Origin of the sequence: Shewanella sp. SW24 (assembly GCF_025653395.1) — a bacterium.
In the GTDB taxonomy this organism is placed as follows: Bacteria; Pseudomonadota; Gammaproteobacteria; order Enterobacterales; family Shewanellaceae; genus Shewanella; species Shewanella oncorhynchi.
Genome location: NZ_JAKKSH010000001.1, coordinates 115,344 through 346,029, shown reverse-complemented (window position 1 = coordinate 346,029; position 230,686 = coordinate 115,344). Strand labels below are relative to the sequence as shown.

General features: G+C 44.6%; 207 protein-coding genes, 9 tRNA genes, 2 pseudogenes and 2 riboswitches (2 of these 220 only partly in view). Of the genes and pseudogenes, 84 read left to right on the top strand and 134 right to left on the bottom strand.

Features of this window, described 5'->3' with window-relative positions; translation table 11 throughout:
• The 3 genes in view from ihfA to pheS are tightly spaced (at most 15 nt apart) and all read right to left on the bottom strand, a layout consistent with a single transcriptional unit that may run on beyond the window.
• A protein-coding gene (gene ihfA / locus L5M17_RS01590) for an integration host factor subunit alpha (protein WP_006081370.1) crosses the window boundary here: on the bottom strand, positions 1–188 show its 5' portion. The gene continues 109 nt to the left of window position 1, outside the view; 188 of the gene's 297 nt are visible here — the first part of the coding sequence; its start codon is at positions 186–188; the stop codon falls past the left edge of the window.
• Positions 189–191: 3 nt separating this feature from the next.
• Positions 192–2,579, bottom strand: a complete 2,388-nt coding sequence (gene pheT, locus L5M17_RS01585; RefSeq protein ID WP_263144733.1) for a phenylalanine--tRNA ligase subunit beta — start codon at positions 2,577–2,579, stop codon at positions 192–194.
• Between the two features lie 15 nt (positions 2,580–2,594).
• The gene (gene pheS, locus L5M17_RS01580; protein WP_006081368.1) at positions 2,595–3,578 is read right to left on the bottom strand and encodes a phenylalanine--tRNA ligase subunit alpha; all 984 of its coding nucleotides are present in this window, start codon (positions 3,576–3,578) and stop codon (positions 2,595–2,597) included.
• A gap of 469 nt (positions 3,579–4,047) precedes the next feature.
• Between pheS and L5M17_RS01575 the strand changes: the two genes are divergently transcribed.
• Positions 4,048–5,568 carry a methyl-accepting chemotaxis protein gene (locus L5M17_RS01575; RefSeq protein WP_263144728.1) on the top strand — a complete coding sequence of 507 codons (1,521 nt, stop codon included), beginning with the start codon at positions 4,048–4,050 and terminating at the stop codon, positions 5,566–5,568.
• Between the two features lie 174 nt (positions 5,569–5,742).
• On the opposite strand, the gene L5M17_RS01570 is transcribed toward L5M17_RS01575, so the two are convergent.
• Positions 5,743–6,183 carry a YcgN family cysteine cluster protein gene (locus L5M17_RS01570; RefSeq protein ID WP_106650329.1) on the bottom strand — a complete coding sequence of 147 codons (441 nt, stop codon included), beginning with the start codon at positions 6,181–6,183 and terminating at the stop codon, positions 5,743–5,745.
• A gap of 143 nt (positions 6,184–6,326) precedes the next feature.
• The gene (locus L5M17_RS01565; protein WP_028760191.1) at positions 6,327–6,605 is read right to left on the bottom strand and encodes a YcgL domain-containing protein; all 279 of its coding nucleotides are present in this window, start codon (positions 6,603–6,605) and stop codon (positions 6,327–6,329) included.
• A gap of 122 nt (positions 6,606–6,727) precedes the next feature.
• On the opposite strand from L5M17_RS01565, the gene minC reads away from it, so the two are divergent.
• Genes minC through minE form a run of 3 tightly spaced genes read left to right on the top strand, consistent with a single transcriptional unit; the run spans position 6,728 to position 8,490 of the window.
• Entirely contained in the window at positions 6,728–7,393 is a 666-nt protein-coding gene (minC, locus tag L5M17_RS01560; protein ID WP_106650327.1) for a septum site-determining protein MinC, read from the top strand.
• 27 nt (positions 7,394–7,420) lie between these two features.
• Positions 7,421–8,230 (top strand): septum site-determining protein MinD, encoded by an 810-nt coding sequence (minD, locus tag L5M17_RS01555; RefSeq protein WP_006086391.1) that lies wholly within the window; start codon positions 7,421–7,423, stop codon positions 8,228–8,230.
• A 2-nt stretch (positions 8,231–8,232) separates the two neighbouring features.
• Positions 8,233–8,490 (top strand): cell division topological specificity factor MinE, encoded by a 258-nt coding sequence (gene minE, locus L5M17_RS01550; protein WP_028760193.1) that lies wholly within the window; start codon positions 8,233–8,235, stop codon positions 8,488–8,490.
• 92 nt (positions 8,491–8,582) lie between these two features.
• Here minE and rnd read toward each other — a convergent pair whose 3' ends face one another.
• The 7 genes from rnd to tsaB form a co-directional block, all read right to left on the bottom strand.
• Positions 8,583–9,692 (bottom strand): ribonuclease D, encoded by a 1,110-nt coding sequence (gene rnd, locus L5M17_RS01545; RefSeq protein WP_263144724.1) that lies wholly within the window; start codon positions 9,690–9,692, stop codon positions 8,583–8,585.
• A gap of 70 nt (positions 9,693–9,762) precedes the next feature.
• On the bottom strand, positions 9,763–11,436 hold the full coding sequence (fadD, locus tag L5M17_RS01540) for a long-chain-fatty-acid--CoA ligase FadD (RefSeq protein ID WP_028760195.1): 1,674 nt from the start codon (positions 11,434–11,436) through the stop codon (positions 9,763–9,765).
• Between the two features lie 204 nt (positions 11,437–11,640).
• Positions 11,641–12,504 (bottom strand): alpha/beta fold hydrolase, encoded by an 864-nt coding sequence (locus tag L5M17_RS01535; protein WP_263138284.1) that lies wholly within the window; start codon positions 12,502–12,504, stop codon positions 11,641–11,643.
• Positions 12,505–12,525: 21 nt separating this feature from the next.
• Complete coding sequence (locus L5M17_RS01530) at positions 12,526–13,338, bottom strand: class I SAM-dependent methyltransferase (protein WP_028760197.1); 813 nt, start codon at positions 13,336–13,338, stop codon at positions 12,526–12,528.
• 210 nt (positions 13,339–13,548) lie between these two features.
• A complete protein-coding gene (locus L5M17_RS01525) occupies positions 13,549–14,277 on the bottom strand; it encodes a M50 family metallopeptidase (protein WP_263144722.1) in 729 nt (242 codons plus the stop codon).
• Positions 14,270–14,584, bottom strand: a complete 315-nt coding sequence (locus tag L5M17_RS01520; protein WP_263144719.1) for a hypothetical protein — start codon at positions 14,582–14,584, stop codon at positions 14,270–14,272. The genes L5M17_RS01525 and L5M17_RS01520 overlap by 8 nt, the downstream gene beginning before the upstream one ends.
• A gap of 106 nt (positions 14,585–14,690) precedes the next feature.
• Positions 14,691–15,404 (bottom strand): tRNA (adenosine(37)-N6)-threonylcarbamoyltransferase complex dimerization subunit type 1 TsaB, encoded by a 714-nt coding sequence (gene tsaB, locus L5M17_RS01515; RefSeq protein ID WP_263144716.1) that lies wholly within the window; start codon positions 15,402–15,404, stop codon positions 14,691–14,693.
• A 351-nt stretch (positions 15,405–15,755) separates the two neighbouring features.
• Here tsaB and hemB point away from each other — a divergent pair, with 351 nt between their 5' ends.
• Positions 15,756–16,739, top strand: coding sequence for a porphobilinogen synthase (gene hemB / locus L5M17_RS01510; RefSeq protein ID WP_263144714.1), 984 nt, complete (start codon positions 15,756–15,758; stop codon positions 16,737–16,739).
• Positions 16,740–16,890: 151 nt separating this feature from the next.
• Here the strand turns inward: hemB and L5M17_RS01505 are convergent, their stop codons facing one another.
• A complete protein-coding gene (locus L5M17_RS01505) occupies positions 16,891–17,796 on the bottom strand; it encodes a bifunctional methionine sulfoxide reductase B/A protein (RefSeq protein WP_263144711.1) in 906 nt (301 codons plus the stop codon).
• Positions 17,797–18,168: 372 nt separating this feature from the next.
• Here L5M17_RS01505 and L5M17_RS01500 point away from each other — a divergent pair, with 372 nt between their 5' ends.
• Together L5M17_RS01500 and ylqF are read left to right on the top strand one after the other, a co-directional pair.
• Positions 18,169–19,008, top strand: a complete 840-nt coding sequence (locus L5M17_RS01500; RefSeq protein ID WP_113939512.1) for an isopenicillin N synthase family dioxygenase — start codon at positions 18,169–18,171, stop codon at positions 19,006–19,008.
• A gap of 150 nt (positions 19,009–19,158) precedes the next feature.
• A complete protein-coding gene (gene ylqF, locus L5M17_RS01495) occupies positions 19,159–20,100 on the top strand; it encodes a ribosome biogenesis GTPase YlqF (protein ID WP_011919190.1) in 942 nt (313 codons plus the stop codon).
• A 292-nt stretch (positions 20,101–20,392) separates the two neighbouring features.
• Here the strand turns inward: ylqF and L5M17_RS01490 are convergent, their stop codons facing one another.
• From L5M17_RS01490 to L5M17_RS01455, 8 genes are all read right to left on the bottom strand, one after another.
• Positions 20,393–20,770, bottom strand: coding sequence for an SH3 domain-containing protein (locus L5M17_RS01490; protein ID WP_263144707.1), 378 nt, complete (start codon positions 20,768–20,770; stop codon positions 20,393–20,395).
• A gap of 334 nt (positions 20,771–21,104) precedes the next feature.
• Positions 21,105–23,093 (bottom strand): GMC family oxidoreductase, encoded by a 1,989-nt coding sequence (locus L5M17_RS01485; protein ID WP_173245285.1) that lies wholly within the window; start codon positions 23,091–23,093, stop codon positions 21,105–21,107.
• Positions 23,090–23,620: a hypothetical protein gene (locus tag L5M17_RS01480; protein ID WP_263144703.1), complete on the bottom strand. Its 531-nt coding sequence runs from the start codon at positions 23,618–23,620 to the stop codon at positions 23,090–23,092. The genes L5M17_RS01485 and L5M17_RS01480 overlap by 4 nt, the downstream gene beginning before the upstream one ends.
• A gap of 19 nt (positions 23,621–23,639) precedes the next feature.
• On the bottom strand, positions 23,640–24,956 hold the full coding sequence (locus L5M17_RS01475) for a hypothetical protein (RefSeq protein ID WP_263144701.1): 1,317 nt from the start codon (positions 24,954–24,956) through the stop codon (positions 23,640–23,642).
• Between the two features lie 147 nt (positions 24,957–25,103).
• Positions 25,104–25,229 (bottom strand): hypothetical protein, encoded by a 126-nt coding sequence (locus L5M17_RS01470; RefSeq protein ID WP_263144698.1) that lies wholly within the window; start codon positions 25,227–25,229, stop codon positions 25,104–25,106.
• 719 nt (positions 25,230–25,948) lie between these two features.
• Positions 25,949–26,416: a GNAT family N-acetyltransferase gene (locus L5M17_RS01465; protein WP_028760209.1), complete on the bottom strand. Its 468-nt coding sequence runs from the start codon at positions 26,414–26,416 to the stop codon at positions 25,949–25,951.
• A gap of 205 nt (positions 26,417–26,621) precedes the next feature.
• Positions 26,622–26,930 (bottom strand): hypothetical protein, encoded by a 309-nt coding sequence (locus L5M17_RS01460; protein ID WP_263144696.1) that lies wholly within the window; start codon positions 26,928–26,930, stop codon positions 26,622–26,624.
• A 69-nt stretch (positions 26,931–26,999) separates the two neighbouring features.
• Complete coding sequence (locus tag L5M17_RS01455; protein ID WP_263144693.1) at positions 27,000–27,482, bottom strand: low molecular weight protein-tyrosine-phosphatase; 483 nt, start codon at positions 27,480–27,482, stop codon at positions 27,000–27,002.
• 431 nt (positions 27,483–27,913) lie between these two features.
• On the opposite strand from L5M17_RS01455, the gene L5M17_RS01450 reads away from it, so the two are divergent.
• Positions 27,914–28,984, top strand: a complete 1,071-nt coding sequence (locus L5M17_RS01450) for a type I restriction endonuclease (protein WP_263144690.1) — start codon at positions 27,914–27,916, stop codon at positions 28,982–28,984.
• Positions 28,985–29,054: 70 nt separating this feature from the next.
• Here L5M17_RS01450 and L5M17_RS01445 read toward each other — a convergent pair whose 3' ends face one another.
• Entirely contained in the window at positions 29,055–29,966 is a 912-nt protein-coding gene (locus L5M17_RS01445; RefSeq protein WP_263144687.1) for a DNA ligase, read from the bottom strand.
• 271 nt (positions 29,967–30,237) lie between these two features.
• On the opposite strand from L5M17_RS01445, the gene L5M17_RS01440 reads away from it, so the two are divergent.
• Positions 30,238–30,609: a diacylglycerol kinase gene (locus tag L5M17_RS01440; RefSeq protein ID WP_028760259.1), complete on the top strand. Its 372-nt coding sequence runs from the start codon at positions 30,238–30,240 to the stop codon at positions 30,607–30,609.
• A gap of 10 nt (positions 30,610–30,619) precedes the next feature.
• Here L5M17_RS01440 and hdfR read toward each other — a convergent pair whose 3' ends face one another.
• Positions 30,620–31,489: an HTH-type transcriptional regulator HdfR gene (gene hdfR, locus L5M17_RS01435; RefSeq protein WP_212599819.1), complete on the bottom strand. Its 870-nt coding sequence runs from the start codon at positions 31,487–31,489 to the stop codon at positions 30,620–30,622.
• A 108-nt stretch (positions 31,490–31,597) separates the two neighbouring features.
• Here hdfR and L5M17_RS01430 point away from each other — a divergent pair, with 108 nt between their 5' ends.
• From L5M17_RS01430 to L5M17_RS01420, 3 genes are all read left to right on the top strand, one after another.
• A complete protein-coding gene (locus tag L5M17_RS01430) occupies positions 31,598–32,047 on the top strand; it encodes a DUF413 domain-containing protein (protein ID WP_028760261.1) in 450 nt (149 codons plus the stop codon).
• 20 nt (positions 32,048–32,067) lie between these two features.
• Complete coding sequence (locus L5M17_RS01425) at positions 32,068–33,069, top strand: RimK family alpha-L-glutamate ligase (protein WP_113941500.1); 1,002 nt, start codon at positions 32,068–32,070, stop codon at positions 33,067–33,069.
• Positions 33,070–33,442: 373 nt separating this feature from the next.
• The gene (locus L5M17_RS01420) at positions 33,443–34,306 is read left to right on the top strand and encodes a hypothetical protein (RefSeq protein WP_028760263.1); all 864 of its coding nucleotides are present in this window, start codon (positions 33,443–33,445) and stop codon (positions 34,304–34,306) included.
• 133 nt (positions 34,307–34,439) lie between these two features.
• Here L5M17_RS01420 and L5M17_RS01415 read toward each other — a convergent pair whose 3' ends face one another.
• The gene (locus tag L5M17_RS01415; RefSeq protein WP_263144682.1) at positions 34,440–36,062 is read right to left on the bottom strand and encodes a M28 family metallopeptidase; all 1,623 of its coding nucleotides are present in this window, start codon (positions 36,060–36,062) and stop codon (positions 34,440–34,442) included.
• Positions 36,063–36,272: 210 nt separating this feature from the next.
• Here L5M17_RS01415 and L5M17_RS01410 point away from each other — a divergent pair, with 210 nt between their 5' ends.
• On the top strand, positions 36,273–37,298 hold the full coding sequence (locus L5M17_RS01410) for a GGDEF domain-containing protein (RefSeq protein ID WP_028760265.1): 1,026 nt from the start codon (positions 36,273–36,275) through the stop codon (positions 37,296–37,298).
• A gap of 105 nt (positions 37,299–37,403) precedes the next feature.
• Here L5M17_RS01410 and L5M17_RS01405 read toward each other — a convergent pair whose 3' ends face one another.
• The 3 genes from L5M17_RS01405 to pdsO all read right to left on the bottom strand — a co-directional run bounded on the left by L5M17_RS01405 (position 37,404) and on the right by pdsO (position 41,346).
• Positions 37,404–38,111 carry a class GN sortase gene (locus tag L5M17_RS01405; protein ID WP_263144680.1) on the bottom strand — a complete coding sequence of 236 codons (708 nt, stop codon included), beginning with the start codon at positions 38,109–38,111 and terminating at the stop codon, positions 37,404–37,406.
• Between the two features lie 10 nt (positions 38,112–38,121).
• Positions 38,122–40,428: a marine proteobacterial sortase target protein gene (locus tag L5M17_RS01400; protein ID WP_263144678.1), complete on the bottom strand. Its 2,307-nt coding sequence runs from the start codon at positions 40,426–40,428 to the stop codon at positions 38,122–38,124.
• An 87-nt stretch (positions 40,429–40,515) separates the two neighbouring features.
• Positions 40,516–41,346 carry a sortase-associated OmpA-like protein PdsO gene (pdsO, locus tag L5M17_RS01395; protein WP_263144675.1) on the bottom strand — a complete coding sequence of 277 codons (831 nt, stop codon included), beginning with the start codon at positions 41,344–41,346 and terminating at the stop codon, positions 40,516–40,518.
• Positions 41,347–41,604: 258 nt separating this feature from the next.
• On the opposite strand from pdsO, the gene pdsR reads away from it, so the two are divergent.
• From pdsR to L5M17_RS01380, 3 genes are all read left to right on the top strand, one after another.
• Positions 41,605–42,297: a proteobacterial dedicated sortase system response regulator gene (pdsR, locus tag L5M17_RS01390; RefSeq protein ID WP_006081337.1), complete on the top strand. Its 693-nt coding sequence runs from the start codon at positions 41,605–41,607 to the stop codon at positions 42,295–42,297.
• A gap of 93 nt (positions 42,298–42,390) precedes the next feature.
• Positions 42,391–44,550, top strand: a complete 2,160-nt coding sequence (gene pdsS, locus L5M17_RS01385; protein WP_028760269.1) for a proteobacterial dedicated sortase system histidine kinase — start codon at positions 42,391–42,393, stop codon at positions 44,548–44,550.
• Between the two features lie 229 nt (positions 44,551–44,779).
• A complete protein-coding gene (locus tag L5M17_RS01380) occupies positions 44,780–45,979 on the top strand; it encodes a cystathionine beta-lyase (RefSeq protein WP_263144672.1) in 1,200 nt (399 codons plus the stop codon).
• 156 nt (positions 45,980–46,135) lie between these two features.
• Here L5M17_RS01380 and L5M17_RS01375 read toward each other — a convergent pair whose 3' ends face one another.
• On the bottom strand, positions 46,136–46,624 hold the full coding sequence (locus L5M17_RS01375; protein WP_131525552.1) for a CreA family protein: 489 nt from the start codon (positions 46,622–46,624) through the stop codon (positions 46,136–46,138).
• Positions 46,625–46,669: 45 nt separating this feature from the next.
• Positions 46,670–48,136: a molecular chaperone gene (yegD, locus tag L5M17_RS01370; protein WP_263144667.1), complete on the bottom strand. Its 1,467-nt coding sequence runs from the start codon at positions 48,134–48,136 to the stop codon at positions 46,670–46,672.
• Between the two features lie 376 nt (positions 48,137–48,512).
• Here yegD and ppk1 point away from each other — a divergent pair, with 376 nt between their 5' ends.
• From ppk1 to atcC, 6 genes are all read left to right on the top strand, one after another.
• Entirely contained in the window at positions 48,513–50,684 is a 2,172-nt protein-coding gene (ppk1, locus tag L5M17_RS01365) for a polyphosphate kinase 1 (protein ID WP_028760273.1), read from the top strand.
• 42 nt (positions 50,685–50,726) lie between these two features.
• Positions 50,727–52,271, top strand: a complete 1,545-nt coding sequence (gene ppx / locus L5M17_RS01360; RefSeq protein WP_173496575.1) for an exopolyphosphatase — start codon at positions 50,727–50,729, stop codon at positions 52,269–52,271.
• Positions 52,272–52,663: 392 nt separating this feature from the next.
• Positions 52,664–52,948, top strand: a complete 285-nt coding sequence (locus tag L5M17_RS01355; protein WP_006081330.1) for a J domain-containing protein — start codon at positions 52,664–52,666, stop codon at positions 52,946–52,948.
• Between the two features lie 22 nt (positions 52,949–52,970).
• Positions 52,971–53,504 (top strand): cold adaptation protein AtcA, encoded by a 534-nt coding sequence (gene atcA / locus L5M17_RS01350; RefSeq protein WP_131525555.1) that lies wholly within the window; start codon positions 52,971–52,973, stop codon positions 53,502–53,504.
• Positions 53,504–54,262 (top strand): cold adaptation protein AtcB, encoded by a 759-nt coding sequence (gene atcB, locus L5M17_RS01345; RefSeq protein WP_006086363.1) that lies wholly within the window; start codon positions 53,504–53,506, stop codon positions 54,260–54,262. The genes atcA and atcB overlap by 1 nt, the downstream gene beginning before the upstream one ends.
• A gap of 11 nt (positions 54,263–54,273) precedes the next feature.
• The gene (gene atcC, locus L5M17_RS01340) at positions 54,274–55,170 is read left to right on the top strand and encodes a cold adaptation protein AtcC (protein ID WP_131525556.1); all 897 of its coding nucleotides are present in this window, start codon (positions 54,274–54,276) and stop codon (positions 55,168–55,170) included.
• A 196-nt stretch (positions 55,171–55,366) separates the two neighbouring features.
• Here atcC and L5M17_RS01335 read toward each other — a convergent pair whose 3' ends face one another.
• Complete coding sequence (locus tag L5M17_RS01335; protein ID WP_131525557.1) at positions 55,367–55,759, bottom strand: DUF6678 family protein; 393 nt, start codon at positions 55,757–55,759, stop codon at positions 55,367–55,369.
• Positions 55,760–56,527: 768 nt separating this feature from the next.
• Positions 56,528–57,844 carry a hemolysin family protein gene (locus L5M17_RS01330; RefSeq protein ID WP_131525558.1) on the bottom strand — a complete coding sequence of 439 codons (1,317 nt, stop codon included), beginning with the start codon at positions 57,842–57,844 and terminating at the stop codon, positions 56,528–56,530.
• Positions 57,845–58,587: 743 nt separating this feature from the next.
• Here L5M17_RS01330 and L5M17_RS01325 point away from each other — a divergent pair.
• Positions 58,588–58,830 (top strand): thioredoxin family protein, encoded by a 243-nt coding sequence (locus tag L5M17_RS01325; RefSeq protein WP_131525559.1) that lies wholly within the window; start codon positions 58,588–58,590, stop codon positions 58,828–58,830.
• Between the two features lie 740 nt (positions 58,831–59,570).
• Here L5M17_RS01325 and L5M17_RS01320 read toward each other — a convergent pair.
• The 4 genes from L5M17_RS01320 to L5M17_RS01305 form a co-directional block, all read right to left on the bottom strand.
• Positions 59,571–62,405: an ExeM/NucH family extracellular endonuclease gene (locus L5M17_RS01320; RefSeq protein ID WP_263144660.1), complete on the bottom strand. Its 2,835-nt coding sequence runs from the start codon at positions 62,403–62,405 to the stop codon at positions 59,571–59,573.
• A gap of 337 nt (positions 62,406–62,742) precedes the next feature.
• Complete coding sequence (locus L5M17_RS01315; protein ID WP_105252757.1) at positions 62,743–63,258, bottom strand: GDYXXLXY domain-containing protein; 516 nt, start codon at positions 63,256–63,258, stop codon at positions 62,743–62,745.
• The gene (locus L5M17_RS01310; RefSeq protein ID WP_263144658.1) at positions 63,258–64,421 is read right to left on the bottom strand and encodes a DUF4401 domain-containing protein; all 1,164 of its coding nucleotides are present in this window, start codon (positions 64,419–64,421) and stop codon (positions 63,258–63,260) included. Before L5M17_RS01310 ends, L5M17_RS01315 begins: the two co-directional genes overlap by 1 nt.
• Positions 64,408–65,505, bottom strand: a complete 1,098-nt coding sequence (locus L5M17_RS01305; protein WP_263144654.1) for a DUF2157 domain-containing protein — start codon at positions 65,503–65,505, stop codon at positions 64,408–64,410. Before L5M17_RS01305 ends, L5M17_RS01310 begins: the two co-directional genes overlap by 14 nt.
• A gap of 137 nt (positions 65,506–65,642) precedes the next feature.
• Between L5M17_RS01305 and L5M17_RS01300 the strand changes: the two genes are divergently transcribed.
• Positions 65,643–66,458 (top strand): substrate-binding periplasmic protein, encoded by an 816-nt coding sequence (locus L5M17_RS01300; RefSeq protein WP_028760285.1) that lies wholly within the window; start codon positions 65,643–65,645, stop codon positions 66,456–66,458.
• A 66-nt stretch (positions 66,459–66,524) separates the two neighbouring features.
• On the opposite strand, the gene L5M17_RS01295 is transcribed toward L5M17_RS01300, so the two are convergent.
• The 13 genes from L5M17_RS01295 to L5M17_RS01235 all read right to left on the bottom strand — a co-directional run bounded on the left by L5M17_RS01295 (position 66,525) and on the right by L5M17_RS01235 (position 77,434).
• Positions 66,525–66,920 (bottom strand): hypothetical protein, encoded by a 396-nt coding sequence (locus tag L5M17_RS01295; protein ID WP_113938740.1) that lies wholly within the window; start codon positions 66,918–66,920, stop codon positions 66,525–66,527.
• Positions 66,921–67,287: 367 nt separating this feature from the next.
• The gene (locus L5M17_RS01290; protein ID WP_105252762.1) at positions 67,288–67,692 is read right to left on the bottom strand and encodes a hypothetical protein; all 405 of its coding nucleotides are present in this window, start codon (positions 67,690–67,692) and stop codon (positions 67,288–67,290) included.
• Positions 67,693–67,724: 32 nt separating this feature from the next.
• Positions 67,725–68,189 (bottom strand): GNAT family N-acetyltransferase, encoded by a 465-nt coding sequence (locus tag L5M17_RS01285; RefSeq protein WP_263144650.1) that lies wholly within the window; start codon positions 68,187–68,189, stop codon positions 67,725–67,727.
• 19 nt (positions 68,190–68,208) lie between these two features.
• Positions 68,209–68,814 carry a GNAT family N-acetyltransferase gene (locus L5M17_RS01280; protein ID WP_131525840.1) on the bottom strand — a complete coding sequence of 202 codons (606 nt, stop codon included), beginning with the start codon at positions 68,812–68,814 and terminating at the stop codon, positions 68,209–68,211.
• A gap of 425 nt (positions 68,815–69,239) precedes the next feature.
• The gene (locus L5M17_RS01275; protein ID WP_212599805.1) at positions 69,240–69,863 is read right to left on the bottom strand and encodes a 2OG-Fe(II) oxygenase; all 624 of its coding nucleotides are present in this window, start codon (positions 69,861–69,863) and stop codon (positions 69,240–69,242) included.
• A 193-nt stretch (positions 69,864–70,056) separates the two neighbouring features.
• Positions 70,057–70,554: a GNAT family N-acetyltransferase gene (locus tag L5M17_RS01270; RefSeq protein WP_212599804.1), complete on the bottom strand. Its 498-nt coding sequence runs from the start codon at positions 70,552–70,554 to the stop codon at positions 70,057–70,059.
• Positions 70,555–70,584: 30 nt separating this feature from the next.
• Positions 70,585–71,133 carry an NAD(P)H nitroreductase gene (locus L5M17_RS01265; RefSeq protein ID WP_263144645.1) on the bottom strand — a complete coding sequence of 183 codons (549 nt, stop codon included), beginning with the start codon at positions 71,131–71,133 and terminating at the stop codon, positions 70,585–70,587.
• A 186-nt stretch (positions 71,134–71,319) separates the two neighbouring features.
• Positions 71,320–71,913 carry a DoxX family protein gene (locus tag L5M17_RS01260; protein WP_263144641.1) on the bottom strand — a complete coding sequence of 198 codons (594 nt, stop codon included), beginning with the start codon at positions 71,911–71,913 and terminating at the stop codon, positions 71,320–71,322.
• An 80-nt stretch (positions 71,914–71,993) separates the two neighbouring features.
• Entirely contained in the window at positions 71,994–72,851 is an 858-nt protein-coding gene (locus L5M17_RS01255; RefSeq protein ID WP_113938746.1) for a DUF6279 family lipoprotein, read from the bottom strand.
• Positions 72,852–73,044: 193 nt separating this feature from the next.
• Positions 73,045–74,157: a phosphotransferase gene (locus tag L5M17_RS01250; RefSeq protein WP_263144638.1), complete on the bottom strand. Its 1,113-nt coding sequence runs from the start codon at positions 74,155–74,157 to the stop codon at positions 73,045–73,047.
• Positions 74,157–74,810, bottom strand: coding sequence for a nicotinamide riboside transporter PnuC (gene pnuC, locus L5M17_RS01245; protein ID WP_263144633.1), 654 nt, complete (start codon positions 74,808–74,810; stop codon positions 74,157–74,159). The genes L5M17_RS01250 and pnuC overlap by 1 nt, the downstream gene beginning before the upstream one ends.
• 46 nt (positions 74,811–74,856) lie before the next feature.
• Positions 74,857–75,117 carry a hypothetical protein gene (locus L5M17_RS01240; RefSeq protein WP_028760297.1) on the bottom strand — a complete coding sequence of 87 codons (261 nt, stop codon included), beginning with the start codon at positions 75,115–75,117 and terminating at the stop codon, positions 74,857–74,859.
• A 97-nt stretch (positions 75,118–75,214) separates the two neighbouring features.
• On the bottom strand, positions 75,215–77,434 hold the full coding sequence (locus L5M17_RS01235; RefSeq protein ID WP_263144632.1) for a TonB-dependent receptor: 2,220 nt from the start codon (positions 77,432–77,434) through the stop codon (positions 75,215–75,217).
• A 54-nt stretch (positions 77,435–77,488) separates the two neighbouring features.
• Positions 77,489–77,627: riboswitch (TPP riboswitch) on the bottom strand.
• 197 nt (positions 77,628–77,824) lie between these two features.
• Between L5M17_RS01235 and L5M17_RS01230 the strand changes: the two genes are divergently transcribed.
• Positions 77,825–78,505, top strand: coding sequence for a Crp/Fnr family transcriptional regulator (locus L5M17_RS01230; RefSeq protein ID WP_012196926.1), 681 nt, complete (start codon positions 77,825–77,827; stop codon positions 78,503–78,505).
• Between the two features lie 67 nt (positions 78,506–78,572).
• Here L5M17_RS01230 and tsgA read toward each other — a convergent pair whose 3' ends face one another.
• From tsgA to hinT, 6 genes are all read right to left on the bottom strand, one after another.
• Positions 78,573–79,748 (bottom strand): MFS transporter TsgA, encoded by a 1,176-nt coding sequence (gene tsgA / locus L5M17_RS01225; protein ID WP_263144630.1) that lies wholly within the window; start codon positions 79,746–79,748, stop codon positions 78,573–78,575.
• A 50-nt stretch (positions 79,749–79,798) separates the two neighbouring features.
• Positions 79,799–80,503 carry a purine-nucleoside phosphorylase gene (deoD, locus tag L5M17_RS01220; RefSeq protein WP_012196924.1) on the bottom strand — a complete coding sequence of 235 codons (705 nt, stop codon included), beginning with the start codon at positions 80,501–80,503 and terminating at the stop codon, positions 79,799–79,801.
• A 300-nt stretch (positions 80,504–80,803) separates the two neighbouring features.
• Entirely contained in the window at positions 80,804–81,199 is a 396-nt protein-coding gene (locus L5M17_RS01215) for a YcfL family protein (RefSeq protein ID WP_028760301.1), read from the bottom strand.
• A gap of 169 nt (positions 81,200–81,368) precedes the next feature.
• Complete coding sequence (locus L5M17_RS01210; RefSeq protein ID WP_168823948.1) at positions 81,369–81,866, bottom strand: PaaI family thioesterase; 498 nt, start codon at positions 81,864–81,866, stop codon at positions 81,369–81,371.
• Positions 81,853–82,380 (bottom strand): PaaI family thioesterase, encoded by a 528-nt coding sequence (locus L5M17_RS01205; RefSeq protein WP_028760303.1) that lies wholly within the window; start codon positions 82,378–82,380, stop codon positions 81,853–81,855. The genes L5M17_RS01210 and L5M17_RS01205 overlap by 14 nt, the downstream gene beginning before the upstream one ends.
• Positions 82,377–82,733, bottom strand: a complete 357-nt coding sequence (hinT, locus tag L5M17_RS01200; protein WP_113938752.1) for a purine nucleoside phosphoramidase — start codon at positions 82,731–82,733, stop codon at positions 82,377–82,379. The genes L5M17_RS01205 and hinT overlap by 4 nt, the downstream gene beginning before the upstream one ends.
• Positions 82,734–82,877: 144 nt before the next feature.
• Here hinT and L5M17_RS01195 point away from each other — a divergent pair, with 144 nt between their 5' ends.
• Positions 82,878–84,644 (top strand): M61 family metallopeptidase, encoded by a 1,767-nt coding sequence (locus L5M17_RS01195; protein ID WP_263144627.1) that lies wholly within the window; start codon positions 82,878–82,880, stop codon positions 84,642–84,644.
• Positions 84,645–84,761: 117 nt separating this feature from the next.
• Here the strand turns inward: L5M17_RS01195 and L5M17_RS01190 are convergent, their stop codons facing one another.
• Entirely contained in the window at positions 84,762–85,397 is a 636-nt protein-coding gene (locus tag L5M17_RS01190) for a LuxR C-terminal-related transcriptional regulator (RefSeq protein WP_028760305.1), read from the bottom strand.
• A 297-nt stretch (positions 85,398–85,694) separates the two neighbouring features.
• Here L5M17_RS01190 and L5M17_RS01185 point away from each other — a divergent pair, with 297 nt between their 5' ends.
• Positions 85,695–86,441: a cytochrome b/b6 domain-containing protein gene (locus L5M17_RS01185; protein WP_263144624.1), complete on the top strand. Its 747-nt coding sequence runs from the start codon at positions 85,695–85,697 to the stop codon at positions 86,439–86,441.
• 92 nt (positions 86,442–86,533) lie between these two features.
• On the opposite strand, the gene cctA is transcribed toward L5M17_RS01185, so the two are convergent.
• The 3 genes from cctA to L5M17_RS01170 form a co-directional block, all read right to left on the bottom strand.
• Entirely contained in the window at positions 86,534–86,884 is a 351-nt protein-coding gene (gene cctA, locus L5M17_RS01180; RefSeq protein ID WP_105252823.1) for a tetraheme c-type cytochrome CctA, read from the bottom strand.
• A 510-nt stretch (positions 86,885–87,394) separates the two neighbouring features.
• Positions 87,395–88,477: an AI-2E family transporter gene (locus L5M17_RS01175; protein WP_263144622.1), complete on the bottom strand. Its 1,083-nt coding sequence runs from the start codon at positions 88,475–88,477 to the stop codon at positions 87,395–87,397.
• Positions 88,478–88,701: 224 nt separating this feature from the next.
• Positions 88,702–88,935 carry a sulfurtransferase TusA family protein gene (locus L5M17_RS01170; protein ID WP_028760309.1) on the bottom strand — a complete coding sequence of 78 codons (234 nt, stop codon included), beginning with the start codon at positions 88,933–88,935 and terminating at the stop codon, positions 88,702–88,704.
• A 111-nt stretch (positions 88,936–89,046) separates the two neighbouring features.
• Here L5M17_RS01170 and L5M17_RS01165 point away from each other — a divergent pair, with 111 nt between their 5' ends.
• The 4 genes from L5M17_RS01165 to L5M17_RS01150 all read left to right on the top strand — a co-directional run bounded on the left by L5M17_RS01165 (position 89,047) and on the right by L5M17_RS01150 (position 93,680).
• Complete coding sequence (locus L5M17_RS01165; protein WP_263144618.1) at positions 89,047–90,516, top strand: M48 family metalloprotease; 1,470 nt, start codon at positions 89,047–89,049, stop codon at positions 90,514–90,516.
• 128 nt (positions 90,517–90,644) lie between these two features.
• Positions 90,645–90,995 (top strand): arsenate reductase (glutaredoxin), encoded by a 351-nt coding sequence (gene arsC / locus L5M17_RS01160; protein WP_168823940.1) that lies wholly within the window; start codon positions 90,645–90,647, stop codon positions 90,993–90,995.
• A 52-nt stretch (positions 90,996–91,047) separates the two neighbouring features.
• Complete coding sequence (locus L5M17_RS01155) at positions 91,048–91,422, top strand: DUF2069 domain-containing protein (protein WP_028760312.1); 375 nt, start codon at positions 91,048–91,050, stop codon at positions 91,420–91,422.
• Between the two features lie 302 nt (positions 91,423–91,724).
• A complete protein-coding gene (locus tag L5M17_RS01150) occupies positions 91,725–93,680 on the top strand; it encodes a hypothetical protein (RefSeq protein ID WP_263144616.1) in 1,956 nt (651 codons plus the stop codon).
• 118 nt (positions 93,681–93,798) lie between these two features.
• Here the strand turns inward: L5M17_RS01150 and hda are convergent, their stop codons facing one another.
• Positions 93,799–94,509 carry a DnaA inactivator Hda gene (gene hda, locus L5M17_RS01145; RefSeq protein ID WP_168823935.1) on the bottom strand — a complete coding sequence of 237 codons (711 nt, stop codon included), beginning with the start codon at positions 94,507–94,509 and terminating at the stop codon, positions 93,799–93,801.
• A 62-nt stretch (positions 94,510–94,571) separates the two neighbouring features.
• Positions 94,572–95,663 carry a DUF2066 domain-containing protein gene (locus tag L5M17_RS01140; protein ID WP_028760315.1) on the bottom strand — a complete coding sequence of 364 codons (1,092 nt, stop codon included), beginning with the start codon at positions 95,661–95,663 and terminating at the stop codon, positions 94,572–94,574.
• 215 nt (positions 95,664–95,878) lie between these two features.
• Between L5M17_RS01140 and L5M17_RS01135 the strand changes: the two genes are divergently transcribed.
• Positions 95,879–97,129 (top strand): uracil-xanthine permease family protein, encoded by a 1,251-nt coding sequence (locus tag L5M17_RS01135; RefSeq protein ID WP_263144613.1) that lies wholly within the window; start codon positions 95,879–95,881, stop codon positions 97,127–97,129.
• A gap of 161 nt (positions 97,130–97,290) precedes the next feature.
• Here L5M17_RS01135 and grxD read toward each other — a convergent pair whose 3' ends face one another.
• Positions 97,291–97,623, bottom strand: coding sequence for a Grx4 family monothiol glutaredoxin (gene grxD, locus L5M17_RS01130; protein ID WP_011846572.1), 333 nt, complete (start codon positions 97,621–97,623; stop codon positions 97,291–97,293).
• Positions 97,624–97,848: 225 nt separating this feature from the next.
• Between grxD and sodB the strand changes: the two genes are divergently transcribed.
• The 4 genes from sodB (at position 97,849) to L5M17_RS01110 (ending at position 103,525) form a co-directional block, all read left to right on the top strand.
• Positions 97,849–98,433: a superoxide dismutase [Fe] gene (gene sodB / locus L5M17_RS01125; RefSeq protein ID WP_028760317.1), complete on the top strand. Its 585-nt coding sequence runs from the start codon at positions 97,849–97,851 to the stop codon at positions 98,431–98,433.
• 286 nt (positions 98,434–98,719) lie between these two features.
• Complete coding sequence (locus tag L5M17_RS01120) at positions 98,720–100,654, top strand: PrkA family serine protein kinase (protein ID WP_105253139.1); 1,935 nt, start codon at positions 98,720–98,722, stop codon at positions 100,652–100,654.
• A gap of 66 nt (positions 100,655–100,720) precedes the next feature.
• A complete protein-coding gene (locus L5M17_RS01115; RefSeq protein WP_006081286.1) occupies positions 100,721–101,989 on the top strand; it encodes a YeaH/YhbH family protein in 1,269 nt (422 codons plus the stop codon).
• Between the two features lie 9 nt (positions 101,990–101,998).
• Positions 101,999–103,525, top strand: a complete 1,527-nt coding sequence (locus L5M17_RS01110) for a SpoVR family protein (protein WP_263144610.1) — start codon at positions 101,999–102,001, stop codon at positions 103,523–103,525.
• Between the two features lie 84 nt (positions 103,526–103,609).
• Here the strand turns inward: L5M17_RS01110 and fadR are convergent, their stop codons facing one another.
• On the bottom strand, positions 103,610–104,326 hold the full coding sequence (fadR, locus tag L5M17_RS01105) for a fatty acid metabolism transcriptional regulator FadR (RefSeq protein ID WP_028760321.1): 717 nt from the start codon (positions 104,324–104,326) through the stop codon (positions 103,610–103,612).
• Between the two features lie 301 nt (positions 104,327–104,627).
• On the opposite strand from fadR, the gene nhaB reads away from it, so the two are divergent.
• The 3 genes from nhaB to L5M17_RS01090 all read left to right on the top strand — a co-directional run bounded on the left by nhaB (position 104,628) and on the right by L5M17_RS01090 (position 109,625).
• Complete coding sequence (gene nhaB / locus L5M17_RS01100; protein WP_028760322.1) at positions 104,628–106,229, top strand: sodium/proton antiporter NhaB; 1,602 nt, start codon at positions 104,628–104,630, stop codon at positions 106,227–106,229.
• 89 nt (positions 106,230–106,318) lie between these two features.
• On the top strand, positions 106,319–106,846 hold the full coding sequence (gene dsbB, locus L5M17_RS01095) for a disulfide bond formation protein DsbB (RefSeq protein ID WP_028760323.1): 528 nt from the start codon (positions 106,319–106,321) through the stop codon (positions 106,844–106,846).
• A 160-nt stretch (positions 106,847–107,006) separates the two neighbouring features.
• Positions 107,007–109,625 (top strand): PAS domain-containing protein, encoded by a 2,619-nt coding sequence (locus tag L5M17_RS01090; RefSeq protein ID WP_263144608.1) that lies wholly within the window; start codon positions 107,007–107,009, stop codon positions 109,623–109,625.
• Positions 109,626–109,648: 23 nt separating this feature from the next.
• On the opposite strand, the gene L5M17_RS01085 is transcribed toward L5M17_RS01090, so the two are convergent.
• From L5M17_RS01085 to L5M17_RS01050, 8 genes are all read right to left on the bottom strand, one after another.
• Positions 109,649–110,011, bottom strand: a complete 363-nt coding sequence (locus L5M17_RS01085; RefSeq protein ID WP_028760325.1) for an STAS/SEC14 domain-containing protein — start codon at positions 110,009–110,011, stop codon at positions 109,649–109,651.
• A 423-nt stretch (positions 110,012–110,434) separates the two neighbouring features.
• Positions 110,435–110,791: a DUF3802 family protein gene (locus L5M17_RS01080; protein WP_028760326.1), complete on the bottom strand. Its 357-nt coding sequence runs from the start codon at positions 110,789–110,791 to the stop codon at positions 110,435–110,437.
• Between the two features lie 176 nt (positions 110,792–110,967).
• Positions 110,968–111,543, bottom strand: coding sequence for a YceI family protein (locus L5M17_RS01075; protein WP_263144606.1), 576 nt, complete (start codon positions 111,541–111,543; stop codon positions 110,968–110,970).
• Positions 111,544–111,698: 155 nt separating this feature from the next.
• Positions 111,699–112,151: a YaiI/YqxD family protein gene (locus tag L5M17_RS01070; protein WP_263144604.1), complete on the bottom strand. Its 453-nt coding sequence runs from the start codon at positions 112,149–112,151 to the stop codon at positions 111,699–111,701.
• A 60-nt stretch (positions 112,152–112,211) separates the two neighbouring features.
• Positions 112,212–112,850: a pyridoxamine 5'-phosphate oxidase gene (gene pdxH, locus L5M17_RS01065; RefSeq protein ID WP_263144601.1), complete on the bottom strand. Its 639-nt coding sequence runs from the start codon at positions 112,848–112,850 to the stop codon at positions 112,212–112,214.
• Positions 112,851–112,878: 28 nt separating this feature from the next.
• Positions 112,879–113,820 (bottom strand): S-adenosylmethionine decarboxylase proenzyme, encoded by a 942-nt coding sequence (locus L5M17_RS01060; RefSeq protein ID WP_263144836.1) that lies wholly within the window; start codon positions 113,818–113,820, stop codon positions 112,879–112,881.
• Between the two features lie 159 nt (positions 113,821–113,979).
• Positions 113,980–115,893 (bottom strand): biosynthetic arginine decarboxylase, encoded by a 1,914-nt coding sequence (speA, locus tag L5M17_RS01055; RefSeq protein WP_028760330.1) that lies wholly within the window; start codon positions 115,891–115,893, stop codon positions 113,980–113,982.
• 487 nt (positions 115,894–116,380) lie between these two features.
• Complete coding sequence (locus L5M17_RS01050; RefSeq protein ID WP_011846564.1) at positions 116,381–116,533, bottom strand: hypothetical protein; 153 nt, start codon at positions 116,531–116,533, stop codon at positions 116,381–116,383.
• Between the two features lie 599 nt (positions 116,534–117,132).
• Between L5M17_RS01050 and L5M17_RS01045 the strand changes: the two genes are divergently transcribed.
• From L5M17_RS01045 to L5M17_RS01000, 10 genes are all read left to right on the top strand, one after another.
• On the top strand, positions 117,133–117,975 hold the full coding sequence (locus L5M17_RS01045; RefSeq protein WP_006086322.1) for a S1 RNA-binding domain-containing protein: 843 nt from the start codon (positions 117,133–117,135) through the stop codon (positions 117,973–117,975).
• Positions 117,976–118,108: 133 nt separating this feature from the next.
• Positions 118,109–118,780: a YceH family protein gene (locus L5M17_RS01040; protein WP_263138240.1), complete on the top strand. Its 672-nt coding sequence runs from the start codon at positions 118,109–118,111 to the stop codon at positions 118,778–118,780.
• A 161-nt stretch (positions 118,781–118,941) separates the two neighbouring features.
• Positions 118,942–119,772, top strand: coding sequence for an ABC transporter permease subunit (locus L5M17_RS01035; RefSeq protein WP_263138239.1), 831 nt, complete (start codon positions 118,942–118,944; stop codon positions 119,770–119,772).
• On the top strand, positions 119,769–120,680 hold the full coding sequence (locus L5M17_RS01030; RefSeq protein ID WP_105252836.1) for an ABC transporter ATP-binding protein: 912 nt from the start codon (positions 119,769–119,771) through the stop codon (positions 120,678–120,680). Before L5M17_RS01035 ends, L5M17_RS01030 begins: the two co-directional genes overlap by 4 nt.
• A 340-nt stretch (positions 120,681–121,020) precedes the next feature.
• Positions 121,021–121,296, top strand: a complete 276-nt coding sequence (locus tag L5M17_RS01025; RefSeq protein ID WP_006086318.1) for an HU family DNA-binding protein — start codon at positions 121,021–121,023, stop codon at positions 121,294–121,296.
• 688 nt (positions 121,297–121,984) lie between these two features.
• The gene (locus tag L5M17_RS01020; RefSeq protein WP_263138238.1) at positions 121,985–122,599 is read left to right on the top strand and encodes a MotA/TolQ/ExbB proton channel family protein; all 615 of its coding nucleotides are present in this window, start codon (positions 121,985–121,987) and stop codon (positions 122,597–122,599) included.
• Positions 122,596–122,934: a DUF2149 domain-containing protein gene (locus L5M17_RS01015; protein WP_263138237.1), complete on the top strand. Its 339-nt coding sequence runs from the start codon at positions 122,596–122,598 to the stop codon at positions 122,932–122,934. Before L5M17_RS01020 ends, L5M17_RS01015 begins: the two co-directional genes overlap by 4 nt.
• Positions 122,921–126,877, top strand: a complete 3,957-nt coding sequence (locus tag L5M17_RS01010; RefSeq protein WP_263144597.1) for a cobaltochelatase subunit CobN — start codon at positions 122,921–122,923, stop codon at positions 126,875–126,877. The genes L5M17_RS01015 and L5M17_RS01010 overlap by 14 nt, the downstream gene beginning before the upstream one ends.
• 27 nt (positions 126,878–126,904) lie before the next feature.
• Positions 126,905–127,945 (top strand): TonB-dependent receptor, encoded by a 1,041-nt coding sequence (locus L5M17_RS01005; protein WP_263144596.1) that lies wholly within the window; start codon positions 126,905–126,907, stop codon positions 127,943–127,945.
• 2 nt (positions 127,946–127,947) lie between these two features.
• Positions 127,948–129,189: a TonB-dependent receptor gene (locus L5M17_RS01000; RefSeq protein ID WP_263144593.1), complete on the top strand. Its 1,242-nt coding sequence runs from the start codon at positions 127,948–127,950 to the stop codon at positions 129,187–129,189.
• Between the two features lie 99 nt (positions 129,190–129,288).
• Here L5M17_RS01000 and bioD read toward each other — a convergent pair whose 3' ends face one another.
• The 4 genes from bioD to bioB form a co-directional block, all read right to left on the bottom strand.
• Entirely contained in the window at positions 129,289–130,032 is a 744-nt protein-coding gene (gene bioD / locus L5M17_RS00995; protein ID WP_263144590.1) for a dethiobiotin synthase, read from the bottom strand.
• 166 nt (positions 130,033–130,198) lie between these two features.
• Positions 130,199–131,158: a methyltransferase domain-containing protein gene (locus L5M17_RS00990; protein WP_263144588.1), complete on the bottom strand. Its 960-nt coding sequence runs from the start codon at positions 131,156–131,158 to the stop codon at positions 130,199–130,201.
• A gap of 64 nt (positions 131,159–131,222) precedes the next feature.
• Positions 131,223–132,455 carry an aminotransferase class I/II-fold pyridoxal phosphate-dependent enzyme gene (locus tag L5M17_RS00985; protein ID WP_263144584.1) on the bottom strand — a complete coding sequence of 411 codons (1,233 nt, stop codon included), beginning with the start codon at positions 132,453–132,455 and terminating at the stop codon, positions 131,223–131,225.
• Between the two features lie 152 nt (positions 132,456–132,607).
• Positions 132,608–133,660, bottom strand: coding sequence for a biotin synthase BioB (bioB, locus tag L5M17_RS00980; protein WP_263144582.1), 1,053 nt, complete (start codon positions 133,658–133,660; stop codon positions 132,608–132,610).
• A gap of 122 nt (positions 133,661–133,782) precedes the next feature.
• Here bioB and bioA point away from each other — a divergent pair, with 122 nt between their 5' ends.
• Both bioA and L5M17_RS00965 read left to right on the top strand, forming a co-directional pair.
• Entirely contained in the window at positions 133,783–135,138 is a 1,356-nt protein-coding gene (gene bioA, locus L5M17_RS00975; protein WP_263144580.1) for an adenosylmethionine--8-amino-7-oxononanoate transaminase, read from the top strand.
• A 392-nt stretch (positions 135,139–135,530) separates the two neighbouring features.
• Positions 135,531–137,132, top strand: a pseudogene (locus L5M17_RS00965) (methyl-accepting chemotaxis protein).
• A gap of 141 nt (positions 137,133–137,273) precedes the next feature.
• On the opposite strand, the gene L5M17_RS00960 reads toward L5M17_RS00965, so the two are convergent.
• Complete coding sequence (locus L5M17_RS00960) at positions 137,274–140,714, bottom strand: PAS domain-containing hybrid sensor histidine kinase/response regulator (RefSeq protein WP_263144577.1); 3,441 nt, start codon at positions 140,712–140,714, stop codon at positions 137,274–137,276.
• A gap of 174 nt (positions 140,715–140,888) precedes the next feature.
• Between L5M17_RS00960 and acs the strand changes: the two genes are divergently transcribed.
• The 3 genes from acs (at position 140,889) to L5M17_RS00945 (ending at position 145,139) form a co-directional block, all read left to right on the top strand.
• Positions 140,889–142,841 carry an acetate--CoA ligase gene (gene acs / locus L5M17_RS00955; protein ID WP_263144575.1) on the top strand — a complete coding sequence of 651 codons (1,953 nt, stop codon included), beginning with the start codon at positions 140,889–140,891 and terminating at the stop codon, positions 142,839–142,841.
• A 222-nt stretch (positions 142,842–143,063) separates the two neighbouring features.
• The gene (locus tag L5M17_RS00950) at positions 143,064–144,818 is read left to right on the top strand and encodes a DEAD/DEAH box helicase (RefSeq protein ID WP_263144573.1); all 1,755 of its coding nucleotides are present in this window, start codon (positions 143,064–143,066) and stop codon (positions 144,816–144,818) included.
• A 60-nt stretch (positions 144,819–144,878) separates the two neighbouring features.
• A complete protein-coding gene (locus L5M17_RS00945) occupies positions 144,879–145,139 on the top strand; it encodes a GrxA family glutaredoxin (RefSeq protein WP_028760344.1) in 261 nt (86 codons plus the stop codon).
• A 380-nt stretch (positions 145,140–145,519) separates the two neighbouring features.
• Here L5M17_RS00945 and L5M17_RS00935 read toward each other — a convergent pair.
• From L5M17_RS00935 to motY, 18 genes are all read right to left on the bottom strand, one after another.
• Positions 145,520–145,595: transfer RNA gene (locus L5M17_RS00935), tRNA-Lys, on the bottom strand.
• Between the two features lie 199 nt (positions 145,596–145,794).
• Positions 145,795–145,870 (bottom strand) — tRNA-Lys (locus L5M17_RS00930).
• A gap of 37 nt (positions 145,871–145,907) precedes the next feature.
• A tRNA-Lys gene (locus L5M17_RS00925) sits at positions 145,908–145,998 on the bottom strand.
• 37 nt (positions 145,999–146,035) lie between these two features.
• A tRNA-Lys gene (locus L5M17_RS00920) sits at positions 146,036–146,111 on the bottom strand.
• Positions 146,112–146,148: 37 nt separating this feature from the next.
• Positions 146,149–146,224, bottom strand: a tRNA-Lys gene (locus L5M17_RS00915).
• 37 nt (positions 146,225–146,261) lie between these two features.
• A tRNA-Lys gene (locus L5M17_RS00910) sits at positions 146,262–146,337 on the bottom strand.
• 59 nt (positions 146,338–146,396) lie between these two features.
• A tRNA-Lys gene (locus L5M17_RS00905) sits at positions 146,397–146,472 on the bottom strand.
• A 37-nt stretch (positions 146,473–146,509) separates the two neighbouring features.
• A tRNA-Lys gene (locus tag L5M17_RS00900) sits at positions 146,510–146,599 on the bottom strand.
• Between the two features lie 58 nt (positions 146,600–146,657).
• Positions 146,658–146,733 (bottom strand) — tRNA-Lys (locus L5M17_RS00895).
• 142 nt (positions 146,734–146,875) lie between these two features.
• A complete protein-coding gene (gene ybgF / locus L5M17_RS00890; protein WP_028760345.1) occupies positions 146,876–147,622 on the bottom strand; it encodes a tol-pal system protein YbgF in 747 nt (248 codons plus the stop codon).
• 24 nt (positions 147,623–147,646) lie between these two features.
• Positions 147,647–148,180, bottom strand: coding sequence for a peptidoglycan-associated lipoprotein Pal (gene pal / locus L5M17_RS00885; RefSeq protein WP_028760346.1), 534 nt, complete (start codon positions 148,178–148,180; stop codon positions 147,647–147,649).
• A gap of 46 nt (positions 148,181–148,226) precedes the next feature.
• Positions 148,227–149,555, bottom strand: a complete 1,329-nt coding sequence (gene tolB, locus L5M17_RS00880) for a Tol-Pal system beta propeller repeat protein TolB (RefSeq protein WP_219234548.1) — start codon at positions 149,553–149,555, stop codon at positions 148,227–148,229.
• Between the two features lie 9 nt (positions 149,556–149,564).
• Entirely contained in the window at positions 149,565–150,590 is a 1,026-nt protein-coding gene (gene tolA / locus L5M17_RS00875) for a cell envelope integrity protein TolA (protein ID WP_028760348.1), read from the bottom strand.
• On the bottom strand, positions 150,591–151,025 hold the full coding sequence (gene tolR / locus L5M17_RS00870; RefSeq protein ID WP_028760349.1) for a protein TolR: 435 nt from the start codon (positions 151,023–151,025) through the stop codon (positions 150,591–150,593). It abuts the gene before it with no gap.
• The gene (gene tolQ / locus L5M17_RS00865; RefSeq protein ID WP_028760350.1) at positions 151,025–151,711 is read right to left on the bottom strand and encodes a protein TolQ; all 687 of its coding nucleotides are present in this window, start codon (positions 151,709–151,711) and stop codon (positions 151,025–151,027) included. The genes tolR and tolQ overlap by 1 nt, the downstream gene beginning before the upstream one ends.
• Positions 151,701–152,102 (bottom strand): tol-pal system-associated acyl-CoA thioesterase, encoded by a 402-nt coding sequence (ybgC, locus tag L5M17_RS00860; RefSeq protein ID WP_006081251.1) that lies wholly within the window; start codon positions 152,100–152,102, stop codon positions 151,701–151,703. The genes tolQ and ybgC overlap by 11 nt, the downstream gene beginning before the upstream one ends.
• Positions 152,103–152,273: 171 nt before the next feature.
• Positions 152,274–154,457, bottom strand: a complete 2,184-nt coding sequence (locus L5M17_RS00855; protein WP_263144570.1) for a prolyl oligopeptidase family serine peptidase — start codon at positions 154,455–154,457, stop codon at positions 152,274–152,276.
• Between the two features lie 760 nt (positions 154,458–155,217).
• On the bottom strand, positions 155,218–156,087 hold the full coding sequence (gene motY / locus L5M17_RS00850; protein ID WP_113938782.1) for a flagellar protein MotY: 870 nt from the start codon (positions 156,085–156,087) through the stop codon (positions 155,218–155,220).
• 141 nt (positions 156,088–156,228) lie between these two features.
• On the opposite strand from motY, the gene rnt reads away from it, so the two are divergent.
• On the top strand, positions 156,229–156,900 hold the full coding sequence (gene rnt / locus L5M17_RS00845; RefSeq protein WP_006081248.1) for a ribonuclease T: 672 nt from the start codon (positions 156,229–156,231) through the stop codon (positions 156,898–156,900).
• Positions 156,901–157,000: 100 nt separating this feature from the next.
• Here rnt and L5M17_RS00840 read toward each other — a convergent pair whose 3' ends face one another.
• Complete coding sequence (locus tag L5M17_RS00840; RefSeq protein WP_006081247.1) at positions 157,001–157,606, bottom strand: peroxiredoxin C; 606 nt, start codon at positions 157,604–157,606, stop codon at positions 157,001–157,003.
• Positions 157,607–157,994: 388 nt separating this feature from the next.
• Here L5M17_RS00840 and L5M17_RS00835 point away from each other — a divergent pair, with 388 nt between their 5' ends.
• Positions 157,995–159,314: a Na+/H+ antiporter family protein gene (locus tag L5M17_RS00835; RefSeq protein WP_113938784.1), complete on the top strand. Its 1,320-nt coding sequence runs from the start codon at positions 157,995–157,997 to the stop codon at positions 159,312–159,314.
• Between the two features lie 164 nt (positions 159,315–159,478).
• On the opposite strand, the gene L5M17_RS00830 is transcribed toward L5M17_RS00835, so the two are convergent.
• A complete protein-coding gene (locus L5M17_RS00830; RefSeq protein WP_263144567.1) occupies positions 159,479–160,885 on the bottom strand; it encodes a GGDEF domain-containing protein in 1,407 nt (468 codons plus the stop codon).
• A gap of 253 nt (positions 160,886–161,138) precedes the next feature.
• Complete coding sequence (gene upp, locus L5M17_RS00825; RefSeq protein ID WP_011789711.1) at positions 161,139–161,765, bottom strand: uracil phosphoribosyltransferase; 627 nt, start codon at positions 161,763–161,765, stop codon at positions 161,139–161,141.
• 330 nt (positions 161,766–162,095) lie between these two features.
• Between upp and purM the strand changes: the two genes are divergently transcribed.
• The 5 genes from purM (at position 162,096) to asnB (ending at position 168,841) form a co-directional block, all read left to right on the top strand.
• The gene (gene purM / locus L5M17_RS00820) at positions 162,096–163,133 is read left to right on the top strand and encodes a phosphoribosylformylglycinamidine cyclo-ligase (RefSeq protein ID WP_113938786.1); all 1,038 of its coding nucleotides are present in this window, start codon (positions 162,096–162,098) and stop codon (positions 163,131–163,133) included.
• Positions 163,133–163,777, top strand: a complete 645-nt coding sequence (gene purN / locus L5M17_RS00815; RefSeq protein ID WP_028760357.1) for a phosphoribosylglycinamide formyltransferase — start codon at positions 163,133–163,135, stop codon at positions 163,775–163,777. Before purM ends, purN begins: the two co-directional genes overlap by 1 nt.
• Positions 163,778–163,936: 159 nt before the next feature.
• Entirely contained in the window at positions 163,937–164,683 is a 747-nt protein-coding gene (locus L5M17_RS00810) for an HAD-IIA family hydrolase (RefSeq protein ID WP_028760358.1), read from the top strand.
• Positions 164,684–164,915: 232 nt separating this feature from the next.
• Positions 164,916–166,592 (top strand): M28 family metallopeptidase, encoded by a 1,677-nt coding sequence (locus tag L5M17_RS00805; RefSeq protein ID WP_263144565.1) that lies wholly within the window; start codon positions 164,916–164,918, stop codon positions 166,590–166,592.
• Between the two features lie 584 nt (positions 166,593–167,176).
• Positions 167,177–168,841 carry an asparagine synthase B gene (gene asnB / locus L5M17_RS00800; RefSeq protein WP_263144563.1) on the top strand — a complete coding sequence of 555 codons (1,665 nt, stop codon included), beginning with the start codon at positions 167,177–167,179 and terminating at the stop codon, positions 168,839–168,841.
• A gap of 170 nt (positions 168,842–169,011) precedes the next feature.
• Here asnB and L5M17_RS00795 read toward each other — a convergent pair whose 3' ends face one another.
• The 3 genes from L5M17_RS00795 to L5M17_RS00785 all read right to left on the bottom strand — a co-directional run bounded on the left by L5M17_RS00795 (position 169,012) and on the right by L5M17_RS00785 (position 174,829).
• Entirely contained in the window at positions 169,012–170,151 is a 1,140-nt protein-coding gene (locus tag L5M17_RS00795) for a patatin family protein (RefSeq protein WP_198572251.1), read from the bottom strand.
• A gap of 243 nt (positions 170,152–170,394) precedes the next feature.
• On the bottom strand, positions 170,395–172,641 hold the full coding sequence (locus L5M17_RS00790) for a TonB-dependent siderophore receptor (protein ID WP_263144831.1): 2,247 nt from the start codon (positions 172,639–172,641) through the stop codon (positions 170,395–170,397).
• Between the two features lie 397 nt (positions 172,642–173,038).
• A complete protein-coding gene (locus L5M17_RS00785) occupies positions 173,039–174,829 on the bottom strand; it encodes an acyl-CoA dehydrogenase C-terminal domain-containing protein (protein ID WP_263144829.1) in 1,791 nt (596 codons plus the stop codon).
• Positions 174,830–175,075: 246 nt separating this feature from the next.
• Between L5M17_RS00785 and L5M17_RS00780 the strand changes: the two genes are divergently transcribed.
• Entirely contained in the window at positions 175,076–175,924 is an 849-nt protein-coding gene (locus tag L5M17_RS00780) for a D-hexose-6-phosphate mutarotase (protein WP_173245456.1), read from the top strand.
• A gap of 204 nt (positions 175,925–176,128) precedes the next feature.
• Here the strand turns inward: L5M17_RS00780 and L5M17_RS00775 are convergent, their stop codons facing one another.
• From L5M17_RS00775 to yceD, 11 genes are all read right to left on the bottom strand, one after another.
• Complete coding sequence (locus tag L5M17_RS00775) at positions 176,129–177,004, bottom strand: NAD(P)-dependent oxidoreductase (protein ID WP_263144560.1); 876 nt, start codon at positions 177,002–177,004, stop codon at positions 176,129–176,131.
• Positions 177,005–177,172: 168 nt separating this feature from the next.
• Complete coding sequence (locus L5M17_RS00770) at positions 177,173–177,652, bottom strand: acyl-CoA thioesterase (RefSeq protein WP_105252855.1); 480 nt, start codon at positions 177,650–177,652, stop codon at positions 177,173–177,175.
• A gap of 117 nt (positions 177,653–177,769) precedes the next feature.
• Positions 177,770–178,138 carry a hypothetical protein gene (locus tag L5M17_RS00765; protein ID WP_263144557.1) on the bottom strand — a complete coding sequence of 123 codons (369 nt, stop codon included), beginning with the start codon at positions 178,136–178,138 and terminating at the stop codon, positions 177,770–177,772.
• Positions 178,139–178,370: 232 nt separating this feature from the next.
• A complete protein-coding gene (gene fabF, locus L5M17_RS00760) occupies positions 178,371–179,609 on the bottom strand; it encodes a beta-ketoacyl-ACP synthase II (RefSeq protein WP_006087466.1) in 1,239 nt (412 codons plus the stop codon).
• Between the two features lie 244 nt (positions 179,610–179,853).
• A complete protein-coding gene (gene acpP, locus L5M17_RS00755) occupies positions 179,854–180,087 on the bottom strand; it encodes an acyl carrier protein (protein WP_006081231.1) in 234 nt (77 codons plus the stop codon).
• Between the two features lie 164 nt (positions 180,088–180,251).
• A complete protein-coding gene (gene fabG, locus L5M17_RS00750) occupies positions 180,252–180,998 on the bottom strand; it encodes a 3-oxoacyl-ACP reductase FabG (protein ID WP_006081230.1) in 747 nt (248 codons plus the stop codon).
• A 9-nt stretch (positions 180,999–181,007) separates the two neighbouring features.
• Positions 181,008–181,934 (bottom strand): ACP S-malonyltransferase, encoded by a 927-nt coding sequence (fabD, locus tag L5M17_RS00745; RefSeq protein WP_173245461.1) that lies wholly within the window; start codon positions 181,932–181,934, stop codon positions 181,008–181,010.
• A gap of 62 nt (positions 181,935–181,996) precedes the next feature.
• Positions 181,997–182,956: a beta-ketoacyl-ACP synthase III gene (locus L5M17_RS00740; RefSeq protein ID WP_263144550.1), complete on the bottom strand. Its 960-nt coding sequence runs from the start codon at positions 182,954–182,956 to the stop codon at positions 181,997–181,999.
• Positions 182,957–182,965: 9 nt separating this feature from the next.
• The gene (plsX, locus tag L5M17_RS00735) at positions 182,966–183,994 is read right to left on the bottom strand and encodes a phosphate acyltransferase PlsX (protein ID WP_028760370.1); all 1,029 of its coding nucleotides are present in this window, start codon (positions 183,992–183,994) and stop codon (positions 182,966–182,968) included.
• A 15-nt stretch (positions 183,995–184,009) separates the two neighbouring features.
• Complete coding sequence (gene rpmF, locus L5M17_RS00730) at positions 184,010–184,180, bottom strand: 50S ribosomal protein L32 (protein ID WP_006081226.1); 171 nt, start codon at positions 184,178–184,180, stop codon at positions 184,010–184,012.
• 16 nt (positions 184,181–184,196) lie between these two features.
• Positions 184,197–184,721, bottom strand: coding sequence for a 23S rRNA accumulation protein YceD (yceD, locus tag L5M17_RS00725; RefSeq protein ID WP_028760371.1), 525 nt, complete (start codon positions 184,719–184,721; stop codon positions 184,197–184,199).
• Between the two features lie 262 nt (positions 184,722–184,983).
• On the opposite strand from yceD, the gene L5M17_RS00720 reads away from it, so the two are divergent.
• Entirely contained in the window at positions 184,984–185,568 is a 585-nt protein-coding gene (locus tag L5M17_RS00720) for a Maf family protein (RefSeq protein WP_263144546.1), read from the top strand.
• A 163-nt stretch (positions 185,569–185,731) separates the two neighbouring features.
• Here the strand turns inward: L5M17_RS00720 and L5M17_RS00715 are convergent, their stop codons facing one another.
• Together L5M17_RS00715 and rluC are read right to left on the bottom strand one after the other, a co-directional pair.
• Complete coding sequence (locus L5M17_RS00715) at positions 185,732–186,448, bottom strand: HAD family hydrolase (RefSeq protein ID WP_263144544.1); 717 nt, start codon at positions 186,446–186,448, stop codon at positions 185,732–185,734.
• Positions 186,449–186,470: 22 nt separating this feature from the next.
• Entirely contained in the window at positions 186,471–187,430 is a 960-nt protein-coding gene (rluC, locus tag L5M17_RS00710) for a 23S rRNA pseudouridine(955/2504/2580) synthase RluC (RefSeq protein WP_049821723.1), read from the bottom strand.
• A gap of 542 nt (positions 187,431–187,972) precedes the next feature.
• On the opposite strand from rluC, the gene rne reads away from it, so the two are divergent.
• Positions 187,973–191,413 carry a ribonuclease E gene (rne, locus tag L5M17_RS00705; protein WP_263144541.1) on the top strand — a complete coding sequence of 1,147 codons (3,441 nt, stop codon included), beginning with the start codon at positions 187,973–187,975 and terminating at the stop codon, positions 191,411–191,413.
• Between the two features lie 1,019 nt (positions 191,414–192,432).
• On the opposite strand, the gene L5M17_RS00700 is transcribed toward rne, so the two are convergent.
• From L5M17_RS00700 to L5M17_RS00685, 4 genes are all read right to left on the bottom strand, one after another.
• On the bottom strand, positions 192,433–192,642 hold the full coding sequence (locus L5M17_RS00700; protein ID WP_011789734.1) for a cold-shock protein: 210 nt from the start codon (positions 192,640–192,642) through the stop codon (positions 192,433–192,435).
• A 307-nt stretch (positions 192,643–192,949) separates the two neighbouring features.
• Positions 192,950–193,765 (bottom strand): 23S rRNA (guanine(745)-N(1))-methyltransferase, encoded by an 816-nt coding sequence (gene rlmA / locus L5M17_RS00695; RefSeq protein ID WP_198572243.1) that lies wholly within the window; start codon positions 193,763–193,765, stop codon positions 192,950–192,952.
• 39 nt (positions 193,766–193,804) lie between these two features.
• Entirely contained in the window at positions 193,805–194,677 is an 873-nt protein-coding gene (locus tag L5M17_RS00690) for a hypothetical protein (RefSeq protein ID WP_198572242.1), read from the bottom strand.
• Positions 194,678–194,965: 288 nt separating this feature from the next.
• Complete coding sequence (locus tag L5M17_RS00685) at positions 194,966–195,373, bottom strand: DUF1398 family protein (RefSeq protein WP_168823739.1); 408 nt, start codon at positions 195,371–195,373, stop codon at positions 194,966–194,968.
• 440 nt (positions 195,374–195,813) lie between these two features.
• Between L5M17_RS00685 and L5M17_RS00680 the strand changes: the two genes are divergently transcribed.
• Entirely contained in the window at positions 195,814–196,737 is a 924-nt protein-coding gene (locus L5M17_RS00680; protein ID WP_028760379.1) for a hypothetical protein, read from the top strand.
• A 173-nt stretch (positions 196,738–196,910) separates the two neighbouring features.
• Here the strand turns inward: L5M17_RS00680 and L5M17_RS00675 are convergent, their stop codons facing one another.
• Positions 196,911–199,157 (bottom strand): TonB-dependent receptor, encoded by a 2,247-nt coding sequence (locus L5M17_RS00675; protein WP_263144535.1) that lies wholly within the window; start codon positions 199,155–199,157, stop codon positions 196,911–196,913.
• Between the two features lie 232 nt (positions 199,158–199,389).
• Between L5M17_RS00675 and L5M17_RS00670 the strand changes: the two genes are divergently transcribed.
• Positions 199,390–199,851 carry a Fur family transcriptional regulator gene (locus L5M17_RS00670; protein WP_049821724.1) on the top strand — a complete coding sequence of 154 codons (462 nt, stop codon included), beginning with the start codon at positions 199,390–199,392 and terminating at the stop codon, positions 199,849–199,851.
• Positions 199,852–200,186: 335 nt separating this feature from the next.
• Here L5M17_RS00670 and L5M17_RS23110 read toward each other — a convergent pair whose 3' ends face one another.
• Together L5M17_RS23110 and L5M17_RS00665 are read right to left on the bottom strand one after the other, a co-directional pair.
• Entirely contained in the window at positions 200,187–200,405 is a 219-nt protein-coding gene (locus L5M17_RS23110; protein WP_411568925.1) for an Arm DNA-binding domain-containing protein, read from the bottom strand.
• Between the two features lie 955 nt (positions 200,406–201,360).
• On the bottom strand, positions 201,361–202,101 hold the full coding sequence (locus tag L5M17_RS00665) for a carbonic anhydrase (protein ID WP_263144532.1): 741 nt from the start codon (positions 202,099–202,101) through the stop codon (positions 201,361–201,363).
• A gap of 548 nt (positions 202,102–202,649) precedes the next feature.
• A riboswitch (yybP-ykoY riboswitch) is annotated at positions 202,650–202,761 on the top strand.
• 92 nt (positions 202,762–202,853) lie between these two features.
• Here L5M17_RS00665 and L5M17_RS00660 point away from each other — a divergent pair.
• From L5M17_RS00660 to L5M17_RS00650, 3 genes are all read left to right on the top strand, one after another.
• Complete coding sequence (locus L5M17_RS00660; protein ID WP_263144529.1) at positions 202,854–203,855, top strand: sodium:calcium antiporter; 1,002 nt, start codon at positions 202,854–202,856, stop codon at positions 203,853–203,855.
• A 92-nt stretch (positions 203,856–203,947) separates the two neighbouring features.
• A complete protein-coding gene (locus tag L5M17_RS00655) occupies positions 203,948–204,340 on the top strand; it encodes a GGDEF domain-containing protein (RefSeq protein WP_263144527.1) in 393 nt (130 codons plus the stop codon).
• Positions 204,341–204,583: 243 nt separating this feature from the next.
• Positions 204,584–206,305: a potassium/proton antiporter gene (locus tag L5M17_RS00650; RefSeq protein WP_263144524.1), complete on the top strand. Its 1,722-nt coding sequence runs from the start codon at positions 204,584–204,586 to the stop codon at positions 206,303–206,305.
• A 230-nt stretch (positions 206,306–206,535) separates the two neighbouring features.
• On the opposite strand, the gene L5M17_RS00645 is transcribed toward L5M17_RS00650, so the two are convergent.
• The 3 genes and pseudogenes from L5M17_RS00645 to L5M17_RS00635 all read right to left on the bottom strand — a co-directional run.
• Positions 206,536–206,832, bottom strand: coding sequence for a hypothetical protein (locus L5M17_RS00645; RefSeq protein ID WP_263144522.1), 297 nt, complete (start codon positions 206,830–206,832; stop codon positions 206,536–206,538).
• A gap of 19 nt (positions 206,833–206,851) precedes the next feature.
• Positions 206,852–207,067, bottom strand: a complete 216-nt coding sequence (locus tag L5M17_RS00640; protein WP_168823718.1) for a helix-turn-helix transcriptional regulator — start codon at positions 207,065–207,067, stop codon at positions 206,852–206,854.
• A 66-nt stretch (positions 207,068–207,133) separates the two neighbouring features.
• Positions 207,134–207,487: pseudogene (locus L5M17_RS00635) on the bottom strand (integrase); the annotation flags it as partial.
• A 191-nt stretch (positions 207,488–207,678) separates the two neighbouring features.
• Here L5M17_RS00635 and L5M17_RS00630 point away from each other — a divergent pair.
• Both L5M17_RS00630 and L5M17_RS00625 read left to right on the top strand, forming a co-directional pair.
• Entirely contained in the window at positions 207,679–207,804 is a 126-nt protein-coding gene (locus L5M17_RS00630) for a hypothetical protein (protein WP_263144520.1), read from the top strand.
• Positions 207,801–208,016, top strand: a complete 216-nt coding sequence (locus L5M17_RS00625) for a helix-turn-helix transcriptional regulator (RefSeq protein ID WP_105252880.1) — start codon at positions 207,801–207,803, stop codon at positions 208,014–208,016. Before L5M17_RS00630 ends, L5M17_RS00625 begins: the two co-directional genes overlap by 4 nt.
• Before the next feature lie 79 nt (positions 208,017–208,095).
• Here the strand turns inward: L5M17_RS00625 and L5M17_RS00620 are convergent, their stop codons facing one another.
• From L5M17_RS00620 to L5M17_RS00610, 3 genes are all read right to left on the bottom strand, one after another.
• Complete coding sequence (locus L5M17_RS00620) at positions 208,096–208,335, bottom strand: hypothetical protein (RefSeq protein ID WP_263144518.1); 240 nt, start codon at positions 208,333–208,335, stop codon at positions 208,096–208,098.
• A gap of 188 nt (positions 208,336–208,523) precedes the next feature.
• Positions 208,524–209,138: a hypothetical protein gene (locus L5M17_RS00615; protein WP_263144515.1), complete on the bottom strand. Its 615-nt coding sequence runs from the start codon at positions 209,136–209,138 to the stop codon at positions 208,524–208,526.
• 240 nt (positions 209,139–209,378) lie between these two features.
• Positions 209,379–210,593, bottom strand: a complete 1,215-nt coding sequence (locus L5M17_RS00610; protein WP_263144514.1) for a tyrosine-type recombinase/integrase — start codon at positions 210,591–210,593, stop codon at positions 209,379–209,381.
• Between the two features lie 176 nt (positions 210,594–210,769).
• Here L5M17_RS00610 and sbcB point away from each other — a divergent pair, with 176 nt between their 5' ends.
• Both sbcB and cdd read left to right on the top strand, forming a co-directional pair.
• Positions 210,770–212,188 (top strand): exodeoxyribonuclease I, encoded by a 1,419-nt coding sequence (sbcB, locus tag L5M17_RS00605; RefSeq protein WP_263144512.1) that lies wholly within the window; start codon positions 210,770–210,772, stop codon positions 212,186–212,188.
• A gap of 211 nt (positions 212,189–212,399) precedes the next feature.
• Entirely contained in the window at positions 212,400–213,290 is an 891-nt protein-coding gene (gene cdd / locus L5M17_RS00600) for a cytidine deaminase (protein WP_263144510.1), read from the top strand.
• Positions 213,291–213,415: 125 nt separating this feature from the next.
• Here cdd and L5M17_RS00595 read toward each other — a convergent pair whose 3' ends face one another.
• The 3 genes from L5M17_RS00595 to L5M17_RS00585 all read right to left on the bottom strand — a co-directional run bounded on the left by L5M17_RS00595 (position 213,416) and on the right by L5M17_RS00585 (position 214,781).
• A complete protein-coding gene (locus L5M17_RS00595; protein WP_263144827.1) occupies positions 213,416–213,649 on the bottom strand; it encodes a DUF1289 domain-containing protein in 234 nt (77 codons plus the stop codon).
• A complete protein-coding gene (locus L5M17_RS00590; protein WP_263144507.1) occupies positions 213,624–213,974 on the bottom strand; it encodes a VOC family protein in 351 nt (116 codons plus the stop codon). Before L5M17_RS00590 ends, L5M17_RS00595 begins: the two co-directional genes overlap by 26 nt.
• Before the next feature lie 102 nt (positions 213,975–214,076).
• Positions 214,077–214,781, bottom strand: a complete 705-nt coding sequence (locus L5M17_RS00585; protein WP_105253144.1) for a DUF445 domain-containing protein — start codon at positions 214,779–214,781, stop codon at positions 214,077–214,079.
• Between the two features lie 434 nt (positions 214,782–215,215).
• Between L5M17_RS00585 and L5M17_RS00580 the strand changes: the two genes are divergently transcribed.
• The 3 genes from L5M17_RS00580 (at position 215,216) to L5M17_RS00570 (ending at position 219,979) form a co-directional block, all read left to right on the top strand.
• A complete protein-coding gene (locus L5M17_RS00580) occupies positions 215,216–215,596 on the top strand; it encodes a VOC family protein (RefSeq protein ID WP_131524339.1) in 381 nt (126 codons plus the stop codon).
• A 255-nt stretch (positions 215,597–215,851) separates the two neighbouring features.
• On the top strand, positions 215,852–219,262 hold the full coding sequence (locus L5M17_RS00575) for a DUF748 domain-containing protein (RefSeq protein ID WP_263144504.1): 3,411 nt from the start codon (positions 215,852–215,854) through the stop codon (positions 219,260–219,262).
• Positions 219,263–219,622: 360 nt separating this feature from the next.
• Entirely contained in the window at positions 219,623–219,979 is a 357-nt protein-coding gene (locus L5M17_RS00570) for a glutathione S-transferase N-terminal domain-containing protein (RefSeq protein WP_006081203.1), read from the top strand.
• Positions 219,980–220,161: 182 nt separating this feature from the next.
• On the opposite strand, the gene L5M17_RS00565 is transcribed toward L5M17_RS00570, so the two are convergent.
• Positions 220,162–220,851, bottom strand: coding sequence for an energy-coupling factor ABC transporter permease (locus L5M17_RS00565; RefSeq protein WP_263144825.1), 690 nt, complete (start codon positions 220,849–220,851; stop codon positions 220,162–220,164).
• Positions 220,852–220,983: 132 nt separating this feature from the next.
• Between L5M17_RS00565 and L5M17_RS00560 the strand changes: the two genes are divergently transcribed.
• A complete protein-coding gene (locus tag L5M17_RS00560) occupies positions 220,984–221,445 on the top strand; it encodes a hypothetical protein (protein WP_011846514.1) in 462 nt (153 codons plus the stop codon).
• A 164-nt stretch (positions 221,446–221,609) separates the two neighbouring features.
• Here L5M17_RS00560 and L5M17_RS00555 read toward each other — a convergent pair whose 3' ends face one another.
• Genes L5M17_RS00555 through L5M17_RS00540 form a run of 4 tightly spaced genes read right to left on the bottom strand, consistent with a single transcriptional unit; the run spans position 221,610 to position 226,955 of the window.
• A complete protein-coding gene (locus tag L5M17_RS00555) occupies positions 221,610–221,789 on the bottom strand; it encodes a Trm112 family protein (RefSeq protein WP_006081200.1) in 180 nt (59 codons plus the stop codon).
• Positions 221,776–222,795 carry a tetraacyldisaccharide 4'-kinase gene (lpxK, locus tag L5M17_RS00550; RefSeq protein WP_263144501.1) on the bottom strand — a complete coding sequence of 340 codons (1,020 nt, stop codon included), beginning with the start codon at positions 222,793–222,795 and terminating at the stop codon, positions 221,776–221,778. Before lpxK ends, L5M17_RS00555 begins: the two co-directional genes overlap by 14 nt.
• Positions 222,796–224,604, bottom strand: a complete 1,809-nt coding sequence (msbA, locus tag L5M17_RS00545; RefSeq protein ID WP_105252892.1) for a lipid A export permease/ATP-binding protein MsbA — start codon at positions 224,602–224,604, stop codon at positions 222,796–222,798. It abuts the gene before it with no gap.
• Between the two features lie 32 nt (positions 224,605–224,636).
• On the bottom strand, positions 224,637–226,955 hold the full coding sequence (locus tag L5M17_RS00540) for a DNA internalization-related competence protein ComEC/Rec2 (protein ID WP_263144497.1): 2,319 nt from the start codon (positions 226,953–226,955) through the stop codon (positions 224,637–224,639).
• Between the two features lie 32 nt (positions 226,956–226,987).
• On the opposite strand from L5M17_RS00540, the gene L5M17_RS00535 reads away from it, so the two are divergent.
• From L5M17_RS00535 to L5M17_RS00510, 6 genes are all read left to right on the top strand, one after another.
• The gene (locus L5M17_RS00535; protein ID WP_028760402.1) at positions 226,988–227,497 is read left to right on the top strand and encodes a DUF2062 domain-containing protein; all 510 of its coding nucleotides are present in this window, start codon (positions 226,988–226,990) and stop codon (positions 227,495–227,497) included.
• Positions 227,498–227,755: 258 nt separating this feature from the next.
• Positions 227,756–228,160, top strand: coding sequence for a phosphate-starvation-inducible protein PsiE (locus tag L5M17_RS00530; protein WP_028760403.1), 405 nt, complete (start codon positions 227,756–227,758; stop codon positions 228,158–228,160).
• A gap of 158 nt (positions 228,161–228,318) precedes the next feature.
• Positions 228,319–228,621: a PilZ domain-containing protein gene (locus L5M17_RS00525; RefSeq protein WP_105252894.1), complete on the top strand. Its 303-nt coding sequence runs from the start codon at positions 228,319–228,321 to the stop codon at positions 228,619–228,621.
• Positions 228,622–228,697: 76 nt separating this feature from the next.
• Positions 228,698–229,366 (top strand): AAA family ATPase, encoded by a 669-nt coding sequence (locus L5M17_RS00520; RefSeq protein WP_028760405.1) that lies wholly within the window; start codon positions 228,698–228,700, stop codon positions 229,364–229,366.
• A complete protein-coding gene (locus tag L5M17_RS00515) occupies positions 229,353–229,697 on the top strand; it encodes a replication protein RepA (RefSeq protein ID WP_105252895.1) in 345 nt (114 codons plus the stop codon). The genes L5M17_RS00520 and L5M17_RS00515 overlap by 14 nt, the downstream gene beginning before the upstream one ends.
• A gap of 237 nt (positions 229,698–229,934) precedes the next feature.
• Entirely contained in the window at positions 229,935–230,132 is a 198-nt protein-coding gene (locus tag L5M17_RS00510) for a hypothetical protein (RefSeq protein ID WP_113938982.1), read from the top strand.
• On the opposite strand, the gene L5M17_RS00505 is transcribed toward L5M17_RS00510, so the two are convergent.
• Entirely contained in the window at positions 230,059–230,301 is a 243-nt protein-coding gene (locus L5M17_RS00505) for a YecH family metal-binding protein (protein WP_028760407.1), read from the bottom strand. The genes L5M17_RS00510 and L5M17_RS00505 overlap by 74 nt on opposite strands.
• 128 nt (positions 230,302–230,429) lie before the next feature.
• On the opposite strand from L5M17_RS00505, the gene L5M17_RS00500 reads away from it, so the two are divergent.
• Positions 230,430–230,686, top strand: partial view of a sensor histidine kinase gene (locus L5M17_RS00500; RefSeq protein WP_028760408.1) — the 5' end (the start) only. It continues 1,441 nt past the right edge of the window; only the first 257 of its 1,698 coding nucleotides appear in the window; the start codon lies at positions 230,430–230,432; the stop codon falls past the right edge of the window.

The window sequence follows — 230,686 nt, the reverse complement described above, 5'->3', positions numbered from 1 at the left end:
CTTCCCGGTCTTTGATTCTTGTCCCTAAGGTCAAAGTTGCCAAAGCCAGATAACTTGACCTGCTCACCACTTTCAAGTGCGCCCCGAATCTCTTCAAAGAACGACTCAACCATCTCTTTGGCGACACGTTTGTTCATTCCGAGTGTTTCAAAAAGATGTTCTGCCATTTCGGCTTTGGTAAGTGCCATACTTTAATCCCTCAACGATGCGTTGAACTCGGACTTAAGGGCAGAAACGACTGAACCAACGGTCTCAGCAATCTCTTTTTCCTCAAGCGTACGAGTAGTGTCTTGTAATGTAAGTGCTATCGCCAGGCTCTTCTTGCCAGGTTCAACACCTTTACCTAAGTATACATCGAACAAGTTTATGCCAACCAGCTGATTTTCGCCAACTTTTCTTATCAATTTCATTACATCACCTGCAGATACACTCTCATCTACTACGACTGCGATGTCACGACGATTAGCTGGAAACTTAGATACAGCTTGGGCTAGCGGCAAACTGGTATGCAATAAAGCATCCAATTCCAACTCAAAAACGATGGTTTTACCATTGAGTCCAAAAGGCTTCTCCAAACTAGGATGGATTGCACCTATATGACCGATCACTCGATCATTTCTCAATATTTCAGCACATTGCCCCGGATGGAGAGCAGAATGCGTCGCTCCTCTAAAGCTAAATTCTGATGCGGAAACTGTCAAGCCGATAATTGCTTCTAAATCACCTTTAAGGTCGAAAAAATCAACAGTTTTCGATTCCATAGCCCAATGTTCATCATTTTGGGGCCCAGTAATGACACAAGCGAGCATTGCTTGCTGTCTTACACCGGATTCTGCATTGATATCAGGAACAAAGCGCAGGCCAGTTTCAAAAAGTCTCACGCGACTCTGTTGACGACTTTGGTTGTAGCCAACGGCGGCCAATAAACCGGTGAACATTGACAGGCGCATGGCCGACATTTCACTGGAAATTGGGTTTGGTAACACCATAGCGTCTAAACCAGGGTGAACCAGATTTTGCAGTTTTGGATCGACAAAGCTGTAGGTTACCGCTTCTTGGAAACCACGAGCGACCAATAAGGCACGCACGCGTTTTAGGCTTAAGTCAGATTCTTTATGATCTGACATACGCAGCGCGGCAACAGGCGCCGTATTCGGGATATTGTTATAACCGTAAATACGGGCCACTTCTTCGATCAAATCTTCTTCAATCGCCATATCAAAACGATAAGTCGCGGTAGTGACCTGCCAACTATCTTGGCCAACAACCACACTAAAACCTAAACGTTGTAGGATTTCAACGACATCGCTATCAGGTACATGGTGACCTAAAATTCGATCTAACTTGCCGCGACGTAAAACGATTTGTGCAGGTTTGGGTAAATCAGCCTCTGATTTAGCCTCAACTACAGGGCCAGCTTCACCGCCACAGATATCCAGAACTAAACGCGTAGCACGGTCGATAACCTTGTGTTGCATCTCAGGGTCAACACCACGCTCAAAGCGGTGTGATGAATCTGTATGCAAACCTAAACGACGTGACTTACCCATAATGGCAAGTGGCGCGAAGAACGCACATTCAAGCAGTATGTCTTGGGTCGTGTCGCTCACGCCTGAATATTCGCCGCCAAACACACCAGCAAGGGCTAATGGACGCGCATCATCGGCGATCACTAAGGTATCGCATGGAATCGTGACTTCGCTGCCATCAAGCAGGGTGATTTTCTCTTCGCCAGTGCCTAAACGCACTTGGATATCGCCTGTTAATTTGGCCAGATCGAAAGCGTGCATAGGTTGACCGAATTCAATCAACACAAAGTTAGTGATGTCTACGATAGGATCGATAGAGCGAATACCGCTACGGCGCAGTTTTTCCTGCATCCATAATGGCGTAGGCGCTTTCACATTGACGTTTTTAACCACACGGCCTAAGTAACGTGGACACGCTGCAGGCGCGTTAACGTTAATCGTGACCTGTGCATCTGTCGTTGGCGTGACGGCTTGCCACTGTGGCTCAACCACTGTTTGGCGATTTAACACGCCCACTTCACGGGCAAGACCTGCCATACCTAAGCAATCGGCACGGTTAGCCGTTAAATCCACATCGATAACGGCATCATTAAGTTGCAGATAATCACGGATGTCAGTGCCTAATGGCGCGTCCAATGGTAATTCGATGATGCCATCGCTTTCGACGTTGATGCCAAGCTCGCTGTACGAACACAACATGCCTTCTGATGGCATGCCACGCAGCTTGGCTTTCTTGATTTTGAAATCGCCAGGTAATACGGCGCCAACCATAGCCACGGCCACTTTAAGACCCTGACGGCAGTTTGGTGCACCGCAGACGATATCGATAAGTTCGCTACCACCAACGTTGATTTTGGTCACGCGCAGTTTATCGGCATCGGGATGCTGACCACACTCCACCACTTCACCAATCACGACACCGCTAAAATCGGCAGCCACGGCTTCAACGTCATCGACTTCGAGACCGGCCATAGTGATCTGGTGGGATAATGCTTCACGGCTGACTGAAGGGTTTACCCATTCACGAAGCCAAGATTCGCTAAATTTCATGCTATTACAGCTCCGTTATTTAAATTGCTTCAGGAAACGTAGGTCGTTTTCGAAAAACGCACGTAAATCGTTTACGCCGTAACGCAACATAGTTAAGCGCTCGACACCCATACCAAAAGCAAAACCAGAGTATTTTTCTGGATCTATGCCAACGCTGCGCAGCACATTCGGATGTACCATACCGCAGCCAAGCACTTCTAGCCATTTACCATTTTTGCCCATCACGTCCACTTCCGCTGAAGGTTCAGTGAATGGGAAGTAAGATGGACGGAAACGCACTTGCAGATCTTCTTCGAAGAAATTACGCAGGAAGTCATGCAAAATGCCTTTCAATTCGGCAAAGTTCACATGCTCATCAACCAAAAGCCCTTCCACTTGGTGGAACATAGGTGTGTGAGTTTGGTCGTAATCGTTACGATAAACACGACCCGGAGAAATAATGCGTAATGGTGGCTTTTCAGTTTCCATAGTACGGATTTGCACGCCCGAAGTTTGGGTACGCAACATCAGTTTAGGATTGAAATAAAAGGTATCATGATCAGCACGCGCTGGATGGTGCTCAGAGATATTCAGTGCGTCGAAATTGTGGAAATCATCTTCAATTTCAGGCCCCTGCTTTACCGAGAACCCTAATTCCCCGAAAAAGGTTTCGATGCGCTCAATGGTTCGAGTCACAGGATGTAAGCCACCGATCTCTTGGGTGCGGCCTGGCAAAGTCACATCAATCTTTTCAGCGATTAATTTGGCTTCCAATTCCGAACTCTTCAGACCATCGATGCGCTCAGTTAATTTTTGTTGAATCGCCTGTTTAGCATCATTGACCGCTTGGCCAAAGGCTGGCTTTTCTTCAGGGCTTAAGCTACCCATCATTTTCATCATGTCGGTGATCTTACCTTTCTTACCAAGGTAATCGACACGGATATCATCCAGTGCTTTTAGATCACTGGCCTGGTCAATAATGACTAAGGCTTGTTCTACGATCTCAGTTAACTGCTGCATTTTCTCTTCCACTGCATAGTCGCGCTTGATAAACAAGTGCTATGGGCGCCAAACTTTCAGGCTATTTGGGTGCTCAGGTTATCGGGCGTTAATGCCAGACGCTTTGCTAGCTATAACGAAATAAAAGGATAGAAATTTTACGCGAGCGAGCGGCATATTACTAGGGCTTATTGGGGGTTTTTATCATGCAAATTCATGTGTTACCCCAGTTCAGAGCCTGAGTTTTGCTCAAGGGGAAACCCAAACCTCGATTCTGACGTAAACAACTTCCGCTTTCAGCCACTAGCAGAACTTGTAACTAAACTGTAAACTCATACCTGTACCTTGCCAAAATTGCAGCAAACAACACAATAATGACTGCAATTAGACTACATTAACCATATAAATCATTACAAAACAGAAAACTATAAAGTCTATGGCAAACTGACCGATATAAATTCGGTTCATGGCCCATTTTATCGAGGCACTCATGAAAGAAGTAAAATTTCGCTGGATAGATCAATATCTTATCCATATGACCTTAAAAACTAAATTCGCTATTCTCTCTATCGTTCCCATGTTGATGATTGTTGGACTGGCGCTTTTCCTAGATAACCAATCCCAGCAAACCTTAATTCAAGGACAGCTCAACAGTCTGCAAAATGCTTCACAACAAATCAACCAAGTCACTGGCAGCTTATATAACAAACTACCAGAGCAAGAACGCCAAACTATCCTTAATCAACTTAGTCGCGAAATTGAAGGTAATGTCAGCATTGTTTCGGTAAATGAAGCCGATAGCAAAGCCCAATCCATCGCTCGCAGTGGTGGTGGTATTGATGATAGCGGTAAGCAACCTAGAGTTGTGAGTCGGGTTAACGATCAAAATCTGATCACGATTATTCCCCTAGACAGCAAAGAAATTGATGCCTTGCTCGCCAACGATAACCTGCTGGTTTATGGCCTAATGGCGGCACTCTTATTTGTGCTATTTTTGTTCAGCTATTACATTTCAACCTTCGTAGGCGGCGCACTTTATACGACAGTGATGGCATTAAAACGGGCCGCATCGGGTGATTTAACGGGGCGTTTAAACTTCTTCGAAGTAAAAGACGAGTTCAGTATCTTAGCTATCAGCATAGATACCTTAGTAGAACGTCAACATACCTTAGTCAAGCAAATCGCAGAATCGACCGCTAAAATACGCGAAGTTGTATCATCGTTTCGTAGCACTGCGCAGCAAGGTCAATCCTTGGCGGTAAACCAGAGACAACATCTGGACTCCTTAGCGACGGCAATGGAAGAAATGACTGCCGCAGTGAAAGAAGTTGCCCGCAATGCCGAACAATCCTCAGCCGAAACCCAAGAAGCCAATCAACAGGTTAGTGCGGGCGGGAAAGATATTGAAACCACAGTTAAGGCTATCGACGTGTTATCAGATGAAATCTCTGCGGCCTCAAATGCGGTAGGTGTACTCAATGACAACGCCAGTAAAATTGATGAAGTGGTGTCAACCATTAATGCGATTTCCCAGCAAACCAACCTACTGGCCCTCAACGCGGCGATTGAAGCGGCACGCGCAGGTGAACAAGGACGTGGCTTTGCCGTGGTGGCCGATGAGGTACGTACTTTAGCGGGGAGAACTCAGGCCGCAACGGTTGAAATCAAAACCATGATCGAATCACTTCAATCGGGTACTCGCAATCTGACACAAGTGATGTCGCGTACTGTGAATCAAGCCAATGAAGGTAAACAACACGTACTGCAAACGGGTAAAGACTTAGAGTTTATCGCCCACCACAGCAACAAAGTGTTTGAAATGAGTGTACTAATCGCCACCTCGGCCGAAGAGCAATCGGCAGTGGCCAACGAGATTGCGACTAACCTGATGGAAATCCGCAACCAGTCCCACAATGTGGAGCAATCGGCCAACCAGTCAGTTTCAGGTTGCGATGAGCTGCAAGCGACTGCGGGGCAACTGGATCAGTTGATGGTGGGATTAAAAATCTAGTCGAGCATTATTTGATGGAGTTTAAATTCACTTAACACCCAAAATGCACAAGGGAGCGATAATCGCTCCCTTGTTGTTTTCATTCTGACGGTCACTTTCCAATCAACAAGTGTCGTTTCAATTAATAAGTTAATTTTCAATCGATAACGCTACGGCAAAATGAATTCACGTCTGTTAATCCACGTCTTTAAGTGGCCATAGCACGATATGATCTTCAATATCCTTCACGCGTCTTTCATCCACCACCTTGCCTTGGATCGACATACCCGCTAAATGCATCGCTTCTTTGGAGCCTGTGAGCAGCGGATGCCAGCTCGGTAGCTCACGCCCTGCCGCTAGGCGGCGATAGGCACAACTGTCGGGCAACCAAGTTAGCTCATGGATATTATCAATCGTGATCACTGTACATTGGGGGACATAGGTGAAACGGTCACTGTAATGCAGACAGCCTGCCGTTTGATGATCGAGCAAAAGGCAAGCTGCATTGGTGTAATACAAGTCTTCGGTTTCATCATCTATCAACTTGTTTAAACAACATTTACCACAACCGTCACACAGGGATTCCCACTCGGTTGTGCTCATCTGCGCTAATGTTTTACTCTGCCAAAATGCCATGATTAACTGTATCTTCTTAATAAAAAACCCGCTCAATGCGGGCTATTTTACACTAATTTGTCGTCAGATACGCAATGCCACTGAGATTAACGAGTGTGGTTTGACGCGCCTGAGCTCATTAGCAGCGTCTTGATGCTGCCAAGTTAATCTTTGATCCCAAGGCTCAGCTTATGCTCAGCCAATAAATTCACCTGAGGTGGTGGAATTTGTAAATAAAAGCCATTTTCTGCCATTGCTGCTCTGACTTTATGTATATCTGCCATTCCTAACGCGTCGCGCTTAGCGATTGGAAACACCATCACCAACTTTGGCACGCCAAACATTTCCATCAAAGGCACTGGAACATCGTCAAAACAATCTCTTTTCTTCACAAATAAATAAGTATCAGCCTTTCGGCTACTTTTATAAACGGCACATAGCATAAGAATCAAATATCCAATAGTTCAAACTTGCCAGTCAATGGGGCACACTATAACATGGTCGCCTAGTAATTTAATTGTAAAATCAGCGAACCGACTGATGATTTCTGGAGAATAGTGCCGGGATGTCAAAACCTAGCTTAGAGTTAAAAGGCGCTTCTTTTACTCTTTCAGTGCTTCATATTAATAGCAGCGATTTACAAGCTGTCATGACTGAATTAGACAGTAAGTTGGCACAAGCTCCTCAGTTTTTTCTGGGTGCTCCTTTAGTCGTCAATCTGAGTGCCATTCAGCACGACAGCTTGAATTTAAGTGCGTTAAAGGATCTGCTGATCTCACGTCAATTAGTGATTGTTGGTATAACGGGCGCGACAACCGTACTCAGTAAACAAGCAAAAGACTTAGGCCTTGCCATAGTCAAAGCGGGAAAACAGAGCAGTACCCCGCCGCCGGCCCCGCGCCAAACTAAAATAGTGAAGCAAAATATTCGTTCAGGCCAACAAGTCTACGCAAAAAATGGTGATTTAATCATATTTGGTGCGGTAGGCAATGGCGCAGAAGTCATCGCAGATGGTAGCATTCATATCTATGGCGCATTACGAGGGAAAGCCATGGCAGGCGCCGCGGGCGATACCAGCGCCGTTATCATTGCCCACTCTCTGGAGGCCGAACTCGTTTCAATAGCAGGGCAATATTGGCTCGCTGAAAATCTACAACAACATAGCTCAGATAAAAGCGGCTGCATTCGCCTAAACGGTGAGTCGCTTATGGTTGAATCATTGCCCCTCTAAATGGCAGAACAAAGGATAGAGAGAAACATGGCACAAATTATTGTTGTCACTTCAGGTAAAGGCGGCGTAGGTAAAACCACATCGAGTGCTGCAATTGCGACCGGTCTTGCCATGCAAGGACACAAGACAGTCGTTATTGATTTCGATATAGGTTTACGAAACTTAGACTTGATCATGGGTTGCGAGCGTCGTGTTGTTTATGACTTCGTTAATGTGATCAATGGTGAAGCCAATTTAAATCAAGCGCTGATCAAAGATAAACGCTGCGATAAGTTATTCGTTTTACCCGCTTCACAGACCCGTGATAAAGATGCACTGACCAAAGAAGGCGTCGGCCGTGTTCTAGACGATTTGGCCAAAGACTTTGAGTTTATTCTGTGTGACTCTCCCGCTGGGATTGAGCAAGGCGCTATGATGGCATTGTATTTTGCCGATATCGCCATTGTGACCACGAACCCAGAAGTCAGTTCAGTGCGCGACTCAGACCGTATTTTAGGTATGCTGCAAAGCAAATCACGCCGCGCAGAACTGAATCTAGAGCCGATAAAAGAATATTTACTCTTGACTCGTTATTCACCGAGCCGTGTAAAATCGGGCGAAATGTTGAGTGTTGACGATGTTCAAGAAATTCTGGCCATTGAGTTACTCGGCGTTATTCCTGAGTCACAATCTGTACTGAAAGCCTCTAACTCAGGCGTACCTGTGATTATCGACCAAGAAAGTGATGCGGGTTTAGCCTACAGTGATACAGTCGCACGCTTACTGGGTGAAGATGTACCAGTACGCTTTATTACGGAAGAAAAGAAAGGTTTCTTACAACGGATATTTGGTAGCTAATTATGTCTTTACTCGACTATTTCAAAAGCAAGAAAAAGCCTAGCACTGCGGTAATGGCAAAAGAGCGCCTACAGATCATCGTGGCTCATCAACGTGGACAAAGGGACACTCCCGATTATTTCCCACAGATGAAACAAGAGATCATTGCCGTTATTCGCAAATATGTGCCGATTTCTGATGATCAAGTTTCTGTGCAGTTAGATCAAAACGACGCCAACCTGTCGGTACTCGAGCTTAACGTCACTTTGCCTGACAGATAAGTCGATGATACAAAAAATGTCATCTTCAATTGAAGATGACATTTTGGTGTGGATGTTTTTCAGCAATGGATTCAAGTACGAAATATTAAGCACTAGACCTGAAGCTTTGCTAAAGCCTCAGTTGCTAATTCCCCTCGCCAACCGCATAACACTGCCGGTAAATCCCCTTGTTGCTTATCCCAACGCCATTGCAAAAACTCATGGATATGACGTTTAGAACCGAGCATTTCCTGCGGCACATCATGCTTTTCGCATAATTCGACCAAACAGCTTTTAATCGCTTTAAAGGCCGATTTGTAGCCTGATTTTAACGCCAATACATCCACTAACTCGGGTAAATTAACCAAATCCGCAGTTTGTAGCACACGTAATAAATCTTTGCCGTGAATGCGTTTTTCCTGTTCGGTCAAGTCATTGAGCTTAAACAAATCAGCCGAAGTTTTAGGTTGCTTCTTCGCTAATGCAATAAGACCATGATCTTTGATCACAAAACCTAAGGCTAAATCACGGACTAAGGCTTTTTCAAGGCGCCATTTGGCGAGCACTTTAAGGTAAGCCAATTGAATTTCAGTGAGTTGAAAAGCATTTTTCACTTTCAAATAGGCTGTATCAAGATCAGGATCGGCAAGCCTGCCCTGAGTCATCCTTTCCCCTTCCTCGTATAACCAAGCTAAACGCCCTTGGGCGCAGAGTTTCGCTTCCAGTTGAGGATAGAGCTGATACAAATACAGGACGTCATTGGCGGCGTAGCTTAACTGGGCTTCCGTTAAAGGACGACGGATCCAATCTGTACGCGACTCACCTTTATCGATCACTTCACCAAGGCAAGTTTCAACTAACTTGGCATAACCCACACCGTGGCCCATACCACACAAAGAGGCGGCAATTTGGCTATCAAACAAAGGCGTAGGCTGACATTTGCCGTAGTGGGCAAAAACTTCTAAGTCTTCACTGCAGGAATGCACTAGCTTAACGATATTCGGGTCCGATAACAGCGCCCAAAATTGGGCTAAATCAGGTAAAGCGACCGGATCAATCAAAGCTAAGGTTTTACCATCATAGGCTTGGATCAAACCTAACTTGGCATAATAAGTACGAGTACGAACAAACTCGGTATCTAACACGAGTATCTTACTCTGTTTATATTGGGCAACGAGGGCATTAAGGCTTGCTTCATCACTCACATATTGAAACGCTGACAAATTCTTCTCCAGATCCTGTGGGTCAATCACAGTCCATAAAAACAAAAGCCGGCAAATGCCGGCTTCAATCTTACGCGCGCTTAGCTTCGTCTCTAAGCTCTCGTCGCAAGATTTTACCCACGTTGGTTTTAGGTAACTCGTCCCTAAATTCTACCAGCTTCGGCACTTTATATCCCGTTAAATGAATACGGCAGTGCTTAATGATGTCTTCAGCGGTTAAAGATTTATCTTTTGCCACCACAAATACCTTCACTAACTCACCACTGGCGTCGTTTGGCACACCAACGGCAGCCACTTCAATCACTTTTGGATGAAGTGCAACCACTTCTTCGACTTCGTTAGGGAATACGTTAAAGCCTGATACTAAGATCATGTCTTTCTTACGGTCGACAATATAGAAGAAACCTTTCTCATCCATGTAACCAATATCGCCCGTGGCTAACCAGCCGTCAGTGTCGATCACTTTGGCGGTTTCTTCAGGACGTTGCCAATAGCCTTTCATCACCTGAGGACCTTTACCAAAAAGCTCGCCGGTTTCGCCTTGGGCTAATACCTTGCCGTCATCATTACGGATTTGGATCAGTGTCGAAGGGGCAGGAAAACCAATTGAACCGTTATAACCGTCTAAGTTATATGGACAACAGGTTAATAAGGGTGAGGCTTCCGTCAGACCATAACCTTCAAGTAAACGGGTTTTAGTAATGGTTTGCCATTTATCCGCCACGGCTTTTTGTACCGCCATGCCGCCACCGATAGAGAGTTTTAAGCGTGAGAAATCCAACTGGGAAAAATCATCACTGTTCACTAAAGCGTTAAATAAGGTATTTACCCCAGTTAATGCGGTGAAAGGATACTTTTTCAACTCAGCCACAAATCCTGGGATATCACGAGGATTGGTGATGAGTAAATTCTGACTACCTTTGTGCAAAAACAGCAGGCAATTCACGGTCAAGGCGAAGATGTGATACAGCGGCAAGGCCGTTACGACAAACTCACTGCCATCGTTTAAAGCGGGAGAATATGCACCATCGGCCTGCAATACGTTTGCGACAATATTGCCATGGGTCAACATAGCGCCTTTAGAAACCCCAGTGGTGCCACCTGTGTATTGTAAAAACGCTAAATCATCGTTAGTGACTTCAGGTTTGATGTATTGCATGCGACGACCCGTTGATAAGGTATCGCGCATTGATAAGGCATGGGGTAAATCGTATTTTGGCACTAACTTCTTGATGTACTTCACCACAAAGTTCACTAAGGTACGTTTTGGTGCACTTAATTGATCACCTAAACTGGTGATAATCACGCTTTCAACGGGAGTTTGATCGACCACTTCTTCTAAAGTGCGGGCGAAGTTTGACACCACCACAATGGCTTTAGCGCCAGAGTCAATCAACTGATGTTTAAGTTCGCGCGGTGTATAAAGTGGGTTAACGTTAACAACCACCATACCTGCACGCAAAACACCAAACAGTGCAATGGGATACTGCAACAGGTTTGGCATCATCAAGGCGACACGGTCGCCCTTTTCAAGCTTTAATTCATTTTGTAAATACGCAGCGAATGCTCGGCTGCGTTCTTCCAATTTACGATAGGTTAGCGTGGCACCCATGTTGATAAATGCAGGTTGATCTTCATACTTAGCCACCGCTGTCTCGAACATATCGACAAGCGATGAGTATTGTTCCACATTAATTTCAGCAGGCACATCTTCTGGCAAATGATTAATCCAAGGCTGATCCACTACTCTCTCCTAAATCCCCACAACTGCGGAAACAATATCCATACAAGCGTCAAGACTCGATAAATACCGAGTTAAAATACCGGCTTACATTTTATAGTTATTAATTTACTCGTCATAAATCATACGAGCGTTTTAATTTTGATCATCATCACATAAAAAAAACAAAAAACCTAGCGTCTTTTTTATACCCATATAAGCAACCTATTAAACGAATTTGCGGATCAAACGTGCAACGCCTTCGGCATTGTCCATATGCACATGATGATCGCCCTCAATTATGTGCTCAGACAAATGCTTGAACCACGTTCTGGCCTTAGGTATCGCGCTCTGCAACTGGCTAAATCCCTGTTTGCCACAAATTAATAAGGTTTCGACATTGATATCCTGCATCAAGGCATCAACTTGGGCGAAGGTTAATCGTTGGGGTGAATCTAATCTTAATCGAGGATCACTACGCCAACCTATGCCATCACCTTCGGGCTGCATATTACGATCGAGCAACAAACGACACCAAGGTTCGGCAAGTCCTGTTAAATGTGCCCTCGCCCGCACCGCAGTATCTATACTGTCGTAAATCTTTGCCTGCCCATGCTTCTGAGTTAAATACTTCTCATGCTGATAGAAGCTTTTTTTCAATCGCGCCTTAGCTTGCGTTGGCAACTCAGACAAGGGGCTTAACGCTTCAATCAATACCAGCTTGTTAACCTTTTCGGGAAATGTCGCCGTGTAAGCTGAGGCGATTATACCGCCAAGCGAATGCCCAATCATTGCCGCTGGCTTTTGCGGTAATGCCGTTAACAACGCGTCTAAATCATACAAATAATCAATCCAATGCAGCGGATAGTGTCCCGGCCTATGTGCAGAAAAGCCGTGTCCTGGCCAATCAATGGCGAGCACTTGATAATCGAGTAAATGCGCTGCTAAGGGTTCAAAACTGTTGGCGTTATCTAACCAACCATGTAAGGCAAGCAATAAAGGTTTATCCTTCGCCCCCCATAATCGGCCCGCGACCGTAATATGAGGTAATACAAATTCGATTTGATTTTTGGGGGCGAAAGATTGCCACATAATGCCTCTGATGTCAGGTAATTAAGATGATTTTTTGACAAATTTAAGTGTCATACGGTCACTTTCACCGATCGCTTGGTATTTTTCTTTATCGGTATCACCCAAGGCAAAAGAGGGCGGTAGCGTCCAAACACCTTTGGCGTAATCTTTCGTATCTTTGGGGTTCGCATTGATTTCTGCACTTTCAACTAAGGTAAAACCTGCTTTTTTGGCTAAAGCAACCATAGCGGCTTGATCCATATAGCCAGTGCTGAAGTTCATTCCTTCGTTGGCTCTATGCTCTACCACGCCAAAGATACCGCCGTCCTTCAACACTTTATAAGACGCGGCAAACACGTTTTCCAATTGATCTGTTGATGCCCAGTTATGTAGATTTCGGAAGGTTAATACCAGATCAGCACTACCATCAGCGCCTAAATCCATCTTATGTGGAGGATCGAAGGTAACAATCTTAGCATTGCCCATGACGTCTTTATTGGCCGTCATCCACGCAGCATACTTAGTACCCGCGTTCGCGCGATAACGATTTCCGGGAGTATCTGTCGCAGGAGCCGTTTCGAAACTGGCTGCGATATATTGGCCCTCTTTAGCAAGATAAGGCCCTAATATTTCACTGTACCAGCCATTACCCGGCCAGAGTTCAATCACAGTCTGTTTTGGGGTAATGCCAAAAAAAGTTAAGGTTTCAGCGGGATGACGATAAACGTCACGGCTGGCATTTTTGGCCTGACGAAAATCGCTTTTTAAGACTTTATCTAAGCTTTCATCGGCATAGGTAACACTCGAACATAAACCAGCAAGCAGCAGACTGGCAACTAAGGTGACTTTTTTCATTGTAATTCTCCATGGATACCGAAGGCTTAACCTAGCAGCCAATGGCCAAAAATCCAAGGAATAGAAGTCGGAAAACTAAGCTTTAAGCGACATAAGTGGTTATAGCTCAAAGTGATGAGCAAAATCACCTTTACCTAAATCAACAAAGTTCAAAGCAGAAAAACGATGGGGAAAACACTAGACGACTGAGGCATTAAACAAGCTTGAGAACTAACGACTTGCGGCATGATCTACGCGGCGCCACGCAAAATACAAAGCGCAGGCACTGGTTAATAACCATAATCCCACCCAAATCCACGCGGGGATCCAAGAACGCTCGGCCAACATCACTGCATCACCTTGACCATCAAGCCCGAGCAACACAGTCGGACTCGCAAGTGCATTAAGCATGATCATCAAGCCAATAATACGCAAAAACTGAGTCAACATTTTGTTTTGACTGAGTTTAAGCGGTAACAATAAAATAATAGTCAGCACAGCTAAAATCGCTAACGTGAGAATATCCCTGCCCCAAAGCAAGCCGCTTAGCACAACTAAGGCACCTAGCAAGGCAAAACTCACGCGGATCCCCTTTGGCCAAGTCGCTAATAAATAGATTAAATATCCCCAACAGGCTGCACCAAAATACCCAGCAAAGCCAATAAACATCGGCGAGCCACCTTGGCTAAAACAAAATCCGGCGCCGTTCGGAAACAACTGAATATGGCTGACCACGCCTGAGCTTAAAATCGTTGCAATGCCGTGGGACAATTCATGGAAATAGCTTTCAAGCCATTTAAACGGCACGCTCAAATAGGGAATGCGAGTTATCAATAAAGCTAAAACTAACTCGATAATAAACAAACCACGGCTTGGCACACCGCTTGTGGCTAAGCCTGTCAGTTTAGAAGAGGAAAATCGCGAGGTTGAACGGGAAGACGTTTTTTGATGCTCAAGCATACAAGTCCACACCCACCATTTGCTGAATTTCATCGCGTTTGGCGGCATGTTGGGTTTGTAAATATTGGGCAATCGCTTCCTGATGGCCGCGAGTATCTTGCTCATACTCGAGGTGCGCACCAAGCCTTGACTGTAAATTTCCCGCTACGTTTTTACTTTTAGGCTGAGTTTCTAAACTAAGGGTTTCGACGGCATCTTGCTCAATCACTGGGCGTGACGATTCAGGCGCAGTCAGCCCCTGAGCGATAGCGGGTCTATTACTCGCTACAGCATTCGTCAAACTCATTTGATTCACATTAACTTGCATCAAGAAGCCTTAAGTTTGCACTATTCATCGTTAAGCCATTCATCGTAAAGAATGCTTAGTATCAGTTGCCTGAGATTCTATCGCAGATACTCAAGCAAAGAACAGCTTATTCACGGCCGGGTAACTTTTTCCATGTGACTGTATCACGTAAGTACACAGGTTCAAGCTCATCAACCGAGGTTGTCAGTCCTGCTTTGATGCCTGCTTCAGCCAATATCAGCATAGCCTTTGCATCGGGATATTTCACGGCCTCGAGAGCTAAAATCCCCTTGCCGAGTGCCAGCAAATCGGGATAAGCATCAAAACCTGTGCCGCAGCCCACAATTGGCGCTTGAGTATCGAGCTGAAGTTGTACGTCCGCAGGCGCACTGACCACTTCTTTACCGACAAGCGTTGCAATACCGTCAACGGCCACAAACTGGCCCCAATACACTTCCCCCATGCGCGCATCAATGGCGCACAAAACTTGCTCGGCTTGATGCTGGCTAATCGCCATTTGTGCCATTGCCGCTAAGGTTGAAATACCAATCACAGGCAAATCTAACCCCAGTGCCAGACCTTGCGTCATGCTAGTGCAGATACGGATCCCCGTAAAACTGCCAGGGCCTCGTCCGTAAGCAATCGCAGTCACTTTATCTAAGCGAATGCCCGCTTGCTTGAGCACTGAATCGACCATAGGCAGCAGACGTTGACTGTGTTCACGCGGTGCATCGGCAAGTTCAGCATAAATCTGACCTTGGTATTGCAGCGCAGCTGAGCAGGATTCGGTACAAGTGTCTAAGGCAAGAATACAAGCAGAGTGTTCATGTGTTATTGTCATTTCAAAACCGGATTAGCGGGCAAGATTTCGCATCAAATTTACATAATCTGTATTGCGCGAATATGCCATGAGAAAACTGGCGCAAATAATAACATCAAATGCCCGAAAACAAAGGGCTAAGCAAGCAACTCCGCTAAAATAGCGCTCGCATGATATTCAGTCGCAAATCTGGACGAGATGAATTTATGTGATCTAAGTCAATGATCAATAAACTCATTAATGAATATAGCTCGCTTGGGGAAACTTTTTCAACTTTGATTGTCAGAGCAAAAAAGCAAGGGGCGAATTTATCCCTTGCCATTCCCTTAGTATTGTACGATTGCTTTAACCCGCCTTCGATAAGGACATTTCATGTTAAACACGCCTCCATTGCGTCGCTTAAGACGCTTACGTAATTCAGAAGCAATGCGCGATCTGCTGCGCGAAACCCATATTTCGCTGAGCGATCTTATCCATCCCCTGTTCATTGAAGAGCACATCACCCATGCAGTGCCTATCTCCACGCTACCTGGCATCAGCCGTTTACCTGAGAGCGCACTGGCGGATGAAGTTCGCGAGCTTTACGCCCTTGGGATCCGCTATGTAATGCCCTTTGGGATTTCCCACACTAAAGATGATAAGGGCAGCGATACGTGGGACGACAATGGTTTACTCGCCCGTATGGTGCGCACCATTAAAGCTACCGTGCCTGAGATGATGGTAATCCCCGACATTTGTTTTTGTGAATACACAGATCACGGCCATTGCGGCGTCGTACACAATAATGAAGTCTGCAACGACCTCACAGTCGAAAATTTAGTTAAACAATCAGTCACTGCTGCTAGAGCGGGCGCCGATATGTTAGCACCATCGGCCATGATGGACGGTCAAGTGAAAGCCATTCGCCAAGGGCTCGATGCCGCAGGTTTTGAACATGTGGCGATTCTGGCCCACTCAGCAAAATTCGCCTCTTCCTTCTACGGTCCTTTTAGAGCGGCGGTAGATTGTGAACTCAGCGGAAATCGCAAGGGATATCAACTGGATTATGCTAATGGTCGTCAAGCCCTGTTAGAAGCCTCATTAGATGAAGCCGAAGGCGCCGATATCCTGATGGTTAAACCCGGCACACCCTACTTAGATGTGCTCAACCGTTTAAGACAAGAAACCCACTTACCACTCGCCGCCTATCAAGTCGGCGGTGAATATGCGGGCATTAAATTTGCCGCCCTTGCGGGCGCGTTGGATGAGCGTGCGGTGGTGACTGAAACGTTTATCGGCTTAAAGCGGGCGGGTGCAGATTTGATTGTCAGCTATTACACCAAACAATACGCCCAATGGTTAACTGAAAGCCGATAGTTGCGTCGGTAGCTAATCAAAAGTTACGCTAATCGTTAAACCGATAGCTAAGCGGCTTGTTAAGAGAACAACTAGGTTTTGCACTTTAGAAACCCCATAAAAAAACGCCACCTTATATCGGTGGCGTTTTTGTATTTAACATCCTATTCAATTAAGCCTTCTGCAATCTTGCAAACAAGGCTTTCACTTTTTCCACTTTAGGACGCACCACCATCTGACAATAGGGCTGCTCACCGTGTAAAGCGAAGTAGTCGTTGTGATAATTTTCAGCGGGATAAAAAGTATCAAACGCTGAAACTTGGGTCACTATCGGCGCATCAAAAACCTTGGCTGCTGCTAACTGAGTCAGCATAGCGGTAGTTTGCTCTATCTGCTCAGCATTATGGGTAAACACCACGGAACGATATTGTGGCCCCTTATCATTACCTTGACGATTAAGCGTGGTCGGATCATGGCTCTCAAAAAAGACCTGTAATAGCGTCGTAAAATCAATTTCCTCAGGGTTGAACTCGATATGCACAACCTCAGCATGGCCGGTTTGGCCCGAGCAAACAGATTTATAATCGGCATCATGGGCTTCGCCGCCGACATAACCAGAAGTAACATTCACCACGCCCTTTAGGCTTTTAAAAATCGCTTCGACGCACCAAAAACACCCTGCACCAAAAGTCGCAAAGTGATTCGGTGCTGGTTCAACAGCATCATCCATCCCTTTGAAAACCATAGAAACTGAGTTAACACAGTGACGGATATTGTTAGGTGTTAACATTTCACCTTCAAAGACATGCCCCAAGTGACCGCCGCACTGGCTACAAACAATTTCAGTTCTGCGGCCGTCGGCGTCTATGTGGCGGGTTACAGCGCCGGCAATTTCATCATCGAAGGCTGGCCAGCCACAATGGGCATTAAATTTATGCTCAGAACGATACAAGGGGGCATGGCATTTTTTGCATAAATACAAACCCTTAGCATCGTGTTCATAATACTCACCACTAAAGGGGCGTTCAGTGCCTTTCTCTTCGATAACATAGCGTTCAAAATCGGTCAGTTTATTCATATTAATGCCCTTTCGACTCACGTCGTTGTGTATTTCGATATTCTTTGATTAAGAAGCTGATTTATAAGGAAGCCAACATAAGACCCACTCCAAGTAAGATTTCTTGCACTCGGCTTCAAAATGCGGCTGACATCAATCCAATCACAACAAATCTAATGCCCATACTAACGGATTTAGTGACTAAAATCTTACCACTCAAGTAACTACTAATATAAGTGCTCATATTAAGTACTCATATAAGCGACTGCATAAATGACGGAAAATACGGCAGTTGATCCAGATCACAGTCGCTGAGTATTTGCACCCACATCAGCGCACGGCTACACTTGCAGCGGGTCAAATTACAACTAAATATAACAAGTAGAAACCAAAATGAAATTAGAAACCATTGATTACCGCGCTGAAAACAGTGCCCAGCAATTCGTTGAATCACTTCGGGAAACTGGCTTTGGTGTTTTATCTAATCATCCGATTGATAAGCGCTTAGTTGAAGACATCTACACCGAGTGGCAAGCCTTTTTTAATTCAGAAGCCAAAAACGACTATATGTTTAAAAAAGAAACCCACGACGGTTTCTTCCCTGCGTCGATTTCTGAAACCGCCAAAGGCAACACAGTCAAAGACATTAAAGAGTACTACCACGTGTACCCTTGGGGCCGTATCCCCGATTCACTGCGTGCCAATATTCTCGCCTATTACGATAAAGCCAACGCACTGGCTGCAGAACTATTAGAGTGGATCGAAACATACTCACCAGAAGACGTAAAAGCCAAGTTTTCGATGCCATTGCCAGAAATGATCGCCAACAGCCAAAAAACCTTGCTGCGCATTCTGCATTACCCGCCGATGACGGGCAGTGAAGAAATGGGCGCCATTCGCGCCGCGGCACATGAAGATATCAACCTTATCACAGTATTACCTGCTGCCAATGAGCCTGGATTGCAAGTGAAAGCCAAAGATGGCACTTGGTTAGATGTTCCAAGCGATTTTGGCAACATTATTATCAATATCGGTGACATGTTACAGGAAGCCTCTGGCGGCTATTTCCCATCAACGTCACACCGCGTCATCAATCCTGAAGGTACGGATAAAACCAAGTCACGGATCTCTTTGCCGTTATTTTTACATCCAAACCCTGCTGTAGTGCTATCGGATCGTTATACCGCCGACAGTTATCTGATGGAAAGATTGCGCGAACTCGGGGTAATCTAAGCCTTAATTCAGCCTATTAATCCAAGTAACAATCGCAAGAGACAGTTAAGGATTAAGCGATTAAAGCGCCTTAGGGCGCTTTTTTTATGACATTCGCCACCTTCAAGGTAGAATAGCCGTTCTTTAAGTTATTTAGGACAAGGCGTTATCATGGCAATTCAGTGGTATCCGGGGCATATGCACAAGGCACGCAAGGAGATTGAAGAGGCAATGCCTCAGGTCGATCTTGTTATCGAAGTGCTGGACGCGCGTATTCCCTACAGTAGCGAAAACCCCATGGTGGCTCAGCTTCGAGGCGACAAACCTTGTATCAAACTGCTCAATAAATCTGATCTGGCCGATCCAGAGATCACCGCACAATGGATTGAATACTTAGAGCGTGAGCAAGGCGTCAAAGCCACGGCGATCACAACGCTGCAAGCGGCAATGGTGAAAAAAATCCCTGATCTCTGCCGTAAGCTAGTGCCAAGTCGCGATAAAACCGAAAAAGACATTCGCACTATGATCATGGGAATACCCAACGTTGGGAAATCTACCATCATCAATACCTTAGCTGGCCGTGTTATCGCCAAAACCGGTAACGAACCTGCGGTAACCAAAACCCAGCAACGGATCAATTTACGTAACGGTATCGTGCTGTCGGATACCCCAGGTATTTTATGGCCCAAAGTGGATAACGAAGCGAGCAGCTATCGCCTTGCCGTCACTGGTGCCATTAAAGATACGGCGATGGAATATGAAGATGTGGCCCTGTTCGCCGCCAAGTATTTCTTAACCGCTTATCCAAAAGAGATTTGTGAGCGCTATAACTTAAGTGAATTACCAAAGGATGATGTCGCACTTCTCGAGGAAATCGGTCGTAAACGTGGTGCGCTGCGTCCCGGTGGTCGCATCGATATGCACAAGGCATCAGAGTTATTACTGCATGAATATCGCTCGGGGAAAATAGGCTTACTCTCGCTAGAAACACCTGCGATGGCAGAGCTTGAAAAGATTGAAGTCGCCCGTATCATGGCCGAAAAAGAAGCCGAGAAAGAAGCCAAACTGGCAGCAGAGAGACTTAAACGTTCAGGCAAACGTCATAACGACTAGTCAGCCCGCCACTCTGCATTTGGAATATAAGGCGCAGAGTTTGTTAAAGACAAGACGCTGATGACTTTTATATTCCAGCTTATGGCGCTCATTCATCAAGTTTAAAGTTAAAGCCAGTATATTGAATATACTGGCTTTTTTATTATCAGAAACGGAACTTTCGCGTTAAAAAACACTTTACGCCAATGACTTCTGCGTGCCTGATATAAGCTCTCAATATCCGCCAGTCATCATCCTCTTGGCACAATACACCAAGGAGCCATCTTGGATTTGACTGCACAGCAAAGGTGCTTTAGTCGCGGGATAGATCTACCACTTCTTTCAAGTTTTCTAATGGTACCCACCCTGATTCTTCACTGACAGCTTTTATACACCATACCCAGCCATTCAACATTCGTGTGCCAATGAGTTGTCCCCCTTCATGCACATTAAGTTCTCTTGCCGTATAGTCCTCAAGCGCCAGCCCGTTGGAATTTTTTAGGCGCTGAATCACTTGACCAGGAACCCAACCAGCATCTTGCCCTGGCGTAGTGCAAAGGAACCAGAGATCCCAGCCTTCAGGACCTGCATATTTTTCTCCAACGGTAAGAGGATCACCTTTTTTGAACGTAATGGGGTTAGGAAACTCACTTTCATGTGGATTGACAACGATATATTTCTTAGTAGTCATGTATTCAGTTAACCTTTTGATAAATATTAGTAAAAAATTAACTTTATTGGCTTATTAAAGCACGCCTAATTAACGCTCGGTTTGAGTGAAACTTATCAGTTTTCTATCAGACATACTATCCGACAACACACGCATGCACAGTTTTCAAACTAATTATCAGCATAAAAAAACTGTAATATTTTGATTTTAAATACGATGACAATAAACTGCATTATGAGTAGGAAAATGCCCGTTAGCGTAATATGAAGGTATATTCAGTTAGCCAAAAACCGCGCCAATTTGCACGCGGTTTTCAATGGGAATTAACAGCAAGCTAATGAATAATTACAACTTTTTAACTTATTTTAAGGTCTTCCAAAACATGATCTGCTGCCTGGAATGCCAACGCTGCCAAAGTGAGGGTTGGATTACCCGTTGCAACCGTTGGAAACACTCCGCTACCGACTAAAAACAGATTGCTATGATCCCAAGATTGCTGACGAGGATTCACCACCGACGTATCTCTGCAGTCCCCCATTCGATACGTCCCCACAATGTGTCCAGCACCGTAAAACGTAAAATTATGGCCCTGATATTCAAAATTATTCGACGTTACTTGACTCTTATCACCATAAAATACCGGCGCAGGCGGAGCCTTGGTATATTCCCGCGCATCAAGGGCGTCAAAGAGTTTTGTCGAAATATCTTTAGCCGACACGAACGCATTGCGCACATAATCCTCGCGTACACGATAGGTTAATTTGGGGCGAGGCAAACCTAAGTTATCTTTCAGCGTCTCCGACAACTCGACACGGTTTTCCGGATCAGGTAATTGTTCAATTAAATAGCCCATACGAATTTGCCGTGTGTAAATACCATTCAAGGTATTCACCAGTGAGGCACCAAATAAAGCGCTATTCGCAGACATGGCGGGATCAAACCGTAATGGAATCCCCTGCTGATTGACAGAATCCCCATTTAATTGCGAATTATTTTGCCCAAATACAAAATCAGCTAAGGTCGTGAATGGATCGTTCGCAGCCCACTGCCAACCTTCATTACCGATTTCAATACGATAGGCGGCACGGTCTTTACGAAAGGCGCCATCGCGTAAACTTTCGATACCCGCAGTAGATAAAGGCCCTCGAAAACCATAGACAGGATCTTTCGCCAGACCCCAGGCCAAATACATAATGTGATCCATCAAATTACGCCCCACTTGATCGCTATGGTTGGCGACGCCGTTCGGACAGGCTTTATTACGTTTAGACATGAGCAATAATTTTGGCGTCTCAATCGCGTGAGCTGCAATCACATATTTTTTACCCGTAACGGTACCGCCGCCCGTCGCTATCCCCCCGTGAGTTTGATAGGTCACATAATCAATACCAACAACATCCTTTGTGTTTTCATCCACTTGAACATTTGTCGCGACGTGCCGATAAAACACATCAACATTACCGGTTTGCAATGCTCGCCCGAGCGTCACAGTAGCATCGTATTTGGCTTGGATTGGGCAAATAGGAATACAATTTGTATTCCCCGCACATTGACGGCGTTCACCCGGTAATGAATTGCGCCCCTGAGGAGTTGGCGTAACCGACAATTGAATATTGTCATACACCATATCGCTCACCGCTTGTTCATATTGTAGATCGACTAAAGATGAAACAATGCCAGGCATGGGATAATCGTAATTCGCGCCATAAACGCCATCCGGTGAAACATTAAATCCGCGATAGAGCTGATCCATCGCCTCTTTGTCACCGGCGACGCCAATCTCATTGGTCGCCTGTTCATAGTAAGGAACCAGCGCTTGGTAAAATTGTTTTCCACCGGGCCAATCCACGCCCTGCTTATACTGGGTTTGCAACTCAAAATCATTGGGCAATAAATGCAAACTGGTTCCTAGCCAATGCCAAGTTGTGCCGCCGCCAATACGCTCATAGGAACTAGCAAAAGCAAACTTTGCTTCAGGGCTGTCAGGTTTCAAATGTTCAGGCTGCGGCGTGTAGTCGAAATAACATTGCTTTGGATTACGCCATGCGCCAATTTGCAACACGGTATAACGCGGCACATTTTCCTTCGCAGGATCAGGCAGCCCGAGTGGATTATCCGCCGTCGATGCCGCTGGATTTTGCGTGGTTGGAGGATAAGGTGACTCAGGTGTTTTAGCATTGGCTTTAAAAAAGGTTTCCATGTAACCACTGCGGTCAACAGGCACTTCCTGCCCTGCTTCGAGGATTAATACTTTTTTCCCCGCCATCCCCAGTTGATAAGCCATGATAGAACCGGCAATACCTGATCCCACAATAATGACATCGTAATTGGTTTGAGTGCTCATACAGCACCTCCTTGATGACCCGTATATGCCGACAGTGCAGCGGGTGTTTTTGCCCAATAGCCATAGCGATAATTTGAATCCCCCATCGGATGAGCCTGCATAACTTGCCAAACTAGACCTGTGGTATAACTTTTTGCCGAAATCATATCGCTAACCGTGGTTTCCGGCTCTGTATCCGTCGCGGGAATAATGGTTGGCCATGCACCTGAGTACCACATAAAAATCAATTTACGACAGGCCAACACAAAATTAGCCCCGTTGTCTGGCGCCAGCATTTGCGTGCCAATTTGTTGATCTGATAATTGCTGCGCTTTTAACGCCGCAAATTTTTGCAGAATAGTTGTAACTAAAGTTAGGTCCTTCGATTCTTCGGTTATTTTTTGCGTAAACACGGCTAAGTATTCGGATTTAATATCCACGGGATCCAATGTCGGGGCAATAATACTGGTAGCAAAGCCGGTTAATACCGCGCTCAAACCAATAAAATTATTCATAGTATCGGCAGTCGCGCCTGTAATATCAGTCATGATGAGTTCCTTTCGTAAATTATTGCGCGCGTTGCAGCAAGTAAGTGAAATCAGCAAAATTACCGTTAGTGGTTGCCGCATTATTGTGACAAGCCATACAGCTACTTGATGTTTGCTTTACCGAACCTTGGATATAAGTTTCGAGCGTGGTGTTCGCTAAAAATGAGGGAGCAGGCACGCCCGTTGGATCGGTGGGATTTTTAGCATCGGTAGGCCATTGCGTACTGACCAATTCGTAATTCATCCATACCGATCCCGGCACTACAGCGTCGAGTGCAGCGTGATAACTGGCATTTAAGGCTTTAGCGTCGGCAGTGATAGGAATGACGCGTTCCACTTGAGTTGGTTTAGTGTGCGGGTTTGCCGGATCCCACGGGCGTGCTGGTGGTTCATTCACTTTGCAGTCAGTACATTTAGCATCGTAAAAATTATATGCCGACAATGATGCTGACTCACCTTGGGTTGGCGCGTTAGCGACATGCTCAAAGGTAGACCAAATCCATTGTGGTTCACCCATGGTTTTGTGAGCAATGTGAAACCCCACTAGACCGACTTGTTCAAGCGCACACGCGGGCTTGACCCCGTGTTGCTCTTCGGGATTGTTATAAACAAGCGCGTAAGTTGTATAGTAATTCGTCGAATCAAACTTGCCGCCCATTTTTATCCATGAGGCTTTAAGCATGATAGAACCTACCTGCCCGGTTTTACTGTCGCTCGCGGTAAAGTCGACATCGGCAGTAAACTGTTTCTGACCTTTTTTACTGTAGAGGTTATTGTCCAAAATAAAATTGAACATGGTTTCATTGGTTAATATTTCATAACGGGTATAAAGCCCGTTTTGATCAATCAATGGACCCGTTGTAAAAGGCTCACCACTTTCATCCAACACATTCGGGGTCTTCCCTACTTGCGTTAAATAAATAGTCCCTTCAGGAATGGACTTTGGATCAATACTTTTGCAAACATCCGGCACATTATTGGACTGATCCCACCCAGGTGGTTTTACGCCATCGGGTAAAAAAATCTCCCGGCTTTCCTTCCAATGCAGCCACACGACTGGCTGGTTAGTTTTTTGCCCAATGGTAGACATAGTATTGGGTGTGCCATCGGCATTTGCTGGCCAGTTAAGTGCAATAAACGATTGCCAAGAAAAATCATCAAAATCATGTTGCAGGCTTTCGAGTGAGACCGGGGATTTTGCTGTGATTTCCAGCGGCATAACAGGGCTTAACGTGGGTAGCGTTATAGCTGCTTTTGTCTCTACTGGTGCTTCTGCATGTACAGCAGCACTCATACACAAAAAAAGCGTACTATAGCTAAAAGATTTGATAGACATGAAATTAACTCTCCTTGTTATTGGGATTTATTCAATGCTTAAAACGTTTACAACTCCACTTTCTTTAACGACTTAAAATCAGGGCTTTCACAACACCCGCCACTGCAGGCGTGATGGCACGATACAAATAGCGTACAAGACTTGACCTCAACCAAATCCCAATAAATGGGTTTCGATATTTAAATTGAAGTTTGCTGTTTTGATCGCAGTCTCTGGCTTACTGAGCCAGTCTGAACAGATTGATTGATACGGATAAATATTAACGTCTTTCATTGAAATTCCTTTTCATGATTGCGTTTTATCACGATACCTTGAGCCTAGATAATCCATTGAGGATCACCTCACATGAAACCTAGTTATCTCAGTGGAAGGGTTAAGCACTCCTGTGTTCCCGTAGTGAAAATAATTCTATGCTGCAGAAAGAAAAGTAACCTTCTGAAAATATTCCATGTTAAAAGATTGTTTACGTTTCACTTATTGTCAAGCGTGAGGCAGGAGGTTTATTTTATTTGCAAAAAAGCCCGCCGCACGACGATAACAGCAGTAAAAGCATAATGTGATATCAAGAGTTCAACATTGATCTGAAGTCTGCGAGGACCAAGCGTGGACAGTGCTCCAATACTGACTAAGCGATCGTAGAATCGGTCGCAGCTACGCGCGACCTATTCTTATTTGGTTGCCATTGATTCAACAATATCTGTTAACGTTTGGAAGATTTCGACTCATTTTCATCATTAGATTCTGTAAAGAGTCACTCAGCATCTGATTATATGGCCCTGCTAATGACTTTATAAACACTTTGACTGAAACAGAACACAACCGGTTCTTACTGTTGAAACAGGAAATCTATTTTCTTGTACTGACGAAAACTCTAAGATTAAAAATGATGCCATTTGGGGATGCTTTGACCTACTTAGGTAGCCCTGTGAAATATGATCATATCGTTCCACTTGCTTCCCACAATTGAGCCGCAGTGTACCTTCACAAACTTGTTATTCACCGATGTTTGTGCCCATAACCAATACATTTATACCTTTATAATTCACTTGTTCTATAGGCTTAAACCCATGATGTAAGTACAAACCTCCAGTTAAATCTTCTGTTTGAAGATATAATTTTTTCACGCCTATTTTATGTGCTAGCGATATTATCTCTTTCACAAGTTTTGAGGCGACACCCTGTCCCCTAGCCTGCTGAGTGACGTAAACACCACCAAGCCAAAATTCAAATTCTGGGTAAATGTCCATTTCTCGAATTTTTAGCTCTGCTGAGCCTGCAAGAACACCATTTACTTTTCCAATGATCAGAATAGGCGCAGTATCTCGATTTATTGATGCAGAGACTTTTTCAACGACTTCCTCCTTGGTATAACTACCATTGTCTTGGCACCATTCGTTGAAATACCAACTCGCTACCGTGTCTATCGCAGAGGGATTATCGGCAAGTAATGAAATTTCCATATATGTCCTTAGATGTACAACGATTTGATTTTCTTTATGAACAACATCTTACCAACTTAACCTTGCAAGGCAAGCAGCCCACAACCATTGATGTTTGTAGTCAAACTATACTGATATCTATTAATGACTTTATGATGATGTTTACTTTGCTGTGGCTTTATTGAAAGTTCGGACTGGCATGACTTCTAGGTTGAAAGTAACCTCATCACATTAGCTTTTTTATAGCCACAACTTTAATCGCTTCTGTTGCTAAACCAGCTAGCTGTTTTGAAACTTCACGACCTTTGTAAATTGACGTTGTGTCTTTTGCGATTGGAACAGAATAATGAATATCGTGAGCAAGATTATTTAGATACTCGCGGCCACCACCTTCATAATTTTGCAGTTCCTGACCATTGAGCTGGATCATATAGCTATAGCCAAATGCACTCATGTTGCAATTTGCATTCAAGTACAAGCGACCTTCATGCTCCAAAAAGAACCATACTCGGTTTTCAGAATCCATTACTTTCATCGTCATCTCGCATAAGGGGATTTACCCGAACTTATCATAAAACCCAAACCGTAAATGGAAATACGCATCTCAACGGAACTTTTCGGTTAATTGATCTAATAAAGCTTCCATACTCTGCTCGAGGAGATCGAGCACTAGTTCAAAACCCTGTGCGCCGCCATAGTAAGGATCTGGTACTTCCGTTATTTGCGTATCAACATAGGACAACATTAACTGTAACTTGTGTTGATACTCAACCGGACAACGGCTAAGCAGATCCGCCAAATTGGCATTATCCGCAGCTAGAATTAAATCAAAATGCTCAAAATCAGCATTCACCACCTGCCGTGCCCGCATGCCCTCGAAACTAAAACCCCGCTTTTTACCAGCCTCAATAGCGCGGCTATCGGGCTTATCCCCTTGGTGATAACCAATAGTACCCGCCGAATCCACCTCAATATTAAGCCTGCGCTCAGCAATCTTAAAACGACAAACCGCCTCTGCCGTCGGTGAGCGACAAATATTACCCATACAAACCATCAATATTCGCCGTACACTTTGATTTTTTAACATGAATACCTCATAGCTTAGTATTATCAATAATTTATCTAATGTGCTTAAACCTAGATGTAAACTTAATATGATAAGCAGCTTAATACATTAATTATTTACCTATAAATACAAAATGTTAAACCTAGAAATACAAAATATTCTTACGCCAAACCATTATCAGAAATAAAATGCGCGCTACGATCCGAAAGTTAAGGGTGTCACCTCAGCTAAAATATTCCCCTTGAGCCATATACATACCAAGCACGCACAAAATTTAACCTAACCCGTAAAATATACGATAAACAGCACAGAAACAAATTAGCCTCCTTGCTAAGGATTTTTTATCGACTAGGTTTATATGTCAGAGTACGGTTTAAAATAAAACTGAATGTTCACCGCATACTCGCTCAAATAAAAAATACACCACAAAGTACAAGAAGAGGAAAAGTAAAATGGATTTTATTGAACGAATCGATGTTCTATCAAAACGCATCCCTCAAATTGCTAATAGCCTTCAAACTGAGGAAGCGACTAAGAATGCCTTAGTCATGCCATTTTTGCATACAGTTCTAGGATATGATGTTTTTAATCCTAGCGAAGTTGTCCCAGAATTTACGGCAGATACTATAGGTAAAAAAGGTGAGAAAGTTGACTACGCATTAATTAAGGAAGGTGAAGTGCAAATCCTTATTGAATGCAAAAAGTACAATGAAAAGCTGTCCATAAAGCATGCGTCACAACTATTTCGTTATTTTTCTGTCACCAACGCACGCTTAGCTATTCTTACAAACGGTACTGAATATCAATTTTATACCGATCTAGATGCTCCTAACAAAATGGATGAAAAACCATTTCTGATCTTAGATCTTGAAAATATTGATGAACACTTAATTCCTGAAGTTAAAAAGCTGACTAAAAACTCGTTCGACGTTAACTCAATAGTCAGCGCGGCAGGAGAACTAAAATACTTGAGTCAGATAAAACGTATTATTAGTGAGCAATTTAAAGAACCTGAAGAAGAGTTTATTCGCTTTTGTGCCTCAAGGGCTTATGATGGGGTTCTTACACCTAAAGTAAAACATCAATTTGCTGAAATTACTCATAAAGCACTAAGACAATTTCTCAACGACAGCATTAATGAACGTTTAAAATCCGCTATTGGCAATGATAAACCAACTGATGAAAACAAAAATTTAATCGATACCCCAATCCCATCCAATGATGAAAAAATTAAAGTAGTTACTACTGAAGAAGAAATTGACGGTTTCAATGTGATAAAAGCTATATTGAGGCAAAAAATAGAAGTTAATCGAATCATCGCAAGGGATACCCAAAGTTACTTTGGCATACTATTGGATGATAATAACCGAAAACCCTTATGCCGCTTACACTTCAATGCTAAACAAAAGTATCTAGGATTAGTGGATGAAAATAAAAATGAAACTCGTCATCCTATTAACTCTGTAGATGATATTTTTAATTTCAGTGAACAACTATTATCGACAGTCGCCTATTACGAATAACACTATCAAAATATCAATTGCGCATTACTCAGCGTAAAGACTAATGCGCAATTTGATTTACTAGGTACGGCTACTCAGTTTCAACATCGGTTCTTACCCGTAAAAAACTGGCAAACCGCGGTAAACCGTTAACGGTAAGACCAAGATATTTATAGGTAATGATAGTGCCCACTGCGGGGGGATGTTGGCGCTCTGCGAGACTAAAACCTGTGCCAATACTAAAAATTCGGCCGTCTGGCGTTTGCACTTTTAATGCGCCCATCTGCCCTGCAAATTGACCTTTACCAGGGATATAAGCGATAACAGTAGCTTCAGCATCATAATAAGGTTTTAGCTTCATCAAATGAGGATTGCGGCCACTGATATAAGTCGCGGAACTGCGATGCAGCATCAAGCCTTCGGCGCCTTTTGCAACTAAGGCATCGAGTTTTTGATACAGGGCTTCAAGGCTTTCTACTTGGAACTGCACTATGACTTCAAGATAATTCGATTTGCCACTCAGTTCAGTCAGCGCAAATTGATAGCGATGCTGAAAGTCGCCACCCGCCTTGGGGACATCGAACACCATAAATCGCACTTTGCGCCAATCATCATCCTTAGCTGAGGTTTGTCGAACAAGACTGGACATTGCTTCAAACTGACCTCGCCCAAGCCATAATTCACCATCGAGGGGATAATTCGGAAAATTCGCAGTAAACCAAATGGGTGTGGCAATGGTATTCCCCTGCCGAGTAAATAATTCCTTGCCATTCCAGTAACCTCGAACCCCGTCGAGTTTCTCACTAATCAAAAAATTTTGAACATTAATATCTTGCGAAGTTCGAGTCGCATCAAACTCGGTAGCAAGTTGTATGGCAGGTGGTGAGGTTTGTGCGTTAACCGAAAGAGTTAAACCGCAAAGTAAAAGCAAGCTGAGCTTAAAAATACTAAAACGGATGAACTGATTAAATGTTAAATTTCGTAACGGGTTAGTATGAGTCATTCCCTTGCCCACGCTGCAATATATCCTTCATCAAGCTTAGGCCGCACGGCTAAAGTTGCACTAAAATAACCGCAAAAGTCACTAAGTTAACAACGAATGTTGATGATCAAATTTGCTCAGTTAATTGTTTATGCACTTTTCATCTCAGGCTATACTGCGGCCAAATTTATGACTCAGTCAAATGTTAACAAAGACAACAGTAGGATTTATCCACCCTGTTTTGAATGAGCAGAACCTCAGCGCTTTGTCGCTAACGTCAATTGGAAACACTATGAAACCAGCCAATAATCACGGTATTAAGCGCATATTCAGAGCGACGGGATTTTCGATGAAGGGCCTAAAGGCCGCTTGGATCCACGAAGCCGCCTTCAGACAGGAATTAATCTTGACGATAGTCATGTTACCCGTAGCCTTATGGGTTGATATCAGCACTATTGAACGCCTTATGCTGATTTTCACGTTGTTTATCGTGTTGATTGTTGAGCTATTAAACTCGGCGATTGAAGCTGTGGTTGACCGTGTCGGCAGTGAAATACACCCGTTAAGTGGCCAAGCCAAGGACATTGCCTCGGCTGCCGTCTTTATGAGTCTTGCACTTTGTGGATTAACTTGGCTGGTTGTATTAACGCCGCTAGTGCTTTAATTCTTAGTTTCTAAACCGTCGCATGAACAACCATTGAGCCATCGTCCCTTAAAAAGTCGATGGCTTGTTTGATCTGGGCTAAGCGGTCATTCTCAGCCCAATACGCAAGATACACATTTCGTGAAATGGCATTCGCGCCGCTGACGAGATGCAATTCGCCGCCGCGCAATGCATGTTGCACTAGATGCTCAGGTAAAAATGCGCAGCCGCCATTATTCAAGATGAAATCTAACGCAATACGTGCTGAACTCGTGTGCAGCGTTGGCACAGGCAGCGAGGCATATTCCTGCGCGTGAACAATATTGAACGCCGTACCCCAATCGACTTTTACATATTGCCCCGGCACAACCGCTTTTACCGTTTGACCTTTTAAGCTCGACACCAACAACAAATTAATTTGCCCCAGTTGCACTATCTCAAATTGATCAAGCTTTGGCGGATCGAATGAAATCGCAATATCGAGGGTACGGTCCATTAGCTGACGCGTCATTGCATTCGCGGGTAGCACTTCGGTGCGCAACGCCACGCCAGGTAAACCGACATGCAATCCCTGTAAATAACCTTGCAAATAAGCGTCCCAAATATTCGGCCCTGCACCAATGGCAAGCTGTGTTGTCTGTAACTGGCTGAGGGAAACATCTTGCTTAGCCCGCTCCCATGCTGTTAACACCGCTTCGGCATGACCAAGCATACGTTCGCCTGCTGGCGTGGGCTGAATATTATTACGTTGCCGTTCAAATAAGGCGACACCCAAAATGCTCTCAAGCTGTTTCACCCTAAAGCTCACAGCGCTTCGGGTGAGGTAAAGATTCTCAGCCGCTTTACCAAAATGGCGAGTACGGGAGACTTCGAGAAAGGTTTTTAGTAAATCGGTATCCATAAAAATTCTTGACCAACATAGGCAAATTTTTTTGATTTATAAATCAATAATACTAGCCAATACTCCAGTTGCAAATCTTTGTATATCAAAAACTAGAGGGTATCTGCCATGTCTGAACAGTCTTTTTTTAACGCTAACAAGGGTTCTGAGACGTTTAACGGCTCAGTTGCTGCCAGTTTTGTCTCTCAAAAACGTTTCTACGACGATGCTAATTTCCCCAAAGGCTTTAAACGAAGCGGCGATTTTACCAATAAAGAAGCTGAACTCCTTGAATTGCATGGTCATGCGATGAAGAATTTAGCGGAAGGAAAAACGCTGCCTTGCACCTCTGATGAAGCCCAATTTGTGGAAGTCGCCAAAGGAAATATCGCCCCCAGTAGCTTGTTAGAGCAGATCTGGGTAAAGTATCGCAGGCTCGCCATGGGGAAACCCTTTTATGCCGTGGTTGGTACAGTGCATTTGCCTGCAACCAAGCCCGAGATAGAAATAGAGGCTGAGGCTGTATTTGATATTGAAGATGATGTTCAGGATGAACCTGAACCCGAGGATAAAGAATGAAGATTAAGGTTTGCTACTAAATGCGTGGTTGGATTTTATATAAAGAAACCGCGACTCAGCTAAAACCTGAATGGTATGAAATTGAGCGTCTACTGGCGGCAGCAAAAGCCGATAACATAGAGTTGGAAGTTTACGCACCTGATGAATTTGATCTGACTGTCACCAGAGAAGATAACAAGAGTATTTTATTGAATGGGCAAGCCGTCGAGCTGCCCGATTTTATCATTCCGCGAATGGGCTCAGGCACGACCTACTTTGCTTTAGCCATTATTCGTCACTTAGAAAGATTAGGGGTATATTGCCTCAATCCATCTAAAGCCATTGAAATCGTTAAAGACAAGTTATTCTCCCAACAATTGTTGGCCGAGAAAAATCTGCCTACGCCTAAAACCATGTTGGTTAAGTTCCCCGTCGATATCGCCCTCGTAGAACGTCATCTCGGTTTTCCTGTGGTGATAAAAACACTTTCTGGCTCACAGGGCAGTGGTGTGTTTTTATCCCATAAGGCGCGTGAATTTGACGATTTAATGCAGTTGATTGAGGCGACCAATAAAAACGCTAACATCATTCTGCAAGAGTTTATCGCTAACAGTCATGGGCGCGATCTACGCGTATTCACTATTGGTGGTCGTGTGGCGGGTTGCTATGAAAGACGTGGTCAAGAAGACAGCTTCAAAGCCAATGTCAGTGCCGGTGGTTCAGCGCGTCCATTTCAGATCACTCCTGAAATTGAATGGCTTGCCACCCAAACAGCCAATATCCTCGATCTTGATGTTGCAGGTATCGATTTATTGTTTGATAACGGCCATTACAAAATTTGTGAGGCTAACTCATCTCCAGGGTTTGAGGGCTTAGAGTCCTGTTTGAATGTGGATATTGCCGCGCAAATTTTGCATTTTATTCGCATCCGTTTAGGCATGTTTAATAAAGATGAACCAAGTAGCCCAAAAATCGTGGCTGATAGCGTAGAGGCTGAGACTTCTACCCCGTCACCTCTATCGTCCTCTATCGAGACGAAATAGAAGTACTAGGACATATCAATATCTAGCGGGATCGTACCGCTAGATATTCTCAATATCGATGATTCTCCACCATGTTTGTGTCTATATCCATTTGTATCTCGCCCCATCCAACACAACAATCCTAAAGCCGTTCAGGAAGCACTTGCCCTTAGTCTTTCAATCCACAATTGATGTGATCGCTCACTCAAATTTCATTCAACCTCACGAGAACCAGCTCTACTTTTGTTTTGAATCACAATTTTTTGCATTTTTTAAAACATTTTGTTCACATTAAAAAATTTGCTGTTAAACTCCAAATGTTGTTTTTTTATGGCACTAAATTCTGACCTTATCGCTAAACATAATAAGAATAATGCAGGAGTCACTCCTTAACATGTCGATCCGCCTATTACCCCTAATCATAGCGTCACTGCTCAGCACTCAAGTGCAAGCCGATGATTTTACTATTCAGTTAGGCGGCTTTTATTCGCAATCAGACACCAATATGGAAGTCACTAACCCTATTTCGGGTAATAATTTCACTTTAGATTATGAGTCCGATCTACAACTTGCAGAAAACGAATTTTTACCCTTTATCGAGTTAAATTATCACTTTAACGAACGGCACAATATCTACCTAGACTGGAAACAGCTTCATCGTAACGCCGAAACCCAAGCCTTAACCAAACCCTTCCAGCTCGAGATTAACGACACCATTTACGATATCAAAGCAGGCGGTAATCTAAATTCAACTTTAAACATTGATGTACTGCGCTTCGGCTATGGCTATGATGTATTTCAAGGCAGTAACTATGATGTCGGTCTATCACTTGGTTTACATACTATGTTTATCAAGACAGGTTTTGAAGGGGTGATTGGTGTTTGCGCTTCATCGGAATTACTCAATAATGTCTGCGGTAGCCAAGCAATTCCGCGCATTGTTGACGAAAATGTCACTGCACCACTGCCCGATATTGGCATATATGGTCAGTATGAATTTGTTCCCGGTTGGCAAATCACCAGCCATGCACAGTATTTTTACATCAAACTCAATGATGTCAAAGGCGAACTGGTTGATATTAAAGTGGGGGTTAATGCACAAATCACCCCAAACTGGCGTATGAGCGTGGCCTATAACTACTATAAAGTTGACGTTGATATCGCCCAAAATTCGCCGAATAAAGATACTCAAATCGCCGATTACAACATCTATTACAATTTTATTGGCCCTATGCTTTCTATCAGCTATTCCTTTTAATTCAATAAAAATCTCTTCCCATATTGTATTAAACACCCCTTCTAGCTCAAACAGTTGCCCGACCTCTGGCCCAAAATTAGTGCTAAAAAATAAGGGCGCCTACTGGACGCCCTCATGATCCAACCCATTAAACCTATTTACGGCCATCCTGCTCACGTTTGGCTTTAAAGTCTGATGATTCAAGCCAATGGGGCCAATCTGAACCATTCGCTAAGGTGGTTATCATACTGGCGATCAAGTCTAGGTCTTGACTCACGCCCTCCAACGTCCAATTTGGATCATAATCATCGGCTCCTTGGTGATATTTATGCGCAATATAGTCAGGATCTGTATCCCCAAGACTCATAAATAACAATCCTGGTACACCTTGTTGGGCCAGCGCAAAATGGTCTGATCTAAACATCAATCCATTCTGTGGTCTTGGATCCGCTTTTACCGAACGGTCTTGGGCTTTGGCGGCTTTATCTAAGTATTGCTCCAACTCAGATACCCCTTCCCCATAGCGCAAAATGTAATCAACGCCTTTATTTACATTCATGCCATCGATATTTAAAAAGGCGACGATATTTTTGGTTGGCACACTGGGATGCTGAGCAAAATGCTGTGCACCAATCAGGCCCGTTTCTTCTGCAGTAAAGGCACTGAAGAGCACCGAGCGATCCAGTGGCGCCGTGCTAGCTTGCTGTTTGAAGTAACGCGCTAACGCTAAAACCCCCGCCACACCGCTGGCATTATCGACCGCTCCGTTTAAAATCTCTGACTTACCGTCTTCAATCACAGTGCCAAGGTGATCCCAATGGGCATGCATCATCACCACTTCCTCGGGGCGCGTTTTACCGGGCAGTAAAGCCGCAACGTTATGGGACTCGGCGCGTTCAATTTTATTGTTTAACGTGAGCTGCGCGCTCAGCTTAAGTGGGATAGCCTTAAAGTTTGGCTTGGCTGCTTGCCGTTTTAAGTTATCGAAATCCAATCCCGCTTTGGCAAAGATTTTTTGTGCGGTTTCGTGCTGAACCCAGCCCATCACGCCCACTTGACCTTGGTTATTATTGGCATCGACCAGAGTAAACTTAGTGCCCGTGTTGGAGTTTTGCACCACTCCCCAGCCATAGGCGGCAGGCGCTGTTTCGTGAACAATAAACACGGCCTCAGCGCCTTGACGCGCCGCTTCCTCATATTTATAAGTCCAGCGACCATAATAGGTCATAGCATTGCCTTTAAATATTGTTGGATCTTGGGTCGCAAAGCCGGGGTCATTCACGAGTACGATGACCGTTTTGCCTTTTACATCTAACCCTTGATAATCATTCCAGCCATGTTCGGGTGCATTGATACCATAGCCAACAAATACCACATCGCTTTTATTCAAGCTGATTTTTTCGGCGATTCTTTGGGTTCTCGCGGTAAATTCACTGCCATTGGCAAATTTAAGTCCGCCGATATCAAGCTGCATGTTTTGATCGGCACTAATTTGCGCCAAAGGAACCGCCTGTAAATAGCTATCGCCAAATCCGGGTTTGAGACCCATATCTTTAAATGCTGTCACTAAATAGTCTAAAGTTAAGGTCTCACCTTCAGATAAGGGCGCGCGTCCCCCAAAAGCATCGCTCGCTAAGGTTTTCACATCGGTTCGGTATTGCACGAGATCGAGACTTTTCACAAATGCCGTTTCAGCAAAGACAGGTAATGAGATAGTGGCCAACAGACTTGTGGTTATGATTAAATTTTTCACAACTTTCTCCCAAGTTATTATCATTATTTGGTTTTAAGGATAGACTTTACCATATCATCTTTAATTTATGATGGAAGTCTTAGCGCAAACGGAGTCGCTGCATCCAAGAGTAAACGGTAATCATGTCTCCATCTGACCGATATTCTTGTCGTTGACCTCAATCTGACTGCAACAGAATAAAAAATAGCGAAAATTTTAAAATATCCGTGCATTTTCATTAAGTAAGGTAACAATATGTCGCTAGAGTTATTACAAGCCGCTGCACTGAACCTCAAAAAAGCAGTGCCTCTGATGCTCAAACATAAAATTCCGACTACACCCGTTAACTATGCGCTTTGGTACACTTATGTTGGTGAACAAAATCCCGAATTAAATCAACAACTCGATACTGTAATTGCCCAATACAACACTTGCCCTCCTGTCAGTAGCGAAATCTTGTATCGCCAATATGTTGCCGACCCAGTTGAACTCGATGTCAGAGAAATGCGCCAAAATCTGGATGCTATGGTGACTGAGCTTTCCCAATCACTCAAAGATACCAATCTAGATGCCAATGACTTCCAGTCGCGTATCGAAAGTAATTTTGAAAAGCTCAACCGCATCGAAGACGAAGGCTTTAGCGTCGAACAAGTACTCGATCTGGTCCGCAGCTTAGTGAAAGAGTCGGACAATATTCGCTCGAGCACAGAGTTCTTTACCGGTCAGCTGCAGAAGGCTCAAACCGAAATAGACGCACTAAAGAAAAAACTTGAACAAACAGAAAAAGACGTTCTCTACGATGCACTGACGGGCTGCTTTAATCGCCGCGCCTTTGACACTGATTTTGCAGGAATGATAGCCCAAGCCCCCTTAGGCACTTGTGTGATCTTGGCCGATATCGACCATTTTAAAGTGTTTAACGACACCTATGGCCACCAGCTCGGCGACCAAGTGTTACGCGCCGTGGCGAAACGACTACAGGAATCCTGCCGCGATGGCACGAAACTGTATCGTTTTGGCGGTGAAGAATTTGCGATTATTGTCCCTAAAAGTCAGCTACGTATCGCAAGGCAACTGGCCGAAGCTATGCGCCGTGGACTCGAAAAACTCAGTTTAAAAGACAGACGCAAAGACGAACGCATCAATAATATCAGTGCTTCCTTTGGCGTCGCCCAATGGCAAGAAAAACAAACGGGTATGCAATTGATTGAAGCGGCAGACAAATTACTTTATGAAGCCAAACGCTTAGGACGAAATCGTGTGCTGCCTATCAGTAACTGATGGTTATAACTTAGCCTGAAGCCGATAATTCAGCTTCAGGCTAAGATGATTAACAAAGGAGCATTTTTTTGAAAGCTACATGAAGGATTTAAATGAGATTTCAGATTAATGTTTGAAACTGCGAGAAACAATTCCAATATTCCCTTGCACGCCACTCCCTATTGAAACGGATACATTCGTACCGTGTGTTTCCATCGACTCATTTTCGACGGGAATCGCCTGCACCACAAACCGCAGTTCAGCACCACCTTGAAGTGAATCGAAGGGATAACACGTAATTAACGTTAAGCGATTATCATCGGATGGCACCATAAATTGAGTTTCTGTTTCATGTACTACCTGAGTCGCCACCACTTCATAAATAATGTGATTGCCTTTAAGCGTTTGTAACGATAATCGACGCCCCACCGCCATGCCATTGAGTATCGCAAAATGCGTGTCCCTGTGGCCAGCAATCACAGTATTGCCTTTTTGCCCCGCTGGCGCACTGGACAACACCAGACTCGGACCAAAGGCCAAATTTCGCCCAGAAGCCCCCGCAAGAACATATAAACTGTCATTAAGCTCTGCTTCAATATTGTTGTTAGCCGCCACTTGCTCACGATGAATAGACAGCTTTGCCACGGGATAGGTATCCGCCCATGACCAAGGTTTATGGGATTGGCCATCAGCCAAGGTTTTAGTCCACGCCTGTTCAATCAAATACTGGGCAAAGTGTGCTTTAGCTTGCATATAGAGTCCCTTTCCTAACAATGTTGCGCCAATTAAAAATAATCCCACCACTAAAAATCGCTGTGTTCTGCTTTTGCTCATCGCGCTTAACTCATCGTTCACTGGTAAGTGCCACCAAGGCAGCCTTCTCTTCCCGTCTTTGTCGAAGAATCGATCCCGTAAGAATCAAAGCGAGTAGCAAGGTCAGCGCACCTAATAACATATCCAAACGGCTTGACGTCGCGGTTTGCGGCAAGGCTCCAAAAGGTTGCCAACCTAAGGGCAAGTGCTGACGAACCACGGCATCACGGCTCATTGCAGTTGAATCAATTGGGGTTAAGTCCACCGCCACTAAGCTGGTATAGGCGCTGACTAAGTGATAATTCATTGATAAGGCCGTCACTTGCTGTTTGACCTTGTCATCATTCGCGCCATTTTTACTCAACTCCAATGCACCAATCTGTTTACGCGCCCACAGTAAGTCTAAACCTGCACCTTGATGGGTCATCAATCCTGCGGAGTTATCCTGCAGCGAGAGCGACTGTTGCCAGTTTTGATGCCCTTGCCGTCCTGAAATCACTAACTCCTGTGGCTCACGGGCGCTGCGCTTTAGACTCACGAGCACTGGCTCACCGCGGTACAGATCGGCAATCGGTGATGGCCAGTAATCGGGCACACTGCCATCATCAAAACGCACTTGAATATCGGTTAACACGGGATATTGAATTTTGCTGAGTAAGGCGCTGATCTTCTCATCGACTTCATCCACTTTGCCAATATAGGTAAAAGTGCCACGACCGAGTTCAGCCGCCCTTTGCATAAAGTGAGAATTAGGCGCCGAACCTATGCCGACAGTAAATAGGCGACTCTCACCTATTTGATAACGGATCAAATCAAATAACGCTTGTTCATTGCCCACAGAGCCGTCGGTCATAAAGATCACTTGGCGCAAAGGCTGCGTTGCATCAAGCGATACACTGCCCAAAGATTTTGGCAAGGCAGCGTCCAGTGCTAACGCCATTTCAGTGCCACCATCGGCCTGTAAACGGCTCACAAACTGACGTGCCCGTGACAAATTCGACGAGGTCGCCGGTAATGGCACTGCTGAGAACTGAGACAAACTGGAGTTAAATTCGATAATGTTAAAACTGTCCTCCGGCTTCAGTCCTTTTAACGCGTATAACAGTGCATTTTTAGCTTGAACGATAGAATCCCCCGCCATAGAGCCCGAAGTATCAATCACTAAAATTAATTCACGGGGCAAACTCGGCTGAGTACTCTTTTCAACCTTAGGAGGCAACACCATGACGAGACTGTAATTATCATCATTTACGCCGCTGGTTTTACTTGTCTCAAGTGTATCCTGAGACAAATTTTCGCCATCGAGCTTATGGGTTTTACCTTGCTGATTAAACACCCAAGCCATTGGGCTCGTGCCCTGCTTTACTCGCCATTGCAGCACAAAATCACGATTAGCGGGCACACGTTGCGCCAGCGATACATCGACCGCGCCGCTGTTGTCTTGCTTGAGTTTGATGTCATGGTAAGGACTCTCAATGGACGCTTTATCAACCCCCTTTGCGAGTAAGACTTGAATGTCTGCCTTCAGCACAGGATCACGTCCACTGGCGCCGTCCCGCACTGGTGCCACAATCCGGTCAGCATCAAACACCTGCGAACTTGTCACTCGGCTTGATTGGCGCACCTGTGCCATAGGATCATGTGAATCGCTAGCACTTGAATCCGATGTTAATCCCGGAATATAACGGGGCGCGACCACCAGCGGAAAACGTAAACTAAACAAACCATCTTCATATTTAATGGTCTCCTGATAGCTGATTTCTACAATCAGCTCCTCTTGAGGAGCTAGGTTTGCGACTTCGGTCGTGAACATATTAGGCCGCTCTTGGCTCACTAAGCTGGCACGTTTGCCTTCAGCTTTCGCTTGCTCAAAAATCTGCTTGGCATCGGCCTTAGGATGAATTTGCCCTTCGATCACTCTCTGGCCTATATGTAATCGCAACGAATCCACCGCAGCCTCATTGGGCAGCGGGAACAAATATTGCCCATTCAACACAAATTCAGTATTGTTGCGAAAAACCTGTTTCACGCTCACGCGATTACTTAAGCCAGAGACTTGCATCGACACTTGTGTATCAAGCGGCAAAGATGGCACCCATGCACCGCTCGGCTGACGATAAAGTAATAATCCCTGAGTAATATCATCGTAATTAATGATGTGTGACTCTGTGTTATGTTGCCCGACCAATGCCGAAGCCATATTCTGTGGCACAGATAATGTGCCGGTACTATTCGGCGAAGCCAATGCCACAAAGGGAAAACCCCAACACACGGCGGCGCTGATCAGCAATACCGCTACCGCTTCACTCACTTCTTTTACCCTTTTCCCTGTGATCATCACAAAGGCTTCCTCTATTAACAAATATGAACTGATGTTGGTCGTCATTAATATGAACGACGTAAAATGGACTACTTAAATTGACCGCTAGTCAGCAGCATGCCTGGCCGTCAAGGCCAAATGAGGCTGTAGTGTTAATGTCACGCGGCGGTCGAACACATCCGATTCTCTGTCTTGGTCGGCTTTCAAAGGCGATAAAGCACCAAAGGCTTGAGTGGTCATACGCTCGGCAGTGACGCCTTGCTTAATCAGGTAGCCACGCACCTCCAGTAGACGCTGCTCAGAAAGGGCTTGGTTGTAACTCTCATCACCACGGCGGTCGGCATAACCCTTCAGCTCAAGATTGAGTTCTGGTGACAAATTCATCACCTCAGCCACATCATCTAATTGGGGCAAAAAATGCGATTCAACCTCAGAGGAACCGGTACGAAACTGTACGCTAAGCCCCAAAGCAAGTTCACTGAGCAATTGACGTTGCGCTGACAGCAACTCATCAAGCTCTTGCTGCGCCTTGGTATATTCGCTCGCCCGTTTTTCGGCGGCTTGCTGTTTTACACTCCACTCGGATAACTGGGACTCTTGCAAATGGATCTGTCTTTGCTGAACATGCAATGTGTCTGTATCGCTGACCGATTTGCCAATTAAGGTGCCTGTGAACGCACCAATAATGGCCCCCACTGGACCACCGACTAACGCCCCTACTAAGGCTCCACCACCGAGGCCAATTAGGGCTTCCGGTTGTTCGTCCTCGCTTGCGTATTCGTCATCCATCGCTATACCGCTTGCATAGGCATCATTTTCTAGGGTGAGGTCTTGTCCTATCACTTGGTTTTGAAGTGAAACCCGCGCCGACACACTGGCTACAGGTGTGCTTAATAAACTCAAAACCAATAGATTAATTAGTGTCTTTTTCATCATCTCATTCCTTTTTGATTATTAGCTGAGCTTGGACTCGTACCTGAAGCAATCCACTCAACACCACATCAGGTCAAACGGGTACAAAACTGAATGGGGCTATTAAACACAAGTGGAATGGCATGAGCAGGGATGGAAAATGGCAATACAACTATCAATTGTGGCAACAAAATGGCAATTGCATTTGTGGCCTTTTTTCTCGGGTAAAATCCTGTATAGTCACGAAAACTTACTCCCCCAAGTCAATAGGAATACGGCTCTATGAAGCGTATAGCCATAGTGGAAGATGAAGCGGCCATTCGCGAAAATTACAAGGACGTGCTGCAACAACACGGTTACAGCGTGCAAACCTACGCCGACAGACCATCGGCCATGCTAGCCTTTAATACCCGTTTACCGGATTTAGCCATTATCGACATCGGCTTAGGTAATGAAATTGACGGCGGCTTTATGCTATGTCAGTCATTGCGCGCCATGTCGAGCACGCTGCCGATCATCTTTTTAACCGCCCGTGACAGTGACTTTGATACTGTGTGTGGCCTGCGTTTAGGCGCCGATGATTACTTGAGTAAAGAAGTGAGTTTTCCCCATTTAACCGCACGGCTAGCCGCATTGTTTCGACGTTCTGAACTTGCGGCCAGCCAAACGGCGCAGGAAAATCTGCTCGAACGTGGCCCACTGACCATTGATGCCAACCGCATGCAAGTCTATTGGAACCAGTTACCAATCGAGCTTACCGTGACCGAATTTTGGATGGTGCATGCGTTAGCCAAACATCCAGGCCATGTACGCAGTCGCCATGAATTAATGCAAGAGGCTAAAATCTTTGTCGATGACAGCACTATCACCTCCCATGTGAAACGCATTCGCAAAAAGTTTATCGCTACCGCGCCAGAGTTTGATTGTATTGATACTGTCTATGGTATGGGTTATCGCTGGGACAGCTTAGCCTGATCTATGGCTTAACCAACCTTTAAGCGCGCGGCGTTGAACCAGATAACCTTGGATGAATGAACTTTTAAACCCATTAATGCTGATCCCTAACTTATGACACGTTTCCCCTTTGGTCTACGCACTAAAGTCATCGGCCTTAGCCTGTTCTTGCTCTGCCTTCCTTGGCTGGGGTACCAATATGTGTGGGAAATGGAAAAGTATCTCCGCCACGGCCAAGAACGCACCTTAGAAGGCACCACTCAAGCACTAGCCACCGCGCTGCACGAGCGGCCGAAATTGTTCGATGGGCAAGCGAGTTTTTTAAAGCAAGTAGAAAAAAGCCGCGATCTATACGCCTATCCACTGGCAGGGGCGATTCTACTCGACGGCAAACTCAACGAATGGCAGGAATATCAGCACAGATTTATCCAATACGGTGAGGCGCACCAAATTATGCGTGCCGATCCGAACGCCCCCCTGACCTTAAGCTTTACCCACATGGTCGGCCAATACGATGGTTATCTGTATGCTTTTTTTCAAGTCATTGATCCAACAGTGGTACTGCGGGGTAAAAATGCCCTTAGTGTCGATAGAAACGATCATCTCTCGATTGCGACACTCGCGCCCGACAATAAATTCAAACGCTATATCGTTGCCACGACTCAACCCGGCTGGATCAGCGCCTTCGAATTACCCGCTAATCCTAAGCAAACTGTACCCGTCACACCTGAGGTGCGCATCCAAGGACAATGGGCGACGACAGATGTGGGCTACAATGTCGAACTGCGTATTCCCTTAGACATGGTCGGCAGCAAACTCGGATTTGCCATTGCCGATGTCAACGACAGCAAATACCGTGATGTCGCTGCAGTTGTCGGCACCTCGGCCTTAGATACGGTCGACAATCTCGGCACTGTGCTGGTACCATCACCGGAAATTGAAAGTATTATCAAAGGCATGAGCCACTATAGCTCACGTATTTGGGTGGTCGATAAACACGGTCGCGTACTGGCAAAATCCGGCGACATTCGCGCTAATGACAGTGTATGGACCCGCACCTTAGAAGATGAAAAGAGCACCGCGCTGTGGGATACCTTCAAGCGTGATTATCTGCATCCGCTGTACTATAAAATTCTCACTAAACCGCCCAAAGACTTTATTGATTCCTTACAAGATTCCACCGAGCTTGACGGCAGTCATATCCAAAAAGCCCTCGCGGGTCAGCAAAGTTCGACTTGGCGGTTAACCCCAGACAACAAAGCTGTGGTACTCGCCGCCGCGAGCCCCATTTGGATTGATAACAATGTGATGGGGGCCGTCGTCGCCGAAGAAACCACCCACGGAATTCGAACTCTACGTAACCGAGCGCTAGAAAAGCTCTTTAACGTGATTTTGACCATTATGAGCATGGGCACTTTGGCGCTGTTCTTCTTCGCCTCGAGTATTTCTAACCGCATCCGTAAATTGCGCGATGAAGCCGAAAACGCCATCGATAGCCAAGGCCGTGTGCGTAATCACCTCAAACCGTCGAAGGCTCGGGATGAAATTGGCGATCTGTCCCGTAGCTTCTCTAGCATTGTGGGACGACTGGGTCAGTACACTCACTATCTAGAAAACATGTCGTCGCGCCTGTCCCATGAGTTGCGCACGCCCGTGGCTGTAGTGCGTTCATCCCTTGAGCATTTAAACCTGCAGACTTTAGATAAAGACACGCAAAAATATGTCGACCGCGCCCAAGAAGGTGTCAGCCGCTTAAGCATGATTTTAAACAACATGAGCGAGGCAACACGCTTAGAGCAGAGTTTAACGCAAGCCGATATCACTAAGTTCCCACTCTCCCAAGTGGTCAGCGGTTGTATGCAAGGTTATCAAATGACCTATCCAGAACAAGGCTTTAGTGTGAAAGTGCCCGAGCAACCACTGATGATGCAAGGTGTGCCAGAATATATCGCCCAGTTAATGGACAAACTTATCGCTAACGCCATTGAGTTTTGCCATAAAGACAGTGCTATCGAAGTCACGCTCACCCAAGTGGGTAAGCAAGCAACTCTGCTTATCAGTAACTTAGGGCCTGAACTGCCCATTGATATGTCGGAGCAGATTTTCGATTCCATGGTGTCGGTGCGGATAAATCAAGCCCAAGATAAACCCCATCTTGGATTAGGTTTGTATATCGCACGATTGGTCGCCGAGTTCCACCAAGGACAAATCCTTGCCCGTAATCGCAGCGAACATAATGGTGTGGATATCCTTGTTACCTTACCTTTAAATTAAGAACATGCGGGCTTTAAGTTAAGCGTGTTACAGCTTTTAAGCCCTGCGTCATAATCTCAACAGCTAAAATACAGGAGGCCAATAACATGAGCCAAACTCATCACGCGCCTCCTGTCATTTATGCGGGCAGATGCTAAGATGACCGCCATAACAATCGATTAGAAACGCCAATTATTCTCCCAAATTGTTCAACCTCTTCGTTCAACCTAAATGCCAAGGTAATGATCCAATGACAGATAAACATCATCAAGCCACTCAAATCGTCAGCTTAGGTCGAGACAAAAAATGGACCAAAGGCGTGATCAATCCGCCCGTCTTTCGCGCTTCGACTATCGTCTTCGAAACCATGGATGAAATGCGCCACGCCGCGAAAAATAAAACCAATGGCGAGATGTTTTATGGCCGCCGTGGCACCCCAACCCATTTTGCCTTTCAGGCCGCGATTGCCGAACTAGAAGGCGGCGTCGGTACGGCGCTGTATCCTTCTGGCGCTGCGGCGATCAGTGCGGCGCTACTGTCATTTTTAAAAACGGGCGATCATCTGTTAATGGTTGATAGCGTGTATGAGCCAACGCGGGATCTGTGCACCCATATTCTCGGCGGTTTTGGTATCGAAACCACTTACTACGATCCGCTGATTGGCGCAGGCATTCGCGACCTCATTCGCCCCAATACTAAGGTACTGTTTTTAGAGTCTCCGGGCTCCATCACCATGGAAGTACAAGATGTACCGACCTTGTGCCGCATCGCCCACGAACATGGGCTGATCACTATGCTGGACAACACTTGGGCCTCGCCCATCAATAGCAAACCCTTTGAAATGGGTGTAGATATCTCAATTCAAGCGGCGACCAAATACATCGTCGGTCACTCGGATGTGATGATAGGCACGGCCACGGCCAACGAAAAATACTGGCCACAATTACGTGAACACAGTTATTTAATGGGACAAACCACATCGCCAGACGATGTGTACCTTGCTGCCCGCGGCCTACGTACCTTAGGCGTGCGTATGGCGCAGCATGAAAAAAATGCACTGCAAGTAGCCAACTGGTTGAAAACCCGGCCAGAAGTCGATCATCTGCGTCACCCCGCGTTCGAGACATGCCCTGGGCACGAATTCTTTAAACGCGACTTTAGTGCCTCCAACGGCTTGTTCTCCTTTATCTTAAAACAGTGCGATGGCGATGCGGTCACCGCACTGGTTGAAAATATGAGTCACTTTAAGATGGGCTTTTCTTGGGGCGGCTACGAGAGTTTAATCCTCGGCATTTTCGGCATTGAAAAAATCCGCTCGGCGACTCAATGGGATGTGAGCAAACCTTTGATCCGTTTACATATTGGTTTAGAAGATCCCGCTGATTTAATCGCCGATCTCAGTGCTGGGTTTGAACGCTTTAACGCAGTATTGGCGGCCAAAGCTAAGTAACGATATTTAATGTACTAAGTGCTAGCAGAATATAAAAAAGGGGCGGAATAAATATTCCGCCCCTTCTCTTATCGATACTGACACAAATACGAATTTTTATTGCAATATCATTATGCTTATCGCAAATAAACCGCTAAATCATAAACTCTACGGTGATTAATTCGCTTTCGTTCCAATACTTAATGCAGGATCGACCCAAGCCGCAGAGCCATAAAGCGGCACTGTTGAGAGCGCATGTTTATGGCTGCCATTGGTCTCTTTCGTCGAATAGGACAAATACAACAGAGTCTGATTTTGCGCATCGTAAATTCTACGCACTTTTAATGACTTAAATAAAATACTCAGGGATTCAGTGAAAATCACTTCGCCGTGTTTCCCCATGTCTATCTTCGCCAGATCGGCCGCAGTAATTGGCCCAGTTTGACGGCAACTGATCCCCATATCGGACGGATCAGCAAAATCTAAATTGGCTTCGATACGACTGATATGGCAAGTCACCCCAGGTATTTTAGGATCGTTTTTAGCATCAATAATCACATCTTTAGTGGTAAAAAGCCCTAAGCTCACCTTACCCACATCGTCACCACAACCCGCAAGCAATAAACCTACAGAGGCCGCAAACGCACACTTCAACAGAGTTTTCATTCATACATCCTTTTACATTAGTGCTTATATGCTAGCGCTTATATATTAATACGTAGCGAATAATTTTTGTGCCCAGCGGGTTAACCCGGCTGTCACAGAGCCAAAGTGATCGCCGACCACGACCGGAATATCGGGATAAATACCAGCGATTTTCGCATAAATCGCAGGGCTTCGTGCCGTACCACCCGTCACGTAAATCACATCGGGTCTGCACTCTGCTTCAGCGGATAAATCCTCTGTTGCTGAGCGGTTTACCGCGACATTTGTTGCAGCCAAAGTTTTTGCAGCTTGCGTGAGCGCTTGGTGCATCAGGGCTTCCACTTTCGTCAGCGACGGCTCAATGGCATTTTCAAACAATTCACAACTCACACCTGCGTGCAGCGCCGCTTCGATAAAATCCAGATTAACATCAGTATTATCGGTATCTGACAGTGCAATTTTCGCACGCTCGGCTTGGCGAACCAGTTGATAGCTTAACTGCTGCTGTTGCACCTTTAACAATCGCTTCAGTAACTGTGGCTGCTCGGCTTCTTTAACCAATTCATCAATCAATTTACGGCTACTTAAGGTACTGAATTCTCGCTGGGCGCTAATATCATTCACTGCAACCGCATTCCAAAAGGTTTTACTGGGCATAGGTTTGCCATTGATCATCAAGGAACCTAAACCAAAGTGCGGCATAAAGGCATTCATTGCAAGGGCGATATCGAGATCGTTACCGCCGATCCGCTGGCCGCTGTGACCGAGGAAATCTTCACTGCGATCCGCTTTTTGTTTATGGGCGGGTCCCATTTTTACCACAGAGCAGTCCGTTGTACCGCCGCCTACGTCGACGACCAATACCGTTTTGTTGTCGGTCAAGGTCGCTTCATAATCCATCCCCGCCGCTAACGGCTCGAACAGAAAATCAACGTCGATGAAACCCGCGCGTTTTGCCGCTAAGGTCAAAATAGCTTCGGCCTGACGGTTACTCTCTTCACCGCCTATGCCTTGAAAGTTCACCGGACGACCAATAATCGCATGGGTGATCATCGCAGTGCTACCCTGTTTCACAAGGTCTTTTTCAACTAACACAGATTCAGCGCGCACTTTAATATGCTGCATCATCAAGGTAACAATATCTTCAAACAGGGCCACTTGTTCGGGTCTAAGCCCTGTCGCGCCTAAAAAGGATTTTGGCGAACGGACATAGAATCCCTCCTCCGGCATCTCTAAATACGCGCTCACCGCCTGCTCGCCAACAAATACAGCCTGAACATCGGCATCGAGATCTAACTCATGGCGCACCATACGGGCGCGACTCAATTGCGCGGCGCGCTTTTTGGCGTAATCGGCTTTTAATTCAGTGGGAAGGCCACGATAAACCGCCTCGGCGATCAGTTCCCTGTCCATCGCGTATAAGGTCGAAGGCAAATAAGCTGATTGCTCTGATAACGCCAATAACTGCACACCATCATCCAGCATGATCCCTACGGCGCAGTTAGCACTACCATAATCAAATCCAACAAACATACCTTTTACTCCCGCGATAAAAAAGCCGAGCAAGATAACATAGTTTGCGATAATGCCCAAGGAGTTAACACTGACGGATTTATTCTCCAGTAAGCCACGCTTGCACAGTTTCTCAAGGCTTAAATCGCAGTGACGCGAACAGAATTTAAGCTCAATCCAAGATGATCATCATAAGGTCATATTTCTGTCACACTCGTCATCAAGTTGACATATTTCCCTCGTATCTTTATCCCAGATAAATCCCAGACTGATTTTGGCGTGTACGCAATATTTATCATTGAAATTCCTTCACTTGTCGGCAGTAAATCTGATTGCACAACGGCGGATGAATGCTATTGTATATTGCGCCATGACGCTTGCTTAAAGGAGCTGTGCAGTGTCCCCGAATACCGATAAACTTTCGATTGATAAAGAACTCTCTTGGTTGTCTTTTAATGAGCGGGTATTGCAAGAAGCCTGCGATCACAATGTTCCCTTAGTGGAGCGAGTGCGCTTTTTAGGGATATTTTCCAATAACATGGATGAGTTTTTTAGGGTGCGTGTGGCTGCGGTCAGACGCTCCATTTTGCTGTCATCCCTGCAGGAAGGTCGCAGTAATAGCCGCCATTTAATGGCCAAGATCCAATCGAAAGTCATGGCATTGCAAGAAAGGTTCGATGGCATATACACGGATTTAATGCGCGAACTTGTGCGCCGTAATATTTTGTTAATCAATGAGAAACAATTAAGCGAGTTCCACAGCGACTGGCTGAAAAAGCATTTTAGAGACCATTTCAAACGCCATATAGCGCCGCTTATGGTCAATAATAATCGCGATCTGATCAAGCAAATCAACGACGACGCCACCTATTTGTGTGTGTGTTTGTTCACTAAAGCTCGCCGCCAATACGCCTTAGTCGAAGTGCCGACTAAAAATGTACCGCGATTTATCGAACTCCCAGCCGAAAAGAGTAAAGCGAAAAAATATCTGATTTTATTAGATAACATTATTCGCCACTGCGTGGATGAACTCTTTGGTCCCTTCTTCGAGTACGATGCTATCGAAGTGTATTCGATGAAGTTAACCCGCGATGCCGATTTTGATATCACTGACGAGCTTGAACAAACCCAGCTGGAGAAAATGACCAAGGGATTGAAAAAACGTCTTACCGCCGAGCCTGTGCGCTTAGTGTATGACAAAGAAATGCCCGAACACATGTTGGTGATGCTCAAAGAAAACCTGAACATCAGCTCGACCGAATGTTTGATCCCAGGCGGGCGTTACCATAGCTTTAAAGACTTTATCGCCTTCCCCAACCCGAGCCGCGACTACCTCGAAAACGAAAAACTACCGGCGCTCAATAGTGCAGGTTTTGGCCGCAGTGCCAACAGTTTCGATGCGATTCGGATGGGCGATATCATGCTCAATTATCCGTACCATAAGTTTTCCCACTTTACCGAAATGGTGCGCCAAGCGGCCTACGATCCGGCGGTGCGCTTTATTCGAATTAATTTATATCGAGTGGCGAAAAAATCCCATGTGATGCAATCGCTTATCGATGCAGTGAAGAACGGCAAACAAGTCACCGCCGTAATTGAACTCAGGGCCAGATTCGATGAGCAATCCAACATCGAATGGACCCGCATCTTGGCCGAAGCGGGCGTCAAAGTTCACCACGGTATCACCAGCTTAAAAGTGCATTCCAAGTTGTGTTTAATTGGCCGCGAAGAACAAGGGGAAATCAAACTTTATTGTCACGTCGGCTCAGGCAACTTTAACGAAGGCACGGCGCGGGTCTACACTGACTTGTCGCTGTTCACCGCCAATCAAGAAATTGCCCGTGAAGTGGAGCAAGTGTTTGACTTAATTGAGCATCCGTATCGCCGCGATAACTTCCAGCATTTAATCGTGTCGCCCTACGATGCCAGACAAAAACTGAGTCACTTGATTGATAATGAAATCGTCAATGCCCAAAGCCATATGAAGGCGGCGATTACCTTAAAACTAAATAACTTACTCGATGAATCCTTAGTACAAAAGCTCTATGAAGCCTCGGCGGCTGGGGTCAAAATCAAGTTACTTATTCGCGGCATGTGTTCGCTTATCCCGCAAATTCCGGGGATCAGCGACAACATCGAAGTCTATAGTATCGTCGACCGATTCCTCGAACACTCGCGGGTGATGCTGTTCCACGCGGGTGGAGAGAACAAACTCTTTATCTGCTCCGCCGACTGGATGAGCCGCAACATAGATAATCGCGTCGAAGTGAGTGTGCCGATTTATGATCTGCGCCTAAAACAGATGATAATGGATATTTTATCCTTACAGTTCAATGACAACACTAAAGCACGTGTCATCAACAAGGAACAAAGTAATCCTTATCGGAATCGCGGTAACAAACGAAAAGTGCGTTCTCAAATTGCCATTTATCAATATCTGATTAATTATGAGAAGCGCCAACTGCAAGAATTTAATGCCTTACGTATGTCCACCCATGAGGGTGACGCTGAGCGAGAAGTGAAAACTCAGCCTGACATAACACCTGAGTTACGGGCCAAAGCCAGCTAATCGCTGGCTTTATATCGCTTTGATTGCCTAAGGATAATCCGATTGGTAACCACATATTCGCACACACAGTCACACGCTACGCCCAGCAATGTACTCGCAAACTCTAAATCGCGCCACTTTGTCGCCATCGATATGGGGTCGAACAGTTTTCATCTGGTCATTGCCCGCGAGCAAGATGGCAGTTTGCAGATTTTACATAAAGAAAAACAACAGGTTCAGCTCGCCACTGGGCTCAATGCGCAAAATATTCTCGACAATGATGCCATAGAACGTGGACTCAATTGCCTACGGGATTTTAACCAACGATTTTCCAATCTCGACCAAGCGCAAGTAAGATTAGTCGCCACCCACACTCTGAGAATCGCCAAAAACCGCGATCAGTTTATCGAGGCTGCACTCGCCATCATGCCCTATCCGGTGGAGGTCATTTCGGGCCATGAAGAAGCGCGTTTGATTTATAACGGTATTGCCCAAAGCCAAGTGCTAGGGAAAAGTAATTTAGTCATCGACATCGGTGGCGGATCTACCGAAGTGGTGATCGGCCAGAAAAATACCCCAACTCAGTTATCTAGCCTGCGCTGCGGTTGTGTGAGTTTTAATGAGCGTTTCTTTATTGATGGGCTCATCACCCCAGCCTCATTTCGCGATGCCCAAAGTGCGGCCGATAAGCAGTTCGCGTCGCTCTCAAAGGAATATTTCGCGGGTGGCTGGGAACTCACCTTGGGTAGCTCAGGCACAGTAAAAGCCATCTGCGAAGCAATTCAAGAAGAGCACGGCGATGAAACCATCACGCTGCCACGACTCAAACAGCTCAAAATCAAGTTAATCAAATGTGGCCATATTAGCCAAATCCAATTTGCCAACGTCGATGATAAACGCATTCCCTTAGTGCCCGCCGGACTTGCCATTTTGATCAGCTTTTTTAGGCGCTTACCGATTCAAAAACTTGAGTTTAGCCCAGGAGCACTGCGTGAAGGCGTACTCTATGAACTGGCAAAGATTGGTCAATATCAGGATATTCGCCACCGCACCGTCGACAGTATTGCCCAGCTTTATCATATCGATATGGCCCACGCGGCTAAGGTACGCGACACTGCTATGGCCTTGTTTGAACAGGTCGCCGATGAATGGCAATTAAGGCCCCATGCGCGCTTGCTTGCCTATAGCGCGACTTTACATGAAATCGGATTACACATTAATTCAAAATCCCTGCACAAACACGGCGGTTACATTATCAGTAACAGTGACTTACCTGGGTTTAGCGAAGCATTACAGCTGGATTTAGCGCGACTTATCACCAACCACAGAAAAAAGCCTAACGAATTAATGCTCGCTGAACTCGATCCCAACCATAAGCTCACGCTCAATCGCCTACTCAGCCTGCTTAGGCTCGCTGTCTTGCTCAATCTTGGCCGTATCGCTAAGACGCTGACCTTAGATCATATTAAAGTGATCCCCGATGGACTCATGCTAGTACTACCAAGCCATAAGCGGAAAATCAGCTTGTTTATGAAAGATTTACAGCGAGAACAAAAACAAATGCTCACCCTTGGAATGAACCTGCGTTTAGTGTCTAGTCTGACTTAGCTGTTACGGCGTTAGCTCAGCCTAACGTGGCCGAGGCGAGTGTGGGTTAACTCTGTGTGAATACGTTTAGCGAAGAATTCAGCACTGAAATATGCCCTTAATCGAGGGCCATTATCTCGCCTAAAACAAGGTTAAGTTAGCTGTCAATCTGGCTAGGTAACCGGATTTCAACAGCATAGCGGTAGACTTAATCCATGCGCCACAACAGATTAAAGTTTAAAGGATTTTTAACCCTTCACTAAAGCACAAATTCCTGCTCGCGCGTTTGCCGCTGAGTGGGAATTTCTGCTATCATCCACGGCTGACTAATCATAATTCCACGAATTTAAAGATAATCAGAGTCAAACCCTTTTTATCTCGCGATATCAGCCCCATCGCCTGCAGGTACAAGTATGATTAACCACTTTAGTGTGCTTGGTATAAAACCCAGTGCCAAAGAAGACGACATTAAAAAAGCCTATCGACGGCTGTCAAACAAATATCATCCCGACAAGTTGTTAGGCGCCTCGGAAGAGGAAAAGCAGCAAGCCGCCGTACAACTTGAACGCGTTAAAAATGCTTATGATGTGTTGTCCGATCCTAAGCGACGTAACGCGTTTATCAAAGATTTCAATAACGTCATAGTGACCGATCCCGCGAGCGCCATGCGCGAGCTGTGGGATCAATTTTATCCTTGAGCGTTTTCTAGAGTAGTGTCAAATGGTCAAAAAACTGAATATCTCACGCATTAATGAGCTAAAAAATAATGCCTACGACAATATCGAGTCTTACGACGATCCCGATACACCTAAAGCGCTAGAGCAATTTACTAGCCAAATCAAAAAGGTGTTAGAAGCCGATCCTAAGATGCTCGATACTGTGCCTGAGTACCTGCCTGTCGCGCTTTACGGTCGAATTAAGTTTCCCGCCGAAGCCAAACTCAAGTGGGCACATTGGATAAACACGGCAACTCAACCCGAGTGGGATGAGTTTAAAGTCACGATTGGCTTTAACAATGCTGATTTACCTTTAGTGTTAGCCGTGCGTGGTTACTCGGAAACCTTACTGATTGAAAGCTGCGCCGTGCTGTATTTACTTGAAAATCAAGGTAAAACAACGCCAGCAGCAAAACATCACGACGATGACGATGAAGATGATGACAACGATTATGTTGGCACCTCAGATAACGACGACGATGATGAAGGCGAAGAGGAAGATGGCTACTACGATCACTACGATGATGAGGACCGCTAATGAACACTAGTCTCATTGAGATTACCGTCGCCGAAATTAAAGAGTTGGCGGACGTAGAGCCAAAACAAGCGAGCAAACGCTTTGAAATCATTGCAAATACCATGAGCGACGAGCAATTAGTCGAAGTTATCGAACACATGGATATCGTCACGCTGACCCAAATCAACAGTCATCATGATATCTCTTGCCCTTCGATCATGTCTGAACTCATGACCCCAGAACAAATTCGCGACATCGTCTGTCAGCAACCTTTGTACTGGGAAGAAAAAATCAAAAACAATGCCGAAGAGCTTATTCAGCATACCTTTGATTTTTTGACCTATTTAATTCGCATCCAAGATAGCGAAGAAAAGCAAACTGCGATTCTAGAATGTATAGCCGAAGATCCAGCGGGCCTCTTCTACCTGTCGATCCCTTTCATCGAAATGATGTTAGGCGAAAAACATGAAGATGAAGACGGCTACACAGATCTCTACGATGACGAAGAAGACACTGAAACCATCGGCTACGACAGCCGCGTCGCCAGTGAAGATGCACACAGCCTCAGCATAGACGACCCACGCAGCCTAATGGCCTTGATCCACGAACTCGCGCCCGATGTTGAAAAAGCCATTAAGAGTCTGCTACGAAACGAAAGCTCAGGTTGGGAAATGATCATCAGCAAGTTTGTCAACGAGCTGGTTATTCAAGCCAAAGAGAAAAACCAAGTGACGGATGAATACGCTGAAGTCGATGATATGTTTAGCTTTTTGGATTAAGGAATTATTTGATGCAACTGGTACTGCGTGATGTAGATCAAGGACCCTACCTGAGCAAGGTATTGATCCAAGGCCAAGCAGACGAAACGCTGAGCGGTGAACAGCTGTCACAAATCAAATCCAAAGCCATTTTGATGAGCCTCAAACTGGCCGATAAGTTTTACAACAAGTACAAAATGCACCTGCTCGAACAAGCGGCGCACGATGTCATTGGTGTGGTGAGTCTTGGTTTGATGGAATTATCAAACCAAAACCCACAGCAGGCGATACGCCTGTTGATCACCGCCGATGGCGTAGTCAAATGCTTTCAAAAAGGCTGGAGCATGCTCAGCACTGTCAGCAAGCATAAACTCATCAACGGCAAGTCACTGTACGGTGATGTCGACAAGTTCTTGCTCGAACAAGTGTCCAGCCCGCCCGATGCGGAAGAATGGTTAGGCTATGAAGCCTATCAAGATGCCCTGCTTGAACATCAACGCCAACAGTCGATAGCGGCCCTATTGGCACAGTTTTACGCGCAATCGAGCTATGATCCGCTAGATTTTCTCAATCTAGAGAGTGTATTAGCCGAAGCGGTACTGTATCGATTGTTGTTTGATGGCGCCAAAGTCAGACAGGATTTGAAAAAGCGTATCGGCAAAATCACCTTAAAAGAGGAATGGTTTACCCGTGAGCATATCGAATTGGAAACCCAGAAAGCGTTAGCAGAATTACCCGCAGAACTCGCTGAAACCATCAGTAAAGATCTCGGTAAAAACTTTGTCCCCGCCCTACTGCGTACCCTGCACTTTGCGAAAAGCTACCGCGAACTCTTACTCAGCGACGCTTCACCCGAGCGCTTAGAAAGATTCGAACATAAAGAAGGTCTCGTCGGCCTCCTTGGCTGGCCACTCTACATAGTACTTTGATCGGTCCTTTAATCAGTAGTGTGTTCAGTACGTTAACGAGTACTTAAGTCGTTTTAAAATGAGTGCTTTATTGAAAAATAAAGCACTTTTTAATGTCTTGTTTCTCTATGTCCAATCCCATCAATCAGTATTTAGGTCTCAGCTTTGAGTGTTTTTAGCTTTAAAATAAGTAACTTACAGAGATATAACTCTTCAGTTAGATAAATTCTGGAGATTCATCCCTCCTCAGATAACCCCAAATCCGAAACATACCATTTTCTATTGAATAAGGAATTGAATATTGGGCTAATTGTGCGCTTACAACATCAGAAAAGTCCGTCACTCGATCCGCCACTAATCTGCCTAGCCATTCTCTTTTGAATGGATCAACTTCTAACCACTCAATGGTTTCTGCTATTTCAAGCAACTCGTGCCACCACACAGCAGTAAAACCTGCATTAGGGTTTTCATCATAAATCAATTTGTATCGCACATGGGGAGTAAAGTCTTCAGACTCATTTAATGCCTTTTCAAGCTCGCACCACTTTGTTTTATTCATTACAGACGAAAGCTGATGCTCGTTTACATACTTCAAAACTTCAGAATTCATTTTTTAGTGTCTCAAGCGACTAAGTGAAAAACTTAATGATATAGCTTTAATAGATATATATTGCCAATAAAAACTAATTAAAATGACAGATAAAATGATGGGTAATAAATTAGGCCAGCCATTTTTAACCGTGGAGCGCTTATTGGTTTGACCTACTCATATTGGCTTGCCATCGTATTTGCTCGTCGACAGGGTGAATAGAAGCCTAGGGATTCTAAGTTTATGAACGAGAGCCATGGAGGGCGAACTGGCAGTTAAGCATGGATGTTGTTCCAGTCCATCCTAGAATGCACGACCGCCCCATCCATGGGGCGGACGGTCGTATCGCAAATCACCACGGCTCACCTTTCGAGCATTCGCGTAACCTGTAGGTTTAAAAGGCATACGTAACATACTTTTGGACAAAACCTTGTTAGATAATTCACTCTGCTTAGTCAGATTCGGATTAGCTATTAGTAACGTCTCTGTTGACTGTAAATTAATCAACTCTCGATATTACTAGTCGGAATAGGCATAGCAGGGACATGAATCAATTCTATAAAGATTTGATTCATCTCAAGGGAAAAAAGCGCCCCAGAATAGCTGCAAACGGGGCATTGGGGATAGCGTGAATCAGTCTGATGTAGAGTGATTCACGGGCACGATTTTTAGTTAAACAACCATGAGGAAATCGATGGCTAATGCTCGACTCACCGAGCAGATTTAGTTGGTCGCTCTTTAGACGTGTTTTTTGCACTAAAGCTGACAACTACTATGCTTTTGAATTTATCAATCAACAAATATAGATTCTTCTGAAGAATCAGCATCAAGTAACATTTGAGCAAGGACTTTATCTACCCTTTTACCGTCCATATCCATAATTTCGAGTCGCCAACCTGCAACTTCAACAATATCTGTGGTTTGAGGTATTTTCCCTAATTCATACATTAAAAATCCATTTAGCGTTTGATAACGCCCATCCTCTTCATTTGGCAATTGCTTTATACCTAAAGCGTCTTTTAGGTCAAAAATAGGGATTAGACCATCTAGTAATAATGAGCCATCTTCCCTTTTTATCACCATCTGATCATTCACATCTTCCTGAAAAAACTCACCAGTCAGTGCATCCATCATATCTTGAAGCGTTACCAGCCCTTTCAAATCACCATATTCATCAACAACAAACACCATCTGCGAGCCTGTAGTACGAAAATGCTCAAGTAGCTCCATTCCAGATAAGCTGTTGGGTACAAAGTTACAATTCTTAACGAGATCCACCAATTCTAAACGTTCACCCGCGATAGACTGTGAAAGGAGTTGTTTAGCTGAAATAATACCCACCATATCATCGACATTGTTACGACAAACAGGAAATCGTGAGTGAGGAGACTGCATAACAGTTCGCAGATTTGCATCAAGAGGCAGGTTTAAGTCGAGAAATACAATATCAGACCGTGGCACCATCAAAGAAGAAATAGTACGTTCATCTAATCGAAAAACGTTTTTAACCATCGCATGTTCATTGTGCTCAATCACCCCTGCAGATGAGCCTTCCTGCAACATTGCCTGAATATCTTCCTGAGTCACATTGTCGTCAAGTCTATGCGAAAATCCCATTAGACGCATAAGAGCATGAGTTGAACCGGATAACATCCATACAAATGGTTTGGTTGCTATTGCTAGAAATACCATTGGTTTAGCCATTAGACAGGCAATACTTTCCGCACTGACTTGACCAATTCGCTTGGGAACTAACTCACCAATGACAATTGACACATAAGTGACAATGATGACCACTAGAACGGTTGAAAAGATGTTGGTTAAATCTGGACTTAGACCAAAAGTCTGAAGCCAAAGTGACAAAGGTTCGGCGAGGATGGATTCACCAAATATTCCGTTTAAGATCCCTATTGATGTTATGCCTATCTGCACAGTTGACAAGAATTGCGTTGGATCTTCTGCCAGTTTGAGTGCTGCTTTAGCAGTGCTGCTACCGCCATGAGCAAGGGCAGTTAGCCGTGACTTGCGAGCAGTCACAATGGCGATTTCCGACATAGCAAATAAGCCATTTAACACAATCAAACCAATAAGAATAAAAATTTCCATAGTCGTGGCTCTGGGTTCCGCTTTAAGTTGAACAAGAAAAAATGAATAGACAATTGATACTGAAACTCAATGAGCTCAGCTAAATATCGAAAGATAGCTTAGATACAACTCATGAAATAATCTTCTTAAATAACAAAAGAATATAACGAAAGGACCTTTCCCAGAACGGGCTTGGGGTATGATTTGAAATTCTCAGAACAAACCATCTACTACCTGCTATCAACTTTTTGATTAGCCGTGTATTTGATTGTGTAGAAAGTTGTCTTAACTCATTGAAATAAATGGAAAGACAATGCTTATTGATAATGGCTGCAACAACTGAAGTTACAGCGTATCGTCGGTGAGGGTCCATAATCCTACATAAAAAAGTGATTGTAATTCGCATATTAAACGAAAAGAGAGAGTTGTAAAGTATTAGTAATTAACATAATTAGTACGGATACTTAAGCTCTAATATTAAAAAATTATAGCTTAAGTGTATGAGTAGCGAAGACTACTTAGGTCATCAGTTGTACGGAGCACTTACGTTTTTACCTTACTTAAGCACACTAAGGTTAACAAAAATTTAAGAAAAACACCTAAATTTTAATGAAGCTCTAGTTGATTAGAATAAAACCAAAAGGCATAGTGCGCACATAGATTTTAACCGTTATCGCATTAAAGTGAATTTTTGCAAAGTGTCCTTATCCTATCTCCAATAACAGTGGCACTGAGTGAATGATCCATTTTGTAAGAGTGTAAAAATGCTATACATAAAAGTTTTGGGCAATGGATGCACAAAATGCACAAGTACAGCAGTGTTAATCACTGCTATAGCGACTAATCATGGCATCAGTATTAACTTGATTATGGAGTCAGATCCAGAAGTGATGATGGACTATAGAGTGGTGAGCTCACCAGCGGTTGTTATTAACGAAAGATTAATGCATTGGGGCTCTACTCCCCAACCATACATGGTTGAATCATGGCTAAACATTTTGCGCTGAATTGTTGCATTATCACTGCTCAATAAATCAATAAATCAATAAATCAATAAATCAATAAATCAATAAATCAATAAATCAATAATGTACTTTCTTATTTCACTCTCACTTCAACTCCCAATTAATATTCTATACATATAGAAAACAAAGAAAAATCACACATTATTATTGTTGAATTGTTACCTTATTTTCCAAAATATCTGTAAGCACAACAATACTCATTAACAAAGGCCGGTCAATATCCAAGCTTGATACGACGAGTCTACTGGTTTCAATTAAGAATGGGGCAGAAGCGCTTTAACCCAAAGCTAACGCCAAATACTAGATTTTGCTCCCGAGAATCACTTCAAAGTCTGATCAACTGTAACGGTTTATGAAATCCCTGATGGTCAGGCCTTACTTTTTGGTAGTCATTACTTTATGTATCTCAAATTATCAGACAACAAATGGCTGAACTTCAAGCTGTGGTAAACTTTGGGGCAATAGCTTTTTAGCTAAACGAACAGCAGAAGGGTTAGTTAAGATTGGCATTGTTGCACCTGTAACCTTCTAAAACAGGGATATTTTATTAGAGCCCTCAGGGAGGCTTCTTGTTAAATAAAGAGGTGATGAGTCACTGGGGAAACAATGAAAATTGATGCGTCACAACTGACAACAACTTTATTTTGCTTTTGGGCAAAAAGAAAAGCCCGCGGCTGCGGGCTTGGCGTCACTTTAAATATCAGCGGAATAAAAGGACTGGCTTAACGGTAAGTCAGCGTTGTGGTATCCGTTAACTTGTCGTTATCTTTAACGGTCAGTTCAACAGTGTGTTGTCCACGGCGGGCAAGGCGCAATACCACTTGACCGTTAGCACGGGTGCCATTGTCGAACGTCCACTTATGTTGTTTGATCACACCATCGGCATCATAGCTAGTCGAGATAAACATATCGACTAGCCATAAATTAATACGCTGAATTTGCGCAACGGGTGGTTGTTTAACATTGCCAGCAACCACTGTCAGCATTTGCGACGTGCTATGGGTTAGGCCGTCGTTATCAGTCACAGTTAGCGTGACCAAATACTCGCCGCTTTGGCTGTAACTGTGGGTCACAACCTCACCCACTGCCACAGTGTTATCACCAAAGCTCCACTCGGCTGATACGATTTGTCCATCACTGTCGGTTGAAGTGGATGTCAGTTGCACCGCTGCACCATTCACCACTTGAGTGAAACTGGCCACTGGCGCGACTTTTTCCGCTTCGAGCAAGAGTGAAATCACCACAGGATCGTGATCCGATGAGCGGTAAGCATCACTTGCGAATAAGTCTTGGATTTGAGCGGGCGTCTTAAACTCTTCGTTGTAATCCAATACACGTGGTTCGTCGGTATTGATATGCCACTGCGTCACATCCACCACTTTATCCAGCAGGGCTGCGTTCGCTAAAGCATGGTCCAACTGACCCGATTCAGCCGAGAATACATAGGAATAAGGGTTCGGTTTTTCAAGTTTGGCAAACAGCTCACTAAAGCCTGCATTACCTAAGGCCGTTAATGGATCTTCCTTCGCATAGGCGTTCAAATCACCAATCAGCAGTACGCCTTGATCTGGATATTGCTCGCTAATCCATTGACCTGCAGCCGTCGCCGCACGGGTACGAGTGATATTACAGTTGCCTTGACCGTCGTTAAGATCAGGTTCGCCCGCACATTCACTGCCCTTAGATTTAAGGTGATTAACCGCAACAACCACGCCTTCTTCACTGCCGTTCACACTAAAGGCTTGCGTCAGCATTGGACGGTTTTTGCTATCGTCAAACAAGGGCTGTTGATCGCTATCTAATGGCGAATTTGCACTAGATAGAATACGTGCAGCGCCCTGCGGCGTGACTTTATCACTGCGATAAATCAAGCCAACTGTGATGGCATCGGTGCCAATCGCATTCATGCCTGTTGGCGCGATATAAGCGTAACGCGCTTCACCTACAGCAGCATTCAAACCTGCGACTAAATCGGCAATGGCTGAATTAGCGCCAAAGCCATCGTTTTCAATTTCCATCAAACCAAATACATCGGCACTAATGCCCACCATGGCACTGACAATCTTCGCCTTTTGACGCTCAAACTCGCTTAAGGTATTGGCACCACGCGCGGTTGGGAAACCTGCACCTTGGCCGTCGCCATTGAAGTAGTTAAGCACGTTAAAGCTAGCGACTTTTAAATTACCACCTTCATTCAATGTGGGCGCAACAGGGCGTGGGTTTTCCGCCACAAAGTTCACCGTTTCGATTGGCATAATGCGATACAGATTAAAGCCATAGTGCATTACACCCGTAAGCGATGTGGCTTTATCGCCTACACGCACTGTGTTTGATGCGCTCAAACCAGGAGCGGGGAATTGCACAGGATCAGGATTCTGCGCCGTTAAACCGTCATCCAATAAAATACTGTCACGTTGGTTGGCTGCGCTCACCGCCAGCGCATCCGCGCCCGGCGCAGCCACCTGCGTACCAATAAAGTGGCGCTGACTGCCTAATGAAATCTCGCCATAACGGCCTAGGTTATAGACTTCATTCACCACTAAATCTTGGCTGAAACGAACCCGCATGCCCTCAAAGGGCTCAAAATCATCACTGCTGTTAACAGGTAAGGTCACTAGCGCGGCCGTTGGTAACGTTTGTCCTGTGGCACACAACTTGTGATCAGATAAAGTCGTTAGTTCAGTTAAGCCTTGATATTCAGTGACTTTGGCTTTTAAACGAATACGATCGCCTGCCACATAAGCTGTGGGTGCAGTGCCGGTATACACAAACACACCTTCCGAGGTTTGGGGATCGCTATCGACTTCGTTATCGGCCATTTGTACAAAAATGCCCTTAAGACCGGCTTCTTGATTACTGACGACAACCGCCTCAACCACTAAAGTTTGACCATTGAGAGGGCTAGCAGCGCCCGCGCCTTGAAGCGCATGAATTGCTGTGGCTTCTTCGCCGCACACTAAAGAGCTTGGTGGAGGGTCGACTGGATCGGTTGGCGTACCCGCACTGAATTTACCAAGATCAGAAACATCATCCTTCGCAAAACCTAGCCAAGTGCTAAAGCTTACTGCATCAGTACTGATAGGATCGGCAATCAGCAGATCAGGATTACGGCGCAGGGTATTATCTTGAGTAGAGAGATCACCACTGCCCCACTCGGCGCCGGGATCAACACCGACTTGGCCTAAACTATCAATGACTTGATTTTGATAGGTTAGTTCAATCGCATCGTCGCCGTTAAAGAAGCTGGCGCTACTCTGTTGATTTGTGACCACAAGGATATCGGCAGAAGAGTCATTATCGGCAACCACATAAGTCGCCCCCGCCGCTAAGGAGCCAGTGAGCGCAATGGTCGTGCCGACGTTTGTGCTGCCATTAAAATAGAAGCGCAATTGGTATTGGCTTAAATCAATAGCGCCCGCGGTTGGGTTATACAGTTCGATAGCTTTATTATTACTGCTGCCTTCGACATATTCAGAAATGATCAAATTATCCGCGCCATGGGCAAGCCCACAAACGCTGCTGATGGCTAACGCCAGCACAGTTTTAGTGTTAAACATTGAGACCCCTAAATGTATTGTTTTAATATTTGGTATTTAATTGATGCGCTTAGATGCTTCAAGGTGATGTCATCTCGAAGACTGACGATACTATAGGCGGTCAAGGTTACAAATTGGTTGCATCAAAGTTGCAACTTAAGGTGGATATTATTCGTGCGATTTAGCGATCAGAACTAGGAAGAAAGCAGTACGGGAGATGCTGGCCGCACTACACAGTGCGGCCAGAGATAAATCGAGGTTAATCAAGTAAGCAGAACAAATGGATGGCAATCCTGACAATCCTGACAATCCTGACAATCCTGACAATCCTGACAATCCTGACAATCCTGACACAGGGTTATAAGGGCTGAAGCTTTTCATCGAGTAAACTGACGAGCAGTAACTCACCTTGCAAATTCACTCTAAACTCACCGTATTTTGCTGCACTAAAATGATCGGCTTGTCCTTCTTCAAAGAAAAAGCTGTTCGATGCGAGTTTAATTTGATTACCACGGACACGAAACTGCACTCGTAGTTGATCTTTACCGAGTGCTTGGTCGGTATAAAAGTCGACAAAACGCGCCACTTTTTGCCCATCGACAGCCAGCAATAACTGCCCCTGCATTTGTTGCGGCGCTAAGGCGCTACGCACATCGCGTGCAATTGCATATTCAAGCGCCATGTAATCACCCTGCATTAATGAGCGCGGATCGACCGGTGCTAATGCAAAACGCACCACTTGGCCGTGATTAAGGAGTTGTTCGAATTTGAAAATGCGCCAATTCACGCCAGCGAGAATCGCCACTGTTGTGAATAATACGAGCCCAAGCGCCCATTTATGTGAAGCCGACAGTTTTCCCATCACATTGCCCATCACACAGTCTCCTTGGCATTTTCATTGGCAGGAAATAACCGCCACATCACTAACCTTGTCACCAACAGCAAGGCGCCTAAGCCCATCAAATAACCAGATTTAAGTAACAGAGTCGTTTCTAGGGAATAATAATACCCGCTGACAAATAACAGCGCCGACACCATTCCCATACCTTTCAACCAAGACTCGTTGCAATAATGGCCAAGCAAGATCAATAGAATAGCTGTTGATAAACCCTGCATAGGTAAGGATAAACCGCTAACGATGACTAAACCGATAACACACCCTAGCGCCGCTGGTGAGCTTAGTGATTGATGGCGCTCGCGCAAGATTGTCACCAATAAAAATCCGCAAATAGCGAAAATAATCAACAGATGAGTCAGTGTCAGCCACAGGCTTTGCTGCCAAGGGCTAAATAAGGCTTCAAAAATACTGTCCATACTAAAAGCGTGCATCAACTGCAACGAAAGCAACGCGAGTGCGAAACCATAGATGAGCATCCGAGCCCTGCGATAATGACGCCCGAACTGATTGATATTTAATAACACTAGACTAATGACTACGGTAAAAAGGCTTGGGCTAAAATTGAGCAGTTCAAATTTTGCCATCAGGCCAATCACGCACCAACTTAAGCAAAAAGCGAATACAAACTGGGCTAGCCCGTGGGCAATCAAGCCCCACAGTACCAATGTAATACCCGCCATACAGAGATACCATGTGAGGCTAAAATCATTGTTAATTAAATCAAATAATCCCCATGCCACACTGATCAAACCACTCAAACAGGCGGCAAAAGCAAATTGTTCAATAAAAATCTGTTGCCGCGGTAAAAAATACAGCCCAATCCCCAAGGCTAAATAGGTTAAGCCGATAAATAAAATGACATCTTCTTCAACATGCTCAAAAATGGCACCAAACACTGCCATCATGAAGCTCAATAAAAACAACGCCGCTATCCAAGCAGCAAACGCCTGCATAGTGGCAATATACCAAGGGATATCATGGTCTTCTGGCATTTGAGCTGCACTAACATTGCCTTCGGCATACAAAGCTTGCCAGTGTTTGATTAGACTTAATTCACTCGAAGCGTCGATTGACGTAACACTATCAGTGCAGGGTCGAGTGATCATTTCGCTATCCTGTAAACCATTATTGTTGCTCATGAACATCTCCCACGCCCACGCTCCCTTGGGTGGCGATTACTGCAAACTGAGGTTTAAGTTTCCGGCTTAGCTCCCTCAACCAAATACTCAAACCTATGCTTGCCAAAATGATATAAAGCCCAATAAACAAAAATCCACCTATGGGGTCATTATCCTCAAACATCAGCTTTATCAGTAACGCGGCGCCTACGGCAATCAGGCTAAAACCGCCCAAGGCCAAGGGATATATGCGTGGTAATCTATAACGAAAAATAACGAATCCGAATATCAGATGGGCAAAATAACCACAGAAGATCCCAGTGCTGAAGCTATCACGTTCAAGGAAATCGTCGAAAATAAGCCAAGTGATTAACCAAGTAAAACAACCCATAGCAAACAATGAACAGGCATATTCAAGGATTGGCGCATGCCAGCGCCCCGCGACTTTGTGGTCTAAAAGTACAAAAGCATAATAGATAACTAAATTCAAACAGATAAAGATCAGCAATTGTCCTTGAGCGCCCCAAAATAATCCCCAGAAATGGGAAAAGGAATCCAGAAATATCCCTATGCTGAGGTTTAGCAATCCCACCAGCAACAGCCACAAACCATCAAATCCCGCCACCCAAGCAAAGGGTAAGATAACAAATGCCCATAGCGCGAATAACTGCCAAGGATCGGCGCCCGTTTGATAGGTTTGCCCAACTAACGCTAATAAGCCACCGACTAACACACTTGCGGCCAGTAGCACGCCATTGGCGGTCGTCGCACCAAAAGTGCTGTCTTTACGATAAGGGCTAACGGGGGAATAAATGTTGGCACGATAATAGAGCCAAGCAAATGCGCTGATAGCAAGTATTATAGCCACTTCAATCAGTCCAAATTTGGCAAATCGCCCCAAAGATTGCCAATTATAAGCAAAGAAAAAAATCACCCCACAGGCAAAACTTAACGCACCGAACCAGAGTAATAAATGAGCGATTAAGCGACGCCAACTAGACCCATCCGGCAAGACTGTCACCTGTCGATAAAGCTTATTTGCCTGCTCTTGCGTGATATGTCCCTGTTCAACCCAACCACACACTTGAGATTTTATCTTGCTCAATGTGAAATCTCCCTCATCCTGTTTGCGCTAGCTTACTATGACAGATTTAAAATTCGCACTTTATCGACAGCATTGAACAAATTAAATTGTGTATACTTGTAAAAAATCATTCATGCTAAAAATAACAAGGGGTGACTATGATATTGAGCCAGTTGTGTCGTCTACTCTTTTGTTTAGCCTTAAGCATTAGCGCATTTACTGCGGCTATCGCCCAAGATAAAGTTCAGTCGCCAGCGATTCCCGAGTCAATTCCGACAATTCATGTCGGTGGTTATCAATTTGCTCCCTATGTCCATCAACAACAAGACGGCCGTTACACAGGTCTCACACTCGATATCATTAATGCATTAAATCAAGTACAACAAGAAGTGGTCTTTAAATTTGCCGTCACCAGTATTGAGCACAGATATAAAGCCTATTCCTTAGGTCGCTTCGACATGATGCTCTTTGAGAATCCCGCTTGGGGATGGCAAAAAATAGCGACTCAGTTTATTCCGCTACATATGATAGATGGTGAAGTCTTTATTGCACTTAAAACTAAAGCTCATAACCAAAGCTATTTCAAAAACTTAACCAACAAGTCAATTGCGTTCATCAAAGGATATCACTACCAGTTTGCCCACTTTGAAACCGATGCGAATACGCTGGCAAAGCAATTTCGTCCCTTGTTCGTCAGTCACAATAACGCCTCTATCGAAAGCATTCTGCGTGAACGCGCCGACCTAGCGCCCGTGACTAACTCTTACTTACAGTATTATTTAAAGGTTCATCCAGAAGAGAGAAAATTACTTTTAATATCAGATGAATGGGACCAAAAATACGCCAATGGCATTTTACTCAACCCCAGTTCACAGCTCGATAGCAAAAGGCTCTCACACTGGATTGAACTGCTCATCAATAATGGCAAACTCGCTGAACTCGCCGCCCAATACGGTATTCAATTAACCCCATAATTCGCTGTTTGTTTTTCAAACTCTGACGCTTCAATCGCGATGATTTATCAAGTTCTCATGAGCAATTTACGCGGCAGACAAGAGTGGCCCTAGCATAGCCAAAATACCAATGAGCAAGAAAATCAGCGCTTGCACTATGATCATCTGTCCACTATTTGGTGGACTCAGAGTGGCAATGTAAAACTGCCAAATCGCAAAGATCCCGTAGTTCATCCCGAGGAATAACAACAGGCTAAAGGCATACATCCCAGGGATCACCTTAAGTGCACAGGCTAAAAGTGCAACCGTTGAAACCACAAAAAATACCGATTGGCAGTGAAATAAGCACAGTAGCATTTGCTTGCTTTGCTGTGACACATTCGCCTTCAAGAGCGGCGCCAATAAAACCCGCTTACCATAGATTAAATGGTAGCCACAGACTCCAGCACTCAAAACAGTCGCTGCCATTATTGTTAATACCATAGTGCTCCTATTTAGTACTCATATTTGATTATCTTTGAATATCGTAAACTGAACTAAGAATTTAAAACTGAGGAGAATTTAAACCCAAGGCTTAAATACTTGACCATGTAACTAAGACCCTAAAAACTGCGGTTGAGTTTCAGCCGAGCGAAAATAAGCAACTTGGTTCTAAGCCCCTAAACCAAACAGGGCTAAAATCTATGGGAAAACCGACTCAATATGAATGACCCCATCAGCTCCTTAGTGCTTGTGCTTTAAGCAAAAAGGAGCCATCAGGCTCCTTAGTGCTTGTGCTTTAAGCAAAAAGGAGCCATCAGGCTCCTTTTCTTCACAATCCGTAAACGATTACCCTGACTAAAACCTACGATTACATAGTCGCCATAGTCCAATAATTTAAACGCTTTTGTGGATCGGCTAACAGGTTTTTACATTCTTCTTTATATTTACCCATTAACGCACCTAAGTTACTTGACCCCCCTAAGCTTTCGATTTGACGGGCTTTAGCATCGGCAACCGCTTGAGTGACCTCAGCTTCAGAGCTGTATTTCTTAGCTAAATTCTCAGACTCAATTTTAGAACTTTTTAAACGCTCACCCACGGCCTGCATTTGCGGTGCATTCATCGCCCCAATGGCTTCTGAGCTAATTTGATAGTAAGCGGCACATTCAATGGCTTCTTTACTAAACGCTTTTTCTGCTTCATCAGCCCAAACTGCAGTACTGGCACTTAAGACTAAACCACCTAATACTAACGTTTTTACCTGAGTTAACATGTTACTTTTCCTTTTAATCGCCATAAATAAACCTACTCAAGCCCTCGGTGGAGCTCAAGTTCGTAGATATAAAAATCTTGGTTACGCACAAAGCCTAAACCTTCATACAAGCCCTGCGCGCGCTGGTTTTTTTGCTGTGTTTCTAACATCAAATAACTCATATTATGCGCTTTGGCATAACTGGCGGCCTGTAGCACTAACGCCCGCCCAATACCGACACATCGGGCATGTTGAGTCACATACACATCATTGAGGATCAACATAGGGGCCAAACGTAACGATGAAAAACTGGGATACATTTGAACAAAACCTAATCCAAGCCCTTGATTATCTTTAGCTATAAATATCACCGATAAGCCATCTGACACTCTTGAATAAATAAACTGCTCCGCAGCCGCGAGATCATCCCTACGCCCATAAAACTGGCGGTACTCATTGAATAACACTGCAACCTCATGGACATGAGTCACATCTACTCGAGTTATAATGCTTGCCATGGGCCTTTCCTATTTATCATTAGAGTGTTGGCGGTCGTTGTCGCAATCGAAATTGCAGACTGTTTTTCACCGTTGGCCACTCGGTATCAATAATGGAATACACCACGGTATCGCGGATCGTACCGTCCTTAAGAATCTTATGATTTCGCAATACACCATCTTGCTTAGCGCCTAGTCTTGCAATGGCTTGTCTCGAAGCTTGATTATGCCAGTGAGTACGGAACTCAACGGCAATGGCATCTAAGGTTTCAAAAGCAAAGGTCAATAACAGCAGTTTAGCTTCAGTATTAATCCCAGTGCGCTGGGCACGTTTAGCATACCAAGTGTATCCAATCTCAAGACGGCGATTATCAGACTCCCAGTTGCAAATTCGCGTGCATCCGACGATTTCCCCTGACACTCTATCCCGCACCGCAAAGGGAAAACTCAGGCCCCGCGCTTTTTCTTCGAGCGCTTTAGCCACATAGAGCTTCATCTCAGTTGGCTCGGGGACACTGGTAAACCATAAACGCCAAAGTTGACCATCTGTGACGGCGAGACTCAATGCCGCCACATGGGACAAAGATAAGGGCTCAAGTACAATATGCTCACCACTTAAACAACCTAAGTTATCTTCACAGCCCACAGTATCGCCTCCGTTAGATGATAGAAAAGTGTGTTGTAGCGCACGTTTTTATCTAGCCTAACATTAAACGAGAATAAAAAAACACCCTATTTTCAGCATGATTGGACAAATTCATTCCATTGTCGGCGGTTTAGATTACCTAAAGCATAAGAGTGTAAAAAAATTTGAAAAAATGAGTACAAGGCAGTTAAAACAGATTGGAATAAATACTGCTGCGGAAGAACAAGCCGTGATGGCCAATCAATATCCGAGAAATAGCCAATGACATTGCGCAGTCGCGATAAGTGATTGGTGATTGGTGATTGGTGATTGGTGATTGGTGATTGGTGATTGATGATGACCAAAAGCGGCAATCGAGAGCAAAAACACCTAAACCTGTGGGCAGCATTTAGGCGTTTGTTATCTGGTGAAGTTAAAAGCTAAAGTTAAAAACCATGCACGCTGTTACTGACCCTAAACCAGCCCGCAATGCTATTACGCTGTGCCAAGGTTTTGGTCACTTCATGGGGAAAACGCTCACTGAGGAAAATCACAAAATGGCCCATTTTAGGCGCGATGCGCTCAATCTCAATATCGGCTTCATCATAGATAATCAACTCACCACAATCTGCCGCTTTCCAGTCAGGATTTAAGAAAAACACTGTGGTTAAAATACGATTTTGGCTGCCCTTAAGTGCATCAACATGTTTTTTATAAAAGGCCCCAGGCTGATATACCGCATAGTGGCTTTCATAATCGAATAAGCCCATAAACAAGCGACGATTCAAGCCATTTTTGAGTTGTGTCATCAACTCAAGATACTGGGCATCGGGCTCATTTTGCTCTTCTAGCCACTGTATTCTGTCACGGCGAATGTCTGGATTTAAGTGCTGTTCAGAACCTCGACCAATAGAGGCAGCTTTTAATTCATATATTTCAGTTGATTGAATTTTTTCCAATAGTACTTGGCTAATATAGAGAGGAACTAAGTCAGATAAAAAGATATAGCCTTTGTCTACCAAGGCATCAGCGATCACGTCCAGCATTGCTTCACTTAATTGCGAAACCATTATGCTACATCCAAAAAAGGGCTACGCTTTTGCTGTACTCAAGGGCTCAAGGAGGGATTAAGTGAGCCTGATTTTCGAGGGGCGTCGATAAGAGATATGATTGCCATATCTCAACGATAAATTTTGCGAAATTCTAGAATAAAGAAGACGGAATTACAACAAAATAAAAACCTATATAAACAACGCATTAACGTTAACCAAACAGTTCAACAGGCGCATCATGATCACTAAGCTGCAAACAACGCTCAAAGTGTAATCCAAGTTTGTTCAGCAAAGCTTTTGAAGCACTATTATGGGCGCTCACAATCGCGACAATACGCTCAATACCTAAACTTTTACCTAAGTCAAAAGCGGCTTTAGCCGCTTCGAATGCATAGCCCTTGCCCCAATATTGCGGCAAAAAAGCATAACCTATATCGACATTGTCCAGTGTCGGCCGTTTGATTAAACCGCAGATGCCAATGGTGAATCCATTCTCGGCGAGCACTACAGCATAAAAACCAAAACCGCACTCGGCATAACTTTTCATCGGTCCATTGACGATATAATCCTTAGCCTGCACAAGTGTGCGTACTCCTCTATCCCCGATATTCTCTACAAAGCCTTGGCTATTGAGCAAGACTAACATAAAAGAAGCGTCGGCTGGGGTTAACTGCCGCAGGATGAGTCTAGGAGTACGCGCAACTTGCATAGAATTTCTCCACTAAAAATAGAGGCGGATTTATAAATAACGGACGTACTGACTGCCGTCCTTTTGCGGTTTCTTAGGAGCGGTAACGGCTGGCGTCCCCACATACAAAAAGCCGACAATTTGATCGTGTGGCTCAAGACCTAAAGCAACATTCACATTCGCATCAAAGGCAAAATCCCCTGTACGCCACACTGCCCCTAAACCTAAGGCAAAGGCAGTCTGCTGCATTGCCATCGTCGCGCAGCCCGCTGCAATGAGCTGTTCAAGCACGGGGACTTTAGGATGTTGCTGCGTTTTCGCCACGACAGTAATCACCATAGGCGCACGCATTGGCATACCCTTAGCTTTATTGACAAAATCCTCATCGGCGCCGCTCGCTTTCGCTGCCTCAACAAAGATATCAGCCAAGGTATCTAACCCTTTTCCTACGGCAATAATAAATTCCCATGGCGCTAAGGCGCCATGATCTGGCACACGAATGGCAGCATCTAAGATGATTTTTAATTGACTCGCATCTGGAGCAGGAGCAGTTAATCGTGGGGTTGATTGGCGAGTGAGTAAAAGTTCAATAGCGTCCAAGTTCTTATCCTAGTTCGATATAAATTGCGCTCAAGCATAGCAAATTGCTGACAAAGAGGCATAAAAAAATCCCACCGCTTGAGTGGGATTTAACTTGTTGAGTGCACTTAACAATCGAGTGTGCTTAAAAATTAAATGCGCTTGAAAATCCGATGCAGTTAACAATTGAGCCCGCTTGAGAAAGACTTACTTAATCCCACAGCGCTTAGCGATGAAATAATCTAGGCTAGTGTAACGACCACCGCCTAAGGTAAAAAGCGCCAGCAACATAATAAAATAGGTGATCGCAAACTCAATACCATTATTAAGCACAGCAAAATTACCTGAACTGGTCAGCCAGTCATAGTTACCGTGCTCCTGCAATAACTCTTTGGCTTTTATCAGTTTATCCCCTGCCTCAAGCACTCTGTCATTCGTAAGCCAAGAACTACCATCGGCAATCGCTAACCAACCATTTGGCCAATGCACAGTCAATGCGGCGACCAACATAGTGACCATTAAAGGGATTGAAATCAGTCGCGTCGCGAGCCCAAGCAGTAACAAGATAGCGCCAAAGAACTCAGTTCCCGCCGCCAGTCCTGCCATTAACGCTGGCATTGGCAGACCTAAACCCCAATCGGGATTGGCAAACCAAGCAACCGTATCTTCAAAGTGAGCGAGCTTGTTATAGCCTGCTTGCATTAACACAGGTGCAAGGTAAATCCTAAGGGCTAATGGCGCTAAGCCTTCGAAATAGCGGCTCATATTGAGCAGTTTCTGATAAAGGGATACGAGTAGCATAAGGTCTCTATTAGTAGTTAGTAGGCTGATTTATTGGCTTGCAGGAATAGACCCTAGCAAGGCAATAAATCTTTCATGGCCTAGGCTTCTTTTTCAATCGCTTCCTGATTCAGCTCCTTGAGATCTTGAATGAGTCCACCTAACTTTTTATAAAAATGCTTAGACTGCTGCTCCGATAAGCTCGCATTCATCGCCAACAGCAAAGTCCCAAATGCCTCAGTATTTTTACGTAAAAACACTTTATGTTGCTCTGACTTAAGCTCATCGGGCTGCGTCATCAGCAAGGTCAAACGCTCGGTTAATAATGCTTTATCAGCGCGCTGACCCAGTGCAACCTCAAACTGGCGTAACCATTCGTGTCTGTACTCAAGCCACATATCTAAGGTGGATAAACGCTGTTGATTATATTGGTGAATAAGCACTTTTTGCTCCGCAGTTACACTTCCAAGCCAATCATCAAATTGGGTTTGAAGGTTTTCATCGGCATCTTTTTGTAACTGTTCAGGGGTTTTACCCGCAAATTCTTTAACAAGCTCCTGCTCTTCCTCCCGTAATTTTGTGAGGATCTGCTTCACCTGTTCATCGGACAAAGACATTATGATAGGTAGAAGCTCGGGCAAGGCGAACTCAAACAATCGAAACCAATGCCGCTTAGCAATATTCACATGATCTGCCCATAGCACTGGCGTTAACGTATTGGTTTTTATGAGGCCTTCGACTTCGGTCAATTGCACCACATAATGAGCTAACTCTTTGGATTGGTGCCAAATGACAAATTTTTCAATGAGGGCATCGAATGCCTTTTGCTGAGATTTATCTAAGGTAACATAATCCTCTTGCTCCCAGCCGATGGCCCAGTCAAGGAAATGGTAACTGAATTTAGTGGAGCAGGCGCTTAAGCCTAAGAGACACACAAGTAGCATCACGCCTTTTTTCATACTGAATAATCCATCCTAGAATTGTTGCTAATAAGACGCTTGAGACTATATAAAGTTGCTTTTTATATCAAACAAGTTTGTCTAATAAAGGTTTTCAGTATGTTCTACCCGCATGTCCCACCAATCGCGCGGTCAATGCCATAAGGGAATGAGCCATTATCATCAGATGGAAACTAAGCACACGCAATAATGGCTATTTGGGGGTGATCAGCGGCCAGAAGCAATCAAACCAAGCAAGGTAGTCGGCGCTACAACTGGGTTCTGTTTGCGCTGCCATCAATAATGCCCAGTAGCAAGCAAATACCCAATACATGTCAATAGCGGCAGGTACTGCCGTTACGGCTTGTGCAGTAACATAAGGATGTCCACTCAGATACTGTTTCACCAACAGACTTTGCTGATAGGCCGTTAACCCATGGGTCGCTAACACTACAGCTAACTCACACAGTGGATGCGACGCCGTCGCATACTCAAAATCGATACAACACAAGCGGTTATTTTTGAGTAACAAATTATGGGGATTAAGATCACGATGGCAAAACTGCGGCTTGATTATGCAAGCTGCTAACTCATCACACCAATGTTTGATTTCAATTTGAATTGCAAGCAGCTTAGCCACCCGCTCATTCCAATCACGAGTATTGCTATCACCAATATCACTACCCTGCTTCAATGGCACAGCACGCCTTAATACTGGCTCACTAAATGTTGCAGAAGTCTGATAGGCAAGCATTTGCTGGTGATATTCCTGCCACTGCTCAGTGATACTAATAGCATAAGGCCCTGTAGGCAGATCGCGTAATTGCAGCAATAACGCCAATAGCAAACAATGGGCTTGGTTAGGATGCGTTGCTTGTTCTGCTGCCGGAAACTGTGAATAGTTAAACGTCGATTGCCCCAGCACAAAATCAGCAGCACTCGTTTGGCGCTCTAACGCTGGCCAGTGGATTAAGACCTCGTTTTCAATATCGTCACTTTCAATATAATCACTTTCAATAAAATCACTGAGGTAATAACGCTCATCTTCGCTCACCCACAACAGTTCAGGAGCAAGTTTAGCTTGAGCCAATTGCTGCCAGTAAAAACGCTCCTGCTGGCGGTTGCAAAAACTGTCCGCCGCATCCGCATTCACCCGCAGCACATAACTGCCTGCGGGCGTAGTGATTTTATAGTTGTGATTACTTAAGCCGCCCGCAAGCTCATGAATACTTAACACGTTAACTAGCCCAGCACTTTTGAGTATGGGGTAAAGTGCTTTGAATGGCTCGCCTGCTGAGCGTTGCATCGAGGCGTTTATATCGAGCATTAACTGAGTAACTTCAAGGTATTAGCTTCACGGGCGTCGACTAACGCGGTTCGCCACAGGAAATATCCCACGACCGCCAGCCCCACATAAAGCACGAATAACAAGGATGTCAGCATCAAGCCTTTGCTGAGGTAAAGGTAAATCGACACTATGTCAATAACCACCCAATAAAGCCAATTCTCAAGTACCTTTTTTGCCACTAAATAAGTCGTCATCACGGCGAAACAGGTTGTCGCCGCATCTAGATACGGGAATGCGGCTTGGGTATACGTCGCCATACCGTGACCAACCAAAAGCGAAATCACGCCCGTCGCTGCGATCAACTTTAAATGGGTTTTCAATGGCCAAGTGGTCACTTTTACGCCTTGATGCTTATCACCACCTTGGGTCCAGAGCCAATATCCATAGAGCGCCATCGCCATGTAATAGACGTTAAGCACAGACTCCATCAGTAGCGACACCTTCCAAAACAACACAGTGTAAATGGCGGTACTGGCAAAGGCCGCCGCCCAGCACCACACACTGGCCTTCATCGCCAGCAGTAAATATGCCATCGCCAGCAATACCGCGAGTGCTTCCCATACGGTCATCACATGGACTTCACCAAAGGCCGTATTAACGCTATCGACCAAGGTTAACCATAAATCTGTCATAGTGTTGTTCTTATTGCCTATTTGTCGCTTACATGGCGGTCAATCATTATTCGCTGTGAGCTAAATTCAGCTCACCACCGATAAACTTACACACAAATACCGCCTTGCCCCACTTCTCATGGGCCGCTTGCATCTCGGTCGCCAGCATAGTCATCACATCTAAATAATCGCCGCACACTTGAGTTGCCATCGCATTAGTCACGCGCTCGATATTGGGATAGCTATCCACGCGGCCAATAAACCACTTGATAGGATCGAGGTAATTTTCATTAAAGGGATACATGCTAATTTCTGCGGTCAGTTTCATTTTAATTCCTTGATATTCTGAAGTAAGGTTGTAGCCCAAATACTGGGCTACAGTTCAGTTAACACTTAAATGATTATGCTCACTTTAAAATGAGCTATTACATAAACTTAACGTTAAAGGTTACGCCAATCTGACGCGGATCGCCGTAACGAATATATTGTTTTTCCGCCCAACCGTTATCTGGCTCATTGCCAAAATAGAAGCCACGCACACCGTATTCTTCATTAAACAGATTGCGTCCCCATAAATATGCCGACCAGGCGCTCGCCTCATAACCTATACGGGCATTGACGATAGTGTAGGGTTCAGAGCGGGATTCATTGCTGTCTGAATAATAGAATTCACTCTTACCGCTAAGATTCAGGTTAGCAAACCAACCCGAATTGGCACGATAAGTCCCACCAAGGCTGTAGGTAAGATGTGGAGAATGGGCTAGATCGCGGCCAGTTAAATCCACCTCAGTGCCATATTTGTCCTGATACTGGTAGTCACCGTAGGCCGTTTCTAACCAACCTAAGCTTGAGTAAACTTGCAGATTATCCGTGGCATACCAGGTTGCATCTAACTCAGCGCCATAGTTATTCGAACTGCCTGCATTTTCAGTGAACAAGATAAAACGCTGTGGTTTATCGGGATCTTGCTGTGATGCAGCCACCTGTTGATCTTGCCTGTCCATATAGAACAGCGCCAAATTAGTATCGATAAGTCCCGCTAACCAATGGGATTTAAGGCCGATTTCATAGTTATAGAGCGTCTCAGTACTAAACTCTTTTTTATCGTTCAATTCGACGGGTAAAGTCATGTTGAAACCGCCCGCCTTGTAACCGCGTGCGACTCGGACATAAGCATTGTGCGAGTCGTTCAGCACTTTACTCACAGCAATATGACCGCCCCACATGGTTTCGCTCGGGTCGAAATTATCGTTATTCGTATCAGAGTAATGGCTGTTGCGGCGCTCTAAACGTAGCCCCACAGATAAAGCATAATTTGAGCCCAAATCCGTATCGAGCTGACCAAACAGTGCATAGTTTGTCGCCTCATACTCTGAGTCTAAGACTTCATCCGGCGAAGCATTGTATTCAGAATACAATTGGTTATCTTCTTTCAGATTCATGGCATACACACCAAGCAACCAATCAGTACTCTCTGCAAAAATACGGCCCTGCTCGGTAGAACTTAGGCGAAACTCTTGCGACGCGGTTTTACGCTGACCCGTTTTATCCCAAAAATAATCGTATTGACACGGCGCCAGATTGCCATTGTCATCATTGCATTGCTTAGAGGCCCAATATTCTGAGTTAGCCCAATCGCCATCGTAACTGTAATGGTGATCGGTATTGGCAAAAGAGGTTAACGAAGTTAATTCGAAGTTTTCTGCGCCAGAATAGGTCGCTTTAAAACCCGCGCCTGTGGTGCGTTGGCTATCAACACCCGGTTGATCCGATGTTGTCTGGGTTGGTGAATTGGTTAAACTCCACACATCATAGCCATTATCGAAATCGGCATGCAGCACAGTTAAATCAAACTGCAAATCATCAGTCGCATACCAGCGCAGCTTAGCGCGGCCGCTGAATTCATCGCGACCATTGGTATCATCACGGTCTAAATACAGATTATCGTGGTAACCATTTTGCTGATGTTGCTGCATTGACACACGATAAAGCAGCTTGCCAGAATCCGTTAATGGGCCAGAACTGAAACCGCTAAAAGTGCGCAAATCATCATCGCCTAACGACACTTCGCCGCCATGCTCAAACACATCAGTTGGATCGTTACTCTTCAGATAAATCAATCCCGCTAAGGCATTCGCGCCGTAACGCGTCCCCTGCGGTCCACGAAGCACTTCGACCTGCTGTAAATCGTACATGCTCGACACCATACCAATACCGGATAAATCGATATCATCTATGATGTAACCCACGGAAGAATTAGGTGCGCCTTGGTATTGTTCCTGCTCTCCTACACCGCGAATTTGAAAATATTTCGGCCGCGAGCTTCCACCTGACCAGTTAAAATTGGCGATAGAATTAAGCAGATCTTCAAAGTGTTGCGCACTTTCATCTTGAATTTTTTGACTGTCGATAACGGTAATGCTGGAGGGCATTTTTTCTAAGCTTGAACTGCGAAAATCCGCCGTCACCACTATGACTTCCATCTCAGTGCTGGGATCGGGTCTGTCAATAGCGTCGGTTTGTGCAAAAACAGGGGTGCTCAGCGCTGCGGCGATGGCTAACGCCAGCGGCGCTCGGGCTAAAAATAAGCTTGGCGATACGGTTGAAAATGGAGATTGATGGTTTGACGTTTTACGGTTTGACATAGGACCTCAAATATAATGTTTGAGATCCGGCAACGAATAAGCGATTCAGAAGTGTGCTGTTGATTGGCCCATTCCTACGCCGGTATTAGCCGGATCAGGTTCTAAGGGTTCGTCAGATGACATCTCAGTTTGCAGCCGTCAACGTTAAAATCAGAGTAACATTAATGCACAACAAACACCCCTTGGCGGCGCCTAGTATACATGACGGAAATAAAAAGTGGGCACTCTTATCTCTGCGATTCAATTAAATGTCGCGAAAACCACTGCCCTTCACTTCGTATGATGAAAATGTCTTTAGTATCAGCCTAAATCCTTTCGTCCATTTGACCGCCTATCATGATAATGCTATAGAAGGTCGCAATTTCGAACACAGTAAGAGGATCATAGTCGATGCAGCTAAAACCTTTATCGAAAGGACGTTATAGCCAGCGATGGGAGCAAGACTATCCACTTATTGAAGCGGTTGTACTTAGCTGTATCAGCGAAATAAAAATGCTCAAAAAAGGCGCTCACCTCATGACGCAGGGGGAAGCGATGGCATCACTTGTATTGGTGAAGCAAGGTCGAGTATCGCTCGGCCATACCGCGAGAAATGGTCGGTGTTTTCAATTAGGTACTATTGATTGTGATTCACAACTGTTTGGCGAAATGGAGTTCTTCACCCAGTACCACTGTCAACTAGACATTATTGCCAGTGAACCCTTAGAAATCATGTTGATTAGCGCTGAAAAACTGCAACATTGCCTCGGTCAACACCCTCAACTCGCGCTATTTTTCGCTAGTGCAATTGCGATTGACTACCAAGACACAGTGGATATTTTTACTCGGCGACTGCTCTATCCCATCAGTTATAACGTGGCATTTGATATTTACCATGAATACTTAAATGACTTGCCCGTAGATGGCTTTAGTAAACGTTATTTAGAGGCTGAACGATTTGGCACTACCGACCGAGTCTACCGTCGGGCACTACAAAATCTTGAGGAACGAGGCTTAATTGAGCGGAAAAAAGATGGCATTCGGATTTGTGATCTCAACGCACTCAAGAAATTTGTTGAAGCAGGTATATAACCGCTTTCAACATAACCCACACTCGACTTAATTTAACAACCGAGTGTGGGATGGATGCACAGGTAAATTAACTTACCGATGGCGAGTGTTGTTCCATAACCGGTTTCATCCGACTTGAAACGATCAATAGCATAAATATCGCTGCGTAAAGCAGAGGAATCACGTACATCACTGTTTGTAATCCGGTAATACGTTCAAAGAAAGAACTGATGGCTGGGCTAAACATCGCCCCTGCACTTCCACTAATAAGAATATATGACACATTTTTGCTACTGGCTTTTTTTACAAAAGACACGCCATAAGCAATAAATGCATTATAAAGAGCAGCACACACAAAACCGTAACCATAGGTTAAATAAGCTATCCAATTAAGATTATTGGTACTGACAATGGCTGCGGTGATCACCATAGCTAAAGCAATAATACCAACTAAGAAATGGTGAATTTTTACACGCGTCACAATCACAGTCGAAATTAATGCACCAATTAGCGCAGCGGACCAATACTGGGTAATAATATTACCGGCATCTTCAAACGGAATATCAAATTTTTGTTTTACAAATAAAGGTGCCCAAGTTAAAAAAGTATATAAAGCCAGCATTCCTAAAAATAAACCAATACCTCCACTAATAATGCCGAGATTCCATTCAGACTGTTGTTTCTCTTGTGTTGTAGAAGATTGCTCGCAAATAGAGAAATGAGTGAACAAGGTAATAATGACTGTACCGAACGCCACTAAACCTACGGCTAAATAGCTATAACTCCATGATAATGAACTTGTTAATGCATAAGTCGTTATTAATGGAAAAATAACGCCTGCAATATTAAACGTTGCATCTTGCACCACTAACATTGTGCTTTGTAATTTCTCTTGCCACACAGACACCACAATCGTACCAGCAATACATAGACCGATACCGCCACAAAAACCAATTAAGGTCATTGCTACCATCACAACTTGTAGGGAACTGGTTAGATGTAAAGCCAGAGCAGAAAGAGCAACCAGACTGTAACTTATCAAGGTCATCCTTTTGATACCCATTTTTTCAATAAAGAAAAATGCTGCAATCGTCCCCGCGAGTGCACCACCATTGAGCAATGAAAAGATTGATGCAACTTCGTTAACATTAGCGGCAAATTTCTCAGCTATGGGTTCAATCAACATCCCAAATTGGGTCGCAAAGCCCGCCATAATAAAATTGGCGAGAAAACTGATGGCTGTTAAAGTAATTTTATTATTCATTATGTCATTCCATAAGTGAAATGCTAAGGGTTCAAAGGATGGCTTTAAACCTAATTGAGGGCGGTTTCTAACGCGAGCTCGATCATATTATTAAAAGAGAGTTGGCGTTCTTCGGCCGTTGTTTCTTCACCGGTTAAACAATGATCAGATACCGTTAAAATGGCTAATGATTCGATACCTTGTTGGTGTGACAATCCATAAAGCCCCGCCACTTCCATATCAATACCTAATACCCCGAAACGCTCAAGTGCGGGGATCATATCTTCGTCAGGATCATAATAAAGGTCACCACTAAAGATATTGCCAACTTTTACACTAATGCCTTTCTCATTCGCTGTTGTATAGGCTTTATGCAATAAAGAAAAGGTCGCAGAAGTTGCCATTTGGTAGCCGCTACTACGCTTAGCGTTAGTAGGTGAATCCGTGCCTGCGGCTTGGGCTAAAATGACATCTCGCATTTGTACATGTTTTTGTGTTGCACCTAAACTGCCAATACGAATAATGCGTTTCACGCCAAAATAATTAATCAGCTCATGGCCATAGAGCACCATAGATGAAATCCCCATACCATGACCCATAACGGAAATGCGCTGTCCTTGGTAAAAGCCCGTGTAACCAAGCATATTGCGAACATTCGTGACTTCTACGGCATCGGTGAGATAGGTTTCAGCGATATATTTAGCACGTAGTGGATCACCCGGCATAATAACAGTTTCAGCAAAATCAGTAGGTTGAGCATTAATATGAGCAGTCATCTTTCTATCCTCATGTGGTAATATGCTGATAGTAGTGCTCAATCACTGAATGTATTTAGGACTAAAGTCCGGATTTCACCTTGCCGTAAACCTTTTTGCTTAAAAATGGGTAATTTATCGCAACTTTCAAGGTCAAAAAGACGAAAGCTAATAACATTTGAGTGACCTTAAGGTCATTGAACGTTGATGTAAAACGAATAAAAAGGCTTACTCCTTAAAAGAAGTAAGCCATTTTAGAACGGGTTTAATATCAAAAAATCAATTAAACACGGAATAAACTAAACAGAAGCAAACTCAAGCTTAGTTTGAAAAGGTTTCACGCACGTATACATCAAATTTAACCACTTGGGCATTAGGTGCAACAGCGCCGACTTGCAATTGCTGTTTACCGTGTAATTTCACTGATTTCCAGCTGGTCGCTTCATCTTCGATAGTAAAGCCGCTGGCATCGTACCAAGTGAATTTATATTGCACACGCATATCGGAAGAGGATTTGCTAACAATCAACGCTGAGCCCTGCACTAAATCACCGACTCGGCGTGCATCCACACTCTGTACCGCAATATCTCGAGCAAAGCTGGAATTATCGACGCGGGTTTCACCCAGTGAACTCACTGAAATCCCTGCGGTATGTGAGGCACAAGCACCTAAGGTAAGCGCTGCGGCCAGTAATAACCCTGTATAAACTTGTTTCATATATTTCTCCTAGTCACGCCACAAAATACGCAGCTAGCGCATCATTTCCCATTAAACGACAAACTAATCGAACAGTGCTGAACTCATGCTTAATAACATAGGCTAAATAAAGCATTCTCAATCTAAAATAGTGAATGAGTCATGCTTCATCAATCTAAACTTAATCAGATTAATCAATCAAAAAATGTGCCCGTGCCGTAGCAATAAGCTGCTTACGATTGGTTTGCCAACAATCAATATTCACGTTGGCGACTCGTCGACCCTGACGGGTAATACGACACTCTGCAAAACTATCCTTGTGCAGACCTGCACGTAAATAGTCGATTGAAAAATCAACGACTTTAGGCACCTTTGCTGTTTGCATAAATACCATTAACTGCACTATCGCTGACATTTCCATAAAGCCCGCAATCACGCCGCCATGAATAGCGGGCAACACAGGATTACCGATATTGTCGTCTTTAGCGGGCAATTTAAAAATCAGTTCATCACCAAAACGCTCCACCTTCATGCCAATAAATTTGGCATAGGGAACGTGCTCAAGTAAATGGCCAAAATCATTAAGTTCAGTGGCGCGTTTAACTATGCCTTGCACATCAATAGGCGCTTTAACCTGTGCGTTTTGAGTTGTACTGGCTGCATCTAGTATCGAATTATTTGCGCTCATCACTCTCTCCTATCGCAGGCACGGCTTCACCCATTAACGCTTGCCTAAAGGCATCACCAACCATTTCAGGGCTTATCCGCATAAAAGAGCCGACGGCATGGGCGATGGGATCGTCAATACTGTCTTGGTAAGCAATTGCACGGGTAAAGGCAATATTAGAAGACAACTTGTAGCATTCTGCAAAACCAAATACAGGCTTATGGGGCTGAGCGGGCTTCATGTAGTCCACCCGTAAATCGAGCGTAGGTGATATTTCTAATAATTTGAATTTATGGAAAATAGCGCTCACGACTGCACTGCCACACGCGGTATCCATTAAAGTAGTGATCACCCCACCATGGATAACGCCCGTATCGGGATAACCAATTAATTCAGTGCTGTAGGGCAACTCAATCAACACATGGTGCTCACTCGCCTCCAGTACAGTTAAACCGAGGCGACGACACTGAGCTAATTGATCCACAAACCGCTGCGCCATTTGGGTCAGCGGGAAAAAATCCGAATTGACCTTCATTTGCCTTGGCTCAACATGGGCCCCAGAGGCTCCCCGCCCACAAGGTGGAAATGAATATGATAGACTTCTTGTCCACCATGTTGATTGCAGTTCATGATCAGTCGGTAGCCATCTTTAGCGATACCCGCTTCCGCCGCCAATTTAGCCGCAACCGTCATCATACGGCCAAGCACAGGCTCATCAGAGGCTTTCATCTCATTAGCCGTTGGGATCAAGTGATTCGGCACAATCAAAATATGCGTTGGCGCCTTAGGGGAAATGTCTCTAAAGGCAGTCACAAGTTCATCTTGATACAGAATATCCGCGGGAATTTCGCGACGAATAATTTTGCTGAAAATCGTTTCTTCGGCCATGGGGCGTCCTCCTTGGGTTAGTTGGCATAGTATACTAGCAATTCAATACTTTGTGTCTGCAGATATTTTGCTTTTCATTTGCCAGTTGCAGGCATTTTTGGCAGCATGGCCACCATTAAAATACTCAGGTTTTGCAGGATAAATATGATCCATTACCAGATAATCCCCGTCGATCCGAAAGCCCATTTATTCGCTGTCACTATGACATTATCACAACCCAAGCCAGTGCAAGTCTTTAGCCTACCCGCTTGGCTGCCCGGCAGTTATATGGTGCGCGACTTTGCCAAAAACATCATTGAACTCAAGGCACAAGATGCACAAGGCCAGACACTTAAGCTCACCCAACTAGATAAGCAAACTTGGTCGGTTGACAATAATAGCAGCGAAATTATTCTGACTTATCAAGTGTATGCTTGGGATCTGTCGGTGCGCACCGCGCATTTGGACATGACCCACGGCTTCTTTAACGGCAGTAGCGTGTTTTTATCTGCCCATGGTTTTGAAGACACTTTACACACCGTCTCTATAGATCCACCAACAGAGCCAACATTAAGTGACTGGCGCCTTGCTACCAGCATAACCCGCACCAGTGGTGACGATTTTGCCTTCGGCCAATTTTCAGCTAAAAGCTATGACGAGCTCATCGATCATCCGGTGGAAATGGGTTTATTCACCTTAGGGAGTTTTGATGCCTGTGGCGTGAGGCATGATATAGTACTCAATGGTCGCCACCGTGCTTGCATGCCAAGGCTCTGCCAAGATTTAAAGGCCATTTGTGAGTATCAGATTAACTTCTTTGGTACGCCTGCACCGTTTAAGCGTTATTTGTTTATGACCACAGTATTAGACAATGGCTTTGGCGGTTTAGAGCACAGAGCTTCTACTGCATTAATGTGTTCACGCAAAGACTTACCACTGTCGCTCGATATGCCAATCAATAACGACTATCGCACTTATTTATCCCTGTGCAGCCACGAGTATTTCCACAGCTGGAACGTTAAGCGCATTAAACCTGAATGCTTTTTACCCTATAAACTTGAGGCAGAAACCTATACGCCACAATTATGGGCCTATGAAGGCATCACCTCCTATTACGATGACTTTCTTACCTATCGTGCAGGTCTGGTGGATGAACAAAGCTATTTAGATATGCTGAGTGAGACCTTCACCCGTGTCTATCGCAGCCAGGGACGCTTTAAACAAAGTGTTAAGGACTCAAGCTTTAATGCTTGGACTAAGTTCTACAAGCAGGATGAAAACGCACAAAATGCCATCATCAGTTATTACACTAAAGGGGCTCTGTTTGCGCTGTACTTAGATTTAACCCTGCGCAGCGAAACCCAGGGCAAATACAATCTCGACCATGTTATGCAGATTTTATGGCAGGAATATGCTCTGCAAGATAAAGGCACCACAGATACTTGCCATCAAGCCATCGTGGAACGACTCCTTGGTCGTGATTGCCAAGATCTGTTTGCCTACTTAGATAGTACGGACGATATTCCGTTAGCGGCTTTACTCGCCGAATTTGGGGTCAACTTGAGTCTTCGATCCAGTCAAGGTGCGCAAGATGTGGGCGGCGGGCAAGCGAAAGGTTATGAGATTGCATTCGGCGCGAAAACCCAAGCAGCACCTATAGGATTAAAAATCGTGACTGTCACCCAAGGTAGCCCTGCACACCTTGCAGGGTTAAGTGCAGGTGATGTGTTAATTGCCGCGGATAACCTACAAGTCACAGGACAATTTGAGGCGCAGCTACAGCAATATCCGCTGGGTGAATCCTTGAATCTACATTGGTTTAGACGGGATGAATTGATGACGGGTGAGTTAACTGTTGCTGCCGCGCCTAAGGATACTGTCGCCCTATCCATTCGTGACAAAAGCAAAATAGTGGCTTGGCTTGGACGTTAATAGACTTTCGGCTTAAGAACTCTTTTGAGAAATAATAAAAGGGGCTTTAGCCCCTTTTATCTGAGATAAGACTTAACTTAAACGTATATACGTTTGTATATCAATACTGATATCGACTTAAACCACCACATCGTGCAAATAGGTTTGTGCCCACGCAATCGCTTGACCACGGCTAGACACTCCAATTTTACGGAATACTCGGTACAAATGGGTTTTTATCGTGCTTTCACTGACAAACAACTGATTGGCGATATCTAAATTAGTACTTCCCGTCAACAATGCTTGTAATACTTCACGCTCACGGATAGTTAACGGTTCAGTGTCTTCGAACAATCCAAAATCATCATTTACCCCATTAATGAGCTGAATTGGGATGACCCTATGACCTCGTAAAATATTCGAGAGTCCTAGGCTTATTTCAGTTAAACCTGCATCAAGATAAAACACCCCTGCAGTTGTGGCAGCTTGCATTAAAAAACGTGCATCCACTTGTTTAGGGAACTGTAAATAGACAACTCGCACACTCGGTTGCTCACGGGCAAGTAAACGTTGAAATTGATGGGCTTTTTGAAGATCAACAGTCGCTAAATCGATCACGACCATGGAGGCATTATTATCTTTGATTTTCTCACACATCTCATCAGGGCTGACTTGGGTCAACTTAACGAGAAACTCCTGCGGCCAACGTCCTGCGAGCAATTCCATCAATACTTGCGATCGTGACACTACAATCCAATGTAATATTTTGAACATCCTGCTCACTCCCTGTCTGGTTAACGATTATTCACTTTAAGGATCTAAGATCCTCCAAATACGACTTCAACATCCGTTCAATAGACTTCCAAGTCTACCGTGGTCACGATATTAGCATTAGATAAAACAGATTAAAAAGACTTACGTAAAAAATATTTACCGTACGCAAATCAAAAACTTCTAACACTTTCGTTGACTACACTATCAATCAGAAGTCTTAATTGAAACTGAAAAAAGTTACTGAAATTTTAGGATAAAAGCGTAAGATCATACCAACACAAAAAATAAGGAAATTCCATGTCCAGCAGTAACCCCACCGCTTTTGAAATAAAATCCTATCCTGTGTGGGACAAACCGACGCGATTATTTCATTGGATTAATGTCATTCTTGTGCTCGCACTCATCTTAGTCGGTGGCATCATGATGTATCGCACTGAGCTAGGCATATCTGAGTTAACAGGTAAAATTGGCTTGAAAACTTTACACGTGTGCATAGGATATGCGTTTGCAATAAACCTCATCGTCCGCTTTGTGTGGGGTTTTATCGGTAACAAATATGCGCGTTTCAGCCACATGTTTCCCAATGCTAATAGCAAAAGCGAATTAATAGCTTATAAGACTGAATTAGCCGCGGGGAAAAATCCGCAGTATTTAGGTCATAACCCTAAAGGTAAATTTGCAGTGCTGGCCATCATGTTGCTATTAGTGACCATAATGATCACTGGACTTTTCCGTGCAGGTACAGATATTTATTATCCGCCGCTAGGTAGTGCTGTACAAAGTTATCTTGCTGATACCAATGTCGAACCAACAAGCTTAAAACCCTATGATGCAACGGGTGTGAACGCAGAAAAAGCGGATGCACTTAAACCAATGAAAGGATTGGCAGGTCAAGTGCACGTCTATGCGGTTTATCTGTTGTTACTGCTGATGTTATTACATGTATTCGCGGTGATTTATACTGAAGTAAAACGTCAACCAGGGATTATTTCAGCCATGTTTTCGGGTAAAAAAATCATCCAAGGCCAACCCAAAGATGAGTAATGAGTGACTTTAGTCATAAAAATAACGCCAGCATTTGCTGGCGTTATTTATTTAGATTTGAAGGCTCACGCCAACGTTTCTAATATGTTTGATTATTTTTTCAGAACAGTTGCTGGGGTACGACCATCATCATGGCAGCTTTCACAGGTAGGTTTTTGACCGACATTCATATCATGTACCGCATGACAATCTGCACAGACTAAATTACCGTCATGTGGTTTATGCACAGCGTCCATTTCAGCATAGGTACCATGACAACTTTGGCACTGTGCAAATTCAAAGGCACCATCCGCAGAAGGCGTACCATCTTTATGACAGCTTTCGCATCCACCTGACTCAGCATGGAAATCAGACAATTTTTGATCTGCAGCAAATGCGGTTGGCGACAGCGCTAACGCTGCAAGACTTGCCCCGAAAAGCGCACTTAATAGTTTTTTGCTCACAATAGTATCCTCCAATGGCGATTGTCAGTGGAAATTCTTGTCAGGGTGACTTCCATCTCTCAACCAAAATAAATAGCACGACTCGATATAACTTAGCTAAGGATGAACGAATAAGCAAACCCAAACTAAGCGACACAACTTTATCAACATACTCAAGGGTAAAATGTGCGCTGCATCATGTAACCACATGCTTATATAAGAGTTTTACATCTACCTAACCTAGAGGCTACATAATGTAAATCCCTAAACTGGCAAGCGACAGAATAAATCCCCCTTAATCTAAAACTAAAAGCTCGATTCATGGTGATACTTAAGACAAAGTGATAATAAAAAGGAATGACAATAAGTGAATGGGTACAGAGTACTAGACGAGGATGCTTTAAATTGTGAAGGCACAACATTCAACCCAAACGCCTCTGGCACTTAATTCAAATGCCAGAAGGAATTAGCGATAACGGTTAACTCGCCCACTATAACCAATAATACAAATGGCGGTTAGACAGGTAAGCATCAACTCGCATCAAGTTTATTGTCAGCCTCAAGCTCTGTTTTAGGCCAAGCGTTAATCACGGCTTTGACCAACGATGCCAATGGAATGGCAAAGAATACTCCCCATACACCCCATAAACCGCCAAAGACTAAAACGGCCGCTATGATGATCACCGGATGCAAATCCACCGCATCGGAGAATAAAATAGGCACGAGTAAATTACCGTCGAGCGCCTGAATAATACCGTAACCCAACATTAAATAGCCAAATTCAGAACTAAAACCCCACTGAAAAAATGCCACTAGGGTGATAGGTAATGTAACTAAGGTTGCACCGACATAAGGGATCAATACCGATAACCCAGTTAACACACCGAGCAACACCGAATATCGCAGTCCCATCAAGGCAAACAAAATATAAGTTGCGACACCAACAACCACGATTTCGATCACTTTGCCACGAATGTAATTAAAAATCTGTTGGTGCATTTCAAACCACACTTTACGCGCTAGCTGGCGATTTGTGGGAAAAAATCGCTTACTGCCGCTAATCAGTTGATCTTTATCTTTTAAAAAGAAAAACACCAGTAAGGGCACTAAAATCGCGTACACCATCAAGACGAGTAAAGAAGCTGAATAACCGATTAATTGCTTAGCAATATCCAACACATGTTGAGTATCGAGCAGTTTTTTAAGCTCACCAACCATCAGATCTAACTGCTCTGGATTGATAAATCGTGGATATTGATTGATCAGTGTTTGTATTGTCAGCAAGCCTTTATCTATCATGCTAGGCAAGTCGGCAATTAAGCTAACACCTTGACGCCACACACTCGGAATTAAGCCAAATGTCAGTAAAACCACGATTCCCAAAAACAACACAATAACCAAGGACGCACCAGCGGTGCGATTAATCCCCAATTTAAGCATTTGCGCCACAGGCCATTCCAATAGAAATGCCAACACAAGAGCGACCAACAGCGGAGCAAGTAGACCTGCCGCAAAATAAATCACTAGCGCAAGCCCGACAAGAATAGCCATTAAGGTCACAGCTTGTGGATCACTAAAGCGCTCTTGATACCAACGAGAAAAAACAGTAAACATGGATCATTCCAATAGTGATGGTTGGCAAGGCTTCCCAAACGCTCAGGAAAGTTTATTTATCATGATGTTATTCGAGACTTTACTCAGTTAGACTTTCGCTTCTACATGTCAGCTAAATCAAAAAAATACTGACAAGAGTAAATAACCTAGCCTGAGCGGCACTCTGGCTCAGAATTAGGCGCTTGATGTTAGTCTAAGAGGATTTAAACATAAAAATCCTCAATTTATCCCTGAGATAGATCAACTTTGGTGACCATCAAGGCTAACAGACTTGCATCATTACGCAACTCTTGCACGACATGCCCTTGTTTTTTTAAATATTGGGGAACATCTCGCCGCGAACCAGAGTCTGAGAGTAAGATATGCAACTGCTCACCCTCTCGCATTGGCTTCAATGCAAGCTTCACTTTCACTAAGGGTACTGGACAACGAAAGAGCGTTAAATCAATAAAAATCATAATGAACTTGCTATAGACGAACTTGGGCCATTATCCTAAGTTGCACCTCAAACTACAAGCTAAGTGCAGTATCTGCCTTTAGTTGAGATAATTAGAAATAAAAGGATCCGCTTGCGTAACTTGACTTTTTTGACTCGATTAAAACCTTTTGTTGCAGGCGCACTCTCCTTGATGCTGCTAACCTTCGCCGCCAAAAGCTTTGCCAACAATGACTTACCGGATTTAGGTACGGCCGCAGTTAACACCTTCAGCCTTGAAAAAGAAATGGTTTACGGTGATGCTTATATGCGCATCATTCGCTCATCGGCACCTATGCTAAATGACCCCGTGTTGAGTCAATATCTTACCGAGCTTGGCAATAAACTGGTCGCCCATGCCACAGGCGTAAAAACGCCGTTTTATTTTTTCCTATTACAAAATGATGAAATCAACGCCTTCGCCTTCTTTGGCGGCCATGTTGCCGTACACACAGGCTTATTTCTCAATGCCGACAATGAAAGCGAACTGGCTTCAGTATTAGGCCACGAAGTGACTCACGTTACTCAACGTCACCTTGCCCGATCCCTTGAAGCACAGCAAAAAAGTAATCCTGCAACAATTGCCGGTTTACTCGGCGCCATTTTGTTAACGATTGCAGTACCACAAGCAGGTATGGCGGCGCTTGCGACAACCCAAGCCATGGCGACACAATCGAAAATCAACTACACCCGTTTGCATGAAAAGGAAGCCGATCGCATCGGAATGCAAATTCTAGTGGATGCAGGCTTTAATCCTAATGCTGCAGCGGATTTCTTTGGTAAATTAGCCAGTCGTTATCGCTTTACCACCACACCACCACAAATGTTATTAACTCACCCATTGCCTGAATCGCGGATCACTGAAGCCCGTAACCGTGCCGAGCAATACCCTAAACGTTATATCCCTGATAATCTTAATTTTCAGCTAGCAAAAGCTCGTATTCAAGTCCGTTTTTCCAGCTATAGCGACGAAGCAGTATTAAGCATGTTTGATCGGCAGCTCAACAAACAGACCTATACCTTCAAAGAGGCAGCACTTTATGGCAAAGCGCTGGCTTTATATAGATTGAAGAAGTTTAATGAATCAGAAAAAATCGTCGATGAGCTGTTAAAAATCGATGATAACAACCTGTTTTATATAGACACTAAATCTGATTTACTGATCGAACGTAAGGACTATGCAAAAGCGATTACTATGCTCGAAGCCCAGCGTAAAATGAAACCAACGTCTCAAGTGATCAATGCCAACTTAGCCAATATATATATCGAAGCCGATCAAGCCCCCAAAGCAATCCCTTTGCTGGAAGATATGATTTTCCTCGATAAACAAAATGAACTGCCTTATCAATTGTTGACTATGGTGTATAAAAAAACCGGCAATCAAGCATTGGAATATTTTTCCACCGCAGAGCTGATGGCCTTAGGTGCTAATTATAAGGGCGCAATCGATCAACTTAACTTTGCCTACCGTGCATCCGAAAATAATCCATTACAGCTTGCACGTATTGAAGCACGTATTCGCCAGTTTAAAATGGCTGATAAAGAGATGGATGCGCTTAAGTAATAAGTTGTTTTACAAATAGATTAAAGACAATTACCCATTTATGCGCCCCGAACACACTGACGGGGCGCGGTTTTTTCTGTTATTATCCGCGCCATTGTTATTTCAGCCCGTATTGAGCCTCTAGTACTATGACCCAAGCGACGATTTACCATAACCCACGTTGTTCAAAAAGCCGTGAAACCTTAGCTTTACTCGAGCAACAAGGCTGCGACATTACCTTAGTGGAATACTTAAAAAATCCCCCTACGGCTAAAGATATCGGCGACATTCTGGTTAAATTAGGCATCAGTGCTCGCGAATTAATGCGCACCAAGGAAGCAGAATATCAAGCCTTGGGACTTGCAGACTCATCACTAACAGAATTGCAGTTGATTGAGGCTATGGTCAACACACCTAAACTCATCGAACGGCCAATTGTGCTCGCCAATCAAAGCGCAGCCATCGGCCGTCCTCCTGAGAATGTACTTACTATTCTTTAACCCATAATTTTTAAACCAAAATGGCTTTTATTTTCAACCCTTAGGTAGACTTATGACGTCCAACACCTTATTTATCCTTAGCCGTTTAGGCTACTTTGCGCTAGTGCTGCTGTTAGGCGGTTGGTTTGTTGGCCAAGGGATTAGCGGTGAATACACCCTGCTATTTAGCCTCTTATGGATAGTGCCGTTATTACTACCCGCAAAGGGAGTTTTCCAAGGTAATCCATACACTTACGCTTGGGCAAGTTTTATTCTGTGCTTATATATGTTACATGGGCTCACCCTGCTTTATGTCACCAATGATGCCTTCGCTTTTGCCTTAATCGAAGTATTATTGATTGGCGTACTGCTAATCGCTTTCCCATTTTATGCCCGCATACGTGGTCGTGAACTGGGATTAGGCCTGAAGAAAAAATCTAAAGAATAGTCCGTTCAATGTATTTTCAGTGCCGTCTCACCTTGCTAGGTATGGCGGCATTTTTTATATTAGAAGGCCAAACCTTGGCTCAAATATCCCTTATGATCTCAGTCTGAATACCCATTTTAACCTTAGTTCTAACCTCCGTTCCGACGTCAATTCCCATCACGACAAAATTAACACTTATTATACTTACACTGACTTTTTGCAACTAAGTGCCCGTGTTATAGTCAGTTTCTCACAGTATAAGCGTCCCATGACGCCACAAAAGTCTAAATAGCACAGCAGAGTTAACAAGGGAGAATGGTGTAATGGGAATGTCGATACCACTGAAATTTTTCGGATTTATGGCCTGCTCGGGCCTACTTGCGGCATGCGGAGGCGATGGTGATAGTCAACCAGATGATAGTGTAGTCACGCCCCCCTCCACTTCACTAGCACGCTGCACAGATAGCATTTCGCCACTCATTACCACCACGTCATCCTCAATTCGCTTTCAAACCGAGCAAAATTATGTGGCGGGTCAATCTAGTATTATCATTGCCAATATCCTAAATCGTGACAGCCAAGACTTAACCTTCCGTTGGCAGCAAATCGATGGCCCTAACATAGCACTCGTCAGTCAAAACAGCCCTGTATTAGCCTTTGATACTCCCACCGCAGGCGGCTACCGTTTTAGCTTGCATGTGACGGGCAGTAATCTAGATGCCACCGGAGAAATTGGCATTAATGTCGATCCCGCATCGACGGGTGTGCTAAACGTCCGTCAAGATCACCAAGTGGTTGAAGGCAATAATGTGAGCTTAAGACTCGGACAACAATCGGAATTAAGCGCAGCAAATATCTCTTGGTGTGTAGCATCTGGCCCAGATTTAATGGTCGATGTGAGCGATCCGTTTAGACCCTTGTTTACCGCGCCAACGGTCACCCAGGATACAATCACTCGGCTCAAAGTGAATGCCAACGTCAATGGCAATCAGCTTAGCGATGATGTCTTTGTGCTAACAACCTCGGTGCCAGCGATAAGCTCACTATACTTCGATACCCCAGTTGCGCGCACCCATGCCTATCGTCCGACTTCACCTTACGCCAATGTGCTAGCAAACTGTGTTTACTCCAATCAGCTTAATGATAGCTGCACTATCAATACCTTACCTTTGATAGGTCAAACCTCAAGCGATCTCAATCACGAGACGATTCTAAATCGAGTACTGGTTTCCCACGATTGGATGGGTGATAACTTTGCCGCCTTCTTAGCCCAGATGGACCCTAATAGCGATTTTGCCCGCCTGTTACAATCCGTCACGGCCGTGGTGATTAGCTATGATGTACGCCCTTCTTTTTATTGGGTAGTCACAGGGGCGATTTATCTCGATCCCAATGATTTATGGCTTACGCCAAGCCAGCGCGACACTATTAATGAGGCGCCGGATTACCGCAGTAATTTCGGAAATGATCTTAACTTTGTGATGCCTTGGCGTTATGTAAAAGATAACCAATATGCCTCCCTTGGCGTGCCTATCACCGTCAGAGCAAACCGCACATTAGCGCAAATCAATCCCGATCTGGCCTCCTTGTTGTATCACGAGCTCGCCCATGCCAATGACTTTTTTCCACGCAGCGTGCATGCCACACTCACAGGGCCAAGACTGTTAGATGACTACAGCCGCCGCAATGCCAGCAAGAGTCTAATTTCAGATCAAGTCAGCAAAACCTACCCATTAACGAGCACTGAAATGATGGGACTTGCCAATGTTAGTTTCCTCGGCGCAGCGGCGAGTAATGTGCAAAAGGCCTATCAAGCATCGGATGTCAGTACTTTCTTTTCTGCCGATATCGCCAGCGACTTCTATGCCTATTCCAGTACCCGTGAAGACACGGCCATGTTATTTGAGGAAGCCATGATGAGTTATCGCTATCAAATATTGCGTGATGTCGCCGTCACCAATAAACCTGCGATTTTAACTGCGGATTCGCTGATTATTGACTGGGGACAAAGGGGACGAATTGCAAAAGACAGTCTAGAAAATCGCGCTGCGTTGGTGATTGATGAAATGCTGCCGGAGCTTAATGGGATCAGTCTGGTCGAAAGCCTACCCGAACCAATTAATATGGTGCAAGGTCAAAGCTGGCGTCAAACATTGGCAATATCGCCTGCGAATACGCAGCTCAAAGGCCAAAGCAATGCAGCTGCAATTAATGCCGAGTCTCGTTTTGAAGCCGAACTTCGCTTAAGTGGTGACCGTCACCAGCATCCACAACAATAGCGTTTTAAATTTTAGATAAACAAAAGCCCGTATGTATTCAACATGACGGGCTTTACTCTTTTTGGCTTTAATGCCAGTAGGTTTTGTATCTTCAGAACGAACACAAACCATGCTGTATCTAAAGGTGTAGCATCTCTTTGGCAAACGGAATCGTGAGCTTACGCTGATGCACTAATGAAGCTTTATCTAACTTATCCAATACATCAAACAAGGTACGCAAATCCCGCGCCATACGGTTTAGTAAAAAACGCCCTACATCTTCCGGTAATTGCAGGCCACGCATAGCGGCGCGGCGTTGCAGTGCGGCAAGTTTTTCATCATCTGCCATAGGTTGCAGCTGGTAATTCAACCCCCATTGCATACGTGAAACAAGATCTGGCAAGAGGAAACCGGCATCCGCAGGAGACGAACTGCCGCTGACCACTAAGGCGCAATTCTTATTTTCAGCAACGCGATTGTAGAGATCAAAAATCGCCTCTTCCCATACTGGGTGCCCGGCGATGGCATCGACATCATCGATACAAACCAAATCCAACTGTTCTAGGCCTTCAAGCAATGCGGTCGAAATACTCGCATGTATGCCTAAGGGAATATAAAAGCTGCGACGCTCCACTTCATTAGCGTGGGCGCAAGCAGCATGCATTAAATGGGTTCGACCTGATTTAACTGGGCCCCACAAATAGATGGCGGCTTCACCATGCCCTTCGGCATTCGCTCTCAATTTTTGAATAAGTTCATCATTACCCGCGGCGGGGTAATAACTATTAAAGGTTTCGTCGTCTGGCAAATGCACAGGTAACGAGAGTTGCAGAGGTGAGTTTAAGGGCACTCGGTCTTCTCAATATTAAATAAAAACAATGCCGTGCTTAACTAAGCACGGCCGATAACATCTTAATGTAAACGCCATTCATACACAGGTTTGCCAGTTTGATTAGAGACAGGGCTAAATTCACCTGCACTCACAGGTGCGACCACAGAAATACGCGGCTCTAAGCTTAATAAGCGTTGTAAATCCGTCTCTGAGCCAAATAAATCTAACGAGAAAGTCACAGTATTACCTTGAATATGCGTTAACGTGGCATTTTTAATCGCGCTGAGTTGCTTCAAATATTTTTCAACTTCAACTAATTGCGCCATTTTTTGGATATTAACGAAGGTAACACTCGCACCAAGCTGAGTACCAGTATCGGCAATCGCATACTTAGTAAAATAATATTCACCTAACGCCGCCATCATAGCGGTAATCGCTTGGGCCGAATTTTCAGCACTGCCGTTGTAACTGAATAACGGTGGCGTCAAAGAGTCAATGGTAGCCTTAGTATAAAGATTTAAACGATAACGAACCTGATTGCCGGCGGCATCAATTGCCACTAGCGCCAAAAAGTCAGCTTGATAGCGGCCAGATACACTAGCTACTATGTCGGCAAACATCCCTTTAATATCGTTAGGATTAATACCCATCAACTCATCAAGATCTAAGATAGGCAAGAGTACAGGTATACCGCGGGCATAGGAAAAATCGCTAAAAATCTTACGTTCGGCTAACGCAGATGAGTCACCCAATATCATAGTGTCGCCATCACCAGGCATAGCGACCCAAAATAAGGTCAGCGGGCGTTGAGTTCCCCAAACAGGCAATTGTGCCTGACGCAGTAACGCCACTATGCGGCGGTGCTCAAAACTCGCGGTCAACAGCAATTGGCCATTTTGCTCGATATAACCATACTGGCTCAGCAAGGTATCAGGATTACTGAGCTGAGATTGGATCAGACTGTTATCGAGGGATCGCGCAGTCCCAGTGTTCTTGATAATGACTTGCTCAAGTGCACTTTTTAAGGCTTTGTCGCGTTCAGCAACTGCGCGCGAAGACACAGGCACATTGGCCTCATCTAATTTACTCACCTCAACAGCATTGACGCTATTAATCGTGAACAGACAATATAGAAATGCAATTAAGCTCGGCTTCAATAGGAATTTCAGCATCTTTGAGTAGTTGAAGTAGCGTCAGATGAGGCAAATTGTACCATAGTTAGCGCCTTAAGCGAGTCTTGCCAAAATTTAGCCCCATTTCCGTGCCAGCCATAGCACAGAAAACCCAAACAGTGATCAACGTCGGCAAAACAGGCGATTTTCTCCTGCTCAAAATCCAACAAACTGTTATCATTTGGCGGTTTACCCTAAATTAACGAGAATAATAAATGAGACGACTCGCTATCCCCCTACAGGGCGCGCAAATGCTATTTGTGGCCTTCGGTGCCCTAGTACTAATGCCGCTACTTACAGGGCTCGACACCAGTGTGGCATTGTTTACCGCAGGTATCGGTACCCTACTCTTCCAATTGATTACTAAACGCCAAGTGCCTATCTTCCTCGCATCTTCCTTCGCCTTTATTGCCCCCATACTTTATGGCGTGCAAACTTGGGGAATTCCATCCACAATGGGCGGCATTATGGCCGCGGGCGTGGTCTACGTCATGCTCGGCGCCTTAGTTAAAGTGCGCGGCACTGACTTTATCCACAAACTATTGCCCCCAGTCGTAGTGGGACCCGTGATCATTATTATCGGTCTTGGCTTAGCCCCCGTGGCGGTGAATATGGCATTAGGCAAGAGTGGTGATGGTAGCTTGACTTTAGTCGCTACAAATACGGCATTATTTATTTCGCTCGCATCGCTTGGCACCACTATCGCGGTGGCGATTTTCGCAAAGGGCTTACTCAAGGTGATGCCGATTTTAGCAGGTATTATAGTAGGTTACAGCTTAAGCCTAGCCTTTGGTATTGTTGATTTTGCCGTCGTGACCGCTGCAAGCTGGATTGCTATTCCTAAATTTGTCGCGCCTGAATTAAACTGGTATGCCATCGCATTTATGATCCCAGTGGCAATCGCCCCTGCGGTAGAACATATAGGTGATATTCTGGCGATATCCAACGTCACGGGTAAAGATTTTATGAAAAAACCCGGTCTGCATCGCACGCTAACGGGTGACGGGATTGCCACAATTGCAGCCGCAGCCTTTGGTGGTCCACCGAACACAACTTACTCAGAAGTGACAGGTGCAGTAACTTTAACCCGAAATTTTGATCCTAAGATCATGACTTGGACTGCCATTACCGCCATCACTTTAGCCTTCGTTGGCAAACTCGGTGCGCTGATGCAAACTATCCCCGTCCCAGTGATGGGCGGTATCATGTGTTTGCTATTTGGTTCCATTGCCGCAGTTGGCCTCAACACCCTTATTCGTAATCATGTGGATTTATCAGAGCCACGTAATTTAAGTATTGTCGGTGTTACCTTAGTCTTTGGTATCGGCGGCATGGCATTTGGCATAGGTTCATTCAGTCTGACTGGTATTAGCTTGTGCGGTATTGTCGCAATTACCATGAACTTACTATTACCCGCGACTAAGCCACACAATAAACACCACGAGTCTGATGTGACGCCTCATTAATTACGACTTGAAGACACGATCAATTTCGAAGTAGGTCGTTGAAAAATGACCACTTTATAAAATTGATCGTTTCTTAAGAAACCACCATAAAAAAGCCGCCGTGATATCAATCACGGCGGCTTTTTTATGAAGCAATATTTTTATGAAGTAAGAATTAACTCTTACTCCTCAGTCTTGATCTTAGCGGCAGCCGCTTTAATCAAAGGTTGTAATTCGCCTTTTTGGAACATGTCCACTACGATATCACAGCCACCAATCAACTCACCTTCAATCCACAATTGTGGGAAAGTCGGCCAGTTAGCAAACTTAGGTAATTCTGCGCGAATGTCTGGATGCTGAAGAATATCCACGAATGCAAACTGCTCGCCGCAGTTAATCATGATCTGAGCTACCTGTGACGAGAAGCCACAGCTTGGTAACTTAGGAGAGCCTTTCATATAAACAATGATAGGGTTTTCCGTGATCTGCTGCTTAATTTTCTCTACTGTTTCCATTTTGATTCCTAAGTAGGATGACGTTGACTCAATGCGACTATTGTACGTCAGCTAGACGCAGAACAAAATCCCACAGTTTGTAAGGTTATGTCGACATTTGATTTTTCGATGGCGTCTATCTAGTCAATTAGCTAAACAATGATTCACATCACAAATTTTATCGGTACAATAGTCCTAAGTGAGCACGTTTAAGAAACGATAACCTAAGACCATGGAGAGATACTAATGGCTTTCGAATTACCCGCATTACCATATGCAAAGAACGCACTAGAACCACACATTTCTCAAGAAACCATAGAATACCACTACGGCAAGCACCACAATACTTATGTTGTGAAGCTAAACGGCTTAATCGAAGGAACTGATTTCGCTGGCAAATCTTTAGAAGATATCATCAAGACTTCTACCGGTGGCGTATTTAACAACGCAGCTCAAGTGTGGAACCACACTTTCTACTGGAACTGCTTAGCCCCTAATGCTGGCGGCGAACCAACAGGCCCAGTTGCTGATGCAATCAATGCCGCTTTCGGTTCATTCGACGCATTCAAAGCGCAATTTACTGATTCAGCAGTAAACAACTTCGGTAGCGCTTGGACATGGTTAGTGAAAAAAGCCGATGGCACTCTTGCTATCGTTAACACTAGCAATGCAGCGACGCCACTGACTGACAGCACAGTAACACCAATCATGACAGTTGACGTGTGGGAACACGCTTACTACATCGATTACCGTAACGTGCGTCCTGACTATCTTGCCCACTTCTGGCAATTAGTTAACTGGGACTTCGTTAACCAAAACTTCGCAGGTTAATTCATTTAACCTAACGTAGTTTACTGCCGAATGAGCAGTGGGTTAATCCCAGTAAAAAGAGTCCTAGTGGCTCTTTTTTTATGCCCCTCGTTTGCCGCCCATCCCTTATCCCACCGATTTATCCTCCGCTAACTACAAGTGCAATAATTGCGTTTGCAACTATTTGTTATTGTTTTTATTTGATATTTTTTTGACACAGATAGTGAGTTTGTGTCTAAGATTAGAGTAGGAGGCTGGCTAGCCAGTTATCCGTTCCATGACATCACTGGCGTTTCAGGGGGTTTATATGGGCATTTTCGAGCATTACCAAAAGCGCTACGAACAAAAACTCGATGAAGAATATTCTTTGCAGGAGTTTCTGGACATCTGCAAGGGAGATCGCAGCGCTTACATGTCAGCATCAGAGCGACTACTGCTTGCAATTGGTGAAGCAGAAGTCATTGATACCGCAAAAAATCCAACACTTAGCCGTATTTTTTCGAATCGACTTATTTCACGCTATCCCGCATTTAAAGATTTCTTCGGCATGGAAGACGCCATAGAGCAAATTGTGGCTTACCTAAAGCACTCGGCTCAAGGATTAGAAGAATCCAAACAAATTCTATACCTACTGGGCCCAGTGGGCGGCGGTAAGTCATCGCTAGCCGAAAAACTCAAAGCCCTAATGCAAAAAGTGCCCATTTACATTCTGAGCGCGAATGGAGTCCGCAGCCCAGTCAACGATCACCCCTTCTGCCTGTTTGATGTGGAAGAAGATGGACAGCTGTTAAAAGAGGAATTCAACATTCCCAACCGTTATCTGAAAACCATCATGTCACCTTGGGCGGTAAAACGTCTGCATGAGTTTGGTGGCGATATCTCCAAATTTCGCGTAGTAAAAGTCTTTCCATCCATTCTGGACCAAGTGGCAATAGCGAAAACTGAACCTGGTGATGAAAACAACCAAGATATTTCGTCCCTTGTCGGTAAAGTCGATATTCGGCAACTCGAACATTTCTCCCAAGATGATCCCGATGCTTACGCCTATTCAGGCGCATTGTGCCGTGCAAACCAAGGGGTGATGGAATTCGTCGAGATGTTTAAGGCACCAATTAAAGTGCTGCATCCACTACTGACTGCAACGCAAGAAGGTAACTATAACGGCACAGAAGGTTTATCGGCCCTGCCCTATAGCGGGATTATTCTGGCTCACTCAAACGAATCCGAGTGGTCAACCTTCAAAAACAACAAAAACAACGAAGCCTTCCTCGACCGTGTTTACATAGTCAAAGTGCCCTACTGTTTACGGGTCTCAGAAGAACTGCAAATCTATCAAAAACTGCTAATCAACTCTGAGTTATCGAAAGCGCCCTGCGCTCCCGGCACCTTAGAAACCTTAGCGCAATTTAGTGTGTTGTCACGCATCAAGCCCCCTGAAAACTCCTCCATCTACTCTAAGATGCGGGTATATGACGGTGAAAGCCTGAAAGATACCGATCCTAAGGCTAAGTCTTACCAAGAATACCGTGATTACGCAGGTGTCGATGAAGGCATGAATGGACTATCCACTCGTTTTGCCTTTAAGATTTTGTCGCGGGTATTTAACTTCGACCATTCAGAGATCGCCGCCAACCCAGTGCATTTATTTTATGTGCTCGAACGGCAAATTGAACAAGAACAGTTCCCCGGTGATACCGCCGAACGTTATCTTGAATTCCTAAAAGGTTATTTGATCCCTAAATATGTGGAGTTTATCGGTAAAGAAATTCAAACCGCTTACTTAGAGTCTTACTCTGAATACGGCCAAAATATCTTCGACCGCTATGTCACTTACGCCGATTTTTGGATCCAAGATCAAGAATACCGCGACCCAGAAACAGGTCAGCTATTTGACCGCGCCGCCCTCAATGCTGAACTTGAGAAGATTGAGAAGCCCGCGGGGATCAGTAATCCTAAAGATTTCCGTAATGAAATCGTCAACTTTGTGCTGCGCGCCCGCGCGAATCATGAGGGTAACAATCCGCTATGGACCAGCTACGAGAAACTTCGCACTGTGATCGAGAAGAAAATGTTCTCCAACACAGAAGATTTACTGCCTGTTATTTCCTTTAACGCCAAAACGTCGAACGACGATCAACGCAAACACGATGATTTCGTCAATCGCATGATGGAGAAAGGCTATACCAAAAAACAAGTCCGACTCTTGTCTGAGTGGTATTTACGAGTTCGTAAATCTTCTTAAACTTGCGCTAACTAAGTACAGGGCTTTGGTGTTGCCAAAGCCTTCGCTGGGTTTTGGGAGGTGCGTATGGCGAACTTTATCGATAGACGGTTGAATGCGAAAGGAAAAAGCACAGTCAACCGCCAACGCTTTATCAATAGATATAAGCAACAAATTAAAAAAGCCGTCAGCGATGCAGTGACTCGTCGCAGCGTAACGGATGTAGATAAAGGCGAAAAAATCAGTATCCCAACACGGGATATCAGTGAACCTATGTTTCACCAAGGCAAAGGCGGTGTCAGGGATAGAGTGCATCCCGGTAATGACCAATTTACCCGTGGCGATAAAATTGACCGACCACCTGGTGGTTCAGGCGGCGGTTCGGGCAAAGGTGAGGCCTCAAACTCGGGTGAAGGCGACGATGACTTTGTGTTCGAAATCTCTAAAGACGAGTATCTAGAGTTATTGTTTGAGGACTTAGAACTCCCCAATCTACAAAAAAATCGCCTCAATAAACTGGTGGAATACCAAATCTACCGTGCTGGGTTCACCAATGATGGCGTCCCCGCTAACATCAATATTGTCCGTTCATTACGTTCATCCCTTGCTCGTCGCATTGCGATGTCGGCCAGTAAAAAGAAACTATTAAAAGAGTTAGAACAAGAGCTTGCTGAACTGGAAAATATTCCAGGTACTAAGGCAGAGTTGATTTTGGATTTAAAAGCCCAAATTGAGGAGTTAAAACAAAAGATTGCCAGAGTGCCGTTTATCGATACCTTCGATCTACGCTTTAATAACTATTCCAAAAGGGAAATCCCTTCTAGTCAAGCTGTGATGTTCTGTTTAATGGATGTGTCTGGTTCTATGGATCAGGCAACTAAAGATATGGCAAAACGCTTCTATATCTTGCTGTATCTGTTCCTCACCCGTACCTATAAAAATTTAGAAGTGGTTTACATTCGCCACCATACCCAAGCCAAAGAAGTCGATGAACACGAGTTCTTTTACTCGCAAGAAACAGGCGGCACCATAGTGTCCAGTGCATTGAAATTAATGCATGAAATTCAACAAGCCCGCTACCCCGCCGATGAGTGGAATATTTACGCAGCCCAAGCATCCGACGGTGATAACTGGGCTGACGATTCACCTACCTGTAGGCAATTGTTAGAACAAAAAATATTGCCACTCGTGCGCTACTACAGCTATATCGAAATCACCAATCGCGCCCATCAAACCCTGTGGCGCGAATATGAATCCCTGCAACAGCATTACGACAACATCGCCGTGCAGCATATACGTCAAGCCGAAGATATTTACCCTGTCTTTAGGGAGCTATTCAAGAAACAAGCGGTTTAAGGGGGCACTATGGGGATAACTAAATCAACATCTTGGACACCACTGAGCGATGGTCCCGACTGGAGCTTCGAGCTACTGCAGGACTACCTCAAGGAAATTGAACGGGTAGCAGCACTGTATAAGCTCAGCACTTACCCAAATCAAATTGAAGTCATCACCGCTGAGCAGATGATGGATGCTTATGCGGGCATTGGTATGCCCATTGGTTACACCCATTGGTCCTTTGGCAAACGTTTTATCGAAACCGAGCAAGGTTACAAACGTGGCCAAATGGGGCTCGCCTATGAAATTGTGATTAACTCTAACCCCTGCATCGCTTACTTAATGGAAGAAAATACCATCACAATGCAGGCGCTGGTGATAGCTCACGCCTGTTTCGGACATAACAGCTTTTTTAAAAACAATTACTTATTTAAGACATGGACAGATGCGAGCTCGATTATTGACTACCTTGTCTTTGCTAAAAACTACATCAGTGACTGCGAGCAAAAATACGGTGTAGAACAAGTCGAAAGCGTCATAGACTCCTGTCATGCGCTAATGAACTACGGTGTCGATCGTTATAAACGTCCCTCTGAAATCTCATTCAGGGAAGAACAAGCAAGACAAAAGGATCGCGAGGCTTACCTTCAAAGCCAAGTAAATGATTTATGGCGCACCATTCCTACCCATCAACATGAGCAGTCTCAATCTAAAAAACGCCGCTTCCCCGCTGAACCGCAGGAAAATATTTTATATTTCATCGAGAAAAACGCACCTTTGCTTGAACCATGGCAAAGGGAAATAATCCGTATTGTGCGTAAAATGGCGCAATATTTTTATCCGCAAAAACAAACTCAAGTGATGAATGAAGGCTGGGCAACCTTCTGGCATTACACTATCTTGAATCACTTATACGACGATGGCGTGGTTACTGACCGCTTCATGATCGAGTTTTTGCAAAGTCATACAGGCGTTGTGGCTCAACCCGATTACAACAGTCGTTATTACAGTGGCATCAACCCATACGCCTTAGGTTTTGCCATGTTCACCGATATTCGGCGTATTTGTGAAAATCCAACCGATGAAGATAAAGCTTGGTTTCCCGACATTGCCGGCAGTAATTGGATAGAAACGTTACACTTTGCGATGCAAAACTTTAAAGATGAAAGTTTTATTAGCCAATATCTCTCACCTAAAGTTATCCGCCAATTTAAATTGTTTGGTATCCATGATGATGAGAAACGCAATTATCTTTCGGTATCCGCGATCCACGATGAACGGGGCTATCAAGATATTCGCCAGTTACTATCACAACAATATAACCTGTCTAATATTGAGCCGAATATCCAAGTACATAATGTGGAAATCAACGGTGATCGATCCTTAACCTTACATTATGTGCCAAATAACGATATTCCCTTAGCCAATAGCCATAAAGAAGTATTAAAGCATTTACATCGATTATGGGGTTTCACTGTCACCTTAGAGCAAAAAAATGCAGATGCGAGTATTAGCGTCTTAGCATCCTGCCCTGAAGTCAATAAACCAGAATAATAAGCACAATAAAAAGGCCGTTTCCAATTGAAACGGCCTTTTTGTTTATTTAGCGCTATCTTAACGCGATATCACTCACAGAGATTAATGATCTTGAGCAATAGAAGCTGGCATATCTTCGCGTAATTGTAACCACATCTTACCGCTATTCATGCCATAGGTACGCATCAGCGCAGAGACGTCGAGGTAATTTTTCGCCTGAGCCAACAGTTCTAATTCTTTGTAAAAGTTCAATGCTAATAAACGCGCATCTGAGCTGGTAAAGTAATAACGACCAACTCGACTATACAAACCTTTAAATCCGTTTAATATCAAAACGTAAAGTGGATTTCCAGACGAAAACGCTAAGGTGTGATGCAGTAAGTAGTCAAATTCAGCATAGGATTCAGCCGTATCTTCAAGCTGGTGAATCTTTGCAAGTACCTCCACAGCGGTATCCGGGTTATAACGCAAAGCACCGCGAAAATAGATAGCACTGACGTTCGTTCTAGCTGACAAGAGTTGGTCAACCAATACCGGAAAACCCTCGGGATTCAAATCAGCAATAGTCTCAAGGATGTTTAAGCCTGAGGTTTCCCAAAAGTTGTTAACCCGTGTTGGTTTGCCATGCTGAATTTTCAGCCAACCGTCACGCGCCAAGCGCTGAAGCACCTCACGCAGAGTGGTGCGAGTCACACCAATCAATTCTGAAAGCTCACGTTCAGCCGGTAAAATGGACCCTGGAGGAAATTTGTTTTCCCAAATTGATCTCACAATATACTTCTCTGCAAAACTTGCAGGTCCTTTGGCATTGATAATCATCAGCCCACTTATCCAGTTGTTGTGCGTCGTAATGGTCACTGATCATACCAGAGCGGTAAAAAATGGAAACCATTCACTTAAAATCACTGTGTTATCGCCGTGTAAATGTCACAGAATCGCTCAAAAAAACGACCAAGGTCAATACAGGATGGGCCAATTTTGCCGCTTAGCTCCGCTTTTTGAAATGTCGGTATCAGTAACTCATTACATTAGCTTTCTCTTTAGGCTAGACTCATTTAACTAACGCAGGTATTGATAATAATCACGTGCAATTTTTAACATAATTAGAAGAGAGGCTGCCATGCCGGCGACAATGAGTCAGGCGTTTATTGGGAACTTCTTAGGAAATTCTCCTAAGTGGTACAAAACCGCAATACTGTCATTTTTAATTATCAATCCAATACTCTTTTTCTATGTCGACCCCTTTGTGGCTGGTTGGGTATTGGTTCTAGAATTTATTTTTACCTTAGCAATGGCATTAAAATGCTATCCATTACAGCCTGGCGGATTATTGGCAATTGAAGCCGTCGCGATCGGAATGACATCGGCAAGCCAAGTCTTACATGAAATAGAAGCCAACCTCGAAGTATTATTACTCTTGGTGTTTATGGTCGCTGGTATATATTTCATGAAGCAATTGCTGCTATTTGGCTTCACAAAAATCATTACTAAAGTGCGCTCTAAAATTTTAGTGTCATTAATGTTTTGTTTGGCTTCAGCCTTTTTATCAGCCTTCTTAGATGCGTTAACGGTTATTGCCGTCATTATCGCGGTCGCTGTGGGTTTCTATTCTATTTACCACAAGGTCGCTTCTGGAAAAGATTTCGGCGCTGATCACGATCATACCTCTGAAGGTAAAAATGATGATGGTGAAGATCAGTTAAACGAAGAAGAACTCAGTGCATTCCGTGGTTTCCTACGTAATCTGTTAATGCATGCGGGTGTGGGTACTGCACTGGGCGGCGTGTGTACTATGGTGGGCGAACCACAAAACCTTATTATCGCCGCGCAAGCAAATTGGCAATTTGGTGAATTCGCCGTGCGTATGTCACCCGTTACTGTTCCTGTATTAATCTCGGGTATCTTAACTTGTTACTTAGTTGAGAAATTTGGCATTTTTGGTTATGGCGCTAAGTTGCCAACGGCCGTTCATCGGATCTTATGTGAATATGCCGCCCATGAAGATGCGCGCCGTACCAATAAAGACAACATGAAGTTAATCGTCCAAGCCTTAGTGGGTGTCTGGTTGATCGCAGGACTTGCATTGCACTTGGCCTCAGTGGGCCTAATTGGTCTTTCTGTGATTATTTTAACCACAGCCTTTAACGGCGTTACCGATGAGCATGCCCTCGGTAAAGCTTTCGAAGAAGCACTGCCTTTTACCGCGTTATTAGCTGTCTTCTTTGCGGTTGTTGGCGTGATTATCGACCAGCACTTATTCGCACCAGTGATCCAATGGGCACTGAGTTATCAAGGCAATACTCAGTTGGTGATTTTCTATATCGCCAACGGATTGCTGTCTATGGTGAGTGATAACGTGTTCGTCGGCACTGTGTACATTAACGAAGTGAAAGCGGCATTGATTAACGGTCAAATCAGCCGTGATCAATTCGACTTGCTGGCCGTTGCGATTAATACTGGAACTAACTTACCTTCGGTTGCCACGCCCAATGGTCAAGCGGCGTTCTTATTCCTACTAACCTCAGCACTAGCGCCACTTATTCGCTTATCCTATGGCAGAATGGTATGGATGGCATTGCCTTACACTATCGTGCTGTCTATCGTAGGTGTCATGGCGATTCAAACGGGTTTCTTAGAACAAGCTACCCAATATTTCTATGATTCCCAGATAATCATCCATCACAGCGCGAGTGAAGTTTTAGAGCCGATGACTGGACATTAATCTTCTTTATTGACTGAACTTTATTTAATAAGTAGAGTCCAAAAAACGCCCCATGTCTGAGGGCGTTTTTTGTTGATATGGAGCTCACTTTGACTGTAATGACTCGCTTTGCCCATTCCCGTTCATCTTGGTTTATTCTCGCAGGCACAGCCCTTGGGTTAGAAGCAGCCGCACTGTATTTTCAATATGTCATGAAACTGGAACCCTGTGTCATGTGTATTTACCAAAGACTCGCTATTTTTGGTTTATTGGCAGCAGGTCTCATTGGCATGACAGCACCCAAATATCGAATAGTCAGGATCTTAGCTGCCGTGCTCTGGGCCATCAGTGCAACTTGGGGATTAAAACTAGCCTTATCGCTCGTAGATATGCAAGCCAACCCATCCCCTTTTTCAACCTGTTCATTCTTACCTGAATTTCCAGCTTGGATGCCATTACACGAATGGTTCCCTGCCGTTATGATGCCTACTGGCATGTGTACTGATGTACCTTGGGTCTTTATGGGTGTAACGATGCCCGAATGGATGGTAGTGGCTTTCAGTGGCTTCTTAGTCGCTTGGTTACTCTTTATTGTGCCTGTCCTAAGTGGTTCAAATAAACCGTCTCTTTATAAATAACAAGTTTGAGATAAGGCAGGCATAAAACCTGCCTTTTTATTGACGATTGTATTCCACTTATCCCATTCAATCCTCGTAACTTAAACATATGCCAATAGCAAAACAGTGAGAAAGCGCTACACTGGCTCAATGAAAAGTGGTGATTTGGAAACTGGGGATTATGGGAAAAAGTTCGACATCTGAGCCACACACGCCATTAACCCAATGGCAAAACAGTTTGCCATTCAAATTTAGCCTTATTCAGCTCGTCATTGCCGCTATTTTGATTTGTAGTACAGCTTGGGTGATGCTGAGCATTCAACGCCAACAAGTTCTTGATCAGCAAGCCGTGTTAAACCAAAACTATGGCCAGTTGATTATCGCCAAACTGCAAGAAATGACTTCACAGGTTGAAACCGTAGTCGACTCTATTTCCAGTATTGCCAAACTTTACCGCTATGATCATGAGCAACTGGTGAAAACCATTCCCACGTTGCTGAAGCTCGATAGTCAACAACGCATCATCTCTGGTGGCGGCGTCTGGCCGGAACCCGGCGCGTTTAATCAGCAAAAATTTCGAGATAGCCTGTTTTGGGCACACAATGTAAACGATGAATTAGTCGCCATTGATTCCTATAACAAAGACACGTTCCCAAGCTACCACACCGAAGAATGGTATCGCCCGACGCGCTATTTTCCTGCAGGTAAAATTTTCTGGTCAAAATCTTATTTCGATCCGACAACCCATGAGTCAATGATCACAGCCTCAGGCGCTATGTGGATGGACCATCAGTTTATTGGTGCCGCCACTGTGGATATCAGTTTAGAAAAGCTTAATGTGCTATTACGCAATACTATGATTAATGTCAGAGGCTATGTCATAGCCTTAGATCATCAAAACCAAGTACTCGCCTATCCAGATGCCAATAACTATCTTAAGCATCAAACCAATACCAATCATTCTTTCGTCACCTTCAATCATCTCGCCAGCCAACAGCCAGATTTCAGCCCCGTCGAAGTCGCATTACAGAGTGCAGATAAAGCCTTTATAGAAGCGGCGATTGCCGAGCGCGTTTTTACCCAAGAACAGATGCAGCATCTAACGAGACTAAGTCATCAAAATGAGCGTGACATGTTAGCGGCCATCGTAAATAACAATGCTTTAAATCATTTTACTGCCCCGAAATTACTGACGTCGGTAACTTTGGCCCATGATCCAATCCTTAAAACGGCATCCCTCGTTTCGGTATTTCTCATGCCAAATACCTATTGGAAGGTACTTGTCGTCACCCCAATTTCACCGCTGCAGGATACCGCTAAACATTTAATCGAAAAGGTCGGCGTTTATTTAGTCTGTATTCAACTATTAGGCTTAATTCTATTATTCTTACTCCAGCACCGACTATTTATCACCCCCATTATTGAAATCGTCCAAGCCTTAAAACGTAATGATTCCGCCTCTATCGAACTCAAAGCCAATAACAGCCATGACGAAATTGGCTTATTGGCAAAAACATTCCTGTCGCGTACTCGACAGCTTGAAGTGGCAATGGCGAGCTTAGATGCGAGTAACCTGGCACTAGAACAGCAATTGCAGAGCCAAAACCTGTTTCAACTGGAGTTAAAGCGCCATAAAGAACAATTGAGGGCTTTACTTAAATTTTCTCAAAATCTCATCTATATCAAAGATCTTCACGGTAAATATATTCTCGTCAATGACAAATATTGTGAAATCTTAGGTATAGAACGCAGACGCATTATTGGCACCTCTGATTTTGAGATATTTCCCAGCCAATTTGCCCACGAGTATCAACAAAATGATCGACGCGTTCTGCATAATCATGAAGCCATAAACTTCGAAGAAGCTATTCCATCGCCCCTAGGCAATCTTATTTATATCGTGACTAAATTTAAGATCAAAGATGATGACGATACCGTTATTGCAGTCGGTGCTATCGCCTTTGATATCACCTTACAAAAAATTAAAGAGCAAGAACAAGAAAAGTTACTTTTAGGGCAAGTCGAGGCGCTTAATCACCTACAAGAACAAGTTCGCCTCAGTAATCAACATAACCATGAACTCCATCTGCTCCAAGACAAATCAACCCAATTACTTGAGAAGCATCATCAACTCAATCTCAGTCGTGAACAAAGCCAACAGCTAATGCAAAATTTTCTAGCTGAAATGATGACGCAAATTATGCATGAGCAAGATCAGCTACTCGCCAAAGTGTGCCAACTTCAGCCAATAGATAATGCTAACGACCAAAATCAGATTACCGAAATCATGGTGACTCAGGCAGATAAATTGCGACATATTGCCCAGTTATTAACGAATCATCAAAATGACATTCGGCCACTGCATCTCGCACAATTTATGCGCCATCTCTTAGGGTTGCTAAAGGTACAACTAGCTAAAACAAATGTGGAAATAGCGTTAAATTGCGAAGAAAATATCATCATTGATGGCCCTTCTTGGCAATATTTGCAGCTGTTTTATCGTCTAATCACCAACACGTTGAATCATGCATTTAAAGCTCACAATGAACAGCGTGAAATAACCATTAATATCGACAAGTCGAGTGAAGAGTTACACATCAGTATTATCGATAATGGGATAGGTATGACAGAGCCGCAACTCGCACAGTTACGGCAAGAACTAGCGCAAGAACTCTGCCTTGGAACGCTGACCTGTATAAATCTGTGGCTTAAAAATGATCTCAATGGCAGCCTTAGCATCAGTAGCCACTTGAACCAAGGCACACACATTCAATGTCGTTGGCCACTGAGTACAGGTTGAGAACCGCAATAAACAAAGGTGCGTTATTGATCTAACCATGCCTTGGCTTGGCTATGTTCATCGGCGGTAAATACCTTTACCGGACATGGCAGCATGCAGGCTAGCGCATTAACCATAGCATTTGTTTGAGTGGCATTGGCAATCATCACAACCCTTGAAAAATCACTTAAATGAAATAAACCTAATACCGCATCATCCCACAGGGCCCCAACGGATATACCTTCAAATTCAGGGGAAAACTCGTACCAAAGGCGAATACTGGCGTGGTCTTGCAGCTTGGCTTCTATGGCGGGAACCAAATAGCCTTCAACATCCCCATGGTTAACACGGCCAGATGCGACCACAGCCAATATATCATCGGCATGACCCGAAGAAATCGTTAGCATTGAACACTCCTTATCAATACATGAAGGGAAAAATAGTTAAAGCTCATACACTAAAGATACACAGACAATGACATAAATGCGGGAAAGATGGGCTTTTTATTTTAAGCTAACACCATTTTATACATACACATCAGCAATGCAAATGACGCCAAAAGGAGCGAATCCACAGCGATAACTCGCATAACCCAGCAACAAAACTTAGTCGCAGAACTCGATGAAAAATGGTGACCATACGAAATAACATGAGGTGAAGCAAAGAGCAGATATTTACCTCACACTCAAGGCTGCTACTGCTCGAGGTTAACAATAAGTGTGAGGAAACACATGGTACTCAAACGATGGTGATTTACGCTGCTAAAAAATAGTATTAGTCATGACTTACCTAAAATCATGCATTAATAAATAATCTAATTGCTATTCTGACTAAGCACTCACTTGAAGTTTAGCGATTTCTTGATCGAACAAATTCTTAATCAAACTAGAAAACTCAGTAATAAATAAAGTCTGTGCGGGAGTCGCTTTATGGTTGGCAACTGAAGCTAAAATCTCTTCTAAATCATACACAATTGCATCCACTTCACGGATAATCACATTACGTTGCGTAAAAGACAACGATGGGTTTTGGCCACACACCATAATGATCTGTGCCGACAATTGCTCTTCAAATAATTCCATCACAGTATCGTCTGAAACTACCTCTGAACCTGGTGTTTCAAATAAGCCAAGATGTTCAGTTAAATACTGGACCAAATGCATGTAACCATCTTTATCTGTGACCATTTTTTACCCTTTAAACTCATTAACTTAATATCTATTGTGATGCTATTAATAGCACATCAGAAAATATCAAAGAAGCCAAAAGCTCGGCTTCTTATCAAGATCTCGCATACGCCACTTATTTAACTCTAGCCTATCTTCGATAACAGACGTATTGATCTATACCAATCTTATTGAAGTTACTGAGTTAAGGTTAGTACAAATGACACAGGAACAGCTTGACTAATGCTCGATAAACCCGCAATTTCACGTAATTTATCAATCCCAGCCACAAGATCAAACTCATTGGCATTAACAATTACCGGTTGAAAACTGTTCACTAAAAGTTTGTTATCAGAAACTTTAGTGATAATCACCGAAAAAGCCTTAGTTTGCGATTTGCCGTGTAACGCAATTTTTCCATCAATATCAAAAACTTTACTCTCACCGACGCCAAGATTTTTTAGTATCTTAGGGTCTACTTGTGATGACAGTTTCAGCTCTGGATACAAAGACACTTCAAATAACAAATTTTGCATCCGCTCATCGCGGACATCAATACCCGTTGCCACACCGATTAGTGGAATTGTTAATTCAAATTGACCGTTATCTTTTAGCGTACCTTTGAGTTGTTTAAAGTGATGGACTTCACCTATATCACCTTTCTTTACCGAAATAAAACTGACCCGCGAATCTTGTTCTATCACTTGCCATTGCGCGGCACAGCTAAAACTGGCCATAGCAGATAAGGCGACAATTCCCATCCATTTTTTCATCGTATCCGTCCTTAAATAGTGAGTTTAAAAGCCATGTCGTAAAGAAAATCGACATCCGCAACAGGCTAAAATCCTGCCCAGTTAAACGTGATCAACATCACCTAACTTAAGCTAAAGATACTCTGTTTATCCATTAGCGACCAGTAAACTATGATTCATACGCGCACTAACCATTTATCTAAGCTATTGGCAAAAGCTTGTTTATCTGCTTGAGAAAACGAATCAGGCCCGCCGGTGTGCACGCCAGAACCGCGCAAATCCTCCATAAAATCGCGCATCGTCAGCTTTTGTTTTATGTTATCGACGGTATAAAGCTCGCCACGGGGATTGAGCGCCAAGGCGCCCTTTTCAATGATTAAAGCCGCTAAGGGGATATCCGCAGTGATCACTAAATGCGTCGGTTCCACATGATCGACAATATATTGATCTGCCACATCAAATCCCGCACCGACTCGAATTTGGCTGATATAGGGAGATGGCGGTACGCGGATCATTTGATTAGCCACCAGCACCAGCGGCAGGGATTTGCGCTCTGCCGCTCGAAACAGGATTTCTTTGATAGGATTAGGGCATGCATCCGCATCAACCCAAATTTTATAATCACTCAATGTCTTTTAACTCTGTTGTTAGGTTCACGAGCTCAATTTTATGCCGAGCTATACGCCGTACTAAGGCGCTAAACGATCGATTTCCCACTCTGCATCATGGCGAGTATACATAAAACGATCATGCAGCCTGTGTTCTCCACCCTGCCAAAATTCAATACTCGAAGGTCTCACTAAGTAACCGCCCCAAAAACTGGGTAAAGGCACATCGCCCTTGGCGAACTTAGCTTTCATTTCGAAGAATTTGCCTTCAAGTACTTGTCTCGCGCTGAGTTTACTCGACTGCTGCGATACCCAAGCCGCAATTTGGCTGTCCTTAGGACGGGTCATAAAGTATTTAAGCACTTCAGCGGTGGACAGTGCCTGCGCTTCACCAAGCACAGATACTTGACGCTCTAGAGGATGCCAAGGGAAATGCAAACTGACTTTATTATTAGCAGCAATTTGCTGTGCTTTGCGGCTGCCAAGGTTAGTAAAAAATACGAAACCTGTGTCATCAAAACGCTTAAGTAATACTATTCGTTGAAAAGGTTGGCCGTGCTCATCTACAGTCGCCACACACATGGCGGTGGGATCGCTAAGCTCAGCATCCCTCGCCTGCGTCATCCACAATTCAAACAAGTCCATCGGGTTTTGCGGTAAGTCGGCACGTCTTAAGCCGCCTTTGGCATACTCGCGGCGGATATCACTGAGATCTGTCATAGGGTTTCCTTAAGCAAACACCAAAAATTCACATGAGTTCAGGGATCAGCACTTCAGCCTGAAGCTGCTGATAGTGGCTAAAACCAATGTTATAACCTTGCTCGGTCGTTAATGAACACCGCCCTAAGCATAAATGGGCAGGAAATCCCTGCGTTGAGTCGTCGGTATTAAAGCGGATTGTGTCCCAACTGACAGGAGCAAACAAGGTTAATAGACGCCCCAATAGATCTTGCGGATATAAGGCTAAATCCAGATTCGTTTCAAAGCTCACATAGGAGCTAGCGCACGCATTCTCGCTTTGAGGCGTAATATGCAAAGTAACATAATATTTGCCCCAAAGACCGTTCATCGAAAAGCCTGACGGATCAAATAAATGGGCGTCAATCTCAAATTCAGGGAGTAAATCGTTAAGTTCGAGTGCTGCGCAAATCTCATCTTTACTCTGCGAGCCGCCATTAAGATAGTCAGCAAATTCGCCACGAATGTGGTACATCAACAGCTCACTAGTTTGATCATCCTTTGGTGCTCGATAATCACTGTCAGAGCAGAAAAAATAGTGATGATGGCAGTCGAGATGGCCTACTCGAAAGGCTTTACCGGCAATACGTTGGCGCAGTTTGCCAATATCCTCGGAAAAACTCGTGGTTTGCAGATGAGCTTGGTATTCGTTTTTACGCTGATAACTCACCAATGCCATGGCAGGCACGCCAAGCGCGCCGATAAAGTAACAAGCGGCGTCCACTAAGGTACTGTTACCACAGGTGAGCATGACAAATCTGTCGTGCCATACAAACAAGCTGGATTCACTCAACAGATAAGCATCACAGTCCGCATTACTTAACTGCGACAGTATCTCGGCGTGGGCACAGTTGACTAAGGCAGACCAAAAACTCACATCGAGTTCTCGTAAATTCGGCGCAGACGCCGTCACGATAATCTCGAGTTTTTTTTCTGAACCTTCAAAAAACATCAACCCTTTGACCTCATGATCGTCACTCATCCTTTACTTGATCCTAGAACAACGCGATTTTACACGACTAAAACGGCAATAAAAGTGAAAAATCTGTCCTTATAAAAACAAAAATCAGCCGAGGTTACCCAAGGCTGATTTATTTTAACACGCTAGAAATTAAGAAAAATCTTCTAAATAGGTATAGCCTTTCAGCCCTAGTTGCAATTCTTCTAAAATTTGTGCGCGTTCACCTTCGGCGATATGCAGATTCACTAACTCTTCATAAGTGCGCATAAAGGCCACCGCATCTAAGTTAACGTAACGCAATACGTCAGCAACCGTGTCACCCGCCAATACAGATTCGATGTTAGTCACACCATTATCTTCGATGCGAACCACTGCTGAGTTTGTATCACCAAACAGGTTATGCATATCACCCAAGATTTCTTGGTATGCACCCACAAGGAAGAAACCAATCAGGTACGGGCTATCCGCACTCCATGCTGGCACTGGCAGCGTGGTTTCAATCCCTTGACCATCAACGTATTGATCGACAATACCGTCAGAGTCGCAGGTGATATCGAGCATGACAGCACGGCGCTCAGGGGCTTTATCTAGGCCTGATAACGGCAATACTGGGAACACTTGGTCAATACCCCAAGCATCCGGTAATGACTGGAATAATGAGAAGTTAACAAAGAACTTATCGGCTAACTTTTCATTGAGTTCATCAATGATAGGTCTGTGATAACGGTTTTTCGCACTCAATAGCCCTTGCACTTCATGACACACGCGCAGGTTAGCTTGCTCAGCCCACGCACGCTCCGCTAAGGTCAATTGACCTAAAGCGAATAGCGAATGCGCTTCTTGTAAGTCACTTTGGCTATCGTGGTAAATCTCAATCAAAGCACGTTGATCGGCGCGGCCGCTGATCTCAGACCATGAATGCCACATGTTATGCAATAACTGTGGTGAATCTTCCGCTGGCGGTTGAATATCTTCAGGCTGATAAGCTTCAGTACCGATAACATCGGTGATAAGCACAGCATGGTGCGCCGTTAAGTAACGACCCGATTCTGAAATAATACGTGGCATAGGTTGCTCGTACTCATTACAGATGTCGGTCAATACGTTAACTATGTTGTTAGCGTATTCGGTCAGGCCATAGTTCATCGAGTTATTACTTTGGCTACGAGTGCCATCGTAATCCACCGCTAAACCACCACCGACGTCAAAGCAGTTAACGCTTGCACCTAATTCACGTAATTCACAGTAGAAACGACCCGCTTCACTCACACCTTGGCGAATATCACGGATATTAGCGATTTGCGAACCTAAGTGGAAATGCAGCAATTGCAGCGAATCCAGCATATCGTGTTGCTTAAGTTGCTCTACAACCAACAAAATTTGCGCAGCAGATAAACCGAACTTAGATTTTTCACCGCCGCTCGCCTGCCACTTGCCTTTGCCTTGGAACGCTAAACGTGCACGTAGACCTAAACGCGGTGTCACACCCAGACGTTTAGATTCAGCTAACACCATTTTCAGTTCAGACAGTTTTTCTAAAACGATGTAAACCTTGTGGCCTAACTTTTCACCAATCAGTGCTAAACGGATATATTCATTATCTTTATAACCATTACATACAATGACTGAACTGGCTTTTTGCGCCATGGCTAACACAGCCATCAGCTCAGGCTTACTGCCTGCTTCTAAACCCAGTTGTGGTACTTCTTTTGATGCCTGACTCGCCAGGATCTCTTCCACCACAGTTTGCTGTTGGTTTACTTTAATCGGGTAAACCAGCAAATAGTCCGCCTGATACTCGTACTTCTGTATCGCTTGGTCGAATGCTTGGCACAAACTGTTCACTCTGTGGTGCAGGATCTGCGGAAAACGAACTAGTACAGGTAAAGCGACTCCCGCCTTAACCATGTCTTTGGCTAGCTCATTTAAGCCAATCTTGTAATCAGGATTTTTGGGGTCCGGTGACACAGTCACCTCACCTTGATCGCTAATCCCATAAAAACCTTGGCTCCAGTGAGTAACATTGTACCCAGCACGAGCATCATCAATAGACCAATCATTCATTATTATTTAGCCCGTCTATTAAAAAATGGGTTAAACGGTTATGGCTTAATAGCACAACCGCCCGTTCGACAAACCCAGGCAAAGGGACACCTTACCTGACATACACGAAGGTAGATTTTACCTTCTCCTTAATGCCGCAACGTCACGCTAGTGTAAGTGACATTGCTGCGATTTTCATTAATAGCGCAAGAGACAACTCATCTTAGCGCAATACATCGTATCATATTGAAGGGAAAGCTTATTCCCTTACCTCAGTAAAGCTATCTTTACTTGCCTAGCTTGCATTTATCCTCAGGCTAGAGGGCGCAAATACCGCCAAAAAGCCAAATAAGATCCTGAGTCGTATCCTTAAAACATCAAGCTAATAAGTAGCTTAAAGACGTTCGAAAGAGGTTAAGACCTTCAGAAACCGATAACACAAGTAGAAAACGAAAACCGATAACACTGAACTAGCGAACACGCCAAACCAGCTTATCGCTAGGCAAGATTATTTTAACAGGGGACTATTGGCTTCTTCGCGGCCAGAATTGATGCGGATCAACGTGAGATGCTTAAGGCCAGTATCATCGTATGGTACGACAATCGAGCGTTGGCATTGTGACACTTTTAGGCAAAGTGCAAAAAATGGATGCTTGTGCATTAGCTAATAAAAACCCTCTTAACCCCATGTAAATCGATATGTTGTCAATTACACGGTTAATGACTGGTGAACCATAAAACCTTTATTACTCACGTAATATTTGTAATGTCTGCAACGAGCGGAATCGTTGAACGGCGCAATTAAACCGCGCAATGTCACAGAATGCAAGCAAGAATCTCATTTAATCTTTTGCATTAAAATATAATAAACACTTGCTTAACAACCACCCGCCACCCATTGGTTTTAAATAGAGTAATATTAGTTAGTTAACCCATAAACATCGTACGAGTCTGTTCAATATTTTTTATATCACCTTTGTCACTTTTATTGACATTTACCCCTGCAAATATCCCTGATTTTTGTGTGTCACTCAAGTGATGCACATTTGCCAATATTAAGTGAAACCAAACAACCAATTATCACGGCGCCAAACCCAGCCACAAATCGGTGGTTCCTCCGAGACACAATGCGTGGTTAAGCCTGCGCTGAGTGACGACTCACACACGCTAAGATAAAGCTCAAAGACAATAATGCTGCAGTTTCAGCACCGAAGTGTATAATCGCAACCGAATCACATTCCATTATGCACAGAGAGATCCATGGTACAGATAGGTAAAACCTGCAAACTTGAGGTTGTAAAACAAGTCAGCTTTGGCGTGTATTTAAACGCCCACGAATTAGGGCAAGTACTGCTGCCAAACAAAGTCACCCCAAAAGACTGCCAAGTCGGTGATCTGCTTGACGTGTTTCTGTATCTAGATTCTGAAGATATCGTAATTGCTACCACGCGCCGTCCATTGGCACAGGTAGGCGAATTCGCCTACTTAAAAGCTGTCGCAACCGGTCCTTATGGCGCCTTTTTAGACTGGGGCTTAGATAAAGACTTATTACTGCCCTTCGGTGAGCAACATAAGCCTATTGAAGAAGGCCGCTCATATCTGGTCTATGTACACGCCAACCGCGCCGATGAACGCATCATGGCCTCATCAAAAATCGATAAGTTCCTCGATAAGACTGAGCCGGAGTACACTGTCGGTGAGCAGGTCGATTTATACATCGGCGGCACCACAGATTTAGGCTACAAAGCCATTATTAATCATGCCCATTGGGGCGTGATTTACGAAAACGAAGTGTTCCAAAAACTGCGTTTCGGCCAAAGACTCAAAGGTTTCATCAAACAAGTGCGCCGCGACGGCAAAATCGATCTTGTGCTGCAACAAGGCAGTAAACAAGAGTTAGATAAGCATGCCCACATTATCCTGATAAAACTCAAACAGGCTGGCGGCTTCTTAGCCCTGACCGATAAAACCGATGCTGAAATCATTTACGATCAGCTTGGTATGAGTAAAAAAGCCTTCAAAAAAGCCATAGGTGGCTTATTTAAGAATGGCCAACTGAGCATAGATAATGATGGTCTGCGTTTAACTGAAACAGCAGAATAATCAACTCTATTCAGGACTTAGCGTTAAAATTGTACAGTTTACCGCCACTAAGGCAGAGTTTGACTGACAACTCCTAGGATATTAAGCATGGCTCTGTTATAAACAAAGCCATGCTTTTTTCTTTGGAGCTTATATGGAACTCACGTTACACGAAGCCAGAGTCATCGGATGCCTGCTTGAGAAAGAAATCACCACCCCTGAGCAATATCCACTCTCGCTAAACTCATTGACCTTAGCCTGCAATCAAAAAACCAGCCGCGAGCCCGTACTCGAACTCAGTGAAACCCAAGTGCAAATCGCCGTTGATTCCCTAAATCGGAAACGTTTGATCAGCGAACAGTCGGGATTCGGCAGCCGCGTCGTTAAATACAAACACAGGTTCTGCAATACCGAATTCAGCGAACTTCAACTGTCCCCCGCCGCACTCGCCATCGTCTGTTTGTTGCTATTACGTGGCCCGCAAACACCGGGAGAACTACGGACCCGCAGCAACCGCCTACACGAATTTAAAGACGTGATCGACGTGGAAGATTGCATCCGTCAATTAATGAGCCGTGAAAAGCCCTTCTTAAAACAATTACCCAGAGAAGCTGGTCGCCGTGAATCCCGTTATGTGGAATTATTCTCTGCAGCGTCATCGCACGAAAGTGCTAGTCAATCCCATAGCACAAGTCATCCCTTAGCCCATGTCGCTGTATCTGTAGACGCAGAGCCGCTTGAATTAGTGAACAGAGTGACAGAGCTTGAACAACAAGTCGCCGAACTGACGCAAAAGCTCGATGAATTAATCGCCTCATTGAGCTAATTAGCGATAGATAATGACTGATAAATACCGATGGATAATAAGTGCTATGTGAGCAACATGGCACTTATGGACCAATCCACTGTCTACCCAAGGGTGAGAAACTTAACCGCGCCAAGCACCATAGCCCCTGAACCTAGCGCAAAAAAGAATAGAGACAGCACATGACCAATAATCCACCCAGCAGTTTCAACAACATGTTTATTATCGCCATGTTTGAACTGCGCAAATTTTTATTTAATACCCGCGGGATCATCGCCTTGGTCGCCTTTGGTTTAGTTTGGGGTGTACTTCTGCTTTACCCCATTCAAAGTGCATCGGCCATGTTATTGCAGCCCAATGTAAAAGATATCATCGACAGCTTATTTGGTGCCAATACCCTCAATGTGCTCTTTGAGTGGCCCGTGGCCGAAATGGCAGTGTTTTGGTGTTTTGCGCTGTATTTGTTTCCACTGTTCAGTATTCTTATCGCCGCCGATCAGTTCTCATCGGATAAAACCCGCGGCACGCTGCGCTTTTTAACCATACGCACTAGCCGTGACAGCTTATTGTTCGGCCGTTTTCTCGGCCAAATTCTGATCCAAGGTTTACTGATCCTATTAACGATTATCGCCACTGTCGCCCTCGCGCTCAGCCGCGACAGCCAACTGATTTTATCTGCGTTAACGTCTGGCGCCTTAGTGGGCCTTAACCTCATCATAGTGATCTTGCCCTACACGGCTGTGATGACTTTATTGTCCCTGTATGCGCGCACGGCACGCCAAGCTATGGTGTTTGCCACCATTTTATGGACGGTGATTTCCATCACTATCGTGGTGTTAGCGAATCAATCTAGCCTACTAGCACAACTCCAGTGGGTATTACCCGGTGCTCAACTGTCGGACATGCTCAATACCAATGGACTCAATAGCTTAGTCTATGCCCCTATTCCACTGTTACAAACCGCTGTGGCCCTCTTGCTCGGCAGAATTTATATGCAAAGGAGCTCGCTATGAGTCTGATCCAATGCCAAGGGCTGTCGAAGCTTTACGGCAGCAAAAAGGCGCTGAATGATGTGAGTTTCAGTCTTGAAGCGGGTGCCCCCATCGCCCTTGTCGGTCCCAATGGCGCGGGTAAAACCACGCTTTTTAGCCTGTTATGCGGCTATTTATCACCCAGCTCTGGAACCATAACCCTACTCGGTGAAGCCCCCAATAGCCCTAAACTCTTAGGCAAGATTGCCGCTTTACCCCAAGATGCAGTGCTCGATCCCAACTTGACGATTGTCAGCCAGTTAATATTTTTCGCTCGCCTGCAGGGCATGAACCTAGAGCAAGCAAAGCAAGAGGCACTGCGCGTGTTGGCCTTGGTCGATCTAATTGATGTTGCCGAGCAAAAACCGCCTAGCCTTAGCCACGGTATGAGTAAACGTGTATCGATTGCGCAGGCGCTGATTGGCTCGCCAGAATTAGTATTATTAGATGAACCGACAGCGGGACTCGACCCTGCCAATGCAAAAAAAGTCCGTGAACTGGTTAAAGCCTTATCACCCACCACAACTTTTATGATCAGCTCCCATAATCTCGATGAGCTCGAAAAGCTGTGCGATCAAGTGTTGTATTTAGATAAAGGCCAACTGAGTCAAGCGGTGTCAATGCATGCGTCGACCGACAGCGATTACCTGACGTTAACCATGCAAAACTGTGACAGCGATGCATTGCAAGCGGAAGTGGCAAAACTGGCGGGAGTGGTGAACATCAGCTCAAAACAAAGCAATGTGTTTATTATCCAGCTAGACACAAATACAGAAAAAGCGCACAACAGTGATATTGAGATGCGCCTATTCGCCCTCTTCAATCAGCATCAATGGCAATACAAGATGCTGCTGAAAGGTCGCACTCTGGAAGAAACACTCTTTTCATAGGCAAGCGTTAAAAGGGATTTCTCATCACCCAACGGTTGAATAGTGTTCAATCCATAGCCTAAGCGCAATACGCCTTGCGCTTAGGCCTTTTAACTAAGGTTTTAAACTAAGGCTTTCAATAAGCCTTTAAATTAAGTCAGTCACTTCGCCCAGTAAAATCAGCCCACCACTCAATCCGACAAACTTGTACTTACTTTAGCAACACACAATCACCAAAAGCTTCACAAGCCTGTCAATAAAACACCAATCAACCGCGCTGAGCTTGCTATGGCTTTCAATCTCGGGACGAGCTTGTTATAACTCCCCTTCGATTGAACCTAAGCTGACTTCAGAGGTTTCTATGAACAAAGCACAACTTATCCAACGTATTGCCGCCGAGCTCAATGCATCGCAAGCGAGCACTAAACCTGTGGTTGAGCAGATACTGCAACAGATCCACGTCGCATTGAGCGAAGGCGAGAAAATTTTCCTGCCACAATTTGGCACCTTTGAACTCAGATACCATGTCGCTAAAACAGGGCGTAATCCACAAACGGGCGAAGCCATAGAAATCGACGGTTACAATCAGCCCAGCTTTAAAGCCTCAACCGCATTGAAGCAGCAAATCAATCGCTGATATCGCCTAAAACTCACCAGAACTTACCGTAATAAGGAAACAAAGCCCAATTCGTAACCTGATCGCTTGCAAAGAACGATCAATCACTGCGGACTTGGGCGTGAATTATTTAGAGGCTGTTTTCGTGTGTATCAATGGTTTTTCAGACTTTTAGCCCGCCGAAGGGAAACGGCTTATTTCCGCAGTTCTTAAGCCCGAAATTATGCTAAAACGGCTACAAACAACTTTAATGATAACGTAAAAAGAGGCAAAGAATACCTTGACAAAAACAGTATTTAATTAACTAAAGAATATTTCTCAGAGTAAATTCAAATCACCATAACTACGTGAGTTTTATTGTAGATTTTATCCCCAAATTAGTTACTTATATTACCAATCTAAAAAGCCATAATGATGCAAATCTGAGATGAATCACCAATGATTCTGTACAAAAATAATCCTACTGTATATTAATCCCTAGAAAATATTTAAATTATATTTAGGTAAATAATACTTTGAGTGTAATTTTTTTGTGATCGGCTAGGTAGTTTTAATCAATGCCTTAAGGAATAATGACGGCCATATCTAAGTGCGACATTTTTCTGTGACTCGAGTTACATTCAATTTTTTGACACCTATGTCCAACTCACTAATTCAGTATTCTTCACAAATAAATTAAGAGTACACCCTTTTTAATAAGGAAAAGCTAATGCAAATAATGGTTATGACTGAGGGATTTTTAGTTACGGTCGCCACCCTATGTTACTACCCAGTAAAACTCGGATTAGTCGCAATGGTACTCTACGTGGTTTTACTGGCCGGTAATCTACTCCGAGAATATCTAAATCGTAGGCAAGGTGAACACCCTCTGATTGAAACTTTCCGTCATAAATTAGGCCATGTCATCCAAGACACTCAACAAAAATATTTAGATCTAGAACTCGAAAAATTAATACAACAAACAGAACATTTAGCAAATACGAATATTGAACGTCTTCGTTTTATCGTACGTGCCGCACCAGGGATTGGACTGATGGGAACACTTATTCCTATGGGAATAGCGCTCGCTGCCCTTGCACAGGGGAATATGCCTGAAATGGCCGGAATGATGGTTAACGCATTTAATTCTGCCATTGTTGGATTAGGAACAGGCGTCATTGCTTTTGCGCTAGCGTTAGTCAAAGAACGCTGGATAAATAACGACAAGAATGAAATACGTTACCTTGCAGAACTAGCATCGATCGACCACACATCAATTTGTTCACAAACGCCCCTCACTTCAAATCCAATCAACGAAACGCATGCAATAGAGGGCTCACTATGAGTCTGAAATTTATGCGAAAGAACATGTTAACTTCACACCGTGAAGATATAGACCCCTTAGCAGGTATCGCTAACTTATTTGATGCCAGTATTGTTGTGATTGTCAGCATGATGATCGCACTCTTTACCACTTTTAATTTACTTGGGCTAATGGATGAAAAATCCCAAGTCACTATTACGACTAAAAATGCCCAAGGAGAAATGCAAATTGTCAGCAAACAAGGGGCTGAGATAAAAGTACAAAAAGTAACCAAAACGGAGTTGAGTGGTGAAGGTGTAAGGCTAGGTACAGCCTTTCAATTAGATGATGGCCGAGTGGTATATGTTCCAGACTAAATTTCATAGAACGTCATTCACCTTATTCCTTTGTGTATTTTTGCTATCAGTCACTCACCTTGCATGGGGTAAAACAACGCGTGTCAGTTTATTGCTGAGTGATAGTTCACTACGACAATCCACCTCAGTTGTAAAAGATATTTACTCAGAATTTGATGTAATGACGGATACTGATATTCGTATTTACTCGAGTACTAAGTTAAGCGAGCAAGATTTAAGTCATCTTCGCCAGTCAGATTTAATTATCATACAAACGATTGGAAGAAATCTAATAAACCATGTGCAACTCGATCTACAACAGGCTATGAAAAATGGTGCCAAAGTATATGCGTTTGGCTCTAGTATTAATGAAACCGATAAAAATGCTGGAATTATTGAGGATCCCCAAATCCAGCAGTATTTTGTTAATGCTGGAGCAAATAATATCCGTAATGGATTGCTTTACGCACTTAACCAAATAGGGATTAATCTGCCCTATCAGCCACCTGAAACTGTACCTGAAATAGGTTTATATCATGCAGGAACGGGGACTGTTTATGCTGATTTTGATCGTTTTAAGCAAGATTATCATCAATACAAACCTGGTAAACCTTGGATTGGATTCGTGGTTTATCAAAGTAATATTATTGCAGGCAGTACATCCCATATTGATGCAGTAATTAACGCTCTGGAGAGTCGGGACCTAAACGTGATGACGGTATTTGGTTATCCTGCACAGGTTCCCATCGAGCGCTATTTTTTCGACGACCAAGGCCATTCAAGGGTAGAAGTCATTATTGCTGCAAGCATAAAAATTGGCGTCACTCCAGAGATACTGACACCATTATTTGAACGCCTCAATGTTCCAGTGATTAATGCCATTTCATTGTTTTCAACATCAATCGAGGACTGGGAGGCTTCATCGGTTGGGATGGATATTACCGAACGCTCTTGGCAATTAGCCATGCCAGAAATGGCGGGGTTAATACAACCTACCGTATATGCTGCTAAACAGATGATACAAGATCCTCAATCTGGCATGACTTATATAGAAGAGCAGCCCATACCAGAACGCGTTGCCATGTTGGCAAACAGAGTCAAACGATGGGTAACCTTGCGTCAAAAACCTAATTCAGAAAAGCGCATTTTTCTGCAGTATTTTAATTTTCCTCCTGGACGAGACAATGTTGGCGCCGCATACCTTAATGTGTTGCCGCAAAGCATTTGGCAAGTGGTTAAACGCCTCGAGCAAGAAGGATATAACATCCAAAACCTTCCTAAGGAGCCTTCACTATTACGCCAAGATATTCTCAAATATGGTGCCAATATCCCCAGTTGGGAGCAATCACAAATTGATACTCTCGCCGTCTCAGGCGAGCCCGTACTTTTACCAATATCGACCTATCAACAGTGGTTTTTAGCATTGCCACAGTCAGCACAGGAAATGGTGACAAATACTTGGGGAAGTCCAGAAGAAAGTAACGCTATGACCTATAAAGACAGTGCAGGAATTGCATACTTTGTTTTACCTGTACGCCGCTATGGTAATGTCCTACTTGGACCACAGCCCTCCAGAGGAAAAACTGAAAATCCTGAAAAACTCTATCACGACCTAAAATTTCCACCATCACATCAATATATTGCGTTTTACCTTTGGCTCCACAAAGTCTTTAAAGCTGATGCGATGTTCCAATTTGGCACACACGGCACCCATGAGTGGCTGCCAGGCCGAGAGGCTGGTATGAATATCACAGATGCACCTGAATATCTCATTCGAGATCTGCCAAACTTTTATAGTTTTATCATGGATAATGCAGGAGAAGGTACAATTGCAATGCGTCGTGGTATGGGCATTATGATCACCCATTTAACCCCACCCATGGATCGCACCTCCTTAAACCCTGAACTACAAACCCTGAAAGGACTGATCGAAAGTTACCAGCGCGCGCGGCAACAAAACCCACAATTAGCAGAATCACAGATTAAAGAAATTGAGCTACAGGCAGAAAAACTCGGGATTTTACAAGATTTGGGTAAAGCCCCCACTGCAATTGATGCAAAGGCATCAACTTTAATCACTCAGGATAATGAGTCATCCCATCAACTCATTGAGGATATTCATCATTATCTTGAAGAAATTTCAGACCGTATTAATCCGATGGGACTGCACAGCTTTGGTGTCTCTCCAACTGCTGACCAAATCCAAAAAACAGCGCAAGCGATTCTATCAATTGAACCCACTTTAGATAAACAGCAGTACAAACAACGCATAGAACAATTATCTTCAGCCATTTCAGCTAGCGCTAAACAAGAACTCGATGCTCTTATTGCTGGTTTTTCAGGCCAGTACATTCCAGCAGGCGTAGGGGGGGATCCACTGCGTAATCCAGATGCGTTACCCACTGGACACAATTTTTACTCCTTTGACCCACGCCGAATTCCAGCTAAATCAACCTATGAAATAGGTAAAAAGCTCGCAAATCAGCTCATTGAGGACTATCGACAACGCCATAACGAATACCCTAAAAAGTTAACCTTTACCCTTTGGGGCGTTGAAACTATGCGTAATGAAGGAGTTCAAGAAGCGCAGATCATGTATTTGCTCGGCATACGCCCTAGCTACGATGAAAGAGGTATAGTGCGTGGCGTTGAAGCCATACCGCGTGAAGAATTAGGCAGACCTCGAATTGATGTCACTGTGATCCCATCCGGATTACATCGGGATCTCTTTGCTAATGTGGTTACCCTACTAGATCAAGCATTTACTCTTGCCCAAGCACAGGATGAGCAGGATAACCAACTACGTATCAATACGATAAAAACACAAGCTATGCTTGAAGCCAAAGGAGTTGAAACCACCTTAGCCACCAGAATGGCCGCGGTTAGGCTATTTTCCGTTCCCTCTGGAGCCTATGGCACAAACTTGGAAAGCGCGATAGATCGTTCTGATACTTGGGATAACGAGCAGACGCTGACAGAGATGTACTTTAATCGAATGAGCCATCTCTATGGACAAGGCTTTTGGGGAGAATCTGGAGATACGGCTGAAACAGGTAAATCCTCCCAAGTTGGGCAAATGCTACTCAAAAATGCCTTATCGGGAACCGCCATCACTGTTCATGCTCGCTCAAGTCATGTATTTCAAGTCCTTGATGGTGATGATCCCTTTGCATCCTTTGGTGGTGTATCCATGGCCGTCAGAGCCGTAGATGGCACAAGTCCAGAGGTGATGATAAGTAACCTTGCTGATCCAAATCAAGCCCAACAAGAAACCCTAGAACGATTTATGGGACGCGAATTACGCTCTCGCTACCTTAATCCTGAATGGATAAAAGCAATGCAAACAGAGGGCTATGCTGGCGCTAAGTTCATTAATAGTGTGATTCAGAATATGTGGGGATGGCAGGTCACAGTGCCAGAAGCTGTCGATGCAAGTAAATGGAATGATATGTACCAAACCTATGTACAGGATCGCTATCAATTAGACATGGAAGAGTTTTTCCGTGAATCTGAAAATTTAGGGGCATACAAAATGATGATGTCCCGCATGCTTGAAGCCGTTCGAAAAGGTTATTGGCAAGCCGATGCTGAAACCGTTAAAGATCTGAGTGAGCGCATCACCAAGCTGGCAGAAGAACAAGGTGTTCTTTGTGATAGCCAAGGATGTGAAGATCCCATTTTAGAAAAACTGATCCAGGCAAAATTAGTGTCAGCCCCTAAATTAACGCCACAGCCAATGATGCCTGCGCCACTAATGCAGTCAAGCAAAGCATCACCTGAAGCGCTCAAAAAGCCGAATGAGGCAACAAAAGCCATCCAAGGATATGCAATCGAAGAAGTCAATTTGACGCATCCAACTGAACAGCAAAGTACCTCAGTTTGGCTACATTGGCTTAGCTACCTGTTGTTGTGCTTAGCCTTTATCTTTGGTTTCAACCGATACCCTAAAATAATGACCCCTTAAAAATTATAATATTTCAAGGAGATATTAATGTATCAAGGCCACATAGCTCATATTCCTTATCCTTTAACTGTACTAGCACTCTTTCTTGCTTCTGCGGGTATACAAGCACAAGCATCAACCCCAAAAGAGACCGATGAAATGGAGATCATCGTAGTTTCAGCAACACGTACTGCACAGGATATTAAATCCTCCCCTTCCGCCATCAATGTGATCACGGAAGAAGATATCCAAGGAATGACACTCTTTACCATTGATGAAGCCTTAGGAAAAACCGCAGGTGTAATGGACCGACGTACTAAAGGATTTATGGAAACCACTCCGTCACTCACGATACGGGGATTAAGTAATGCACGGGATACATTAGTGTTAGTCGATGGTGTTCCCCAAAATGATTCCCGCAATGGGCAAGTCAACTGGACGATGATCGACAGTGAAAATGTGCAGCAAATTGAAGTTGTACGCGGACAATTTTCTAGCCTTTATGGAGGCAACGCCATAGGCGGTGTCGTCAATATTTTTACCAAAGTCCCCGACGAAAACAGTTTTTCAATGAAGCTGGGGATAGGTGGTTCAGCTGATAGTATCGCCCCTGAAAATTTTCACGATCAAGCCTTACAAGGTACCTTAAAAATACTGGATTCCGTCGCATTAGGCGCAAACTACCGCAAGCGTGAAACCGATGGTTATCCAACGACCCACGTTAATGCTTCAGATGCTGTTATTGATAAACTTCCCGAAGGCGTTACAGGTTGGCTCCCCTACACAACCAACATCGGTGGAAAAAGTAATCTTATTGGTGATATGGGGGATAACTGGTTCAATGATGAAACCTACGGCCTTCGATTAACTTACACCCCATCAGATGATACTCGTCTAAACCTTAGCTACGCTAACTCAGACTCAGTATATGGTTATGATCAGCCCCATAGCCTACTACGCACCACCGAAGTCACAGAATCAGGCAAGGTCGATAGCATTCCAACCTATGGCAATATCCCCATGACTACTTGGCTAAATGGCGCATTGTTTGCTCGGGGGGGAGTACAACACAAACTAATACAGGATTGAATTTGAGTACAAGCTGGGATCAAATCAATTTACACATCTCAGCTGGGCATATTAGTAAAGAGACTACGACAATTATTGCAGGACTCACAACCGCCAGTGCCGGACATGCACCTATGAATCCGGTCACCTTTGAGGGTGGAGATGGTCGGTTAGCACCTGCAACGGAAAGCACCAGAAAAAGCATTGATGTTCAGCTAGATATGCCCCTAGGCGATAATCATACGCTAGTGCTCGGGGTTGCGACAAACGAAGGAGATGTCACTGAAGAGCGTTGGAGCCTAAGCAATTGGACAGATCCAAAGTCCAAAGTATTTATGTCGGCGGACACCACAGCCAAAGACCAAATACGTTCTTTTTATATCCAAGATGCTTGGCAACTGAATAATGAGTTCACTGTCTATATCGGTGCCAGACAAGATTGGTGGAAAATGCGCGGTGGAGAATCTCACTCCTATACTCAAGCAGGTGGAACGGGCAGTATTACCTATGACAAGGTAACAGACTCCCCTATCAGTCCTAAAATATCAATGGTTTATAAACCCAGTACCGATACCAGTTACCGCGCCTCTCTAGGCAAAGCTTTTCGAGCGCCCAATTTGTACGAGTTTTTTGGTACCGCAAGCCTAGGAGGAAATATCTATGTCGGTAACCCTGATTTAAAACCAGAGACATTGGTGTCATGGGAGTTGGGTGTTGACCACAGTTTTCAAAATAATATCAATGCGATAGCGACGATTTACCGTTCCGAGATTAATGATCGAATTGCAACTCAAACGGTTGATGGTATCAGTATGCCTCAAAACGTCGCAGAGGCAGAAATTCAAGGAATCGAGTTAGAACTCAAAGGCACATGGCACTACGGTTTAGGTTGGTCAGCCAACTACACTTATACGGACAGTGAAGTCACCCAAGACCCCAATCTGAATGTTGTCGGTAAAGCACTCCCCCATACCCCAAAAAATATGTACAACTTGAACCTGAATTGGCGCCAAGGCAGTTGGTATATTACTGCAAATCATAGCTATCAAAGTAAGCGATTTACGAATGTAACCAATACTGATGTCGTGACTCATGTGCCAGGTTCAACAGACTCTTTTATGTTAACCGATGTAAAAACCACTTATTTTGTTTCCGACAACATCACAGCTTCATTAGGGATCAATAATTTATTCAATGAACAATACAAGCAGTTTTATCTCAGTCCGGGACGTTTTTGGTTTGCAGAATTACGGCTAAGTTATTAGGCTTATCTTAATTTTCATACTGTTAGCAAAAGGTCAGGTATGACCTTTTGCTAAATACAACTCGCATAACACTAACAGCAACATGCCAAGCCACTCCCGTTAATGAGCTTCAGGGATAACCCGTTTTAGTAATGCTTCACAATGTAAAAAATTCGCGGCATTATCAGCCGAGGGATCCTCGAGAAATGGCACACAACCGAGGAAAGGTGCTGTCATCATCTCTTTAAGGCTCGTCAGATTCTCCTCAAACATACTCATGTTCGGATCGACACGATTAGCAACCCAGCCTGCAATCTTAAGCCCATCGGCCAATATCGCCTCTTGAGTCAGCAATGCATGATTTAAGCAGCCGAGTTTCATGCCAACCACGAGTATCACTGGCAGTTCTAATCTCTGTACGACTTCCGAAAGATACCTACCATCACCTAAGGGTAAACGCCAGCCTCCCGCGCCCTCAATCAAGCAAAAATCCGCTTGAGCAAATGCCACTAAATCTAAACTTTCAATGATAGCTTCAGGCGCTAAACTCACGCCCACTTGGGCAGCGGCAATGTGCGGTGCAATCGCAGGTTCGAAGGTAAAAGGATTGATGACGGAATAGGCCAGTTTTAGTGAAGATGACGTCATCAGCTGTAACGCATCGGCATTACGCAATCCTTCAGAGGTTTGCGCGCAGCCCGAGGCGATGGGCTTAACACCTAAAGTCAACATAGTGTTAGCCGCAAGAATACTCACAGCAGAGTCAGCATTGGCTATGAGCCCTAAACGATTCACAGCGGTTAATAATGCCGCCGAAACCAAAGTCTTACCGCTATCGGTATCTGTACCTGTTACAAAATACATATTAGATCCTTATCTGTTGCTATGAGTTGTGCTTTGTTAAGCCCACTCTCCATAAGCTAAATGTCCATATAGCTAACGATCTCTATACGTAATGTTAAAAATCCAACGTTTTCTAGATATTAGTGCTAATTGATAATGCCATGACTAAAGGCATAATATGTGAACTTTAAAACCTATGCCGAGCACGTATTTGAACTATCTGGTAGGTTAAAGGCAAACCTTGGGGTAAACGTAGCGATTCAGCTTTGGCCTGCATGGCCTGCCAATCTTGACGACCACGCAGCCGTGGAGTGAATTCTGAAGCACTCACTGTTGAACCTGAAACCCGAGTTGTTGAACTGGCGACATGTACAGAAGCCCCCACACCTTTAATTGAATAGAGTAGTGCCTTAAGAGTGTCAAAATACACTGTCATAGGGACGAGTTGCACTTCAAGTAATTGCCATGTATCGAGTTTAAATGCAGCCTTGAGTGCTTGCATCGTCGAAAAGTCATTCACTCTTAACCCTAATTCAGCTAATTGATTCAAACTCCCCTGCGCTACGAGGCTCAAATGACACTCACCGTTCGGCTTAAGTACCCGCGCCATTTCGGCTACCGCAGCAGGAAAATCAGCACACCATTGCAGGGCTAGATTAGAGTAAATAACATCCATGCAGCCATTGGTAAAAGGTAAACACTGCGCATCGGCACATACGCCGAGATAATCGGGATAAGACTGTTTTAGCTTTTGTAGCATGCCAAGGGCAATATCCACGGCAAATACAGTTGTGGATGGATTTTGCGTAGAGAGATCCGCTGGTTGAGAGACACTGTGGTACCCAGAAAAATCCGTCCCAGGGCCAGCCCCTATGTCTAACAGATAACCTGCTGCCAAAAACTCACTGAGTAAACTGGCAGCGCTCAGGCGTTGTAATTGATTATGATCTTGGTAACTATGGGCCGCTGCGGAAAAACGTTCAGCAATTTGAGTCCCGTGCACATTGGACACAGTCCCCGCGAGAACGCCCCCATAAGAAACGCCCGCATTAAGCTCACTCAGCTTAAGATCGCAAGAAATAAACTTGTTTGACTCATGAGCAGACGCACTACAGCTTGGATCACTAGACTTTATCAGGCTTGGCATTTTAACTAACACTCAACCATAAAAACTTAACATTCAATAAAATAACGCGATCTATAGGGTACATTTATCTGTACTCATCGGCAGATTCTCGTTCACTGACAAGCGGGATACCAACACGACTGAGCACTTGGGCTAATTGCTCAACACAAACAGCAATATCTTCAGGGCTATGGGTCGCCGTTAAGGTAATGCGTAACCGCGCCGACCCTACAGGCACCGTCGGTGGGCGAATCGCCCCAACCCAAATGCCCGCGGCTCTTAACGCTTCGGCGACTTGCAGGGTTTGCTGCGCATCGCCAATGATCAACGGCTGAATTGCGGTATCCGAACCTAAAAGGGGCACGGCAGCATCGAGGCATAACTGTTTGAATAGCGAAATATTCTCAAGCAGTTTCTGCTGTAACTCAGGATGTGCAGTGCAGTACCGAGTCGCGGCTAACGCTAATGCGGCATTAGCGGGCGATAAGGCGGTCGAATAAATATATTCGCGGGCATTACTGACCAAAAAGTCGATCAGCGCCTGACTCCCCAAAACCGCTGCGCCTTGGCAACCTAATGCCTTACCAAAGGTCACCACTTGCACATCGATAAGCTTGGCGGCTTTATCTCTTGCATCACTATCTTGATAGCCATCGAGCACCGCAAAACCATGGGCATCATCAGCAATCAACCAAGTATTCTGTTGACGACAAAGCGCCGATAACTGCGTGATCGGCGCACAATCCCCGTCCATGCTAAACACGCTTTCTGTGATTAACGCCGATGCGTGATTTCGAGTCAGAAGCCGCTCAGCGCTCTCAAGCGAATTATGTAAAAAACGTTTTAACTGCGCACCGCTGTCCTGCAAACCATCAATAATTGAGGCATGCACAAGTTTATCGGCAATCACAGTATCTTGCTGATCAAACAAGGTTTTCATTAACGCCGTATTGGCACTAAAGCCCGAGCAGAATAATAATCCCGCTTCATGCCCCGTTAAGGCGCAGAGTTCACGTTCAAGTGTGACATGCGCATCACTGTACCCTGTCACTAAGGGCGATGCGCCGCTACCCACACCGTAGGTCTGCGCGCCAAGGTGCAGCGCTTCAACCAACTCAGGAACGCGGGATAAGCCTAAATAATCATTACTGCTAAAATTAACATAGGATCGCCCTTCGAACACAAAGCGCGGGCTCGAAGTGGGTGCGTTAACATCAAAGCTGTGATCAACACTCAGCATTTTACGTTGCCGTAATAAACCTTGCTCACGTAAGGCTTGCTGACGGTCGGCAATTTTCATCTCGAGCAGAGAACTCATCGATTTAGCCTCAAGAATGATTGTCTTAAAAATGCTTGCTTGAAAAATGGAGTGCGGCCAATAAAGCTATCGGCCGCAATCAAAATAGGCTGCAGCCAACAAGGTTTACAGGCTATTCGACCTGTTTGTCGGACAACATGCACTCAGTGGTATTACAAAGCAGCCGCGTCATAGAATTGTGCCGATGACTTATCTTGATAGGCCGCCGCTTTGGCTAAAACAGCACTTTCTTCTTCCAGTTTTGCCGCGGCGCCCTGCTCGGGACGTAAGCCTAAACGTCGAAATAGCCCCATATCATCGCTTTCTTCTGGGTTTGGTGTGGTCAGCAATTTACAACCATAGAAAATCGAGTTAGCGCCAGCAAAGAAACACATGGCCTGCAGCTCATCACTCATATTTTCGCGGCCTGCCGATAACCGCACGCGGGAAAGCGGCATTAAGATACGCGCCACGGCGATAGTACGAACAAATTCGAGTGGGTCGAGGTCGTCAAGCTTCTCAAACGGCGTACCGGCCACTTTGACTAACATATTGATTGGTACTGAATCAGGATGCTGCGGTAAATTAGCCAGCTGTTGTAGTAAGCCTGCGCGATCCGTCGCCTTTTCACCCATGCCGACAATCCCGCCCGAGCACACTTTCATGCCAGAAGCGCGCACATGTGTCAGTGTATCTAAACGATTTTGATAGGTACGTGTCGTGATCACATCGCCGTAATATTCAGGCGAAGTATCTAAATTATGGTTGTAATAATCTAAGCCAGCACTGGCTAAATCATTCGCTTGATCTTCAGAAAGCATGCCAAGCGTCATACAGGTTTCCATACCTAAGGCTTTAACTTCTTGCACCATTTGTTTAAGGTACGGCATGTCTTTTTCTTTTGGATTACGCCAAGCAGCGCCCATACAGAAACGAGAAGCCCCCGCGGCCTTAGCGCTGCGCGCTTCGGTCAGCACAGTTTCCATTGCCAGCAAATGCTCTTTTTCTAGACCTGTGTCATAACGGGCGCTCTGTGGGCAATATTTACAATCCTCAGGGCAAGCACCGGTTTTAATTGATAATAAACGGCTAATTTGCACTTCATTAGGATCGTATACCTCACGGTGAATGCTGTGGGCTTTAAATAACAAATCATTCATCGGCAGCGCAAATAAGGCTTCGATTTCTTCCCGCTTCCAATCATGACGAACTTGCAACTGCGACATTGAACACCCTTTTTATTCTGTTTTTTATCTTGGCTAGGATAACCTCAGCCCTTAAACTGTCAACGCCAACCAGTGAACCCAGTTTACTAATGGCTACTTTATCACCAAAAAAGTGAGCATTTATGCGCAATTTACTCGATTTTGACTTTGATAGCGCCCATATTTGGCATCCTTACACCTCAATGACCCGATCTCTTCCTGTTTTTGGTGTACATAGTGCAAAGGGCTGCGAGCTTGAACTGGTCGATGGCCGCAAGTTGGTCGATGGGACTAGCTCGTGGTGGGCCTGTGTGCACGGTTATGCACATCCCAAGATATTAACCGCGATGGAAAAACAGTTGCATCAACTGAGCCATGTGATGTTTGGCGGTATCACCCATGAACCCGCCATTGAACTGTGTAAAAAACTTATCGCTATGACCTGCGAACCGCTGACAAAGGTCTTTTTGTGCGACTCTGGATCTATCTCAGTCGAAGTGGCAATTAAAATGGCGCTGCAATATTGGCAAGGTCAGAGTTGGCAAGGGCAAAGTATACATGGAGAAGAGCGACCGCTAAAACAACGCATTCTTACCGTTAAGAGGGGTTACCACGGCGATACCTTTGCCGCGATGAGCGTATGCGATCCCGAAGGCGGCATGCACACTATGTTTGGCGATGCAGTAACCAAGCAATCATTTGTGCCCGCGCCACAAACCGCCTTTGGCGAAGCCTTACAAGCCGATGATTTAACCGCAATGCGCGACATATTAAGCATTAATCACCATGAGATTGCCGCTGTGATTATAGAGCCGATAATGCAAGGCGCTGGCGGTATGCGTTTCTACAGCGCAGATTATTTAACGGGTCTTCGTGCCCTATGTGATGAATTTGATGTCCTGCTGATCTTAGATGAAATAGCCACTGGCTTTGGTCGGACAGGCAAGCTTTTTGCTTATGAACACGCCAATATTACCCCTGATATCTTATGTTTAGGCAAAGCGCTGACTGGCGGTTATATCAGCCTAGCGGCAACGCTATGTACCGATAAAGTTGCCCAAGGAATCAGCCAATCTCCTGCGGGCGTGTTTATGCATGGTCCGACATTTATGGGCAACCCGCTGGCCTGCGCGGCGGCGTGTGCAAGCTTAGACATAATTAACCGTAATGAATGGCAAGCGCAAGTGGCCGCTATCGAGCAGCAAATGCGCGTTGAACTTAACGATGCGATTGACTTACCAAGCGTAAAAGATGTGCGCGTGCTCGGCGCTGTCGGCGTGTTAGAGATGCACGAACCCGTCAATACCGCTGAGTTACAGCAGCAATTTGTCGATTTAGGCGTCTGGGTGCGTCCCTTCGCCAACCTTATCTATATCATGCCGCCCTATATCATTAGCTCAGCACAATTAAGCCAACTCACCAGTGCGATGAAGCAAGTCGCAGCAGGTATTAGCGCGGTATCAAAAAGTCTTGAGCCGCAGCTTATCAGCCACGGTTAATGCTTTAGCGCTTGACCATCTTTTAGCTTAACGCTCTTTCAACTCAATAAGCCTTCAACTTACATAGGCTCTCAAATAAACGAACCCCTGCGCACTGTGCGCTAGGGGTTCGAACTGCCTGGCTTATATCAGTACTCAGCAGCCCCTTCCCTTGTTCGAATCTCGCATCCTCTCGATAGATAAACGCGCTAAGGTTGCAATTGCAATATTGCTCACAATTTCCATTAAAACCCTGTAATTTAGTGCATTTATTTAATCCGCCAACTGGAAATTTTATCAAAGCCAACGATGCTTATATCACTCACTTTACACAACATATCTTTCGCCAAAAGCTGACAACAACTTGAGCAGAGGGAATGGCTTAAATCGCTACACAAAGAAAAGGAGATCAAATGTTCAAACTCGCTGACATCCCCGTTAATCGAAAACTCGCACTACAGCTCATTATCGCCCTCGCAGGTGCCTTAATTTTACTCACTATTTCCGTCACAGCCCTCAAGCACAACCTGATGGCAGAGCGTGAAGCACGACTTAATGCCGTATTATCCCTCGCCAGTAGCCGTATCCAAGCGTTGTAGCAATCGCTGCCCCTAGAGCAGGCACAGCAAGCCGCTAAAGACATGTTGAACGACATGCGTTTTGATGGTGATAACTACTTGTTTGTGATTGATGAATCGAGGCACATTATCGTTCATCCCATCAAAAAAGAACTGGTTGGCCAACAAATGGGTAATCGAGGCGAAGAGAATTATTGGTTCGAAATGGTCGAACTCGGCCGTGATGGCAAACAAGGATTAGTCGAATACCGCTGGACGACGGCGAATGGCAAATCAGCGCAGAAAATCTCACTTGTCATCGGATTTAAACCTTGGGGCTGGATCTTAGGCTCAGGTATGTTACTCCAAGATATCGAAGCCACCATTTGGAATGAATACCTCACCATGGGAGGCATTACATTTGTCATTATTGTGCTTATGGCTTGGCTAGGTTATGCCATTAGCCGCTCTATTACTCAGCCATTGGATGATGTGAATCTGGCTATGCTCGCCATCACAAAAGGTGATTTAACGACTCAGCTAAAAATCTATGGTAAAGATGAACTTGGCATCTTAGCCCACAATATAAACCAAAGCATAGACTCCATTCGTAGCACTTTACTTCAAGCGAGTCATAGCGCTGACAATGTTGCACAGGCCTCGGCTCGGATCGCCTCAACTGCAGAGGAAACTAATCAAGCGGTAAATAATCAGCGGGATCAACTCGCCCAACTTGCCACCGCCATGAATGAAATGAGCGCCACTATCGCCGATGTCGCGAATAATGCGGAGAGCACAGCCAAAGATACCAAAGAAGCCACTTGGGAAGCTGGCCTTGGCGACCAAGATGTTCACGCCAGCGTAGATGGTATTCATGCTCTTGCCAAAGAAGTGGAGCAAGCGACGGATCAAGTGAATATGCTTAAAGAGGAAGTCATGCAGATCAGCGAGGTCACCTCTGTGATCAGCGCGATTTCAGACCAAACCAACTTGCTGGCACTGAATGCCGCCATTGAAGCCGCCCGCGCTGGCGAACAAGGGCGAGGGTTCGCTGTAGTCGCCGATGAAGTGAGGCAACTCGCCAGTCGCACTAGGCAATCGACCGAAGAAATTCAAAACACGATTTCATTATTGCAACAACGGGCCGTGAGCGCCGCTAAGGCAATGGATGCAAGCCGTGCACTGGCAGAAAACAGTGTGAGTCAATCAGCAAAAGCGGGTAAGGATTTATCGCTTATCGTTGCTCATATAAAACATGTGAGTGACATGGCAACCCATATCGCCACCGCCGCAGAAGAACAAAGTGTGGTCGCAGAAGACATGAACAGAAACGTGTGCGGGATTAATAACTCAGCGCTCGAAGTCTCTGAATCGGCAACTTATTTGGCTCAAGAAAGTGAAAGTTTGGCCGAATTATCACTGAATTTAAACAATAAACTGGCCGTATTCAAACTCTAGTCATGTATTTAGTTACACCCACAAACCTGTGCCAAACCGTTTAGCCAAGATAAGCCGCATAAAAAACTGCGCGATTATCTTGGCATTTCGTTAAACGTGCCGACGTCACTAAACTCATGTTACCGAACACGTATACCAAGCTTATTTTACCAAGCTAGAAATCAAGGCACGTAGCGCGGCAGGTTTTATCATTTTCGCCATATAGTGATAGCCGCGGCGTTGCACATCTTCCACCAGTTCTTTGCGAGTATTGGCGGTAATCAAAATGCCGGGTAAGTCTTTGCCATATAGGGCACGAATACCATCCATCGCATCGACGCCATTTTGGCCATCATCTAAATGGTAATCCGCGAGCACAATATCAGGCGCGACGCCTTTCAGTCCTAGTTTAATGCGTGCATCAGATAAATCTTTTGCACAGATAACCTCACACTGCCAGCGGCTTAATAAGCTTTCTAATCCAGCTAAAATGGCCTCTTCGTTGTCGATACACAACACTTTGATACCCGATAACGGCTGCAGCAGCGACGGCAACGCTTTCACTTGTGGTTGACGCACAGTTTCTCCAAGCGGAACACAAATGGAGAAGACCGAGCCGCGCCCTAAATGGGACGAAACCTGAATACCGTGTTCTAACACTTTACTGATGCGATCAGCAATCGCCAGACCTAAGCCCAAGCCGCTAACATTGTTGCTCTTAGGATTATTCAACCGCTTAAATTCTTTGAAAATTTCTTGGGTTTCTTTTTCATCAATACCACAACCCGTGTCTAACACTTGGATTTCAAGGTAATGACCTCGATGACGGCAACCAAATAACACTCTGCCACCGCGAGCATAACGGTAGGCATTGGTTAAAAAATTTTGCAGGACACGCCGTAACAGCGAAGGATCAGAATTAACGGTTGCGCTGCATGGGACCATCTTAAAACGAATTTGGTTGTCCGCTGCCATCGCTTCAAATTCCACCGATAACCCATTGATCAGTTCTGAAATCGCAAAGTCACGGCGATTAACATCCACCATACCTGAGTCGAGTTTAGAAATATCCAATAGGTCGGTGAGCAATTCGCCGGCAATTTTTAGCGAGCTATTCACATGGGATAAGGTGGTTCTGGCCTCACGATCTAGATTGGGATACTGAGATAACGACGCAGTGAACAGTCGCGCAGCATTAAGTGGCTGCATTAAATCATGGCCGACGGCGGCCAAGAAGCGACTCTTAGAAGCGTTGGCAATTTCTTCCTGCGCTTTAGCCTCCAGTAACTCACTGTTCAACATGGCTAATTCATAGGTACGTTCGTTAACGCGACTTTCTAAGGTTTCATTGGCCTCGAGCAGCGCGCGCTCCTGTTCGCGATACTGAGTAATGTCGGTAAAGGTCATCACAAAGCCGCCATCTGGCATAGGATTTCCCTGAATTTTTATCACTTTACCGTCCCTGCGATGGCGCTCAGAAGTGTGCGGCGTGCCATTACGCATATGCTGCACCCGCTGCTCAACCTGCTGTTCTATTTCCCCTTCACCACAATAACCCCGCGCCGCATTAAAGCGGATCACTTCACTGATGGGCATGCCCTGCTGCAAAAATCCCTCGGGATATTGATACAGCTCCACATATTTGTAATTCCATGCCACAAGATTGAGATCGTTATCGATAACACTCATGCCTTCATAGGCGTGTTCAATCGCGCCGCGCAACATGTCTTGGCTGAGCATGATTTTCGATGAAGCTTCATCGACCAGACTAAAGACTTCATCCAGCGCTAAATCGCGCCCTTGCAGCACAGAATCCATCACTAGCGCTGCGCTTGAAGCGCCAAGCACCCCCGCCAATAAACGTTCAGTGTGGGAAATCAACTCCGGCGGCGCCGCTTTATGCCAACTATCACTTTTTACCGCATCAATCGAGAAACGGCTAAAACTCTCATAGGCGCGCGTTGGGCTAACGAAGCGACTCGCCAGTATCAGTAAATCTTGCTGTGAAATCGGACCATTTTTCTTATTGGCGCTGTTTTTCAATTTGCCAGGACTCACAAAAGCACTGGCCTGAATACGCTCAGCCACACCTGCTCTAAACCAAATAGAACCCAATATATAACAGGCGATATTGGCAAAAAGAGCCGTCAGCGCATCACGCACATTGGGCGTTATCGCATCTAGTAGGCCTTTCTCGCTCGCAACGCCAGACAAGAACACCGATGAGCTTTGCACATCTGTCATGCCCTGCAACATGATGTAGAACCACAACGTAAAGCCCACGCCGAGCCCTAAAAATACCCCAGCACGATTGCCGTGTTTCCAATAGAGTCCACCGACTAAAGCTGGCGCAAGTTGGGCAAAAGCCCCAAAAGACAACATACCTAAATGGGACAAGGAATCACTGTCTGATAATGCCAAATAGCTGCCATAGCCTAAGCCCAGAATAATCACGATGGCTAAGCGACGGGCATTAAGTAACAGGTGCGAGAACTGACTGAAGTTTTTCTCGCGGATATGACCCGTGCGCAGCATCACTGGCACCAGCCATTCATTACTTACCATCACACTGATAGTCACTACAGCAACAATGACCATACCCGTTGCCGCAGATAAGGTGCCCAGCAAAGCAATAACAGCCAACAAGGGTTGATCTAACGCCAGCGGTAAATTAATCACATAGGTATCGGCCGACACTGAATCGCCGAGGATGATCTTCCCCGCCAAGGCAAGCGGTCCAACGAATAAACCGAAAAGCGCTAAATAGATGGGAAACAGCCAACGCCCCTTTGACAACACGGACTCATCGGCGCATTCCACCACCATTACATGGAACTGCCTTGGCATACATAAAAAGGCCGCCATTCCGACGAGTAACTCAGGCATTAAAGCTTCAATACGTGGATTGGGATAATTAATTAGTGACTGCGCATTGGCCTGCTGCCAAATATCCCCAAAACCATCGAACACTCCGAAACTGATGACGATGCCGACCAACAAAAATGCGGCAAGTTTCACCAGAGACTCAAAGGCAATCGCGAGCATCATGCCGGGATTATGCTCAGTCGCATCGAGTTTACGAGTACCAAATAAAATGGCAAATATGGCTAACAGCGAAGTGATCAGTAACGGAATTGTCACGCCATCGAGGGGATCGTCAGCGGGTTGAAACAAATTAAGACTGAACACCATCGCCTTAAGCTGCAGGGCGATATAGGGCATGATGCCAAACAAGGCAATTAAGGTGACTAAGGCGGCTAAGGTTTGAGATTTGCCATAACGGGCGGCAATAAAGTCGGCCACGGAAGTGATATTTTGCGCCTTAGACACTAATACCATCTTGCGTAACATGCCAAAACCTAAAGTAAAAATCAGAATAGGGCCGATAAAAATCGGTAAGAAAGACCAAAAATCCTTAGCCGATTGCCCAACTGTGCCTAAAAAACTCCACGAGGAGCAATAAACCGCTAAGCTCAGACCATAGATAACGACCTGAAGCTTTTTAGTGATCTGAGTAAACCAACGCTCCGCCCCCCAAGCCAATAGGAATAAAAGCGAGACATAACAGACGGCAATAACAGCAACGACTAAGGTTAAATTCATACTTTGCTCTTTTTTCTGATTATTGTGCGATAAAACCTGCCTAAAATCTAGCCGGATTTTTAATGCAACAGACTAAATATAAAGGAAAATTTAACACTAGACCAAGGTCTAATGGAGTTGCCGCCCCCTTGCATACCATACTCAGTCCACGCAATTTTTCAAAAGGGAAGCCCTATGAGCTCGCAGTCTCTCTACAAAGTCTCCGGCAATATCGCTGCCAATGCACTTGTAAACAACGATAAATATAAAACAATGTACCAAGAGTCGATTGTCAATCCTGAAGGTTTCTGGAGAGAACACGGCAAGCGTATTGATTGGATTAAACCCTATACCAAAATTAAAAAAACCTCTTTTGATGACCATAACTTATCGATCAATTGGTTTTACGATGGCACCCTGAATGCTTCAGCCAACTGTTTAGACCGTCACTTAGCCGAGCACAGTGATCGCGTGGCGATTATTTGGGAAGGCGATAACGCCAGCGAACAACGCAAAATCACCTACGGTGAATTACATGCAGATGTGTGTAAGTTTGCCAACGCACTGCGCAGCCAAGGCGTGCGCCGCGGGGATATAGTCACAATTTACATGCCTATGGTGCCAGAAGCCGCAGTCGCTATGCTTGCCTGTGCCCGTATCGGCGCTGTGCACTCTGTGGTCTTCGGTGGTTTCTCACCGGATTCAATCGCCTCTCGCGTCATTGACGGAAAATCCAAAGTCATTATTACCTCAGATGAAGGTATGCGCGGTGGCCGTGCAATTCCATTAAAGCGCAACATCGATGATGCCTTAAAGCACCCTGATGTCACTACCGTTGAGAAAGTCATCGTACTTAAACGCACGGGCGGCAAAGTGGATTGGGTAGAAAGCCGTGATGTGTGGTGGCACTCACTGATGGAAACCGCATCTGAGTACTGTCAACCAGAGGAAATGGACGCCGAAGCGCCATTATTCCTGCTGTATACCTCAGGTTCAACCGGTAATCCCAAGGGCGTATTGCACACCACTGGCGGCTACATGGTTTATGCATCTATGACCCATGAATATGTGTTCGACTACAAAGCGGGTGAAGTGTACTGGTGTACCGCGGATGTGGGTTGGATCACTGGCCACTCTTACATGGTTTACGGCCCGCTCGCCAATGGTGCGACTGTGCTTATCCATGAAGGTGTACCAAATCATCCAAGCCCTGCCCGTTTAGGCGAAATGATTGACCGCCATAAAGTGAACATTCTATATACAGCGCCAACCTTAATTCGCGCGCTGATGGCCGAAGGTAAACAACACTTCGATAAGTTCGATGGTAGTAGCTTGAGGATCATGGGCTCGGTAGGTGAACCTATCAACCCAGAAGCGTGGCGTTGGTACCATGAGGTCATAGGTCATGAGCATTGCCCTATCGTCGATACTTGGTGGCAAACTGAAACGGGCGGTATTTTGATCACCCCACTGCCAGGCGCGACCGATACTAAACCCGGCTCAGCTACCCGCCCGTTCTTTGGCGTTCAACCCGCCTTAGTGGATAACATGGGGAATATTTTAGAAGGTGAGAACGAAGGTAACTTAGTGTTACTCGATTCTTGGCCGGGCCAAATGCGTACTGTGTATGGCGACCATGAACGATTTGTACTGACCTACTTTAAAACCTTCCGTGGCATGTATTTTACCGGTGACGGCGCACGCCGCGATGAAGATGGCTACTACTGGATCACTGGCCGCGTCGATGACGTGATCAACGTGTCCGGCCACAGATTAGGTACAGCAGAGGTTGAAAGTGCGCTGGTATCACATGAACTGGTTGCAGAAGCTGCAGTAGTTGGCTACCCACATGATATTAAAGGCCAAGGTATTTATGCGTACGTCACGCTAACCCGTGGTACTGAAGAAACCGAAGAGCTACGTCAAGAGCTGCGTCAATGGGTTCGTAAAGAAATTGGTGCGCTAGCCACCCCAGATCTCATCCAATGGGCGACGGGCTTACCTAAGACACGTTCGGGCAAGATTATGCGCCGCTTCCTGCGTAAGATTGCCGCTAACGAAGTGACCAACTTAGGGGATGCATCAACCTTGGCCGATCCAGCTGTGATCGAGACCTTGATTGAATCACGCTTAAATCGTACTGAGTAATATCCGAGTTAAGAATAACGTCCACAACGCTTAGTCTATGCCCAATAGGCTAAGCGTAACCTGAACCTCCCTTTTTAAACCTCAGGTTAAAAGTGAACCCTGTTGAGAGAGTGTGTGTGATTGCTCCTTTCTCTAGCTTGCCCCTCCAACCAGGGGCATTTTTTTTGCCTGTTATGTTAAGCTTGCAGCCTCACTTTTATTCAGCATAGATTTTTTATCAGCGTGTCAGTCAAACTCAGAGACTATCAACAGCAAGCGGTTAATGCCGCCATCGCCCATTTTAGGCAAAGCCAAGCTTCCGCCGTACTCGTATTACCCACAGGCGCCGGCAAAAGCATAGTGATCGCCGAACTGGCACGCATCGCCAAAGGCAGAGTATTAGTGCTCACCCATGTGAAAGAATTAGTTGCACAAAATGCCGAGAAAGTCGGCCTCCTCACCGCACAAGCCAGTATCTATGCGGCGGGGCTTAATCAAAAAGCCACAGAGGGGAAAACCGTCGTTGCCAGTATTCAATCGGCGGCGCGGGGGTTAACCCAGTTCGATCAGCCGTTCTCGTTAGTCATTATTGATGAATGCCACAGAGTCAGCCTAGAAAAAACCAGCCAATATCAGCAAGTACTCAACCATTTACGTACGAAAAATCCCCAATTAAGATTGCTCGGTCTCACCGCCACGCCCTATCGCCTTGGCACTGGCTGGATTTATCAGCAACACTATCACGGCAAAGTAGGGTCTCCCGAACATGCCGTGTTCGAACATTGTGTGTTCGAGCTGCCCATAAGGCCGCTCATTAAGCAAGGTTACCTCACAGCGCCAACCCTGTTTGATGGCCTAAGTGCCCAGTACGACTTCAGCCAACTTAAAGCAAACGAGAATGGCGAATATGCCGAAGCCGAGGTTAACGATTTACTGGGACATTACGGCCGCGCGACCACTGCGATTGTGAAACAACTCATTGAACTGAGCCAACATAGAAAAGGTATTATCATTTTTGCGGCAACGGTACGTCACGCCAATGAGATTTTTAACATACTCAACCAAGCTCACGCTGCGCAGAGCGCCATTATCACGGCACAAACGCACGACAATGAACGTGACGCGACGATTGAACGCTTTAAAGCCCAAGAGCTTAAGTTTTTAGTCAACGTGGCTGTGTTGACGACAGGCTTCGACGCGCCCCATGTGGATTTGATTGCTATTTTGCGCCCTACCGCTTCAGTCAGTCTGTTTCAACAAATGATCGGCCGTGGATTGCGAATCGCTGAAGGCAAAAAAGATTGTCTTATCATCGACTATGCTGCCAATGGTTATGACTTGTATTTTCCCGAGGTCGGCCAAGCTAAACCCAACAGTAAATCGGTACCTGTGCAAGTGCATTGCCCAGTATGCGATTTTGCCAATATATTCTGGGGACTCACAGACGACGATGGCGACATTATCGAACACTTTGGTCGCCGCTGTCAGGGCATAGTCGAACAGCAAGGTAAAAAGCTGCAGTGTAACTTTCGATTTAGATCTAAATCTTGCCCTGATTGCGGCAAAGAGAATGATATCGCGGCGCGCATTTGCCAGCACTGCCAATCGACCCTCATCGATCCCGATAAACGCCTACGCCAAGTGCTCAGCCAGCAGCACCATCATTTATTCCGCTGCCAGCATATGAGCCTCATCGACGATGACGGCAATCTGAAAGTGCAGTACCTTGATATCGACGGTAATGAATTCAATCGCCGCTTTAAATTACAAACGCCGGCCCAGTGGCGAGCCCTATATGCCTTATTCATCTTTCCCCATAGCCGTACACCGGGATTAAAACCGAAAAAGTACACTAAGGTGACAGAGTTAATCAGCGATGCGGATAAATTCCGCATGCCCGATCTCTTGCTGCTGAAGAAACATAAAAAAGGCTGGGATCTGCTCGAAAGCTATTTTGATTATCAAGGTCGCTATCAAACTGAAAATAAACGCGGCTGACATTATCAATTCACTTAGGCCTATGGTATAAAACGACTAAAGTAATCCTAAGGAGCTATTATGTTCGTTGTTATTTTTGGCCGTCCAGGCTGTCCTTATTGCGTTCGTGCTGTGCAATTATCTGAGCAACTCGTTGAAAAACGTGATGACTTTAAGTTCAGATATGTCGATATCCATGCAGAAGGCATCTCTAAAGCAGATTTAGAAAAAACTGTCGGTAAGCCAGTTGAAACAGTACCGCAGATTTTTGTCGATGAGAAGCACATCGGTGGGTGCACAGATTTCGAGCAATATGTTCGTGAAAACAATCTGTTAGATTAAGCGCTATAGATATGTGATCCGCTTAATGCAAAAGGAGACCTAAGGTCTCCTTTTTAGTCTTTATCACAACCCAGTGGGATTAGAGCTTTCCATAAGATAGTGCTCGGTACATAAAACTGCCTAGAAAGCCCCCCTGAATCCAGCGCACCGTTGTCATCATCACTGCACATAATGTCAGCTTTAATATAATCACCAAACTCAAGATACGTTTCTTTTTAAAGATGCCGCATTAGTCGAACTTGCTAATGCCAATAATTATGTTAGAAAATATTTTGCAGTGGAATAAGTAAAACGAAGGTATTTAATTCGGTACTCAGTATTGGAGTTTAACGAGGGACATTCAGGGGGAAATTTGAGAGAGATACAGCTGAAAAAATAAGTGGTGGGTCGTGAAGGATTCGAACCTTCGACCAATTGGTTAAAAGCCAACTGCTCTACCGACTGAGCTAACGACCCATCTGATGTCTATTAAAACTGTTACTCTGATTTATACACTTTCAGTAAAGTGGTGTGTCATGAAGGATTTGAACCATTAGACTGATTGGTTAAAAGCCAACTGCCCTCACCTTATAAAAAATCGACTGAGCTAACGACCCATCTAAGTATTGCGATAAAACGATTCACTTATTGTAACATTTATAATGCAGATAATAAGTGGTGGGTCGTGAAGGATTCGAACCTTCGACCAATTGGTTAAAAGCCAACTGCTCTACCGACTGAGCTAACGACCCATCTGATGTTGCGCTGATTTATGCACTTTCAGTAAAGTGGTGTGTCATTAAGGATTAGAACCATTCGACTGATTGGTTAAAAGCCAACTGCCCTCGCTTTATAAAAAAAGCGACTGAGCTAACGACCCATCTGGTGTTGCACTTATTTATACACTTTCAGTAAAGTGGTGGGTCGTGAAGGATTCGAACCTTCGACCAATTGGTTAAAAGCCAACTGCTCTACCGACTGAGCTAACGACCCATCTGGTGTTGCACTTATTTATACACTTTCAGTAAAGTGGTGGGTCGTGAAGGATTCGAACCTTCGACCAATTGGTTAAAAGCCAACTGCTCTACCGACTGAGCTAACGACCCATCTGGTGTTGAGCTGATTTATACACTTTCAGTAAAGTGGTGGGTCGTGAAGGATTCGAACCTTCGACCAATTGGTTAAAAGCCAACTGCTCTACCGACTGAGCTAACGACCCATCGAGGTATAACGATAAAAATGTTCACTTATTTTGGCATCAACAATGCAAATAATAAGTGGTGGGTCGTGAAGGATTCGAACCTTCGACCAATTGGTTAAAAGCCAACTGCTCTACCGACTGAGCTAACGACCCATCTGGTGTTACGCTGATTTATGCACTTTCAGTAAAGTGGTGCGTCATTAAGGATTAGAACCATTCGACTGATTGGTTAAAAGCCAACTGCCCTAGCTTTATAAAAAAGCGACTGAGCTAACGACCCATTGTACTACTGACTATCTCATTAAATACCACTAACTTATTCTATTCATTAGAGTAAGTGGTGGGTCGTGAAGGATTCGAACCTTCGACCAATTGGTTAAAAGCCAACTGCTCTACCGACTGAGCTAACGACCCATTTACTGGTATTTCACGCCCCGAACGACCTCGCCGCTCTGAGGGCGCCTATAATACCTTTTTCATCTTCTCATGCAAGCGCAAATTCCCAATTTTTTGTCGTTTGCATGAAAAACAGACTAAGAGTATGTTTTTTAGTTAATTACGCTTTAATTGCAGCCAGTTGCTGCTGTGCAATGCGTGCTGCGGCGCTGTTTGCGTAATCTTTGACAACTTGTTGGTAGTATTGCATCGCACCAGCTTTATCACCGGTTTTCTCGGCGATCATGCCAAGCTTCACTAAACTATCTCCACGTTTATTAGAATCACTAAAACGATCAACCACAGTTTTGAAGGCTTGTTTGGCTTCTGCAAATTCGCTCTTATTAAATAATAGCTGTCCTAACCAATAGTTCGCATTCGCGGCATACACAGAGTCTGGGTATTGTTTGATAAAAGCACGGAAGGCAGGAATGGCATCGTCATACTTACGCTCTTTTAAGACTAAGTTAACGGCATTTTCATAACTTGCAGTTTCACTTAAACTACTTGCGGCAGCATTGGTCGATACCACAGAGGGGATTGATGTCGCTGCAGCTGCAGGTGCGGCAGATGCCTTTGAGGATAAATTAGCAAGCTCATCATATAACTGACGCTGACGCTCTTGCATCTGCTCAATCTGATAATTCTGTTGTTCGGTTAAACCGCGTAAATCGAGAACTTCCTGCTGCAGTGTATCAAGACGACGTTGCATCTCGAGCTCACTTTGTTGTCTCGATTTTACAATACGTTCGATACGAGCAAGTCTGTCATCACCCGAACCACCAGCAATATCCTCCACAGGAGCAGGCGCTGCAACTGCAGCGCCCGCACCAAGGAACATTGCCGTAATTAAGACGGCACGTTTCATTGTGTTACTCTCCGAGATTCAATCTTAGTAAACTAAAACTGCACGACGGTTTTTGCCAAAACCTTCATCAGTGCGAGAAAAATCAAGTGGTTTTTCTTCGCCATAGCTGACTACGCTCATTTGGCTTGGCTGTACGCCCATACCTTGTAGGTATTTAGCAACGGCTTTAGCACGACGTTCGCCCAGAGCAATGTTGTACTCAGGAGTGCCACGCTCGTCCGCATGACCTTCAATCAGTACGCGCACACTTGGGTGCTCAACTAAGTAAGTACCATGAGCTTCTAATACAGCGGCGAATTCAGTTTGAACTTCACTGCGGTCGAAATCGAAGTAAATGATGTGTTCTTTTCTCAACTCTTCTAACTGCTGACGTTGCTGCTCTTCAGATGACAACATAGCACCCACACCACCAGTTTGAATGCCACCATTCAGTTCGCTACCTGAACCGTTTGTTGAGCCCATTGCATCAGTTTCTGATTCTGAAGTTGAGCTACATGCACTAATAGCCATAATTGGAAGTGCTACCAACATAGCTTTTAACAACTTATTCAGATCCATTACGTGTTCCTTATAAAATTAAATGTGATTAAATCAAGGTATAACATTAGAGAAACGGAGACCAAGAAGGTGATTTCACCTCGCCTTGACCCACGGGTAATCTCGCTTTAAAGCGTCCATCCGTAGAAACAGCTGCTAATACTTGCTTACCTTGGTGTGTAGTGCCATATATGACCATAGTACCATTAGGCGCCACACTTGGGGATTCATCCAAGCGTGTAGAAGTTAGCACCTGCATAAAACGCGTATTTAAATCCATACGCGCAATATTAAACTTACCGTTAGTACGGTTAACAAAAATCATACTACGTCCATCTGGCGTAATTGAACCACCAAGGTTCCATTCACCTTCAAATGTTTCACGACTCACTTTACCTGAACTTAACTCTACGCGATAAATTTGCGGTCTACCACCACGTTCAGAGGTGAAAATCAACGACTTCCCATCAGGATACCATGATGGTTCAGTATCGATAGCATAGTGATTGGTAATACGCTTAATCGCTTTTGTCGCAATATCGATAACATAGATCTCAGGCTGACCATCCTTAGACAGCGTCACAGCCAAAGATTTGCCATCAGGAGAGAAAGCCGGCGCACCGTTAATACCAGGGAAAGAGCTCACTTTAGTGCGCACTTGGGTATAAAGGTCTTGTACGAAAATCTCTGCTTTTTTATTTTCAAAGCTAACATACGCCAAACGACGCCCATCAGGCGACCAAGTGGGTGACATTAATGGCTCAGGTGAGCGCAGTAACATTTGCTCGTTAAAACCATCATAGTCAGCAACCATCAACTGATAAGGTGCTTTTTGAGTATGATTAACCACGACGTAGGAGATCCGCGTTAAGAATGCACCGCGAATACCGGTTAACTTTTCATAGACGATATCGCTAATTCTATGACCATATTGACGAAATTGCGCTGCTGAAATCACAGTTTGGCGACTGTCCATCAAAAATTCTGTAGCGCTGACTGAGCCTTTCAATGCTTGGTTTTGTGCTTTAACTAAATCGATTAAATCAAAGCTCACCAAATACTGATCGGTTCCGTAAGGTTTCACAGTACCTAACACCACAGCTTCTGCGCCAACGCTAGACCATGAACTAGGTTGAAACTGAGCCAAAGCACCAATATTGCGCTGAGGTAGTCCGAGCTCGTCTAAAGGTTTAAAGGTACCGCTACGAGCTAAGTCAGACATCACCACATCAGCAATCGCTTGTGGCGGTGCGCCAGGACCTTGCCATACAAAAGGCATCACAGCGATGGGACGCGCTGCGTCAACACCTTCTGTGATCACAATATCCAATGCCGCTTTCGCGGGGGTGGTGCACAGCATAACTGCCAGTGCTAACCATTTTGCCAATATTTTCATGGTGCTCCTTTAATTAAACGTTGGTTCAACGATTAAGTTAATTTCTTTCATCAAGTTATAAACCGCAGGATCCGGAGACACAGGCAGTTTGCCCGCTTTCAAAATCGCCGCTTTTGCTGCACGACAAACGTTGGGATCACCACCTTTTGTTTGGCTGCTGATCACAAACCCATCATTCGCTAAACGCACAGAGACAGTACAAGTCTTTCCACGCATAGATTCATCCACTACCAAATTACGTTGAATAGTTGATTTTATCATTGCCTGATACTTACCGACTTCACTCTGCATCTGCTTATTCATGGTTTGCGACAGCGCCGCTTGCTCAGCCGCTAATGCATCAGCCATTTCCTGCTCTTGATCGGCAAGGGCTTTAGCATCTGCTTTAGCTTTAGCATCTGCTTTAGCTTTGGCATCCGCTTTAGCTTTGGCATCCGCTTTAGCTTTGGCATCTGCTTTAGCTTTAGCATCTGCCTCCGCTTTAGCTTCCGCATCTGCTTTTTGCTTACGGTCAGTTTCAGCTTTCACTGCAGCAGCTTCTTCAACCTTGCGTTTTTCAGCGGCTTTTTGTGCGGCGTCTTCAGCAACCTTACGCTCCTGCTCTTTCAGCTTACGGTCGGCTTCGGCTTTGACCGCCTTTTCCTTTTCCTGCTGCTGTTTCACCTGGGCTAATTTGGTCGCTTCATTGGCTTTTTGAATCTCAATTTCCTGCTGCTTACGTTCTTGCTCTAGCTGTTTAATCTGAGCTTGTTCGCGCTCGCGTGCCTGTTTCGCTTCTTGAGCTTTGCGTTCAAGCTCGGCTTGACGTTCTTGCTCACGGCGTTCGGCATCACGCTTTTCTTGCTTAAGTTTCTCAACTTGATTAGCCACTTTTTGCTGATCAACCATAACCGCTTTGATTGCTGGTGCGCTAACTTGTTGCATAGGCTCAGGTTTGTGAGAAAAATCTATTCCTAATGCCAGAATAATTATCACGCCAATATGAATACCCGCTGAAATTGACAGAGGTAATGTTACATCTGACTTATCTGCCACCTATTTCTCCTTGGGTGAATCCGTCATCAAACCGACTGATGGCACGCCAGATTGCTGCAGTGTCACCATCAACTGAATCACTTTATCGTAAGGAATATTTCTATCGGCTTTAACCACAACAGGACGCTCAGGTTCAGTCACGATAAGTGCAGCCACTTCCGTTGCCAATTCTTCCAAATCCATAGGCACATTCGTTGAACCGCCTTTATTGAGGAAGTAATCACCATCACCATCGATTGAAGCAACAATGGGTGGCTTACTGTCATTGGGTAACACTTCTGCCGCCCCTTGAGGCAGCTCCACTTTGACCCCTTGGGTCACTATGGGTGCTGTTACCATAAAAATAATTAACAGCACGAGCATGACGTCGATATAAGGCACCACGTTGATTTCAGCAACGGGGCGACGACGTTTGCGCTGATAAGCTGGTTGCATTATGCCCCTTCCTTCTCACTGTATGCTTGGCGATGCAAAATGCTGGAGAACTCTTCCATAAAGTTTGCGTAAGCCATTTCTAATTTATCGACTTGAGTCGAGAAACGGTTGTAGGCGATTACCGCTGGAATTGCAGCAAATAAACCCATAGCCGTTGCAATCAAAGCTTCAGCAATACCGGGGGCAACCATAGCTAAGGTGGCGTTTTCCATCGAACCAATAGCGATAAAAGAATTCATGATCCCCCATACAGTACCAAATAAACCGATATAAGGGCTAGTCGAACCAATCGTAGCCAATAACGGTAAGTTAGCTTCTAACTTTTCCATTTCGCGAGACAAGGTCACACGCATAGCACGCGATGTACCATCCATGACGGCATCGGGCACTTTGCTATTTAATTTATTCAGGCGTGAATATTCCTTAAAGCCAGTCACAAATAATGACTCTAAACCGCTATTATCTGGACGAGATGATAATTCTTTATATAAACGGTTTAAATCAACACCTGACCAAAATTTGTCTTCAAACTTCGCCGATTTACTTTTTGCGGATGTCAGTAAGCTACGGCGTTGTAAAATCACCGTCCAAGACATCACCGACAAGCAAAGTAAAGTGAACATAACAAATTTCACTAATAAACTGGCTTGTAAAAATAACCCAACAATCGACATATCAGCTTGCACTGTCAAACTCCTGCACAATATTTAAGGGAATAGCTCGGGGACGCATACGTGATAGCGCAACACAAACAACCAGCACTGTGCCTTCACAATAACAGTCTCCCTGTTTATCGACCAAGCGTTGATGAAAGATCAACGAGGCCTTTTTCAACTCTATGACCTTAGTTTCAACAATAAGGTTCTGTTCAAAACGTGCTGCTTTGCGAAAATCGAGTTCCGCACGCTTTACGACAAAAGCAGTGTCGTCGGCTAATAACGCAGTCTGACTCACGCCAAGGGCTTTTAGCCACTCGGTTCGCGCGCGCTCAAAAAAGTTGAGGTAGTTCGAATGATAGACAACGCCACCAGCGTCGGTGTCTTCGTAATAGACTGAAATTGGCCAATGAAACATCATTTGAAAATAAGCAAATTTTGGTTGAAAAATTGACGCTTACTATACCTAGGGAAACAAGACTTGTGAATGACCCGATGAAGATATAGATAGGAATAGCGCGGGTTTCAGATGAATAGGGGCAATTGTAAAAGAGAATGGGGTCAAACGACCCCATTTTATTAACATAGTTAGTTATTTTGCGATAGCTTGTGGCAAGGTTAAGCCAAAACTCTGCCACAAGAAACTGTAGATGTCGGCAAATTCGTCGATCTTCATCGCCGTGGGCTTACCCGCTCCATGACCAGCATTTGACTCGATACGCATAATGACTGGTTTATTGCCCTGCTGTTTCTCCTGCAGCATGGCCGCAAACTTGAAACTGTGTAATGGCACAACACGATCATCATGATCCGCAGTCATTACCATAGTCGCAGGATAAGCTTGTGCTTTTACATTATGATAGGGCGAATAAGCCAATAGCGCAGGGAATTGCTCTGCTTTATCGGCACTGCCGTATTCACTCGTCCAAGCCCAACCAATAGTGAACTTGTGGAAACGCAGCATATCCAAGACGCCCACCGCAGGTAATACGGCAGCAAAAAGTTCAGGACGTTGAGTCACAGCAGCGCCCATCAACAGACCACCATTACTGCGGCCATAGGCACCGAGTTTAGAGCTGTTGGTGTATTTTTCGTTTACCAGATATTCAGCAGCAGCAAAATAGTCATCAAACACATTTTGCTTTTTGTCGAACATCCCCGCTTGATGCCAGCTTTCGCCATACTCAGCGCCGCCACGTAAACTCGGCACGGCATAAATGCCACCCATGTCTAACCAAGCGATATTAGCAGGGCTAAAACGTGGTGTCATCGAAATGGCAAAACCACCATAGGCATAAAGTAATGTCGGATTTTGACCGTTTTTCACTAAGCCCTTTTTATAGGAGAGCATCATAGGCACACGCGTACCGTCTTTGCTGCTATAGAAAACCTGTTCAGAAACATAGTCATCGGGATTAAACGAGACTTTGGGTTTAGCAATGACGGTTGAACCGCCAGTTTTAAAATCAAACTTATAGGTGGTTTCAGGCTGAATATAACTATTAAACACATAATAGAAATAATCTTTGCTGGCTTTACCAAAAGGCCCTGCCACATTGCCAAGACCAGGCAATGCCACATCTTGACGCTTCTGACCACCCATACTGTAAATCGATAATTGACCTAACACATCATGTAAATAACTCACCACTAAATGGTCATTAATAATGGCGACATTATTAATCGGATCTTTAGACTCAGGAATAATCGTTTGCCATTGCGATTTATCACTATTGCGGGTGTCAATCGCAATCACTTTACCATTAGGCGCCTCTAAGTCGGTTTTGAAATAAAACACTGAACCATCATTACCGAGAAACTCATATTCAGCTTCTAATTTGAGGATCAATTCCACCACTTGGGATTTAGGCTCAAATAACGATTTATAGAAGAAACGATTACGCTTATCCGTACCTTGAGAAATCGACAGTAATAAGTATTCACCTTTCTCAGAGACATCAATGCCAAAGCCCCAATCTTTATTCTGTGGACGCTCATAAATCAATAGATCTTGATGTTGGTCTGTGCCTAATTTGTGGTAATACACTTTTTGGTTAAAATTAACGTCAGCTAAGACATCACCCCCTGCTGGGGCATCATAACGGGCGTAGAACACACCTTGGTTTTCTTTATCCCACACTGCACTAGAAAATTTAATCCATTTCAGTTCATCGGCCAGTTTCTTACCGGTTGCAATATCAACGAACTGCCATTGCTGCCAATCTGAGCCAGAATCTGAAACACCATAAGCTAAAATTTTACCGTCATTACTCACTGCCACGCCGGATAAGGCAACAGTGCCATCCGCAGACAGTTTATTTGGGTCAAGAACAGGCTTTTCAACACCATCTAAACCTTTAACATACAAAACCGATTGTGCCTGTAGGCCATCATTGCGGTAGTAAAATTGGTTGTCGCCGTTTTCAAACGGAGCAGAGACTTTTTCGTAATTCCAAAGTTCTGTAATACGTTCGACCACAGCTTGTTTATTGGGGATCTTAGCGAGGTAGGCTTGACCAAAGTCTTGTTGTTCTTTTACCCACTCTTCAGTTTCAGGCGTATTGGCCTCCAGATGACGATAAGGGTCGGCCACTGCGACACCATGAATGGTTTCGACGAGGTCATCTTTTTCAGTAACAGGGTAAACGAGTTTAGTTGCGCTTGCCTGCTCAGTCGAATTTTGCTCAGGTGCATTGCCACTTTGGCAGGCACCGAGTGCCATCCCCAATGTGGCCACTAACAAACCTTGCTTTGCAAGGCGAAATCTTAATGCCATCGTGTTGTCGTCCTTCTTATGGTTTCGGGCTTAAGGCCTTTTCAGCAAGTACTATACAAGCAAAAAAAATCATGGCAATGGCGTAACTTAATATGAAGTTTTTTAAGCTGTATCGTGAATTTAACAAAATAGCAGCAAGGATAAGCTTATTGAAGTGTATTATTATGCATTAATAGTGAGTTATAAGTTATTAATCAAGGTAAATAGTGACTTAAGTGATATAAATCACCTTTGTAGCCATTAGAATTACTAATGTTTATAGGCAATTTTTCTCGTTTGTTTTACAACAGGTTTCCCAATAGAATGTGCTTGTTTTCAGGAGATAACTGCTTGCAGATATCGAAAACAAAGAACTTTTAAACTGGTGTGTTCCCAACACTTCAGTTTCTTTTCTGGTTCTTATGCTTGACTTCCTTCCTTCAATTTGTTGATTGCAAATGCATTATTTTTGCGGCCCGCTTAGTTTAAGCGGGCTTTTTTTTAGCATTTCAAACACAATCCTGATTATTGCAACGGCCAAGTTTTATACTTCATCTATATTACTCGTACTTATCCCACTCTCGCTTTCTGCAGTACTTGTTGAGGTGGATATGTCATCACTACAAATTAAAAAATCTCATTATTTTTACCCATACTCGCAAATTGAGCGAATCATTCGATTAAAGTGGCATACTGCCTGAACTCTCCTTCTTTTAAAAACGACAATGCCAAGTCATAAACTTGGCATTGGAAAACACTTAAAACCTAGGTAAAACAAACACTACAAAGGTTTACTGATCCGTATAACAACACGACGGTTACGCGCCCTTTCATCCATATCATCATTGGAAGCCACATGACGACGCTCACCATGCCCAAATGTGACAATACGATCTTGAGGAATACCACTGGCAACAAAGAACTCTTTTACCGACGCAGCTCGTGTATCCGACACTTTCTGGTTTACTGAACGGCCACCATAACTGTCGGTATACGCATCCACCAGCACTAACTCTACCAAGGGATCATAGGCTAAATATTCTTGTACCCGAGACAGTTGTTGCTGGGAGAAACGAGTTAAATCGGTCCCGCCTTCATCGTAATTTAATACAGTAAAAGCAATATCTTCAAAGCTATAGGGCAATAAATGCGCTAGACAAGCTTTAAACTCAGTATATTTACGGCCAAAATTAGCTGAAGACAAACCCACAGCTATCTTATTCGACTCATTATACCAATCAGCATAGTAAAACGTTGGTTCCATACCGCGACTCAACTCTGCCAACATAGACCAAGCTGCGCGCTTAGGCACTTCCCCGTTAAAGTACTTTTGATAATGTAATGAAGTGATCTCTTTTGATACCACACCAGGACGCCACTGCGGCGCGCGGCTAATTAATTTCGCCTGCGTCACTTGATCAGGTTTTACCCACATATCTAAGGTAAAAGTCATATTCTGCTGTTTACCCGCTTCACTGGTAAAAATCGCTTTACCGTAAGAAGGAATATCATGCTCAAGGCGACAGACGATGGGAGTATTTTCACTCACTCGCCACTGGGAATCACTTAAAGAGGCGACATAATGGCGCAACTCTGCCATTGCAGTTGCTGGAACGCATAAAATTGATACTAATATCAGTTTTCGCCACATAGCCTTTACTCATGTTTAATCGGTTACATGGCTTTATCGGCAAACTATTTAGTTCCTTTAGCTCATAAAACCACCAATCAAGCATGACACACCCCAACACATTTAGCATAATAGCGCCCTGTGAATTTTCTTGAGTACTTTATGAGTGACATTTGCGACGCGAACAAATTGAAATACCGATTTCGAGGCTACTTTCCCGTAGTCATTGATGTCGAAACTGCGGGCTTCAACTCTCAAACCGATGCGTTGCTAGAAATTGCCGTCACCCTACTGAAAATGGACAATGAAGGCGTGATAGGAATCGACAAAACCCTACACTTCCACATTGAGCCCTTTGAAGGCGCAAATTTAGAACCCGAAGCGTTAGCATTCAACGGTATTGATCCCACTAATCCGTTACGCGGAGCCGTGAGCGAGAAAGAAGCCTTTTTAGAGATCTTTAAAGCGGTGAAAAAAGCCCAAAAAGCCTCTGACTGCCATCGCAGTATCATAGTGGCGCATAATGCCGCCTTTGATCATGGTTTTGTGAGTAAGGCGATTGAACGTTGCGACTTAAAACGCTCGCCGTTTCATCCTTTTGCTACTTTCGATACTGCTACACTCGCCGGACTTGCCATTGGTCATACCGTTCTTGCCAAAGCATGCATCATGGCGGGCATTCCCTTCGATAATAAAGAAGCCCATTCTGCGCTATATGATACCGAACGTACCGCAGAGCTTTTTTGTCACATAGTGAATCGTTGGAAATCATTAGGCGGCTGGCCGTTACTGGCCGTGGATGAGCAGGATGCACAAAGCGGTACTGAGGCATAAATTTAGCGGTTCACACTAAATCTTAAACAAATAGAAAACAAAAAAGCTGCCATTGGCAGCTTTTTTCATTTAACAGGCAACTGTGATTAGCAAATACTAATTACAGTGAGCTTGCGTTTTCAGACAGGTAAGCAGCAACACCTTCAGTGCTTGCATTCATACCTTTATCGCCTTTTTCCCAGCCAGCAGGACATACATCGCCGTGCTCTTCGTGGAATTGCAGTGCGTCGATCATACGTAGCATTTCATCAACGTTACGGCCTAATGGCAGATCGTTAACGACTTGGTGACGAACCATGCCTTCTTTGTCGATCAGGAATGAACCACGGAAAGCTACACCCGCTTCTGGATGCTCAACATCGTATGCTTTACAGATTTCATGTTTAACGTCAGCCACTAACGTGTACTTAACTTGGCCAATACCGCCTTTTTCAACTGGGGTGTTGCGCCATGCGTTGTGAGTGAACTGAGAATCGATAGACACACCGATCACTTCCACGCCACGCTTAGTGAACTCTTCCATGCGGTGATCAAATGCGATCAACTCTGATGGACAAACGAAAGTGAAGTCAAGTGGATAGAAGAATACGACTGCTGGTTTGCCTTTGATGGCAGCAGTTAAGTTGAAGCTATCAACGATTTCGCCAGAACCTAATACAGCTGCAGCAGTAAAATCAGGAGCCTGACGGCCTACTAATACGCTCATTTTATATCTCCATCTATGAGTTGAACTAAGTGTAAGGCAAGATGCCCTTTCGCCAGTATGCTCTCCTCAACCTAGGTCGAGTTAAATCCTTACCGATTAAAAGGTGTTCTTACCAATCAAATCCTTAGGCATTATAAGTCGTGTGCTGTGCCTTACAACCTATTTAAGACCAATATCACATTTTTCAAGGGCATTTCCGTTTTGCCTGACTAAGGATAGAGCAATCTGCGTATCCTGTGTGCGGAGCAATCCACATTCGGCTAACAGACAAAACCCAGCATGATCACATTTTCAGATATTTTTCAGATAAGCCCTCGGCAAACTGGACATCGACAGCCTTTGCAGTCAAAAATAGCGTCTTTGGCTTAAAGAATTAAGAAAATTGACTATGAATGCAGTCGTTATTGCAGTGTGCTTAATGTTGGCACTCAGTTTAGCTAGGGTGAATGTAGTTATCGCCCTCACCGTGAGCGCCCTTGTGGCGGGACTTGTGGGCGGAATGGATCTGCACCAAACCATAGATGCCTTTAATACGGGCTTAGGTGGCGGCGCGCAAATTGCGCTCAGTTATGCATTATTAGGTGCCTTCGCTGTCGCACTATCGCACTCAGGCTTAACCACGCTGATTTCTAGAAGCATCATTAGTAGCCTTGGACAAGATCCTAATCCCACAAACACTAACTGGGTACGCTGGTTACTGCTGTTATCGCTACTCGTTATGTCGATGGCTTCACAGAATATTTTACCGATCCATATCGCCTTTATTCCGATTTTAGTGCCACCACTCTTACATGTGATGACCAAACTGAACATCGACCGCCGCCTTGTGGCTTGTGTTCTAACCTTCGGCCTAGTCACCACCTATATGATTTTACCGATTGGTTTTGGTGGCATTTTCTTAAATGATATTCTGCTTTCCAACTTAACCAGCAATGGCTTAGCCGCTGCTCGTGAGCAAATTCCGCCAGCCATGTTAATCCCTGCCGCGGGTATGGTCGTAGGGTTACTCACTGCAGTATTCATCAGTTACCGTAAACCTCGGACTTACGACGAGGCAAAAGTGTTGGTCGCTGAACCTGAAGAAAATCTCAACAAACGCAATATCATCATTGCTGCACTAGCAATATTAGCCACTCTCGTCGTACAACTCGAAACTGACTCTATGATTTTTGGTGCCTTAGTCGGCTTCATGATTTTCAGTTTTTCGGGTGCCTTGAAGCATGTCGCCGACCAAGATATCTTCAACCAAGGTGTGCGAATGATGGCCAATATCGGCTTTATCATGATTTCAGCCGCAGGCTTTGCCGCTGTAGTGAAAGAAACCGGTGAAGTGGGTACGCTTGTGGCCTCGCTTAGTGAGATTATTGGGGATAATAAAGCCCTCGCAGCCTTTTTGATGCTACTGGTTGGGCTACTGATCACTATGGGAATTGGTTCGTCTTTCTCCACCATTCCAATTATCGCGACGATATATGTACCATTGGCATTGAGTTTTGGTTTTTCAGTAGCGGCCACAATCGCGTTAGTTGGCACTGCAGCCGCGCTGGGTGATGCGGGCTCGCCAGCATCAGATTCCACCTTAGGTCCCACTGCAGGTTTGAATGCCGATGGTCAACATGATCACATTCGTGACAGCGTGATACCAACATTTATCCACTACAATATTCCACTATTAGTGTTTGGTTGGATTGCAGCAATGGTGTTGTAAGTGTTATCGCAGATGTTTACATTACCGTATTAGAAAGTAACAACAGCGCGGCATTCTCCGCGCTGTTTTTTATCTCGGGTATTCACTTTATTGCGGGCAGCTGGTTAACTCACTGATTCACTCGATAACTCACGTAATAACTCACGTAATAATGAACGTGATAATTAAGGTGTCGGGTCAAGTTTGCGACTTCCTTGCTTATTCTTTTTATCCTCATATAACGCTTTATCCGCCGCTTGTAGCACTGCCTCAAAGGAAGCATAATCTTGCGAATCAGCCACACCGCAGGAGACTGTCAGCACATTTAAAAACTGCCGCTCTGCGACCGCCTGACGTAAATGTTCAGCCAACAATAAGGCCCGTTCAAAAGTACAATTAGCCAAGATGACGACAAACTCATCACCGCCGGTTCTGATTAACAAATCATTTTCTCGAAATACACTGCGCATCGCATCAACAATTTGCATGATCGCCATATCCCCGAGTGTATGCCCATAGGTATCATTAATGGTTTTGATTTTGTCGCCATCCACGCAGATCACCGCATAATGCCCCTTAGTCGCGACATCAAACAGTGTGGTCTCATAGACTTTCTTATTATAGGTTCGAGTAAAAGCATCCAATAACATCGCTTCACTAAACCGTTGGCGCTCAGTATGAAGTTTCCTAAAACGATTGATATTAATTTGAACAAAGAAGATCACGATAGATAACAAAAACCACAGGGGTAAATTCCACACAATGAAACGAAATATACTGATTTTATATGTCAGTGAAGTCATGTTATCTAAATGATTTGTCATCGAATAAAACAAGAACTCCGGCGTCAGTTCAGCCCAAAGGCTATCTGTCGTGATCACCAACTCAGTACCATAATCCGTTTTCTGCAATTCAACATGTTTATTACGCATAAAAACCGACGTCATTAGGGCCGTGTCAGCAATAACATCACCGATGAAATGATTAGGATCATTAGATGATGAAATCGGTGATGCCATCGATAAAATGACTTTCCCACTAACTTCATCTTGATAAGGAATGGATAATACGATTCCATCGGCTAAGGACTCTGGGGTCGCGTCTTTCGCGCAATAGTGCAGACTCTGACAAAACTCATTCGTTGAAGTACGGTCTTTAATCAGCCGCGCTTTTACGTCCTCAGGAATTGGGGTGGCAAAATACATGGCATCACTGCGATAAAGTCCCACATACAGGAATATATCTTCGGCATTGGTCTTTTTACTGGAATAGAGATAATCAAAGTAGCGTAAGACTTGTTCTTCTTCTGCGGAAAGCACTCCCCCTTGCGGCAGCATTAATCTGGAAGGGTCAAGTTGAAAAAGCGCTAAAGAGGATTTATTGAAATCAATAATATCGTGCAGAGATAAGCTTTTACCGAGCAGTTCAATATAACTCGGTGTAAGTTGCTCATTTTTTACAAAAGACACAAAGGATTTATGCTCTCTATCGATTTTAATCGGTAATAGAATAAGTAGGAGTACGACAAACAAGAGGGTCGCAAATTCAAATGATCGACGCAATAATAACCAGTTGAGAGCCGAATTTCCCATAATTCCTCTTAATCCCTGTTCTACCGACAATGTACCTTGCACAAAACGTAAACTGCGATCAATAACATTGCAAAATAAGCCAATAAAAACAACTTCAATAGATAATTATTATTTAGCTTATTCTAAACTTTAGCAGCTTAAGATAAAGTTGTTATTTCTGTATTGAACAAAAACAAAAAGGGAGCCTAGGCTCCCTTACTGACCACATCCGCTCAATTGAGCATCAGCAACTCAGATTATTTAGCAACTTTGGCTATTTAGTACCAAAGATTTTATCGCCCGCATCACCAAGACCAGGCAGGATATAACCTTTCTCGTTTAAGCATCTATCGATAGCGGCAGTATATAATTCGATATCCGGATGCGCCGCTTCTAAGGCTTTAATGCCTTCAGGCGCAGCCACTAGCACTAAGGCCTTAATTGAAGTACAACCGCGCTTTTTCAATAAATCGACGGTCGCAATCATAGAACCACCTGTCGCCAACATAGGGTCGACAACTAAAGCGATACGCTCGTTCATGTCGCTGGCCAGCTTCTCAAAATAAGGCACTGGCTCAAGGGTCTCTTCATCACGGTAAATACCGACAACTGAGATACGCGCACTTGGAATGTGCTCGAGTACGCCGTCCATCATACCCAAACCCGCACGTAAAATTGGCACGACAGTGACTTTTTTACCTTTGATTTGATCGACCTCAACCGGACCATTCCAGCCTTCAATCGTCACCGTTTCAGTTTCGAAATCTGCGGTAGCTTCATAGGTTAATAAACTACCCACTTCGGCGGCTAGTTCACGGAAACGTTTAGTGCTAATGTCACCTTCGCGCATTAAACCGATTTTGTGACGCACTAAAGGATGTTTAACCTCGACAACTTTCATTTTTCTCTCCTGCTTATTTTTCGGCGTATTATTTTAGGCAAATTTTTCAGATTCTAGTTGATTTGTTTACTAGGTAAAACAGAAAGTTTTGCCATTCGGTCTAATCGTGAGCTATCTCCCAAGAATAATCCCCAATCGTCTAAGATACCTACTGTGATTTACTATTTTGTGATCAAACTTAAGACCTCTAAAAATAGAATATCTCGCATTCAGACCAAAAAAACTCCGCCGAGGGGCATAAATCCAAATCATGACTTTCGACCCCTAGCACAAGCTGGTAGAATACCGCCGCATAAAATCCAATAACGATGTACCCGAGAGGATCCCTCCGTGAGCACACCTACCCCACTGAGCTATAAAGATGCCGGCGTTGATATTGATGCAGGTAATGCACTGGTAAGTAACATTAAAGCAGCCGTTAAACGTACCCGTCGTCCAGAAGTTATGGGCAACTTAGGTGGTTTTGGCGCCCTGTGTGAAATCCCCACTAAATACAAACAACCGGTTTTAGTCTCTGGCACCGATGGTGTTGGGACTAAATTACGTTTAGCTATCGACTATAAAAAACATGACACTGTCGGCATAGACTTAGTCGCCATGTGTGTGAACGATCTGATCGTCCAAGGCGCTGAGCCACTGTTTTTCCTCGATTACTACGCAACAGGCAAACTCGATGTTGAAACGGCAACGTCCGTCGTCAATGGCATCGGCGAAGGTTGTTTCCAATCTGGTTGTGCGTTAATTGGCGGTGAAACCGCTGAAATGCCAGGCATGTATGAAGGTGAAGATTACGACCTAGCGGGTTTCTGCGTGGGTGTAGTTGAAAAAGCCGACATTATTGACGGTAGCAAAGTGGCAGCGGGTGATGCACTTATTGCATTAGCCTCAAGCGGCCCTCATTCAAATGGTTACTCTTTAGTACGTAAAGTATTAGAAGTGAGCCAAGCAGACCCTCAACAAGATCTCAACGGCAAACCGCTGATTGAACATCTACTTGAGCCAACCAAAATTTACGTAAAATCATTGCTCAAACTGATTGAAGCATCTGATGTCCATGCGATGGCGCACATTACTGGCGGCGGCTTCTGGGAAAACATCCCGCGCGTACTGCCAGATAATTTAAAAGCGGTTATCCAAGGCGATTCATGGCAATGGCCCGCTGTTTTCAGTTGGTTAATGGAAAATGGCAACATTGCAGAATACGAAATGTATCGCACCTTCAACTGTGGCGTCGGCATGTTAGTCGCGCTGCCAGCCGATAAAGTGGATGCAGCACTTGCATTACTGGCTGCAGAAGGCGAACAAGCATGGCTTATCGGTGCTATCGCACATCGTGAAGGCAATGAAGAGCAAGTGGAGATCCTGTAATGCCCCAGAGCTGTCGTGTAGTTGTATTAATTTCCGGAAATGGCAGTAACCTGCAAGCGGTTATCGACGGTTGCGATGATAATCTGCAGGCCGAAGTTGTCGGAGTCATCAGTAATAAACCCGATGCCTATGGCCTAGTGCGCGCCCATCATGGCGAAATTGATACCAGCTGCGTGATAGCTCACCAAGGTGAATCTCGCTCTGAATACGATGCACGTTTAATGACAGTGATTGAAAAGTATCAGCCCGATTTAATCGTGTTGGCGGGATTTATGCGGATCTTAACTGATGATTTCGTGAATCATTACCTAGGTCGCATGATCAATATTCATCCTTCGCTGCTACCTAAATATACTGGCTTAAACACCCATCAACGTGCCATAGACGCGAACGATAGCGAACATGGTGCTAGCGTGCATTTTGTCACGCCTGAGCTGGATGCAGGCCCAGTGATATTACAGGCCAAAGTGCCTGTTTATGAAGACGATACCGCTGATATGCTCGCCGCCCGCGTGCATGAGCAAGAACATGCCATTTATCCGCTCGTGGTGAAATGGTTTAGTCAGCAACGTCTTAACATGCAAAATGGCCAAGCCTATCTCGATGGCAACCTTATCGGCCCAAGCGGTTACGCGCCCGATTAGTTCCACTTGACCGTAAGTTGTACCAATCAAAAAAATAGAGACCTTCGGGTCTCTATTTTTTTAACTATTTTCAACAAAAGCATTGTTTTCTGAGGCAATGTGGCATTAGATAACTTAACGAAAAAGTGATTTTTGATCGGCATGACAAGAGACTATTAGATGAAAAATATTATCTGCGATATCGATGGTGTACTACTGCACGACAATAAACTGATCCCCGGCAGCGACAAATTTATCCAGCGCATTTTAGAGCAAGGCAATCCGTTAGTGATATTGACTAACTATCCCGTACAAACGGGTAAGGATCTTCAAAACCGTTTAAGTGCCGCCGGTATTGATATTCCTGAAGAATGCTTTTACACCTCTGCCATGGCCACCGCCGACTTTTTAAAACACCAAGAAGGCAGCAAGGCCTATGTCATTGGCGAAGGCGCCCTCACCCACGAACTCTACAAAGCAGGCTTTACCATTACCGATATTAACCCCGATTTTGTGATTGTCGGTGAAACCCGCTCCTACAACTGGGAGATGATCCATAAAGCGGCAGGCTTCATCGCACGCGGCGCGCGCTTTATTGCCACTAACCCCGATACTCACGGTCCAGCCTACAGCCCTGCTTGTGGTGCACTCTGCTCACCCATCGAACGTATTACCGGTAAGAAACCTTTCTACGTGGGCAAACCGAGTGCTTGGATTATTCGCTCTGCACTTAATCATATCGATGGGCACTCGGAAGACACTGTCATCATAGGCGACAATATGCGTACCGATATTTTGGCGGGCTTCCAAGCAGGGCTTGAAACCATTCTGGTCACCAGTGGCGTGAGTAAGCTTGAAGATATCGACAAAGAACCCTTCCGCCCGAACCATGTGTTTGCCTGCGCTGGCGATATAGACGTTGTTTAAACAGATGTCTAATCCTACGTCTAGCAATTCATCCTTCCCAGTCGTTTAAACATTACCCATGCAACACGCCAAGCCCAAAGGCGTATTGCATAGGGTAAAGCAACATTAAGTAACACATTCACCTGCCGCTCAGCCTTGTGGCTCACCGCGGCTTGCTTCATGATAAGTCTCGCTTCTGATTGATTAACATAAATCTAAAATACCTTAATTAAAACAACAGTAGGATTAACCTATGCGACGTCTGTATCCACTCTGTGCGCTGGCCATGCTCAGTGCCTGTAGTCCTAATGCACCAGAGCCTGATGGCAACAGCACTTTGGCTGAACTCAAACCAGTACAGTTTAATGAAGCGCGCTTTAGAAATGATATTAAAGCCCTGTCATCCGATGAATTTGAAGGCCGCGCGCCCACCACTCACGGTGAAAAACTCACCTTGGATTATTTGACCAAAGCCTTTACAGAGATGGGACTCAAGGGCGCATACAAAGGCAGCTTTTTACAACCAGTGCCTATGGTGAGCTATACAGCAGATGAAGCGCAGCAAGTTACGCTGGCAGGATTACCCTTTAAATACCGAAAAGATCTAGTGCTCAGCAGTCGCCACGATAACGGTGGTATTAGTATTGAGAACGCACCATTAGTCTTCGTCGGCTATGGGGTGAACGCCCCTGAATATGGTTGGAATGATTACCAAGATCTCGACATGAAAGGCAAAATCGCGGTGATCTTAGTGAACGATCCCGGCTTTGCTCGCCCTGACTCGGGTAAATTCAACGGCAAAGCCATGACCTATTACGGCCGTTGGAGCTACAAATTTGAAGAGGCCAGTCGACAAGGCGCACTCGGCGCACTGATTATCCATGATACCGAGCCAGCTTCTTACCCTTGGTCCGTGATAGAAAATAGTTGGACTGGACCACAGCAAGATCTGGTCCTCAGTAAAGCAGAACAAGATAGCCGTATCCAAGTCGAAGGCTGGCTTACATTGGACGCGGCTACACAACTGTTCGATAAAGCCGGTTTATCACTGCCTAATTTAATGGCGCGCGCCGCCGACAGCTCAATCAATTTATCCCTTGAACAAACGGCCAACATCGCCTTTAAAAATAAAGCCGAATACGCAAATAGCTACAATGTGGTCGCCACACTCCCCGGCAGCACACAAGCCGACGAGCAAATCTTGTTTACCGCCCATTGGGATCACATAGGTAAAGACGAGACGAAAACAGGCGATAAAATTTATAACGGCGCCATGGATAATGCCTCGGGCACTGCCGGCATTCTCGAAATCGCCAGACAATTAGCCGACAATGCCAAACAAGGCCATGGTTTAGCGCGCTCGGTCACCTTTATTGCCACCACAGGTGAAGAACAGGGCTTACTCGGTTCGCGCTATTACGCCGCCAATCCACTTTACCCTATCGACAAAACCGTGGCAGTGTTAAACCTCGACAGCACGAATATCTACGGTAAAACCAATGACTTTACCATCGTTGGCAAAGGTAAATCTGAGTTAGAAACCTACCTTATCGATGCGGCGAAACAACAAAACCGCATCGCCATGGGTGAGAAAAATCCCGCTTCGGGCGGTTTCTTCCGCTCAGATCATTTCAGCTTTGCCAAACTTGGCGTGCCAGCGGTATTTGCTGGCGGCGGTAGCAACCCCGTTGACGAAGCCACGGCTGCTTATAAAACCCAGATGCAAGCCACAATGAAGGGCTGTTATCACAATGTCTGCGATGAATATCGTGAAGATTGGGATTTAAGCGGCGCGCTGCAAGACTTGCAAATCTACTACCAAGTCACACGCACATTGGGCAACAGTAAAGATTGGCCGGGATACTATCAAGGCACAGAATTCAATAGCCTGCGCCCAGCCAAAACGACGCTTGTAACGGACGCAAAATAACAGGCTGAGTCAGTGGCTTCTTACGAGAGACAGCTTAGTTAGTCGTCTCTTACTTGGCGCCTGCTAGTCGCACCGGTGAAATAAAGCGCCTCCTCCGCCAGCCAAAGCGCCAAACAAGACCTACAAGCACGTGAACCATTCACGTGCTTTTTTGTTTTCAGCCCACAAAAAATGCCGTTATCGCGAAATATCCATCCTGCCACACAATTCTGAATAGTCTTATGCCATTGGTTGATGTCAAACTCGGCGCATTAATTGATTAAAAATAAAACACTTAAACGGGGCAACTCATTGTTTAAGGTCTTTTTTAGCGGTTTTTCTATCATCGATACTTTTTTAAAACACATTGTGAATTCCCCAAAACCCCTCATGCCAAATCAGATAATAAAAACAAATCATCAAAAATAATGCAAATTAAATGAATTATTCTCAAATAAAATTATTAAACATAAACATCTAAATCAACAAAAACACCAATAAACAGATAAAACGTCAAAAATAGTGTTTGGCAAATACCTAAATTGCTGGCACATTAAACCTCAATTGAGACATCCTCAAATGACAGACAGTGTGGGAGTTGTACTATGTGTTCAATCTTTTCGATTTTAGATATCCAATCTGATGCCAAAGAACTGCGCCAAGTCGCGCTAGAAATGTCTAAGCTAATGCGCCACCGTGGCCCTGACTGGTCAGGTATTTATGCCAGTGATAAGGCAATTCTTGCCCACGAACGTTTAGCGATTGTTGACATTGAACACGGTGCTCAGCCGCTGCTGACTGAAGATGGCAGTTTGATCCTTGCGGTCAACGGCGAAATCTATAACCACAAAGAATTGAAAGCCCAGCTAGGCGATAAGTACAGCTATCAAACCAACTCTGACTGCGAAGTAATCTTGGCGCTGTATCAAGAATACGGCACTGAATTTCTTGATAAATTAAACGGTATCTTCGCCTTTGTGTTATATGACAAAGCCCAAGACAGATACCTTATCGGCCGCGATCACATGGGTATCATCCCGCTATACACAGGTCGTGACGCTGCGGGTAACTTCTATGTTGCCTCCGAAATGAAAGCCTTGATGCCAGTGTGTAAAACGGTAGAAGAATTCTTACCGGGCCAGTATCTGTATTCAAAAGATGGTGAAGCCGTTAAATACTATAGCCGCGATTGGCAAAGCTATGATGCGGTTAAAGATAACCCAGCCAGCCAAGAAGAATTACGTGATGCATTAGAAGCAGCGGTCAAACGCCAATTAATGTCAGACGTGCCCTATGGTGTGTTGCTATCAGGTGGCTTAGATTCATCGATCATTTCTGCCGTGACGCAAACCTTTGCTAAACGCCGCATTGAAGACGATGGCGAAACCAACGCTTGGTGGCCACAGTTGCATTCCTTTGCCGTCGGCCTTGAAGGTGCGCCAGATTTAATCGCCGCCAAAAAGGTCGCCGAAGCGATTGGTACGATTCACCATGAGATCCATTTCACCTTCCAAGAAGGCTTAGATGCGATTAAAGAAGTGATCTATCACTTAGAAACCTACGATGTCACCACCATACGTGCTGCCACGCCAATGTATTTAATGGCACGTAAAATCAAAGCGATGGGCATTAAGATGGTGTTATCGGGTGAAGGTGCTGACGAGCTATTTGGCGGCTATTTATACTTCCATAAAGCGCCAAACGCACAGGCATTCCACGAGGAGTTAGTCCGCAAACTCGATAAGCTGCATCTGTTCGATTGTCTGCGAGCCAACAAAGCCATGGCCGCTTGGGGATTAGAAGCTCGCGTGCCCTTCCTCGATAAAGAGTTTATGGATGTGGCGATGCGCATCAACCCTGAAGCGAAAATGTCTAAGGATGGCCGTATTGAGAAACATATTCTGCGTAAAGCCTTTGAGCACAAATTGCCAAAAGAAGTAGCGTGGCGTCAGAAGGAACAATTCAGTGACGGCGTTGGCTACTCTTGGATTGACGGTTTGAAAGAACAAGCTGCAGCGCGTGTGGATGATTTACAATTGGCGAACGCGAAATTCCGTTTCCCATACAACACGCCAGAAACCAAAGAAGCTTATTTCTATCGCTGCTTCTTTGAGGAACATTATCCACTGAGCGGCGCTGCAGAAACGGTTCCAGGCGGTAAATCCGTCGCCTGTTCAACGCCAGAAGCATTGGCTTGGGACGAAAGCTTACGCGGCATTATCGACCCATCAGGCCGAGCAGTACGCTCTGTACACACCTCAAGTTATTAATAGCCTAACGTTGAAGGACTAAGTTCATAAATTAGGTTAATGAGCTAGATTGATGAACTGGTTAATACAGCCAACCACAAGCGCCACCCTAGGGTGGCGCTTGTATTTTGATGCTTTTTACTTTTATTGCTTACTCACGTACAAAATGGTGACTTAGCTAAAATACCAAACTAGGCCGACAGCGCACTGAATGGCTGGATTTGAGCCTGAGTATGAGCGTTAGTATGAATTTGAGTCTTGTCGTTGATTTGCACTTGAGTTTGAAAATGAACATTCATCTGCGTCAACGCCATCGGATCTAAGCTTAAAAACTGCTTTCCGGCACTCAGCCCCGCATGATAATCATGGCGTAAATCCGCATCGGTACTGCCCAGCAATTTACTTTGCAAATTTTCAGCAGCAAAAATCTGCACTATCTCCACATCCTCTGGCGGATTAGCGATGAAATCCAATTCATCCTGATAGGCTTGTTCGTGCTGCACTAAGTAATCTATGGTTTTCGGACAAAAGCCAGAAACACAAATCCAAGATTTTAATTTGTGAACCCAAGCCGATTGCGCCTGAAAATCCTCGCTCACAGTACGGATCACCACAATTTTGCGGGCACCACGACGATAGGCCTCACGCACAGGTAAAGGCGCTGCTAAACCGCCGTCGAGATAAAAATCACTATCAATACCTTCGCTTAATGCAGTGCCATGATCAGAGGCGCTGTTATCAGAAGCGTTATGATTAGCCGCGCCGTTATTAGAAGCCTTGTCGCTATTACAGGCGCGGTCACTCAGCCAAGGCGTGAGTTTCACCCCTTGTTTATACAAAAATGGTAATGCGCTAGAAGCTTTTAGCAATTCGCGCCACTGGCTTTTACTGCTTGGACTTAAAAAATAACCTTTGCGATCACTGGCATTCGTAGTTGTGATCAGTAACTGCCGATGACCGAGTGAGGCTGCCGCCGCGTTAAGATCTAATTTAAACATCCCTTGTCGAGTCTGCTCAAAATACCAATCTAAATCGACTACATTGCCGCCGACTAACCCGCGACCAAGTCGATAGAAACGTTTATGGCGCGATAAACCGCGGATTAAGCGTTTGGCATACCCCTTTTGGCGGGCCAAAAAACTGCTGAGATTCTGTGAGCCTGCTGAGGTACCGATAAACAAATCAAAGGGATCGAATCCGCCATCAAGCCAAGCATCGAGCACGCCTGCGGTGAATATACCGCGCTGACCACCACCTTCTGCAATCAGGGCCACCTGTGGGCTAGCGTTAGATTGAGGGTCTTTGGAGGCTAAGTGGCTGACGGCGTGCATAGGAAAACCTTATCGAATAATTCATATAAGGCGAGTCTAAACAAGCTGAATCAGAAATGATAACGGATAGAAACTATCATCTTAATAGATAAAAACTATTAAGATGATAAGTCACACAAGGTTAATCCATGCTCAAGGCACGAATACAGACAGAGAGCTACGGCGGTTATTCGCGCAAGATTAACCCATTCGCTCCAGCTTGCTCATCATCCTTAACGAACAAGCTATTTTTACATCAATGCATTAAAACTTATGACTCAGTTCAAGCGTGATATTACGCGGCTCACCGGGGAAATGGCCATTACGCTCGCTAAAACCACTGACGGCATATTCTTTATCGAAGATATTTTTAAGATTTAAGCGAACTTGAGTTTGATCCCACTGGGTCGTCCAGCTCATGTCAAAAATCGTATGGGGCTTCACCGTTTGGCCATCGAGGCTGAACTGTTCACCCACGTAATCCATGCCAAAGGCAATCGCCGAATCGAGTGCATTGATATCGTAACGGGTCCATATCCCTGCTTGATGGCGTGGCGCATTGGCAAAGTGCTTACTATCAAACGTATTGGTTAAACTGTCGTTCGTTACCCCTTTAACCACTTCGGTCTCGTTATAGGCATAGTTTGCCGTGACGGTCAGGTTATCGGTTAAATCCCCCACCAGCGTCCATTCAAGGCCTTGACTGTGTACTTCACCCAAATTAAGTAAAGCGGGAATACCATCGTCATCGCCAGTATCTAAAGGGTTAGCTTGGGCGACATTTTGTTTTTCAATACGATACACAGCAAGCGTGGTCATAAACTGGCCATCAAGCCATTCATTTTTCATCCCAAGTTCAATTTGATTGCCCGTTTCTGGATCGAGGAAACCGTCACCAATATCTTCAGCTTGATTGGTTAAAGATGCTGGATTGAAGCTCTCTGAGTAATTCAAATAAAAGGACATTGAATCGATTGGACGATAATTAAGCCCTGCTCTTGGCGTTATCGCGTTATCGCTGAAAGAGAACCCGGTATTTTTATCATAATCATCAAACTGGCTAAAACGCAAACCAGCAATCAATGACCACTGTTCATTAAAGTGCAGATGTTCCTGTACATAAATGCCGTAACGGTTAGCGCGGGTACCATCGGTATTTTTATCCTTCAAGTTGTAACTATTAGGGTTGGTTTCACCATAGTTAAGGTCAAAAATATTCAGGTTACCAACACCATCTTTATCAGTCGCCAATTTGTACTGATATTCGGTTTCGACATAGTGATAGTCGCCGCCGAACAGGAATTCATGTTCAAAACCTAAAGCATCGAATGCATAGACAAAATCATTGGTTAAACTGATTTCATCATTAGCCCGTACTTGAACTCGGTATTCACGCTTAATGGTGCCATCACCCATAATGGGCTTTTTATTGGCATCTAAGGTCGCCCAACCTCTCGATTCATGATATTGCTGCGTCGAATCATTATTCAGATAACGGATCTGAGTCTTGACCGAGAAATTATCGGTAAATTGATGATCGAGAATCGATTGCAGCACCAGTGCATCCATCTTCTGGAAGTCACTCTTCTCATTGGCATTATAGGATGGCGCAACCAGGAAGTTACCGTCATTATCGACAGGAACGCCGCGCAGTCGATTACCACCTAAATCCTGCTTAATGATATCGAAGGTGGTGGTGAGCTTAGTATCATCATTGATTTCGTAGAGTAACCCTCCGGCCACTTCGGCATTTTGGCTATCGGCATTATTGCGAAAGCTATCTTCCTGCTGATAATAAGCGCCAAAACGATAGGCGAGATTTTGGGTTAGGCCACCGGTGAAATCCAGCGAGCCCCCCATCATATCCTCGCTGCCCGTGCTTAAGGTCAGCTCTTTACTTTCAACAAAGGTCGGTTTTTTAGTGACATAGTTGATCATGCCGCCGGGTTCACCGCCGCCATAAAGTGCGGATGCAGGACCTTTTAACACTTCAACCCGCTGCACGTTAAAGAGTTGCGGCACAGAAAATCCCGAATAGGGATCGCCCCTTACCCCATCATAAAAAACGTTGGCATCGTCGCGGAAACCGCGAAAGGTCACGCCCGAATAACTAAACTCACTCACGCCCGCGATAGAGCGGTATAAATCGGTAATATTGCGCGCCGCTTGGTCGACGATTAACTGCTCGGTCAGCACTTGCACCGACTGCGGCAATTCCATCACATTAATCGCCGTCTTAGTGCCAACTGTCGTTTCTTTATCGACGTACATTTGCATTGCACGGCCATGGACAGCAATACGCTCAGGTGCTGCGAGTGTTATCTCCCCATCGGCCGCGGATTGAGTCGATGCAGGACTGGGGACTGGTGAGCTCGTAGACAAGGTCTGCTGTGGAGCCTCTTTATCGAGTACGATTTCAGCGGCAAATGCCGACTGATGTTGAGCGAGTGCAAGTGCGATTAATGAGTAGGCGAAACGAGTCTTCACAGAATGTCCCCAGCGCGAGCGCATAAAAATGGCATAAACCAAAGGGTTTACAAATGTATTCAAACGAATTGGCCGTCATTATAAAGAATGATTTACGAATGACAATAATTATCATTTGAATTTACACAATTGTGAAACGCGTTTAATAAATCATCGACATCAACCCACATAGTCCTTGTTATGTTTGGTTATGACTCAAACGAAAGAGAGCGCCAGTAACACAAACCTTCGATGGAAGTTTTAATTTGGAATGAAATAGAGACTCACAGCATCAAGCTGAGTATTTGTGTACAACCTAAGAAAAACAATAAGTTAAAAATTTAAACGATATAAAAATAAAAACCAGCGACAGTGCGCTGGTTTTTGGCTATTGTTGAGCTGTGCTTAAGCAAGGGCTTAACTCAGCCTATAAGGTGAATGCTTAAAAGATAGCTTCATCCAATTGAGTGAGCATTTCGCTCGCCTGCTCGATTTGCTTACGCAGACTGCGACCTTGCACCGCCCAGTAAGCCATGTAGAAATCGGCAGTTTTCAATTTGGCCTGATAAAATGCAGTTTCTTCGGTGCCCTGCTCCAGCGCCGCTAATGCCACCGCGGCACTTCTGGCCCACATCCACGCCAGCGCAGTCACCCCAAATAACTCCAGATAAGCCATAGAGGCTGCGCCGATAATGTCAGGATTGGTCGCTGCCTGCGAAGCTAAATAACCGCTAGCCTTTTGCAAATCACCCGCACAATCCATTAAACCACTCACGTAAGGTTGCATCGCCGCATTCGTGCTATGTGACTTAATAAACTCAGTCACTAACGCCGACCATTGCTGCATCGCCGCACCGCGGTCGCTAAGCAGCTTACGCCCCACTAAATCCAATGCCTGAATACCGTTAGTGCCTTCATAAATCAGTGCAATACGGCTATCACGCACAAATTGCTCCATACCCCACTCATGAATATAACCATGTCCACCAAACACTTGCTGTGCATCGACACAGGCATTAAAACCACGGTTAGTGATAAAACCTTTCACCACTGGCGTGAACAGTGCCGCTAATTGGGAGGCAACTTTGGCTTTTGCGGGATCGCTATGACGCTCAGCTTCATCGAGCCACAAAGCTTGTTGTCCAACTAAGGCTCTTGCGCCTTCATTGAAGGCTTTTTGCGAGAGCAACATGCGGCGCACATCGCCGTGAACCAAAATCGGATCGGCGGCTTTTTCGGGTGTTTTGGCGCCACTTAAGGCGCGGCTCTGTAATCTGTCTTTGGCATAGGCTAGCGCATTTTGATAGGCAATCTCAGAGACACCCAGACCTTGCACGCCAACGCCTAAACGCGCTTGGTTCATCATAGTAAACATGGCGCGCAGTCCTTGGTGCGGCTCGCCGACAAGCTCACCCAGCGCAGCTTCAAATACCATCACACAAGTTGAGTTACCGTGAATGCCCATCTTATGTTCAAGGCCACTGGCATATAAAGTGTTCGGTGCGCCTAAACTACCATCGTTATTCACTAATACTTTAGGCACGGCGAACAAAGATATGCCCTTCACACCTTCAGGTGCATCGGGCAAACGAGCTAATACGAGGTGCACTATGTTGTCGGTGAGTTGATGATCACCTGAGGAGATAAAAATTTTTTCGCCGGTAATAGCAAAAACGCCTTCAGATACTGGCACGGCTTTGGTGCGTAATAAGGCTAAATCAGTACCCGCGTGGGACTCGGTCAAGTTCATGGTCCCAGTCCATTCACCGCTAACCAGTTTACTCAAATATTTTTGCTTGAGAGCATCACTGCCGTGGGCATAGATGGCGGCATAGGCGCCATGGGTCAAACCGGGATACATGGCAAAAGCCATGTTAGTTGCCGTTTGTATCTCAGTGGCAAAAATCCCCACCACTTCGGGTAAACCTTGGCCGCCATATTCAGGGGAGCAAGTCAGCGTCGGCCAGCCATTATCAACAAACTGCCGATAGGCATTATCAAATCCTTCCGGTGTAATCACCTTACCATCGACCAACTTACAGCCTTGCAGATCGCCGACACTATTGAGCGGTAACATAACTTCAGTACTAAAGTCGGCCATACCTTGCAGGATCGCATCGACAAGATCTGGATCGATTTCATCGAATCCCTTGAGTGCATCTTGCTGATAAATATGTAACATTTCATCGAGGATAAATTGATAGTCGCGCAGCGGCGCTTGATAGACTGGCATAATCGCTTCCCTTTTCTTGTTAGACTGCAACTCAACTAAGTGATCTGACCACTTTGGTGCTCTGACCACTTTAGCTAAATCTGCCGAAAAAGAAAGCACCTCAGTATCCGCCACAGACTTTTGTTTACACAAACGAACAGCGAAACCGTAAATTGATCGCAACAAAGCCTTATGTTATCGCGGAAAACTTTGTAAGCTAACTGCCTGTTTTTCTGATATGCCAGCAGAGTTAAGGATATTGCTACTATGGGTTCTGTCACTACTAAAAAGCACGCCAACGGGCTCGATTATGTCGAAGTGAATACGGCGTTATGTCAGGCAAGAATTTTTTTGCAGGGCGCGCAAATAGACTATTTTCAACCCGTAGGCAAACCACCTTTGCTGTGGGTTTCATCGGCTGACGATTATCAACCCGGTAATGGGATCCGTGGCGGTGTACCCGTATGCTGGCCTTGGTTTGGTATGAGTAGTGAAGCGAACTTTCCCCAACACGGTTTCGCCCGTACACGTATTTGGGCGCTGGGATCGGTAGAAATGCGCAACCAGCTAGTAGATTTACGTTTTAGCTTAAAGATCAGTGAGCAAGATAAAATCTATTGGCCGCATAACACTGAGGTCAGCGTACTGTTTACCTTAGGCGACACCCTAAGCATTAGTCTTGTGAATACCAACTTAGGTACTGACCCCGTTACACTTACCCAAGCGTTGCACAGCTATTTTCCGATTGAGGATATCCACCAACTCAAAGCCAGCGGTTTTAGTGGGTCAAAATACATCGAATTTGCACAAGGGCCTTATCCGCAAACCACGGATGAAGTGCTGTTTGATCGCGAGACAGATCGTGTCTATACCGATCTCGGCCCAGTGCAGTTATTGCATACGCCGCAGGGGACAATCGAAGTCAGCCGTGAAAACAGCCAATCAGCGGTATTATGGAATCCATGGATTGAAAAGTCACAACGCCTGGGCCGATTTAATCCAGAAGATTATCTGACCATGGTCTGCCTAGAAGCGGCCAATGTATTAGAAGATAAAGTCGTGCTCGCACCAGGTGAAACCCACAGTTTAGTGACCCATATTTGCTGGAAAGACTAACGATTAAATATCCTAGCTCTTAATGTCCTAGTCAAAAACGATACAAACAAAAATGCCCAGTCCTATTTGCCAACGCAATCGAAACTGGGCATTTTTATCATTGCAAAACCTATCACTGCGAAACCAGAGTGTTTATCACTCCGAAACCAAAGTTTTATCACTACAAAACCTAAGTTGTTATAACGATGAAACTTAAGGTAAAACTTATTTCGCCGATTTCTCTAAGCGCGCCAGCAAGCTAGACGTATCCCAACGGTTACCGCCCATGCCCTGAACTTCTGAATAGAATTGATCCACCAAAGCGGTCAATGGCAAATGTGAACCATTACGGCGGGCTTCTTCTAAGGCTATGCCTAAGTCTTTACGCATCCAATCGACGGCAAAACCAAACTCATAGCTTTGGCCCCACATCGTCTTGTAGCGATTTTCCATCTGCCAGCTTTGCGCCGCGCCTTTGCTGATCACTTCAATGACTTTCTCGCCATCGAGTCCCGCTTTACGGGCAAATTGCAGCGCTTCTGCCAAACCTTGCACCACACCCGCGATACAAATTTGGTTCACCATCTTAGTTAACTGACCTGCACCAACCTCACCTAAACGCTCGGCGCAGCGGGCAAAGGCTTCAATCACGGGTTTAACACGCTCAAATACCGCTTCATCGCCGCCGACCATCACAGTCAAGGCGCCATTTTCGGCGCCCGCTTGTCCGCCCGACACGGGCGCATCGAGGAAATCAATGCCCTTTTCCGCTAACACTTGATGAAGCTCACGAGCGACATCGGCCGAAGCCGTAGTATGGTCAACCAGCACAGTGCCCTTTTCCATCCCATGAATAACGCCATCACTGCCGAATACCACTTCCCGCAGGTCGTTGTCATTGCCCACGCAAGTAAACACTATATCTTGACCCTCGGCCGCTTCCTTTGGTGTTGGACAGCAGCGACCACCATAGGTGTCGACCCAAGTTTGCGCCTTGGCAAAAGTACGATTATAAACAGTGACCTCATGGCCTTTGTTCAGTAAATGCCTCGCCATGGGATATCCCATTACGCCTAAACCAATAAATGCGACTTTTGCCATGAGCTGATCCTTAAATAGATAAACAAAATGAATCGATTCAAAATAGTGGCCGCAGTTTAACATCCATCAACGGTAACGTCAGAGTGAAATCGGAGCGAGTGATAAACGCACTTTTCGCTAGAAACAACAAAGGCGCCTTAAGCGCCTTTGCTGATTTAATTTATGGGGCTATTTCACCACATGGGCTTCCATTTCGGCGCCAATCTTTTTACGCATTTCCATCAAGCGCAGTGCTGAATCCCGCAAATGAATATCATGTTCCGTCTGTGGTATCCACTCAGGCACAGGCGTAGGTAAGCCATCTTCATCAACTGCGACCATGATCACAATACAATGGGTAGTGAGATGACGCTCAGAAACTTTAGGATCGCCCGCTCGCACATCGATACCGATATGCATAGAAGTTTTACCCGTATAAATCACTTTTGCGCTGACTTCAACAATATTGCCCACCAAAATGGGTTGCACAAAACGAATACCGCCCGCATAAGCAGTAATACAATATTTACCGCTCCAGCCCGCTGCACAGGCATAGGCCGCGAGATCGATCCACTTCATCACAGCGCCGCCGTGAACTTTACCACCAAAATTCACATCCGCAGGCTCTGACAAAAATCTCAGGGTACTTTGTCTATCTATACCAGCCATATAACCTCAACTTATTCAGCCACTGTGGCTCAATGTTTCGTGCAATAGGCTGAGTTTACGATAGAAAGCCCCATTAGCGTAAAAATAATTACGATTGACCTCGTCAAAAAATTCGATTTAACCAAAGTAGCTAATAAGCACGCAGCAAAGCAATAAACTCGGCAACGCTAAACGATAAATCCATAGCTGAAATTCACTACTGACGAAACGCGTACCCTTAGCAAAAGTGTAAACGCCTAAGCCAAACATAAAGAAACCCAGCACTTCGAGGCCCGAAGACATATTGCTATCGCCACCGACGTTAATCGCCGTCACCAATAAGGCAAACCAAACCACCACGTAAGCAGCGATTGCTAAGGTAAAAGTCTTGATCCCAATGTCCATGTTTGGATGCCACACTTTAAACTCACCACGGATCAATTCGGTTAGATTGGCAGTTAATGCGCCAATGAGGGGAACAAGCGGGATCACCGCGGGATTTAACATGACACACTCCATTAAGATTGAATATGTCTGTCATTATCTGTGGTCATTAGAATTAAACAAGCTTGATGAACAAATGTTAACACTATGGATATCATGCAGTTAGAAAGTGACATCTATCACAATAAAGCCATAAGATAACGGAGTTCAACTCACATGAGCAATGAATTTGCCCCATAAAAAATGCGCCCTCAGGCGCATTTTTTCACTGTTTTTTACACCATAAATGCGTGTTTTACACTTTCTTGAACAGTAATGAACCGTTAGTCCCACCGAAACCGAAGGAGTTACACAGAGCGTAATCCATCTTCACGTCACGGGCTGTATGGGCAACAAAATCTAAGTCACAACCTTCATCTGGATTATCCAAGTTAATGGTTGGCGGTACGGCTTGGTCGCGCAGTGCTAGCAAAGTGAAAATCGCTTCAACCGCACCCGCAGCACCTAACAGGTGACCCGTCATCGATTTAGTCGAGCTAACCAGTACTTTATAAGCGTGGTCGCCAAATACTGACTTAACCGCTGCCGCTTCCGCTTTATCACCAGCTGGCGTCGAAGTACCGTGGGCATTGATATAACCAATTTGCTCCAGTGATAACTTAGCGTCATTAATAGCATTGACCATAGCCGCCGCAGCGCCTGCTCCGTCACTTGGAGGCGATGTCATATGGAACGCATCACCGCTCATACCAAAACCGACTAATTCGCCGTAAATGGTCGCACCGCGCGCTTTTGCATGTTCGTACTCTTCCATCACCATCACACCAGCACCATCACCGATCACAAAACCATCACGGTCTTTATCCCATGGACGGCTCGCCGCAGTCGGATCGTCATTGCGTGTCGATAACGCTTTCGCTGCACCAAAACCTGCCACGCCTAAAGGAGAAGTGACATCCTCTGCACCGCCGGCAACCATCACGTCTGCATCACCATAGGCAATGGTACGCGCCGCGAAACCGATATTATGCACGCCCGTAGTACAAGCGGTCGTCACGGCAAAATTTGGCCCTTTCATGCCAAACATGATCGACAAGTGGCCCGAAATCATATTGATGATGGTACTAGGTACGAAAAAAGGAGAAACCTTACGCGGGCCACCATTCATCAATGCGCTGTGACCTTGTTCAATCAACCACATACCGCCCATACCCGCACCAATAGCAGTACCGACACGACCAGGGTTTTCTTTACTCATGTCCAGACCTGAGTCTTGGATAGCTTGGATGCCAGCCGCCATACCGTATTGAATAAAGAGGTCCATCTTACGGGCGTCTTTTTTCGTTACGTATTGCTCAACATCGAAATCTTTTACTGAACCACTGAAACGAGTGGTAAATTCACTGGCATCAAATTTGGTTATCGGTGCAATACCACTCTTACCCGAAAGCAAAGCCTTCCAAGTAGTATCGACAGTATTGCCCACTGGAGTTACTAACCCCAAACCGGTTACCACTACACGACGTTTAGACACGGCAGTCACCTTTAAATGCTAATTTGTTAATTTGTTAATTCAGATAGAGGACACAGGGTTTTCTATCATTAGACAATTTCTTAAATAACGTTTATTTAGAAAAATTCGCCAATCTGCGGCGAGCATCTCGTGGATAACAATTAAAACACGATCCAGAGACGATTGAATGGCACGGAGGCAGAATTTGACGGGGGTAAAACAAAAACAGGCGGCAAAAATGCCGCCTGTCTTCAAGAATTCAGAATTACTGATTCTTAGAAACGTAGTCGATCGCTGCTTGAACAGTAGTGATCTTTTCAGCTTCTTCATCAGGGATCTCGGTATCAAACTCTTCTTCCAGAGCCATAACCAACTCAACAGTGTCCAGAGAATCTGCACCCAGATCGTCAACGAAAGATGCCGCTGGCTTAACGTCTTCTTCTTTAACGCCCAGTTGCTCTACAATGATTTTCTTTACACGTTCTTCGATGTTGCTCATTAGTTTTCTTTCCTATTCAAATTACGCACTTGCGTAAGATTGCGAGTAGTTTATTAGATTTGGCTGACAATGCAAGCTTAGTTTTCGTGGTCTAACCACGAAATTTCACTATCAATTGATACAGATCACTACTCAGTTGCGACAGAAATCCCTGCCATTCGCCCTTAAACCATGTACATGCCGCCATTCACATGCAAAGTTTCGCCTGTGATGTAAGCGGCTGAGTCCGAGGCCAAAAAGAGCACTGCATTGGCAATTTCTTGCGCTTGCCCTAATCGTTCCATCGGAACCTGTGACATGATAGCTTTTTGCTGCTCTTCGGTCAGCTCATCTGTCATATCGGTCTGGATAAATCCAGGAGCGATAGCATTAACTGTAATTTGACGAGATGCAACCTCTCTTGCAAGAGATTTTGTAAATCCAATCAAACCCGCCTTTGCTGCCGAGTAGTTAACTTGACCTGCATTGCCCATGGTGCCTACCACTGAACCGATATTGATGATTCGGCCAAAGCGCTTTTTCATCATGGTACGCATCACAGGTTTTGACAGTCTAAATAACGATGTCAGGTTGGTGTCGATAATATCCTGCCATTCATCATCTTTCATCCGCATCAGCAGATTATCACGGGTTATACCCGCGTTGTTGACTAGAATATCAACATCACCCGCTTTTTCTTTGATCGAGGCGAATAAATGTGTAACAGATTCACTATCTGTGACATTAAGCACTAAACCAAAACCTTTGTCACCCAGATATTCTTGGATTGCCGCAGCGCCCTTCTCACTGGTTGCGGTTCCAATAACCACTGCACCTGCTTCGACCAGTGTCTCAGCGATCGCACGGCCAATACCGCGGCTCGCACCTGTCACCAAAGCCACTTTGCCTGTTAAATTCAGGTTGAAACTCATATAAACTCCTTACTCAGTTAATGCTGCTAATGAAGCAACATCATTAACCGCTTGGGCTGATAGTGATTTATTAATTCGTTTTGCTAATCCTGTCAATACTTTACCAGGACCACATTCCACCAGTTGGGTAATGCCTTTTTGGGCCATTAGCTCAACAGTTTCGCTCCAGCGGACAGGACAATATAACTGACGCACTAACGCATCTTTAATGTCATCAGCAGAGGTGGGTGATGCCACATCAACGTTATTAATCACTGTAATTGTTGGGGTATTAAACTGTACATCGTTTAATGCCACGGCCAGTTTATCCGCCGCAGGTTTCATTAATGCACAGTGTGATGGCACGCTGACAGGTAGAGCCACCGCCATTTTAGCGCCCGCTGCTTTACAAGCTACTGCAGCGCGCTCAACTGCGTCTTTTTGACCTGCAATGACCACTTGACCAGGACTGTTAAAGTTAACTGGACTCACCACGTCACCTTGAGCCACTTCGGCGCAGGCATTAGCGATACTCTCGTTGTCCAAACCGATAATCGCATACATAGCACCCGTGCCAGCTGGAACCGCTTGCTGCATCAGTTGACCACGTAATTCCACCAACTTAATCGCGTCTTTAAAATCCATCACACCAGCGCAAACTAAAGCAGAATACTCGCCTAAGCTGTGACCCGCGAGTATAGCAGGCATAGGTTTGCCTGAAGCCACGTAGGTACGCCAAATCGCCACGCTCGCCGCTAATAGGGCTGGTTGAGTTTTATCGGTTTCATTTAAGCTTTCAACAGGACCTTGCTGAACCAATGCCCACAGATCATAACCTAAGACGTCACTCGCCTCAGCAAAGGTTTGTCCAACAACAGCATGAGATTCGGCAAGCTCGGCTAACATGCCTAGGGCTTGTGAACCTTGGCCCGGAAATACAAAAGCAACATTTTCCATATTCAAATTACCTATGGCTAACTTAATTTATTGAAAAATCATGTGGAACACACATGTAGAACTTAGAAACGAATGAGCGCACTGCCCCACGCAAATCCAGCACCAAAGGCCTCAAGCAACAGTAATTGTCCGCGCTGAATACGGCCATCACGTACGGCTTCATCCAATGCAATGGGCACTGACGCGGCAGAAGTATTACCGTGTTTAGCTAAAGTCAATACGACTTTCTCAAGACTCATATCGAGCTTTTTAGCGGTAGCATTGATAATTCGGAAGTTGGCTTGATGTGGCACTAACCAGTCAATTTCTGACTTATCGATATTGTTAATGCGCAGCGTCTCAGTCACCACATGGGACAATTGAGTCACAGCCACTTTAAAGACATCGTTGCCTTTCATGGTCATAAAACCGACCGCTTCAGAAGTTTCGCCTTTACGTGGTGGGAAAGCGCATTTCAATAAGTCACCTTGGCGACCGTCGGCATAAATGTGGGTCGAAATGATCCCTGGTGTTTCGGATGCGCCTATCACAACCGCGCCCGCACCATCACCAAATAAAATAATCGTTGAACGATCTTCTGGCTCACATAAGCGAGACAGTACATCGGCACCAATCACTAATACTTTTTTAGCCGCGCCCGTTTTTACAAATTGATCGGCAACAGATAAAGCATAAACAAAGCCTGAACACGCCGCTGCGATATCAAAAGCTGGAATGGTATGCACGCCAAGCATGGCTTGAATTTCACAAGCTGCAGCCGGAAAAGCATTGGAAGCACTGGTGGTGCCGCAGACGATCATGTCTAAATCTGATGCTTCTATGCCAGCCATTTCTAGCGCTTTTAATGCCGCTTGGTAGCCCATAGTTGAAACGGTTTCATCGAAAGCCGCAATGCGACGTTCTGATATACCTGTACGTTCAACAATCCATTGGTCAGTGGTTTCCACCATTTTTTCCAAATCTTGATTGCTACGCACCTGCACCGGTAGATAACTACCAGTTCCGAGAATTTTTGTATGCATAAGGAGGGATCAGTTATTTATATCTAAAAGAATCGACTCCAAACGATCTTTTATCATTTCAGGGAGTCGACGTTGAGCTTCCGTTACTGCCAAACTAATTGCTTGTAAATAGGCAGTTTCATCCGCGTTTCCATGGCTTTTTACAACTATTCCGCGCAATCCTATCAGACTTGCACCGTTATAGTGGTCGGGGTTCATCTGACTAAGGACCGCCTGGATACGAGGGGCGATAAGTTTAGCCAGAAAACGAACGAATAAACCTTGGGTTAGTCCCCGTTTTAACTGATGTACTAATAACTTGGCAATACCTTCTGAGGTCTTGAGCGTGATGTTACCCACAAACCCATCACAAACAATCACATCCACATTACCGGAATAGATTTCATCCCCTTCGATAAAACCTGTGTAATTGATTTGTTCTGTGTGTTGCAGCAACTGCGCGGCTTGCTGAACTTGGTCATTACCTTTAATTTCTTCAACGCCCACATTGAGCAAGGCGACTTTTGGCCGAGATTTCTTATCTACCGCTTCGCACAGGACTGAGCCCATCACGGCAAATTGAAATAAGGTTTCAGAATCACAGGAAATATTCGCGCCCAAATCCAACAAATAAACCGGTTTTTGAGTCACCGCAGGTAAACAACTGACTAAGGCGGGTCGATCAACACCAGGCAAGGTCTTCAGCAATACTTTCGCCATTGCCATCAGCGCCCCTGTGTTACCGGCACTCACACACGCTTGTGCGCGGTCGTCACGCACTAACTCAATAGCCAATCGCATGGAACTGTTTTTACGTGTACGCAAGGCATGCACAGGCCTATCGGACATACTAACGACTTCATCGGTATGAATGATTTCTATGCGCGAAAGTAAACTCGCTTCGGCTTGACGTAGATAGACATCAATTTCAGTCTTGTCACCGACTAAAATGATTTTAAGAAAAGAATGTAATTGTAGTGCCCGCAAGGCTGCAGGCACCGTGACGTGGGGGCCATGATCACCACCCATTGCATCTAACGCAAGCGTCAGATTCGTCATTAGGAAACCAACAAATTACTTGTTGATTACCTTTTTACCGCGATAGAAGCCATCTGCAGTCACATTGTGACGCATATGGATTTCACCGCTGGTAGCGTCTACAGACAGCTGAGCAGTGCTCAGTGCGTCATGTGAACGGCGCATTCCGCGCTTTGAACGTGATTTTTTGTTCTGTTGTACAGCCATTGGCCTGTCTCCTCGATTACTTGCTCTTCAGTTTTTCTAACACTGCAAACGGATTTGGACGCTCCTCTTGAGCGGGTTCTATCTCGCCTACAACCATGTCTTTAGATCCCGCACTGCAATCAATTTCTTGATGCATTGGGATTATCGGCATAGCGACTATCAATTCATCTTCGATTAATTGATGTAGACGCACTTCGCCAATTTCATTGCACTCAATTGGGTCATACGCATCCGGGAGCTCATCGATTTCTGCTTTAGTCCGACATGGACCAAAACAAAACTCGACCGTAACCTCAGTGGTAAATAGTGTCATGCAACGTTGACATATCAGAGTGAGCTCCGTCACAGCCTTCCCTTTCAGGTAGACTATCCCCTGTAAATCTACGCCACATTCAAGCGACACTGCCACATCGGAACAGTCGCCGGCACATAACTCAGTTAATCTTTTCAGTTGCACACCAGGAACAACGCCCTGATAAACTAGGCGACTCGAGGCGGCGCGAAATGGATCAATTGAAACCGGTATCTTTACTGTTTGCATAAGGCGCGCATATTATAGTTTGAAAACGCTAGAGTCAAAGAAAAAATGCTAACTTAAGTCCCAGTTTGCGACTTAAGCCTTTCCCCTGCCCCAACATTGAAATTGACGGAAGCGAAATAGTACCCAAGCATGGGACCGCATACAAGCGCAAGCCGCCTAAAATAGTCGCATTCATTGAAAAGAAACCGTAAAAGACGAAACTCTTGCACTCTCTCGCATTGATTGGTCACAATATGAGTCATTCTTTTGCGGATATCTCATTATGCCAACCCCATTAATCTTAGCTTCGACGTCTGTATATCGACAATCTTTACTGCAAAAACTCGGGTTACCCTTCGAATGCTGCAATCCTAATATTGACGAAACGGCGTATCTCGAAGAATCGGCCCATGCTTTAGTGCTGCGATTAGCCAAAGCAAAAGCCGTCGCGGGAGCAGAACAATTCCCCGATGGTCTGATTATTGGTTCCGATCAAGTTGCCGTCATTGATGACAAGATTATCGGTAAACCCCATCATTTTAATAATGCCGTCGCGCAGCTCACTCAAGCCTCAGGCAAGGCCATCACCTTTTATACTGGTCTTGCACTCTATAATGCCAAAACTGGCGCTATGGCCGCTGAGGTTGACCCCTTTACGGTTCATTTTAGGCACCTTAGCCATGCGCAGATTGTGGCTTACATTGAAAAAGAAGAGCCTTATTATTGCGCGGGGAGTTTTAAGAGCGAAGGTTTAGGTATCGCGTTATTTACAGCGCTCGAAGGGCGCGATCCCAATACCTTAGTTGGCTTACCACTGATATTACTGACGGAAATGCTGTTAGCCCAAGGTGTAGACGTTCTCGCTTAACCGTTTGCCAAGGCTTTGCTCTGTTTATTGAATCGATGACGCGCATCAAAAATACCGGGCTACAGAGTCGTTTCATCGACGAAAAGATGAGACGTAAATAAAAGTGATAAGGAAGTCTCATGCGCAGCGGCATGTATTGCCGCTCCAGCATTAAATAGCAGTGTTAGAGGTATTGCAGTAATTGCTTTGGTGAATCTATCAAGGCGATAGGTTTTGCCCGCAGCAACTTTTCAGCACTGTGAGCGCCATAGGTCACACCAACGCTATCAATCCCTGCATTGGCCGCCATGGTTAAATCCAGCAGAGAATCACCCACCATTAAGGCTCGGTTCGGGGCAATATTCAATTCTTTCAGCAAGCTTGAGATCATTTCAGGATGGGGTTTGCTGTGCACTTCATCAGCGCAGCGTGACGCAACAAAGTATCGACCTAAGCCTGTTTGCTCAAAGACGCGATCAAGTCCCGCACGGGCTTTACCAGTTGCGACGGCTAACTTATAGCCTTGGCTATGCAAGTCATCAATTAACGCTGGAGTTTGCACAAACAAGGGCGTTGGCGTGGTGTCTAAATGCAAATATTGTACTTTAAACTCGGCGCGCATCTGCTGATATTGATCATTTTCGCCTTGGCTGAATGCATTTTTAGAATGTAGAGGCTGAGAATATACAGAAGAAGCGCTGCAATTAAGCCCCTCAGGGAACAGGACTCGCAGCGCTTCTGTCATAGAAAGACCAATAATATCGCGAATGTCACTTTCAGTTGGGATAGGTAACTGCAATGCCTTAGCCATATTTTCAATACAAGTGATAATTTTACCGATGGAATCCATCAGAGTGCCATCCCAATCGAAAATCACTAAATCGTATTGCTTTATCTTCATCCTTGAAACCTATCCCCGTCGATTACGCACGCTTTAACTTATCGAGTAATTGCGATAAATTTTCATCTAAAGGCGCTGAAACCCGCATCACTTCATCATTTTCTGGATGAATGAACATCAATTCTGCGGCATGTAAAAAGAGTCGAGTTAAGCCTAAAGACCGCATGCTATCATCAAACCCTTGCTCACTGTACTTATCATCACAGGCGATAGGATGACCGGCAAATTGGCAATGCACCCGAATTTGATGAGTACGTCCAGTGACAGGGCTTGCCTTCACTAAAGTACAGCCTTGATAGCGCTGCATAATTTTAAAGCGCGTTTCTGAAGGTTTACCCTCAGCATTAACACGCACAATGCGCTCACCGGATTTGAGGGTAATTTTCAATAAAGGCTGTTTAACGGCTTTATCTTGAGCAGACCATTCACCTTTAACTAAGGCCAAATAGTCTTTCTGCATCTTTTTATACCGAAGCTGATCATGCAGATGTTTAAGCGCGCTACGCTTTTTCGCCACCAACAACACGCCCGAAGTATCTTTATCGAGACGATGTACTAGCTCTAAAAACTTTTGTTGAGGACGCAGTGAACGCAATGCTTCAATCACACCGTAATCGACTCCACTACCACCATGCACTGCAATGCCAGCAGGTTTATTCAGCACGATCAAATGATTGTCTTCATGCAAAATACGATCTTCGAGTTGCGAGACTTTACTTAAGTTCGCCGATGGTGCGGTACGGTTATCTGGCTCTGCCACGCGGACTGGCGGAATACGTACTATATCGCCAATCTGCAACTTGTACTCGGGTTTGATGCGTTTTTTATTAACTCGAACCTCGCCCTTGCGGACAATGCGATAGATCATGCTTTTCGGCACGCCCTTCAGCTTGGTCATTAAGTAGTTATCGATACGCTGTTCGAAGTGATCTTCATCAATCGTGATCAACTGAACCTGTTGTGGGGTGGATTCTATATTCATGATGCGCCATCTAATTATAACGGCCGCCATTGTACAACAACTGAGAAGAATTGTGCCTTTCCATTGCTGAATTTTTTGATTATTGCTATATTTCACCAGCGATTAGGGATAAGCCGTGAATAAAGTGTTCACAACGCCCCGATCCCAAGCGGAAAATTTAACGGATAAAAAAACATTTTCTTGATAGCAAGTCATTGATTTGCGAATCGTATAATAAGTAAAAATACCATAAATGCGTTTTTTACGATTAAATCGAGAAAGTCGCCTTACTTTAATAAGGTTTACCCTAGGTTTTCCTCCCCGATTTCGAAGGATATTTTAACTTGTCGTCAGACAAACCGATTCGACTTGGGCATTACCGGAAAGAAACTAAAGAATTTATGGGGTTGGTTGATGTTTTACAACGAATTCCTTGTTTTTGTAATCATTAAAAAATAAGCCATAAATAGGATGCGACACGCAGCGACTGCGTCTAACAGCAATGCGCACCTCTTGCCTAGCCACCAGCCGTGAGGCTCAGTTGACCTACTGCTAGGCCCGTAATGCAGCGAAGCGCGATGTTTGATGACCTCTATTTAAAGAAGAATGACGTCATCATGAAACGTATGTTAATCAATGCAACTCAATCAGAAGAGTTGCGTGTTGCCCTTGTTGATGGGCAACAACTGTATGATCTAGATATTGAAAGTCCAGGTCATGAGCAAAAAAAATCAAACATTTACAAAGGTAAAATTACCCGCGTAGAACCGTCTTTAGAAGCCGCTTTCGTCGACTACGGTGCCGATCGTCACGGCTTTTTGCCACTGAAAGAAATCGCCAGAGAATATTTCCCGAAAGGATATTCGTTCCAAGGTCGCCCCAATATCAAAGAAGTGGTCAGTGAAGGACAGGAAGTTATTGTCCAAATTGACAAAGAAGAACGCGGCAATAAAGGCGCAGCCTTAACGACCTTCATCAGCCTTGCAGGCTCTTACTTAGTATTAATGCCAAATAACCCACGTGCTGGCGGGATTTCTCGTCGTATCGAAGGTGATGAACGCACTGAGCTAAAAGAAGCGATGGCTGACTTAGAAGTGCCTGCGGGCATGGGTCTTATCGTGCGTACTGCGGGTGTAGGCAAAGAATCTGCCGAGTTAAAGTGGGACTTAAAAGTTCTACAACACCACTGGGCGGCGATCACCGAAGCTTCACAAGTTAAAGGCGCACCTTTCTTAATTCACCAAGAAAGCAATGTGATAGTTCGCGCTATTCGTGACTATTTACGCCGTGACGTGGGCGAAATCCTCATCGATCATCCACGTATTTTTGAAGAAGCGAAGCAACATATCGCCTTAGTTCGCCCTGATTTCGTTGAGCGCGTAAAACTGTACGAAGCTGAAGTGCCATTGTTCACTCACTTCCAAATCGAATCACAAATTGAATCCGCCTTCCAACGCGAAGTGCGTCTGCCATCTGGCGGTTCAATTGTTATCGACCCAACTGAAGCCTTAACCTCAATCGATATCAACTCTGCCCGTGCCACTAAAGGCGGCGATATTGAAGAAACAGCACTTAACACTAACCTTGAAGCCGCCGATGAAATTGCCCGCCAATTGCGCCTCCGCGACTTAGGTGGCTTAGTGGTTATCGACTTTATCGATATGACGCCTGTACGCCATCAGCGTGAAGTTGAAAACCGCTTACGTGATGCTGTGCACCATGATCGTGCTCGCGTGCAGTTAGGTCGCATTTCTCGTTTCGGTTTGATGGAAATGTCGCGTCAACGTCTGCGCCCCTCTTTAGAAGAATCTGCAGCGCATATCTGCCCTCGCTGTCATGGCCAAGGCACGATTCGCAGTACCGAGTCTTTAGCACTGTCAATTTTACGTTTGATGGAAGAAGAAGCCATCAAAGAAAACACCTCACAAATCGAAGCGATTGTGCCTGTGGATGTTGCAGCTTTCTTGTTAAACGAGAAACGCAAAGCCATTCGCATCACAGAACAGCGTCACGATGTCGAAGTGTATGTGATACCTGACGCACACATGATGACGCCTGATTACCGCGTGATCCGTCACCGTAGTGATGATGAAATCAGTGAATCAAGCTATAAGCGTATAGAGCATCCTGAAGCCAAATTGTATGAGCCACGCAAACTGGAACGTACTGCGGCGCCTATTCCGGCATTAAAAGGTTTTGCAGCGCCACAAAAAGTAGAACAAGCCCCATCACCAACGGTGAAAGTTGAAGCGCCACAACCAGGCTTCTTCAGCAAGCTTGTGAGTGCAATCAGTGCCATGTTTGCGCCAAGTGAAAAAGCTGAACCCGTAAAAGTTGTTGAAACTAAAGCAACTGATACCAGTGCGGCTAACGCAAATCGCCGTAACCGTCGTAATGACACTCGCCGCCCACGCAATGCCCAAGATGCCGACAAAGCAAAAGAAGGCACTCGTGAGCCGCGTAGCCGCAATCCAAAAAAGCCGACTGATGCAGTCGTCAGCACACAAGAACGTCCAGTACGCGAAAAAGAAGAAGCGGCTAAACGTCCAGCTAAAGCTGAACCGAAGCCACGCGTACAAGCGCCAAAAGATGTTGTTGCCGACATTGAAGCAGATGATGCACCTAAGCAAGAAGTCGCCCGTGAGCGTCGTCAGCGCCGTAACATGCGTCGTAAGGTGCGTATCGATAATGGCCATAATACGCCAGATAATGCGATCCCAATTGCACCTGAAGATGCCGCAGAAGTGTTAGCGGAAATTGCAGCCCTTAACGCCGCAGCGGCAAGTACTATCAGTGTTAATGCCAAAGCTGAAGTCATTGCACAAACGCCAGTAGAAACTAAAGCGCCAAGAACACGTCGCCAGCCTCGTAAGGAAGCTGCTCCCGCTCAAGAAGTGCAAGAAAATATTGTGCTAGAAGAGACAACTGTAATTTCTACTGTAGTAGAAACACCTGCTGTTGATGCTGTTAACATAGCTGAAAACACCTTGGTTGACACAACAGCTCATACTGTAGCAGCGGATGCTGTATCGCAAGATAGCGAAGTTGATGCAGACAACGAAAATGCGAATGCTGATGATCAATCAAAACGCGAGCAAAGAGATGGTCAACGTCGTAGCCGTCGTAGCCCTCGCCACCTTCGTGCAGCGGGTCAACGTCGTCGTCGCGACGAAGATGACCAAGGTACATCAACGCCAGCGCAATTCGTTCCTAATGACGAATTAGGTGCTGACCAAGAGTACCCAAGCGAAATCATCAGTGTTCGAGTGGAAACTCCTGTTGTTGCAACTCAAACAACAGCGGTAACTGAAGCGGCCGTAAAAACTGCTGACGTCGAAATAGCTGAAACCAGTTCAACTCCAGCTGTTGAAGCTCCTGCTGTTGTTAAAGTAGAAGCAAAAGTTGAGCCTCAGCCTCAAGCAAATGACGTTGCAGCAGTTGAAACTCAGCAAGTTGAAACTAAACCTGTTGTGACTAAAACCACTGAAACGAAAGCGGAAGAGCCAAAGGCTGCTGACGTAAAAGGTGACCTTGCGTCAATCGTTGAAACTCAGGTGACCAGCGTTACTGCTGAAGCCGTAGTCGTTGTAGTCCCATCAGTTGAAAGCTCAGTGACTAAATCAGTAGCAGTACCCAAAGCTGAAGCAGCTAAAACCGAAACACTTGTCGAGCCAAGTGTTGCACCGAGCGCTGAAGTAAAAGAAGCCGTGAAAGCAACAGCCTCTGCGCCAATGGCCAGACCGGCAGCTATCGTTAAGCCTCAAGCCACAGTACAAACAGCTCCAACAACACCGCAAATCACGGATGCAGTTGTTGTCAGCAAGCCGAAAGCCGCTAGCCGCTTTGGCTCTATGGTGTCTTCGGATATGACCAAGCCTGTCGTTGAAGTGAGAGAACAAGTGGCAGTCCCTAAAGGACGAGAGTATGAGAATACTGCGAACGAAGAGTCTACAGCCAAAATCAAACTCGCTAATGGTGCAGAGTCGGATATGGCGCGTCCATAATCACTTAAGCTAAACCAGAAAAGCCATGCAATTGCATGGCTTTTTTATTTACACTGTAATACTCCACAATATTTAAATTTAGCTCTATCCATTTTTCGGCTTAATCGTAGTCCCTTGAATAACATAACCCATCAAAAGTTCCTCGGTATATAGTTCTCAACTTTAAGTATTCTTGTGTTGTCACTAACGTCACATTAGAAGCAATAAACATGCTAACAAAATATCAGGCCAATACCCGCCAGTAGAAAGGGCTCTTAATCCATTTAGTGCTAACTGTAGACCCCTCCTTTATAAGTTAGGAAAACTAGTCGAGGGAAAGCATTATTCCGCTATAAAGTAGCCGATAATTAAGTTGGATTAGCAGCCTAAAGCTTCTGTCGGAAATACTTAAATGTACGAAATGCAAGGCATCTCAATAGCCATATTCGTTTTTTGGTCGGCTCCAAACTACATCATAAATAAGCTAGTGTTCTTTAATATCAAGCACTAAATGCTTTGCCAGCCTCAACTCTTTACTACAAGGCTTTCAGCCTTAGGTGCAGCTTAGTATATGTAGGATAACTAAGTGCAAGAAATGCAAGTGCACCAATCATATTCGGCAATATCTGAAGTCACTGATTTACAACAAATGAATGATTAGACACATTCGCGTTCGACATTGAATATAAGATTACGCAAAAAATAAACTCGATAAGAGTAAGCGTTAAGAGTTAAGAGTTAAGAGTTAACATATAATGGAATTGAATGTTACAGGGGTAAAAATAAGGAGAGTGTATCAAATGGTTTTATTGAAAATCTTGGAGATATCAGAATTGGATTCTAACAGAGAAAGATTAGAGGATTAACTTCAGATTTAAGCATTAAATTAATGCGACATGTTAAGTGGATCTCGTCGCTTATACTGGATTCAACAATCTAAACTAAATGAAATCTTATTTTCACACAAATAAAAAGAGCCACGGAATTAACCATAGCCCTTTAATCCATTGCTATCAGCTCTAGGCTAACAGCACTGAAAATTAACCAATGATAGTTACGTTTTCAGCTTGTGGACCTTTTTGACCTTGAGTCACAGTGAAAGACACTTTTTGGCCTTCATCAAGAGTTTTGAAACCGTCAGAGTTAATCGCACGGAAGTGTACGAATACATCTGGACCAGATTCTTGCTCAATGAATCCGAAACCTTTGTCAGAGTTGAACCACTTAACAACACCAGTAACTTGAGACATAATATAAATCCTGTAAATAAAAAATTAAAGCCTTAACGGCGGGTGGAGCTGGAAAATGCCGGTATTACTTATGTTTACAGGACGAACTGGTCGTATTGAACACATAAATATAAGCCCAACCTTCAAGCTGATAAGACTATAAACCATTCTAAAGATAAGTCAACACACTGCGACACTTTGGATTATTTATTTTGCCTAAATCTACTTTACGGTTTTGCAACCGGCTAGCAGAACACTAGGTTCATGCTGTTTAGCAAGTACAGTTAAGCATTTTAAATAACTTATTTCAATAGCTTAATCTTATCACTTACTTTGAAATCCGATGCACTTCAATTTGGAAATCCAATTCACAGTTCAGTCCTTGCAACGCAAATGCTTGCTTTTGGGCATGAGTAAACTTCCAAGCATAGGGCGTCATTTCTAAAAAATGAGCAATATGTTCACTGTTTGCCAGCTCTAACTGGGAGATTAAGCGCTCCTGATGAAGACACTCAAATCCAGCAATATGCGCTGTGGAAACGGGATGTAATCTTGGCTCAGCATAAATTTGTTGTTTCAACGCAAAATGGTGTAAAGGTCCCGGAGAAACCGTTATCAGTAAGCCTCCATCAGCCATAATCCGTTGTAACTCTTCTACTTTTGAAGGGGCATAAATACGAATGGCAAGATCGACACTTTGGGATGCGATTGGCATTTCATAGGCACTTGCGACACAAAATTGCAAATTAGGGTAACGTTTAGCTGCATATTTAATTGCAGACTTAGAAATATCTATACCTTGTAAATTGCAATCATGGTGCTGGCTCAACACATGGAATAAACGTTGACTGTAGTAACCTTCCCCACAGCCTATATCGAGGATTTGTTTTGCTTCGGCACCAAACTCAAGCGCGAGCTCATTCACTCTATCACTCAAACCTTGATAGTAACCCGCGTTTAAAAATTCACGCCGAGCAAACATCATCTGTTTATTATCACCAGGATCTTTTGAGTTTTTCTTCTGTACAGGCAATAAGTTGACATAGCCTTCTTTGGCCATATCAAACTTATGTTGCAGTGAACAACCCCAAGTTCGCTCCGTTAACGTCAGTGGGGCGGCACACAGGGGACATAAATAATGCATAATGGACTCTTATCATTTAGCTAAATTTGGGTAAAAAGTTTATGTTTCGTCTTCCATCAATCGATCTACCATCAGGGTCAATTCCGGTGAAGCGAGTAATTCATAACACTCTAATTTTCTTAATAGCTTATCAGTGTTATCAACATCATTAGCAGCGCGGCTGTAGTTTGGTCGCTCAAACATATGGGTATAGGTTCTAAATAACCATTGTTGTTTCTGCAGTAGCAAGGGATCGATCCTTAATACTTCATCAGCAAGGCTGGCGTGACATTGACCAAGCTCCCCGCGCATAAACGCCTGCAATTCTAATCTAACCTGCTCGATTTCAGTCATGTAAATTGCAAGAGATTCAGATGATGCGGCATAGTCGTAGTGCCTTGCTAACAGTGCTTTAGCAACCATTAACGCTTTGGGCTCATGCAAAACCCGCAAATCCGCTTCTAAGGGTACTAACTCAAACTTTGAATTGGCTTGTAAGGCAAAAGTTAAGTAACTATTTGCACCTATTAAGTCATTATCTGCACCTACTATTAAGTCATTATCTGCATCTAAATGACGAGTCGTATCTAAGGTAAAAGATACACCTCGCCTCAATTCAGCCGCACAAAATTTCGCAGCAGTTCCCATCCGTGTATAAAGCCTAAAACCTTGCCCAAGGCTGCGGGTTATTGGTGTATTGAAAGCCTGAGGACTTTGCGGTAACGATTCGACCTTAAGACCCATAAACGGCTGGAAGCGGATGACTATATTTTGCTGAATTCCGGCTTCAGCGATGACGATAATCTCTAGTAAAGGGGCACTGATCGCCTGTGACACAATAAAATCACTCACATCGTCGGGTAGCCGTAATGTGAGTATTGATGTATTTTCAACATCAAGCACCATAGGTTCATTTAGAAATTGATGGTACATAAGACATTATTCTCCTATTTAACCGCAATTGTACCGTCCAATACCAATTAAAATCACCCCGTAAACCATTACCATCGCAAGATATGACTTAATCTTCATGATGCCGTAAATCGGCATTCGAGAAATAGTAGTGACATTGCGTGGTAGCATATTTATGCCTCCAGTGATCTATAACGTTAAGCACAGGAAGATGTAAGTGACGTATACAATGAACTTCACGTAACCATTCACCCAATGTAAAACTCACGATGCACCCTGCCCAGAAAGTGGCGAGCCTAGTCAGCATTGTTAGACATCGCTCGGCTTAGCGCCAGAAAACCATTCGGTATGCTGGTCACCTTGACGGCCAAAATAGGTTACACGTTTACCTCGCAAAAACACGAAATAACCTTGAACTCCTGCATTCATAGCGCGCTGGCAGAAAAGCCGAAAATTTTGCCCATGCTGCTGACTATCCAAGATGGCAGCTCTGAGTTCAATCACATTAAAATTTTCAGCAATTAATGGAAGTCCCTCAAATGATAAAGGTGATTGCACTGTAGAACCTACTGCGCTATAGAAAGTAAATGACTTCAAGGCATAGTCTACATAGTAATACTCGACACCTTCAGCAATAAGATTGCCGACAATTTGAGGAAATGGTATTAATCCAGACAAGGTTGCTTGTGCAGATTCTAAAATTTTATCCGAGTTCATTGATGTCCTCTCTGGGTCTTGAGTGGTCAATTTATATGTTTAACATCAGCAGTAGAGCCAAAGTGATAGCACAGTAAAAACGTGGAGCATGCGCCAGCGCTGGTTAAACGCTCAAAGCACGTACTCATAAATGATTAACGCAATAAACACGACCTTCAAACTACCCCAAAATCGTTGCCAGACTACAAACACGTTTATGCATATATAACGTAAAGCCATATTAAAAATACTATGGCCAAACATTAAAATATTCTGCGAGCCACTCGCACCCAGTGCCAACACCGTTGGGCTGTCTAAATTGATTTACAACTCACATAAACCCAAACTAAAAAAATGTATCATTTACGCTTATCATCTGTTTCTTTATCCCGCAAGCCATCTAGGCTACTGCTAAAATAAGCACACCGAATCAATTTCAACCTCTAGCAATGAGTTTATTGATGGATAATTTACAGCGACTGGGCATTATTTTTTGTATTCTTTCCCTGTGGGTCTTGGCAAACATACCCGTCACTTATGCTAATGATCAATTCATTATCAATCAGTCAGAATCCAAGCTTGATCACAGATATCAGTATACTTATGACCTTTTACAATTAGTTATTGATGCAACCAAAGCCGATTTTGGTGAAGCATCACTGCAAGTCTCAGATCTAATAATGAGTCGAAATCGTATCTTCAGAGCATTACAAGAGGGTGAAACCATCAATGTTATTGCAGAAGCCTCTAACCTACAGTGGAATAAACAGCTTATTCCAATAAAAATTCCTATTAGAAAAGGCATTCAGGGATTTAGAATTTTTATTATTAAAAAGGAAAATGTACCTAGGTTAGCCCAAATCACCTCGCTAGCGCAGTTAACTGCTCTTGATACTGGTTCAGGTAGCCAATGGTCAACTAAAGTTGCCATGCAACAAGCAGGATTTAAGATTATAGAAAGCAATCAATATGACAGTTTATTTAATATGTTATCAAAAGGGCGGTTTATAACATTTGGCCGCGGAGTGAATGAAGTCTTTCAAGAGGTTGAGCAGTTTAATCAACAATATCCAGATCTCGTTGTTGATGAAAGCATCATGCTACATATTCCGCTAGCGACATATTATTATGTTTCACCTAACAAACCTCGCTTAGCTCAGCGAATACAAATTGGCCTCCAGAGAATTATCGATAATGGTCAATTTGACCAGTTATTTTATCAACGCCATTGCGATTTTTTGATAAAAAGTAAATTGAATCAACGATTAGTTTTTAAAATTGACAATCCTTTTATATCTGAATCAGAAATGACTTCCATTGTCGGTAAAGATTTCTTACTCAATCCAATGGATGACTTTTCCATATTATGTAAGAAATATCATTAAATAGGCTTCATCAGATAAACGCTTTGGGTCCGTCATGACTTAAAAACATCTCTCGGAAAATGGGATAAAAAACAGCAAGTCGCGGCTTGAATTGAAGGAGGTTAGATTTTTGACCTTGGGTATCAAGAAATCAAATGAAAACCTTCAAGGCCATTAGCCTTGAAGGAAACTTTTTAGAATTGCACTCTGACACCAATAGCCGCTGAGCGACCTGGCATAGGGGATAAATGCCTTAGGAAACTGTTATGTGGGCGCGCATCTACATCGGTAAGATTATCTAAGCTTAGGTAGAATTGAGTCGGCACTTTCGAAATGACTTGATCTAAAGTGATATTGGCTCCGAGCAAAGCATAAGATTCAGAGGGCCTCTCAAATCTGCTAACGTCACCTTGTGAATGATAGCGAACATAATCGATGGACACAGTAAGCGCATCATACTGCCAATTTAGTGCAGTGCCTGTTTTGGATTGTGGTGTTCGAGGCATTGAAGTGCCTTCTAACCTGCGGCGAAAGTATTCGTCCCGCTCACCTGCGAGAGGTGGGCGAGTACTAAAGATGTCGTAACTACCATCGTATTGATATCTAGGAGTATTTCTCACTCTGTCAGTAAATGCGCTGAGTTCAAAAACTCCCCACCTTTGCCACGGTAAGGTATAGATAGCTTGTACCTCTAACCCTTGATTGTTTGTATCTGCTTGGCGCCATTCACGAACATAAGTACCATTACGCTCAAGGCCTGTACTACCAAGATAAATAAAATCATTGAATTGATTTTGATACCAACTTGCCATTAGCTGTAAATCGGCGATTTTAGCGGTGGTATTTATTTCAAAGGAGTGATTAATTTCCTTTTTAAGATTTGAGCTGCCCTGTTCTTCAATTAACAGAGCATAGTGTGGGTTACTGGCGTAAAGCTCACTCATTTCAGGAGCACGCTCGGCATGAACGTAATTGACTCGTGTTGACCAATTTTGCAATATGTCCCATTGCAGTGATCCTGAGTAGCTTTGGAGATAAAAATTTCTATCTTTAACATTCGCTCCTGAGCCTCGACCTACCTTGTAACCCTCTGCGTTTACTTGGTGCTTAATCGCATCATAACGACCTCCAAACTCAAAAGTAACCGGACCAAAGTGCAGGGTTTGTAGCGTATAGGCTGCATAGTTTTGACTATCGACATCAGGCATGTAATTGTCATAGCCCTCCCCTTTATAGGCTTTAGTGTCGTACTGTAATCCTAAGACACCATCGAAGTTTGATGTCCAACTATGATAGAGCTTAGGGCTAATGACCCAAGAGGTAAGTTCGAATTGGTTAACAGATACCTCAGCCATATGCTCATCATCGACTTGATTCGAATAGGCGCCATCGAGGCTAAATGAGTTTATCCAATTGTCATCCCAGTTTTCGACATACTTCATATCTACGCGATCACCACGGGAGAAAATTCGAATATTACCCCGTTGATCAAAATCCACTGGTGCGCTGCTGCCACGACGCATAAATCCCGGAATACCGCGATGAGTGTCCGTATAACCATAAGCCAAACCCAAAAGACGTTGTTGGCCAGTGTAGCTTCCGCCTGCCGAGAATGATGATGTGTGGTGGCTGCTGTTAAGCACAGTGCCATTACTGTCTATTGAGTAGTCGGTGATAATTTGTTGTTCTAAAGGTGTAGCATCTTCATAGCGTTTTAATTGATTGTTCATCTGCCACACAGGTTGCGCATATTTGATTTGGCATAGATCGGCAAACTGTGCGGCACCTACGACTTTTGACCACGTTTTACAATCGCTGTCTTTAGAATATCCAGGAATATCGTAGTCACCACGGTCTTTGTTGATCATATTCAGCGCAAAGTTAAAAGATTCATTCCCTGCGGTAAGTTTTGCCAGTGCGGTACTTGTACTATTGAAGCCAACTTTCACTTCAGCGCGGCTGTTAAACCCATTGATTGGGCCCAATGGAATACGACCATCTTGGAGATCAACAATGCCTGCCATCGCTTGCCCACCATAGGCAATAACAGCTGTAGGACCTTTAATGACCAAGATACTGTCAGCAAGAAAGGGCTCGATGGGGATGTATTGATCCTCACTCACCGACGACATATCCTCAACTTGAGTTCCATTGAGCAACATTTTAACCCTGTTTCCACCAAATCCACGGATTTGTGGCCTACCCGATGAGCTACCAAAAAAACCACTGTCTACCCCCGGTAATTGGCTTAAAGTTTCTCCTAAGGTATCGGCTTTACGATTATTAAGTTCATCGCCGCTGAGTTCGATTTTACTGGCTTGTATTCTTTGACTTAGTGGTTTTTCTAAAGCATGCCCAGTGACATTGATACGTTCAATAGGTTCTGCTGAAACAGCTAAAGTGCCAACACCTAATAACAGAAGGTATTTGTGGAAGTTCATTTTGTGGGTCGTCTCCATATGATTACTGTCGAAACAAATGATATGTTACAACGTATCATTATGTATCAATCGGGTTCAATATAAATGAAAGTAAATTAAGTTACTGATTGTAAATGGCAATCAGAACAACACTCGGTATGGTGACTGATGATTGCTAACAAAGATTGTCATTAGAAGGGGTGGATCAGGTAAACTGTGCAAGTATGATCATTTCAAAAAAATTGGCAGTTCTATGACGGGAAAAAATCTTGATTTACTGCGTGAAGTAGTGAAAAAGTGTGAAGAAAAAGGCATCAATCTTACCAGTAAGCGCAAAAAAGTACTTATCGTATTACAGGAACATGATGTTCCTTTGTCTGCCTATGAAATTGCCGATGTGTTAAAACAAAGTTTGGGCGAGAGTTTACCCATAATGTCTATCTATCGCATGTTGGATTTCTTAGTACAGGAACAATTAGTGCATAAGTTATTAACAGTGAATAAGTATATTGCCTGCCATCATGTATGCGATCATCACATTCACAATCAATTTTTAATTTGTAATACTTGTCAAAAAGTCACGGAGATAGCATTGCCCACTGCTCTTGTTGAACAGTTACAGTTGAATGTTAGCCAAGCGGAATTTACCTTATCGAGCCCACAGCTTGAATTAGCGGGTTGGTGTCATGAATGTCAGCAGCAACATAATAGTTAAGTTATGTACATTAACTAATTTGGAACGCTATTTATCATGGTTGCTGAACTTATCCCATACTCACAGTAACGCTATAAATCCCCCAGCCTCCGACATTCTGGTCGATAATGTCCGTCTAAAATCGTGGATATGCCAGTCTTGATGTCATATCGCGGACCAGCTCATTAATAGAAGCAACATTACCCGGTCGCTTGCCGTGGGAAAGCGCCATGGCGAGTGATATAAGTTCCACTGTTCTTATAATATCTCGAGTAAAGCGGAACTGATCGGCCTTCGAATGTGTTAAGCGGTTTCCAAAACGCATAGGGATCTATAATATTTACCCATGAATTTAGTCACGCAGGGACCAGCTTACATGCGTCAGCAAGTCCTAAATCCGGGTAGAGACCAAATGTTAAGCACCCTGATGGATTATCAATCCTAAATCGATACTGACATGTTATAGTCCCTGCAGGGGTAATACGAACGCTTAAGCCGTTGCGGTCTGCAAGCTCTGGTTTCCCTAAATATGGCTTGCCGTTTATTGCACGTAACCAATTGTCAGATAAAGACATTTTTATTACCCTGTGTACATGTGATTTTAGCTAATCTGACGCAGAACCCAATATATACAGATATGTACTCACATCTAAGTTGTAGCAAACTAAATTGATGTGAATGACAACGAATCCCAATAAAGCTATTTAACTTTCAATAACATCATGTTAAATGCTTTAGAGAACGAAAATAAATGAAGATGAAAAATGATAAAGCTGGGTCAATATTTTAGCACGACTACGGAAACATGTAATATTAACCATTGATTTATAATAAATATATGTACAAACTTCGTTTAAGAACCTTCCAATATCACAGCTGCTAAACAACAAAATCACTTCTAAATTCGATACTATTTTTAATTGCAAAAAAATGTTGTCTAATTATGTTTATCTATTAAAAAGTGGTGTGCATGACAAGTGCTTAAGAACTTCCGGCTCCATACTTCTGATTACTTTAGCAGAGTGTTCTAATTCTAAATTAAGCTCAGACCAACCATCAGTGCTCATAAACTCTGCCAGTAGATAACAAATCCTAGGTATAACGGCTCACAATCGAAATTCCTTGTGCTCGCAATTAGCGCAATCTTCGGCTCAGATTAAGTGACAATAAAATCTTACTGAGCTCACATTAAGTGATAGACAGATGACGGTCAGCTTTATTGGTAGTGCTTAATTTCAATGCAGTGTTCAGTTTACAATAGTGTTCTGTCGCGCAGAGTTTGCGTCAGCAAGGCGAGCTCCTGATCTTTGCTTCAAACCCGAGCATAACCGTAAAAGGCCATTGTTATTAAAAATGTCTCGTTAGGCTTTAGATGAGGAAAACATAACATCCAAATGAGACAGAAAAACCGTCTCATTTGGATGTATGCTTTAGGTATACTCAAAACATACATTAGCATCAGAGATAAAATTTAATAATCTCTTAGTAGAGTGCGAGGCTGACTTTTTGGGCTACGGACTTCTGTTGCAGTTATACCTCGAAAAACTCAATCTTACCGCCAGTAAGGTGATACATACTACCAACGATTTTAATTTTATTCTGGTCTTCCAGCTGTTTCAGTACCGGGCTGTTTTTGCGGATATTCTCGATAGTCAGTTCAACATTTTTCCTTGCCACAGCATCGACAAAATCGTAATTACTCCCTTTACGCTCTCCGGTGTACTCTGTTTTTTCAATAGCAGGTTTAATTTCATTCAGCAGGCCCGTCAGGTTGCCTAGTTCTGCATTATCAATAGCGCCACGTATCGCACCACAGCGGGTATGCCCCATAACCAGCACCAATTTCGCACCAGCAAGAGCACAGGCGAATTCCATACTGCCCAATATATCGCGATTACTGATATTACCCGCAACACGGGAATTGAACGTTTCGCCGATCCCCGCATCCAGCACAATTTCCGCTGGCGCACGTGAGTCAATGCAGCTAAGGATCACTGCAGCAGGATACTGACCCGTGATACTGTTGCGTTTCTGCGCCAAATAATCATGTTTCGCCGTGCGATTCTCCCGGAAGCGCAGATTGCCCTGCTTAAAATGTTCAATCACAGCCTCAGGTGTCATGCCATCACGTTCATCTTTACTGAGGGATGCCGCAAAAGAGATAGAGGGCACCGATAAGGCCGCCAGCCCAGTTACCGAAAGGGCCGAGACAGCAAGTGTTTGTTTCAGGATTGTCCGGCGTGAGGGTTGAGCCAGTTGGTTATTTTTCATAATGTTCTGCAGTCCAGTTTGTTGAGTTAACAAAGGTTGTTGCGATAGTACTGTTAAACAAATCACAGCTTCAACCTAATGATAGTGGAGACCCAGTCAACGCGATTAAATACGGGCGGCAGGGTTACAGGTATGGCGTTTTTCATTTGCAGTTATTGTGAGCCATAAGCAATGGATAGCTAGCCCGAGGGATTTCGATTGCGAGCCGCCACATCTAGGTTCTTCCACTGATGCCTGTAACATTCCTGATAAACGAAATATTCCAAAATTTGTATGCATACGATTATCGAAAATTTCTTCATATGCTGCCTATAATTTCGCAGCTCAACTACCATAAGTCTAACAAAGCTAAGAGAAAGGGCGCATAAAGCAAAGATCAAAAGATCACAAAATAGATCTGTCAAAGTTGTTGTTTCCCGCATACCTACTATTTTCAACTTCTGAGAAGAAAAAAATAACAACGCAAAATCAATACCATGCACAGAGTTTGAAATTATGAGCACACTAAAACCTAATGGCGACATTTACCTGCAAGAACGGTAAAATGCCCCATTGTCATTGGGGAGTAGTCATCCTTAGCCTCCCACTAAGGAGTCCACGTCAACAAAATTGAGGTCTAACACCTCATGGCGTGGTCAGCCTCTGCGAATGCGGAGAGCCAGGCGAGACCTTTGGCCGCAATACGCTTTCCCAGCCGGGCGAGCAGTGTTGTCGTGCCATTGGATTATTGCTCGCCCGGCCGGATTGCTCACATGATCCTTACTCTTACTCTGTTTTTCCTCTCGGCAGGTACCATTTATTTGGCCTGCGAATACTTCGTCAACGGCATCGAATGGTTCGGCCGCCGTTTGAATCTTGGCGCGACTGCAGTGGGTTCAGTACTTGCTGCCTTCGGTACAGCACTACCTGAAACAGCGGTGACCTTCATTGCCGTTGTCTTCGGCAAAACACCAGAGCAAAAGGACATTGGCGTCGGCGCAGCCATGGGCGGTCCGCTCGTTCTCGCTACTTTAGCCTATGCAGTGGTCGGCTTGGCACTGATTTACCACCATCGCCGCCTTCAACGGGAAACGTATCATGTACGTGCCGATCACGCCCGTATGAGTCACGACCAGCTCGCCTTTCTCGCAGTGTTTGTAGTGAAAGTGGCACTTGGCCTAATCGCCTTTGCCATCAAGCCGTGGCTGGGGGTCTTGTTTCTCGCCGCCTACGCAATCTATGTCTGGCGCGAAATTCAGGAGAGCGACACAGCGCCTGAAGAAGAGATTGAACCTCTCAAAATTCAACCTTCCGTGACGGAGCCATCGTTAAAATGGGCGGCGCTGCAAGCCGTGTTGTCCCTGATAGTCATAGGCATTGCATCCCATATATTCGTAGGTCAACTTGAGGCCATTGGTACAGCGCTACAATGGTCACCACACTTGGTAGCATTGCTGCTGAGTCCGGTGGCGACGGAGCTGCCCGAGATGATGAACACACTCATATGGATACGGCAAGGAAAGGAACGCTTGGCATTGGCCAATATTTCTGGTGCCATGATGATTCAGGCAACGATTCCCAGTGCGTTGGGTATCTTCTTTACGCCATGGCTTTTTGATGGCCCACTGATGGCGGCAGGAGTCATTACTGCTTTGGCTATTATTTTTCTGTGGCAGCTATTTCGGCGAGGCGTTGTCGATGCGCGTGCATTGGTCGCAGTAAGCTCATTGTACGGCATATTTGCCTTGCTGATTGCGTTCTACTTCCCTCCCTAAGGAGCAAAGTGTCAGAGAACGCCGTGTGGTACGGCGTTCCTATTTGGCTAAATTTGCCCAACGCGCCAAGAGTGTAATGTTAAATTTTGTAAATGTTGCAAAAAATTGATTTAAATGAATTAAACTTTTCAGCGATCATAGTGACCATCAGTAGTGATGATCAATGTATATATCTCGTCACAAAAGCACAACGCACAGCGATACACCGCCCGAACGATTTGGTTGCGCACTATGGTGGTGAGAAATTTATTTGTCTATTACCGGATACTCAGCATTTAGGCGCGATGAACATAACTCATCGTCAACGCAGTGCTCGCTTTACATTTACTCTAGTTTCCAAGCGGTCACCATTAACTGGCGTTGCGTGTATTCAACCTCATCGGCATTTGAAATGGCAAACGCTTATCGAATCCGCAGATAAGCAATCATACTTAGCTAAAAAGCATGAATGTAATCAAGTCAGCAGGGCCAGCTTGCTACGGTAAACAGCATTATTGAGTGCCAATCGTAAATTTTGATTTTTTTGAAATTATCAAAGTTGAAATGTGAAGTTGGTCACGTAGCATTTGGATAAATGGAATCATTGACTACAAGACCAAAATGCATCATGCATTTGACGATTTCTAACTGATAATTAGGCTTAGTGAAGTATCTTTTCAGAGCTGGCGCAGTCATTGAAAGCTCTGTAATGGTTTAATTTCCCTACATTAATTAAAGAGAAACTATTTATGTTTGTGATCGATCAAATTATTCTCCTCGCCGCGATTTTGATTATTCTTGGTATTTTATCCAGTAAATTGTCTGCGAGATTGGGTTTACCCGTACTGGTGCTCTTTCTCATGGTGGGCATGTTAGCTGGTGAGGATGGCCCTGGAGGTATTGTTTTTGATAATGCACAAATTGCTCACGCGCTTGGGTCTTTAGCTTTAGCCATTATTTTGTTTGATGGTGGTTTGCAAACACCCATCGCGTCGATTAAGCAAGTGTGGAAGCCTGCTTCTGTATTGGCGACTTTAGGCGTATTGGTGACTGCCATGATCACTGGTGCTGCAGCTGCTTATATTCTAGATGTTTCCTTACTTTACGGTTTACTGATTGGTGCCATTGTTGGTTCAACCGATGCCGCCGCTGTTTTCTCATTACTGCGTAATGCAGGTATTCATATCAACCCACGCCTTAAAGCCACATTAGAAATTGAAAGTGCGACTAACGATCCTATGGCAATTTTTTTAACAGTTGGCTTATTGGAGGTCATGGTCAAAGGGCTTGAACCAGAGACTGGATTATTGATGCTGTTTATCCAGCAAATGGGTATCGGCTCCGCAGTGGGTTTAGCGGCAGGCTGGTTATCAGTACGTATTATTAATCGTATCCATCTGACGACCTCTGGATTATATCCTGCGATGGTCGCGGCATTTGGTTTACTGTCCTTTGGCGTAGCAGCTAATCTTGGCGGCAGCGGCTTTTTAGCTATTTTTATCGCTGGTGTGGTGATAGGGAATAGTCGTTTTGTTTTTCAGCGCAGTACCTTTTTATTTCACGATGGTTTGGCATGGTTAGGCCAGATTGTTATGTTTGTTTTTTTAGGCTTGCTGATTAATCCTTCGTCTTTGCTGGATGTCTGGCAGGAAGGACTGATGATTGCAATCGTCCTGACCTTAATCGCGCGACCCTTGTCGGTAATCCCTGTACTGAAGATTTTTGGCTTTAATGCGCGTGAAATTACCCTAGTATCCTGGGTTGGGTTACGTGGTTCGGTGCCTATTATTCTGGCTATATATCCGCTGATTTATGGCCTGCCTGGTGCCAGTCTTATTTTTAGCGTAGTGTTTTTCGTCGTGTTAATTTCAGCGACAATACAGGGGTCAACATTACCCTGGGTTGCACGCGCTTTAGGACTTACGGAACCGCCTCCTGCGACACCTGCAGCGACACTGGAAATTACTGCTTTAGGCGATGTGGATGCTGACATTGTCGAGTATCAATTGGGCGATACCTCACGCGCTTCTGGTCGCCGTTTATCCCAAATGGCTTTACCTGACGGTACAGTAGTGGCGATGATAACCAGAGGAAACAATGTAATTCCACCTAGGGGATCAACCTTCCTGTATGCTGGCGATCATTTATTTATTGTGATGAAACCCGATGTGCGTGAGTTTGTTGATCTGGTTTGCTCTGGTGTTGCAGAAGCCAATCATTATGAATTACCTACGAGTGAATTGAAGTTGAAAGGCTACACCAAAGTAGCAGATTTAAAGCACTCCTACGGTATTGAACTCTCTGCTAATGATAATTTGTCATTAGATGAAGTGCTACGTCAGAGCTTGACTGACGAGCCGACCTTAGGTGCAAGTAAAGATTTTGGTGAAGTAATATTGCATGTTCGTGAGATGGTGGGTTCGAGGATTGCGACAGTGGGTATCGTACCGAACTCAGCCAATGAAAACTGATACCAAAACAATAATTTGTAAAATCATAGTTTCATTGTGGTCAATTTAGAGATCACACCTAAGCTCAGTGCATCATTTAATCGCGAATGAGTTTGCATAGGTATCTGTCCGAACTTTTGATAAAATCCAGTCAACGGGTTAGCAGTCTTGGTGGACAACCGTCTAACCCGCCAGCCCTCGCAAGAGGGCGTTCCTTCTAATTCATCCTATCCAGCAGTGCCATTTCGGCTTTATCTTAGCCAGAAGATATAAGACTTTTTGCGGTCAAATCCCATTAAAGCCCACTGCTCTTTACACAAGTAATGGGCGCGAATAGCGCGTTTGCAGTTAATCGATAACTGTTCAACGAGTTGGTCAAAATGGGCGACGTGGGCAGGCACGTTGAGTTCATGCTTTAAGTTGCCACCGCCCAAGGCTTCGCCTAAACGGTCGCAGGCGTAGCGGTTTGAAAAACCCTTGCCCAATTCTTGGTACACCCAATAACAGCCCCAGCGATATAACCCTAACCGTAACGCCTTAATGTTCATCCTCTACTCGGGGTCATCGCTAAAGGCCATTAGCTACCTCATTTATCTTCTTAACCGAAAGCTTAAACACATCAATGCATATCGATGTCACATCGTCATAGGGCGCATTAGTGCGGCCATTTTCCCAACGTTGATAAGTGCTGCGACTGATGCCGTAAATCTCAGCCACTTCGTCTTGGGTCATACCCCGTAAACGGCGCCCTACTTTCAGTAAATCCGCGGCGCGACTAGCCATAAATCCTCCTGCGTGAAGTCCATAACCCAGTTGTGCTATTTGTGATTGTTTTTGTTATTGTCATCGTCATAACCACCCCACTAACATTGGCTCGTCTGGCTCACTCGGCTCAGTGGTCGATTGGCGCATTATCTCGGGCGCCACATCATCAAACCCCAGCGTGATTAAGTGTGCATGGTAGGCATCCAGCGCCATCAACATGCCCTTATCTAAGGTGCTGTTGACGTAAGTGCGTAGCAACAATGGCAAGGTGTGATTCAAAATCCGCTCACCCACCATGATATCTACGCCCATGTCGGCAATAATGGTGCGGCATAGTTTTCTTAGTGCATGGGAGGTAAATGCCTTAAACCGAATCGTTTCACTCCAATATTGCGCAGTGCGAATGCTCACCGGCCCTACATCGTAAGGGAACAAAACGCTCATACGACGGACATTGAAGCGGTGATCTGCATCGGCGAGGCGTTTTATTGCAACGCGGCGGGCCATTCACAAAAGTAAGCTGACATTGCGCAGCACAATGCTAAGGCCGAAGCCTTTAAACAGCGACTGTTATCACTGCGCCCTGCTCTCACCTTCACGGCGTTTAACAGCACCAAGGAGAAATCGGCATGAAGCAATCTGCAGTCATCAAAGACGCTTTACGCCAGTGGTACACCCTGCCCCGCAAACAAGTCGGCAGCTGCCAACAATTTTTAAAACGACTCGCCGAGGAATTGGCAAAGGAAGGTAAATGATGATTTCGACCCAATCGACCGTGGATCAGCAAATGCAAGTGCCGCTCTTTCTTACCACTAAGGAAGTCATGACACGCTACCGGATTAGCTCATCAGCAACGCTTTGGAAGTGGCGGAGAAACGACGGTTTCCCTGCTCCTATCCATAATGGCCGCCATTACTTAAAAGCGTCGCTCGATAAGTGGGATGAAAAACAGCAAGTCGCGGCTTGAATTGATTTATTAAGCCTTAAGATAAAGCCCCATTTTTGGGGCTTTATTTTTAGACCTTTATCGATGGACTGTTAGGCCATTAACTCATCGCCTTCGACATTACAGCCTTTACTACCGCAGTTAGTGCTACTGCTACAGCATCAGTGATGATAGCGGCGAGTCCTGTGCCAACCAGTACTATTTGGGTAATTAACAAGACACCATCGGTTGATATCCATGCGACCACTGTCGCGATAAATGATACAGCAGCGACTATGGCTCCAAACCAGCTTAGGCCATTGACGTTTCTAACAAAGCTATACATCGTCATTGATAACATAGCGTTTTAATGAGCTGAAAAACTGCATCTAGCAGCCCCTAAAAGAAGGCTGTAGCGATCAGTTCATCATTTTTAAGGTTAGTTCAAATGTGACTTTTAACAAAGGCTCGCTTCGCTGGATGTTCAACAACAATCGCGTTAGTGGCAATAGTGAACTGATTGAATCATTCATGCGATATTTTGATGTTTTACCGTCCCATTTTATCGGGCTGCAGCCGAGACGTTATGTACTCTAAACCTGCTTGATAGCCTGCGGTTTCTGTTGTGTCACCGTTTTTGGCTATTAAATAAGTGGCTTTAAACATCATCAGGTTACAGATGGTAAGATAATAAAAATCATCGTCTTGCTTGAAAGCACAAAACTTTTTCCACGGTATGGTGATGGATTTACCGCTAGGGGGCACAAACGTTAGCGTCGAGGCTGTGGCGGTCACTGTATGGCTACCTTCTAGGCTCGCAAGGCTCTGTAAGGTTGTATTTTCAATCGTTCGATCCAGAGTAGTTATCTTGCCTGCAAATTTGTTAGCTTGATTTTCGGCGATGTTTTTGAATACAAATCTCCACACAAGAAGGTAAGTGATAGCGCAAATTGCGATTGCGATATATGTCTCTGGAGAGTGAATTTCTACGAAAAAATAAAACAGTAGTAACGGGGATAATAACGGGATCCATAGGAGTAATGCACGAACGATAAGGGCATACAACCACTTAGCTAAACGAGTATTCTTTGCAATGCTTGCTGAATTTATTCTTTCCGCGATTGTGATTAACTGTTCCCGCGTGATTAAAAATTTTAGTTCCATGACGTCCTTGCTTAACGTTAATCCGAACACTGTGCCAAGTGTATGATTAATTGAGTTGAAATGACTAAACCATAAATAAAGCTGATATTGAACAGATAACAGTTTACCTTGTGCCGAATTGAGCTCCAATGCACCTAATTACAAAGAGGTGTTTCTGCTGCACTGCAACGCAACTGATTTACATACTGAATAAGCTCACCATTTTCTGCTGTCAGCGACAAACATGCCTACCCCTTCTTTCTAACACGACAATTTTTCTAACACGACTATTTTGCTATCACCTAGAGCGGCCAATTTCAGCTTATTTGTCCATTGTTCATAGGCCACAGCTTGATCATCTAACCAATCATGTTTGTTGTACACCGCCATCACCCCGCCTAATAGATGGCCTAACATCTTCTCTGTCACATGGGGCAACACCCCCGCTTCTGACATTCTGGTCGATAATGTGCGTCTAAAATCCTGAATACGCCAGTCAGGGATTTCGAGTCTTGGTTTGATCTCGCGGACCAGCTTATTTTCTGAAGCGATGTTGCCTGGGCGCTTAAGATCGTTTGCTGCGGGAAAACTCCATAGTGAGTTATAGAGGTTCCACTGTTCTTGCAATATGTCGAATAAGGCGGGACTGATTGGCCTCCGGATTGGCAAATTAGTTTTGCTATTATTTATCGGGAAGGTCCAGACCATCGACTCAAGATCAAAATCAGCCCGTTTGGATTTTAATATTTCTGATATCCGCGCCCCTGTTAGTAAACATGCCTTGATGGCATTGGTTACGGCTTTGGTCGCGCGGCATTTATCAAGCTCACGGATGATTTTGCCACACTCTAGAATGGTGAGTACTCGCGAACCGACTTCGGGCGCAGAACCCACATCACTGACTCGTAATTGAAGGACATCAACAAGCGATATCATTTGCCGGCGAACGGACCAGCTAAGTACCGTCTTTAACTGTTTGAGTATCGCGCCTGCGGTGACTCGACTATGAATTGCCTTTTTATCGAAAAAATCTATCCACTCGCCGAGTGTGATACTTTCGACTTTACGATCAGCAAAGGCATCATAGAGATGTGCTCTAAAGCAGGATTGGTACGTAGCAACAGTGCCCGGCTTAAGTGCTGCACTTCGCGCCGATAAAAACTGTTCACAGCAATCCCTCAGTGTTGTCTGGCCCGCAAATGTGTTGCGCTGTTTCCAAAACACACGTGGATCTATATTATTTGCCACTGAGTTCCGTAACTCAGGGATCAGTTTCCTTGCGTCAGCTAGTTTCAAATCAGGATAACGACCAAGGGTTAAGCGCCCAGGTTGATTATCAATCCTAAATCGATACTGCCATGTTATAGTCCCTGCAGGGGTAATACGAACGCTTAAGCCGTCGCGGTCTGCAAGCTCTGGTTTCTCTAAATATGGATTACCGTTTATTGCACGTAACCAATTGTCAGATAAAGACATTTTAATTACCCTGTGTACATGTGATTTTAGCTAATCTGACGCAGAACCCAATATATACAGATTATGTACTCACATCGAAGAGCTGCATACTAAATTGATGTGAATGACAACGAATCCAATTAAAGCAATTTAACTACTGATAACATGAAGTTACATGCTTTAGAGAACGAAAATAAATGAAGATGAAAGACGATAAAGCAGGGTCGATTTTTTGGCACGACTACGAAACATTTGGAGCGAACCCAGCGAAAGACAGACCCTCGCAATTTGCTGGTATTCGCACGGATTTAGATCTCAATATCATCGGCGAGCCTGAGACATTCTATTGTAAGCAAGCCACTGATTATTTGCCGTCTCCGGAAGCAATATTAATCACAGGGATCACTCCACAGTTAGCTAATTTAAAAGGCATCCCTGAAACTGAGTTTATGGGACGAATTCAAGCGCTATTTAGCCAACCAAACACTTGTGTTGCTGGTTATAACTCACTGCGTTTTGACGATGAAGTGACCCGTTATGGCTTTTATCGGAACTTTATCGATCCCTATGCCCGTGAATGGCAAAATGGCAACTCTCGTTGGGATATCATTGATTTAGTGCGCGCTTGTTACGCATTTAGGCCCGAAGGCATTAACTGGCCGGCAAAGGAAGATGGCTCTCCGAGTTTTAAGCTAGAGCATCTTACCCAAGCGAATGGTTTAAGCCATGAGAAAGCCCATGATGCTATGTCCGATGTGTATGCAACCATCGCCATGGCAAAACTCATTCGCGAGAAACAGCCTAAGTTATATCAGTACTATTTTGACCTGCGCCGTAAGCAAGCGGTTAGCGATCAAATCGATGTGCTCAATATGCAGCCTTTGGTTCACGTAAGCTCTAAAATTAGTGCGCGCAATGGTTGTGCAACGTTAATTTCACCCGTAGCGCACCATCCAACTAACAAAAATGCCGTTATTTGCGTTAATTTAGCCATGGATTTAACACCGCTATTCGAGCTAGATGTCGAGCAAATTAAAACGCGCATGTATACGTCAAGGGCTGATCTTGCCGAAGATGAATTACCTATTGCAGTAAAACAAATTCATCTTAATAAGTGCCCTTTTATCACCTCGGCAAAAATCCTCAGTGATGAACATGCCGTTCGTTTAGGCATAGATAAAGAATTTGCCAGAGAGCAGTATAAACGCCTAAAACGTCACCCAGAATTACGCGAAAAACTGGCGCTATTATTTGAGCACGATGACAGCAGAGTGACCACAGATCCCGATTTGATGCTGTATTCTGGTGGGTTCTTTAGCCAAGCTGATAAAGCAAAAATGGAAATCATCCGTCATACCCTACCGCAAAATCTAGCGGCGTTAGATTTGCAGTTTGATGATCCACGTATTCCTGAGATGCTGTTTCGTTACCGCGCCCGTAATTACCCTGAACTACTCGATGATACAGAGTCGCAGCGCTGGCGTGAATTCTGTCAAAGTCGCTTAGCCGATCAAGACTACGTACTTAAATTAGAAAATTTGCTACAAGAAACACAAGCGGATGAGACTAAGCAAAAGCTACTTGCTGCCCTTTGTCATTATTTGCGTGAACTTTAAGTTGTGTAAATTCAAGCTTAAGTCTTTTGTTTTATAGTCTTAAGCTTATTTGTGTGCACCAATAGACTCACTCTATACGTGAGTAACATAAGTTTATCACTCTCGATAGCACTGACATTGACAGCGTATAAACGCGAGCTAACTCGCATTTATGCTGTAACAAAATTACTAGAATGTTCTTCCATGAACTTAACAAATAAGGAATAGGGAAATGCAAGATAGATTCATTCGTAGCATAACCCAACTGCCAACGCCGTTAGCCGATGCACTTATCCCAATGTTGCACCAGAATTTTGCTGGATACATTGATGCGCAGCAACTTGCTACGCTAACAAGTGCAAGCAAAATGACCGAAGCAGAAGTGTTATTAGCATTACTGCCGATAGCAGCGGCATTGGCCAAACCGCCTATCAGTGAGTTTTATGTCGGCGCGATAGCCAAAGGTAAAAGTGGCGATATCTACATGGGTGCCAACTTAGAATTACCCGGTGAAGCGTTATTTCATTCTGTCCATGCAGAACAAAGCGCTATCAGCCACGCATGGCTCAGTGGTGAAAGCCAAATTGTTGATATTATAGTTAATGCCAGTCCTTGCGGTCATTGTCGTCAGTTTATGAATGAACTGGTTGAAGGGAGCAAGATCAGCATTCATCTACCCGCACAGGAAAGCCATCCTCTGGCCTATTATTTACCCTATGCTTTTGGGCCAAAAGACTTAAATGTCACTTCGCCCTTAATGGCCAAGCAACAAACTGAATTTGCGTTAGACAGTGCCGATCCTATGATCATAGAAGGCTTAGATCATGCCGGTTTAAGCTATGCACCTTACACCCAAAGTTTTGCCGCCGTGGTATTAGAAACTCACGATGGTGCAACCTATTGCGGTCGCTACGCAGAAAATGCGGCATTCAATCCTTCTATGCTGCCCATGCAGATGGCCTTATCAAATCTGGCGCGCCACAATCGTGAGTTTAGCGATATCAGCCGTGCGGTTTTAATTGAGTCATCTCAAGGAAAAATCAGCTTAGTTGGCGCGACTATGGATGCGCTCCATACCGTTGCCGCCATCGAACTTGAGCACATAGTGGTAGATCCAGTGTAACATCTGCTTCAAATGCCAAGGGGGTTTCAAAATGCCAACGGCGAAATACGTTTATGCGTATTTCGCCGTTCGATTATCCACTTAAAGCTTAAAAATCAATTATCGTAGGTAATTCTGACGGCTAATCATGCTCCATTCTGTCTTCTACTAACCGCGTCATTGAACTTAACCAGATACTCCCCCTTACGCTCCTCCATCCTGATAAAACAAGCTTGCCGCTCCACTTCCGACATAACGCGCCATGCTAAAATTTCATCAAGATGCCTGAAACAACCTAAACAAATATCTTGCTGATCTAAACAACAATTTCGAATACAAGGAGTGACAATAGGATCATTCTGACCAGACGGCATATTCATTGCCACAAGGTTCAACAAAATGGAATCGACGGCCTCCCGGAAAACTAAAGATGTCAGCTGTGATAATGCCACCAGCAGTTACGACAGCCGTCAGAGTCAATTCTAAGTTCTGGCTGTAGATCACAATCAGCGGGCAACCTTTTGCGAGGGTGAAATTCACGTCGGCTTGATAGAATCCCCCAGTAATGCCGACATCCATAAAGCAACTGTATTCAGGGCCATAATCGACATAGGACCATCCAAAAACCTGGCTAAAAAAGGCCTTAGAGCTCGCAATGTCGCGACTTGGGATTTCCAAATAATTGATACTGTGGTGACGGTTCATAGACTTCCTTGCTATTTAATCAGGACACAAAATGATGAACATAAAAGGCGTAAGTAAAAATGGGAGCCAAAGCTCCCATTCTATTCGCGGCTTTAACTCAGGTTAACCTTGGATTAAGGCTGCGGCAAGTCCAATCAGACCGCCAAACACGCCACCCCAAATCACTAACCAACCTAAGTGCGTTTGGATCATGTCCTGAACGATTTGTTTCACCATTTGTGGTGTTAACTCGTTTAATCTTTGTTCCACTATGTTAGCAATTTTAGTTTGCAGATCGGCCATCACATTTGGCTGTTCAATTTCTTGTTTCAGTAACTCGTGAAATGCATCGCTTTGTGCCATTTCAACTAAAGAAGCTTTCATCTTCACAATAAACGGCTCTTTTAACGGCAATAAGGCATCTGTGCCACCAAACATAGACAACATGCCACCAAAGGAAGATTGGGCGACTGTGCTAATTAACGCATCAAAAGAAGGCGCTAAATCAACCTTTTCAATCACTGGCGCCAAGTCTATTTTACTCAGCCCTTCTTTTTCAGACAGGAATCGGTCGATATTTTCAGTGGTAAAAAACTGTTTCATCATCAAATGAGCAATACCCGCCTTAAACTCTTCAAAACGAGAAGGCACGACTCCCGAACCGTAGAGTCCGGGGACTTTCTCAAACAACATATAAACTGCAACCCAGTTGGTAATCGCCCCCGATAAAGCAAACAATCCGACATTCAGGACAATTGCCGAATTCATCAGGTAACCCACAACGACCAAAGCAGCCGCCAATAAATTCGTCACTAAACTCTTATTCAATCTCATATCCCCTAAGGTGGCATCGATAAGATGCAAAACTCGCCTATATTAACAAGTTAACGGGAGTCAGGTCTAACACTCAAACCACAGTAAACAAACCCGTTTTAAAATCTGTTTGCAGTGCTAAGTCTTGGCGCGAGGGGCAAGATGAAGCCCATCAACTAAGCCGCAGCGTCATTGAGCCACAAGAAGCTGATTAGCCAGCACCGAATAAAGTGAATCTCCTTGTATAACATTAAGTTAATTTAATGTTTGCCGACCTAAAAAACGCAAAATTTTAATTTACCGTCTGTGAATTATCAACTTGCCTCAACTACACTCAATCAAGATAACGCACAAAAAATATGGCTCAGAATACAGCTGGCACTGAACACTGACAGTTAACCTCGGCTCAATACACAAAATTTACCCAAAATAGAATAAAGGATGCGCTTATGGAATCGGCTTTTAACACAGCAGGGGCGTTAAGTTGGCATGAATTGACAACCCATAATACCGAAGAAGCTATGCACTTCTATGCTGAGATTTTTGGTTGGCACTTTAAAACAGTCAAAATGCCCCACGGTAATTATCATATTATTGAAAATCAGGGCGTCAGTATTGGGGGGATCACCGATAGTTTGCTCCCAACGCTTCCCTCACATTGGACCGGCTACATTACCGTTAACGATGTCGATCAAGTCGCTATCAGCGCCAAAAAACTTGGCGGGGATATTCTGTTTGGTCCTGAAGATATACCCGAAGTAGGCCGTTTTTGTTGGATAAAAGATCCACAAGGCGCCATTATTGCAGCGATTAGTTATTTAAATCGCTGATCAAAAATAGCTTCCAACATGGTGAGTATTGACGACTCAAATCATTAGCCATAGGCTGAAACACATGTAGTTATCAATGTAGATGATAGGTTACCACTCAGGAACGCCTTAGATCAGAAGACGTTATTGTTTGTGTAATACCAAGATTTCATTGGTAAAAATATAAATAACTTCTGGAAACATTAGCATTATTCGCTAGAATGTCCGTACATATGGAAGTTTTTCCCTGTCTTATGCATTGGAGCCTTGATATTAATGCTGACCCAGTTATCGCAATTCAGACACTCTTTTTTTGCCCTCCCAAGATACCTGCGAGTGATTATTTACCTCACAGCAGTCTACCTTAGCTATGTCTGCACATTAGGTTTAATCCTCCCCTATGCGATAACCACGCTGGCACCAGAAAAACTCTCAACTCTGCTCGGTCGTCCCGTCACCCTCGGTGATATACGCATTAACCCTTTTAATTTCAAAGTCGAAATCGACCAACTGGCCATTAAAGAAAAAGACGACAAACCTTTTGCTGGCATTGCACAAGTCCAATTCGAAATACACTTTTGGCGATCTGTTTTTAATCACGCCGCCGTTATCGAAAACATACACATACAAGCGCCCTACGCACATATCATTCGCGTGGAGAAAAAAGGGAAAGCTGGATTCAACTTCGACGATATTCTGCAGACCCTGAACGAGCATTCATCCACGAGCACAGAAACAGCCTCCACAGAAGCCAGCTCACCCGTTCGTGTCCTGCTCAGTCAATTTGTGTTGGATGCGGGACAATTTAACTTCGATGACAAAATTACCCATGCTCAAGTGAACTACCCCAATATCAATCTAAAACTCAGTTCCCTTGATACTGAATATTTGATGGCGGCATCATCGGCATCGATAACACCAGCCATAAAAGTAAACAAAGTTGATAATACGACACCAAACGCCCAATCAACGTCTGACTCACCCATTGCGCCTATCAAGCACAATCACTATGCAATACAACTCAGTGATGATCATGCTGGTGAAATCAGTTTGCAGGGGCAATTCCAATTGTTCCCGCTAAAAGTTGCGGGTGACATCCAAGTCGCCAAACTGAAACTGACACCACTATGGCGATTTATCGACGATCAATTTAATCCCGTCCTCACGGATGGCGAGCTTAGTATTAAAACTCAGTATCAAGTGGATCTTGCCGAGAATGGCGAGTTACAAGTCATCAGCAACAATGGCCAGTTTATTGTTGAAAAACTTAACCTTAACGACAAAGATCGCTCAGTGGTCAAGCTCCCCATGTTTGCCCTCGACGGCATTTCAGCCAACTTGAAGCAGCAGAAAGTGCATATCAACAAACTCCACAGCGATGGCCTAACAATGAGTGCCATTTTGAACCAAGACGGGCTCGATCTTGTTGGCTTATTCATGCCTAAATCGTTAAGCGCCTCCACAACGACTACGCAGCCAGTTGCTAAACCAATCGATGCTAAGCCAGCAGATGCTCAATCGCTAGAGCGCATACAAGTTGCGCAAGTGGAAGAAAAACGTCAAATAGCAGAGACTGCCACTGATGCAAGCGATAGCGCAGACAAAGCAACGGAAAGCGAATTAGCCGCAACTAACGAGAGTGATAAAACAGAACAAAAGACAGAAGCGACCGCAAATGTCACCACTGATGCCACTAAAGAAACCGCTGCAGACATCACTTCAGAGGCAAATCCTCAACAGCCAGTCAAGCAAGCGCCTGAGACACCTTCAAAAGACACTTGGTTAGTGCAACTCGATGCGCTCAATATTGAAAACTATGACCTTAATCTATCAGAACAAAAGCTAACGGCCACACCGCAGCAATGGCGAGTGTATCCGCTTAATTTTTCAACTAAGGTCATAACGAGTACCTTAACCGCTCCGATTGAATATGAGCTACAACTCAGCCTCAATGATCAAGGTACTTTGAGCTCTCAAGGCCAAGTCGATGTGACGGGCGAAACCATAGATGCCAATATCCAACTCGATAAGCTGGCATTAACCCAATTTCAGCCCTATTTAGCGCCCTACGTGAATATCCAGCTCAAGAGCGGTCTATTAAGCTCAGCAGGCAAGCTGACCGCCGATGCTAAAGGCAAAGCCATTTACGGTGGTAGTGTTGAGCTCGATGATTTAGCCATTCATGACAAATTGCGTAATGCCCCGCTGGTCAAATGGCAAAAGATGAATATCAATCAGCTCGATTTTGACCAACAAAAAAATCAAATCAAAATCGATCACTTAGCCTTTAATCAACCCTACGCCAAAGTGGTGATCGCTAAAGATAGAAGCACTAATATCAGCGACCTTATCGTCGAAGCGCCTATTGCAGCTTCAGTAACGAATAGTGCGACAACGAACAGCGCGCCCCCTGCTAAGCAAACCGCAACCGAGCCGCAAATGGCGAGCAAGTCAGCAACGCCAGAGCTGAGCCTCGATATTCAAAAAATTAGCTTTAGCCAAGGCTCGGCTTACTTTGCCGATAACTCACTGACTCCGAATTTTGCTTCGGGAATTGAGCTGCTTGAAGGCAATATCACTCACCTGTCGTCAACGCCAGGGACTAAAGCCTCGGTCGATATCAAAGGTAAGATTGACAAGTACGCGCCTGTGACCCTAAAAGGCGATATTAACCCTTTGTTAGACATGCCATATTTAGATCTCGATTTAGTCTTCAAGAGTGTTGAGCTAACCTCAGTCAATCCATACTCAGGCACCTATGCGGGTTACTACATAGATAAGGGACAGTTATCACTGTCGCTGAACTACAAACTCGATCAGAACAAGCTCAAGGGCAATAACCATCTAGTCATAGATCAACTAAAACTCGGTAAACCCAGTAACAGTGACCTTGCCACTAGCTTACCCATCACGCTCGCCATTGCGCTGCTACAGGACCGTAACGGCGTGATTGATTTAGGCATGGAAGTCTCTGGCGATTTAGACTCACCCAGCTTTAGTGTCGGCAGCATCATAATGACGGCGATTACCAATGTGATCACTAAAGCCGTCACTGCGCCCTTCACTTTCTTAGCAGGGCTGATAGGTTCAGACGAAACCTTAGACAAAATCAGCTTTGCCGCCGGTCAATTCAGCCTAAGTGAAGATGAGCAGAAAAGTTTAGACAAACTCGCCAGCGCCTTACTCGACAGACCTATGCTCAAGCTCAGCGTTGAAGGTGAAGTCGATGCCATCAATGACAGCCAAGCCATTGCTGAGCGCATCATGAAGCGTAAATTGGCTAAGTTAGCCAATATCGAGTTCAGTGCGTTACCTGATGATTTAAGTCCAAGCCAATTTCCGATCCAAGGGCCGCTTGCCGATGCGCTAGTGAAGCTCTATGAGCAGGAAGTTAAAGCCGATCCGGTCCAAATAAAAGACACAGTTATCGCAGAGGCCAAAGACGCGCAGCTTTCCGATGACGAAATCACCACCCGCTGGCATATCGCTTTATATAATCTGTCGGTAAAAGCGCAGAATGTTAATGATGGTATGTTGGGTAATTTGGCCCAAGAAAGAGCCAAAGCCGTTAAAGCTTACCTTGTGGACATGAAAGAGATTGCCCCAGAGCGGATCTTCTTGCTCGAAAGCCGAGTGAGTTTAACCCAGAATGTGGCACAAGTGAGCCTCACCATAGATGTGCAATAGACGCGCAAGAACTCAAGCAATGGGTTAATGTTGCTGTGTTTACGATAAAAGAAGCCCGCTAAAGTTTACCTTTAACGGGCTTCTTTCTTATGCTAAAGAGCATGCCTAAAGGTATAGCTAAGCGCATATCTAATTGTTACCGCTAAGCGAATGCGCAGTCTTTGCCACCAAAGAATCTTCTACCTGTTAATCCACACTAAAATGTTGGCCGCGCTTTGTGCCATAGGTTACACTCTGCGGCCTTTATGCAACTGGGATCGCACGCACGAATCGCTAAATCCCAGTTTCGTCGCACATTTGCGACGGCGCCATTGACACACGAATCACTTTTCAACACACATTATCATTGAGGTCACTGACATGTTTATCATTCGCTGGATTTTAGGCAGGATCATTCTATTTTTAAACTTCGTATTTAGCCCTAAAAAGCGCCAACGTCCACTGGCAGAGCAACAACAGATTGATACTCAAACTCAAGCATTGGCCCTGTATCAGTATCCAGCTTGCCCATTTTGCGTAAAAGTCCGCCGTGCAATGCGCCGTCAGGGACTCAACATAGTGACCCACGACGCTAAAAAAGCGCCACACAAAGATGAGCTCGTCGCCCAAGGTGGCAAACAGCAAGTGCCTTGTCTGCGTATTGAAGAAAACGGCCAAGTACAGTGGTTGTATGAATCTAAAGAAATAATTAACTACTTAGACCAACGCTTCGCCTAAATCGCGGTGCAACTGTCTGTGTAAACATCCAAATAAGTGCGCCCAGTGCCTTTTTAATGAACTGTTTAATCGACTTTTCAATGGACTTCCCAATGAACTTTACAATGGGTTTTCCGTTGAAATATCGAGGTTTCGGGCGCAGTTCTTTTATTACGTTGTTTTATTGCATTCTTTTATCACATCTACTTACGCCACAAATATTCTCGGTCGGAATAATCAAATAACCACTGGGGTTGATACACCACCAATAGCGTCACTGCCATGCCATTAAGCAATGCCTCAGGGAATGCCAGCAAAGGGATGAGCATCAGGTAGTCGTCCACTAACACATTCCAATCGTAATCCGCTGCAGACCACAACCACATAGCCCAACTCAATTGATGAAACACAGTTGAGAGGCCAGCATTGATAAAACCACCGACGAAGATGAATACAAAAATATGTTTAGGAAATAAATGGTAACTACGACTGTATAGGATAAAACACAGAAACAGCGGCACAGCCATAGCGAACAAACTAAAAGCACCAAAATCAGCGGGCTGCTTTAATACAAAAAGACTAAAAAAAGCGCTCGGCAATAGCAACACTAGAGTCGCAAGACGCCAGCCGAACATCAGCATACAAGTGACAATTCCCAGAAAATGCAGATGCAACCCTGTTTGAATACTGGCATTTAACGACCACAGCGCATTGATCCCCACCAACGTCAGCAACAAACGTAATTGGAGATGTTTATCCCGCCGGATCTCCGCTAACTCTTCTTTTGGCCATATCGCATAGAGCCATAACGCCAAGAGCATAAGGCATATGCCTTGAGTCAGGCTCATATCCCATTCGATTTGCGCCCATTTATTCGACCAAAACGCCAACATTAATCGCCCATCCTTAATCCATTGCGCCAATAGAGTCACACTCAGTCCATGAAGATGCCATAAATCCATGAACTTTAGGGTCATATTAAGGTATTCTGCTGTCAGTTAATAACCTAAGAGTTAAATTTGATTATGCCGCTTCGATACCTCAGCCTTGCCATCTTAAGTTGTTTCTCACTTATCGCCTGCAGCAGTGCCCCCATCGATCCTAGTGAACTTGCCGGAAAATTACGGGATAAGTTAACCACAGACATTAAAGCCGATGGCCTTAAACTCTTCAGCTACACAGCGCGGCTGGTCGATGATAAATCTAACATGGGTGATGCAGACCGCCCTTTCCCGCACGATGCCCGCGTACGTAGCATGCAAGATCCCCGTGAACAACGTCGCGCGATGCAAGATCTACAGGACTCATTAGAAGTTTGGGGACGACAAGTCGAATTAGGTTTAACGAAAACCCTTGAAATGACAGGTTATTGCCGCGAAGGTTATATCGAATTGAGTCGGATTATCGAACCCGGGCGAGGCGAAATTCGTGGTGAATGCCAAGAAGGCGCGACCAATGCCGATAAACAGAAATTTGTGAACTATTAGCGAAGGTTTAAGTAACTCAAATTTGCGTGGCTAAGGTCTGAGCATCGAAAAGACGCAAGATTGGATAAGCACTGTTAATCGGCTAAAAATAGCGAAAACATTAATAAGAGAAGCTCAAAAAGGTAAGCATGCGCGTATTAGACAATACGCGCATTCACATCACACTAGACTGATTCAGTCAGTGGCACGGCACGATTTTCTAATAACACAGGGATACCTTCAGTGATCGGATAGGCCAGCTTATCTGCCTTACAAATCAACTGCTGCGTCGTTTTATCGTACTCAAGTTTTCCCTTACACACAGGGCAAGCCACTATATCTAACAATTTTTTATCGAATGCCATGGAAGTTTCCTTGTTTAGCTGCAGCCACCTCGCGAAGACGTGCGAGCAGCTGCTCATCAAATTGTGGGGATAGCTTGGCATTGACCGCCAAATACCACCAGTTCTCTTGTGCAAAATCGCGACATTTAACCGCATCTTTTTCTGTCATCAATAGCGGCAAGTCTTGGGCTAAATCACGTAATTGGGTTTTATCGTAGGGCTGATGGTCATCAAAACCCTGGCATAGCGCCAGTTGATAACCTTGAGCGCGCAGCGATTCAAAGAAACGCGCAGGGTTACCAATACCCGCCATCGCAACCAGCGGCTGAGATTTATCGAAACTGTACTCACCGAAGGTCGAATCGCATTTAACGGGCTTCACTTCCGTAGGCGCCAGTTGCATTTCGAACTGCCCTTTTGCTGCTGGGCCACCATTATTGACGATAAAATCCACAGCATCGAGACGCCACGCGCCTTCACGCAGCGGACCTGCCGGTAACAACAAGCCATTACCTAAACCGCGTTGACCATCAATCACCACCAGCTCGATATCGCGCCCCAGCGCATAGTGCTGCAGCCCATCGTCGCAGATGATAACATCGACACCAAACTCAGCAATAAGTGCATTGGCGGCATCGACGCGTTTAGCGCCAACTACCATAGGCACTTGAGTGCGCGCTACTATCATGGCAGGTTCATCCCCCACCTCTGCCGCACTTGCACCTAAGCAAACCGATTTAACGCCTTGAATATCAACACCGTAACCACGACTGATCACACCGGGGTGAAATCCATGTTGGCGCAGTAATTCAATCAGATAAATCACAGTTGGCGTCTTACCGCTGCCACCGACGGTAATATTACCGACGACGATGACAGGTACAGGCATTGCAGTTTGTGATTTCATCCCGAGGTGAAACAAAGCGCGGCGCACATAAGTGATAACCACGAATAAGCCAGATAAAGGTAACAAGAGCCATCGCAGTGGATGGCCCTGATACCAGATTTTATTCACTAAGGCCTGCATCTAACTACCAAATTGCATTTGGTATAATTTGGCGTACATGCCATCTAATTCCAATAGTGATTGGTGCGTCCCGCGCTCGACGATACGCCCCTGATCCACCACTAAAATCTGATCGGCACTCTCGATGGTCGACAACCTGTGGGCAATCACTACAGATGTGCGGTTTTGTCTGAGGTTATCTAACCCTTTTTGAATGGCTTTTTCTGACTCAGTATCCAGTGCAGAGGTCGCTTCATCGAGGATCAACACAGGCGCATCACGCAACATAGCGCGCGCAATCGCAATCCGCTGTCTTTGGCCACCGGACAATAACACGCCATTTTCACCCACTTGGGTATCAAGGCCTTGGGGCAGCTGGTCAATAAACTCCATCGCATAGGCCAAGGTCGCGGCTTCAATAATCTGCTCACGAGTGGCTTCACCCGGATAGGCGTAAGCGATGTTATTGGCTATCGTGTCATTAAACAAGGTCACCTGTTGCGATACCAGTGCCACTTGATTGCGCAGCGATTTTAGCGAGTAATCGTAGATGCTGACGTCATCAAGCAGAATATCGCCGGATTCAAGGCCCGTATAAAAACGGGTCACTAAACTCGCAATAGTCGACTTACCTGAGCCAGAACGTCCAACTAAGGCTAAGGTTTGTCCAGGTTTGACTTCAAAATCGACATTCTCAAGTGCACGACGATCTTGGCTGTCATAGGTAAAACACACATTATCAAAACGTAGATGACCCTTAGCACGCTCAACAGTATAAGTTCCCGTATCTGACTCAGGCAGCGTATCCAGTAATTCAAACACTGTGGTACAAGCCGCAATACCCCGTTGAAATTCGGCATTCACTCGGGTTAAGTTTTTGATGGGTTGTAACATGGCCATCATGGCACCAAGAATCGTCGCGAAGGTACCCGCGGTAAGATCGGCTTTCATGCTGTCTAAGCTTGCCGCATAAAGTACAAAGGCTAAGGCGAATGAGCCAATAATCATGATCAGAGGCTGACTAATGGCTTGTGCCACAGCTAACTTCATATTTTGATGGCGGTTTTGATCGTTTACTTTAGCAAAACGGGTTGCTTCTGTTTCCTGTCCACCAAAGGCCAATACGTTTTTATGGCCTTTAATCATTTGCTCCGTAGTCGCACTCACCCCGCCCATGGCTGTTTGAATTTGCTTAGAGACCTTGCGGAAACGACGACTAACCACCGCAATGACCATGCCCATGATAGGACCAATCACAAGAATACAGAGGGATAGCTTCCAAGAGTTATAGAACATCAGCACCAGCATACCAAACACAGTCACACTATCGCGGACGATGGAAATCAAAGCACTTCCCGATGCTCGAGCGATTTGCTCAGTATCAAAAGTCACTTTTGAGATCAAGTTACCGGTATTTTCCTTATCCATATAACTGACAGGCAGGCTCAGATAATGCTCAAACACTTGCTGACGCATGTCCATGATCAAACGCGCACTCATGTATGAAATGCCGTAGGTCGAGACAAAGTTGGCAAAACCGCGCAGGGAAAACATGACGATAACCACAAGCGGCGCCATCATTAGCACGTCGTTGTTCGCGTGGAAACCTTCACTGGTTGGCAATGCTATGCCGTTGGTGACCGCAGCGGGTGCGCCGCCGGAAAAGCCCTTATCAATAAAGGGGCCGATGAAAGCGATAAAGGCGGCATCGACGAGACCATAAATAATTAATCCCGCAACTGAAAGCATAAACATGCCTTTCATCTGTTTTATATAGCCCAGTAATCGTTTGAAAACTGTCCACATTTCGTCTTTAGGAGATGTTGTCATTGATAACACTAAATTATGGCAAAGTAGGCATTCTACTCTGGATTAATCAAGTCACCAAATCTAAACAGAGAGTTGTACCAAAATGGCGCTAAATCACCACGATAGGTCTTAACCTCTCGCTCAGACTGCTGAAAAATCACACTAATCTGCCCTTCTATACCTGTAGTTAGGCCCATAATCTCCCGTTGCTGATAACGTTCAACCACTGTGGATTTTGGAAACCCCCAGCGATTAGCAAAACCAGCAGGAAACAAAACTAACTTGGGGGCAACAGCATCAATAAAGGCTTCAGTTGACGAGGTTTTACTGCCGTGGTGAGGCGCAACGAGCACTTCACTTTGTAACTCATACTCACCACTTAAGGTACGACTTAATAGTGAAGTTTCGATTTGCTTTTCGATATCCCCCGTAAGCAGTAGACTCTGCCTGTCATCATCAATGCGTATAACACAGGAACCATTATTACCCGCTAACACTTGAGGCGGAGAAAGCAAATTCAAACTCAGCCCTTGCCATTGAATTAGCCTTGGGCGGCAATCTTGGCCGCTAAAGCCTGCCACGTCTGTGATCACTAAAGCCTTAGGGTAAGCCTCAATCAAAACAGGGGCACCACCAGCATGATCGTTATCGCTATGGCTGATAACAATATAATCAATCTCTTGAATGCCTTTGGCTTTTAGGAAAGGCAATATCACCCGCTCCGCATAACTGAAGTCATCACCAAAGGCGGCACCAGTGTCGTAAACCAGCCCTCTACCATTCTTTTCAATAACCACTGCTAAACCTTGGCCTACATCCAGTAAATGCATAGCCCATCGATTATTTTGAATGGGTGACCACAGCGTAATACAGAAAAGCAAAGCGGGAATAAACAGTAAACTCAGCAGGCTTAACCAAGAAGTATAATTTTTATTTTTAGGCACATAGCGCCATAACATACCACCGATGAGCGCGGATAACCCCAAGGCTAATATCGTATCTGAAAGCGCTAACCAATGGGCTGGCAATTGCTGGCTTATGTCTAGCAACTGCGAATAGGGTGATAAACTCCAATCACTTAGGCGAAGCAGTCCCAACCAAGAGAACCCAAACGCAGTACTAACCCACCAGCATATAAATCCCGCCATAGCTAATGGGATAACAACAAAACTAAACCATGGCACAGCTAGGATATTCATCCACAAGCTGTGTAAACTCACACCACCAAAGAGTGCTCCTTGCAGTAATCCAAGCCCAAGGCTCAAGCGCCACTGGATGGCCCAAAATTGCAAAAGCCCCGCGCCTACACGCGTCCTTCGAGTCGACACAGCCGTAAACTCTTTGGGCTGGATGACTAAAGTATATAAAATCACCCCTAAAGCACAAAACGACAGCCAAAAGCCCGCACTTAAACAAGCAAGCGGGTCGAGTAACAATACGACAAACAATGCAAACAGCAAGCGCTCCCACGCAGTAGAAAATCGCTTTAATAAACTCAGTAGCATTAACAGTAAAATCATCACGAGTGCACGCTGAGTCGACACACCAAAGCCTGCAAGATAAGCATAAAATGCGGCGCCTATACCTGCCGCGACTAACGCAAAAGTCATATTCCGTCGACTCTGATGTGACACCAAACGACTCAATCCAAACAAAAGGCAAGCGTATACCCATGCCGCGACAACGGAGAGGTGCAAACCGGAAATCGCCACTAAATGGCCAGTGCCAGTCTGCCTTAGTGCTTGCCAACGAGCTTGTGAGATCAAATGCTTATCCCCCAAAAGCAAAGCGAGTAAAATGTCACCTTGAGGTAAAGAGGCTAATTCAGGTGTCAATGCGCTTATGAGGTCATTACGCAATGAAGGCGAAACCGCAAGTAACTGCGCCTCAATCACTCGTCCTTTACCGACAACATGTTGACTGATTAATTGTTTTTGTTCGTTGTAGCCGCCTTGATTTAGCACGCTAGCAATGCTCTTAGGTGTCAACGTAAACAGCCAAACCTGACCCACATCGACTTCTGGTGGATCTTTCCACGTGAGTCGCAATTTTGCGTTTGGCCCTAAGATTAAATTTGGTTTAATGAGCGATATATCCAAACTTAGCCAGTCGCTGTTTCGACTAACTAGTGATATGATTTCGCCCCTTACCTGTATAGGTTGTTGTAACACTGGCAAATCCTGCCTAGATAATCCTAAGCAAAAACCAGTTAGCCATGCTACCGCAAAGAGCCCACCTGCACAGACAGGGATTTTTCGGTGTAAGATTAACGCCCCAACAACAAGGTAGGGTATGTAACTGACTGGCGGCAGCGAAGGCCATAACATCGCTGATAATAAGATGGCACTAAAGCCAAACATGAATCGATTCATAGTGAATTAAGTTAAGACAGCAATTTCAGCATATGCCAAAAAAATTAATTAAAAGATTTATGCCTAAGCCTGAAACCTTGCGTGAGCATAAACACTTACGCATGTTCGGACGCTTGTTACATAATCCCAATCTATGGGCACTTAATCGAAAATCCGCCCCAGGCGCATTTGCCGTAGGGTTATTTGTCGCTTGGATCCCCATGCCATTTCAGATGGTTGTTGCAGCGGCTTTTGCCATTCTATTTAACGTTAATATTCCCGTTTCAGTTGCATTAGTATGGATAACCAATCCCTTAACTATGCCAGTGATGTTTTATGGGGCGTATTTGCTCGGTGCTAAAATACTCGGCCATGCCCCGCAAGATTTTGCCTTCGAAGCAAGTTGGCAATGGATTGAAGCATCGCTTGCGACCATAGGTCCGGCATTCTTACTCGGGTGTCTCGTGCTAGGAGTGGTTTTTTCCGCTGTCGGTTATTTGCTGATTAATAATCTGTGGAAATATTCAATTATGTTTAAGTGGCAGAAACGCAAGAATAAATAATCTTTTATATTCAAACTGCTTATGTTGGTACAACGATTGAGTCGAGGTAACAGCATAAGCGGATTAACACATTCGCTCTCGCTTCCCTTTTGTTCATCATGTGAATCACCTTCTACAATACAACCACGTTAACTCCACTTTGCGCCGAATTTAAGATCGTACATATCTGTGAATTAAATCACACAGCGGCGCCTAGCTTTTCCCTAAAAACAGATTTTTGCTGTTACTATTTATAAAAACATCAAGTAGGGAATATCCATGCCTTTTTATCATCAATATGGTTCTAAAAGCCTTAAAGCCGTTGAACACTTAGTCCTATTTATTATTGCCATTGCCACCGTTGTCGCAATAGGCCAAGAAATTGTGCATATCATCTCTGTACGTATGGTCGCACTGGCCGATTTACTCTTGTTATTTATTTTCTTAGAAGTGTTAGCCATGGTGGCTAACTACTATGAATCCGGTAAGTTACCAGTACGTATGCCGCTTTATATTGCGATTGTCGCCTTGGCCCGTTACCTAATCTTAGATATGAAGAGCATGGAAGACTGGCGTATCGCAGCAATATCATTATCGACGCTAATTTTAGCGGCAACCGTGATTGTGATTCGTTGGGGCCAATTAAAAATGCCTTATCCAAAAAATCAAGAATACGACAATTAATCAAATACCTGAGTTGGTGCTATTGAAACCTAAATCAATGGCACCTGCTGTTCTCGTTTTAAAACTATTATCAAAGACCTAGCTTTCACATTGGTATTCTGCCAAAAAGCAATTATGCTAGTTTTACTGAGATCAATAATTTACGGGGCAATTGAGTTATGGGTGACCATACTACTGGTTTTGAAGAAAAACGCACATCGCTGCGAGTCGACATGGAAGCAGAGCGCGTGGTCTTGAATTGGATCGACACTCAAGGCATGAAGCAAACAGATGAAGGTGTGTGTATCGACTTAGCAAGACGCGGCATTTTATTCGATTATAAAAATCCGTTTGCACTCGGGGAACTCATCGAAGTGACCTTTAATCCCAATTCAACCCAACAAAATACCGTTAAAGGACAAGTCTGCCGTTGCGCGAGATGCCATGACCAAAGCTACCACATTGCTATGCAACTGCTTTAATTTAACTTAAATTTCGCAGCTTTAATGGCTCTGTTCTACACTCAATGAATTGAACAATTCATTAAGGGGCGTCAGTATGATCTTGCTGGTAGGTGGTGAAAAAGGTGGTAGCGGAAAAAGTTGTCTCGCTCAAAATCTTGCCGTTTATATTAAGCAAAAATTTCAGGCAAACGTCCTCATGGTCGATTGTGATCCCCAACGCACGACTTCAGATTGGATCCAAGCAAGAAATAATGATCCAAGCCTCCCAAGTATTAATTGCATCCAACTTTACGGCAAGATTCGTAATGATTTACTCAGCCTCAATGAGCGTTTTGACTACGTAATTGTAGATTGTGGTGGCCAAGATAACTTAGCCATGCGCGCAGCTATGTCGGTAGCGACTTATGTTGTGATCCCCCTCAGACCCAAAAGACGCGATCTCAAAACATTACCCCACATGGAAGACATGCTAAGCACTTGTAAAATGGTGAATCCTAAAATGATCGCGACTATAGTGCTAACCCAATGCCCAGCGCTTCCCACACAGTTTAAACGCATTTTAGAAGCCAAAGATGTGGTGCAATCCTTTGGACTAAGGGTGCTAAATTCAGTTACATTTTGTCGAAATATTTATGATGACAGTGAAGAAAGAGGCTCTTCAGTCGTCGAAATAGAACCCGATGGGAAAGCAGCTGATGAGATCCGCGCCATAGCGGATGAGTTATTCGCAATGCCACCAGAAAATAGCTATGAGCTTAACTGATCTTAAACGTAAGAAACCTAAGCAAATCATCAAGCCGGTTTCTGTCGATGATTTCATTGAAGATGCCAATAACTACGCCTTAGGTAAGGCGAGTTTATTAGCTGCGCCCACCACACACACCATAGTTAAGGGCTTAGATAAAAAATCGACTAAGATTTATCGCCACGCGACCTTTACCCTCACTGAAAACAGTATTTCTCAGCTTGATGCCCTATCGAAATCCACCAATATTGCAAAATCTCGATTACTGCGTATTTTGATCAATGAATTTACCCAACTCACCCCCGCACAGCAGGAGCAAATTGCAAATAAGCGCCACGATGAAACCTGAGATTCAACAAAACGATTACACGTCTAAGCGGCTAAAAACCAATCAATAAAATACAACAAAATAAAATGAGTACGCTATGGCACTGTGTATTATACCAATAATATTAAATAGTTAGTCAGTTCAGAGCCTCACTGGCATATCAATCCAAGACGCATTGACGCAGAAATGGTCATTCACTTTTAAGTCATGCAACACCGGAGTGGAATGCCTGTGGCTCCCGAAGGGCGGCTGATGTTAATGGCATCGCGCTTTATACTGCGTTTAAGGCTTTTGACAGAGCACCGCTATGCCTTCAAGCCTTCGCCTTGTCTAAAGCTAGTTAAATTCCCGCTGAATGAACAGATATTTAATACGATGGGTATTAATGCTCACACTTTCGCCCAGCTACAAGTTGAATACCTTGGGACGTTTCGTAAAACTTACCTTTACCTATGAGTAACTCAATTAATGCTTCGGCACTCAAATCAGTTGCACTACAAGTATGGTATCGAGCCGCCGAGCCAAACTTTTGCTCCATCATGGAAATTAATTCAGGCTTTATAATAGCGGCCCCTTGAGCTACCATCAGCGCCATAACATCATGACCGTGAACAGAATTGGACATATGTCCTCCTAAAGATGCAATATTATTGTTCTTTATATCCTAACGGTTAAATTCGAACCCTGATCTCGCGCACAAACTTTCAAATGGGGACGACTGCGCCGACATCTGTGACGATAATGTGAGCCATTATGTCTTTGATCCTATTACTGACCCAACAGATGTCGCTGTACTTAGTGATCGTTTACTTAGTCAGTAAAACACCACTGTTCAAACTGTTTGCCGAAACGTCTCCTCGTCTGCCACATAAGATTTTTATGTATCTGATTTTTTCGAGTTTCTGCATCATGGCCACTTATTTTGGTGAGCAAACCTCAGGAGCGATTGCCAACACTCGTGCTATGGGCGCCGTTTTAGGCGGATTATTAGGAGGACCGGTTACTGGTTT

Coding starts and splice junctions, on each gene's coding strand:
- L5M17_RS01215 (WP_028760301.1), bottom strand. CDS start 81,199: ATGAAACAAGTTTATACAGGGTTATTACTGGCCGCAGCGCTTACCTTA.
- L5M17_RS00715 (WP_263144544.1), bottom strand. CDS start 186,448: ATGAAGATAAAGCAATACGATTTAGTGATTTTCGATTGGGATGGCACT.
- L5M17_RS00855 (WP_263144570.1), bottom strand. CDS start 154,457: ATGGCATTAAGATTTCGCCTTGCAAAGCAAGGTTTGTTAGTGGCCACA.
- L5M17_RS01250 (WP_263144638.1), bottom strand. CDS start 74,157: ATGCTCGATATAAACGCCTCGATGCAACGCTCAGCAGGCGAGCCATTC.
- lpxK (WP_263144501.1), bottom strand. CDS start 222,795: ATGCAGGCCTTAGTGAATAAAATCTGGTATCAGGGCCATCCACTGCGA.
- L5M17_RS01335 (WP_131525557.1), bottom strand. CDS start 55,759: ATGAATTCTGAAGTTTTGAAGTATGTAAACGAGCATCAGCTTTCGTCT.
- atcB (WP_006086363.1), top strand. CDS start 53,504: ATGAACACTAGTCTCATTGAGATTACCGTCGCCGAAATTAAAGAGTTG.
- pheS (WP_006081368.1), bottom strand. CDS start 3,578: ATGCAGCAGTTAACTGAGATCGTAGAACAAGCCTTAGTCATTATTGAC.
- L5M17_RS00945 (WP_028760344.1), top strand. CDS start 144,879: ATGTTCGTTGTTATTTTTGGCCGTCCAGGCTGTCCTTATTGCGTTCGT.
- deoD (WP_012196924.1), bottom strand. CDS start 80,503: ATGACTGCTCATATTAATGCTCAACCTACTGATTTTGCTGAAACTGTT.
- L5M17_RS00960 (WP_263144577.1), bottom strand. CDS start 140,714: ATGAATTTAACCTTAGTCGTTGCTGTTATTGCCGTCTGTTATGTCTCG.
- pdsR (WP_006081337.1), top strand. CDS start 41,605: ATGAAGCGTATAGCCATAGTGGAAGATGAAGCGGCCATTCGCGAAAAT.
- acs (WP_263144575.1), top strand. CDS start 140,889: ATGAGCTCGCAGTCTCTCTACAAAGTCTCCGGCAATATCGCTGCCAAT.
- L5M17_RS01060 (WP_263144836.1), bottom strand. CDS start 113,820: ATGTTTTTTGAAGGTTCAGAAAAAAAACTCGAGATTATCGTGACGGCG.
- L5M17_RS00790 (WP_263144831.1), bottom strand. CDS start 172,641: ATGCGCTCGCGCTGGGGACATTCTGTGAAGACTCGTTTCGCCTACTCA.
- hdfR (WP_212599819.1), bottom strand. CDS start 31,489: ATGGATACCGATTTACTAAAAACCTTTCTCGAAGTCTCCCGTACTCGC.
- L5M17_RS01115 (WP_006081286.1), top strand. CDS start 100,721: ATGGCGAACTTTATCGATAGACGGTTGAATGCGAAAGGAAAAAGCACA.
- L5M17_RS00670 (WP_049821724.1), top strand. CDS start 199,390: ATGACGGGAAAAAATCTTGATTTACTGCGTGAAGTAGTGAAAAAGTGT.
- L5M17_RS00665 (WP_263144532.1), bottom strand. CDS start 202,101: ATGAAAAATAACCAACTGGCTCAACCCTCACGCCGGACAATCCTGAAA.
- pdsS (WP_028760269.1), top strand. CDS start 42,391: ATGACACGTTTCCCCTTTGGTCTACGCACTAAAGTCATCGGCCTTAGC.
- L5M17_RS01530 (WP_028760197.1), bottom strand. CDS start 13,338: ATGAAAAAAGTCACCTTAGTTGCCAGTCTGCTGCTTGCTGGTTTATGT.
- L5M17_RS01325 (WP_131525559.1), top strand. CDS start 58,588: ATGCTATACATAAAAGTTTTGGGCAATGGATGCACAAAATGCACAAGT.
- L5M17_RS01015 (WP_263138237.1), top strand. CDS start 122,596: ATGAGTCTGAAATTTATGCGAAAGAACATGTTAACTTCACACCGTGAA.
- L5M17_RS01080 (WP_028760326.1), bottom strand. CDS start 110,791: ATGGTCACAGATAAAGATGGTTACATGCATTTGGTCCAGTATTTAACT.
- purN (WP_028760357.1), top strand. CDS start 163,133: ATGCCCCAGAGCTGTCGTGTAGTTGTATTAATTTCCGGAAATGGCAGT.
- bioD (WP_263144590.1), bottom strand. CDS start 130,032: ATGTATTTTGTAACAGGTACAGATACCGATAGCGGTAAGACTTTGGTT.
- asnB (WP_263144563.1), top strand. CDS start 167,177: ATGTGTTCAATCTTTTCGATTTTAGATATCCAATCTGATGCCAAAGAA.
- L5M17_RS00775 (WP_263144560.1), bottom strand. CDS start 177,004: ATGGCAAAAGTCGCATTTATTGGTTTAGGCGTAATGGGATATCCCATG.
- minE (WP_028760193.1), top strand. CDS start 8,233: ATGTCTTTACTCGACTATTTCAAAAGCAAGAAAAAGCCTAGCACTGCG.
- L5M17_RS01040 (WP_263138240.1), top strand. CDS start 118,109: ATGGAACTCACGTTACACGAAGCCAGAGTCATCGGATGCCTGCTTGAG.
- yceD (WP_028760371.1), bottom strand. CDS start 184,721: ATGCAAACAGTAAAGATACCGGTTTCAATTGATCCATTTCGCGCCGCC.
- L5M17_RS00530 (WP_028760403.1), top strand. CDS start 227,756: ATGCCTTTTTATCATCAATATGGTTCTAAAAGCCTTAAAGCCGTTGAA.
- L5M17_RS01520 (WP_263144719.1), bottom strand. CDS start 14,584: ATGCAAGTTAATGTGAATCAAATGAGTTTGACGAATGCTGTAGCGAGT.
- L5M17_RS00805 (WP_263144565.1), top strand. CDS start 164,916: ATGCGACGTCTGTATCCACTCTGTGCGCTGGCCATGCTCAGTGCCTGT.
- L5M17_RS01030 (WP_105252836.1), top strand. CDS start 119,769: ATGAGTCTGATCCAATGCCAAGGGCTGTCGAAGCTTTACGGCAGCAAA.
- pdxH (WP_263144601.1), bottom strand. CDS start 112,850: ATGACAGATCTCAGTGATATCCGCCGCGAGTATGCCAAAGGCGGCTTA.
- L5M17_RS00580 (WP_131524339.1), top strand. CDS start 215,216: ATGGAATCGGCTTTTAACACAGCAGGGGCGTTAAGTTGGCATGAATTG.
- bioB (WP_263144582.1), bottom strand. CDS start 133,660: ATGTCGCAGTTGCAAGTTCGTCATGATTGGAAGCGGGAAGAAATCGAA.
- L5M17_RS01230 (WP_012196926.1), top strand. CDS start 77,825: ATGCAGCTAAAACCTTTATCGAAAGGACGTTATAGCCAGCGATGGGAG.
- L5M17_RS00625 (WP_105252880.1), top strand. CDS start 207,801: ATGATGATTTCGACCCAATCGACCGTGGATCAGCAAATGCAAGTGCCG.
- L5M17_RS01355 (WP_006081330.1), top strand. CDS start 52,664: ATGATTAACCACTTTAGTGTGCTTGGTATAAAACCCAGTGCCAAAGAA.
- L5M17_RS01270 (WP_212599804.1), bottom strand. CDS start 70,554: ATGCAAGTTGCGCGTACTCCTAGACTCATCCTGCGGCAGTTAACCCCA.
- L5M17_RS01190 (WP_028760305.1), bottom strand. CDS start 85,397: ATGTTCAAAATATTACATTGGATTGTAGTGTCACGATCGCAAGTATTG.
- hinT (WP_113938752.1), bottom strand. CDS start 82,733: ATGGCCGAAGAAACGATTTTCAGCAAAATTATTCGTCGCGAAATTCCC.
- L5M17_RS01315 (WP_105252757.1), bottom strand. CDS start 63,258: ATGGGCAATGTGATGGGAAAACTGTCGGCTTCACATAAATGGGCGCTT.
- L5M17_RS01470 (WP_263144698.1), bottom strand. CDS start 25,229: ATGAAAGACGTTAATATTTATCCGTATCAATCAATCTGTTCAGACTGG.
- L5M17_RS00765 (WP_263144557.1), bottom strand. CDS start 178,138: ATGTTAAATCCCGCGGTGATCCCGCTTGTTCCCCTCATTGGCGCATTA.
- plsX (WP_028760370.1), bottom strand. CDS start 183,994: ATGACGAATCTGACGCTTGCGTTAGATGCAATGGGTGGTGATCATGGC.
- atcA (WP_131525555.1), top strand. CDS start 52,971: ATGGTCAAAAAACTGAATATCTCACGCATTAATGAGCTAAAAAATAAT.
- upp (WP_011789711.1), bottom strand. CDS start 161,765: ATGAAAGTTGTCGAGGTTAAACATCCTTTAGTGCGTCACAAAATCGGT.
- L5M17_RS00675 (WP_263144535.1), bottom strand. CDS start 199,157: ATGAACTTCCACAAATACCTTCTGTTATTAGGTGTTGGCACTTTAGCT.
- L5M17_RS01455 (WP_263144693.1), bottom strand. CDS start 27,482: ATGTTAAAAAATCAAAGTGTACGGCGAATATTGATGGTTTGTATGGGT.
- L5M17_RS01210 (WP_168823948.1), bottom strand. CDS start 81,866: ATGAGCGCAAATAATTCGATACTAGATGCAGCCAGTACAACTCAAAAC.
- L5M17_RS01240 (WP_028760297.1), bottom strand. CDS start 75,117: ATGAAACTGACCGCAGAAATTAGCATGTATCCCTTTAATGAAAATTAC.
- L5M17_RS00555 (WP_006081200.1), bottom strand. CDS start 221,789: ATGGCATTCGATAAAAAATTGTTAGATATAGTGGCTTGCCCTGTGTGT.
- L5M17_RS23110 (WP_411568925.1), bottom strand. CDS start 200,405: ATGTCTTTATCTGACAATTGGTTACGTGCAATAAACGGCAAGCCATAT.
- L5M17_RS01500 (WP_113939512.1), top strand. CDS start 18,169: ATGAAATTAGAAACCATTGATTACCGCGCTGAAAACAGTGCCCAGCAA.
- L5M17_RS00640 (WP_168823718.1), bottom strand. CDS start 207,067: ATGGCTAGTCGCGCCGCGGATTTACTGAAAGTAGGGCGCCGTTTACGG.
- L5M17_RS01025 (WP_006086318.1), top strand. CDS start 121,021: ATGAACAAAGCACAACTTATCCAACGTATTGCCGCCGAGCTCAATGCA.
- ybgF (WP_028760345.1), bottom strand. CDS start 147,622: ATGAAACGTGCCGTCTTAATTACGGCAATGTTCCTTGGTGCGGGCGCT.
- L5M17_RS00510 (WP_113938982.1), top strand. CDS start 229,935: ATGGCATCGCGCTTTATACTGCGTTTAAGGCTTTTGACAGAGCACCGC.
- minC (WP_106650327.1), top strand. CDS start 6,728: ATGTCAAAACCTAGCTTAGAGTTAAAAGGCGCTTCTTTTACTCTTTCA.
- L5M17_RS00620 (WP_263144518.1), bottom strand. CDS start 208,335: ATGTTATCAATGACGATGTATAGCTTTGTTAGAAACGTCAATGGCCTA.
- L5M17_RS00560 (WP_011846514.1), top strand. CDS start 220,984: ATGCCGCTTCGATACCTCAGCCTTGCCATCTTAAGTTGTTTCTCACTT.
- L5M17_RS00840 (WP_006081247.1), bottom strand. CDS start 157,606: ATGAGCGTATTAGTAGGCCGTCAGGCTCCTGATTTTACTGCTGCAGCT.
- L5M17_RS00565 (WP_263144825.1), bottom strand. CDS start 220,851: ATGTTGGCGTTTTGGTCGAATAAATGGGCGCAAATCGAATGGGATATG.
- ybgC (WP_006081251.1), bottom strand. CDS start 152,102: ATGATGTTTCATTGGCCAATTTCAGTCTATTACGAAGACACCGACGCT.
- cdd (WP_263144510.1), top strand. CDS start 212,400: ATGCAAGATAGATTCATTCGTAGCATAACCCAACTGCCAACGCCGTTA.
- L5M17_RS01485 (WP_173245285.1), bottom strand. CDS start 23,093: ATGAGCACTCAAACCAATTACGATGTCATTATTGTGGGATCAGGTATT.
- L5M17_RS01440 (WP_028760259.1), top strand. CDS start 30,238: ATGAAACCAGCCAATAATCACGGTATTAAGCGCATATTCAGAGCGACG.
- L5M17_RS01045 (WP_006086322.1), top strand. CDS start 117,133: ATGGTACAGATAGGTAAAACCTGCAAACTTGAGGTTGTAAAACAAGTC.
- L5M17_RS01150 (WP_263144616.1), top strand. CDS start 91,725: ATGGGAATGTCGATACCACTGAAATTTTTCGGATTTATGGCCTGCTCG.
- L5M17_RS01460 (WP_263144696.1), bottom strand. CDS start 26,930: ATGAAAGTAATGGATTCTGAAAACCGAGTATGGTTCTTTTTGGAGCAT.
- L5M17_RS00700 (WP_011789734.1), bottom strand. CDS start 192,642: ATGTCTCAAGTTACTGGTGTTGTTAAGTGGTTCAACTCTGACAAAGGT.
- L5M17_RS00685 (WP_168823739.1), bottom strand. CDS start 195,373: ATGAACTCGGATAAAATTTTAGAATCTGCACAAGCAACCTTGTCTGGA.
- pheT (WP_263144733.1), bottom strand. CDS start 2,579: ATGAAATTTAGCGAATCTTGGCTTCGTGAATGGGTAAACCCTTCAGTC.
- L5M17_RS01050 (WP_011846564.1), bottom strand. CDS start 116,533: ATGCACAAGCATCCATTTTTTGCACTTTGCCTAAAAGTGTCACAATGC.
- L5M17_RS00540 (WP_263144497.1), bottom strand. CDS start 226,955: ATGAATCGATTCATGTTTGGCTTTAGTGCCATCTTATTATCAGCGATG.
- tolB (WP_219234548.1), bottom strand. CDS start 149,555: ATGAAAATATTGGCAAAATGGTTAGCACTGGCAGTTATGCTGTGCACC.
- L5M17_RS01405 (WP_263144680.1), bottom strand. CDS start 38,111: ATGAGCAAAAGCAGAACACAGCGATTTTTAGTGGTGGGATTATTTTTA.
- L5M17_RS00595 (WP_263144827.1), bottom strand. CDS start 213,649: ATGAATATGCCGTCTGGTCAGAATGATCCTATTGTCACTCCTTGTATT.
- L5M17_RS00575 (WP_263144504.1), top strand. CDS start 215,852: ATGCTGACCCAGTTATCGCAATTCAGACACTCTTTTTTTGCCCTCCCA.
- L5M17_RS00535 (WP_028760402.1), top strand. CDS start 226,988: ATGCCAAAAAAATTAATTAAAAGATTTATGCCTAAGCCTGAAACCTTG.
- L5M17_RS01310 (WP_263144658.1), bottom strand. CDS start 64,421: ATGAGCAACAATAATGGTTTACAGGATAGCGAAATGATCACTCGACCC.
- L5M17_RS01085 (WP_028760325.1), bottom strand. CDS start 110,011: ATGCTAACGATTTCTTCGGGTCATGCCGATGATATATTGGCTGTGGTC.
- L5M17_RS01135 (WP_263144613.1), top strand. CDS start 95,879: ATGAGACGACTCGCTATCCCCCTACAGGGCGCGCAAATGCTATTTGTG.
- rluC (WP_049821723.1), bottom strand. CDS start 187,430: ATGAATATAGAATCCACCCCACAACAGGTTCAGTTGATCACGATTGAT.
- L5M17_RS00835 (WP_113938784.1), top strand. CDS start 157,995: ATGAATGCAGTCGTTATTGCAGTGTGCTTAATGTTGGCACTCAGTTTA.
- L5M17_RS01380 (WP_263144672.1), top strand. CDS start 44,780: ATGACAGATAAACATCATCAAGCCACTCAAATCGTCAGCTTAGGTCGA.
- pdsO (WP_263144675.1), bottom strand. CDS start 41,346: ATGATGAAAAAGACACTAATTAATCTATTGGTTTTGAGTTTATTAAGC.
- L5M17_RS01525 (WP_263144722.1), bottom strand. CDS start 14,277: ATGCTTGAGCATCAAAAAACGTCTTCCCGTTCAACCTCGCGATTTTCC.
- L5M17_RS01120 (WP_105253139.1), top strand. CDS start 98,720: ATGGGCATTTTCGAGCATTACCAAAAGCGCTACGAACAAAAACTCGAT.
- L5M17_RS01410 (WP_028760265.1), top strand. CDS start 36,273: ATGTCGCTAGAGTTATTACAAGCCGCTGCACTGAACCTCAAAAAAGCA.
- L5M17_RS01235 (WP_263144632.1), bottom strand. CDS start 77,434: ATGTCAAACCGTAAAACGTCAAACCATCAATCTCCATTTTCAACCGTA.
- L5M17_RS00525 (WP_105252894.1), top strand. CDS start 228,319: ATGGGTGACCATACTACTGGTTTTGAAGAAAAACGCACATCGCTGCGA.
- L5M17_RS01260 (WP_263144641.1), bottom strand. CDS start 71,913: ATGCTACTCGTATCCCTTTATCAGAAACTGCTCAATATGAGCCGCTAT.
- L5M17_RS01010 (WP_263144597.1), top strand. CDS start 122,921: ATGTTCCAGACTAAATTTCATAGAACGTCATTCACCTTATTCCTTTGT.
- L5M17_RS00780 (WP_173245456.1), top strand. CDS start 175,076: ATGGGTTCTGTCACTACTAAAAAGCACGCCAACGGGCTCGATTATGTC.
- L5M17_RS00655 (WP_263144527.1), top strand. CDS start 203,948: ATGTTGCAAAAAATTGATTTAAATGAATTAAACTTTTCAGCGATCATA.
- tolR (WP_028760349.1), bottom strand. CDS start 151,025: ATGCAACCAGCTTATCAGCGCAAACGTCGTCGCCCCGTTGCTGAAATC.
- L5M17_RS01155 (WP_028760312.1), top strand. CDS start 91,048: ATGACGTCCAACACCTTATTTATCCTTAGCCGTTTAGGCTACTTTGCG.
- L5M17_RS01075 (WP_263144606.1), bottom strand. CDS start 111,543: ATGAAAAAATGGATGGGAATTGTCGCCTTATCTGCTATGGCCAGTTTT.
- L5M17_RS00740 (WP_263144550.1), bottom strand. CDS start 182,956: ATGCATACAAAAATTCTCGGAACTGGTAGTTATCTACCGGTGCAGGTG.
- L5M17_RS00650 (WP_263144524.1), top strand. CDS start 204,584: ATGTTTGTGATCGATCAAATTATTCTCCTCGCCGCGATTTTGATTATT.
- L5M17_RS01430 (WP_028760261.1), top strand. CDS start 31,598: ATGTCTGAACAGTCTTTTTTTAACGCTAACAAGGGTTCTGAGACGTTT.
- L5M17_RS01140 (WP_028760315.1), bottom strand. CDS start 95,663: ATGCTGAAATTCCTATTGAAGCCGAGCTTAATTGCATTTCTATATTGT.
- yegD (WP_263144667.1), bottom strand. CDS start 48,136: ATGTTTGTTGGATTTGATTATGGTAGTGCTAACTGCGCCGTAGGGATC.
- L5M17_RS00520 (WP_028760405.1), top strand. CDS start 228,698: ATGATCTTGCTGGTAGGTGGTGAAAAAGGTGGTAGCGGAAAAAGTTGT.
- L5M17_RS00830 (WP_263144567.1), bottom strand. CDS start 160,885: ATGGGAAATTCGGCTCTCAACTGGTTATTATTGCGTCGATCATTTGAA.
- L5M17_RS00610 (WP_263144514.1), bottom strand. CDS start 210,593: ATGTCTTTATCTGACAATTGGTTACGTGCAATAAACGGTAATCCATAT.
- L5M17_RS01450 (WP_263144690.1), top strand. CDS start 27,914: ATGGATTTTATTGAACGAATCGATGTTCTATCAAAACGCATCCCTCAA.
- msbA (WP_105252892.1), bottom strand. CDS start 224,604: ATGACAACATCTCCTAAAGACGAAATGTGGACAGTTTTCAAACGATTA.
- L5M17_RS00515 (WP_105252895.1), top strand. CDS start 229,353: ATGAGCTTAACTGATCTTAAACGTAAGAAACCTAAGCAAATCATCAAG.
- L5M17_RS01255 (WP_113938746.1), bottom strand. CDS start 72,851: ATGAAAAAAGGCGTGATGCTACTTGTGTGTCTCTTAGGCTTAAGCGCC.
- L5M17_RS01275 (WP_212599805.1), bottom strand. CDS start 69,863: ATGGTTTCGCAATTAAGTGAAGCAATGCTGGACGTGATCGCTGATGCC.
- L5M17_RS00990 (WP_263144588.1), bottom strand. CDS start 131,158: ATGCCAAGCCTGATAAAGTCTAGTGATCCAAGCTGTAGTGCGTCTGCT.
- L5M17_RS01445 (WP_263144687.1), bottom strand. CDS start 29,966: ATGACTCATACTAACCCGTTACGAAATTTAACATTTAATCAGTTCATC.
- minD (WP_006086391.1), top strand. CDS start 7,421: ATGGCACAAATTATTGTTGTCACTTCAGGTAAAGGCGGCGTAGGTAAA.
- arsC (WP_168823940.1), top strand. CDS start 90,645: ATGACCCAAGCGACGATTTACCATAACCCACGTTGTTCAAAAAGCCGT.
- L5M17_RS00505 (WP_028760407.1), bottom strand. CDS start 230,301: ATGTCCAATTCTGTTCACGGTCATGATGTTATGGCGCTGATGGTAGCT.
- L5M17_RS01090 (WP_263144608.1), top strand. CDS start 107,007: ATGGGAAAAAGTTCGACATCTGAGCCACACACGCCATTAACCCAATGG.
- L5M17_RS00590 (WP_263144507.1), bottom strand. CDS start 213,974: ATGAACCGTCACCACAGTATCAATTATTTGGAAATCCCAAGTCGCGAC.
- L5M17_RS01035 (WP_263138239.1), top strand. CDS start 118,942: ATGACCAATAATCCACCCAGCAGTTTCAACAACATGTTTATTATCGCC.
- L5M17_RS01465 (WP_028760209.1), bottom strand. CDS start 26,416: ATGGAAATTTCATTACTTGCCGATAATCCCTCTGCGATAGACACGGTA.
- pal (WP_028760346.1), bottom strand. CDS start 148,180: ATGGATCTGAATAAGTTGTTAAAAGCTATGTTGGTAGCACTTCCAATT.
- L5M17_RS00630 (WP_263144520.1), top strand. CDS start 207,679: ATGAAGCAATCTGCAGTCATCAAAGACGCTTTACGCCAGTGGTACACC.
- L5M17_RS01185 (WP_263144624.1), top strand. CDS start 85,695: ATGTCCAGCAGTAACCCCACCGCTTTTGAAATAAAATCCTATCCTGTG.
- L5M17_RS00645 (WP_263144522.1), bottom strand. CDS start 206,832: ATGAACATTAAGGCGTTACGGTTAGGGTTATATCGCTGGGGCTGTTAT.
- L5M17_RS00810 (WP_028760358.1), top strand. CDS start 163,937: ATGAAAAATATTATCTGCGATATCGATGGTGTACTACTGCACGACAAT.
- L5M17_RS01505 (WP_263144711.1), bottom strand. CDS start 17,796: ATGAATAAACTGACCGATTTTGAACGCTATGTTATCGAAGAGAAAGGC.
- L5M17_RS01175 (WP_263144622.1), bottom strand. CDS start 88,477: ATGTTTACTGTTTTTTCTCGTTGGTATCAAGAGCGCTTTAGTGATCCA.
- L5M17_RS00660 (WP_263144529.1), top strand. CDS start 202,854: ATGATCCTTACTCTTACTCTGTTTTTCCTCTCGGCAGGTACCATTTAT.
- hemB (WP_263144714.1), top strand. CDS start 15,756: ATGTTAAACACGCCTCCATTGCGTCGCTTAAGACGCTTACGTAATTCA.
- fadR (WP_028760321.1), bottom strand. CDS start 104,326: ATGATTATCAATGCCAAAGGACCTGCAAGTTTTGCAGAGAAGTATATT.
- ylqF (WP_011919190.1), top strand. CDS start 19,159: ATGGCAATTCAGTGGTATCCGGGGCATATGCACAAGGCACGCAAGGAG.
- L5M17_RS00570 (WP_006081203.1), top strand. CDS start 219,623: ATGTTTATCATTCGCTGGATTTTAGGCAGGATCATTCTATTTTTAAAC.
- L5M17_RS00680 (WP_028760379.1), top strand. CDS start 195,814: ATGGATAATTTACAGCGACTGGGCATTATTTTTTGTATTCTTTCCCTG.
- rne (WP_263144541.1), top strand. CDS start 187,973: ATGCAGCGAAGCGCGATGTTTGATGACCTCTATTTAAAGAAGAATGAC.
- pnuC (WP_263144633.1), bottom strand. CDS start 74,810: ATGACAGATTTATGGTTAACCTTGGTCGATAGCGTTAATACGGCCTTT.
- L5M17_RS01415 (WP_263144682.1), bottom strand. CDS start 36,062: ATGATAATAACTTGGGAGAAAGTTGTGAAAAATTTAATCATAACCACA.
- fabG (WP_006081230.1), bottom strand. CDS start 180,998: ATGAGTTTCAACCTGAATTTAACAGGCAAAGTGGCTTTGGTGACAGGT.
- L5M17_RS01400 (WP_263144678.1), bottom strand. CDS start 40,428: ATGATCACAGGGAAAAGGGTAAAAGAAGTGAGTGAAGCGGTAGCGGTA.
- acpP (WP_006081231.1), bottom strand. CDS start 180,087: ATGAGCAACATCGAAGAACGTGTAAAGAAAATCATTGTAGAGCAACTG.
- fabD (WP_173245461.1), bottom strand. CDS start 181,934: ATGGAAAATGTTGCTTTTGTATTTCCGGGCCAAGGTTCACAAGCCCTA.
- L5M17_RS00985 (WP_263144584.1), bottom strand. CDS start 132,455: ATGAGTTCTCTGCTCGAGATGAAAATTGCCGACCGTCAGCAAGCCTTA.
- L5M17_RS01205 (WP_028760303.1), bottom strand. CDS start 82,380: ATGAAGGTCAATTCGGATTTTTTCCCGCTGACCCAAATGGCGCAGCGG.
- rlmA (WP_198572243.1), bottom strand. CDS start 193,765: ATGCATTATTTATGTCCCCTGTGTGCCGCCCCACTGACGTTAACGGAG.
- L5M17_RS01475 (WP_263144701.1), bottom strand. CDS start 24,956: ATGTCTATCAAATCTTTTAGCTATAGTACGCTTTTTTTGTGTATGAGT.
- L5M17_RS01490 (WP_263144707.1), bottom strand. CDS start 20,770: ATGACTACTAAGAAATATATCGTTGTCAATCCACATGAAAGTGAGTTT.
- L5M17_RS00785 (WP_263144829.1), bottom strand. CDS start 174,829: ATGCCAGTCTATCAAGCGCCGCTGCGCGACTATCAATTTATCCTCGAT.
- rpmF (WP_006081226.1), bottom strand. CDS start 184,180: ATGGCTGTACAACAGAACAAAAAATCACGTTCAAAGCGCGGAATGCGC.
- nhaB (WP_028760322.1), top strand. CDS start 104,628: ATGCCGGCGACAATGAGTCAGGCGTTTATTGGGAACTTCTTAGGAAAT.
- L5M17_RS00615 (WP_263144515.1), bottom strand. CDS start 209,138: ATGGAACTAAAATTTTTAATCACGCGGGAACAGTTAATCACAATCGCG.
- L5M17_RS01420 (WP_028760263.1), top strand. CDS start 33,443: ATGTCGATCCGCCTATTACCCCTAATCATAGCGTCACTGCTCAGCACT.
- L5M17_RS01290 (WP_105252762.1), bottom strand. CDS start 67,692: ATGTTAACTCAGGTAAAAACGTTAGTATTAGGTGGTTTAGTCTTAAGT.
- L5M17_RS01320 (WP_263144660.1), bottom strand. CDS start 62,405: ATGTTTAACACTAAAACTGTGCTGGCGTTAGCCATCAGCAGCGTTTGT.
- L5M17_RS01300 (WP_028760285.1), top strand. CDS start 65,643: ATGATATTGAGCCAGTTGTGTCGTCTACTCTTTTGTTTAGCCTTAAGC.
- L5M17_RS01170 (WP_028760309.1), bottom strand. CDS start 88,935: ATGATTTTTATTGATTTAACGCTCTTTCGTTGTCCAGTACCCTTAGTG.
- L5M17_RS01295 (WP_113938740.1), bottom strand. CDS start 66,920: ATGGTATTAACAATAATGGCAGCGACTGTTTTGAGTGCTGGAGTCTGT.
- atcC (WP_131525556.1), top strand. CDS start 54,274: ATGCAACTGGTACTGCGTGATGTAGATCAAGGACCCTACCTGAGCAAG.
- sbcB (WP_263144512.1), top strand. CDS start 210,770: ATGAAGATGAAAGACGATAAAGCAGGGTCGATTTTTTGGCACGACTAC.
- L5M17_RS01480 (WP_263144703.1), bottom strand. CDS start 23,620: ATGACTGATATTACAGGCGCGACTGCCGATACTATGAATAATTTTATT.
- tsgA (WP_263144630.1), bottom strand. CDS start 79,748: ATGAATAATAAAATTACTTTAACAGCCATCAGTTTTCTCGCCAATTTT.
- L5M17_RS01005 (WP_263144596.1), top strand. CDS start 126,905: ATGTATCAAGGCCACATAGCTCATATTCCTTATCCTTTAACTGTACTA.
- L5M17_RS01195 (WP_263144627.1), top strand. CDS start 82,878: ATGATCCATTACCAGATAATCCCCGTCGATCCGAAAGCCCATTTATTC.
- L5M17_RS00770 (WP_105252855.1), bottom strand. CDS start 177,652: ATGGCTGGTATAGATAGACAAAGTACCCTGAGATTTTTGTCAGAGCCT.
- L5M17_RS01565 (WP_028760191.1), bottom strand. CDS start 6,605: ATGCTATGTGCCGTTTATAAAAGTAGCCGAAAGGCTGATACTTATTTA.
- rnt (WP_006081248.1), top strand. CDS start 156,229: ATGAGTGACATTTGCGACGCGAACAAATTGAAATACCGATTTCGAGGC.
- sodB (WP_028760317.1), top strand. CDS start 97,849: ATGGCTTTCGAATTACCCGCATTACCATATGCAAAGAACGCACTAGAA.
- L5M17_RS00795 (WP_198572251.1), bottom strand. CDS start 170,151: ATGCACGCCGTCAGCCACTTAGCCTCCAAAGACCCTCAATCTAACGCT.
- L5M17_RS01020 (WP_263138238.1), top strand. CDS start 121,985: ATGCAAATAATGGTTATGACTGAGGGATTTTTAGTTACGGTCGCCACC.
- L5M17_RS01375 (WP_131525552.1), bottom strand. CDS start 46,624: ATGAAAACTCTGTTGAAGTGTGCGTTTGCGGCCTCTGTAGGTTTATTG.
- grxD (WP_011846572.1), bottom strand. CDS start 97,623: ATGGAAACAGTAGAGAAAATTAAGCAGCAGATCACGGAAAACCCTATC.
- L5M17_RS00690 (WP_198572242.1), bottom strand. CDS start 194,677: ATGTACCATCAATTTCTAAATGAACCTATGGTGCTTGATGTTGAAAAT.
- L5M17_RS01575 (WP_263144728.1), top strand. CDS start 4,048: ATGAAAGAAGTAAAATTTCGCTGGATAGATCAATATCTTATCCATATG.
- L5M17_RS01285 (WP_263144650.1), bottom strand. CDS start 68,189: ATGGCAAGCATTATAACTCGAGTAGATGTGACTCATGTCCATGAGGTT.
- L5M17_RS01110 (WP_263144610.1), top strand. CDS start 101,999: ATGGGGATAACTAAATCAACATCTTGGACACCACTGAGCGATGGTCCC.
- tsaB (WP_263144716.1), bottom strand. CDS start 15,404: ATGACAATAACACATGAACACTCTGCTTGTATTCTTGCCTTAGACACT.
- L5M17_RS00720 (WP_263144546.1), top strand. CDS start 184,984: ATGCCAACCCCATTAATCTTAGCTTCGACGTCTGTATATCGACAATCT.
- motY (WP_113938782.1), bottom strand. CDS start 156,087: ATGTGGCGAAAACTGATATTAGTATCAATTTTATGCGTTCCAGCAACT.
- L5M17_RS01535 (WP_263138284.1), bottom strand. CDS start 12,504: ATGTGGCAATCTTTCGCCCCCAAAAATCAAATCGAATTTGTATTACCT.
- speA (WP_028760330.1), bottom strand. CDS start 115,893: ATGAATGATTGGTCTATTGATGATGCTCGTGCTGGGTACAATGTTACT.
- L5M17_RS01330 (WP_131525558.1), bottom strand. CDS start 57,844: ATGGAAATTTTTATTCTTATTGGTTTGATTGTGTTAAATGGCTTATTT.
- L5M17_RS01425 (WP_113941500.1), top strand. CDS start 32,068: ATGCGTGGTTGGATTTTATATAAAGAAACCGCGACTCAGCTAAAACCT.
- L5M17_RS01570 (WP_106650329.1), bottom strand. CDS start 6,183: ATGGCATTTTGGCAGAGTAAAACATTAGCGCAGATGAGCACAACCGAG.
- bioA (WP_263144580.1), top strand. CDS start 133,783: ATGCGCAATTTACTCGATTTTGACTTTGATAGCGCCCATATTTGGCAT.